We start from the raw sequence: 224,863 nt of genomic DNA, 5'->3' as shown, positions 1-224,863 counted from the left end.
ACACAGACCGCGGGCGCCTGGGGGTCGGCGGGCTCGAGCCGGTCCACGAGATCGCCGATCCAGTCGGCTTGCTCGGTCGCGTCACCTTCCGCGAGGAACTGGGTCGGGTCGTGCGGCCGGCGCAGCTCGGCCAGGTCGTCGAGCACGTCGACGGCCGAGGCGAGCTGCTCAACGGTCGCCTCGACCAGCAGCACCGTGCGGTCCCCGAAACCGAGGCTGCGACGACCAGTGCGCAGACCGGTGGCCGAGGCGAATGCTCGAAACCGACTCACTTCGTCCCCGTCGCGACGGCGCAGCCACGCCTCCCACCAGAACACCTGCCCCGGCTCCGGGAACTCGGCCGGCGGGTCGGTCCACAACGCCGCAATCGACGCCGTTCGCACTGCCTGGATACGGTCAACCAGGTCCCGGTTATCGGGCTTCGCGGCATCGGCGGTTTCGACGTACTGGGTGATCCGGTCCAGGAAGTGGTTGAGCTTGCCCTGCGGGACGAACACAGTCGCTCGCTCCACGCTCACGCCGTCGCCGAGGTCGACCTCCTGCACCGACCGCAGCTCCGGATGGACAGCGCCCTGCCGGGGGTCGAGCTTCTCCAGCGCCAGCTGCACCCCGGGGAAGCTCTCGAAGCTGACGTAAACGCCGTCGACCGCACCCTCGACCTGCACCTCACACTGACGCCGTCGTTCGTCCGCATCGGCGTCGACCTGACGCAGGGCGTTCTGCAGCTGCTCGCCGTGCTGACGCCGATCCGCCGGCACCGGGACCGCTTTGCCCTTGACCGGGCGCGGCGGCGGCGAGTAATCGACGGCCCGCGCAGGGACCGGGATGAACAGATGAGGGCGATCGCGGGGTTCTGGCACGACGTTGCCTGCGGGTCAGCCGAGCAGGTGCTGGCGCCGCTCCTGCAGCGCCGCGCACAGGCTCGTCGTGGTGACCTTGCCGTCGCCGGCCAGGATCGCTTCCTTGGCCGCCAAGTCCGCGGCGATGGTGATCTCACCGTGGCTGAGCCCCTCGGCAGCCGCGTCGACCTTCGACCAGCTCAGCCGGTCGGTGGGGACATTGGCCAGGCGGGCACGGATCACGTCGCGTACGACTTCGCGGGCGGGCAGCGGGTAGTCGATCACCGCGTCGAAGCGGCGGAACATCGCCCGATCGAGCAGCTGCGGGTGGTTGGTCGTGGCGACCAGCAGGCTGTCGGAGGTGTCGACCTCGAGGAACTGCAGGAACGAGTTGAGCACCCGCCGGATCTCGCCGACGTCGTTGCCGGCGGCGCGGTCGCCCGCGAGGGCGTCGACCTCGTCGAACAGGTAGACACCGCGGGTCTCCGATAACGCGTCGAAGATCAGCCGCAGCTTCGCGGCCGTCTCCCCCATGAACTTGGTGATCAACCCGTCGAGCCTGATCATGAACAGGGGAAGCCGCAGCTCGCCGGCCAGCACGTGCGCCGATATGGTCTTGCCGGTTCCCGGGGGGCCGGTGAGCAGCAGCCGCCGTAGAGGCTGGAAGCCGTGCGACCGGAGGCGGTCACTCTGTCGTTGCTCCAGCAGCACGCGGGCGAGGCGTTCTCGCACATTTTGATCGAGGGCCAGGTCGGCGAGGAGGTTCTGCGGGTAGGTGACCGTCAGCAGCTGCGCTAGCTCGCCGCGCGGCTGAACCACCGGGACAGGACGCGACGCCGTGAACTTCGAGCCCTGCTGTGTACGCAGCGTGTCGACGAGGTCCCGCAGATCCTGAGCGAACCGGTTCTGCCCCTGCCGCGCCGCCCCCGCAGCGACCTGCAGGGCCACAGAGTAGAACCGGGTGTCGTCCCCCTCCGCATGGCTCTTCACCATGGCTTTTACCTGGTCAGCCGTGGCCACGACCTCACCTCCCCTCCGCGTGTAAGCACTCTGTCCGACCATAGCGCGCCAAGCCAGCAACGCAGCGCGAGACTCGTCGAATCCGCAAGAGGTCCCGACCACCAGGTCACCGGTGTCCGGTACAGCCACCGCGCATAGCACTGCCAGTGAATCAGCGCCTTGCGCAGCAGTGCGGCCGGCTATCGCAAGGCAGTTCTTCCCCCAGCAATCGGGTATCTCGCCATGTTGGCGACGCACCTGCTTGTAACAGGCCTCGCCGTGCCTGCGTCAGGACTAGGTAGACACGGCAGCTGCGCGGCGGGAGGTGACATGAACGGACCAGAGCAACCTTCCCCAACGGCCAACGACAAAGCCCGCAGTCGACGACGCCTGCTGATCGCTAGCGGACTGACGCTCGGCGCCGCGACGTTGTTCCTGGCCATCGCGACACCGATATGGGTTGCCGGCCGACAGCCAGTCACGCCAGACACCCCGTCCACCCCGCCACGCACAACCGCCACACACTCGGACTTACCAGAATCAACCTCCGAATCAACAAGAAGATCCACCCCACGGCCGGCAACCGGAACAAGCCGAACCACCCTGCCTGCCAGCAGCGCAGCGCCGCCGCCATCAACCCAGGCCACACTCAGCACGCAGGCACCAGTTTCCGATTTCGTCGATGACTGCCTGCACGACTCCGCCGACGCAAACCTCGATAGCCCTCGTTGGCGTCTCGGCCAGATGGACTACCCGCGGACGATGTCGCTGGAGCTGGGTGTCTCCAGCGTCTACCTCGCCGCAGTCGACATCAACAACGCGCCATTGCCAGCATCAGAGATAATACCGGCACCCGATGCCACAAGCACGCGCATCGCCGTCCAATGCGTCCTCAGCGCCCGATTAGTCGGAGACGATACTGTCGACGTCACGCCCGAAGAGTGGGACGCACGCCGATTCAATCCCGCCGGCATCCTCAACTGGGCATGGCGGGTGACCGGCAAAGAACCAGGAAACTACCAGCTACAACTGGAACTCCGGCCAGCCGTGGTCACAGCCAACACCGGTGACATCATCGCGATCGCAGACCCCTCTCAGCAAACCACCACGTTCGTGACCCAGGCCGAGGTTCGCGGATCATGGCCTCAGAACCTCGGACACTGGTGGAACGACAACTGGCCGGCGATCGTACTGGTCATAGGCGGTGTCGCTGGCGCGGTCATTGCTGGTATCAAATGGGGCAGCAAGGTCATCATCGCTAGCCACAGTTTCCGAGCCGCTTGGCGCGGCAACCAGCCACAGGACAAAACAGAGCAAGACGAGGCCGAGCAGTCAGATCGCCCCGCAACCAAACGGAAGAAATACCCGAAGCGTGAGCATTGAGAGACAGAGTCTGAGGCAGTAAAATCCCGCCAGGGACGCGCTCGCCAAAGTCGTCGCGCATAAGCGTCATTATGCATGGCCGAGTCCGTTCACCCCTTGCGAAGGCGTAGGACGTGACGGTCCCCTTTGACATCTGAGGAGATACCCAACCAGGGCTCGCAAGTCGACTGTCAGCGCGGGGATCGCAGCGGCCTGCCGCTCAGTTTATGGCGACTGGGGCGCCCATTCGAACGGCTCCCACTCGGTCCATCCCGCACCTGCCCAGTACCAGCGGTGCAGCAGGGCGGCGCCGTGGTCGGTGGTCGCGAACAGTTCGAGGTGTCCGGCGGTCAAAGACGTGCCGGTGATGGCGACGACGTGTTTCACCGGCGGACATCGGTGTCCAGTCGGGATCCCATCCCTCACCCCATCCGGCCGCATCGCCGGGCGAACTCCGCGCCGTCTTCCAGGACGACGACCAAGTCTTGTTGTGCTCGCCGAGGTGAAACCGGCTGTGACGGTCCGGACGGGCCTGGAGCGTCCCTGTCGGGCCAGACACTCCAGTCACCGATGGTGTTCAGGTGGTTCCATCGGCGCAAAAGTCAGCTCTTGGTGACGGCGAACAACTCGCGATGACCACAGGGACGTTTCTTGGCCGACCAGGCCACTCCGACAACCGGCTTCGGTGCCTAAAAATCTGTCTGCCCGACCAGTCCCGGCGATCACGGTCGGAGAATCCTCGGGTGAACACATGGCCGTCGGTGGTCATCACGAACAGATCTTGGCAGCCGTCCCAGGCTGAGCCGGCGTCGATTCCAGTGATCTTGCCGGGGTTGCCATGACCCGCCACGGCGACAACCGCGCAGGACTGTCCTCGTGCAACGGTGGATCAAGCCCTGATCGCCCGCCAGGAGTGGTAGTTCGGGCTGACACCCGGATACGCAGATGGGGCAGACGTTGCTCCGTCAGGTGCGACACTGCGGTGGCTCGACTAATCCTCCACGAGGTTCGCGACGGCGCCGGCCGCGCCACTGCCCAGGGCCACCGAAAGGGGCACGATCAGGGGTCCGATCAGCGGTGCTGCGAGTGGATTGGCCACCGCGATGACCGCGCCGCCTAGGGCCACCAGTATCCGTAGAAGGCGGCGCCGCCTTCTACGGCCGACCTCTGCGGCGCGTCTGGCTTCGACGAGCGACCGATGGATCGCGCACGCGGCCTCTGCACCTGCGGTCAGCGCAGTCAGTACGTCAGCTTCGTTCCGGATGACTGTCCTCGTCGCTTTAAAGGTTTCGAAGGCGAGGTCGACATGCTTCGATGCCAGGTCCTCAGTCAGCCCGACGAGTTGGAGCACATGCCGCTCTGTGTCTATGAACTTATCCATCGTTATGCCCGGCACGCCACCGCCGTTCCGGATGAAGTCGTTGTCCTCGAGGCTGATCTTTATGTAAGGTATGTGCAGCTCGTCGCGAGCGCGAGTGAGTGCGATGCAGGCTCGGCCGGCGATCTGCTCTTCGAGTTGTCCAGCCAGTTGATCCTCACCGGCTAGGAGTGCGACATCGCGTTGGATTGAGGCTTCCTCGACTTGGGTGAGGATGGCGGCGAGGTAGGTCGGAAGGCTCATCCGCACGAGTGGATCGGGCATCGACGTCGGTGGCGTCGTCGCATCTGGCGTGGGAGTGTCTGGTGTGGACATTGGTGGCCTCCATCGGGCTCTAGGGAATGGTGCCAGCTGACTGCAATAGGAATTCGGCCATGTCGTCCAGGTCTTTTGGATCGGTCGGCAGGTCGACGAAGGTCAGCTCCTTGCGGCCGAGTTGCTGCGCGAATGTCTGGGTGGCGTCGGGGGCGACGCCGAGCTTCGTTCCCACGAACGCGCGGTGGGTGGACAGGACGCCGGTCTCCACGGTGTACTGCTGGCCGTCAATGAGCAGTCGGCCGCCTGCCTCGCGCACCACGTCTCGCTCGGTCTGCGCCAACGCCTTCAGTGCCCCGGCGTCTCCGGCTTTGAACTGCGCCGACAACACCACGACGGCCTTCTTGGTTTCCTCGTTCACGAGGACGATGGCATCGTCATAGGAAAGAGCGAATCTCGTGGTGTCTTGCACCGTCGCGCGGATCGGGGTTCGGGCGACCTTGAGCGTGTAGCCGGCGCCAGCAGGGCTCTCCAGGAACCGTCGCGCTCGGGCGAGTTCGGCCATGCGGATCCTGCGGTATCTGCTGGCCCTGGCGATCGCGTCACCGAGCACACCTTTGATCGCCCCGATTCGCCAACGTACTTCGTCGGCGAGGGCCTGACCGGCGCGCTTGCGCACGTTGGGCGGGATCGGCGGTATCCGGGAAACCGCGGCGACGATCTCGGGCCAGCTCTCCTCGGCCAGCCACGGCAGTACCCGGCGAAGCACGGCGGCAATGGGAGTGGTGGGGCCGAGGGCGCCCATCGCCTCGACGAGGGTTCGTCGTAGGGTTTTCGCTGCGGTGCCGGCGACCTGTCGTTCGAAGCCGCGCACGACTGTCGACAGCGCGCCACGAATGCGCTGCACCTCGTTGGCGCCCAGGCCAGCGGCCTTGCGATTGCGCGAGATCGTGGCAGCGAGCGCGTCCGCGGCCGCGCGGATCTCAGCGACGCCTCCGTACCCCAACGCCTGCTCGAATGCTCGTTGCGCGATCGCAACCTCGCCGACTTGCCGGGCCACCTTCTCGACCAGGTCGAACGCCGTCGACCGGGCCGCCGGTGCCGCTGCCTCGGCCACTTTTCCCGCTGCGGCCTTCGCGGCTGTCGCGGCCACCTTTGTCGCTTTCGCCGCCACTGGACCGACAGCATTCCGGCCAGCTTTCCCCGCGGCATTGCCGAAGGTGGCGGCGATCTCCCCCCTCGCTTCCTCGAGCAGCGCTCGAGTCGATCGTGTCGCGGTAGTTTGGCCGGCGACTGGCCGGATGCGGCGGACCGCCTCGGCCAACTCGTCCTCGGTCAGCGTGTCCAGCGCCTTGGTCAGTTCGTGACGGGCCACCGCCAGCCGCACCAGGCTGTTCTTGGTTCCTGGCCAGACCTGCGCGACGTGGATGACCGCATGCAACCGTGTGACGGCGACCGCCACGTTGGGCGAGACGTCCATGACGGCCGAGAGCGGGCTGAACCCGAGCCGGAGACCTGCGACTCCACCGCCTCCGCTGGGCAGCAATCGGCGAAGCGCGCGGACGAAGATGTTCTCTCCCTTGTCGGCGGCCTGCCTAGCGGCCTTGGCGGCAGCCGTTTCGATGGCTACGGCGGGCTTTGTGAACGTGGGCGCTGAGACCTTGGGCGCTTTGAATCGCGGTGGCATGTCCGCCTCAATCCACCAAGGACGCAGTCAGCGGCGCGACGACGCTGACCAGGGTCGTGACCTTGCCCGGCGGCAGTCCGCCGGCGACTTCGCCGGCACACTGCAGGGCGAGGCGGATCACAGACGGCTCGGCAGCCAGAGAGTCGGCCGGATCGAGAGCACAGTTGTAGGCGTCGCTGTCGCGCATATAGCTCGAGACGTGCTCGGCGATGCCCTTGACCGCGAGTACCACGTCGGCGATCACGGCCAGTGGTGGCGCCACCAGGTGCATCGTCACCATGGCGCCCATGATCGCCGCGGTCTCTGCGAAGCCGTCCCGAAGCGACGGATCGGCCGCGCCGTAGGCATCCGCGACCGCCTGCCGGGTCGCGCTGACACCGGGCCCGACGAGGTCGGTTACCGCCTCGGCGACCATCTTCTGGTACTCCCAGGGACCGAGTGGGCTGCCGAGCAACCGTCGCAGGAAGCCGCCGCCGCCTTTGATGCCCCCTTCGGCGAGTCGCTTGCCCAGAGCGGCCGCCGGTCCCTCCTCGAACCGAACGTCGTCCGGGTGCATCATGGTGACCGCAGCGCGCCGAGCCACCGTGCTGGCGGCGGCCCAGGTGGTGGTGAGGGCGGTGATGATGCTGATCTGCAGGGCTTCGTCGGGTTCCAACGGTGCCCGTCCCCGGACAGTCGGCACCATCCGATGCAGGACAGGGTGCTGGGCGCCGAGCCGGTCACGTAATGCCGCCCGGACGGTGGCCCTGGCCGCCGTACGGCGGATATCGGCGAAGGCCACGGCCGTGCCGGCAGCGGGGACCAGGACGCTGGCCATCGCGATGAGCAGTGCGTCGGCGACCTTGTCGAGCGTCTCCTCGGTTTCCACTTGCTCCAGGTGCCGCACAGCTGTGCGCAGTGAGGTCATGTCGGTGTTGCCGGCCAGCGTGGTCGTGTCGGGAAAACGCAGCGTCTCCTTCGCGAAGATGGCGTCGTCGTATCCGGTCAGGTAGCGCTTGGCCTCTTCGTGGATCACCTCCTTCGCGGCGTTCAGGCGTTCCAGGCACAGTGCCTGGGCGGCGACCTCAACCTTCGCCAGTGCCTGATGCACCTCGGGCGCGAAGCGTGCGCACGCCGCCTGCCAGGCAGCCAGGGCGGGCCGATTCTCGAGCATCACCTGCTCTGTGTCGGCGATTCCTCGGCGCACGGCCTCTCGATCGGCGGTGCGCGGGGGGTTCGCCAGGCCGCGGAGGCCCGCCTCGGCCGTCTCGACCCGCGCCGTCAGCTGGTGTCGGTACATGTCCACGCGGGGCCAGCCGTCCAGCAGGTGTGCCGACCGCAGGAACGCGTCGATGGCCGCCTCGTCGTTCAGGGCCAGCGTGACGTCCTGTCCGTCCACGCCGAGCCGCAGCACCCCAGCCCGCTCAGTCGTCATCGACGTGCACGCTGATCGTCGGCGCGACTGGCGGCGAGGGATCCGTCAGGTCCGGCGGTGTGGCCGTCAACCGCGCTGCCAGCCGGTCCGCGTGCAGCTCCGCCTCGCGCGCCTGCGCCACGCTGAGCCGGACTTGCGCTGAGCGTCGCTTCTCTAGATGCTCCTCACAGCCGCTGCAGCCGCCTAGCCACGACTCGACGCTCAGCCCCGGCGTGGTCAGGATCGTGTGGTCGGTGGCGATCTCGTCCCCGGCGGCCTGCGCGTCCTCCGCCGCCTTCTCAAGGATGTCCGACAGGTTCTTGACCAGCTTTGCCAACGCAGTCTCGGCCAGCGGTGTGAGCGGCACGGCGAGGTTCGGTCCGTCCGAGGCGACGACGTGTGGTTCGAAACTGCCGACCGTCAATTGCGGGGCGATCTCCATCAGCCGCTGCAACTGCTCGCTCGGCGGCATGCCTTGGAACAGTACGAAGCGGTAGTAGTCGCGGTGTGCGTTCAGGTGCGCCAGCAGCGCCTGCCGACGTTCCATTGCGGCGCCGACGTTCTCCGACCCGAACTTCATCTCCAGCTTGTCGGCGATGGTCGTCTGGGTCTGCTCGCTCTGAGCCTGTGCGACGGCTTCCGCGGCGGCGAGCATGCCGGTGCCCTCCGCTTCCTTGCTCTCCCACGCCTGGAAGGTCGTCCGAAGCTGGTTGAGCAGGCCCGGGATGCCGCCGTCGTCCGCGTTGTACAGCCCATTGTCTTTCACGCGCGGGTACCACCACCACCAGGGCCCGCCCTTGACCGAGACCCGGGAGAACAGCCCGGCATTCTCCTTCTCCCCTTCGGTCAGGCTGACCAGCCCGTCCAGCGGCGGGGCGCCGCCTTGTGCTGGGACTGCGGCCACGATTCGCCGGGCATCATCCGGCCCTGGCGTCGCCGCCAGGTCGCCGAGCGCCGCGGGGATGCCGGTGCCGAACTTCGTGACGAGCAGCCGGGTCCAAAGCCACTGCTGCGCAGCCTTCACCTGCGGGGCCGTCGGCGTGTTCCATCCCGCGATCGCGGTGAGTGCCCCGTCCACATCCGCTGTCGGGTACGGACTCCACCGCCGTTTCAGGTCGGTCAGCAGCGCGAGCAGCGGCTTCAGCTGAGGGTTCTCCGGCTTGGTGTCGTCATCCGATCCATCGGGCTTCTTCTTTTTCTCTCGCTCCCGGTCCAGCTCCCGCTCCAGCTTGGCCTCGCTGGCGAGCCGGCGAATCTCGGCCTCTGCGTACCCGTACGCGGCGAGCAGCCGGCACGCGTCGAACCCGTCGGCCAGCGCCGGGTCGAGCAGCCCCTCACGCAGCGTCGCCTCGTTCACCCGGGCAGTGAGCTCGTCGAAGAACTTCACATCGACCGGATTGGGTACGAGCACGACGACGCGGACCGCCGGGCGCACGAAACGAATGTCAACGTCGTAGTGAGCGAGCACCTCATGGAAGTTCAGGGTCAGCGTGTGACAGTCGTTCGGGTTGCGGATGGTGCGTACCACCTGGTTGGTCGTGGTGCGCTCCACCGATTCGGCAATCGTCGTGATCCGCCGGGAGCGCACCCTGGTCGCCGCGCGTGTGGTGGATTCCCGCACGTGTTGCGTGGAGTTCCGCGCCGTCGTCGCGAGACTGGTCGTGTTGGACACCTGACCGCCGGCTTCGAGGTGCACGGAGGCGACGCCGTTGGAGTATGACGCGTCGAGCGAGCCGTGTGCCTGTGCGTTGAACTCGTTGGACTGGGTGACTTCTCGGAAGACGTCCTCGGTGTCCCGGGTCGTGGAGGTGAAGTCGAAGTTCTGCTCGACGTCGGTCTCGGACGACTGGGCGAGCGACTTTGTGCGCCGCTCCCAGCTGGAGACGGCGATGGTCATCTCCTCCCCAGGCGCGAGGGCGAGCGAGGAGACCAGGTTCCCGCGGCTGAATCCCTTCAGCCTCCAGGTTTGCTTCCACGGCAACAGGATCGCGACCGGGAGGCCCTGCGTAGTGAACGCCGGCTGCTGCTGCGGCGGTTGATTGGCCTGCGGGTCATCGTTCCCCGCACCGCCATCAACAGTTGCGGTCCCGAAACGATACAGCTCGCGACGCAACCTGCCGAGGTCGTAACGGGTGTACTTCGGGTCGAGGACGTACGCCCGGCTGATCTCCATCAGCCCCGGCTCTGCGGCCTTGAAGCCCAACGGATACAGGGTCACCTCACGGTCGCCGACTGCGGTGGTCACCGGTTCGCCTTGGAGCAGCGCCCGCACGCCCGTGGCGTCTAGCGGTACGACGGCAGAACCGCCATCCGTTGTCGGGACGATCGGTGCAGACAGGAACTCGACGACGTCACGGATGCCGATCCGCTCCGCGGCAGGCCGTGTGGCGGGCAACGTCCCACTCGCCACGGTCACCTTCGCTAGCCCGTTCACCCGGCCTTCACGCCACGTCGGCGCGACAGCCTCGCCGTGCCGCGCGAGCTCGCCAAGTGTCCTCTCGTCCAGCCGTATCCTGTTTTTTGTACCGGCACCGATTTCCCGGGCCGCGATCAACGAGTCCAGCTTCGCCCCGTCGACCGAGACCGACGCGACGGTCGGCTGCAGCCGCACCACGTCCGGCGCGGCATCGCCAACCCTCGCCATTACGGCGACCTCCCGCCCGGCGCGCAGCTCCCGCACCGCCAGCGGACCAAGGTCGAGCGACACAGTAGCACCCCGAACGTGCAGCACGCCGGTCCTCACCAACTGCTCGACATCGTCGACCTTCCAGGCGGACTTCGCCGTGCCGGTGACCACGCGGTCAAGGTCGGCCGCCTCGACGGCCTGCAACGACAACGTCCGGCCCGTCGTGGGTGCATTCGGTGCCCCGACACCTGGCAGATGTCCACCGTCCGCGGTCGCCCCGCTGGTGCCAGTCTGCAAGATGTCGCCGTCGGCGCTGAGCAGGAGCGGCGTGACCTGCCGCTTGCCACCTAACATTCGCTCGTCGTAGAGCCGGACGAACTGACCGAAGCGAAATTCGCGCGTTACCCCCCACGCAGGCAATCGCGCGGAACAGTTTTCGGCTGTGAGCACCGGCATGACATCCTGAGCCAGCCCCTCAGGCACAAGAGCTGTACCAACATCGGTATTTGTCATCACCTGGCTCCTCGTCTCGCACATTAGCCGACTTCGACAGCGGTCAGGAGATCCGCTGGTATTCCAACAGGCTTCGTCGCGCACAACCAGTGCCGAAAGACCTGATTCAGTCTCGTCGTGCCTGGCAGGCTGGGTGAGCCAGACGAGCCGGGCGGAAACGAAGCTTCCCTTCGCAGGCCACCAGTCTCACCCCTGCCGCCCACAAGGCTCGTTCCTGACGCACAGGGAACGACGGCTGGCGTGCATCCTGATGTTCACCCGACTTGAGCGCGGTTCGTCGCGCCACGAAGTTCCGCCGTCTGGACGACCCAGAACACCGCATACCAGAAGATGATCAGCGCCTCCAGCCACAAGGCCCAGTGCTGCACACCCATGCGCCAGAGGATGCCTCCAGCTAGGAGCGACACGATCATCGCGATGGCGACCGCGATGTACCAGATCGTGAACTTTCCCTGGGGGGCCGTCCAGGCGTTCGCCAGGACGACGACGATGATCCCGATAAACAGCGGTACCGCCGCGTAGATGTGGCCGTGGTCGAGGAACCAGTTTCGTTCGTTCCAATACAGCCAGATTCCGAAGAGCAACACGGCCAGCGTAACCAACAGTGAGACGACGGTGTACAGGCTGGGACTTTCGAGCTGCCCGTGACGGAGTCTCCGCGCGATCAGGCCGACGATCGTGGCGGCTACGCCGATCACGAGCAACGCTCCCACGTTGGTCTTGACCGCGGCCTCGATCTCGGGCCGGTCCGGGCCGTTGACCGGCAGACAGGCGTCGTCGATCTTCGTCGGCACGAACGCGACGATGAACGCCAAGAACCCCGAGTAGTCGAGCGCGGTGTTCTCGTAGTCGGTGTTTCCGCGATAGACGATCATACAAGCGCCGATCGCGCACAGAACACAGACAAAAACTGGCCGGACCGAGGTGAAATAGTAGGCGCTGATCGAGGTCTGCCAGCACTGCCCACCATTGACGAACCAAAGCTGCAACAGGATGGCGAGGAAGAGCATCGCCACGAGCATGACCATGGCGACACGAAGGGCCAGGTAGGTTTGGTGGATATTTTCTTCTCGGTCTTCGACGTCCATCTTGACCTCCTCTTGAGAACTACTAATCCCGTACAGCACTTCGAAAAGCAGAGCGACCGTTCAGGAAATCCCGCTAGCGTGATCCCATGGCCACGACAGCCGCTATCAGCACCGCGCGAAGGGCGGGGAAGGCGTCCAACGCCTCGAATAACCGAGTCGTCCTCTACCAGGTCGAACACTGTGGCGAAGAGCGGCAGGCAAAGGCCGGAACCCCCAGCGCGAGCCACAGGGACCATCCCACGGAGGTGCGGCCCGGCACCTTGTGCAAGCTTGCAAGTAACGATTCGAGATGAGCCACGCCGGCCACCCACTCACCGTCGGACAACAGTTGTCCTAAGGTCGCGGATTCTTCACCGGCTGTTACCGCTCGGTCAAACCGTCACCTGAACGGGTAGCAGTCCGCCTGCACTCGGTCGCAGCAACCCTCCAGACCGGTGTATTCCAGCTCCAGGAGCCCTGGTCACCTCTGTCGCCTCGACAAGGAGCCGCCAGCAGATAGAACGGCGAACCTAAGCATGGGAGGCAGGGAGGCGGCAGGCACGCTGGGTTGGCCGCAAGCAGCGAGCGCTCCGGCACGACCAACCCTGAAGCGCGGCTATCCGGCCTCAATTGACCACACCTCGGCCCGCGACGGACACCCTCACGCTGCGTACGCTGCCCACGGTCGCCGCCGGCGAGAACGTCTATGCCGCTGACAGGGCTCGCCACCAGAGCTATGGCCCCACTTCTCGAATCACTCGAAGCCCTTACCGCTGTCGAACAAGACACGAGCAGGCCGATATCCGGTCTTATGTCAGCTGACCGTGCCACCGAAGTGACTCACGCACCGTTGACCCAGCTGCCAGCAAGCGCGGGTCAGTCGGTCTTCCGGCGTCGTTGCAGCCATGTCTTGCGGCTGGTGTATTCGCCCAGCCCCGCTTGGCGCAGGATGCGATCGACGTTGGATGGGCCGATCCTGACGTTGGTTTCCTTGATCCATTCCGCCGCGGCGGCGAGCGAGCCAGGTTGGTTCTGCTGGCGCAACTCGGCGACCAAGCTCTGAAGCGCGGTACTGGAGCGGCCCTGCAACGCTCTGCGCACCACCATCGTTCCGGCCGCTAATTCGTCGCTCCTGAACAGGAACGCGATGTCATGCGCAATGGCCTTGATACCACGTTCACTGGCCACGACCTCCTCCAGCACAGCATCGGCATACGACGGAAACTCCGCGGCCTGCAAGCCCTCGACGAGCGTACCCAGCCGCTCCAGTGGTTGAGCCAGTAGATAGTCGCGCACGACATCGCCGACCACTTCGTTCGAGAGAGTGTCGACGATCGACGCCAGCGGCGGCTTACCTGCCCGAATCGAGAGAAAGACGAGGGTCTTGGCATCGTCGAGAGAGAGGGCGCGGATCAGCTTGGCCAGTGCCTGGGCATTGGCGCTGCTGACGATCCTCAAGAACATCTTCTCTTTCGCAGATGGCTCTAGGCGGTCGATGACGACCGGGACGAGGTCAGGCCGCCACCCGGCCGCATCCGCGAGCAAGTCGGTGACCTCCTGCGCAACACCCGGATGCGCCGGCGCGAGCGCTGCCAGCAAGTCGGCGCAGTCGCTCGTCGGGCGGTAGGCCGTATTTCGAAGGACACGCTGCCGATCTCGGTTGTCGCATCTAGCGAGCAGGTCGACTACGGTGCGCACTGTCGCCCGGTCGGCTGTCTCCTCGAGCAGCTTTCTCGCGTCGACCGGCCGGCCCTGTTCGCGTAGTGCGGCGACGATCTCCAGGACCGCTGGTGCGGGCCGGGACGTCGCCGCACGCAAGCAGAGTTGGTATGCCGCTTGGTCGTGCTCACGGGAACGCAGCTCGGCGGCGAGGACGGTGACGTCGAGGGGCGACAGTACCTCCGCTGCCCGGATCATCGTCCGATCGGCGTGTGGCGTCTGGTCGGTGTTCCAGAACGTGGTCGCGATCTCGAGCAGCGACTCGACATCGCTGGCTCTGTCGATCACGCCTTGGACGATGCGAGCGCTCTCCTGAGGACGGCCCGCCTCGGTCATCGCTTGGCAAAGCTGCGCCACGACCTCGAGCGGCCGGGTGGCCACGACGTCCACCGAAGCGGCGTAGAGGCCGAATGCTGCCTCCTCCCGGCCGACGTCACGTAGCTCGTCGGCCAGGGCGGCGACAGACGCGGCGGGCAGCTTGCTCGCGGCCTCGATGATCAAGCGGTCCACCTCGTCGCGGAGTCCCGCCACCCATAACGCGTTGACCAGGCCGATCAGCGCCGACCGTGCCTGTGCGGCCTCGGACGCGGCGGCCAGCAGATCGTCGAGCTCGTCAGTACGCTGGCCTGCTTGAAGGAGGCGCGCCAGGTTCGCCGTGTCAGCGAAGTCGCCAGCGCCGACGGCGTGCACGAGCTGGTTCGCCTCTGTGGGCAGATCGGTGTCGGATAACGCGTCCGCTATCCGCAGCACCTCGACCGCAGGCCGTTGAGCTGCCGCCATAATCACAGTTCTGACGTCCGAGGCCGCGGCTCTCGTGTGGAGGAGATCAACGATGGCCGCGACCTCCTGATCCGCGCGCAGCGCACCTGACGCGGCCAAGACCTGCTCACTGAGGCCGTCTTGACCCTGTGCCCGCAACGCCTGCACTTCGGCGTACATATCGGCGGGGCGGCAGCGAATCAGTGACTCCAGCCCGGCCGGCGGCTGCGGCAGCACCCGTACCTCGTCCACGGTCTCATCGCCCGAGCGGCGCCCTCCACCTCGGCGGTTGCGAACCAGCGCGATCGCCTGGCCGTCGTTGCGGGTTCGCTGCTGGGGCACTGGGCGAAGCCGGGCCTGCAGGTCTGCCCGTACGTGGTAGTACAGCGTTTCCATGTCCAGCAGGTCGTCCCCGTCCGGCACGCCGTGCATCAGTGTGTCGACCAACGCCCCGGTGAACGCGGTGTAGTCCTCACCGGGCGGTGCCAGTGCCAGGCCCGTCTCCGCCGTTGCGGTCATCAGGTAGGTGCCGTCAACGCGAGCGTGGTCTGCCAGCTCGGCGGAGCCGCCCATCCCGCCCAGCAAGGCACGACCGCTGTAGCAGCAGTCCAGGATCGCGACCTTGCCAAAGCAGGCTCGTGCGGTGTCAACAATCTCCCGGCGGATGTCGTCGTACCGGACTGCCCGGTGCAGCCGGTCCTCGGCCGCCTCCGGCAGCGCCAGATAGAGGTCGGACCGGTTGTCGAGCAAGCCGTGGCCGGCGAAGTAGAACACCAACGCCTCCGACGCCTGCGAAGCCGCCGTGTGCACCGTGTCCAGCACCTCATCGACAGAAGACGGATTCAGCAGCGCGACACAGTGCTCGTCTGCCAGACCCCACAGGTCGGCGTCGGTGAGCGCCCGGCGCAGCGTCGCGACGTTGTTGTCCACCGCTGGCAGCTGTTCAAGCCGCGAGTATCCCGACACCCCGACGAGCACCGCCCGTGAAGCCCGGGGATCGGGGAGCCCCGCTCGGGAAGCGACCACGTCACTCGCCGCCGCTCGTGGCGTCCGGCGCCAAGGGAAGGCCCTGCTTCGCCAGCACGGCGAGTTGTTCGTCGGTCCACGGGTCGGCGAGAGTGATCGTCAACGGTGGCGCATCTTTCTTGGAGCGGCGGAAGCTCGCCCACGCGATCCCCAGGTTGGCCAACCCGGTCAGGGAACCGAAGGACATGCAGACGACCTCGAACGCGCCCATGTGACCGGAGCCTGACGAACCGCCTGAGCTGATCGTTGCCGAACGCACCACGTCGACGTCTTGGCGAAGCCAGTGATAGAACTCCTCGAGTGCTTGCTCATCGCCGTCGGCACTGATCGTCAACTCCACGAGACCTCCACTCGACAGGAACACTCACCACCACCCATCGTCGGCTAGCGTCTTTCCGCAACAGATTTTTCGCGATTCACCATTTCGACGTCGGAAAGGATCGGCTGACGCCGTCATTCGTCGACCTTCGACAGTCCGACAACCACATGACGTTGACGCTGTCCAAAAATCACCGACTTGGTCGCAGTGGCGCGACCCGCGTCCTCGCCGCCAATGCTCTTGGCGCTGTTATGTGCGCCCTGCCGAGGGCGTAGCGAGCGGACCCGCCAGCCTCTCGGTGTGGGCGTTCGTTGTAACAGCTGCGCTGGTAGCGCCGACCCTACCGCCATGACTCGCAACGGGCTGACGACCGCACTGGGCGTTGCGATTACCGTCGCCACAGCAGCTGGCATCGTTTGGCTGTCAAGCCCACAAGAGCCGGCGACGCACTCAGTTGCTCCACCGCAGCCAGCAGTCGACTCGACCCCAACCACCAGCAGCCAGCACGCAGCGCCGCCGGGCACACAGGTCATCACAGTGGTTGGCGTCGACAAATCCGCCCATCCGGCTCCCGGATACGTTGTCGAATCCGGTGACACTCACGTCGATGACTGCATTGCATCTCCCGCCGGCGGAACCAGCGTCGTGTCATGCTCTCCTTCCGCGGCCGGAGCCGACGTCTGCTGGGTCGGCGTCGACCGCCAAACTCTCCTGTGCGGGACGTCTCCGTGGGAGAAGAAACTCCTCAAGACACGTTCGACGACGACAATCAGTCTCCTCCCGCCAGTACACAGTCCCGCTCCGTGGGGCCTCGTCCTCGCCGACGGCAAACAGTGCCGGATACGCAACGGCGGTGCCTGGGGCGGTCGGGCAGACGGCTACGTCGGCGCCTACATCTGCGGTCAAGACGAAACCGAGTTCGTTCTGGCCAAAGCGGACACCGCCGTAGTAGACACGTCCGCGCCAATGTGGTCCGTTTGTGTCGGCCCGCTCGGCGATCCCGACGCGCAGTTCCCAGAACCCTCGACCGTCGTCGTGACAACGGCCTACTTCGCGGGTACCCCTTAGGAGAGGCCACGCATGAAACAAAAATGGCATGTACTGCGTTGGCCACTGACCACCTCGTTGCTGTCAACGGCGCTCGCCGTCTTCGTCAATCTCGCTACCGACCTGAAAGACAGTTGGATCGCTTGGGTGGCCGTCGGAGTACTGACGGTGTCGACGGGGTTGGTCAGTGCCGGCGTACAGCACTTGTCCGCAAGGAAGGCGAATTCTGAAGAAGTCAGTTCGACGAGTATCGGAAATACGACAACGTCCTCGGACCACTCGGGCTCGGTCACCGTCAACTCGGAGCGCATCGGAGGCAACGTTCACATCCATCAAGCCGGACGTCGCACCTTCGTCGTGGAGGTAATCGCAGTAGCGGTCGCCGCCCTGGTAGTCGTCTACCTCTCCCGCGCCGACCGGCAGCCTGCAACTACGCCTTCCACCACCGCCCCAACCGGGTTGCCTCTGGCCAATGCCGCACAGACGCCGTCGGCATCAACAAACGCCAAGCCGTCTGCGACTACGAACGGCCCCCTGCAGGTGGCAGAGTCCTGGCCGCTGTCCCGCGGCTGCGACGGCGGGACCCAGATTGCCATGATCAACGGTGGACCGGGCGTGAAAGCATTCTCGACAGCCGCCGGCGACGAACGTCAACAGATGATCAGCGCAGGTGCCGGCGTGTGGGGATCAGGCATGCTGTATCTCGATTTAACGGCTCCGCCGCAGAAGTCGATGCGGATACTCAACCTTCGCCCATTGATCGACACCGTACGATTGCCACCACCGACGTGGATTTACTCGCCCGAAGGCGGCTGTGGAGGTCCTACCGATCGCAGCTTCGATCTGGACCTCGACAAGCCCAGCCTGAAGGACAAGGGCGCGCCGGACGAATCAGACACAGCTGACGTCACAAAACTTCGCCGTGAACCGATCGGCCCCGCCTTCACCGTGTCCCCAGACCAGCCTGCCACGCTACGGTTCGACGTCACCGGATGCCGTGCGAACTATCAGTGGAACCTGGAAGTCACGTACTCAGTTGACGGAGACCAAGCCAAACACACCTACGTGGCCGGCCCATTCCGAACAATGGGCTTTGCCGACAAGACCAAGCGATATACTCGCGCCCTCGACGGGTCCTTCACTGACATCGGCACAGTGAATGGCGTTAGTGACGACGGCTGGTGCAGGTAATGAGTTACGCGCGCATTACTGTCAGCCAAGAGGCTGACTGACAGTGGTTGAATCCATTTCTGCGAGCTGGGCCACGGCTGAGGTGTCTTTTAACCCGATGACGCCCTGGTCGAACTCTGCTCCGTCGAAGTTCACCGTCGCAAAGGTCGTCCCGGTGAAGGTGACCTGCGTGTCGGCAACGGTCACTTCCCTGAACGAGGCGGTGTCTTCAAAGCGGGCTCTGTCGAACTGCACGCCGGGCGGCCTGGAGATGCGGGTGCTGAAAGTGGATCCCGCGAAGTCGGTCTCACCGGCGAACGTGGCGTCGTTGAAGTAGACCTGATGTTCGAAGACAGCATCGTTGAAGGTGGCACGCTTCTGAAAGGTCGCTCTCGAGAAGGTGATGAAATCGGCAAAATTGGTGCCACGAAACGATACTGGCGCTAGAAAAGTTGTGTCGAGGAACAGGGTATGCCCTTCGAACATCGTGTAGGTGAACTCAGTGAGGTCACCAGTGAACGTGGCGCCGGCGAAGGTAGCGCGAGCCAGCCAGCTGTACTGCAGCTTGAAGTCGATGAGGGTCGCCCCAGCCAGATTGAGGGTGATCTCTTCCCAGCGCTGGGCGACCGGCGCGTCGGGGTGTTCGTCAGTTGCGAGGTGATCGGTCAGGATGGTCTGGGCGGTCAACCGGACCTCGCGTTCTTGCTGGTGCGCGGCGGTGACGCGAAACGTGGGGTCAGGTCCGTTGACGTCCGTGGGCTCGCCGCGGTGATCGAAGGGCATACGAAGGTAGGCGCACAGCAAATTGGCAACTGTTTGCTGCTGGACGGGGTGGGTGTCGGCGAGCCGCTCCAAGGCGTAAAACCCGGCGAGACGGACTGGTGCGTAGTCGGAGCCGAGCTGCTCGGCAGCTTTGGCATAGAGTTCCGTGGCTCGACGTTCGATAGCGTCAAGTTCGGTGACGCGGTTAGCATCCTCAGTAGCCCACTGGCGGCGACCAGTCAGAACCAACGCCACCACACCGCCGGTGCCGGCACCCACCCCTAGACCGGCCTTGATCAGCTCGATGCGCTCCTTGGCGTCAGTTGGCCGCACGGTAAGCAGCAGAACGACGATTGCGGCTGCGGCAAGCAGCACCACGGGCACGGCAATGATCAGCGCAATACCCCACCAGGTCCCCGGTAGACTGCGGCCTCGCAGTGCCGAGGCTGGCGGATCGACAGTCATCGGGCATCACCGCCTCCGATGCGACGTGCTGCGGGTCTCGCGTGCTGCCAAGGTCGGCCATCCCGGCACGATCCCGATGCCTGTTCACTCATTGCACTCTCCCCTACTGCAGCACCACCGACGAGTACGGCCTACGGCAGGTAGCCAGCGTGACCGACACGCTAGCCATGGTGCGGGCATGAGACATGACTGTGGCCACCGTAGTACGACAGAGGCGATGGCTGATCTGACAGGCTCATGGCCCAAGCAACGGTTTCCTCGCTGTTATCACGCATCGGTCATCGCTACTCGAAATCGGTCCAGCCGTTGAAGAGGGCGTCGAGTTCGTCGGCTGCGTCCTCGTCGTCCAGGGGCAGCGCGTCGGCGTAGTTGCGCAGCGTCGTGGACGGATCCCGGTGGCGCAGCCGAGCGGCGGCTTTCAGGATCTTGCCGTGGGACACCAGATGGGTGCCTACGGTGTGCCGGAGCCGATGCAGCATCGCATCGGGCAACCCTGCCGCGTTCCGCAGCCGCTCGAACCGGTGTCCGAGGCCGGCCGGTCGAATCGGCGTCTGCCGGTCAGGCCGTGCGGCGAACAGCCACGGCCCGGTCGCGTCGCCAGCCAGCGGATGGCTCCGCCAGGCTCGGACATGGTTGTACCAGCACCGTGCCGTGGTAGATCCAAGGGTGAGACGGCCACGCGAGTGGGTCTTGGTCGGGCCGATCACCGTGTCCTTCGCGGCGCGCTCGATCGACAGGACCCGCCCGTCCAGATCATCGACCCGCAGCGCCGCCAACTCACCACGACGCGCGCCCGAATCCGCGGCCAGCCGCACCAGCAGCTCATCCTGCTCCGCAAGAAACAGGTCCAAGGCCCGCTGCCGCGACGTCGGCCGCTCGAGAAGCCGAGCCGCGGCATCGAGCCGTCGCTGCTCCGCCACTGCGAACAACTGCCGCACCTTTGGTGGGGGCAGGTGCTTACGGGGATACGGCCGCGGCGGCGACCGCATCCCGACCAACGGATCCGAGCCCAGCAGCCGCTCGCACACACCCCAGGTGATCGCCGAATGCAGCACGTGGAAGCGACCGGACAACGTCGACGGCGTGGCCCCGGCCGCCGCCCAGCGCGCCAAGGCTGTTTCCAGCACCGCCGGCGTCAGCCGATCCAGCCAGCAGCGCGCCAGCCGATCCCGCCGCAGGTCCCGAAGCACGCCACCGTAGGACCGCAACGTGGTCGGGCTCCACCGATGCGGCGCCGCCTCGAACCGATCCAGCAACTGTTCCACCGACAGCCGGTCGCCCCGGTCGACGCACACCCGGCGGACGCCGTGATCGGCGACCAGCTCGGCCTGCCGCTGCGCGGCGTACTGCTCGTCCCCGTGGACGGTGAACGACCGTTGTTTGCTCCGGCCGGTCAGCGAATGGGTGCCGACGACGACGCGGATCTCCCACACGCCCGGCGAACGCTCACGCCGCGTACCTGAGCCGCGGCGCGTTCGTCGCTGTCCGGCATCCCTATCCGACCTGGTCATCCCTACACCACTAGAGATCGAAGTAGGGATCAGGCTAAACGCACAACAGGTCCAGTGCCTCCCGAAAGAGGCACTGGACCTGTGCTTTTGCTGTCTCAACCGTACGTGCGCCCGAAGGGATTCGAACCCCTGACCTTCTGATCCGTAGTCAGATGCTCTATCCAGCTGAGCTACGGGCGCGTGTTCAGTTGTTCTCTAACCTAGCACTCGGCGAACCGGGTACCAGCGGAGGCTCCGGGATTTGAACCCGGGAGGGGGGGTTACCCCCAACCGCATTAGCAGTGCGGCGCCATAGACCAGACTAGGCGAAGCCTCCTGGGCCCAACGACCACTGCTCAGATAGGTTACACACCCCCCGATCACCCTCCGACAGGACCCCCCTCACGCTCGTTGCAGCAGTCTGAGCAGGAGCGGAGAGCGTCCGCCGAGGCCTTCCGCCTCGAACGTCGCGATGCCGACGCGCGGGAGTTCGCGCACCCCCGGGTAGACCAGATAGCGAGGTACCCAGCGGGGTTGGAACTTCGCGTTGAACTTGTACAGCGTCTCGATCTGGATCCAGCGCGAAAAGAAGTGCAAGACCTTCGCCGCCGTCTTGGCGACCGGGCCGGCGCCGATGCGCTGGCCCTGTTCCATCAACGCCCGGAACGCGGCGAAGTTCAGGGACACCTGCTCGACGCCGTGCCTTCCCGCCGCCAGCAGGAGCTCCGAAATCATCAGCTCGTTGACGCCGTTGTCGGCCGTGCGGTCGCGGCGCATGACGTCCAGCGAAAGGCCCGTCGAGCCCCACGGGACGAACTGGAGCACGCCGCGCACGCGGCCGCCCTGCTCGGCCGTCACCAGCACCGAACCCGCGTCGCCCATGCGACCGAGCGCCATCGAAAACCCGCGCTCGGTGTCCGTGCCGCGCCAGTTCGCGGCCAACGTCACCAGCTCGTTCAGCTCACCCTCGCGCAGGTCCTCGGCCCGGCGCACCAGCACCTTGTAGCCCGCGCGCTTCGTGCGGGCCGCGGCCTGGCGGACGCCGCGCATGACGCGTCCGTCCAAGGTGAACCCTTCGGCGTCGACGACCGCTTCGTCGCCGATCTCCAGGACCTCCAGGCCGAACCGGGCCCAGACCGTCGCGCCCAGCTCCGAGACGCCCATCGCCGCCGGGACCCAGCCGCCCGTGCGGCAGACCTCCAGGTACTCCTCGATCGCGCCCGGCCACGCCTCGTGGTCGCCGAGCGGGTCGGCCGAGCACAGCGCGACCCCGGCGATCACGCGGTAGGTGACCGCCGCCTTGCCGGTCTTCGAGAACACCGCGAACTTGTCGCGCCGCAACGCGAAGTAACCGAGCGAATCCCGTTCGCCGTGCTCGTCCAGCAGCTTGCGCAGGCGATCGACCTCGTCGTCGGACAGCCGGGGCGCCGGCTCGGCCGAGCGCAGCAGGAAGTACGCCGAGACGAGGATCGCGGCGAGCCCGAACAGCAGGCCGACGGCCGCGGTCATGTCCTCCAGCCACATCTGGTGGAACACGGCGGGCCCGCTGGCGCCGACCAGCGCGAGCGCGGACTCCGCCAGGCGGTCCGGGAAGCTCATCGGCTCCAGCACCGCTCGCGACGCCACCGACAGCAGGATGACGTTGATCCCGAACCCGGCCAGCGCCAGCTGCAGGAACACGCGCACCGCGCGCCAGCGGCCGACCACCGGGTCCGGCTTCGCGACGAAGTAGCGCCGGCTCGCGATCAGGCCCACCAGCAGCACCACCGACACCAGCCCGGCGCCGAAGACGTGCCGGAGCCCGATGTGCGACACCGTGAGCAGCACCGTCGCGCCGATCGCCAGCTGCCAGGCCCGGCGCTTGCGGCGCCGCAGGCCCGCGGCCAGCAGCACGAGCAGCACGCCCGTCACCAGCGCCACGGTCGCCGCCGCGACCGTCGCCTCCTGCGGCAGCTCCAGCCACTCCGACAGGTGTCCACGCAGGTTTCGCCGCCCGGCCGGCACCAGGACCGACACGAGTGTCATCAGTCCGGCCAGCCGGGTCACCCAGGTGATCACCCCCACGGTGGTGGCTCCCGCCACCCGCCAGGTGGTCTGCGCGCGAGTCCCCGTCACCACCCGTACAACCCGTTGTGGACGATCATGCTTCCCCCATTCACCCCCCGGCGAGCTCCACGAACGGCGTCAACGCCGCCGGGTTGGCCAGCGCGTCTCGGCTGACGGCCCGGTCGGGAGCCACACCGGCGAGGATCTTCTTCACCGGTACCTCACACTTCTTACCGTTCAAGGTACGAGGAATCTCCTGAACCACGACGAACCGATCGGGTACATGCCTCGGTGACAGCGCGCTACGGAGTTCCTTCTTCAGCCTAGGCTCGACGTCTTCCAGTTCGACGCCGGCCGCCAGCACGAGGAAACAGATCAGCTGCCCGTCGTCGTTGCCGGCCGCCGAAGTGTCCACGACCAGGGAATCCGCGACCTCGTCGTAGCCCTCGACGACCCGGTAGAACTCCGCCGTGCCCATCCGGACGCCGCCGCGGTTGAGCGTCGAGTCGCTGCGGCCGTAGATCACCGCCGAGCCGCGGCTGGTGACGCGGATCCAGTCGCCGTGGCGCCACCGCCCCGGGTACATCTCGAAGTACGCCTCACGCAGGCGCGAGCCGTCCGGGTCGTTCCAGAAGAAGACCGGCATCGACGGCATCGGCTTCGTGATCACCAGCTCGCCGACCTGCTCGATGACGGCGTTGCCGGCCTCGTCGAACGCGTTGACCGCGGCGCCCAGTGCCGGGCAGGACAGCTCCCCCAGCCAGACGGGCACGTCGGGTGCCGACGCGACGAACGCCGCGCAGAGGTCGGTCCCGCCGGAGACCGAGCAGATCTGCACCTTCTTCCCGACCTCGTTCACGATCCAGCGGAAGCCCTCGACGCTCAGCGGCGCCCCGGTGGAGCCGAGCGCGCGCAACGCCGTCAGGTCGTAGCGCTCGGCGGGTTTGATGCCCGCCTTCAGGCAGCTCTGGATGAACGGCGCCGAGGTCCCGAAGTACGTCACGCGGTGCTGCTCGGCCAGGTGCCAGAGCGCGTTGAGGTCCGGATGGCCGGGACTGCCGTCGTAGAGCACGATCGTCGTGCCGACCAGCAGGCCGGAGATGAGGAAGTTCCACATCATCCAGCCCGTGGTGCTGAACCAGAAGAACCGGTCGCCCGGCCCGAGGTCCGTCTGCAGCGCGAGGGCCTTGAGGTGCTCCAGCGTGATGCCGCCGTGGCCGTGGACGATGCCCTTCGGCAGGCCGGTGGTGCCGGAGGAGTAGAGCACCCACAGCGGGTGCGCGAACTCGACCGGCTCGAACAGCAGCGGCGCGCCTTCGTGCGCCGCGAGCAGCTCGGCCCAGTCGAGCGCGCCGTCCATCCGCCCTTCGCCGACGTACTGGACGAGCACGGTCGCGGCCAGCGCCGGTAGCTTCGCCTGCAGGTCGGCGATCGTCGTCCGGATGTCGAACTGCCGGCCGTTGTACGCGTAGGCGTTGACGGCGAAGAGCACCTTCGGCTCGATCTGCACGAAGCGGTCCGCGACCGCGCGGACACCGAAGTCCGGCGAGCACGACGACCAGATCGCTCCGACGCTCGCCGCGGCGAGGAACGCGACCAGCGTCTGCGGGCAGTTCGGGGCCAGCGCGACGACGCGGTCGCCCTTGCCGACGCCCAGTTCGAGGAACGCGGCCCGCGCGGCGGCGACCTGCGCGCGAAGCTCGCCGTACGTCAGGTGGTCCGCGAAGCCGTCTTCGCGGTGGAAGATCACCGCGGTTTCGTCGTCGCCCTTCGTGGCGCCCGCGACGCCGGGGGTGAGCGCGTGCTCGGCGTAGTTCAGCGTGGCGCCGTCGAACCAGACGGCGTCCGGCATCTCACCGGAGAGCACCTCACGCGGCTGGTCGTGCCAGCGGACGCCGAGGAAGTCCGCGACCGCCGTCCAGAAGTCCGGGCCGCGCTCGACCGAGAACTCCCAGAGCGAGCGGTAGTCGTCCACCTCGACGCCGCGTTCGGCGCGCAGCCACTGGCGGAAGGCTTCGATCTTGGTGTCGGCAACGTGGCTCGGCTCAGGGCGCCAGAGCACTTCGGGGGCGTCGGCGGTGTGCGTCACGTCACGAGCGTAATCCTTCGGATCGCTCGGTGACGGCCCTCGGAATCCCTACCGCAGGTGGGCGTCGAACCAGCTGAGCGTGCGCTGCCAGGCCTCGGCGGCCGCGCCCGGGTCGGCGTCGAAGCGGTGGTTCGCGCCCGGGTAGTGGACGACGTTCGTGGCGACCTTCGCCGACGCCGCGGCGTCACGCAGGCGCTCGACCTCGGCGCCACCCGCCTCGTCGCCGGCGTCGCCGTACATGCCGAGCCACGGGCTGGTGAGCTTCCCGGCGATCTCGACCAGCGCGGGCAGTTCGGCGGACTGCTGCCCGCCGACGCTGACGGCGGCGCCCAGCCTGCGGTGCGACGCGACGACGAGCGCCGCGGTGCCACCGAGGTCGAAGCCCATGACGCCGAGCAGGTCGGCCTGGACGCCGCGTTCGACGAGCCAGGCGAGTGTGATGTCCGTCGCGTCGAGCAGGTCCCGCTGGGTCAGCTCCGCGTTTTCGAGGTGCGGGGTGACGGTCAGCCAGCCCTCGATGGCGAGGCTGGCGAGCAGCATCTTGACGCCGTCGGTGACCCCGTCCGCCTCGTGCAGGACCACCAAACCGCCGCGTAGCGCGCCTTCGGGCTCCGAGAAGGTCAGGCGCAGGGTGCGGCCGTCGGTGCGCTGGTAGTCCACGGTGCTGGTCGACGTCATACGTCACTCAATCACTTCGAGGTGAACGGCGGGAACCCATTCTGGCAGCTCGGCTGGTCACATACCGCCTGAAGGGAGTCGCGGGGCGGCGGGCGGAAAAGATACGGTGGCCGGGTCGTCCCGTTCAATCGGAGGAGCGCCGAAGATGTCGTCCGTGTCCCCTCGCGCAGATCTTGAATCGTTGCCGAAATACATCCCCGGCCGGACGATCGAAGGCGCGATCAAGCTGGCGAGCAACGAGGTGCCCGGCGGCGCGCTGCCGAGCGTCGCGCGCGCGATCGCCGAAGCCGCGGCGGGCATCAACCGCTACCCCGACACCGGCTCGCAGGCCTTGCGCGAGCGGCTGGCGCGCGACCTGGACGTGCCGGTCGAGCACGTCGCGATCGGCTGCGGCTCGGTCTCCCTGTGCCAGCAGACGATCCAGGCGGTCTGCGCGCCTGGTGACGAGGTGATCTTCGCCTGGCGCTCGTTCGAGGCGTACCCGATCGTCACGCAGGTGGCGAACGCCGTGTCGGTGAAGGTCCCGATCACCGAGGGCCAGGAGCTCGACCTCGACGCGATGCTCGCGGCGATCACCGACCGGACGCGCGTCGTCTTCGTCTGCAACCCCAACAACCCGACCGGCACGGCGGTGCGCCGCGCGGAGCTGGAGCGGTTCCTCGACGCCGTCCCGGAGCACGTGCTGGTGGTGCTGGACGAGGCGTACAAGGAGTTCGTCACCGACCCCGAGGTGCCCGACGGCGTCGAGTACACGCGGACGCGCCCGAACGTCATGGTGCTGCGCACGTTCTCGAAGGCGTACGGCCTCGCGGGCCTTCGCGTCGGTTACGCCGTCGCGCCGCAGGCGATCGCCGACGCGCTTCGCCAGGTGTACGTCGCCTTCTCGGTGAACATGCTGGCCCAGGTCGCGGCGCTGGCGTCGCTCGACGCGGCCGGCGAGCTGCTGGAGCGTTGCAAGGAGATCGTCACCGAACGCGGGCGGGTGCGGGACGCACTGCTCGAAGCCGGTTATCGGGTGCCCGAGACGCAGGCGAACTTCGTCTGGCTGCCCCTGGGCGATCAGGCCGTGCCGTTCGCCGAGCACGCGCTGGACCGCAAGCTCGTGGTGCGCCCGTTCGCCGGCGACGGCGTGCGCGTGACCATCGGGACCCGCGAGGAGAACGACCTCTTCCTGGCCGCGGCGCGCGACTTCAGTCGCTGAACTGCTTGACCACCAGCTGGATCACGGCGGCGACGCCGATCACGACGATCACGCCGCGCAGCACCGCCGGCGGCAGCTTCCGGCCGATCTTCGCGCCGAGGAAGCCGCCGGCGGTCGACCCGACGGCCAGCCAGAGCACCACCGGCCAGCTGATCGGCGCGACGAACGCGTAGATCACCCCGGCGACGACGTTGACCACGGCGGCGAGGACGTTCTTGACGCCGTTGAGCTTCTGCAGCGGTTCGGACAGCAACATCCCCATGACGGCCATCAGCATCACGCCCTGCGCGGCGGTGAAGTACCCGCCGTAGATGCCGATGACGAAGATGAAGAACATCAGCAGCGGGCCGGCTTTGTGCTCTTCGCCGTTTTCTTCGCGGCGCTTGGCGACCCATTTGGAGACGCGCGGCTGCACGATCACGAGGATCACGGCCAGCCCGACGAGCACGGGAACGACGGCTTCGAAGGCATCCTTCGGCAGCGACAGCAGCAGGATGGTGCCGCCGATGGCGCCGAGGAACGACGCGACGGCGAACTTCGCGAGTTGCGGCCAGTAGCCGGTGAGCTCGTGCCGGTAACCCCAGGCCCCGCTGAGCGTGCCGGGCGCGAGGCCGATGGCGTTGGACGTCGTCGCGGTGACGGGCGGGTAGCCCAGCGCCACGAGGACCGGGAAGGTGACGAGAGTCCCCGACCCGACGACGGCGTTGATGGTGCCCGCCCAGATCCCGGCGACGACGATGATCGCCGCGTGCCACCACGTCATTTAGCGCTCACGTGCGGAGCCTAAGCATCTCGGGGTGGGGCCGCGAAGCGGATGGGCTCAGATGTGGCAGGCGAGACAGTCACCGCGGGGGCTTGGTGGTCGTTCGCGTCCAGTGCCAGGTCCTTGAACCGCGCGGTCATTCCGTTCCTTCCAGTACGTGAGCGGGGACGACGTCGGACTCCACGCGCCAGCCGAGGGAGCCGTACAACCCTCACCCCGCGACACCGGCCAGCCGCGCGCCCACGCCCCCCGGATGTCCGTGTTCGCGATCATGACAGCCACCACCGACAGTTTCCGGAGCTGACAGGATGGGCGGCGTGGACACCGAGCAGGTCTGGAGCGCGACCGTCGATCGGCTGCGGTCGCTGATCGACTCCGGGAAGCTGCCGCCGGGCTCCCGGCTGCCCGCCGAACGCGTCCTGTGCGAGGACCTCGGCATCAGCCGCGGGTCGCTGCGGCAGGCGCTGCGCGTGCTCGACTCCATCGGCTACGTCCGGATCCGCGCCGGCTCCGGCACCTACGTCCGGGAGCAGCAGGAACAGCCCCTGCGCACCTGGTTCACCGAGCACGACCAGCTCGTCGAAAAGCTCTTCGACCTGCGCGCGACCGTCGAGCCGACCCTCGCCGAACGGCTTGCCCGGCAGGCGACGGCGAAGACCGTGAGCCGCCTCGAGGACAACGTCGCCGAGATGGCGCGGGCGGCCGAAGACGGCGACATGCTGCACGTCATCGCCGCCGACGCCGAGTTCCACCGGGTGATCGCGCAGAACGCCGGCAACGACGACGTCGCCGGGCTGCTGCGGAACGTGCTCGCGCTGGTCGGCGAGGAACGGCGGGCGGCGCTGCGGCTGCCCGGCCAGATCCGCAAGGCCGTCGACGACCACCGCGCCATCCTCGACGCCATCCGCCGGTCCGACCCGGCCGCGGCCCGCGAGCTGACCCTCAAGCACCTGGTCGACGCCAAGACCTACGCGCACGACTTCGCCGCGCACCCCGAAGAGCGCTAGACTTTTCATAACATTGTGAAAGTTCTGGGGGTCGTGATGGAGAAGGTACACTTCACCGAAGAAAAAGCCACGATGCTGGCCACGCTGTACGGCCGCGCGCTCGACAGCCGCGAGGCCGACCCGGTGCTCGGCGATCACGCCGCCGACGAAGCCGTCCGGCAGATCGACTACGACTTCGCGCGGCTCGGCATCACTCGCGACAGCGCCGTGAGCGTCGTCCTGCGCGCGAAGCCGATCGACGAATGGGCCGCCGACTACCTGCGAAGCCACCCGGACGCGATCGTGCTGCACCTGGGCTGCGGGATGGACACGCGCTTCCAGCGCCTCGCCCCGCCGTCGTCGGTGCACTGGTACGACGTCGACTACCCCGAGGTCGTCGAGCTGCGCGAGAAGCTCTACGCGGCCGCGCCGAACCACACGAACATCGGCACGTCGGTGACGGACTTCGCGTGGCTCGACCAGGTGCCCTCGGATCGCCCGGCGCTGATCGTCGCCGAAGGCCTGACCATGTACCTGACGCCGGAGGACGGCACCGAGCTGATCCGCCGGCTGGTCGCGAAGTTCCCGTCGGGCGAGCTGATCTGCGACGTCTTCAGCAGGCTGGGCATCAAGGCGCAGAAGCTCAACACGCCGGTCCGGCGCGCCAAAGCGACGCTGCACTGGGGCGTCGACGACCCGCACGAGCTGGAGCGCTGCGGCCTGACGCTGGTGTCCTCTTTGGACGCGTCGCACTGGTCCACGCCGGAGGTGACGGCCCGCCTGCGGCCGGCCACGCGGTTCCAGCTGCGGATGCTGAAGTACTTCCCGGCACTGGCCCGGATGGCGAACATCGTGCGGTACCGCTTCTGACGCGACTCCAGCACCCGCGCGACGAAGCCGCAGATGTTGCTGCGCGGCCGAGACTTCGGCGCGGCATCGCCCCCTAGCGCGAACCCGATCACCTCGCCGCCCCATGCAGCCCGTGATCCGCACGGTAACCACCGGCCATCGGCGGTGGCCACGCATTTTCGGCCGTACGATCGACGCCGTGCGCAAGATCGCCGTGAGCAACTTCCGGGTGGTGTTGCGGACCAGCCTGGGCTTCGCCGGGCTCGGTCTCGGCTCCAGCGTCGCCGGGTCCGGGGTCGTCGCGCTGCTCCTGCTGCTGCAGGGCCTGCCCGGTGACGTCGGCGACCGGGGGTGGATCCTCGGGCTGACCGCCGCCGGGATCGTCGCGGTCTCGCTGCTCGCCGGGACGCTGTGGACGGCGTGGCTGCAGCGGCGCACCGCGATCTGGTTCGTGCTCGGCCGCCCGCCGTCGGAAAGCGAGGCGAAGCGCGCTCTGCGGCTGCCCGTCGACATGGCCGTGGTCAGCGGCACGCTCTGGCTGATCGGCACCGCCGTCCTCAGCGTGCTGGCCGGGGTGCTCGGGTCCAGCGAAGACGCCATCGGCATGGCCACGGTCATCGGGCTCGGCGGCCTCACCACCGTGGGGCTCACCTACCTCGCCGCCGAGTGGGTGGCGCGGCCGGTGATGACGATCGCGCTCGAGATCCTGCCGCCGAGCGGGTCGCTGCCGGTCACCGTGCTCACCCGGCTGATCGTCACCTGGGCGCTGGCCAGTGGCGTCCCGTTCGTCGGCGTCCTGCTCGTCGCGACGCCGCCGGAGCTGGGCGCCGGCAACCACACCGCCAGCCTGATCATGCTGTCGGTGATCGGCCTCGGCGTCGGCGCGATCGGCACCGCCCTGCTGGCCCGGGCCGTCGCGGCGCCGCTGCACCGGCTGCGCGTGGCCCTCGACCGGATCGCCCGCGGCGACAACGACGTCGCGGTCGACGTCGACGACTCCAGCGAGATCGGCCTGCTCCAGACGTCGGTGAACCAGCTCGCCGCCGGCCTGCGCGAGCAGGCGCGGATGCGGGACCTCTTCGGCAGGCACGTCGGCGCCGACGTCGCCCGGCACGCGCTGGAGTACGGCGCGTCGCTGTCCGGCGACGTCCGCGAGGTCACGGCGTTGTTCGTCGACGTCGTCGACTCGACCGCGCTCGCTTACCGCACGCCGCCCGAGGAGCTGGTCGAGAAGCTGAACCGGCTGTTCGCCGCGGTCGTCTCCGCGGTCGGCGCGCGCGGCGGGCTGGTCAACAAGTTCCAGGGCGACGCCGCGTTGTGCATCTTCGGCGCCCCGACGCGGCTCGCGGACGGGCCGACGGCCGCGCTGTCGGCGGCCCGCGCGATCCGGGACGCGGTGTGCGCGAACGGCGAGCTCGACCTCGGCATCGGCGTCTCGAGCGGCCCGGTGTTCGCCGGGCAGCTCGGCACCAGCAGCCGGCTCGAGTACACCGTCATCGGCGACGCGGTCAACGAGGCCGCGCGGCTGACCGAGCTGGCCAAGGCGGTGCCGTCACGGATCCTCGCCAGCGACGCCGTCGTCTCCGGGGCGCTGCCGAGCGAAGCCGCGCATTGGGAGAAGCACGGCGAGCTGGCGTTACGCGGCCGCCAAGAGCCGACGCCGACTTGGACGGCCGGCCCGGAACCTCAGGACAGCTGACCCAGATCCGGCCAGCGCAGCACCGTCGAGCCCCAGGTCAGGCCCGCGCCGAACGCACTGAGCAGCACGCGGTGCCCGGGGACGAGAGTGCCGTCGGCCTGTGCGTCGGCCAGGGCGAGCGGGATCGACGCGGCGCTGGTGTTGCCGACGCGGTCGATGTTGGCGACGACGGCGTCGGCCGGCATGCCGAGCTGCTTCGCCGTCGACTGGAGGATCCGGATGTTCGCCTGGTGACCGACGAAGCGGTCGACGTCACCGACCATCCAGCCCGCGCGCTCCAGCACGGTCCGCGACGACTCCGCCATCCGCGCGCAGGCGTGCCGGAACACCGCGGTGCCCTGCATCGCGAGGAAGCGGTCGCTCGGCTGGTCGGACAGCCGCCGCCGCGCGCCGCCGGCTTCGACCCACAGCAGGTCGGCCAGCTCGCCCTCGCTGTGCAGGTCGAACGGCCCGAACGCGCCGGGCTCGTCGGGCTCGCCGGCCCGCAGCAGGACGGCGCCCGCGCCGTCGCCGAAGATGGGGACGGTCGTGCGGTCGCCGGGGTCGATGAGGGTGGTGAAGGTGTCGGCGCCGATCACGAGCACGCGCTCGGCGATGCCGCCCGCGATGAACCCCGCGGCCGTGGCCAGCGCGTAGACGAACCCGCTGCAGACGGCGTTGACGTCGAAGGCGGCGGCCGTGCCGAGCCCGAGCCGGGCGGCGACCTGCGGCGCACTGGCCGGGCAGGACTGGTCGGGGGTCGAGGTGGCGAGGACGACGACGTCGGCGGAACCACCCGCGAGGGCTTCGCGACCCGCCCCGACGGCGAGGTCCACAGTGGACTCGTCGGGTCCGGCGACGCGGCGCTCCCGGATACCGGTGCGGGTCCGGATCCACTCGTCCGTGGTGTCGAGCCGGGCGGCGATCTCGTCGTTGCCCAGGACTGTCGTCGGCAGCCACGAACCGATTCCGGTCAGCACGGCGGCAGGTGCGGGCACGGCGGAGCCTCCCCACGCCGGCGGGTTGGCGGGAGCGTCCGGCTGGTCTTCCACTTGTATGCGCTACCCCCTGGTAGACCGGTGAGTTGTGTTCCAGGTCACTGGAAAAGTTGTTTCACTTTCCCCGGGGACGGAGTAGTGAGCGACGTCACGCAAGAGTGAGCGCGGAGCGAACGCCACGCGAATCGTCGGGGGTCCCGGCTAGCCTGCTGGAGTGCAGACTCCCGACCTCGACCAGCTGGACATCGCCATCCTCGCCTGCCTCCAGGACGACGCCCGCACCATCGCGGAGACGATCGGCGCGAAGGTCGGCCTGTCGGCCGCGGCGGTGCAACGGCGGATCAAGCGGCTGCGCGAAGCGGGAGTCATCGAGCGCGAGGTCGCGGTGCTGTCCCCGGCGGCGCTCGGGCTGAGCATGACGTTCGTCGTCATGGTCGAGATGGAGCGGGAGAACCTGGCGGTCCTGGACGCGTTCCGGCGCCAGATCCTCGCCGACGACTGCGTCCAGCAGTGCTACTACGTCACCGGCAACGCGGACTTCGTGCTGGTCGTGACGTGCCCGGACATGGCGGCCTTCGAGGCGTTCACCCGGCGGATGTTCTTCGACAACCCGAACGTCCGGCACTTCACGACGAGCGTGGCGATGGACCGGGTGAAGGTCGGGCTCAGCCTGCCGCTGGGGCCGTAGGCGGGGTCCAGGACCACAGCTTCTCCGTCTGCTTCCGGATCACCGACGCGGGCGCGCGCATGCCGAGCCGGTTGAGCGCGTACCCGAGGCGTGACGTCGTCAGTGCCATCGCGCCCTTCTGACGGGCCATCCGCGCGATCCGCGTCCTCGATCGCCTGGCAGGCGCCCTGGCCCATGTCCGGAGTCATCGCATGGGCCGCGTCGCCGAGCAGCGCCACCCGGCCGCGGACCTCGGCCAGGTCGTCGTCGTAGCGGACGCCCGGCCGGCGTTCGTGCACGGCGAGGGCCCAGTACACCCGCTCGCCGCCGATCGGGTGGGCCAGGAAGTACGCACCGCGGCCGAAGGTGAACGTGCCGGCCTCCGCCCAGCCCGCTTTGACGAGGGCGAGCGCCGCCGTGACGCCGTCGATGCCCGCGCCGGCCACCACTGCTTTCATCGCGGTCCCTCCAGTGCCTCGGCCAGCCACGCGAACGTGTCCCGGGCGGCACGCTCGTCGCCGGGTTCGAACAGCGCCAGGCCGTCGTCGGCGATGTCGACGAACGAGGCGAGCCGTGCTCGGCGATCGGCCCTTCACTGGCTTCTGCCTCACCCACACGGTTTTCACGCTCGTCGGCGCGAGCAAGTTCGCCGTGCTGCCCATCGTCGTGCGGGACCTCCTGCATGGTCCACAGTGGATCGCCAGTCTCCGTCGCGGAGGCGATGTTCGGCCCACCGGCACCGCGACGGCCGCAGCCGCGCCACGCGGCGCCGAAGGCCGGGCCAGCTCGATCTTCCAGCTGCCCTGGGGCCTGCCGGTCGCGCTCGCGCCCGGTTTGCCGGCCGTCCTGCTCAGCGCGAGCAACGCGTTGCCCTGGTCGGTACTGGCCCTGACCTGCGCGGCGGCCGTTCCGACGCTGCTCGTGCTGCGGAAGAAGCTCCCCGAAGCCCTGCGCTAGCCGTCACCAGCAGTCGCCGGGTGAACGCAAGGGGTATGTGCCGGACGTTACACCACAATGGACGGATGCAACCGATCAAGTGAACGTGAGAGTTTCTCCGTCATGCCGCGAGGCCCCCGCCATCTCCTCCTCGAACAGTTCGCGCCGCGCGAACCGCCACCGGAGTCCAGGAGGGGCCATGCAGACCGACGCCGTTCACCAGAGCCAGTTCGTGGTGCTGAACGAGAGCACCACGCCCGTCCTGTCCCGCCTCTCCTACCAAGCCGAGGAGCCGTTCGCGGTCACCGTGGCGTTCCGGACCGAGCGCGGCCGGTGGATCGAATGGACCTTCGCGCGTGACCTCCTCGTGTCCGGTCTCGACGAGCCGGCCGGCCTCGGTGACGTCCGGGTCCGCCCGGACCTGTCCGAGGACGAAGACTTCCTCACCCTCGAAATCGAGTCACCGGACGGCTATGCGTCGTTCGAGCTCGAGGTCGAAGACGTCCGGACGTTCCTCGACGCGTCCTTCGAGCTCGTGCCGCTCGGCGAAGAGAGCGCGCACTTCGACGTCGACGGGCTGATCGAGGAGATCAGCAACGTCTGACCCCTGAACCTCCCATTCCCGCGGCGAGGACGAAGGGCGGGTTTCGAGTGCGCTGGAGGCACTCGAAACCCGCCCTTTCGCTGTCTCCGGGAGAGGTCAGCTGGTCTTCAGCGTGGCACCGGTCGCCGAAAGCGCCGCGCCGATCGGGAAGAAGTACGTCGTCGCGGTGTTGCCGCCGGACAGGATGCCCTGCGCCGAGTTGCCCGCGATGAAGCCGCCGCCCGAGTCACCGGCCGCCGAGCGGACGTTGGTCGCGGTCATGCCGTTGACCGTGCCCTCGGCGTAGCGGACGCTCTGGTTCTTGGCGCCGACGGTGCCGCAGGTCCAGCCGGTGGTCGAGCCGGCCTTGCAGACCGACGTGCCGGTCGCCGCGTTCGAGTAGCCCCGCACCGCGGTGCCGTTGTTCATCGAGGCCAGCGGGGTCCAGCCGCTGCTCGTGTTCACCCGCGCGTAGTCGCTGCCCGGGAACCGGTAGGCGCCCCACGAGCCGAGCGCGGCGCCGTTGGAGCCGGTCAGCCGGCCGCCGCCGGTCAGCGCGGCGCAGTGCCCGGCGGTCAGGAAGCCGGTGGTGGTCGAGAAGCCGACCGAGCAGCGCGACGAGCCACCGATGTAGTAGGCGTCACCACCGCGGATGTTGGCGTGCAGGGTCGGCTTCGAAGCCGTCTCGAGGATCGTCACCGACGACTTGTCCACACCGGACTGCGCGAGGAACGCGTCGGCCGTGCCGCGCTGGCCCTGCAGCACCGTGACCGAGACGCGGTTGGTGGCGGAGTCGACGCCCCAGCCGGTGATCGCGTACGGGGCCGCGTTGTCGCGGGCGTTCAGGGTGTCCACAGTGGAGTCGAGCTGGCGGGCGCTGAACTTCACGACCTCCGCCTCGGCCCCGGACGCCTGGATCTTGCCGACCTCGGCGGCGTTCGTCGTCTGGATGTGCGCCTTGCCCGTGGCGGCGTTGTAGGTGGCGCCGCCGAACGCGTCGCCGAGCGTCGCGCTGACGGCCTCGGTGACCTTGTTCGCGACGTCTTCGCTCTTCAGCCGCGTCAGCACCTGGTCGTGGGTCAGGCCCAGGTCGCGCTGCATGGCGGGCACGATGTCCGGGTTCAGCAGGTCCTGGCCCGACGCGGGGACGGCGACCGCGACGAGCGCACCCGTCGTCATCACCACGGCGGCAGCGGCACCGAAGAGTCTGGCGATCTTCATGCTTCTCCCTAGATGGTTACGCGCGGCTCTGCACCGGCCACGCAGTGGTACTCCCCCGGGTGAGGGTCCCCGCAGTGGGCGTTACGGTGCAATCCGGGCACCCGGCGAATGGGTATACGCATTCACCCCGGACGAATCCCCTGCTCCAAGCGGTCCCGGCCGCGGGTTGTCACCCGGTCGGACAGGTCCTTAAGTAGGGTTTCCGTGAACTACTTTCGGTAGCCGTCACCCCTCCCGGAACGTGTTATGTGCGGCCGGAACGGGGTGATCGCCGCCGTTTCGCACGCGCTGTGACCCAGGACGAGCAAATCCCTCGGCAAACCGGTGACAGCCGGTAGGCGGACGTGTGAGGGCGGTACCGACCACCTATTCGGTTAATGGTTTACGGACGGTTGAGCGCTGCTTAGGCTCCCGCGCACAGCCCCCGGAGTGCGTCGAGGAGGTCCGTATGTGGCTCACGGCTCCCCGTCCCACTTCGGTGTCCATCCGGTCAGGACCCGCCCGGCTGACCGGCCGCGACACCGAGCTCGACGCCATCGTCGACGTACTCCGGCGGCGCCCGGCCGCCGTCCTGATCGAGGGCGAGCCCGGCATGGGCCGGACGCGGCTGCTCGCCGAGATCGGGCGCCGCAAGGAGTTCGACGGCAGCCGCGTGCTCACCGGCGCCTGCCAGCCGCTGCGGGAACCGTTCCCCTACGGACCCGTTCTGGAAGCGCTTCGCGCGGTGGGCGACGCGCCGCTCGGGCCGCTCAGCCCGGTCGCCGGCGTGCTGCGGCCGTTGCTGCCCGAGCTCGCGGAAGCGCTTCCTCCGCGACCCGAGCCCCTCGCCGACCCGGTCGCCGAACGCCACCGCGTCTTCCGCGCGGTGCGGGAGCTCCTGCAGGCGTGCGGGCCGGCGCTCGTGCTGATCGATGACCTCCAGTGGGCCGACGAAGACACCCGCGACCTCATGCGGTTCCTCGCCGGTGCGATGCCGCCGGAGCTGGCCGTCGTCGCCACCTACCGGTCGGCGACCGACATCCGTCCCGGGCCGCTCGGCGCACCCTTCCGGACCGACCCGGCCGTGCACTCCGCCCGCGTCGCGCTGGGCGCACTCGACGTCACGGCGGTGCGCAAGCTCGCGGTCGAAATCCTCGAACTGCCCCGCGTCACCGACGAGTTCGCGGCGAAGCTGCACGAGTGCACGGCCGGGATCCCGTTCGTGGTCGAGGAAACGTTGCGGGCGCTGCGCGAAGCGGCCGAGCGGCTGCCGGTCGGCGAGGTGCTCTCCGACCGGATGCTGGAGAACCTCGAAGTCCCGGTGCTGCTGCGCGAAGCCGTCACCGAACGGCTTTCCACGCTGCCGGGGCCGGCTGTGCGGCTGGCCGGCGCGGCCGCGGTGCTCGGGGTCGGCGCCGAAGCCGCCGTGCTCGGCGAGCTGGCCGGCCTGTCCGACGACGTCCTCCGCACCGCGCTGCTCGCGGCGTTGTCCGGCGGGGTGCTCGGCGAGGTCGGCGACGGCAAGTACGGCTTCCGGCACCCGTTGGCGCGCAAGGCCGTCTACGACACGGTGAGCGGACCCGAACGCGCGTTGCTGCACGCGCAGGCGATCCGCGTGCTCGCCGCGCAGCCGTCCCCGCCGCTCACTCTGCTGGCCCGGCACTCCCGCGCGGCCGGCCGCGTCGACCAGTGGCGCCACTACGCCGAAGCCGCGGCGGACGAGGCCATCACCCGCGGCGAGACGTCCCGCGCGATCGACCTCCTGCAGTCGGTGCTGGCCGAACCCGGTCCGGCGCAATCCGACATCGGGCGCGTCGCCGGCAAGCTGAGCCAGGTCGCGCTGCGGGGGTTCCGCCCCGACGTGATCGGCACGCTGGAGCGCGTCCTCGAAGAGGTGACGCTGCCGCCGTCGGTCCGCGGCTCGATCCGGCTGAGCCTCGGCATGCTGCAGGTCCGGACCATCGGCGGGCTCGGCCGCGGGCGGCTCGAGGTCGAGCGCGCGATCGGCGAGCTGACCGACCGGCCCGACCTCGCCGCACGCGGGATCACGCTGCTCGCCCAGCCGATCGACGGGCTGACGCCGTTGTCCTGGCACGAATCCTGGCGCGCCCGGGCAGGCGAGGTCTACGAGCGGCTCGACGACCCCGAGCTGCGGCTCGCGCTGACCGCCGACCGCATCGCGGCCGCGTCGCACGTCGGCGACCGCTCGGCCTGGCCGGAGTTCGAAGCGCTGTCGGACACCGTCGGAACGGTCGCCGAGCGCGTCCAGCTGGCCCGGCTGTGGTGCAACCTCGCCGACGGCCAGTCGTGGGCGGGTCACCTCGACCGCGCGGAACGGCTGGTGACCGAGGGCGTCCGGCGCGCGACCGACGCGGGCGCGTTGTACGCGATCGGCCTGATCCAGGGCACCCGCGTCCGGCTGGACTGGGTGCGCGGGCGCTGGAGCGGGCTCGCCGAGGCCGCCGAGCAGCTGCGCGACAGCTATCCGGAACTCGGCCCGATCGTCATGGAGTCGTCACTGGTGCTGGGCGGTCTCGCGGCCGTGCGCGGGGAATTCGCCGCGGCGCAGCGGCACCTGACCGCGGCGAGCGTCCACGCGCCGGACCGCGGCCCGATCCCGGTGGTGCTTTCGGCGGCCGGGGTGCTGATCACGGTGCTGCTCGCGACCGACGACGTCGACGGCGCGTGCGCGGTGGCCGACACGGCGGTGGCCGCGGCCGGGCGCAAGGGCGTCTGGATCTGGGCGGCGGCGCTGGTCCCGGCGGCGGCGCAGGCGTACGCGCGGGCCGGGCGCTGGCCGGAGGCCGACAGCGTGGTCGAGGCGTTCGCCCGGGGCATCGAAGACCGGGACGCGCCGGTCGCGACGGCCGCGTTGGTGGCCGGCCGGGCGGTGTTGCTGGAGGCGCGGGGCAAGCACTTGGCCGCCGCGGGGCTGTTCGACGAGGCGGCGTCGGGTTATGCGGCGCTGCCGATGCCGTACCCGGCGACGGCGATGCGCGAGCGGACGGCGATGTGCCGGCTCGCGGCGGGCAACCGCGACGCGGTCGAGGAGCTGACGGCGGCGGCCGAGGCGTACGAACAGCTGGGTGCGACGCGGGATGCGGGACGGTGCCGTCACCAGCTGCGCGAGCACGGGGCTTGGGCGCCTTCGCAACGCGGGCGGCGTGGGTACGGGAGTGAGCTTTCGCCCCGGGAACGCGAAGTGGCGCGGATGCTGGCGGAGGGACGGACGAACCGGGAGATCGCGGACGGGCTGTTCCTCTCGCCGCGGACGGTGGAACAGCACGTGGCGAAGGTGCTCCGAAAGCTCGGCGCGCGTTCACGGACGGACGTGGCCCGCAAGCTCCCGGGCGAAGTCACCACGGCTCCGGCAGGCTGACCAGCGCCCCAATGTGGCCTTCGGTGCGTTCAACGCACCCAAGGGCCCCTTCGGTGCGTTCAACGCAACCAAGGCCACATTGGGGCGCTCGGGGTGAGCGTTGGCGGGGCAGGCGGGAGCGTCCTAACGTGAGCCGGTGACAGAACAGGCCCTTCCCGCGTGGCGCCGGCGGACCTCCGGCGAGACCCGCTGGCCCGCGATGGGCGTCGTCGTCGCCACGCTCGTCCTGCAGGTCGCCCTGCCCGACGACATGGCGTTGCACCCGCGGTGGCTGCTGCCCGGCGTCTCCGTGCTGCTCGTCGTGGCCCTGCTGCTGGTCAACCCCGGCCGCATGTCGCAGTTCAGCGCCGTCGAACGGGTCATCTCGCTGCTGCTCGTCGCGACCGTGACCGGCGTCAACGCCTTCTCCGCCATCTCGCTCGTCTACGGCATCGCGGCCGGCACGATCGGCGACCGCGCCGGGGCCGTGCTCGTCACCGGCGGGATCGTCTACTGGACGAACATCGTGACCTTCTCCCTCTGGTACTGGGAGTTCGACCGCGGCGGCCCCGGCAAGCGGGCTGCAGGCCGGGCGGAGTTCCCCGACCTGCAGTTCCCGCAGATGGCCGACCCGGACCTGGCGCACCAGGACTGGGAACCGTCCTACCTGGACTACCTCTACTTCTCGTTCACCAACGCGGCCGCCTTCAGCCCCACCGACGTCATGCCCCTGCGGATCTGGGCGAAGATGACGATGATGCTGCAGGCCGTCATCTCGCTCGTCCTGGCGGTGATGGTGGTTTCGTGGGCCATCAACAACCTGAAATGACTCAGTGCCGCGAGATCGTGAAGCTCTGGCCGTCCGAGCCGATCGCGCCCGGGATCCAGGTGTTCGTGCCGCGGTCGTCGGCGTTCAGGCCGGACGGACTGGTCGAGGCCAGGTTCGTCCCGTTGAACTTGACGCCGGTGAACTTGATGCCGCCCGAGATCGTCGGGTAGGAGTCGGTCGGCGACTCGATGATCGCCTCCGCCGACGCGTGCTTCGACGTCAGCGACTTCGTGGTCGTCTTGGTCCAGCCCTTGGTCGTGTCGGACAGGTCCAGCCGGTAGGTGTTGGTGGCGGTGCGCGTGACCGTCGCGGTGATGTGGTCGCCCGCGCCGACCGACACGTTGTAGTACACCGGCGCGGCCGGGTACATCTCGTACCAGGCCGAGTACACCGGATGCCCGCTGGAGCAGTCCGTCTCGACGCCGGTCTGTTCCACTGTGGACGATCCGTCGCCGTCGATGCCGACCCACGGCGCGAACAGGTCGTTGCTCGACCGGCAGGTCACCGTCGGCTCGGTCCAGCTCGCCGTGGCCGTGGTGAAGCTGCCGAAGCTGACGTACCCGCCCCAGTTGCCGCCCGAGAACTGGTGGCCATGGAAGTGAGAGCCGTACTCGACCGCGGCGTGCGCCGTGCCCGAGACGGCCAAGCCGGCAGCCGCCGCGGCAACCGCCGTGAGGACGCGGACAGCGCGCGACGAAAGGATTCTGGACATGCGGGGACTCCGTTCACCGATGGGGACCGGGAAAACCGTGTCCCCAAGTGTTGGAGCCACACCAAAAAGAAGGTAGCTACTTTCGAAGGGTCTTCACATTCCGGGAAATACCCACCAATTTGCCGGATTTACACCCGATTGAACGAAAAGACCCGTGAAGGCCTCCGCGGGGGAAGAGGCCTTCACGGGTCCCATGACGCTCACCTACCGCCCGGTCAGGTGAGCGGGGCTCCTACTGCGCGGCCTGCGCGTGCGCGGCGTCCACGAACTTCGTCGTGTACGTCTGCGACAGGTCGATCTTGTCCTTCTTCGGCTTCACGTTGCTGGACGACTCACCCAGCACCTTCAGCACGTTCCGCGCGCCCGCCGGGTCCATCCGGCCGTCCTTCGTGAACATCGGCAGGCTGTCCTTCAGCGACTTCACGTACAGCGCCTTGTCCCCGCCGGCGAACGACGGCGGCATGATGTCGGCGACCTGTTCCGGGGTGTGCGTCGAAATCCACTTCAGGCTTTCGACGTACGCGTTGGCCAGTTTCTGCACGATGTCCGGATACCGCTTCACGATTTCGCAGCCCATGTACAGCGAGCTGGCCGGGTACAAACCGCCCAAAGCGGCTTTCGTGCCTTCGACCGTGCGCATGTCGTAAAGCACCTTCGCCTGGCCGGTGTTCGTCAGCTGCGCGATCGTCGGGTCGGTGGTCATCCCGGCGTCGATCGAACCCTGGTTCATCGCCGAGATGAACGTCTGCCCGGCGCCGACCTTGACCGGCGTGTAGTCCTTCGAGCTGACGCCGCCCCGGGAGGCGAGCGCCTTCGTCAGGAAGTCCGTCGACGACCCCAGCGACGTGATGCCGAGGCTGCGGCCCCTGAAGTCCGCGCCGGAGCGGATCTCCCCGGCCTTGCCGGTGGCGACCATCTCGGCCTCGCCCGGCACGTTCGCGAACTGCACGACGCTCTGGATGCACTGCTCCTTGGCCTGCAGGTCGATCGTGTGGTCGTAGAACCCGACGACCCCCTGCACCTCGCCGGCCAGCAGCGACGTCTCGGCGTTGGCGCCCGACGGCTGGTCGAACAGCTCGACGTCGAGCCCCTGCCGTTTGTAGGCACCGATCTGCTGCGCCAGCTGCCCGGGCAGGTAGATGACCTTCGAGATGCCACCGATCATGATCTTGATGTGCGGCTGGCCGGTGGTGCCGAGGGCGATCTCCCGCGAGTCACGGCAGGCGGTGACCCCGGCCAGGGTGACCGCGAGCGCGGCCACCACGCCGACTGTCCTCTTCAGGCGCATGTCAGACCACTCCGTGCGCGGCGTCGGCGGCGGACGGCGGGCGCCAGCGCAACAGCCGGCCTTCCAGTGAGCTGATCCCCCACTCGGCCAGCAGCGCCACCACGGTGATGATCAGCATCCCGGCGTACACACCCGCGGTGTCGAACGTGCCCTGCGCGTTGGCGATCAGGAAGCCCATACCGGCCTTCGCGCCGGTGTACTCACCGACGACCGCGCCGATCAGCGCGAACCCGAACGCCACGTGCAGCGACGACAGGATCCACGACGTCGCGCTCGGCAGCACGATCGACTTGAGCACCTGGCCGCGCGTCGCACCGAGGATGCGCGCGTTGTCGATCAGGTTCCGGTCGACCTCACGGGCACCGGTGAAGGCGTTGAAGAACACCGCGAAGAACACGAGCACGACGACGGTCGCGACCTTCGACGACAGCCCGAGCCCGAACCAGATCACGAACAGCGCGGCGAGCACGATGCGCGGCAAGGCGTTGGCCGCCTTGATGAACGGCGCCAGCACCTGCGCCAGGTAGGAGCTGCGGCCGAGGATGACGCCGAACACGACACCGGCGATGGCGCCGATGACGAACCCGATCGCGGCCTCCTCGACGGTCACCAGGATCTGGTACCAGATCGAGCCGAAGTCGGTCCCGGCGCCGAACCACTCGACCAGCCGCTCCCAGATCTTCGACGGCTTCGAGTAGAAGAACGGGTCGATCCAGTACGTCGCGGTCAGCTCCCAGCTGCCCAGCCAGACGACGACGATCGCCAGGCGCAGCAGCCAGATGTTGCGCTTGCGCCGGGAAGAAGCCTGCTTGGCGCGGGCCAGGATGTCCTGCTCGGTCTCGAGCACGGGCAAGGGTGCGGACGTGGCCGCCGGCGTCTCAAGCGACATTGCTCGCTCCCTTCTCACGGGCCTTGTCGACCTCGCTGCGCAGTGATTCCCAGATGTCGGCGTACAGCTTGCGGAACTCCTCGGTGAGCCGGAGGTCCTCGACCTTCCGCGGCCGCTCCAGCGGGATCTCGAAGACGTCCTTCACCGTGGCCGGGCTGGACGTCAGCACGACGACCTTGTCCGCCAGCGCGATGGCCTCGTCGAGGTCGTGCGTCACGAAGATCACCGCGGCACCGGACCCCGACCACAGCCGCAGCAGCTCGTCCTGCATCAGCGCGCGCGTCTGGACGTCGAGCGCCGAGAACGGCTCGTCCATCAGCATGATCTTCGGCTTGGTGACGAGGGTCTGCGCCAGCGCGACGCGCTTGCGCATGCCGCCGGAGAGCTGGTGCGGGTAGTACTTCTCGAACCCGGCGAGCCCGACGCGGGCGATCCAGTCGACGGCCTGCGCGCGGGCTTCGGTCTTGGACGCGCCGCGGAAGCGCGGGCCGGAGGCGACGTTCTCCAGCACCGAACGCCACGGCATCACGGCGTCGGTCTGGAACATGTAGCCGACGCCGTCCGGGATGGACTTGACGTCCTCGCCGTTCACCCGCACGCGGCCGGCGGACGGCGGCTGCAGCCCCGAGACCAGCGAGAGCGTCGTCGACTTGCCGCAGCCGGTGGGGCCGACGACGGCGACGAACTCGCCGGGCTGGACGGTCATGGTCAGGTCGCGGACGGCCGTGTGCACGGAACCGGACCCGCTCGGGAACCGTTTGGTGGCTCCGGTGAGTTCGATCAGTGGGGGAACCATGGGGAGGTGACTCCTTCGTCACGTGGTGGGGGTCACGCGTTGGGGAAGGACGTTAAGTACGGGTGGCGGCCGCGTGAAGCTTGTCGACGTTCTCCGCGCGAGCTGTGCGTTCTGAATGTTTTGCTCATTTAGCGCGCGGGCTTGACCTGGGGGTATGTTCCGAGCCATGCCAAAGTGGGCGCTCTTCCCGCGGATGCGGTTCAGCAGGCAGGTGCTGCTGCTGCAGATCGGCGTGGTCGCCCTGGTCGTCGGGCTCGGGGTGGCGCTGGTCAGCGTGCTCCTGTCCCGCACGCTCACCGACCAGTACGGGCGCCGCGCGCTCGCCATCGCGAAGTCCGTCGCCGCGGACCCGGTCGTCGTCGCGAACGCGGCCGCGAAGCTCCCCGCCGGCCCGCTCGAAGAGCGCGTCCTGGCGGTGACCAAGGCCAACGAAGCGCTGTTCGTCGTGATCACCGACGACAAGGGCATCCGGCTGGCCCACCCGACGCTGTCCGAGATCGGCAAGCCGGTCAGCACCCCGGCGGACCGGGCCCTCGCCGGGGAGGACGAGATCAGCGCGGTGCAGAGCGGCACGCTCGGGCTGTCCGTGCGCAGCAAGACCCCGATCTGGCAGGGGCAACGCGTGGTCGGCGAGGTGAGCGTCGGCTTCGAAGTCGGCGACCCGACCGGCGACTTCAACCGCCTCCTCGCGATCACGCTGCTGTTCGCCGGCGGTGCGCTGCTGCTCGGCGCGGGCGCGTCAGCGCTGCTGAACCGGCGGCTGCGGCGCGTCACGCACGGCCTCGAACCGCACGAACTCACCGAGCTGCTCTACGAACGCGAAGCCGTGCTGCACGGGATCGGCGAAGGCGTCCTCGCGGTCGACGAAACGAACCGCGTCTCGGTGCGCAACGACGAAGCCGAACGCCTGCTCGGCACCGAGCTCCCGATCGGCGCGGCGATGGCGGAGCTGGAACTCAGCCCGCGGGTGCACAAGGCCGTCGCCGAAGGACGGCCGGTCGACAACCTCCTGGCCGTGGCCGGAAACCGCGTGCTGGTGATCAACAGCCGGGCCGTGCGGCTGGACGACCGGCCGATCGGCACCGTGCTGACCTTCCGCGACCGCACCGACCTCGACACGCTCACCCGCGAGCTCGACGGCATCCGCGTCCTGTCCGACGGCCTGCGCGCCCAGCGCCACGAGTTCGCGAACCGGCTGCACACGCTCTACGGGCTGCTCCAGCTCGGCCACCACACCGAAGCCGTCGAGTACCTGCAGACGCTGACGGATTCGAGCTCGGCGCGGCCGAGCGAGCTGGGCGACGCCGTCGCCGACCCGTACCTGCAGGCGCTGCTCGTCGCGAAAACCGAGCAGGCACAGGAAAAGGGCCTCACCCTCAAGCTCGCCGACGACACCTGGGTGCCGACGACCGTGACCGACCCGATCGCCGCCAACACCGTGATCGGCAACCTCGTCGACAACGCGCTGCACGCCGCCCGGATGGGCCCGCGGCGGCCGGCGAACGTCGAGATCAGCCTGCTCGCCGAGGGCGGCACGCTCCACCTGTCCGTTGTGGACAGTGGCCCCGGCGTGCCCGAGGACCTGCGGCGAACGTTGTTCGACGAAGGCGTCTCGACGAAGATCGCCCCCGGCCACGGACTCGGCCTGGCGCTGGCCCGGCAGGCCGCGCGCGCCCGCGGCGGCGACGTCTGGCTGGCCGGCCCCGGCGACGGCGAGACGGGTGCCCTGTTCGTCGCGAAACTGCCCGGAATGCTGACGGAGGACGGATGATCCGCACGCTCATCGTCGACGACGACTTCCGCGTCGCCGGGGTGCACGCCGGGTTCGTCGAGGAGGTCGACGGCTTCGCGGTGGTCGGCACCGCCCACACCGCGGCGGAGGCCCGCGCCCGCGTCCGGGAGCTCGCGCCGGACCTGATCCTGCTCGACGTCTACCTGCCCGACGAGTCCGGCCTCGCGGTGCTTCCGGAGCTGCAGACCGACACGATCGTCCTGTCCGCGGCGACCGACAGCGCGTCGGTGGCGGCCGCGATCCGGGCGGGCGCGCTGAACTACCTGATCAAGCCGTTCACCACGCGCCAGCTCGCGGAACGGCTGACGTCGTACGCGCGCTTCCGCGGCCTGCTCGCCGAGGACCGGGCCATGGGCCAGGACGACGTAGATCGCGCGTACCGGGTGCTGCACGACCAGGACCGCACGTCCGCGCCGAAGGGCCAGTCGACGGCGACGTCGCAGCTCGTCTCGGAGCAGCTGCGCCGGGCGGGCCGCCCGTTGTCGGCCGCGGAGGTGGCCGGCGAGCTGGGCATGGCGCGGGCGACGGCGCAGCGGTACCTCACGGCGCTGGCCGAGTCGGGGACGGTCCGGATGCGCCTGCGCTACGGCGCCACCGGGCGCCCAGAGCACGAGTACCGCTGGTCCGGCGCCTGAGTCAGCGGCGGACGGTCGTCGTCTCCGCGCGGTACTGGTACTGCTGCATCATGCTTTCGGCGACGTTCACCCAGGACTGGACCGAGCCGGGCGTCTCGGACGTCGGCGACGGCAGGTCGACGCGCGCCTCGTCTTCCTCGGGCACGGTCTTCTTCGCCTGCGGTTTCGCCTGCGCCTGAACGTGTTTCGGGGCCGGCTTGGCGGGCACCGGCACGAACACGGTCGTCGGGGCCGGCGTGGCCACCGGCGCCTGCGGGGCTTGCGGCTGGGGCGCCGGCGCCTCAGCGATGGCCGGGCGCGAGTCCAGCTGCGCGACGTCGTCCCGGTTCGCGGCGAACAGGCTGCCGGTGGCCATCCCGCCGGCCAGCCAGCCGACCGCGACGAGCAGCACCGCCGCGCCGCTGCCGAGCCACGTGCGGGCGCGGCGCCGGATCACCACGGACTTCGGGCGCAGGTCCTGGTCGCACACCGGCGGCCGGGTGTAGATCGGCTCGGCGACCGCCACGTCGTCGTCGGTGCGGCGGCGTTGCGGCAGGCTCGCCGCGACGATGCCGGTGCGATCCAGCAGCTCCACCGCCGTGCGGTCGCTGGACGGACGGGTCGCACTGCGCTGTGCGGTGCGAAGCATCGGGGACCTCCGGTACGGGGCTCGCGGACCCCACGCATTCTGGACCATTTCGGACGGTCCTGTCAGAAACGCAACTCCATTGAGTGACGCGTCATCTTGGCAGACAACCCGGAAGTCGCAGTCTGAAAGCGATTCAGCTTTCCATCTGTTTGAGCCCCATGCGCGCGAGGATCGCGAGCGGCCGCTGGTAGGCCGAGCCGAGCACGCGCGGGATGGCGTCGATGACGTAGGCGTCCGGTCCGATGAGGATGCGCGCCGACTTCCGCTCGATCCCGCGCAGGATCGTCTGTGCCGCCTTCTCCGGCGTCGTCTTCGCGATCCGCTCGAAGCCCTGCGCGGCCTTCTCCTGGTCGTCGGCGCCACTTCGCGAGTTGCGCACGATGTTGGTCTTGATCCCGCCGGGGTGCACGCAGCTCACCGCGACCGGGTGCCGCGCGATGAGCATTTCTTCGCGCAGCGCTTCGGTGAATCCGCGGACCGCGAACTTCGCCGCGTTGTACGCGCTCTGCGTCGGCACGCCGACGAAGCCGAAGACGCTGGAAATGTTCACGACCTGCCCGTCGCCGGACGCGATCAGGTGCGGCAGGAAGGCCTTCGTGCCGTTGACGACGCCGCCGAGGTTGATGCCCATCAGCCAGTCGTAGTCCTCGAACTTCATCTCTTCGACGGTCGCGCCGAGCGCCACGCCGGCGTTGTTCACGACGACGTTGACGCGGCCGAACTCCTCCGCGACCTCCTCGGCGTGGGCGAGCACGGCGGCGCGGTCGGCGACGTCGAGGACGTACGCGCGGGCGTTGTCGCCGGCCAGCTTCGCCGTCTCCTCCGCGTTCGCGGCGTTCACGTCGGAGAGGGCGACGCGCGCCCCGCGCCGGGCGAACTCGAGCGACAGCGCCCGCCCGATCCCCGAGCCCGCCCCGGTGACCACCACGACCTTGCCCGCGAACTGCTTCATCGGCCCTCCCTCAGGTGTTACCCACGAGTCACGGACATTAGCGGCTGTGAGCTTGCTGTGGGTGTGCTGATCGTGTCGGTGCGGCACCTTAAGGTGAGGGGGACGACAGACCGGGGGCGAGAAGGACGAGGAGGCGATGCGCGTGCGGCGGCCCGCCGTCCTGCTCACCCTCGCCGCGGTGCTGCTGCTCGGAGCGGCCTTCGTGGTCTTCGCGACCCGGCCGCCGCGGTCCGCGAACGCGTCCGCGCCGGACGCCGGGGTCGTCGAAGCGGCGCCGGCGTCGACGCCCGACCTGCCCGCGGCGTCCAGCCCGGCGGTCGGCGCGCTGTTCCTCGACGGTTCGCACTACTGCACCGCCAGCGTCGTCCACAGCGACCAGGGCGACGTGCTGCTGACCGCGGCCCACTGCATCCACGACGGCGAGGGCGGCGACTACCTCGCCGGCGTCACGTTCGCGCCCGCCTACCACGACGGCGTCGCGCCGTTCGGCTACTGGACGGTGTCCGACGAGCTCGTCGCGCCCGGCTGGAGCGGGTCGTCCGACCAGGACCTCGACGTCGGCTTCGCCACCGCGCACCAGGCCGGGGCCACGAAGTCCCTGGAAAGCCTGGTCGGCGCGAACACCCTCGCGACCGGCACCGAGTTCGAGCAGGCCATCACGCTCACCGGCTACCCGGACGACTCCGAAGCCCCGGCCGTCTGCCGGAACACGACGAGCCGGCAGGACACGTTCCAGCTGAAGGTGGACTGCGCGGGCTTCCCGACGGGCACCAGCGGCGGCCCGTGGGTCACCGCGCCGGACCCGAAGACCCGCCTCGGCACGGTCATCGGCGTCATCGGCGGTTTCGAGTACGGCGGCGACGACCCGGACACGTCGTACTCGAGCTACTTCGACACGGACGTCCAGGCGCTGTACCGGCAGACGACCGCCCGCGCCTGAACGGCATGATGCGGGGTATGAGCGACCCCGTCGACGTACCGATCACCGGCGAGCCGATCCGGCTCGGCCAGTTCCTCAAGCTGGCCGGCCTCGCCGAAGACGGCTCCCACGCGAAGGACCTGCTCGACGCGGAGGAGGTCACCGTCAACGGCGAGGTCGAGACCCGCCGCGGCCGCCAGCTGACCGGCGGCGACGTCGTGGCGGTCGGCGAGAACCGCGGCAAGGTCGTGCTGGTGCGCTAACCCACGCTGGTCAGCGGCGGCAGGCCGATCGACGCCGCCAGCGCGTCCAGCTCGCGGCGCACCGGGCCGGACAGCGGCACCCCCAGCGCCCGGCACTGCTCCAGGTGCTGGGCCTCGCGCCAGCCGGGATAGCGGATCGGCGCGCCGCCCTCCCAGCCGAGCATGCTGCCGAAGAGCGCGCTGGCCGCGCGGTAGAAGCCGTCGGCGCTGCGCAGCGTCGTCGGCGCGATCGCCAGCACCAGCAGGCCGGTGTCGTGCTCGTGGTCGGCCACGCCGGAGAGCACCCCGGCGAGGACCTCGACGAGCAGCGTCAGCCCGGCGCCTTCCGAGCCGGAGCGGTCCATGTCGAAGATGAACTCGGGGTACGCGCCGCCGGGTGCGGCCATGCCCAGGGGGTTCATCGGCTGGCCGGGTTCGCCGCCGGCGGCGAGCACCAGCCCGATCATCGCGTGCGGCAGGGCCCGCGCGGCGTGGTGCCCGGCCCGGCCGAACGGCCCGACGCCGCGCAGCGAAACGAGCCCGACGCCGAAGCGGCCGGCCCGCGTCACCGCCCGGTCCATCGCGTCGCCGACCGCCCAGAGCCCCGGCGCGCGGCGGTAGTCGAGCAGCGCGGCGGCCCCGCGGTCGGCGATCATCAGCGGCTCGGCGTGCGGCACGACGTGCCCGGTCTTCAGCATCGGCAGGTGGACGCGGGTCAGGTCGGCGACGCCGGTCTCCGGCGAACCGGTCAGGTCGCCGTGGCAGAGCGCTTCCGCCGCGATGCGGGCGCGTGGTTCGGGGAAGCCGTGGGCGGCGAAGACGTGTGCCACGAGGGTGACCAGCTCGTCGGCCCGCACGCGCGGCCAGGCCTGTTCCGGGATGGGGGACGCGGGGGTTTCTTCTTCGAGGATGCCGGGTTCGGGGCGGGCGGAACGGAAGGGACGCGGTCTGAGAGGCACTTCCCCGACACTGCCCAAGGGCGGGTCCGCCCGTCAACGAGGTTCGCAGGGCCCTACCCGACCGTGTGATCGAAGCGTCCGCGGAGTCGTACCCTGGGCGGCATGTGCCGAAACATCACCACCCTCAGAGGGCTTCAGCCGTCCGCGACGGGCGAGGAGATCGAGGCCGCGGCCCGCCAGTACGTGCGCAAGGTGACCGGCGTGCAGTCGTTGTCGGACGCCACGCGGGAGCCGTTCGAAGCGGCGGTCGCCGAGATCACCGAGATCACCGCGCGGCTGCTGGAGCAGCTGCCCGAACGCCGTCAGCCGCCGGCGACCGTCCCGCCGCTGCGCCGCCCCGAGGTGCAGGCGCGGATCGCGGCTCAGGCGTTGAAGCGCGCCTGAAATTGTCGGACCCCGCCGATAGGCTGGCCGCATGGGCGGACAGGGTTTGGTGCTGGGCGGCGGCGGGGTCGCCGGAGTGGCGTGGACGACGGGGTTGCTGACCGGGCTGGCCGAGCACGGCCAGGATCTGACGGGCGCGGACCTGCTCGTCGGGACATCGGCGGGGTCGGTGGTCGCCGCGCAGGTGACCAGCGGGCGACCGCTGGCGGAGCTGTTCGCGCGCCAGGCGGACCCGGCGCGTCAGACGCCGGAGATCCCGGCGGAAATCGACTTCGAGAAGTTCGCGGCCGACTTCGGCGGCGCGGTCACGGGCTCGACGTCGCCGGCCGAGGTCCGGCGCGCGGTGGGCAAGCTCGCGCTGGCGGCCGAGACGGTGCCCGAAGGGGAGCGCCGCGCGGTGATCGAGGCCCGGCTGCCGGTGCACGACTGGCCGGAGCAGCGCCTGGTGATCGTGGCGGTCGACGCCGAGACCGGCGAGCCGCGCCGCTTCGACCGCGAGTCCGGGGTGTCCCTGGTCGACGCGGTGGCGGCGAGCTGCGCGGTCCCGGGTATCTGGCCGGCGGTGACGATCGACGGCCGGAGGTACGTCGACGGCGGCGTCCGCTCGGCCGAGAACGCGGACTACGCGACGGGCTGCACCCGCGTCACGGTCGTGGCTCCGCTGGGGGTGGATTCCCCGCTGCCGATGGAGAAACCACTGCTCGCGGTGCTGGACGACCTGCGCGCGGCGGGTGCGGAAGTCACGCTGATCACCCCGGACGAGGCGTCGGTCGCGGCGGCCGGCGAGAACCCGCTGGACCCGGCGACCCGGACACCGGCGGCGGAGGCCGGCCGCGCGCAGGGTGCGGCGTTGAAACTCAGCTGGACGTAGGTGCCGGGCCGGGTCCAGGGTGGCCCGGAGCCCGTCGGCTACCCTCGTGGGGCGAGGTAGCGTGTCCGAGCGGCCGAAGGAACATGTCTTGAAAACATGCGAGGGGGCAACCTCTCCGTGGGTTCGAATCCCACCGCTACCGCTCCGGGCCCCGGGCGCGCGGTAGCCGCGCCCGGGCTCAGCCCTCCACTTCCGACAGGTGGCCCAGCACCCGGTCGAACGCCGCGGCGATCGTCGCCTGCTCCTCGGGGCTCAGCAGGTCGATCAGGTGCTCGCGCACCCCTTCCACGTGCGTCGGCGCCGCCTTCTCCAGCAGCGCCTTGCCTTCCTCCGCCAGTTCCGTGATGACGCCGCGCTTGTCCTCCGGGTCACGGACGCGCCGGACCATGCCCGCGTCCTCGAGCCGGCCGACCTGGTGGGACAGCCGGCTCTTCGTGGACCCCATCAGCACCGCCAGCTCCGACATCCGCATCCGGTGGCCGGCCTGCATCTCCAGGCAGACGAGCACTTCGTAGTCGGTCAGCGACACGTCGTGCCGGTCGGCCAGCTCGCGGTGCAGCAGCTGCCGCAGCTTCAGGGTCGCGACGATGTAGGAGCGCCACGCCGCCATCTCGGCTTCGTTCAACCAACGCACAGGCCGCTCCTCGGTCATAAGGCAGCCTAGAACGCTGATCAAGGGACCGCGCGGTCCGAGTCCGAACTGCGTGCGGGTAAAAATGCCGTCGCAACATCACCCGGAGGTGGGGTTACGAAAAGGTTGAGACTCGGCCGAAAAAGGCGCATTCTGCTTGTCGGCGGATGGTCGGCCAGGGTATGCGGCTCGGCGACGGTGACGTGCCGGCCCGGCTCCCCGCCAGGAGAGGTCAGGTGGTTGCGTGACGGGTGATCCTCGCGGTTGACCGCCGGCTGTGTCCCCGCGACCGGAACGGCTCAAGAACGGGCCGGGCGCGATTGCGAACAGCCACACGCGCGGGCTTCCATGCGTTCACGCATACGGCGTCGATCCGGCCTGTATCGGGTCACGACCTCGGCAGTCGTGACGACAGCGCCTGAACGCCGGCCCGGTCGCGGCCAACCGCCGACCAAAGACACAACCTCGGTACAGAGCCCGGGTGCAGCCGCCAGCGCGACGGCCGCGCCCGGGCTCGTTACCATTTGCCGGTGAGATTCGACGACGACGCCGGCTTGGACGCCTCCGAGGTCCAGGACCTGCGCGGTAGCGGTGGAGGCGGCGGCGGGATCGGCGGCCGCGTTGCGCTCGGCGGCGGCGGGCTGGGCGTCGTCGGGGTGATCATCTACTTCGTGCTCTCCCAGCTCGGCGGGGTGAGCACCGGCGGCAGCGGTCTGAGCGGCGGCCTCGGCGGGGTCGGCTCCGGCCAGGCGGTCGACAACTCGAAGCTGTCCAGCGAGTGCAGGACCGGCGCCGACGCCAACAAGAACCACGACTGCGCCATCGTCGCGGTCGTCAACTCCGTCCAGGACTACTGGACGCAGCAGTTCTCGCGCTCCGGCTCGACCTACCGGAAGGCGCCGACCAACTTCTTCAACGGCGGCGTCCGCACCGGTTGCGGCAGCGCGACCTCCGACACCGGGCCGTTCTACTGCCCGGCCGACTCCGAGGTCTACATCGACCTCTCCTTCTTCGACGAGCTGAAGACCCGCTTCGGCGCGCAGGGCGGTCTCTTCACCGAGGCTTACGTGCTCGCCCACGAGTACGGGCACCACGTGCAGAACCTGCTCGGCACGTCCAAGAAGGGCACCGGCACCGGCCCGACGTCCGGTTCGGTGCGCCTGGAACTGCAGGCCGACTGCTACGCCGGCGTCTGGGCCAACCACGCCTCGACGACGCCGACCGAGAGCGGTAAGCCGCTGATCACCGACGTCACGCAGGACGACATCGCCTCCGCGCTGGACACCGCGTCCCGCATCGGCGACGACTACATCCAGCAGAACCTCGGCGGCGGCCAGGTCGACCGCTCGAAGTTCACCCACGGCACGTCCGCGCAGCGCAAGAAGTGGTTCACCACCGGCTTCCAGACCGGCGACCCGGCCCGCTGCGACACCTTCGGCGCCGGCAATTTAGGCTAGGCCTAAGCACTGAAGGGCACCTTCGTCCCTCCACACGCGTTGAAGGGGCCTTTCCTCGCACCTGATGCGAGGAAAGGCCCCTTCAGCTCGGTCAGGCGGTCAGCGCGTGCGGGTCACCGGCGACGGCGCGAGCGGAGAAGTTCCGCTGCGCACCGCGGTCGGCGGCCTTCTGCTTGGCCGTCTTGCTCTTGCCCGGCTGCACGCCGTTGACGCTCTCGGTGCTCGTCGCGTAGACGCCGAGGGCCCAGGCGACGCCGTCCGCGTTGCGGTCGAGCGCGACGCGGTCGATGTTGCCCAGGTTGTCGCAGGCCTGGTGGTAGCACGGGTCGAACGCGATGCCGGCCGTGCCGCCCCACTTCGCCGCCTGCGCCGGGGTCTTCAGCACCTCGGCGCCGGTGTCCAGGCCGCCGGCCGGGATGCCGACGGCGATGAACTCGCCGTAGTCCGAGCGGCCGGTGAAGTCGGTGCCCTCGAGGGACACGCCTCGCGCGGCCTGCAGGTAGTCGACGAAGGTCTTCTCGATCTGCGCCGAGCCGTACGGGCCGGGGCCCGCGCCGACGGCGTCGGAGTCGTCACCGTCGTAGGCGAAGTACCCGGCGTTCGGCGAGCCGATCATGTCGAAGTTCAGGTACAGCGCGATGTCCAGCTGCTGCTCGAAGCTCAGCTGGTCGACGTAATAGGTCGAGCCGACCAGGCCGAACTCCTCCGCGCTCCAGAAGCCGAAGCGGACACCGTTGTTGACCTTCGGGCTGCTCCCCAGCTGCAGCGCCGTCTCGAGCAGGGTCGCCGAGCCGGTGCCGTTGTCGTTGATGCCCGGGCCGGCCGGGACGCTGTCGAGGTGCGACCCCAGCATCACGACGTTGTCCTTGCGCCCGGTCTTGGTCTCGGCGATGACGTTGTAGCTGGTCCGCGCCTCCTGGAAGGCGCGCAGCTCCAGCGTCACCGGCTGCCCGGCGAGGGTGGCCAGCTGCGCCCCGTTCGCCGCCGTCACGCCGCCGGTCGGGATCTTCGCGACGGCCGGGTCCCCCAGGGTCCCGTTCAGGTCGCCGTCGGTGTTGTTGTAGACGATGGCGCCGATCGCGCCCGCCGCCGCGGCGGTCTCCTGCTTCTGCGCGAACGAGCAGCCGCCGCGCTTGATCAGCGCGATCTTGCCGGCGACGTCGGCGGTGTAGTCGGTGGCCTCGCAGCCGCTGGTGTCGTCGACCGCGACGACGGCGAGCGGCGCGGTGATGCCGCCGACGGGCGTCGAGACGGTGTATTCCATCGCGATGACCGGGACGTTCTGGCCGCCCGCGGTCAGCTTCTCGGCCAGGGTTTCCGAGTAGGTGAACGGGAACTCCTGGCGGGTCACCTGGAAGCCGGCCGCCTCGAGCTTGGTCGCGATGTACTCGGCGGACTTCTTGTGGCCGTCGGTGCTCGCCGCCCGCGTGCCGCCGTTGGTGTCGGCGATGCGCTGCAAGGCGATCAGGTGCCGGTTGACGCCGTTGACGTCGACCTTCTTGACGAGCTGCTTCGCCAAGGCGGGACCGTCGGGGACCGTGTTCGCGGCGGCGGCCGGGGTCAGGCCGAGCACCAGCGTCGCGCCGGCGGCCAGGGCCATCGGCGGGAGGAATCTCTTTCTGAAGAGTGACATGGTTGCTCACCTTTGTTCCGAATGAGTAGTACGTCAATGCGTCATTCGGCGGGAACTTCGGTCGCCGGTATACAGTCGACACATGTACGCGATCACCATCCGTGAGCCAGGTGACCCGGACGTTCTCGAGTGGGCGGAGGTCGCGGATCCGCGTCCCGGCCCGGGCGAGGTGCTGCTGGACGTCGCGGCGAGCGCGGTGAACCGGGCGGACCTCCTGCAGCGCCAGGGCCACTACCCGCCGCCGCCCGGCGCCAGCGAAACGATCGGCCTGGAGTGCTCGGGCACGATCGCCGAACTCGGCGAGGGCGTCGAAGGCTGGAACGTCGGCGACGAGGTCTGCGCGCTGCTCTCGGGCGGCGGCTACGCGGAGAAGGCCGTCGTCCCGGCCGGGCAGCTGCTGCCCGTGCCGGCCGAGATCGACCTGATCACCGCGGCCGGGCTGCCCGAGGTGGCCTGCACGGTGTGGGCGAACGTCGTGATGCACGCCCGCCTCGCCGAGGACGAGGTGCTGCTGGTCCACGGCGGCGCCGGCGGCATCGGCACGCACGCGATCCAGGTCGGCAAGGCACTCGGCGCGATCGTCGTGGTGACCGCGGGTTCGGAAGACCGGCTCGACCGTTGTCGCCAGCTCGGCGCCGACCTCGCGATCAACTACAAGGAAAAGGACTTCGTCGAGGTCGTCAAGAAGGAGACCGGCGGCGCGGACGTCATCCTCGACAACATGGGCGCGTCCTACCTCGGCCGCAACGTCGACGCGCTGCGGCCGGACGGCCGGCTGGTGATCATCGGCATGCAGGGCGGTGTGAAGGGCGAGCTGAACGTCGGCGCACTGCTCGGCAAGCGGGCTTCGGTGTTCGCGGCGGGCCTGCGCTTCCGGCCGCTGGAGCAGAAGGCGGCGATCGTCGCCGACGTCCGGGAACGCCTGTGGCCGCTGGTTTCCGACGGTCTCGTGAAGCCGATCGTCGGCCAGGTCGTGCCGATGGCCGAGGCCTCGTCCGCGCACCGCGCCATGGAAGAGGGCAGCGTGTTCGGCAAGATCCTGCTGGCGGCGAAGTCCTAGCGGAGTTCTTCCAGCACGCGCACGAGTTGGTTGATCTCGAAGACGTTGGAGTAGTGGGCGAGCCCGATCCGCACGGCGCCACCCACTTCTCCGACGCCGAGTGACGCGAAGACGCCGGCTGCCCCGTCGTCGGCGAAGGCGCACAACCCCTGCGAAGCCAGGTATTCGGCGACCTCGGGCGATTTCTTGCCGGCGACGGCGAAGGCGAGCGCGGGGATGCGGCGCATCGCGTTGCCGATGACCATGATGTGCCGCAGCGACAGCAGTTCCGTCGACAGCTGGGCGAGCAGGCCGGCGTGGTACGACTTCGCCGAGCCGAGCGAGGTGACCAGGCGCTCGCGGCGCGATCCGGACGCGGCGTCGTCGAGGCCCGCGAGGTAGTCGATCGACGCGATCAGGCCGGCCAGCAGCGGGTAGGCGTGCGGGCCGAGTTCGAGCCGGGCCGCGCCGCGCGCTCCCGGGTCGAGCGAGACCGACGCGATCCGCTCGATCAGCTCGGGGTCGCGGAAGACGAGCGCCCCCACCGAAGGGCCGCCCCAAGCCTGGGCGGACACGACCATGACGTCGGCGCCGAGCGCGTTGATGTCCAGCGGCAGGAACGGCGCGGCGTAAGTGGCATCGACGACGACGAGCGCGCCGACCCGCTTGGCGAACTCGATGATCGTCGGGACGTCCGGCCGGGTGCCGACGGAACCGGACGCAAGCGTGACGGCGACGGCTTTCGTGCGCGCCGACACGAGCTGCTCGTACTGCCACGCGGGCAGTTCGCAGGTCTCGATGTCGATCTCGCCCCACCGCACGACAGCGCCGACGCGCTTCGCGGCGCGCTGCCACGGCGCGAGGTTGGCTTGTTCGTCGAGCCGGGAGACGACGACTTCGTCACCGATGGTCCAGCGCTCGGCGAGCGCGTCGCAGAGGCGGCGCAGCATCACCGGCGAGCTCGGCCCGAGCACGACGGCGGCCGGGTCGGCCCCGACCAGGTCGGCCACGGCCCGGCGGGCCGCGGTCACGATGCTTTCCGCGCGCTGTGAGGCCGGAAACGCTCCACCCGGCCCGGACACCGGGGCGCGCATCGCCGTCGAAACGGCCGAAGCGACCTGTTCCGGGACCAGCATTCCGGCGGCGCCGTCGAAGTGAATCCAGCCGTCACCCAGCGCGGGAAAGAGCCCACGAATACGAGCGACGTCGAACGCCATGGGGACACCGTACGGACGTGCGGTTTCGCCGTGCGTCCGGGGTTGGGTGGAGAGCCACCGGGAACCCCGGTAGCCGCTACGCTCGGAGACGGACACCCCGCGCGTGTCGCGGAGCGTGGCGAACGCGAGCCAGGATGGAGCACATGACCGAGCCGAACTTCCGGAAATCGGGTACAGCGGGTGACACCGACCACGAATCTTCACCCCACGTGGTGGTAGTCGACGCGGACGGCTCACCGCTTGACGGTGCGGAGCACGCCGAGGCGGTGGGCGACCTCATCGAAGAGCCGGCCAAGGTGATGCGGATCGGCACGATGATCAAGCAGCTGCTGGAGGAGGTCCGCGCGGCCCCGCTGGACGACGCGTCCCGCACGCGGGTGCGCGAGATCCACCAGACCTCGGTGAAGGAGCTGGCCGCTTCGCTGGCGCCGGAGCTCCAGGACGAGCTGGAGCGCTTGGTCCGCCCGTTCACGGACGACTCGACGCCTTCGGACGCCGAGCTGCGGATCGCGCAGGCTCAGCTGGTCGGGTGGCTGGAGGGGTTGTTCAGCGGGATTCAGACGGCCCTGTTCGCGCAGCAGATGGCGGCCCGCGTGCAGCTGGAGCAGATGCGGCGCGGGTTGCCGGCCGGACCTTCGGCCGCCGGTGGGGGCCATGAGCCGCACGGGCCCGGGATCTCGGGAACGGGCCAGTACCTCTGACAGTTGTCCCGGGGTTGTCCACAGACCGAAGGGGATGTGGACAACCCCTGTGGATAACTACAGGCTGCTGAAGAACGCGCGGATGTCGCCGATCAGCGCGTCCGGCTCCTCCAACGCCGGGAAGTGGCCTCCGCGCGGGAACTCCGTCCAGTGGACGATCTTGTCCGTACGCTCCGCCAGCGCACGGATCGGCAGGCCGATGTCGCCCGGGAAGACCGCCACTCCCGTCGGAACCGTGTTCGACGCCGGCGGTGCTCCCCAGCCTCCGGTCAACGCCGCGTACAGCCGCGCCGAGGAGTTGGCCGTCTCCGTGAACCAGTAGATCGACACGTCCGCCAACAGGTCGTCGCGGTCGATCAGATCCACCGACGTGTTCGAAAACGAACGGAACTTCTCAGCGATCCACGCCAGCTGCCCCGCCGGCGAGTCGTGCAGACCGTAAGCAAGCGTTTGCGGCTTGGTCGACTGGAGGATCGCGTAGCCCGTGCCGGACGCCGAAAACGCCTGCCCCTTCTCCAGGGACCGCCGGCCGAGTTCCTGGTCCGGCAGGCCTTCGAGGTCCGCCGGCGTCCGCGCCACCGCCGACGCCAGCATCGTCACGTGGATCCCCAAGACCCGCGACGGGAACTGGATCGCCAGCTCGCGCGAGATGATCGCGCCCCAGTCGCCGCCGTGGGCGCCGAACCGCTCGTATCCCAAGGTGGTCATCAGCGAGGCGAACGCCCGCGCGATCCGCTCCGGGCTCCAGTCCGTCGTCGGCGTCGGGCCCGAGAAGCCGTAGCCCGGGATCGACGGGACCACGACCGTCAGCGCCGAAGCGGGGTCGCCGCCGTACGCACGCGGGTCCGTCAGTGGCCCGATGATGTCCAGGAACTCGACGATCGAGCCCGGCCAGCCGTGCGTCAGCAGCACCGGCGTCGCGGACGGCTCCGGGGAGACCACGTGCAGGAAATGCACCTTCGTGCCGTCGATCGTCGTCATGAACTGCGGGAAGCCGTTGATCCGCTCCTCCTGCGCCCGCCAGTCGAAGCCCGTCCGCCAGTATTCGGCCAGCTCACGCACATAGTCCACCGGCGCACCGAGCCGCCAGCCGGCATCGGCGGGCTGGTCCGGCCAGCGCGTGTTCGCCAGGCGCGCGCGGAGGTCGTCGAGGGCGGCCTGCGGGACGTCGACGCGGAACGGCGTGATCTCTGAAGTCATGCCTCAACGATAGGAAGCATCGCGGACAGATCCAGTCCTCGATTCGATTTGATCCAGCACTCGATCCACCCCGAGACCGTCCACTGTGGATGACGCGGCTGCCGACAACCGCCGCCGAAGCGCCGGGTCGGACAACAGCGACCGCAAGACCGCCGTCACCGACGGCAGCCGCTCCGACAGGGACTCCGCGGGGCCGAGGCCCGCCGTCAGGCCCAGCTCCAAAGCGGCCCGGTAGCCCGCTTCCTGGTTGTCCACCAGCCGCACCGCCGCCGTCGGGACGCCGAGGCAGCACAGCTCCACGAACGTCACCCCGGCCGCGCTCACCGCGATGTCGGTCGTCGCGAACAGCTCCAGCAGCGCGGGGCTCGGCGCCGCGAACCGGATCGACTGGCCCGGCATCAAGTCGGGCAACGTGTGTTCGCCGCGCACCAGCACGTCCGCCGCGAAGGGCAGTTCCGTGTCGCGAAGCGCGCGAAGCAGCAACTCGACCGTCGGCGCCCACTGGCTGCCGCTGCCCAGGGCGACCGTCACGCGCATCGGCGGCCCGGACGGCACCCGGCGCGTCGACCGCACGGCGTCCCGAAGCGGCGCGTACGCGATCCCCCGCAGCAAGACGTCCGAGCCGTCGTCAGGACGGGCCGAGGGCGCGAAGCCCGAGTCCACGACGATGTCCGACGGTCGGCGCCCGAACACGTCGTCCTCGATCGAGACGAGCAGCGCACCGGCCGCGTTGATCTCTTTGCGCAGGTCACCGAGGCTGTAGTGATCGACGATCACCGCGTCGAACCCGGTCGCGTCGAAAGACTCCCGCGCGACGCCCAGCTCGTCGAAGCGCGAAGCGAGCCACTCCGCGTTTTCGACGCGGCCCGAGAACGCCACCTGCCAGCCCCGCGCCACCGCCCGCTCGGCGTAGGCGACCGCCCGCGAGATGTGCCCGGCGCCGATCGACGCCGACGCGTCCGCGCGCAGGAGCAGCCTCACGAACCGACCTTCTTCTGCTCGACGTGCGCGTTCAGCGCCACCAGGTCCGGCCGCGACCGCAACAGGGCGACCACGGCCCGCCAGTCGCCGACGCCGTCGCCGAGTTCGCTCACCACAGCGGAAAGCAGTTCCCAGTCCTCCACGGTGTCGAGCGTCACGCGCAGGTCGTCGGCCGCCGGACTCACCACGACTCCGGCGCACGAGTAGCGCGAAGGCTGCGAGTACACGCCGGACGTGACGTGCTCGCGGTGCGCGCCGACAGCCGTCGAGACCTGTTCGGCCAGCACAGCGGCCCGCACCAGCTCGGCGTCGAACCCGCGCGGCAGCGTCCGGACCAGCGTCGTGCTCACGTAGTCCAGCGACGGCTGGGCCCGCCACAGCGCCGCGAGCTGGCCGATCAGCGACGGGTCCAGCAGCGGGCAGTCGGCGGTGAGCCTGATCACGGCGTCGGCGGGGTGCTCGCGCAGCGCCACCGCGAACCGGCCGAGCACGTCGTCGAGGGGACCCCGGACCACCGCGGCTCCGCAGCGGGCCGCCTCCGCCGCGACGTCGTCGTCCGAAGTGTCCGAAGACGTCGCGACCACCACCTGGTCGACCCCGGGTGCGGCCGCCGCGGCCCGGACGACCCAGCCCAGCACGCTGCGGCCGCCGAGCGGGCGCAGCACCTTGCCGGGGAGCCTGGTCGACGTCGACCGGGCCTGGATGACGGCGTTGACCACGGGTGCTGCACGCATGGGTGACATGATGGCCGACGGCCACAGTCACCGAAACGCGGAGGTCAACGATGTCCGAGCTGGATGGCTCCAGCATCCTGCTCACCGGCGGGACCGGTTCCTTCGGCAAGGCGTTCATCGCGCACGCGCTCGCCGAACTGAACCCGAGCCGGCTGGTCGTGCTCTCCCGCGACGAGCTGAAGCAGTACGAAGCCCGGCAGTTGTTCAACGACGATCCGCGCCTGCGCTGGTTCATCGGCGACATCCGCGATCGGCGCCGGCTCGAGCGCGCCATGCACGGCGTCGACTACGTCGTGCACGCCGCCGCGCTCAAGCAGGTCGACACCGGTGAGTACAACCCGTTCGAATTCGTCCAGACCAACGTCATGGGCTCGCAGAACGTGATCGAGGCCGCGATCGACACCGGCGTCAAGAAGGTCGTCGCGCTGTCGACGGACAAGGCGTCCAGCCCGATCAACCTCTACGGCGCCACCAAGCTGTGCGCCGACCGGATGTTCATCAGCGGCAACCATTACGCCGCCGCGCACGTGACGCGCTTCTCCGTGGTCCGCTACGGCAACGTGATGGGCTCGCGCGGCAGCGTCATCCCGTTCTTCCGCAAGCTGGCCGAAAAGGGCGAGTCGCTGCCGATCACGCACAAGGACATGACCCGGTTCTGGATCACGCTCCCCCAGGCCGTGCGGTTCGTCGTCGACTCGTTCGACCAGATGCACGGCGGCGAGCTGTACGTGCCGCGGATCCCGAGCATGCGGCTGGTCGACCTGGCCCAGGCGATCGCGCCGGGCAGCGAGATGCACGAGGTCGGCATCCGCCCGGGCGAGAAGCTGCACGAAGAGATGATCGCCCCCGACGACGCGCGCCGGACGGTCCAGCTCAAGGACCGCTACGTCGTCCAGCCGCACCTCGCGGGCTGGGGCTTCCAGCCGCCGGCGGACGGCACGCCGATGCCGGAGGGTTTCGCCTACCGCTCGGACACGAACGACCTCTGGCTGGACGGCGAAGAGCTGCGCGAACTGGTCGAGCAGCATGCCTGATTTCCTCCCGTACGGCCGCCAGTCGATCAGCGAAGACGACATCCAGGCCGTCGTCGACGTGCTGCGCGGCGACTGGCTGACGACCGGCCCCGCGGTCCAGCAGTTCGAGAACGACCTCGCGGCGCACACCGGCGGTACGCCCGCGGTGGCCGTCACCTCGGGCACCGCGGCCCTGCACGTCGCCTACGCGGCGGCCGGCATCAAGGCCGGTGATGAGGTCGTCGCCTCGCCGATGACGTTCGTCGCCACCGCCGCGACCGCCGCGCTGCACGGTGCGAAGGTGGTCTTCGCCGACGTCGAAGCGGACACCGGGAACCTTTCGGTCGAGGCTGCCGCGGCCGCGGTGACCGAGCGCACGAAGGTCGTCGCCGCCGTCGACTACGCCGGCCACCCGGCCGAGCTGGACGCGCTCGCCAAAACCGCCCACGACGCCGGCGCGCTGCTTTTGGAGGACGCGGCGCACTCCGTCGGCGGTTCCTGGCAGGGCCGCCCGGTGGGCTCGATCGCCGATCTGACGACGTTCTCGTTCTTCCCGACGAAGAACCTCACGACGGCCGAGGGCGGCGCCGTCGTCACGCCGGACGCGGGCCTGCTCGACCGGGCGCGGAAGTTCCGCAACCACGGCCTGGTCCGCGACCGCGCCGAGCAGCGCTACCCGGACGAGGGCGGCTGGCACCAGGAGGTGCACGAGTTCGGCCTGAACTACCGCCTGCCGGACGTCCTCTGCGCGCTCGGCAGCAGCCAGCTCACGCGGCTCGGGGAGTTCAAGAAGCGCCGCGCCGAGATCCACGCCCGCTACAGCGCGGCGCTGGCCGACGTCGACGGCGTGGCGACGCCGCCGAGCCGCCCGGGCGCCGACCCCGTGTGGCACCTCTACCCGCTGCGGGTCCTCGAAGGCCGCCGCAAGGCGCTGTTCGAGCACCTGCGCGGCGTCGGGATCGGCGTCCAGGTGAACTACATCCCGGCCTACTGGCACCCCGTCTTCGAGGACCTCGGCTACCGGCGCGGGCTCTGCCCGAACGCCGAGGCGTACTACGAGCAGGAGCTCTCGCTGCCGCTGTTCCCGTCGCTGACGGACGCCGACGTCGACCGCGTCGTCGACGCCGTGCGCGCGTTCTTCGGCTAGATCAGGTCCCAGGTCAGGGGCGTGCCCTTCGCGGCGTCGACGCGGAAGGTGCGCCCCACCACGGCCGTGATCTCGCCGGGGGCCAGGCCGCCGGCGGGCCGGATCGACCGGACGTTCGCCGGCGTCACCTCGTCGCCCGCACGCACGTCCTCGACGACGTAGAGGGACCGGCGCAGCCGCAGGCCCTCCTTCTCGCTTTCGCGCGGGCCCAGCACCGCCTGACCCAGCGCTTCCCAGGCCCGGTGCGTCTCGGTGACCAGCGCGGCCAGCTCCGACGGCTCCAGCGAGAACTCCGAGTCGACACCGCCGTCGGCCCGGGCCAGCGTGACGTGCTTCTCGATGGCCACCGCGCCGAGCGCGACGGCCGCGACCGGCGCCCCGATGCCCGGCGTGTGGTCGGACAGGCCCACCAGCGTCTGCGTCAGGCCGGCCAGCAGCGGCAGCCCGCGCAGGTTGCTCTCGGACGGCGACGCCGGGTAGCTCGCCGTGCAGCCGAGCACGATGAGCTGGTCGTTGCCCGCCTCACGCGCGGTGCGCACCGCGGCGTCGATCTCGGCGACGTTCGCCATGCCGGTGGAGATGACCAGCGGCTTCCCCGTGCGAGCGCACAGCTCGACCAGCGGCAGGTCGACGATCTCGGACGAGGCGATCTTGTACGCCGGCGCGTCGAGGGACTCCAGCAGCTCGACCGCGGTCGGGTCGAAGGGACTGGAGAAGATCTCCAGGCCGCGCGCACGAGCGCGTTCGAAGAGCGGCGCGTGCCAGTCCCAGGGCGTGTGGGCCTTTTCGTACAGTTTGTACAGGTTTTCGCCGCCCCACAGGGAATGCGAGTCACCGATCCGGAACGCCGGGGTGTCGACGTCGATGGTGATCGTGTCCGGGCGGTAGGTCTGCAGCTTGACCGCCTGCGCGCCGGTCTCCGCGATGGCGTCGATGATGGCCAGCGCCCGGTCGAGGTCGCCGTTGTGGTTGCCGGACATCTCGGCAATGACGAACGGCGGGTGGCCGGGGCCGATCGAGTGCGCGCCGAACCGGATGTCGTGCATGGTGCCTCCCCGGGGTGGACTGCGGGTCAGCTCAGAGTCTTGCGCAGCTGCCGGAAGCCGCTGACGGCAGGCGCGGCTTCGGCATACCCGGCGTGCTCGAACAGCTTCGCCGAAGCGGTGTTGTCCTGGTGGACGGCGGCCAGCACGACCCGGACGCCGAGCCGCTCCCGGGCGGCCCGCTCCCCCTCGGCGAGCACCGCGCCGGACAGGCCACGGCCACGCCGCTCCGGCGCGAGGGTGATGCTGACCTCCCAGCCGTCGCCGTCCCGGCGGTCGAACCGGACGGTGCCGGCCGGTGCCTCCTCGTGCTCGACGACGAGCAGGAACCGCTCCGGGTCCGCGAGCACCCCGCGCAGCCACGCGAGGTGCTCGTCCAGGGAGACCACCGCCGTCGACCGCGACGACTGCCGCGTCCGGGGGTCGTTGCGCCAGCCCAGCAGCAGCTCGGCGTCCGCTTCGGTGGCTTCCCGGGCGCGCAAGCTACTGGCTGACGGGCTCTTCGACCCGGCCCTCGAGCCGCCGCAGCCGGTCCTCGTAGCGGGAGATGCCGGCCAGCCGGACGCGGATCTGGGCGTGCTGGCGCTGGATCTCCTCGATCAGCGTGCGGGCCTCGGCGATCTGCGGAGCATCGGTGTTGGGCACCAGCGACATCGACTCGCGCAGCGTCTCCAGCCGGCCTTCCTGCGCGGCCACGTGCGGGATCAGCCGGTCGAGCTCGGCGCGGGCCCAGCGCAGGTCACCGCGGGCCTGCTCGAGGTTGTGCTCGGCGTTGTCCAGCCGGCGCCGGTGGTCGGCGGTGGCGTGCTCGAGGTTGTTGACGCGCTCGGCCAGGCCGCGGGTGCGCTCGTCCACGCGGAAGTCGACGACCCGGACGATCCGTTCGAGCAGGCCTCTGCCCAGTTTCTGCACTGCCATGGGAGTTCCTTACGTGGGTGGGGACGCGCGTCTAGCGCAGGAGGGTGGTGTCACCGGTCTTGGTCCAGGAGTCCAGCAGCCGCCCTTCGGCGGCGATCTGGTGCTCCGGCCCGACGATGCAGGAGTCGCCGGCGGCGTGCTCCCACGAGGTCTGGTCCGGGTTGTCGATGAACGAGAACCCGGAGAGCACGAGCTGGGCGGTCGGGAACGACGTCCGCGCGATCCAGGCGGCCAGCGTGCCGGTGGTCGACCACGTCGGCTCGTCGCGCGTCGGCAGGCCCAGGGCGTCCGACAGCGGCAGCACGACCTCGCGGTTCGACACCGGGACCGCACCGAGGTCGGGGGGCCACCAGCCCGGCACGTCCTCCGGCTCCCAGTGCATCCGGCCGGGCTCGACCAGCAGGTAGAGCCGCTTCCGGTAGTCCTGGAAGACGTACGGGGTGGCCCGGATCGCCCGGTTGAACACCACGACGTGGGTCCGGGAGCCGACGACCTCCTCGCCCGGCTTGTCGACGACGAAGCCGTTCACGCGGATCACGAGGTCGCACGCGTCGATCGCCTTCGCCCGCTGGGGGTCGGGCGGGAGCGGCTGGTTTCCGACGACGGCCACCGAACGCGGGTCGGGCCGGTCGGCGTAGGCCGCGAGCAGGTTGACCATCAAGCTCGCCGCGCCGAGAGCAGCAGTCATAAGCCGAGAAAGTACCAGCACGCAGGACACACCCCACCGCGTAGCGGTCCCTAACCTCTACCACACGGGCGGGGTGGCCCGGACGCCGCTCATCCCATCGGTACCCTCGTCCACGTGCATGCCACCAGCACGGTTCAGGCCGCGGACTCACCCGTAGCGACGTCGGCACCCCCGATGTCGGACAGCAAGACGTTCGCGCGTGCCTTCGCCGACATCAAGGCCGGTTTCTCCGCTCGCGAGCTGTGGGGTCACCTCGGCTGGCAGGACATCAAGCAGCGGTACCGCCGCTCGGTGATCGGGCCCTTCTGGATCACCATCAGCCAGGCGGTCATCGCGCTCGGGCTCGGGCTGCTGTACTCGCAGCTGTTCAAGGTGCCCGTCGAGGTGTTCCTGCCCTACATCTCCACCGGCTTCATCATCTGGGGCTTCATCAGCGGCTGCCTGTCCGAGGGCATGGAGACGTTCATCGCCAACGAGGGGATGATCAAGCAGCTCCCGGCGCCGTTGAGCGTGTACATGCTGCGGACGGTCTGGCGCCAGACGCTGCTGCTGGCGCACAACATGATCGTCTACGTCGTCGTGCTGGTGATCTTCTTCAGCGCACTCAGCAACCCGTACTCCGTGAGCAACGGCGCGTGCCAGCCGGGCGGCATCTGCCACCCGGGTCTCAGCTGGACCATCCTGCTCGCCATCCCCGGCTTCCTCCTGCTGGCGATCAACGCCGCTTGGGTGACGCTGCTGTTCGGCATCATCTCGACCCGGTTCCGCGACATCCCGCAGGTGGTCAACTCGCTGATCCAGCTGCTGTTCTACGGCACCCCGATCGTCTGGCCGGTGGACCAGCTGCTGGCCGGCGGGCAGCGCTCGGAGATCTCGTGGATCCTGCCGATCGTCAAGGCGAACCCGCTGTACCACTTCATGCAGGTGGTCCGCGCGCCGCTGCTGGGCCAGGACTTCTCCGCGGAGAACTGGATCGTGGTCGGCTGCATCACCGTCGTCGGGTGGGCGCTCGCGCTCGTCGCGATGCGCAATTACCGTGCCCGCGTCTCCTATTGGGTGTGACACATGGTTTCCATTGACGTTCACAACGCGTTCGTCGACTTCCCGATCTTCGACGCGAAGACGCGGTCGATGAAGAAGCGCGTCCTGGGCAAGGTCGGCGGCAAGATCGGCACCGAATCCAAGGTGCCGATCATCGAAGCCCTGCACGACGTGACCCTGAACCTGCGCGAGGGCGACCGGGTCGGCCTGGTCGGCCACAACGGCGCCGGCAAGTCCACGCTGCTGCGGCTGCTCGCGGGCATCTACGAGCCGACCCGCGGCTCGTCGCGGATCCAGGGCAAGATCGCCCCGGTCTTCGACCTCGGCATCGGCATGGACCCGGAGATCTCCGGCGAAGAGAACATCATCATCCGCGGCCTCTTCCTCGGCATGACGGCCAAGGAGATGGAGAAGCGGGTCGACGACATCGCGGAGTTCACCGAGCTCGGCGACTACCTGCAGATGCCGCTGCGGACGTACTCCACGGGCATGCGCGTGCGGCTCGCGCTGGGCGTCGTCACCTCGATCGACCCGGAGATCCTGATCCTCGACGAGGGCATCGGCGCGGTCGACGCGGCGTTCCTCAACAAGGCGCGCGACCGTCTCAAGGACCTGGTCAAGCGCTCCGGCATCCTGGTGTTCGCCAGCCACTCGGACGAGTTCCTCTTCGAGCTGTGCGACTCGGCCATCTGGATGGACGAAGGTCACCTGAAGCAGCAGGGTTCGCTGCGGGACGTCCTGACGTCGTACAAGGGCCGCGACCCCTTCGAAAACATGAGCAAGGAAACCCTGGAGCGCTTCGGCATCGAGCCGGTGGCGACGACGAACGGCGGGGAATGATGGCCAGCGAGACCCGGCAGCTGCCCGACGGCGCGGTCGTCGGCGTGGTCGTCACGCGGCACCGGCGCGAACTGCTCGCGGACTCGCTGAAGATCATCGCGGCCCAGACCCGGCCGGTCGACCACCTCGTCGTGGTCGACAACGGGCCGGACGACTCGGCCCGTGAAGTCGTCGAGAACTACCCGCTGCCGCACACCTACCTGCCTTCACACCGCAACCTCGGTGGCGCGGGCGGGTTCGCGCTCGGCATGCTGCACGCGCTGTCGATGGGCGCGGACTGGGTCTGGCTGGCCGACGACGACGGGCGCCCGGCCGACGAGAACGTGCTGGCGATCCTGCTGGCAGAGGCGGAGAAGCGGAACCTGGCGGAGATTTCGCCGGTGGTGTCCAACATCGACGCCCCGGAGAAGCTGGCGTTCCCGCTCCGCCGCGGCCTGACGTGGAAGCGGTCGCAGTCCGAGCTGGGCGTCGACTTCCTGCCGGGCATCGCGTCGCTGATGAACGGCGCGCTGTTCCGCGCGTCCACTTTGGACGTCGTCGGCGTGCCGGACCTGCGCCTGTTCTTCCGCGGCGACGAGGTCGAGCTGCACCGCCGGCTGGTGCGGTCGGGCCTGCCGTTCGGGACGTCGCTGAAGACGAAGTACCTGCACCCGGACGGCTCGGACGAGTTCAAGCCGATGCTGGGCGGCAAGTTCCACGCGCAGGACCCGGAGAACGAGGTCAAGCGGTACTACACGTACCGCAACCGCGGCTACCTGTTGTCCCAGCCGGGAATGCGCAAGATCGGTGCGCTGGAGATCGTCCGGTTCGGCCTGTACTTCGTGGGCGTGAAGCGTGATCCGAAGGCGTTCCTGCAGTGGCTGAAGCTGGTGCGGCAGGGCCGGGCGGAGAAGTTCTACCGCTACTGAAACTGCCCTTCGAGCGGAACGGGGACGGCTTCGGTCCGGACGTCGGTGATCTCGGCGCCCGGCACGGTCCACCCCCGATAGTCCACTTCGGACAGTTCCCCGACCCGGAACTGTTCCGCCTGGTGGTTCCGCGACGAGCTCAAATGCGAAACGGCCCCGGTCGCCCGAGGCTGTTTCGCATTTGTCCGTTATTCGCCGATGACCGGCGGCGCGGTGCGCAGGTCGGTGCCGAAGACCTCGTCGGGGTCACCCTCGACGAGGTAAGTCGGGCGCGAGTGCTCCGTGTCCTCGTCGCCCTCGCCCTTCTGGCCGCGGCCCATGCCGCCGCCACCCATGCCGCTGCCGCGGCCGCCCGCGCCACCCGAGCCGAGGCCGCCCATCCCACGTCCCGCGGCCGCTTCGGCCGCGCCGATGCCACCCGGCCGGGCCGCACCCGACGCGGCACCCGCGCCCGTCGAGCTGCCGGCACCGCCCGAGCCGCCGGGACCGAAGCCACCGCCGCCTCCGCGTCCGGCGCCGCCGCCGACCTTGGAGTTGTAGGCCTCGTCGCCGCCGAAGTTCATGCCACCGCCCATGGGCATGGGACTCATCGGCGGCATGCCCCCGAACGACTGGTTCGGGTTCGGCGTCGACCCACCCGGAATCGAACCCGGCGTGAAGCCGGACGGCGTGGTGGTGCCGGCGGGGATCAGGCCCGCGCCGGTGGTCGAGCCGGGCCCGGAGATGTGCGGCGTGATGTTGGCGCCGGGGACGTTGCCGGTGGTGAAGTTGTTGCTGCCGCCCGGCGGGTTCCCCGAGCCGGAGCCCGGCATGTCCACACTGGACGGGGTGTTGATGCCGTTCTTGTCCCCGGTCCCGTTGGGGTCACCGGTGCCCCCGCCGGTGCTGAAACTGGGCGGCGGCGCGAAGGCGGGCTGCTTCGACGCGGCCTGGTAAAGGTTCTTGTCGTAGGTCGACATGACACCGGCGGCCTCGTCGTGCGCCGCCTGGCTGTCCTTCTGCTTCTGGAGTGACTTGTCGACGTTGTCCGGCAGGCTGAACGGGTTCGACGTCGCCCAGGACTTGAACTCGTCGCCCCAGGAGAACGGAATCGGGGCGGGCATGGAGTTCTTCGCCGTCGAGGCCGCTTGGCCCTGGTCGTAGATGGTCTCCGAGGCGAGCTTCGCGTTCTGCGAGTTCGCGTCGGACCACGTGCCGAGGCTGGTGAAGTACTGCTGCGCGTTGGTCGCCGCGGTGCCTTCCCAAGTGCCCTTGGACGAGTTCACGGCGGTGTTCATCGACGTCGCGAACTTGTCGAAGATCTGGTGGACCTTGTGGTAGGCCGTCGAGACCTCGGACACCTGCTCGACATCGAGGTTGCTGTCCAGGTACGCCTTGAGCTGGGTGTGGTCGTTGCCCTTGTAGTCCGCGTTCGGCGCGTTCAGGCCCTGCACGTACTCGACGTCGCGCCCCTTGGTGGCGTCGGCGACGTTCTTGTCGCCGAGCTCCTGGGACTGGTTCTTGGCCTTCTGCTGAGCCACCCACTGCTGGAGCGGTCCGAAGAGCCAGTTGCCCGGGTCGACACCTTCGTCGGCCTTCTGCTGCAGGTAGGCGTCGCGCTCGGCGGGCGCCATGTCCTGGACTTCTTGGGGCGTCTTGTCCGCGGTCTTCGGCGGCGGACCCTGTCGCGTCGTCATCTGGGTTCCCCTATCCCTTCGGCAGCCGCGGTTCGACAGCGGCCTTGGCCACCGCTTCGGCGATCTGGCAAGCCTCGTCCGCCGAGCCGACGCCGATCACCGCTACGTCGACCCGCGACGAATCGCCCACCGGCAGCGCGAGCGTGCACCCGTCGACCGAGCCGCCGCCGGGCGCTTCCTTCGCCTGCCGCCCGTTGATGTCCTTGTCGACGACCCCGCCGCCCGTGTCGTTCACCTGCGCGACCGACGAGGTGTCGCGGACGTTGGCGCCGATCACCATGGACTTGTCGCTCGCCGAGGCGATCTTCTTCTGGTACTTGCAGCTGCGCGCGCCGGCGATCGTCTGGCTCTGCGGCGGGTTGAACTCGCCGTAGCTGCTGAGGTCGCTCGGCTCGATGAGCGAGCAGGCATCGGCGATCGACTGGGTGCCCCCGCCGCCCGTGGACGACGAAGACGTCTCCGGCGCGCTGGGCTCACTGGCCGAAGGCGACTGCGCGGGCGACGCCGTGCCGCCTTCGGTGCTGGTGCACCCGGTCAGCAGGGCTCCGCCGGCGAGGAGCGGAAGTACGACTCGGAGGAGGAGTTTGGTCATTACCTCAGGCCTGCTTGGTCTGGAGTGCGGCAAAAGCGTCGTTCTCGGTTCCCTCGTACAAGCCGGCGGCCCTGGCGAGCGCTTCATCGGCCTGCGACGCGACCTGCCTGAGCTTTGCCAGGACCTCGGTGGCCGAGCCTTCGGCCTTCGAGGCGCTCTTCTGGTCGTGCGAAGCGACGGTGTGCCCGTACGGGTGGTTGCCGAGCTTCGGGGCCTGGTCCAGCGCCATCGTGTCGAAGCCCAGGTTCGCGAGGTCGTTGACCAGGTCGGTCAGCGCGTCCCGGAGCGGCTTCACACCCTCCGGGGTGATCTTGAAGCCGCCGCCCTTGGCCGCGTCGACCAGCTTCTGCGTCTCGGCCGTGACGGCCTGGACTGCAGCGCCCATGCCGGCGGATGAAAGCGGGTTGACGATGTCCGACATCGAGCCGCCACCGCCATCGGCAATCAACATCGCTGTTCCACCCCGTATCGCTTCGCCCGTGCGTGTGCACCCGGAAGTCTACTAGCCGGGCACCCTGCGCAACTGCCGTTCACCGATCTTCACCTCGGACGCAGCGTCGTCGCGCGTGGTTCCCGGCGCTCAGAACTGGCCTTCGAGCTGTGCGTACAGCTGCTGGGCCAGGCGGGCGTTGTCGGCCGGGGCGTAGGTGATCCAGCGTTGGCCGTCCGCGGCCGCCCGGGACGACATCAGCCAGCGACCCGACTCAGTGTCGAACCAGGCCAGGGGCGGGAACGTGCCGCCGCGGGTCTGGGCCGTGAACTGGCCGACGCACTTCTTCGGCTCCTGGAACACCCGCTCGATCATGCGGAGCTGGGGGCCGCCGCCGGCGCTGCTGCCCGAGCGCGGGCCGCTCACTCCCGCGAACGGGTCGTACGCGTCGTCGCGGCGCTGGTGGCGGGGCTGCTCCGCCGGGCGGGCGATGGTGACCGACTGGCCGGGCGCCGCCGGGGTCAGCGGGAGGAGGTCGACGATCGCCGGGACGATGCCCGTCGGGCGGACCTCCTCGAAGACGATGAGGTTCTCGTCCTGGCGGGCGAGCACCGCGAACTGGCCGTCGGACGCCACGCGGGCGAAGAGGTGGCGGTCGCCCAGCTCGGCGGCCGCGTTGATCGCCACGCCGCCCCGGACGAACGTGGCCAGCGCCAGCTCGGCGTCCGCGTCGAGCCGGCCGCGGCTCCACAGCCCGCGGCCGGTCAGGTCGCGGACGACGGCGTCGCGGATCATCGCGCGCTGCTCGACCGTCGTGCCGACGTGCGGGACCTCGAACGGCGTCGGCGCGCGGCCGAGCCCCAGCTGCTCCAGCAGGATGTCCACCGCTGCCAGCGACAGCGAGAACGAGTGCGGCATCGCTTCCATCCCCCCGAGGGTTCTTCCGGACTTGGGGAAAACGGTAGTCCACCCGGCCGCTGTGACAACCGGGGCTTCGCCCCGGGCCGGGGGCTCCGTCACCCGGAGCCCTCGAACGACAGCTCCGCCCTCAGCGAACCCGCTTGCCCGGGAAAGATCGCCGCTGGTCCGATGGACGCATGGCCGACCCGAAACCCGCACTCGTGCTGCACCTCGCCACCGGCGGGGAACCGCTGCTGTTCGCACTGACGACCGAAGGATCCGGCAAGCTGGCGGGCAAGCTCGCCCAGCTCGTGCAGGCCGGCGCGGTCGAAACGGTGACCACCAAGGACCACTCGGAGGTCGCGATCAACTTCGCCCACGTGGCCGCCGCCTACATCGACGACCTCACCCGGAAGAGCACCGTGTTCGGCATGCACGGCTGAGACGGCGAAGGCCGCCTCACGACGAGCGTGAGACGGCCTTCGGCGACACCGTGGATCAGAGCTTGTACAGGCGCTTCCAGTTTTCGCGCGAGGTGAGCTCCGGCATGGCGCGCTTGTACTGCTCCTGCACCGCCGCGCCTTCCTTGCGCAGCCGCTGGACGACCTTCGCGCCACGCTTGGCCAGGTCGAACATCTTGACCTTGTCGTAGGACCGGACGCGGACGCCTTCCTGGTTCGCGTCGGTGACCACCGCGGTGTCGAACAGCGCGATGTGCCACCAGTTCGCCTCGTCGATCGGCACCGCGCCGAGGCCGAAGCGGCTGCGGCCGAGGACCCGGTCGAGCACGCGCTTGATCAGCACCAGGCGCTGCATGCTGGGCCGCGGCGCGCTGTTGATGATGCCGATGTCGTTCGACGCGATACCGGGGACGTCGGTCGCCTTGTGGCGTTTGGTCTCCGGGTACTGGTCGCGGATGCGGCGGATCTCCTTCATCGCCTCGACGCCGCCGTCACGCAGGATCTCCGGCCCCTCGAGGAAGTCCTCGACGGCCTTGATCAGCGTGGCCGACAGGCCGTACTGCATGCCCAGCAGGTAGCGCACCAGCTGGGCGAGCAGGACTCGCGAGAGCAGGTTGAGGTTGAACGGCGAGTGCAGCGCCGCGGTGATGATCGAGTTGCGCAGGTTGAAGTACCGGTGCCACTCGTCCCAGTCCTTCATGTGGAAGTCCGCGTGCCACACGCCCGCACCCGGCAGGGTGACGGTCGGGAAGCCGTGCGCGCGGGCGCGGTAGGAGTACTCCGCGTCGTCCCACTGGAAGAAGAACGGCATCGGGTAGCCCGTGGCCTGGACGACCTCGTAGGGGATCAGGCACGACCACCAGCCGTTGTAGCCGGCGTCGAGGCGGCGCTCCTGGCGGTTCGGCTTCAGCGTCTCCTCGTCGACGCCGAGCAGGTCGGCCGTCGTCAGGGAGTGCTCGACCGGCTGGCCGGGCTCGAGCGTGTTGAGCCGGGCGTACTCGGCGCCGACGTGCAGCTGGTTCGGGTGGAACAGGTTCAGCATCTGGCCGCCGACGATGATCGGGTTGGCGGCGCGGTTGGAGAACGCCGTCATCCGGATCACCAGGTCCGGCTCGAGCAGCACGTCGTCGTCCATGAACAGGACGTTCGCGTGCTCGGTTGCGGTGTGCCCGGCCACCTCGAAGAGGCCGCGGGTGAAGCCGCCGGCGCCGCCGAGGTTCGGCTGCTTGATGTAGTGCAGCTTGTCGGCGAGGTCCTTCGCGACCTGCTCGAACCCGTCGCGGGACTCGACGAGGTCGGTGCCCTGGTCGGCGACGTAGATCGCGTCCAGGGTCTCCAGCGACGAGACGTCCGCGGCCAGGGCCTGCAGGTTCTTGAGGCAGTCGTCGGCGCGGTTCATCGTGCAGATGGTCACCGCGGTCGGGCGGATCTTCTCCGGTGCCTCGACCGTCCAGCGGACCTGCTCGACGCGCAGCGTCTGGCCACCCTCGGTCTCGAGGTCCAGCCAGAGCGCGCCGCCGTCGTAGAACTTGTCCAGCTGCGAGGTCAGCGTCACCTTCGTCTGCTTGACGTCCGCGACCTGCTCGGCGGCGACCACGCGGGGCTCACCCTCGACGTCCGACGCGCCCATGGACAGCAGGCCCGTGCCGGTGACGACGGCCTCGACCGAGACCTCGGTCACCGTCGACCAGCGCTGCCAGTAGCTGGCCGGGAACCGGCCGAAGTACGTGTTGCCCGACACCTTGGAGGCGGGCTCGAGGGTGATCACCGCACGTTCCCGCACGGCCGAGCCCCATTCGAGCTCGGCGTAGAGGTCCTTGCTGACGATCGGCGCCGGACCGGCGTAAAGACCGCGCTGCGCCGTCAGGCGGCCCTGCGGAGTGTGCTCGGTGAACCGCGTCTCGGCGGCCGCGCCGGCTTGGGTGGTCGGCGCCGGGGTGGCTGTTTTACCGGGCATTGAGTTCCTCAGTTCTCCTCGGTCGACGGCTCGCGGAAGACGACCCACTTGAGCATCACGAAATTGATCACCGTGGCAGTGGCCTGCGACACGGCCCAGCACAGTGTGTGCTGCCACGCGGACTCCGGCAGCACCTGCAGCATCAGCTGGTTCACCCCGACCGCGACGAAGAACGTCACGGTGTAGAGCAGGACGAACGAGCCGACCTGGGCCTTGCCGTCGCGGCGCCCGCCGGAGAAGGTGAACTTCCGGTTCAGGAAGAACGCCGTGGTCGTGCCCACGATGAAACTGATAGCGCGGGCGACGTCGACCCACGGTGAAGTGGCCATCCTGGCCACCTGGGTCAGCAGCGTGTACGTACCCAGGTCGACCAGGGCGCAGAAGCCGCCGATCAGGGCGAAGCGAATGAGCTGCCCCAGCAGTCCGATGGAGGACGGCTGACCACCCGCTGTTGGGGGGTCCAGGGGGGCTTGCCCCCCGGCCGGGGCCTGGGGCTCGGCCCCAGACATCGCAGCTGCGATGTCGGCTTGCGGATCGGTCGCCACCACTGCTTTACCTCGTTGCCTGAGTCATGGTCACCCGCGCGGGCGCTTGTGCCTTGATGCGCAAAGTGTAGAAGCGAGCACTTCAGGGTCACGTTCCGGGCGTCGTTCGGCGTGGCTACCCTGGTCGGGTGACCCCAACCCCCGAGACACAGCGTCGCACGCTCACGGGCTGGGCGCGGACGTCACCGACCATCGCCGACGTGCTCCGCACCGAAGACGTCGAGGTCATCGCACGCGCCGTGGCCCAGGCCGGCGAGCGCGGCGTGATCGCGCGCGGCCTCGGCCGTTCCTACGGCGACCCGGCGCAGAACGCGGGCGGCCTCGTCGTCGACATGACCGCGCTCCACCGGATCCACTCGATCGACCCGGACAGCGCCCTCGTCGTGCTCGACGCCGGGGTGAGCCTCGACCAGCTGATGCGCGAGGCGCTGCCGTACGGCCTGTGGGTCCCGGTCCTGCCCGGCACGCGCCAGGTGACCATCGGCGGCGCGATCGCCAACGACATCCACGGCAAGAACCACCACAGCGCGGGCAGCTTTGGCAACCACGTCGTGTCGATGGACCTGATCACCGCGGACGGCAAGATCCGCACGCTGACGCCGGAGGGCCCGGACGCCGAGCTGTTCTGGGCGACCGTCGCCGGCATCGGCCTGACCGGGATCATCGTCCGGGCGACGATCCGGATGAAGAAGACCGAGACCGCCTACTTCGCCGTCGACGCCGACCGCACGTCGAACCTCGACGAGACGCTCGGGCTGTTCACCGACGGCTCGGACCTCGGCTACGACTACTCGATGTCGGTGCCGGACCTGATCTCCTCCGACGGCCGGCTCGGCCGGGCCACGTTCTCGCGCGGCTCGCTGGCGACCGTGGACCAGCTGCCGCCGAAGCTGCGCGCCGAGCCGCTGAAGTTCGACGCGCCGCAGCTGCTGACGCTGCCGGACGTCTTCCCGAACGGCCTGGGCAACAAGCTCACCTTCGGGCTGATCAACGAGCTGTGGCAGAAGACGGTGCCCAAGAAGGGCGCGCGCGGCAAGATCCAGAACCTGACGCAGTTCTACCACCCGCTCGACATGATCAGCGAGTGGAACCGGGCGTACGGCTCGAAGGGCTTCCTGCAGTACCAGTTCTCGGTGCCGTTCGGCGCGGAAGACCAGCTCAAGGCCATCTGCCGCAAGATCTCGACGTCCGGCAACTACTCGTTCCTGAACGTCCTCAAGCGGATGGGCGACGCGAACCCCGCGCCGATGTCGTGGCCGTCGCCGGGCTGGATGCTCAGCGTCGACTTCCCGATCAAGGACGGCCTGGGCCGCTTCTGCACGGAGCTGGACGAGGACGTGCTCGCCGCGGGCGGGCGGCTGTACACCGCGAAGGACTCGCGCACCTCGCCCGAGACGTTCGCGAAGATGTACCCGCGCCTCGAAGAGTGGCGCAAGGTGCGCGCCGCCGTTGACCCCGAAGGCGTTTTCGCCTCTGACATGAGCCGGAGGCTCGAGCTGTGATCGACGCTGTTGGCAACCCCCAGTCCCTGCTGCTGCTCGGCGGCACGTCGGACATCGCGCTGGCGATCGCCGAGAAGTACCTGGCCGAGAAGCCGCTGCGGGTCGTGCTCGCGGCCCGGCCGTCGCCGCGGCTCGACGCGGCCGCGCAGCGCCTCAAGGACAAGGGCGCCGAGGTCGCGACCGTCGACTTCGACGCGAAGGACCTGGCGTCGCACCCGGGCGTGCTGGACAAGGCGTTCGAGGGCGGCGACGTCGACGTCGCGGTCGTGGCGTTCGGCCTGCTCGGCGACCCCGAAGAGCTCTGGCAGGACCACGCGAAGGCGGTCGAGGCGGCGACGGTGAACTACACCGCCGCGGTGTCGGTCGGCGTCGCGCTGTCGGAGAAGCTCAAGGCCCAGGGCCACGGCACGGTGATCGCACTGTCGTCGGTGGCCGGCGAGCGCGTCCGGCGGTCCAACTTCGTCTACGGCTCGACCAAGGCCGGTTTCGACGGCTTCTTCCTCGGTCTCGGCGAGGCCCTCGCACCGCACGGCGTGAAGGTGACGGTCGTCCGCTCGGGTCAGGTGCGCACGAAGATGACAGACGGCCTCAAGGACGCTCCTCTGACCCAGAACGCCGACCAGGTCGCCGCGCAGGCCGTGACCGCGGCCCGCGCGGGCAAGGACCTGATCTGGGCACCCGCGCCGTTCCGGCTGGTGATGTCGGCGCTGCGGCACGTCCCGCGGCCGATCTTCCGCAAGCTCCCGATCTAAGCCTCCACCCTGGGGTTGACGCCGAGTTCCATCCGGGACCGGTCCGCACGCCGATGTGGTCGTCAGCCGGTCGCCACAGACTGTCACCATGACGACCACTACGAGCGACCGCGCGGGGCTCACGATGCTTCTCCGCGACGTCGCGCTCCCGATGGCCCTGTTCTACGTCCTGCGTTCCTTCGACGTCGACGCGTTGTGGGCGCTGCTGGTCAGCGCCGTGCCGCCGGTGCTGCGAGCCGGGTACGTCCTGGCCCGGCACCGGCGGATCGACCCGATCAGCGCGTTCGTGCTGGTCGTGCTGCTGGTCAACGGCGCGGTGGCGGTGTTCTCCGGCGATGCGCGGCTGCTGCTGGTCCGCAGCGCCTGGATCACGCTGCCGCTCGGCGTGGCGCTGCTGGGGAGCCTGCTCGTCGGGCGCCGGCCGCTCCTGTTCCGGGCGGCGTGCACCTTCCAGCCCGCCCGCGCCGGCGACCTCGAACGGCTGTGGGGCGTTTCCGCGCCGTTCCGGCAGCGGTGGCGTTCGGCGACGCTCTGGTGGGGCGCCGGCTGCGTCCTGCTCGCCTGCGCCGTCGTGGTGATGGCGTTCACGCTGCCGGTGGACGTCGTGCCGTTCCTCGAGACCGCGCTGACCGCCGGGAGCGTCGTGCTCGGCGTGAAGATCACGCGGCAGCGGATGGGCATCAACCGGACGGTTGATGCGTAGTAGCCGGCTCGACGATGGTCCGGACGGCGCCGGTCGCGAATGCTCGAAGGCATGCTCGGCACGCTGCTCTGCGACATCGCCGCCCCGGTCGGCGGCTACTACCTGCTGCGGGCGTTCGACGTCGCGCCGATCTGGGCGCTGACGCTGAGCGGGCTGCCCCCGGCGCTGCGGGTGCTGTACCTCGCGGCGCGGCACCGGCGGGTCGACGGCATGGGCGTGTTCGTGCTGGCCATCGTGGCCATCGGGCTCGCGACGTCCCTGCTGACCGGCGACGCGCGGCTGCAACTGGTCCGCGGGGCGTGGTTCAGCGTGCTGATCGGGGTGTGGATGCTGGCGAGCCTGCGCGTCGGCCGCCGCCCGACGACCTACCAGGCCACGCTGGCGCTGCTGCCGGGCCGGGCTTCGACGTTGGAGGCCCGCTGGGCGGACACGCCGTCGTTCCGGCGGGTGTGGTGGGTGCTGACGGTCGTGTGGGGCATCGGCGGGCTCGTGCACAGCGCGGGGAGCATCGCGATGGCGTACACGCTGCCGGTGGACGTCGTGCCGGGGCTGGACACGGCGCTGTCGATCGGGAGTTTCGTGGTGCTGCAGGTGATCACGCAGGTGCTGCTGGCCCGGGAGGGAACGATGAACCGGATGTTCCGCGGCGGGGATCAGCTGCCGGCGGCGTGAGCGGGCATCAGGTACAGGTTCTGGGTGCCCATCCAGGGTGAGTCGATGCGCCAGCTCGCCAGCGCCGTCGGGGGCGGGGTGCGCCGGGTCGTCGCCAGGACCAGGTCCGGGCTGATCGGGGCGACGCTGTGGTCGAAGTTGTGGAAGTTGGCCTCCAGCAGCGCGCGGCCGAGGTCGCCGCTGCGGCGTTTCGTCTCCGCGATCGCCGGGTCGACCGCACCGCGGTCGGAGAACTCGTCGACCAGCTCGCAGCCGCACGCGTACGCCAGCGCACCGACCTCGCCCGCCGTCTCCACCGTGCGGCCGTGGACGATCGACGCCAGCTCCTGGCCGATCTCGCGGTACTCCGTCGTCGAGGCGTGGTTGCTCGTGATCGGGGCGAACTGGCGCGGGAGGCCCGGCAGCGCGTACACGACGAGACTCGCCGCGAGAACCCCGCCGGCCACCGTCCACGTTCCGCGGCGGACGCGTTCCGGCACCGCGCACGCGCACGCCGCGAGGAAGATCGTCGCGCCGATGATGCTCGGCGCGTAGTACCAGTGGTACGGCGGCACGCCGAGCCGGCTGTACGCCAGGTAGTGCAGCGCACCCGCGACGGCCAGCGCCGCGAACGGCGTCAGGCGGCGGGCGGTCTCGGACCCGCGGCGGAACTGGAGGAGCCAGACCACGCCCACCAGGGCGGCGAGCGGCAAGGCGAGGAACGACAGCGCGGCCTCGGCCGGGAAGTTGCGCCAGTACAGGAGCGGGCCGTTGGTGAAGCTGAACGGGCCCCACGACTGCTGGCTGATCTTGATGACGAGCGTGTCCGGTACGGCCGAGCCGAGCACGATCCAGCTGAACCCGAACCACGGCAGCGTGACCGCGAGTGCGGCGAACACCGTGCGCCAGATGCCCGTCCAGAACTCGCGGCGGGCCGCGAACAGCACCGCCGCGATGAGCAGCAGGTCGATCCGGACGAGCGCGAGCAGCCCGATCACGACGCCGAGCCGGCCCGCCTTGCGCTCCCCGGCGTAGACGAGCGTCCAGACGACGCCGGTGGCGCCGAGCGCGACCTCCAGCCCGACCGACGACAGCAGCAGCGGGTTGACCAGCAGCAACGCGAACGTCACCGGCGCGAACGCCGCCGGCAAGCCGGTGCGCTCGCCCAGCCGGCGCAGGCCGAGGACGAGCAGCACCTGTGCGGCGACGAACACGATCCCGGCGGCCAGCACGGCGTCACGGACGAAGAACGTGACCGCGGCCAGGGCCAGGACGTTCAGCGGGGACGTCGCGGTGTTCGCCGTCCCCTGTTCGATCAGGCCCCAGTGGGCGTGGAAGGCGAGGTTCTTCGCGTAGGACAGCGTGATGTAGGTGTCATCGATGAGATGGCTGCTGACCAGGGCGAACACCAGCGCGGAAGCCGCCGCGGCCCCGGCGGGCAGGGCCCACGACCGGGCAAGGGGCACGGCCGCCGACAGCGCGGTGGCGGCCTTGGGGAGTTCTGCGGAGGCGCTTCGCATCCCGGACACCGTACCTCGCCCGTGATGCTTCTGTGATCTGAGCGAGGTACGGGTGTCTCAGACCACAGCGGTCAGATGCCCCCGCTCGAGCCGGAATCGCCCGAGTTGCCGGAGTTGCCGCCGCCACGGCCGGGGAAGCCGCGGCCGTCGGGACCCTGGTTGCCGTTCGGGCCGTTGTACTGGCGGTGAATGCCGGGGCGGTCGCCGCGCGGACCGTGTGACGTCGCGGCGGCGATCCCGCCGACGATGCCCCCGCCGATCAGCAGGCCGAGGACACCGACGGCGACGAGCTGGGTGGCGCGGTGGCCGACGAAGCGCCGGAAGCCGCCGGACTGCCGCGGGGCGGCTTGGGGTGGGCCCCAGGCACCGTAGGCCTGGCCGGGGCCGGGCTGGGAGAGCTGCGGGGTGTGCACGGCGGCGGGTGGGGGCTGCTGGCCGTGGGCGGCGGTCTGGTCGGCTCCCTGGGCGGCGTTCGGCAGGGCCGTGGTGCCGGCGGGCGGCGGCTGCTGACCGTGGACGGCGGTCTGGTCGGCCGCCTGCACGGCGTTCGGCAGGGCCGTGGTGCCGGCGGCGTCGGTGGCCGCGGGCGGGGCCGAGTCACCTTGCGCGGCGGTGGCCGCGGGCTGGGCCGGGGCGGCCGCCTCGCCTTGCGCGGCGGGCGTCACCGGTTGCCGCGTGGTGGGCTGGTCGGCCGCGGCCTGCGCCGTGGGCTGCTCGACGGTCGGGTGGTCGGCCCCCTCCGGGGCCTTCTCCTCGCGCGGCTGGTCGTTCATCGTGGCTCCCGTGGTCACGGGGACGGGCGCAGTGCCCGCCCCCACCACCTCAGGGTGCGCCGGTCAGCTGTGCGTCACCTGAAACGAACCTGTCGATCCGCCATGAGTCACAGGTAGAACGACAGGAACAGGGTGACCACCCAGGTCGCGCCGAGGACCTGCAGGATGCGGTCCTTGAGCGCGATCTCCTCGGGCTCGCCCGCGATGCCGCCGTCGACGTCCACCGCGTACCGCAGCACCGCCACCACGAACGGCACCATCGAGATGAGCGCCCACACCGAGTTGTGCTCGGTCTGGCGGATCTCGAACGCCCACAGGCAGTACGACATGATCAGGATCGCCGCGGACGTAGCCCAGACGAACCGCAGGTAGCTGGCCGAATACTTCTTCAGCGACGAGCGGATCTTCGCGCCCGTGCGCTCGAACAGCATGATCTCCGCGTAGCGCTTGCCGGCGACCATGAACAGCGAACCGAACGCCGTGACCAGCAGGAACCACTGCGAGAGCGCGAGGCCGCCCGCGACACCGCCGGCGATCGAGCGCATCAGGAAGCCCGACCCGACGATGGCCAGGTCGACCACGGGCTGGTGCTTGAGGCCGAAGCAGTAGCCGAGCTGGACGGCCTGGTAGACCCCCAGCACGACGGCCAGCTGCCAGCTGGCGAGGAACGACACGCCGAGGCCGGCCAGGAAGAACACGACCGCGGCCCCGTACGCGACGGGGACCGGCACGATGCCGGCCGCGATCGGCCGGTTCCGCTTGGTCGGGTGGGCCCGGTCGGCTTCGACGTCGACGGCGTCGTTGATGAGGTAGACCGAGCTCGCCACCAGCGAAAACGCCACGAAGGCGACGATCGCGTCGAGCAGGAGGCCCGTGCGGTCGGTCGACTTCGAGAGCGCGAAGAACGGGGCCGCGAAGACCAGGACGTTCTTCACCCACTGCCGCGGCCGCGCCGTCTTGATGACGCCGCCGACCAGGCCGAACGGGCCACGCGAAGCGGTCCCCGTCGACGTTTCCGCAGACGTCTCCGCCGTCACCGGGGTCTCCGATGTCTCGGGAGTCACGGCCGCGTCGTCGCTGTTGCGCTGCTCGGTCGTCTCGCTCATGGGTTCTTCTTCAGCTTCCGTCGTATCAGACCTCCGACGAGCCCCCCGAGGGCCGCACCGGCCAGGACGTCTGTCGGATAGTGAACGCCGAGCACGAGCCGCGAGGCGAGCATCGGCGGTACCAGGGCGGGCACCAGGTTACGCCCGGTCAATCCGGAGTAGAGCACCGCCGCCGCCGTCGTGGACGTCGCGTGCGACGACGGGAAGCTCAGCTTGCTCGGCGTGCCGACCAGGACCTCGACGCTCGGGTGATCCGGCCGGGGCCGCCTGACCACGCGTTTCACCGCGATCGAGGCCGCGTGCGCACCGACCACGCCTGCCGAGGCGACCAGCCAGTCCTTGCGTCGCTTCTTGTCGACCGCGGCGCCGATCAGGCCGAGGCTGAACCAGCCGATCGCGTGCTCGCCGAAGTGCGACATGCCGCGCGCGGCTTTCACCGAGACGTCACTCTTCAGAAAGCCCTGCGCCTTCGCGAGGACGGCGACCTCGCCCGTCGGGGTGCCCTTCTCAAGCATCGAGGGACCCGTCGAGCGGCGCGCCGTCGGTCAGGTGCGGGGCGATCTTGTTGTCGAACGCCGACAGCGCCGACCCGATGGCCATGTGCATGTCGAGGTACTTGTAGGTGCCCAGCCGGCCGCCGAACAGCACGTTCTTCTCGCGGGCCTCGGTCTTGGCCAGCTCGCGGTAGGCCTCGAGCTTCTCGCGGTTCTCCGGCGTGTTGATCGGGTAGTACGGCTCGTCTTCCTCGTTCGCGAAGCGCGAGAACTCGCGGAAGATGACCGTCTTGTCCTTCGGGTAGTCCCGCTCCGGGTGGAAGTGGCGGAACTCGATGATGCGGGTGTAGGGCACTTCCTGGTCGTTGTAGTTGACGACCGGGGCACCCTGGAAGTCGCCGGTCTCGGCGACCTCGGACTCGAAGTCGACGGTGCGCCAGGTGAACCGGCCCGCCGAGTAGCCGAAGTAGCGGTCCAGCGGACCGGTGTAGACGGTCGGGGTGCCCGCGGGGATGTGCCCGCGCACGTCGAAGTAGTCGACGTTCAGCCGGATGTCGATGTTCTCGTGCTCGGCCATCTTCTCGAGCCACGCGGTGTACCCGTTGACGGGCAGGCCCTCGTAGGTGTCGTTGAAGTACCGGTTGTCGAACGTGTAGCGGACCGGCAGGCGCGTGATGATGTTGGCGCCCAGGTTCTTGGGGTCGTTCTCCCACTGCTTCGCGGTGTACCCGCGGATGAAGGCTTCGTAGAGGGGACGGCCGACCAGCGAGATGGCCTTCTCCTCGAGGTTCTCCGCGGCGTTGGTGTCGAACTCGGACGCCTGCTTCGCGATGAGCTCGCGGGCCTCGTCCGGGGTGTGCGCCTTGCCGAAGAACTGGTTGATCAGGCCGAGGTTCATCGGGAACGAGTAGACCTGGTCCTTGACCCGCGCGAAGACGCGGTGCTGGTAGCCGGTGAACTCGGTGAACCGGTTGACGTAGTCCCACACGCGCTTGTTCGACGTGTGGAACAGGTGCGCGCCGTACTTGTGCACCTCGATCCCGGTTTCGGGCTCGGCCTCGGAGTAGGCGTTGCCGCCGATGTGGCTGCGCCGTTCGAGGATGAGGACCTTCTTGCCCAGCTCGGCCGCGGCCCGTTCGGCGACGGTCAGGCCGAAGAAACCGGACCCGACGATGACGAGGTCGTAACCTGCGAAATCGTCTTCAGTAATCTGTGCGGGGTTCGTGTGCGCGCTCACGGGCGTCGAGGGTACGCAGGTCGGTCACACGGCCCGCACCCGACTATCACATTTCGGCCTACGACACACCTGGAAAGCAGTGCCTGCACCCGAGGACTTCTGGAGCTACTTCACCGCCGTGGCCACTTATCTGGCCGTGCTGGCGGTGCCTGGCGGCGTCGTGGGCCGGGCCGCCGGGGTCCGCGGCTGGCCGCTGGCCGGGCTCGCGCCGCTGCTCAGCTACGCCATCACCGGCCTGGCCGGCCCGTGGCTGGCGATCGTGCACGTGCCGTACGGCCCGCTGAGCGTCGCCGCCTGCACCGTGCTGCTCGCCGCCGGGCTCTACGGCCTTCGCCGGCTCACGATCGCGCGAGGCTGGATGACGCCGGGCGCCGAGGAGCCGCCTCAGCCGTGGACCCGCCGGGCCCACCTGGCCGTGGGTGCCTGCGTGGCGGTCGCCACGGCCGTGTCGATCGCCGTGGTGGTCACCGGCCGCGGCGGGACGACCGCGGTGTTCCAGCGCTGGGACACCGTCTTCCACGCGAACGGCATCCGCTACATCGCCGAGACCGGCGACGGCTCCCTGACCGGCATGGGCACCATCAACTGGTACCCGGACGGGTCCTTCTACCCGAATGCGTACCACCTGGTCGGCGCCCTGGTCTACCAGCTGTCGGGGACGTCGGTCCCGGTCACGCTGAACGCCGTCACGATGCCGATCGCCGGGCTGTTCGCGCTGGCCATGGTCGCGCTGGTGCGCCAGCTCGGCGGCCGCGCGGTGTTCGCCGGCAGCGCGGCGCTGGTCGCGGGCGGCGCGACGACCGGGGCGTACGAGTCGGTGTCCAGCGGGCTGCTGCCGTTCGCGCTCGGCATCGTGCTGACGCCGCTGGCGGTGGTCGCTCTCCAGCGGTTCGTCGTGCGGCCGGGCGTCGACACGGGCGGGGTGCTGGCGCTGAGCGCCACCGGCCTGCTCGCGGCGCACTCGAGCGCGTTGTTCGGCGCGCTCCTGTTCGCGTTCCCGCTGGTGGTGCAGCGCTGGTACCGGGCGCTGCGCGGCAAGCGCGTGGACGGCGTGCCGGAAGGCCGTGCGGCCTGGCGGATCCTCGGCGGCGACGTCCTGCGGATGGTGCCGGTGATGGTGGCGGCCGGGCTGCTGGCCGCGCCGATGATCCTCGGCGCGCTCACCTTCACGTCCGGGTCGTACCCGTACCACCCCTGGGGCTCCCACATGGCGGTGTGGAAGGCCCTGGCGATGCTGGCGACGTTCAAGCAGGTGCTCCCGGTGCCGCAGATCTGGCTGACGGTGTTCCTGGCCCTGGGTGTGTTCACGCTGATGCGGCTGCGGCGGATGCGCTGGGTGGGGCTCTCGGCGATCGGGCTGTCCGCGCTGTTCGTCGTGGTCGCGTGCTTCGGCGGCGAAGACTGGGTGATCAGCCTGTCGCGGCCCTGGTGGAACGACCGGTTCCGGCTGATGGCGCTGGCGGCGATCCCGATGTGCCTGCTCGCCGCGCACGGCATGAGCGAGACCCAGCAGTGGCTGGCGAAGGTCGCGAGCGGACGCGCCTGGGTGCGGGCCCGGCCGTGGCTGACCGGCCGGGTCGGGCTGGCGACGGCGGTGCTCCTGGTCGTCGCGATGGGCGTGCTGACCGGCGGGTTCTACCGCGCGGCCAACGCCAAGACGGTGTCGCTGCTGTACTACAACGGCCTGCCCGGCGAGACCGTCCCGCCGGTCAGCCAGGACGAGATCGACGCGATGGACCACCTCGGCATGCTGGGGATCCCCGCCGATCAGAAGGTGCTCAACGACCGCATGGACGGCACGGCGTGGATGTACGCGCTGATCGGCGTGCACCCGGTGGCCGGCCACTACGACGCGGGCATCGCTCCCCCGGACGCGCTCTACCTGGCCCTGCACTTCGGCGACTACGACAGCGACCCCGAGGTCCGCGCGGCCACCCAGCGGCTCAACATCCACTACGTGCTGGTCGGCAGCGGGACGATCCGCCGCGACACCCCGATCGCGCCGGGTCTGCGGCACCTGGACGGGCACGACTTCGTGCGCGAGGTCTACCGCAACCCGGGTGCCGTGATCTACCGGATCGTGAAGTAGCCCCGGCAGGACAAAGCCCTCGTGGCCGCGGCGCCCCGTGCCGCGGCCACGAGGGCCCTCCGTCCCCCAACCACCCCCGGGGTGATCTCTGACGTCTGCAGAGAAGGACGCCCGAGGGACGACAATCGGTTTCCTGCCGACCCGGATGCCACCCGTTCGGCCTAACGATCAGCCGGCGTGCAGCTCCGGGAGCACGTCGCTCGCCACCTGCTCCAGCACCGCTTCGCGGCCTTCGTAAGGCGACGACGACCTCGGCCAGTGCGCGATGATGTCCGTGAAGCCCAGCTCGCCCGCGCGGCCGGCCGCGTCGCGGAACGCCTCGACGCTGCTCAGCGAGAACACCGGTGACGCGTCCAGGCTCAGGTGGCGCTGGATGCTCGCCCGCTCGCGGCCCGCCGCGTCCAGCCGCTGGTCGAACACCTCGGTGAGCTGCTTGATGCCGCCCCACCACTCGTCCTCGGTCGCACCGCCCTTGCCCGTGGTGACCCAGCCCGCGCCGAAACGCGCCGCCAGGGTCATCGTGCGGGGGCCGTTCGCCGCGACGACGAACGGCAGCCGCGGGCGCTGGACGGTGCCCGGCAGGTTGCGGGCCTCGCGGGCCCGGTAGTACTCGCCGTCGAAGTCGAACTTGTCCGTCATCAGCAGCCCGTCGAGCGCCTCGACGAACTCGGTGAACCGGTCGGCGCGCTGCTTGGCCGTCAGCTCCGGCGCGCCGAGGACAGCGCCGTCGTAGTGCTGGTGGTCGACGCCCGCCCCGACGCCGAGGACGAACCGGCCGTCGGAGATGTCGTCGAGGGTGGTCAGGTCCCGCATGAACGGCACCGGGTGCCGCGCGACCGGGGACGCCACGAACGTGCCCAGCCGGATGCGGGACGTCACCATCGCCGCGGCGGTCAGGGTCGGGACCGCGGAGAACCACGGGCCGTCGACCAGGTTGCGCCAGCCCAGGTGGTCGTACGTCCAGGCGTGGTCGAAGCCGTACTCCTCGGCGGCACGCCACTTCGGCTCGGCCGCCCACCAACGATCTTCCGGAAGAATCACGATGCCTACTCGCACAATCCGAAAAGTAACAGTGAAGCGAAGCTTCTCCGTTGAGGGTGGTGGTGGGGAGGAAGGCGGAGGTATCGGTAACCACCGACAATCGCTCGGACGGGGACGAGGCCACCCGGACGGGTCAGGGACAATGGCAGGGTGGAGAGACCTCAGTTGATCGCGTCCGACGTCGACGGCACCCTGCTCGGCCCCTCCGAATCCCTCAGCGCCCGCACGATCGCGACCGTCCGCCGGGCGATCGAGGCGGGTGCGCCGTTCGTGCTGGCCAGCGGCCGTCCGCCGCGCTGGATCGCGCCCGTGGCCAAGCCGCTCGAGCTGACCGGGTACGCGGTGTGCGCGAACGGCGCCGTCCTGTACGACTGCGGCCGTGAGGAGGTCGTCGCGGTGCACGGCCTGCTGCAGCCCGAGCTGCTCCACGACATCGCGCACGCGCTCGACAAGGCCCTGCCCGGCTGCCGGCTGGCCGCCGAACGCGTCAGCACCGACGCCGACCACGACATGCGCAGCTTCGTGATCGAGCCGAAGTACCACAACCCGTGGGGCGACGGCGAAGGTCGCACCGCCCCGCGCGCCGAGGTGGTCGGGCACCCGGCCATCAAGCTGCTGGTCAGCCACCGCGGGATGTCGTCCGAGGAGATGTCCGACGCGGTCAACGCGCTGTTCGACCGCGAGGTCGACGTCACCTACTCGTCGTCCGGCGGGCTGGTGGAGCTGTCCGCGCACGGGATCACGAAGGCGACCGGCCTCGCCGACGTCGCCGAGCGGCTGGACGTCGACCGCGAGCGGGTGATCGCCTTCGGCGACATGCCCAACGACGTCGAGATGCTCCGCTGGGCCGGGCACGGCGTCGCGATGGAGAACGGGCACCCGGCGGTGCTCGCGGTGGCCGACGAGGTCACCGGCCCGGCCGGCGACGACGGCGTGGCGCAGGTCCTCGAGCGCTGGTTCTAGCCGTCTTGCGGGGTCCGGGTGGCGAAGCCCCCGGCCCTGGGCGAAGCCCCGGATGTCACTGCCGGTCGAGCTCGGCCGCTTCTTCCGGCGTCGGCGCCGTCCCGCCCAGGTGCGCGGGCAGCCACCAGCGCTCTTCGTCGGACGCGGGCTGGACCGGGTACTCGGCCTGGGCCCGGTCGAGCAGCGCGCTCATCCGGGTGCGCAGCTCCTTCGTCACGACGTCCCAGTTGTCGCCCTTGGCCGGGTGCATCGGCTCGCCGATGAGGATCGAGACGGGCACGTGCCGGCGGGTCAGGTCCTTCGGCCGGCCCTTGGTCCACAGTCGCTGGGTGCCCCACAGGGCCATCGGCACGACCGGGACGTCCACCGCCGCGGCCATCCGGACGGCACCCGACTTGATCTCCTTGACGGTGAACGACTGGCTGATCGTCGCTTCCGGGAAGACACCGACGACTTCGCCGGCCTGCAGTTTCGCGAGCGCTTCGCGGTAGGAGGCCAGGCCGGCGGAGCGGTCGACGGAGATGTGGTGCATCCCGCGCATCAGCGGTCCGGCGATCTTGTTGTCGAAGATCTCCTTCTTCGCCATGAACCGCGTCAGCCGCTTGGCCGGACGCGCGCCGAGGCCGCAGAAGATGAAGTCGAGGTAGCTCACGTGGTTGCACGCGATGACCGCACCGCCGTGGCGCGGGATGTTCTCCGTGCCCTCGATCGTGATGCGGTTGTCCAGTACCCGGAACATCGTCCGGGCCGCCGCGATCACGGGCGGGTACACGAGGTCGGCCATCGCGCCAGGTTACGGGACCGTAGGTTCTTGGCGACGGTTCAAGCGGTGAAGACCACAAACCGGGCGAAGCTCACACGGCCTGAACATCGTCCCGCCGCCGGACCGGGATCGCCAGCACGACCGCGAGCAGGATCGTGAACAGCGCGACGGACTGGTGCTTGATGCCCTCGATGCCGTCGCCGACGGCCGCGGCGCCGAACTGCGTCAGCGAGACGGCGAACAGGAACGCCAGCACGACGCCCAGCGCACCACGGCGCTGCGTCCAGGCTCTGACCAGCACGAAAAGCCAGATCGGCACCAGCGCGAACAGGCCGAGCGGGCTGAGCAGGCCGGTCAGCCACGACACCACCGGCACCCGGTACTCCTGCGCGTGCGGCGCGAAGCCCGCCTCCTGGTCGAAGCTGCCGAGGTAGTCGGGCCGGGCGGTGAGCTGGTCCGTGGCGGCCCGGTTCAGCACCTCCAGGGTCCGGCCGGGGTGGCTCGTGAAGTAGGCGACGACGTTCTCGCGGGTCATCTGCCCGCGGTACCGCGGGTAGAGAGGGTCCATCGTCACCGGGTGCGGGTGCCACCAGCCGTTGCCCGCGTACTGCGCGAACGACGGGGGCAGGCCGAGCTCGGCCAGGTCCGCCTGGGTGTCGTGCTTCCCGTCGACGATGTTCAGGAAGATCGAGTTGACCACGTTGATCTCACGCGAGTCGTCACCCGGGAACTCGCTGTACGTGCCGTCCGGCGCGCGGGCGGGTTCGACGCTCTGCTGCGCGGCCAGGGTGACGCCGCCAAGAGCACCGATGACCAGCACCGCCGCCGCCCACCGCTTCGGCCCGCGCAGCGTGCCCGGCCGGACCAGGAGCACCGCGAGCGCGAGGATCGGCAGGATCGTCAGCGTCTGGACCTTGGCGTTGACCGCCAGGACACCGCCGACCAGCGTCACCGCCATGCCCGCGTAGCTCCACCGGCCCTCGCGCGCGGTCAGGAGCAGGCCGCCGGCGACCAGCAGCACGCCGAGGAAGGCCGCGCCTTCGCCGAGCACCGCGGCGAAGTACCCGAAGAACGCCGAGTCGGCGACGACCAGCAGCAGTCCGGCGGCCACGGCCAGCCGGGCGCGGCGGGAGTACGGCAGGCCGAGCACGATCGCGGCGATCGCCGCCGCGGCGATGACGCTGCTCAGCAGGCCCAGCACGACCAGGCTGAGCGTCCCGGGCAGGCCGATCAGCCCCCCGATCCGGACGGCCAGGTCCGCGAGCCAGCTCTGCGTGAGCAGGTAGGTCGGCCGGCACGGCGGCACGCCGGGCACGGGTGTGTAGGCGAGGTGGACGAACGCCTCCGGCAGGCCCTTCCAGGTGATCCCGGCGCCGCACAGCACGCGGCCGCCGTCGCCGTTGTTGGACATCGCGACCGGGCGCGGCACAAGGAACCGCAGCACGAACAGCGCGAACGACGTCCCGAAGACCCCGATCCCGAGCTTCGCTTCGGCGCCCAGCCGGCGTTTCGGGACCTCGAGCTTCACGAAGGACAGGGTACGTAGCGGAAGTCCGGACCCTTGTCGAGGTCCGTGACCACCGACTTCGCCTGCTCCGCGCGCGGGTACACCGAGACCCAGAAGGGCGTGCCGACGCGGCGGAACGTGGCGACCTCGTACTTGCCCGCGTAGACCGGGTCGATCGCGCAGTGCTGGCGGTCGGCGTAGCCGCCGTCGGCGGGCACGGCGACGGTCGGGCGGCGGCCGTTGACGACGTAGTCGTAGTCGGTCGCGACGCCGCCGTCGTAGCGTCCCTCGCGCGCGATGTGGTCGTCGGTGCGGCCGAGGACGTCGATGATGAGCAGCTGGCCGCCGTGGGCCGCGAGCGCGCCGGGCGCGGCGGCGCTGACGACCGACCCGGGCGGCAGGTACCGGCCGAGCCAGCCGCCGATCTCGGTCAGCTCGGTGCCGTGCGCGCGCCAGTCTCGGACGCGGTCGAGCATCTCGGGGCTGAACACCGAGACGAGCACCGCGATGCCGGCGAGCCCGCAGGCGGTCACCGGCACGAGCCGCGTCGCGGCCGGCCACGCCCTCGGCCGCGGCGACGGCTTCGCGTCGGCGTCCACGGTCAGCACGCCGTACGCACTGACGGCCGCCACGGCGATCAGCGGCGGGACCGGGGCCAGCAGCCGCCACGACGGACCGGGGTCGCCGCCGATCAGCACCGCCGCGGCGGCGACCACGGCGGCGATCGCGAACAGCAGCCAGATCAAGGCGCGGGCCTCGACGGTAGTGACAACCGGGGGCTCCGCCACCCGGAACCCCCGAAACGCGGGTTCGGTGCGCCGCAGCAGCAGCGCGACCGCGGCGACCAGCCCGAGCAGCAGGAAACCCTGGTGCGCCAGGGCGAACCCGGACAGGTACGGCCAGCCGACGGCGACCTGCGAGCCGAGCGGCCCGCCGAGCTTCGCGGCCAGCGGCGCGGGGACGAAGTGCTGGTAGAACGTCGCGCGCCAGGCCAGCCGCGGGATCAGGAACACCAGCGCGCCCAGGACGTAGCCCACCGGCGCCCACCAGCTGTGCTTCTTCTTCAGCGCGGCGCCGATCAGCCACAGGCCGCCCAGGACGGCGACCACCAGCCCCTCCGGGCTGGTCATCACGGCGAACGCGACGAGCACCCCGGCGACCACCGGGCGGCGCGCCGCGAGCGAGTAGCAGACGGCGAGAAGGAGCAGCACGAACAGCGGGACCTCGGAACCGGACGGCCCGTAGACGGCGAGGCCGCCGGCGCTCGCGGTGAGCACCGCGGCGGCGACGCCGATCGCCGGCCGCGGCTCGGCGTCGGCTCCCGCGATGATCCGGTTCACCAGGAGGTAGGACAGGAGCACGCACCCGAGCGCGGCGAGGACGCCGAACACGACGGCGGTGGTCTCGACGTCGGCGCCGAACGCGGCCCGCGGCAGGGCGATCAGCACCAGCCAGAGGAAGTTCGTGTACCCCTCGACGCGTTCACCGGGGTTGAAGACCGGGCCGTTTCCGTCGGCGATGTTCTGCGCATAGCGGAACGAAACGAGCGCGTCCTCGGTGACGGTCGCGAACAACAGCTGGTGGAGCAGCGAAAGGCCGAGGGTGAGAGTGAGGACGAAGCCGCGCCAGCCGCGGTCGGTGTCGAGCCGGCCCCAGGTCAGCACCACGATCGCGGCGAGGACCAGCCACGCCACCACGACCGCGTAGACCACCCGGCCCCCTTGTGAAGATCGCTCCGCCCGGCGTCAGTCAAGCAGGGAAACGCACAGGTCAATATAACCCGTTCGGGTATCGCGAAGGGACAATCGCGAATCGTCCCGATCGGACTGCTCACCCCGGAGCGTCCCACTGATCGTTGTCGGCTTAGTCTCCACCGTGCTCTCCGTCTGCGTTGCCATTGTCGTCATCGCCGTCCCGGGCCTCCTGACGGGACTCGCCGCGGGAGTGCGCGGCTGGGCCCTGGCCGGATTGGCCCCGTTGCTGAGCTACGCCATCGGCGGCCTGACCGGGCCGTGGACGGCGGCGGTGGGGTGGTCGTTCACCCCGCTGACGTACGCCGTTTCGACCGTCGTGTTCGTCGCGATCGCTTACGGTGTCCGGAAACTGACGGTCCGGCGTTGGGCACCCGAGCCGGAACCCGGGCTGTGGGACCGACGCGGGCACCTCGCCGTGGGCGCGTGCCTGCTGTTCGGGGCGGCGGTGGGCTTTTACGCGACGCTGCGCGGCCTGGGCCACATCGGCGCGCTGCCGCAGGGCTTCGACGCGGTGTACCACGGGAACGCCGTCCGCTACATCGTCGACACCGGCGACGGCAGCCTGTTCGGCACGGGCCACGTGAACTGGTACGGCGACGCGGCGCCGGTGTTCTACCCCAACGCCTACCACCTGCTGGCGGCGGTGACGAACCGCCTGACCGGCGCGTCGATCCCGGCGACGCTGGACGCGAACACGCTGCTGCTGCCGGGTTTGCTGGCGTTGTCGCTGGTGACGCTGGTCCGCGAGTTCCGCGGGCGCGCGGTGCTGGCGGGCGCGGTGGCGCTGACGGCGGTGGCGCCGGTGGTGGGCGTCTACGAGTCGATGGACCGCGGGCCGCTGCTGCCGTTCGCGCTGGGCGTGACGCTGACCCCGCTGGCGGCGGTGGCGTTGCGGCGGTACCTGGAGCGCGTCGCGCCGGACACGGGTTTCGTGCTGCTGCTGGCGGCGGTGGGCTTGCTGTGCATCCATTCGTCGACGTTGTTCGGCGCGATCCTGTTCGCCGGGCCGCTGCTGGTGCAACGCTGGCTTTCGGGCTGGCGCCTGATCGGCCGCGACCTGCTGGCGCTGCTGCCGATCGCGGTGGTGTCGCTCCTGGTGGCGTGGCTGCAGTTGTTCGGGGCGCTGGGCCTGGCCACGGGCGGCATCCCGTACTACGGCTGGCCGAGCGAGTGGCGCGCGTCGACGGCGCTGGGGGCGTTGCTGGGGTTCCAGCACTTCGAAGCGCATCCGCAGGTGTGGCTGTCGGTCGCGCTGTTCCTCGGGTTCGTGTTCTTCGCGCGGGCGGGCGCGCTGCGCTGGATCGGCCTGACGGCGGGGGTGACGGGCCTGGCGTACATGGCGGTGGCGTCGTCGAACGCCCCGCTGGTGATGGCCCTTTCGCGGCCGTGGTGGGACGACCCGTACCGGTTCTTCTCGATGGCGGCGATCCCGCTGTGCGTCCTGGCCGCGCACGGCTTGGCCTCGACCCAGGCGTGGCTACGCGAACGGCTGCCCGCGCGCGTGCCGGCGGTGGCGGTCGCGGTGGTGGTGCTGCTGGGTTTCGTGGCGCTGACGAACGGCTTGTACTTCCGCTCGAACGGCGCGCGCGTGTACACGGGCTACCAACTCGCGGACCCGTCGAAGCTGATCGTGACGGCGGGCGAGGAAGCGGCGATGGAGGAGTTGGGCAAGCTGGCCGCGCCGGGCGAGTGGGCGATGAACGACCGCTTCGACGGGACGGCGTGGACGTACGCGCTGTCCGGCGTCCGGACGGTGGCCGCCCACTACGACGAGACCACGCCGCCCGCGGACGCCACGTTGCTGGCCGGGCGGTTCCGGGACTACCGGACCGATCCGGCGGTGCGGGCGGCGGTTCAGCGGCTGAACATTCATTGGGTGATCCTGGGGAAGCCTTCGACCGAGCCGGGGAAGCCCTATCAGGCGGGGTTGATCGGGTTGGCCGGAGAACCGTTCTTGAAGGAAGTTTGGCGCAATTCGGACGCGGTGATTTATCGGCTGGTGCCGTGAGTCGGTGATTCACGGGCACCCGGTCCCGAATGTTGATCAGGGTGCGAGTCCGGAGTTGTCCACATGTGCGTAACGGCTGTGGACAACTTGGGTACAACCGGTGGACAACCGGGTCAGGCGGGGGTGACCGCCGGGCGGGTCGAGCGGGCCGCCACCGCGGCCAGGCCCGCCGTCAACAGGTCCGCCACCGTGAACATCACCCGGGACGCCACCGCGAACGCCGTGGCCTGGCCGACCGTCAGGCCGCTGGCCGTCAGGACCGCCACCTGGGCCACCTCGCGGACACCTACCCCGCTCGGGAGGATGAACGCGAACGTCCCCACCGTCATGGCCACGGCCATCGCGCCCACGCACAGGACGAAACCGCTGAAACCGGGCGTGCCGACCGAGTTCGCCAGGAGCCACAGGTGGATCCCCTGCAGGCACCACGCCGCCGTCGAGGCGCCGAAGACCTTGCCCACGACGCGCCAGCTCAGGGGGTGGGCCAGCGGGGGACGGCGGAGGATCCGGAGCACCAGGGACGTGCCCCACGACAGGATCTTCGGGTGCAGCATCGCCAGGCCGACCGGGATCAGCACGAACAGCCACAGCGCACGGGGACTGTGGCTGAACACCGCCGGCGCCGCCAGGAGCGACACCACCAGCGCCGACACCACGCCCACGCCCAGCTGGATCAGCGAGCCCGTGAAGATGCGAGCCCGCGCGAGGCCCGCCTTGCGGCCCAGCTCCATCTGCAGCAGGTACGCCCAGACCGACCCCGGCACGTACTTGCCGAGCGAGCCGACCAGGCAGATCTGCGCTCCCCTGGCGTAGCCGATCGGCTTGCCCAGGTCGTCGACCATCACCTGCCAGCCCCAGGTCGACACCATGATCGCCGCGACCAGGGCCACCAGGCTGAGCAGCGACGACTGCCACGCGACGTCGTGCAGGGTGCGCCAGAACTCGCCCCAGTTCGAGGCCAGCTGCTTCGCCGCGAAGCCGATGACCAGCAGGATCGCGACCCATCTGACGACGTCGAGGATCTTCGCCTTGGTGGACTTCCGCTGCTTCCCGGCAGCAGGAAGATCCTCTGGCGTCTCAACTGTCGTCATCGACGGTCTCCTCAGGCCTGCACCGTGACCAGGCGGCTGAACTCGGCCAGCAGATCGTAGCCGTCCCACACCGCGGAGAACGTCAGGGCCGAGCCGAACGGCACGATCCGGTCGACGCCGCGGCCCGCCAGCTCGTGCGCGAACGCCGTCAGCTCCTCGGCCGTGAAGCCGAACTGGCTGACCGTCTGGTCCTTGCGCAGGACGATCGGTACCAGGTCGGACAAAGTGGACACTTGCGCGTTCGCGAACGTGCCGGCGCCGAGCCACTCGCGCGGCAGCACCGCCGGGTCCGTCAGCTCCAAGGTGGCCAGTCCGTTGCCGTCGAAGGCGATCTCCTTGACCAGCCCGTCGACCGCCGCGCCGTACGCCGAGACGCGTTTCTGGACCGCCATCGCCGGCTCGGTGACGTGCTGTTTCGCCGCCAAGACCGAGGCCAGCAGCGCGCGGAACTCCTGGCCTGCGGCCCGGGCGCCCGCCGGCTCGCCGACCCAGAACACCGCGCGCGGGGACGAGCAGGCGGCCTGGTCGAACCAGTACGAGTCGTTGTAGAAGCCCTCGGCGGCCGCGCGGCGCTCGGCTTCGGACGCTCGCTGCCAGCCCGCCACCGACGCGACGGCGAACGACGAGCGGTCCGGAAAGGTCAGGTCACGCGCGTGCGGCGCGAGGGGGTACGCGCGCAGCGCCGCGACCGAACCGTCGCCGCCCCAGACGACGCGCAGGTCGGCGGCCAGGGACAGGGCGCCGCTCACCTCGTCGCTGCGGTCGTACGTCACCATCCGCTGGGTCGCCGTGATGGCCTCCGCGACCGAAGCGTCCACTTCGGACAGTGCCGCGTTCAGCGCGTCCAGCACCGCCTCGGCGGCCCCGGCCGAGCGCGACGACACCCGCACGACGTTGTGGTTGCCCGCCAGCGCGGACAGCGCCCACGAGTAGACGAAGATCGTGTCGACGTTCGCCGGCGGCACGTGGAACACGAGCCCGCGCGGGAACCGCAGCGCGCCGCCCGAAGTGTCCAGAGTGGACAGTGCCTTGGCGATCTCGCCCTTGCGCAGGAAGAACCCGAGCGACGCCAGCTCCGGGAACCGGCGCGCGGTGGCCGGGGCCAGCAGCTTGCGGGCGAACTTCGTGATGAACTCGACGATCCGGGGGTCACCGACGCGCAGCCGGCCGCCCGGCGGCGAAGCGCGCAGCTCGTCGACCAAAGCGCCGACCTCGAGAGGAGCGGCCGCGGGGAACCGCTGGGTCAAAGAGGTCATGCCGCCGCTCCCGAGAAGGTGTCGGAGCAGCCGCGAGCCTCGGCCTTGGGCAGCCGGCCCAGCACGGAGAAGTGCTTGCCCGGCCAGTCGCCGTCGTCGATCCCGTTGTAGACGCCGAGGTCCTCGGTGAGCAGCACGTGGCCCGGGTACGACCGCGGCAGCGTCGAGACGACCTCGATCACGCCCGGCTCCCCGACCGGCTGCTCCTCCCACGTCTCCGGGTTCCGGATCACGACGTCGGCGAAGTCCGGGCAGTACAGCGAGTTCCCGGACGGACCTTCGAGGAACACGGTGCCGATCTGCTCGATCATCCCGTAGTAGTTGTGGATCCGGGTGAGGCCGGTGTCTTCCTTGAACCGCCGCCGGAACTCGGTGTTGTCCACCGCGCGGTCGATCAGCTTCTTCCAGCCACCGGAGTGGACGAGGATGCCGTTCGACAGGTCGAGGCCGTTGTCCCGCGCGACCTCGTAGAGGTACTGCCAGACCATGAACGTGAAGCCGAAGATCAGGAACGGCTTGCCGCCGTACTCGGCCAGGAACTTCTTGACCGCCTCGACGTCGGGCTTGTCGTTCTCGTCGAGCACGTACGTGTGCTTGCGGCCGAAGTTCGCCATGCCCAGCACGCCCGCGCCGCGTGCGGAGAACGAGCGCCGGTTCTTGATGATGCCGATGGTGTCGACCATCAGCATCGGCAGCCGCTCGCCGCCGAGGACTTCCTGCAGCGTCGCGCCCAGCTGCTTGGTCTGCGCGCCCGCCGCTTCCTTGTCCAGGTAGATCCGCGACGCGCCGGCGCCGGTGGTCCCGGATGACGTGAGGGTCTTGAACACCTCGCTGTCCGGCACGGACTTCAGGTCGTGCGTCTTGAACATCCGCACGGGCAGCCACGGCAGGTCGGCGATCGTGGCAAAGGAAGCCGATGGCGCGATTCCCAGCGACGACAGGATCCGCTCGTAGCCTTCGGAATTCGCCCGGTGGTGGGACGTCAACGAGACGAGCTCGGGCAGCAGAAGAGCCTCCCGGTCAGCCTGCGACCGAGTGAACACACTCATACCTTCGCCTCCAACGACCGGTAGTCGATCTTGCCGCTGGCCAGCAGCGGCACGGTGTCGATCGGGCGGACGTCGAACCCGCTGGCGTGCAGGTGCAGCCGCTCGGACAGCGCCCTCGACGCGTCCTTGCAGATGTCCTTGTCGACACCTTCGGCGAACAGCACCACCTTGTCGCCGGCGGGCACCGCCGCCACCACGTCGATCCCGACCGCCGCCGTGCGCACGGCTTGTTCGAGGTCGTCGAGGCTGACGCGGTTGCCGAACACCTTGCCGATGCGCTTGAGCCGCCCGGTGATGAACAGGTACCCCTCTTTGTCGAGGTACCCGAGGTCACCGGTGGCGAGCACGCCGCCGCATTCGTCGCCCTTGGCCAGGCCGGACTCGTCGTCCGCGTAACCCAGCATCACATTGGGCCCACGGTAGACGACCTCACCGACAATTTTCGGGTGCGTGGTCTCCGACCCGTCGCCGCGACGGACCGCGAACGCCCCGCCCGGCAGCGCCGGCCCGGCGGAACCGAGCTTTTCGGCCAGTCTTTCGGCGGGCACCGTGGTCATCCGCGGCGCGGCCTCGGTCTGGCCGTACATGACGTACACCCGGCCGCCGACGGCCAGCATCTTGTCGTTGAACTCGGTGATCAGCTCGTCGCGCAGCTTCCCGCCGGCCTGCGTCAGCGTGCGCAGCGTCGGGTACTTCGCGGGGTCGAACTTGAGCCGCCGCAGCATTTCGTAGTGGTACGGGACGCCCGAGAGGGACGTCACGCCGTACGTGGTCACCGCGTCCCAGAAGCCGCGGCCGAGCACGCCGGACGGCTCGATCACGACGGTCGCGTCGCGCACCAGGTGCGAGTTCAGCACCGAGAGCCCGTAGCTGTAGTGCAGCGGCAGGCAGGTGGGCGCGACCTCGTCGGAGTCGATGTCCAGCACCTGCGCGATGGCGTCGGCGTTGCTCAGGATCGCCTGCCGCGAGAGCCGCACGAGCTTCGGGTTGCCGGTCGACCCGCTGGTCGGGAGCAGCACGGCCAGGTCGGGGTGCGGCCGGACCCCTTCGGCGCTCGAGCGGACCCAGTCGGAGCCCTGCGCGGTGTACCCGTCGGGCGCGTCACCCGAAGCCGACAGCACGGCCGCCGGGCGGAAGCGCGAAACCAGCCCGGCCAGCACGTCGGCGTCCAGCGCCGGGTCGATCAGCGCGATCGCCCGCCCGGATTCGAACGCACCCAGGTACGTCAGCACGCTCGGCAGGTCGACCGCCATCCGCGCGAACACGACGCCGACCGGCAGCGTGGCCAGCTCTTCCATCCGCCGGCCGACCTCGGCCGACAGTTCCGCGCCCGCCAGCGTGCGGCCCCCGGCCACGTCCACCAGCCGAGCTCCCGCACCCAGCAAAGTCACAGCACCAAGCCTCCGTCGACGCCCAGCACCTGTCCGGTGACGAAGGACGCTTCGTCACTCACCAGGAACCGGATCGCGTTCGCCACGTCTTCCGCCCGGCCGAGCCGGCCGAGCGGCGTCTTGCCGGTGTTCTCCGCCTTCGCGTCGTCGCTCAGGCCCGCGGTCAGGTCGGTCTCGATCACGCCCGGCGCGACCGCGTTGACGCGGATGCCGGACCGGCCGAGTTCCTTCGCCGCCGACTTCGCGATGTTCGCCACCGCCGCCTTCGAGGCCGCGTACACCGTCTGACCAGCGCTTCCGTACTCGCCGACGATCGACGCGAGCACCACGATCGAGCCGGTCTTCTTGCGCATCATCGCCCGGGCTGCGGCCTGCACGGTGTGCAGCGTGCCGGCGACGTTCGTGCTCAGCGTCGTGTCGACGAGCTCCTCGCGGATCATGCCGAGGAGCGCGTCCTCCATGATCCCCGCGTTGGCCACGACGATGTCGAGCTTGCCGTGCTCCTTCGCGACGCCCCTGACCAGCGAAGACACCGCTTTGGCGTCGGTGACGTCCAGCGCGAGCCCGGCCGCCGCGCCGGCATTAGCAGCTGTATCACGGGCGCGGGCCTCGTCGCGGCCGGTGAGCACCACCGTCGCGCCCGCCTCGACCAGCGCGCGCACGGTGGCCAAGCCGATCCCCCGCGTCCCGCCGGTGACGAGCGCGACGCGACCGGACAGATCAGTCATTCTTCGCCTGCAGCTCGGTCACCATGTCCACGGCGACCTTGAAGCTCGACATGTCGATGACCTGGTCGGTGTCGAACTCGACGTCGAACTCGTCCTCGATGGCCGCGACCAGCGCCATGTGGCCGACCGAGTCCCACGCCTCGAGGTCGCGGTACTTCAGGTTCTCGACGTCGACGTCCGCGTCGAGGTCCAGCGCCTCGACGAAGACCTCGCGCAGCTTGGGGGCAAGCGGCTCCGCGGCCTGAGCGTCAAATTCAGCAGGCATCTGCATGACTCCTAGTGTTCCTCGCGCGGGCGGGCGTCCCACGCCTTGACCAAGGTAGAGAGGTCGCCGGGCAGGGTGGTGTCCGGGAGACCTTCCTTGCCCTTCAACCACGGTCCCAGCGCCTCGATCGTCGCCTCGTCGAGGCCGCGCCGGGACAGGCCCACGACGTTGATGCCGGTGACGCGCGCCGGGTTGCCGACGGCGATGGTGAACGCGCCGATCTCGCGCCGCACCGCCGAGCCCATCCCGATCATCGCGCCCGGGCCGACCACGACCTTCTGGTGCAGGATCGCGCCCATGCCGAGGTTGGCGCCGTCCCAGATGTGGCAGTGCCCGCCCGTGACGGCGTTGGACGCGATGGTCACGCCGTCGCCGACCAGGCAATCGTGCGCGATGTGGGAGTTGCGCAGGAAGTAGCCGTCGCTGCCGACCGTCGTCGTCCGCCAGGTCCCTTGGTGGACACTCACGTACTCGCGGATCCGGTTGCGGCTGCCGATGACGACCCCGTGGCCGTCGTGATCCGGGTCATGGCGCAGTGCCTCACTCCACGCCGCCGGGTGGGGGCGGTGGCGGTCCTCGCCGGGCGTGCCGATCGTCACGTGCGGGCCGATCCAGTTGCCGTCGCCGATCCGGGCCGGCCCGGCGATCACCGCGAACGGCCCGATCACGTTGTCGTCGCCGAGTTCGACGCCTTCACCGAGGACGGCGGTGGGGTGGATGCGGTTGGCCACGGGCGGGTATCCGTTCGTCGGCGGCTGGGTACTGGGCGTGCGGCAACGCCCGGTAGCGTGTGGCCCGCGTTCACGCAGGGCGGCCGGGCGCAGAATCGGCGGCTCATGGTACCGGACGCACCGAAATCGCCTGCCTGGAGAGACTGCCCATGATCCCCATCACCGTGGTCGACGTGCGCGACGCGGAAGATCTCGTCGTCGAGGTGCTGCGCTCCGGGGCCATCGCACAGGGCCCGATGGTCAAGCGCTTCGAAGACGCGTTCGCCGCCGTCTCCGGGACGAAGCACGCGGTCGCGGTCAACAACGGGACGACCGCGCTGGTCGCCGCGCTCCAGGTGCTCGGCCTCCGGCCCGGCGACGAGGTCGTCACCTCGCCATTCACCTTCGTCGCGACGCTCAACGCGATCCTCGAGGCCGGCGCGACCGTCCGGTTCGCCGACATCCGCCGCGACGACTTCGCGCTGGACCCGGACGCGGTCGCCGCGGCCGTCACCGACCGCACGAAGGCGCTCATGCCCGTGCACCTCTACGGCCAGACCGCGGACATGGGCAAGCTCGGCCCGCTGGCCGCCGAGCACGGCCTGGGGATCGTCGAGGACGCCGCGCAGGCCGTCGGCGCGACGTTCGAGGGCAAGCCGGCCGGTTCGTTCGGAATCGGCTGCTTCTCGCTGTACGCGACGAAGAACATCACGACCGCCGAGGGCGGCGTCATCACGACGGACGACGACGCGCTGGCCGACCGGCTTCGCGTGCTGCGCAACCAGGGCATGCGCGCCCGCTACCAGTACGAGGTCGCCGGCCACAACTACCGGATGACCGACCTGCACGCCGCCGTCGGCATCCCGCAGCTCGCGAAGCTGGACCAGCTGACCGCGGCCCGCCAGGCGAACGCGAAGCGGCTGTCGGACGGTCTCGCCGGCACGCCGGGCCTCGACCTCCCGCAGGTACTGCCGGGCCGCGAGCACGTCTGGCACCAGTACACCGTGCTGGTCGGGCCGCACGCGATGCTGTCGCGCGACGAGTTCGCCGCGGCGCTCACCGAGCGGGGCATCGGGAACGGCATCTACTACCCGAAGGTCGTCTTCGACTACGCCTGCTACCAGGGACACCCGCAGGTCCCCGACGCCCGTGTCGAGGACTTCCCGGTCGCCCGCACCGTGGCGGACCAGGCGATCTCGCTGCCGGTGCACCCGCACCTGACCGAGTCCGACCTGGACACCATCATCGAAACCGTTCGCGAGGTGCTGGGCGCATGACGCATCGGATCGCTCTTGTCGGGACCGGGAGCATGGGATCGCTGCACGCCCGCGTGCTCGCCGGCAACGAACGCGTGGACCTCGTCCGCGTGATCGACCCGCGCGAGGAAGCGGGCAAGGCCGTCGCCGAGCGGTACGAAACGCAGTGGACACCGGAAATCGGCTCACTGTCCGATGTGGACGCTGTGGTGCTGGCGTCGGCCACCGAGGCGCACTACGAGCTGGCGCAGGAGATCCTCGGCCAGGGCAAGCCGCTGCTGGTGGAAAAGCCGGTGTGCAACAGCTTCGAGCTCTCCCAAGAGATCGTCGCGCTGTCGGCGTCGAAGGACGTCCCGCTGATGTGCGGGCTGCTGGAGCGCTACAACCCGGCGGTGATGACCGCGCGGGCGCTGGTGAACGAGCCGGTGCACCTGATGGCCCGCCGCCACGGCCCGTACGCGCCGCGCATCAAGACGGGTGTCGCGTGGGACCTCCTGGTGCACGACGTCGACCTGGCGATACAGTTCTTCGGCGGCGCGACACCGTCGCGGGTCACCTCCGGCGCGGGCTACTTCCACCCGTCGTCGGTCGAGGGCGCGGAGGACACCATCGAGACGGTGCTGTCGTTCCCGACCGGCCTGGCCACGGTTTCGGCTTCGCGGCTGGGCCAGAAGAAGGTCCGGTCGCTGGTCGTGTCGGAGCTGGACCGGCTGATCGAGATCGACCTGCTGCGCCGCGACGTCACGATCTACCGGCACGTCTCGCACGACTCCGTCACCCCGGACGGCCTCGGCTACCGGCAGCAGACGGTGATCGAGATCCCGGAGCTGATCACGGCGCGCGAGCCCCTGGCTTCGCAGCTGGACCGGTTCTGCGACCTGCTGGAGGGCAAGGTCGACGCCGCCACCGAGCGCGAGCTGATCCTGCCCTCGCACCACGTCGTCGAGCAGGTCCTGACGCAGGCCGCGGCCTAGCTCACCGGCGCCGGGAACGCGGCCGGGCTCCGGCGCCCGCCGGGGCCCACCGCACGGACGGCGAAGAAGACGTTGTCCTTCGACAGGTCGATCTTCGCCGTCAGCGCCGGGCCGGCGTCGATCGCGTGCGTCCAGTCCGGCGCCGTCGTCTCGCGCCAAAGGACCTCGTAGCCGACCGCGCCCGGCGTCGCGTCCCACAGCAGTTCCGAGTCGTTCGTCAGCGCCGCCGTGCGGATCTTCACGCCCTTCGGCGTCCCGGGCGCCGTCGCGAGCGACCACAGCGCGGCCCCGTTCACCCGCGCGACCCGGGCGATGAACGGGAAGTCGCAGAACTCCGGCAGATCGCCGTACTGGACACCGTTCTCCACGCGGACGTCCTGGTGCTGGTGCGCAAAGTCCTCGGCGGGCTCGGTGAACCGCGCCGCCGGGTAGCCCTGTTCCAGGAAGCCGATGTGGTCGCCACCGCGCAGGTAGCGGTCGCGGCGGTAGATCACCCGGACCGTCATGCCGGTCGCGTCGTTCTCCGCGACGGACTTCACGAACCGCGCCAGCTGCCGCGGCGGCGAGTCGTTCTCGCCGCCGATGCTGCGCCGCAGGTTCGCCTCGGCCGGCGTCTCCGCCGTCGGGACGCCCTCGGCGAACAGCCGGACGGTCGTCGGGTCGCGCGTGCCGTCGTCGGCGCGGCTGGAGCCGACGATGTCGTCGGTGAACATCGCCTGGACGTCGGTGCCGGCCGCCTTGAACTGCTGCGCCAGGTAGCGCGCGCCGTAGAGGCCCTGCTCCTCGCCCGCGACGGCGGCGAAGACGATCGTCGCGGCCGACTGCCGGGTCGAGAGGACCCGCGCCAGCTCCAGCGAGACCGCGACGCCCGAAGCGTCGTCGTCGGCTCCCGGCGCGTCGCCGGTGAAATCCATGACGTCGGTGCGGCGCGAGTCGTAGTGCCCCGAAACGACGTACACGCGCCCGGGTTCGGTGGACCCGCGCAGCGTCGCGACGACGTTCGTGATCTTCGTCGGCACCGGGATCCGGTCGGCCGGGGGCTGGACGTACGACTGCAGCTCGACGGTCATCCGGCCTTGAGAAGCGGCCGCGACCTGCTGGAACTGCGCGAACAGCCAGTCACGCGCGGCGCCGATGCCGCGCACCGGGTCGTCTTGGGCGGACAGCGTGTGCCGGGTGCCGAACGCGGCCAGCCGCCGGACGGTCGCCTCGATCCGCCGCTCGTCGACCTGCCGGAGCAGCGCTCGCAGGTCCGGGCCGGGACGCTGGGGCCGGACCGGAACGCCGGGGCCGCCGGGTTGGGCCGCCGCCGCCGGGACACCCGCCGCGGAGACGACCACCGAAGCCGCCGATGCGGCGAGGAACGCTCGTCGAGAGGTCACGGATCCGGTCTTACGCCCACGCGGCGCCGCCGTGTACCGCCGACCGGACGCCCCGCTACTTGGTGAGCCGCTTGCCGTTCTGGTCGTAGGCGATCAGCGGGGTCAGTGACGCGGAGTCCGGCACGGCGACCGGGTCGAACCAGAAGAAGACCACGTTCGGGTCCTCGGTCCACTTGGCCAGGGCGGCCTCGACGGTCTTGCCGTGGACGGTCGTCGTGATCCGCGTCGCCGGGCCGGCGAAGTAGCCGAAGACCGGGATGAGCTGGTCTTGGAGCACCTCGCCGCCGTCGGTCGCGTGGAAGCCGAACGACCGGTCGGAGCCGCGGACCTCGTTCGTGGCCAGCGCGGCCTGCAGCGAGGTGCCGGAGCGGAACCCGGCGACCAGGCCGAAGTGGATGCCCGGGAGGATCTGCGGCTCGTCGACGGCCCGCGCGAACAGCACGATCTCACCGGCCTGCGTCTGGATCCCGGTGCCGACGACGTCACCGATCGGCGGCCGGTCGGGCGGAGCACCGGTCGACGCGGGTGCGGACGGCACCGGCGGGGCCGGCGGCTGCGCGACCGGCGCGCGCGCGGGCTGCCGCAACTGGACGGCGAACACGAAAACCAGCACGACGACGGCCGCGGCGGCGATCCCCGCGGCCGTCGTCAGCACGCGGCGACGACGCCGGAGGCGCGTGCCGCCGGCCATGATCTCGGCCAGGTCGGGCTCGGCGAAGGGTTCGGCGGGCGGCTGCCGGAGGGCGGCGCGGAAGTCGTCGAGGGCGTTCATCGCCCGCTCCCTCCGATCAGCGTGTCCTCGTCGGTGTCGGCCTCGACGCGCAGCTTGGCCAGCGCCCGCGAGTTCGTGCTCTTCACGGTACCCAGCGAAACGCCGAGCTCACGGGCCACGTCGGCTTCGGGCAGGTCGAAGAAGTGGCGGAGCACGACGACGGCGCGTTCGCGGGCGGTCAGCGTCCGCAGCACCGCGGTGAGCCACGCGCGCTGGGTGACGGCCTTGTCGACGTCGAACCGGTCCTGCTGGTCGGGCATCGCCTCGGTGGCGTACTCGCGGATCGGGCGCCGCCAGCCGTCGATGACGTGGTTCATCAGGACGGTGCGGGCGTAGCCGTAGGCGTCCTTGTGCCGGACCCGCGACCAGGCCGCGTAGGTGCGGGTGAAGGCGGTCTGCGCGGCGTCTTCGGCCTGGTGGCGGTCACCGGTGAGCAGGTAGGCGGCGTGGGTGAGCCGGGCCGAGGACGCGCGCACGAAGTCCGCGAACTCCTCGTCGCCGCGCGCCATCCGTCACCTCGTTCCGTCCCTCCCAGCGACGGCCGGGCCGCGGAAAGGTTGCTCTCAACCTTTCCGAGCGTACGCCCGTCGTTCCCCCCGGACGATCTTGTCATCGAGGGAGGAAACGTATGAGGAAACGCCTCGTCATCGCCGGAACCGTCGTCGCCGCGTGCGGCGCGCTGGCCGTGTCCGGCCTGCTGACCAGCGCGAACGCCGCACCTGGCGCACCTGCCGCGCCAGTTGCACCGGTGGCTCTCGCGGCCGCGCCGGTTTCGCCGCCGCCGACCCGCTTCGCCGCGCCCGAACACAAGGTGCTGGGCGAGGTGATCCCGTCGGGCCTCGGCGACCTGGTCTTCTACGGCGTCGAGGTGCAGGAACCGCGGCTCCCGCAGACGACGTTCGGCATCATGGCGGGCGCGCGCGACGCGTCGGGGCTGAAGGACCTGATCATCGCGAACGAGACGTCGGGCTCCGACAAGGCGCCGGGCTTCCACGCGGTGACCGGCGGGCTGAACGCCGACGGTCACGACGTGCCGGGCTTCGGCTACTACGTCGGCCCGGCGGCGAAGATCACGAGCTCGGCGGGCGTCGCGCACCAGGCTCGCTGGAGCGCGGACCCGAACGTGGTCGTGTTCTGGTTCGACCTGGGAACGCCCGACCCGGCGCGGCTGAAGGCGTACGACGCGGCCGGCAACAAGCTGCCGACGGGCGACACCGGTGTGGGGCACGGCTGAAACGTTGCGTAACCGCAATCCTGCGCTCGGTTACCGCGGGCTAGATTGTCTTGCGTGCGCTTCACGGGGGAATCTTCGCCGCCGCATGCCTGCTGACCTGCGTCACAGCGTGTTCGGGCGGTTCCAACGACGGCGGCGCCGGCGACTACGCCGGCGCTGCCGTCATCCACCGGCTCTAGAGCCGTTGAGCCCGCCGAGTCGTCAGGGCGGTCAAGTCGATGACGAGCGGAGCACCGGCGAACTCGAGTTCGGCTACCCCGGAGAACTCACCGAAGTTCTCGTAGTTCTCGTCCACCAACCGGTAGGTGATCATGCTGACCGGGGAATCGAGCTCCACGATCCAGTAGTGTTCGACCCCGGCTTCCGCGTACTCGGAGAACTTCGTGACCTGATCGGTCCGCTTGGTGCCCTCGGAGAGAACCTCGATCACCAACGGCACTTCAGCAGCACTCAACCGTGCCGGATTCGACTCCACCAAGGCGGCCGAAGCCACGAGCACATCGGGTACGCGCACGGTGAGCGGCGACACATCGACGACCATCTCGACCTCGCTCAGCGCGCAGTATTCGTCCGCGAGCTGTTCATTGAGCAAGTAGCCCAGCCGGGTAACTGCTCGCTGATGGAACGACATCGGACGCGGCGCCACGACGAGAACCCCTTCAACCGCTTCGACCTGGTACTCCGGGGTTTCCGGCAGATCGATCCAGTCTTCGAGGGACAGGAGGTGGTGAGGCCATTCCATGACGCTCATCGCCTTCTCCTCGCCGTCAGTTACTGGACGTCATCTTCGCACGCCAGACTGCCGTAAAGCTACTGCTCTGTGTAGTCGCCCGATGGGGCTCCCCAGCCCGAAGTGTTCTGCCCGTGTGACTCCGCGATCTCCCGGCGGCGCGCGTTCTCCGCCCGGACCCGGTCCACTTCGGACTGGATGTACTCCTCGTCGTACCGCTGGAAAACCCGCGCCGGGTTACCCGCCACCAGCGTCCGCGGCGGGACGTCCTTCGCCACCACCGAGTTCGGCTGCACCGTCGCGAAGTCGCCGATCGTCACGCCCGCCATGATCACCACCAGGCCGCCGATGAAGCAGCCCTTGCCGATCTTCACCGGCTTGCGCTCGATCAGGTCGCTGCCCGAATGGTTCTGCAGCGTCATGTTCGCGAGCCAGCTTGAGTGCGTGAAGATCAGCGTGTTCAGCCCGATGCTGGTGTGCTCGCCGATCTCCAGGCCGCCGCTCGCGTCCAGCGCCGCGCCTTCGCCGACCCAGCAGTGGTCGCCCATCTTCAGGTTCTCGGGGCTGATGATCTTGACGCGCTCGCGCACCCGGCACGTCGGAGGCAGCCCGTAGAACTGCGCCCGCTCGGCGTCGTTCATGTACTGCGAGACGAGCTCGGTCAGGATCTGCGGGCGCAGCCGGTGGCTGCGCTCGTCATCGAAGAACATCCGCTTCCGACACCAGTTTCTCGAACGTACGAAGGTGTTCTTCGGCGACGACGTCGAGGCCGAAGTTCGACCGGACCAGCTCGCTCTCGCGCTGCGCGATCCGCGCCCGCTTCTCCGGGTCGTCGAGCAGGTCGATCACCGTCGAGGCCACGGCTTCCGCGTCGTCGGGACGCACCAGCAGCACGTTCTCGCCGTTGCGCAGCTCGATGCCGGGGTAGTTGTCCTCGGTGACCGACGCGATCGTCGCCGTGCCCGACAGCATCGCCTCGAGCGACGCCGTGCCGCAGCCGCCGTTGAGGTCGTGCGTGACGATGTCCGCCGCCGCGAAGTACGCCGGGACGTCCGCCTTCGGCACCGCGCCCGTGACCACCAGCGCGTCCGAAACGCCCAGTTCCGCGGCCCGCTTGAGGAACGCGTCGTGGTAGACGCGGCCGACGACGACCACCCGGACGCCAGGGTGCTTGGCCAAGATGGCCGGCAGGGCCTCGATCAGCGGCAGCCGGTTGCGCAGCGGGATGACGTGCCCGAGCGAGACGATCAGCGGCGCGTCACCGATCTCGTGCTCCGCGCGGACGTCCTTCGTCACCGGCTTCGCGAAGTGGCCGGTGTCGACCGCGATCGGGAAGTACTCGGAGTTCGCGTCGCTGGTGCCGTAGCGCTCGACGCAGTAGTCGACGCCCAGCTTGTCCAGGATCACGTACTTCGGCCGGATGTAGCGCAGGATCGGCCGCACCAGCACGGCGTCGAGCAGCCGGAACACGCCGCCGTACAGCTTGTTGTCGCTGATCAGCAGGGTGTGGATGGTCAGCAGCACCGGGATGTGCCGGCGCCGCGCGTAGATCCCGGCCAGCCACGACAGGTCGAAGAACTGGCCGTGCAGGTGGATCGCGTCCGGCTCGAACTCGTTCAGCAGCTTCCACAGCCGCCGCCAGTTCCCCGGCCGGAGCGACGTGAAGCTCATGTCGAAGTCGATCGACAGGCCGACCTGCGGCATCTTCACCGCCGGGAGGCGCACGACGCGGTAGCCGTCGCGCTCCTCCTCGGCCGGGGCGTCGGCGTAGGCCGCCGTGATCGCCAGCACCTCGTGCCCGGCCTCGACGAACTGCGCCGCCAGCGAGGCCGACATGTGCGCGCTCCCGCCCACCCGGGGCGGGAAGAAGTTGTTGACCACCGCGATGCGCATCGCACGTCCTCGGGCCGGCCCCGCGGTGGCACTCACTTCGTTTCCCGGACCAGTTCCCGCATCCCGTCCTCGACGGTGATCCGCGGCTCCCAGCCGAGCACCTCGCGGGCGCGGGTGATGTCGGCGGCGCGCCGCGACACCAGCACCTCACGCTCGTTGAACAGCGGCTCGACGTCGACGCCGACGGCCTCGATGAGGATCTTCGCCAGCGCGGCGATCGACGTGTCGATGCCGGTGCCGATGTTGATCGGCAGGTTTGCCTGCTCCGACTCCAACGCGGCGACGACGGCCCGCGCGAGGTCGGTGACGTGCACGAAGTCCATCGACTGGTCGCCGCGGCCGTCGATGACCGGCGGCTGGCCGGCGCGCAGGCGCTGGATGAAGTGGTTGATCACCGAGGTGTAGTAGGCCTCGATCTTCTGGCCGGGGCCGTACACGTTGAAGAACCGCAGGGCGTTCCAGGACAGGCCCTTGGTGCGCTCGTAGAAGCCGAGCATGTCCTCGCCGGCGCGCTTCGAGATGCAGTACGGCGTGAGCGGGCGCAGCTCGTCGTCCTCGTGCATCGGCAGCCGCTTCGGCTCGCCGTAGACCGACGCGGTCGAGGCGAACACCAGGCGCTCGACGCCCTCGTCCGCCGCCGCGGCGAAGACGTTGTGGTTGCCGATCATGTTGATGTCGATCGACTCGTGCGGGTCGGCGATCGACTTGTTGATCGACACCGTCGCGAAGTGGATGACGTGCGTGCAGCCGCGCATGGCCTCGCGCACCGCACCGCCGTAGCGGACGTCCTTCTCGACGAGCTCGACCTTGCCGGTGGCGACGAACTCGTTGACGCGGGCGCGGTCGCCGCGGGTCATGTTGTCGAAGATCCGCACGGTGTAGCCGCCCTCGATGAGCAAGGGGATGACGTGTGCGGCGATGAACCCACCGGCCCCGGTGAAGAGGACCTTCTTGTCGGACACTGATTTCTCCTCGATCGGTGGATTCAGGACAGGGACTGCACGGCTTCGCGCACCACTTCGCCGACTCGGGTGACCTCGGCGTCGGTGAGGTTGGCGTGCATGGGGATCGCGAGCTGACGCGCGAACGCGTCGGCCGAGACGGGCAACGGCGCCTGGGGGCCGTAGATCGGCTGCAGGTGCGAGGCGTAGGTGCCGAAGTTGCACTGGACGCCCCGCTCGCGGACGCGCAGCGCGAGGGTGTCGCGGCTGACCTCGGGCGCGACGGTGAGCAGGTAGGCCTGCCACGGGTGCTCCCGATCGGACAGTTCCACCGGGACGGTCAACGCGTCGACGTCGGCGAAGGCCTCGTGGTACCGCTTCGCGACGGATCGGCGGGCAGCGAGGAGGTCCGGCAGGCGGTCGAGCTGGACGTTCATGATCGCGGCCTGGACGTCCGACATGCGGAAGTTGTAGCCGAGCTCGTGGAACTCCGGGATCGGCAGCGTGTTCGAGCCTTCGCGGCTGATCGCCGGCTCGATACCGTAGGTGTGCAGCTTGCGGGCGTGCGCGATGAGGTCTTCGCGGTCGGAGACCAGCGCGCCGCCTTCGCCCGCGGTGATGCCCTTGCGGCCGTGGAAGGAGAACGCGGCGAGGTCGGCGAGGCTGCCGGCCGGGCGCGTCTTGTACGTCGCGCCCGCGGCGCACGCGGCGTCCTCGAAGAGCCAGAGGCCGTGCTTGTCGGCGATCGCGCGGTACTCGTCGAAGTCACCGGGCTGGCCCGCGACGTCGACGGCGAGGATGCCGACGGTCTTCGGGGTGATCAGGGACTCGACGTGGGCCGGGTCGGCGCTGAAGACGTCCGGGCGGATGTCGGCGAACACCGGGGTCGCGCCGGCCTGCACGACGGCGTGGCCGGTGGCGGGGAACGTGTAGTCGCCGACGATGACCTCGTCGCCGGGCTGCACGCCCAGGACCTTGAGGCCCAGGAAGAGCGCGGAACCGCAGTTCGCGGTCGTCAACGCGTGCGCGGTACCGGTAACCTGCGCGAATCGTTCCTCGAAGCGGCGGCACGCCGGTCCGGCTCCGGCCAGCCAGCCGGATCGGAAGACCTCGGCGACGGCGGCCAGCTCTTCTTCGCCCACGGTCGGCTGACCTAGGGCAATGCTCTCGGTCGACATACCTCTCCCATTGCGTGGGGACCTGGCGAAGTGTATATACGCTCGCTCAGGTGATTCACAGGCCCACGCCGAAGACCACTTTCGACTGACGACTTCCCCAGGTCGGGCGACGTCTTAGGCTGGGCCCATGCGATTCGGGGTGCTGGGGGCGGTCGCCGCGTGGCGCCCGGACGGTACGCAGGTGGCGGTGGGCGGCCCGCGGTCGCGGACGCTGCTGGCGCTGCTCGCCTTGGACGCCGGGCGGTTCGTGTCCGCCGAGCGGCTGATCGACGGGATGTACGGCGAAAACCCGCCGGACGGCGCGGCGAACGCCCTCCAGTCACAGGTCTCGCGGCTGCGAACCGCGTTGAAAGAGCTGGCGCCGGTCGAGTTCACCTCGGCCGGGTACCGCTTGGTCGTCGAACCGGACGAAGTGGACGCATCGGCCTTCGAAAGCCTTGCGCGCGAAGGCCGGACGCTCCTGAAGAACGGCGAGCACGCCCGCGCGGCGTCCACTTTGGGCGAAGCGATGGCGTTGTGGCGCGGGGCGGCGTTCACCGACCTGACCGACGCGCCGTTCGCGACCGCCCAGGCCGCCCGGCTCGAAGAGCTGCGGGCCGACGCGGCGGACGACCACGTCGAGGCCCGGCTGGCCCTCGGGCAGGCCGAAGACGTCCTCGCCGAGCTGCGGGAGACCATCGCCGCGCAGCCGCTGCGGGAACGGCCGCGCGCGCAGCTCGTTCGTGCGCTCGCCGCCGCGGGCCGGCCGGCCGACGCGCTGGCCGCGTTCGAAGACGCTCGCCGCACGCTGGCCGACGAGCTGGGTGCCGACCCCGGCCCCGACCTCGCCGAAGCCCACCTCGCCGTGCTGCGCGGCGAAACCGAGAAGCCGGCGATCTCGGCGCTGCCCGCGCAGCTGACCAGCTTCGTCGGCCGGGCCGACGAGCTGCGGCAGGTGGCCGAACTGCTGGACCGCAGCCGGCTGGTGACGCTGACCGGGCCGGGCGGCACCGGCAAGACGCGGCTGGCCATCGAGATCGCGGCACTCGCCGCCGGTGATTCCCGGCCGGTCGCGTTCGTCGAGCTGGCGCCCCACGGCGACGCGGACGTCGTCGGCGCGGTGCTGAACGCGCTGGGCCTGCGGGACACCCCGCTGCGGCACCGCGAGCCGCAGGACCCGGCCGGCCGGCTGATCGCGGCCCTGCGCGACCGCACGACGCTGCTGGTGTTCGACAACTGCGAGCACGTCGTCGACGTCGTGGCGCGGCTGGCCGGGCGGCTGCTCGGTGCCTGCCCGGGGCTGCGGGTGCTGGCGACCAGCCGCGAGCCGCTCGGCATCACCGGCGAACAGCTGGCGCCGGTGCCGCGCCTGGCGGTGCCGCCGCCGGGGACGTCCGCGGCGCGAGCCGGCGAGTTCGCGGCGATCCGGCTCTTCGCGGACCGCGCCGCGGCGAGCGCGCCCGCGTTCGCCGTCGACGAGTCGACGATCGGCGACGTCCAGCACATCTGCGCGGCGCTGGACGGCCTGCCGCTCGCCCTGGAGCTGGCCGCGGCCCGGGTGCGGACGCTGCCGGTCGGCGAGATCGCGGCCCGGCTCGACGACCGGTTCCGGCTCCTCGCGCGCGGCAGCCGCACGGCCGAGGAACGGCACCGGTCGCTGCGCGGCGTCGTCGAGTGGAGCTGGGACCTGCTCGGCGACGAAGAGCGGGAGCTCGCGCGAAGGCTGACCGTGTTCACCGGCGGCGCGACCCTCGCCGCGGCGGCCGAGGTGTGCGGCGCGGACGACGGCCTGCTGCCGGAACTGGCGGACAAGTCGCTGGTCGAGGCCGTCGGCGGCCGGTTCCGGATGCTCGAGACGATCCGCGCGTTCTGCGCGGAGAAGCTCGCCGAAGCGGGCGAGACGGACCGGCTGCACCGCGCGCACGCCGAGTACTTCCTGCGGTTCGCCGAAGAAGCCGACCCGATGCTGCGGACCGCGGAGCAGCTGGACTGGCTGGCGCGGATCGACGCCGACTACGACAACATCCTGGCCGCGCTGCGCTGGGCGGCCGACGCCGACGTCGTCATCGCGTTGCGGCTGGTCACGCCGCTCGCGATGTACTGGTGGATGCGCGGCCGGCGGTTCGAGGGCGCGCTGCTGTCGCTGGAGGTCGTGAAGCGCTGCGGGCCGGAAGTGCAGGCCGAGTACGCCGAAGAGTTTCTGCTCTGCATGCTCAGCGCACTGGCCGGGATGCCGAACGAAGAGGTGCTCGCCCCCTACCTGCCGCTGGCCCGCCGGTACGCCAGGGACTCGATGTGGATGCCGCGGCACCCGATGCTGATCATGCTGCTGGCGGTCGTCATCGGACCGCCGGCCGACGACGAGGCGGTGTACGGGCGCGGCGAGGCGATGCTGGCCCACGGCGACCCGTGGAGCTGGGCGATGGTGCCGACGGGGCTCGGGCTGCGGTCGATGATGACCGGCGACCTGGCCGAAGCCGAGGAGGGCCTGCGCGAAGGCGCCGTGCAGTTCGGCGAGCTGGGTGAGCGGTGGGGCCTTTCGATGGCGCTGGACCACCTTTCGCAGCTGCTGAGCTGGCGGGGCGAGTACGCCGAGGCGGTGGTGAAGATGGACGAGTCGCTGGCGCTGATGCGCGAGATCGGCGCGACCGACGACGTCGCGGACCTGATCACGCGCCGCGCCTGGACCCGCTTGCTGCAGGGCGACCGGGCAGGCGCGCGGGCGGACTACGAGCTGGCGGCCTCGACGGCCCGCCGGTCGGGCATGCCGGAAACCCGCGCGGCCGCCTGCACCGGCCTGGCGAACCTGTCCCGCTTGGACGGTGACCTGGCGGCTTCCCGCACGTGGTGCGAGCGCGCGCTGGCGGAGTGCACGGGCGGCTCGTTCGCGGCGGAAACGGTCCACGCGGCAGCGTTGATCGCGCTCGGCTGGCTGGCGCTGGTGGAGGGCCGGCCCGCCGAAGCGGCGCAGCTGCACCGGGAGGCGCTGCAGGTGGGCCGCCGCTGGCACGCGGGCGACGTGGTGGCGTTCGCCCTGGAGGGCCTGGCGGGGACCGCGACGCACCCGGAGCAGGCGGCGGTGTTGCTGGGCGCGGCCGCGGCGGTGCGGGGAACGGCGATCACCGGCGACCCGGACGTCTCGGCGGTCCGCACCCGGCTGCTGGAGTCGCTGGGAGCGGCGGGCTTCGAGCAGGCCTACGGGGTGGGGCTCGGGATGAGCGCGCAGAAGGCCTTGACGGCGGCCGGGCTGGACCACCCGCTCGCGGGCGAGCGGTAGCCCGGCGGGCAGGTCCACCGTCAGCGCGACGACCTCGGCACGCGGGATTTCGCGGTGGCGCCACCACCTCGTCGCGATCGCGTTCAACGCGCTCCTGGCCACGTCGGTGCACAGCGACCAGCGGACACTCGCGTAGCCTGGTCGATCGTGCGCAACGTGGTGGTCGTCGGGGGCGGGATCGTCGGTCTGGCCGTGGCCTGGGAGCTGACCAGGCGCGGGCTGGACGTCACGGTGCTGGAGAAGGAGCCGCGCTGGGCGGCGCACCAGACCGGGCACAACTCGAACGTCGTCCACGCCGGGCTCTACTACAAGCCCGGGTCCTTCAAGGCGCGCATGTCCGTCGCCGGGAACCGGTCCATCGTGGACTTCGCGCGGCAGTACGGCGTGCCCGTCGAGGTCTGCGGGAAGCTCGTCGTCGCGACCGACGAAAAAGAGATCCCCGCCCTGAACACCCTCGCCGAGCGCGCCGAGGCCAACGGCGTTCCGGCGAAGAAGATCTCACCCGCCGAGGCCCGTGAATACGAGCCCGAGGTCGCCTGCGTCGCCGCGCTGCGGGTCGAGTCCACCGGGATCATCGACTTCCCCGGTGTCTGCCAGGCACTCGTCCGGCTGCTCGACGAAGCCGGCGTCGACCTCCGGCTGAACAGCCCCGCGCTGGCCATCCGCGCCGGGAGCGACGGCGGGGTCGAGGTCGCGACCGGCGAAGACGTCATCGTCGCGGACGGGCTCGTCAACTGCGCCGGCCTGCACTCCGACCGCGTCGCGCGGCTGGCCGGGCTGACGCCGTCGGCGAAGATCGTGCCCTTCCGCGGTGAGTACTACGAGCTCAAGCCCGAACGCCGCGGCCTGGTCAAGGGCCTGATCTACCCGGTGCCGGACCCGACGCTGCCGTTCCTCGGGGTGCACCTCACCCGGATGCTCGACGGCAGCGTGCACGCCGGCCCGAACGCCGTGCTCGCGCTGCGCCGCGAAGGCTACCGCTGGGCCGACTTCTCCGCGAAGGACGTCGCCGAGGTCGCGGCCTTCCCGGGCGTGTGGCGGCTCGCGAAGAAGTACGCGTTCCCGACCGGGCTCGACGAGGTCCGCCGTTCGTTCTCGAAGAAGCGGTTCGCCGCGAGCCTCGCCCGGCTCGTCCCGGCCGTCACCGAAGACGACATCGTCCGCCACGGCTCCGGCGTGCGCGCACAGGCGATGCGCCGCGACGGCTCGCTCGTCGACGACTTCCTCATCGAGACCGCGCGCGACCAGGTGCACGTCCTGAACGCGCCGTCGCCGGCCGCGACGAGCGCGCTCGAGATCGCGCGCCACATCGCCGACCAGGTCTCGGAGGCCTAACCCGGCAGGTTCGCCGTCACCAGCGGCAGGCCCTGCTTGACGACGTCGCACGTCTTCGTGTCGTCGCCGATGAACCCGCTGACCACCTGCACCGAAGACGTGTCGGTGATCGCCAGGGTCGCGCCGCAGGTCGCGCGCAGGCCGCCCATGTTCGGGAAGAGGCCCCACTTCTTGCCGCCGACGTCCACGGTCTCGGTCGGGTTGACGCCCTTCGCGCCGGGCCACTCCGTGACCGGGGTGCTGGGGCCGAACCACACCTCGAACGCCTTCTGGGCCTCGTCGCCGTCGGTGTCGTCCCACAGGCAGTAGGACGCGTTCGGCACCGAAGACGAGGTGTCCTTCTCACCGGTCGGCGAGATGTTCTTGAGCTGCGCGACCTGGTCGGGCTTCAGCATCGCGCACGGGTCGGCCGACAGCAGCGGCCCGCCCGGCTCCGCCTTGACCGGCCCCGTCGGGGTGATCGACGGCGCGGCCTGGCCGCCGGGCAGGTGGGCCGCGACCTGCGGGACGATCGCCTTCGCCAGCTCGCACGACTTCTCGAGGGGCGGTTCCGACACGCTGACGTAGGCGAAGGACTTGTCGCCCAGGATGGCGTAGAGCACGCAGTCGTCGGAGAGGATCGACGGGTACTGCGTCCAGCTGAAGCCACCGATCTGCTGCGGGCCGGACTTCGGGACGGCGCCGGCGATGTACTCGTTGAAGTCGAGGTCCGTCGTGTAACCGACGTTCAGGATGGCCGACGGCTCGACGTCTTCCTTCGTGTTCCACAGGCACATCGGGGTTTGGAGCCGGTCTTTGTCCTCCTTGACCGAGCGGCCCTTGGCCTCGTAGCCGAGCGCGTCGAGCTGGGCCTCGTCGAGCAGCGTGCAGGCGTCGATGTCCTTGACGATCGGGCCCTGCCCCGGCACCGGCGCCGCCGACCCGCTGACGGCCACCGTGCAGCCGGACACCACGGTCAGGGCCGCCAGAGCCACCGCGACCTGCCACTTCATGCGCATGCGAAGAGTCCTCTCCCGTTCGGCCCGGACCTTACTGGGCCGAACGGGTGCGCACCTGGCTTACCGCGAATCAGCGGGGCGTGAGGACTTCCTTGCCGCCGACGAACGGGCGCAGCGCCTCCGGCACGCGGACCGAGCCGTCCTCCTGCTGGTGGTTCTCGATGATCGCGACGATCCACCGGGTGGTGGCCAGCGTGCCGTTGAGGGTCGCGGCGATCAGCGGCTTGCCGTTCTCGCCGCGGTAGCGGACCGACAGCCGGCGCGCCTGGAACGTCGTGCAGTTGGACGTCGAGGTCAGCTCGCGGTAGGTGTCCTGCGTCGGGATCCACGCCTCGCAGTCGAACTTGCGGTGCGCGGACGTGCCGAGGTCGCCGGTCGCGGTGTCGATGACCCGGTAGGGCACCTCGATCTTCGCGAGCATCTGCTCTTCCCAGCCGAGCAGCCGCTCGTGCTCGGCCTCGGCGTCCTCCGGCTTGGTGTAGACGAACATCTCCACCTTGTCGAACTGGTGGACGCGGATGATGCCGCGGGTGTCCTTGCCGTACGAGCCTGCCTCGCGCCGGTAGCAGGACGACCAGCCCGCGTAGCGGTTCGGGCCGTCCTTCAGGTCGAGGATTTCGTCGGCGTGGAAGCCGGCGAGCGGCACCTCCGACGTGCCGACGAGGTACAGGTCGTCGTCCTCGAGGTGGTAGATCTCGCTCGAGTGCTGCCCGAGGAAGCCGGTGCCGGCCATGATCTCCGGGCGGACCAGCGACGGCGTGATCATCGGCGTGAAGCCGTTCTCGAGCGCCTGCGCGATGGCCATGTTGAGCAGGCCGAGCTGCAGCTGCGCGCCGACGCCGGTGAGGAAGTAGAACCGCGAGCCCGAGACCTTCGCGCCGCGTTCCATGTCGACGCCGCCGAGCGCTTCGAGCAGCTCGAGGTGGTCCTTCGGGGTGAAGTCGAACTTCGTCGGCTCGCCGACGTGCTTGAGCACGGTGAAGTCGTCTTCGCCGCCGACCGGCGCGTCCGGGTGGACGAGGTTCGCCACGGTGCGGAAGAGCTGGTCGAACTCCTCCGACGACGTGTTCTGCTCCGCTTCGGCGGCCTTGACCTGGGCGGCGAGCTCCTTGGCCGTGGCCAGCAGCTGCTGCTTCTCCTCGGGCGGCGCCTTCGGGATCTGCTTGCCCAGCACCTTCTGCTCGTTGCGCAGCTTGTCCGCGGCCGCGATCGAAGAGCGGCGCCGGGAGTCGAGGGAGAGCAGTTTGTCGACCACTCCTTCGTCCTCACCACGGGCGCGCTGCGACGCGCGCACGGCTTCCGGGTCATCGCGCAGAGTCCTGGGGTCAATCACGAAGACAGAGGGTAGTCCGTACAGACTGTGCGTCCCTACTGGGTTATCCCGACAGTCTGATCGTTGAAGCGCTGTTCACGGCGTCCTCATACTCCAGGGAAACCCCGGAGGAGGCGCCCCGATGACCGACGAGCTGCTCGCCCGGCACCGCGCAGTCATGCCGTCCTGGATGTCCCTGCTCTACGAAGAGCCGATCGAGATCGTGCACGCGCACGACCGCCGGATGACGGACTCCCAGGGCCGCACCTACCTCGACTTCTTCGCCGGGGTGCTGACCAACTCGATGGGCTACGACGTCGCCGAGATCGGCGACGCGGTCCGCAAGCAGCTCGACACCGGCATCCTGCACACCTCGACGCTGTACCTGATCCGCTCGCAGGTCGAGCTGGCCGAGCGGATCGCGAAGCTGTCGAACATCCCGGACGCGAAGGTGTTCTTCACCAACTCGGGCAGCGAGGCCAACGACACGGCGCTGATGCTGGCGACGCAGTTCCGCCGCAGCAACCAGGTGCTGGCGATGCGCAACTCGTACCACGGCCGGTCCTTCGGAACGGTCGCGATCACCGGCAACCGCGGCTGGTCGGCGTCGGCGCTGAGCCCGGTCAAGGTCAACTACGTCCACGGCGGCTACCGGTATCGAAGCCCGTTCCGCGACCTTTCCGACGCGGCCTACATCGACGCGTGCGTGGCCGACCTGGTCGACGTGCTCGACACGGCGACAGCGGGCGACGTCGCATGCCTGATCGCCGAGCCGATCCAGGGCGTCGGCGGCTTCAGCCTCCCGCCGGACGGGCTGTTCCGGGCGATGAAGGAGGTGCTGGACTCCTACGGCGTGTTGTTCATCTCCGACGAGGTCCAGACGGGCTGGGGCCGCACGGGCGAGCACTTCTGGGGCATCGACGCGCACGGCGTGACGCCGGACATGATGACGTTCGCGAAGGGCCTGGGGAACGGGCTCGCGGTCGGCGGCGTGGTGGCCCGCGGAGACGTGCTGGACTGTTTCCAGGCCCAGTCGTTCTCGACGTTCGGCGGCAACCCGGTGTCCATGGCGGGCGCGACGGCGGTGCTCGACTACATCAAGGACCACGACCTGCAGGCGAACTGCGCTGCGCGGGGTTCGCAGCTGATCTCGGGCCTGCGGGCCGCGTCGTCGCCGATCGTGGCCGAGGTGCGCGGCAAGGGCCTGATGATCGGGGTCGAGCTGATCAAGCCGGGCACGACGACGCCGTTCGTGGCGGCGGCGGCCCGGATGCTGGAGGAGACGAAGAAGCGCGGCCTGCTGATCGGCAAGGGCGGTTTGCACGGCAACGTGCTGAGGTTGGGCCCACCGATGACGTTGACGGCCGACGAAGCCAAGGAAGGCCTCGACATCCTGGTGGATTCGCTGGCAGCGACGCACGCGGCGCTCTGACACCAAAGAGCTGGCTGGTCATCCCAGAGCCTGCCCGTCCGGCGAGGACAGTCTTTGTTCTTTTGCTCTACCGCGGCCAGCTTTGCGCTGCCGCAGGAGAAGCGGGTCCGACCTCCCCCGCCCCTCCGGTGGGAGTCTCAGCCGCCGCTCGGGTTTGTCAAGGCGGGAAAGCGTGCCTTGACAAACCCGATCGTCGACTGAAATGCAGCTTGGGACGAGGGGCGGGGGAGGTCTGGTGACCTCGTGGTCGGCTTGCGTCGCCGACCGTCGGTTCGCGAGTGGGCCTCTGACTCAGCCCCGCACGAACCGCACCACGTGCTCGGCCAGCTCCGCGCCCGCGTCCTCCTGCAGGAAGTGCCCGGCTCCGGCGATCACCGGGTGGTCCAGACCCTGCGCTCCCTTCATCGAGCGCTGCAGGATCGGTGCCATTCCGCCGGTGATCGGGTCGCCGTCGGAGAACGCCACCAGGAACGGGATGTCCAGCTCTGTCAACGTCTTCCACGCGTCCCGGTTCGCCGATGACGCCGGGTCGTCCGGCCGGAACGGCACCAGCGAAGGCATCGCTCGCGGAGCTGCTTTGTACATCTCGTTCGGGAAGGGCGCGTCGTAAGCCGCGCGTTCCGCGTCGGACAGAGAAGACCGGCATCCCGACTGGACGAACCGTGCGACGTCCAGCACCTGGGCCTTCTCCACCGCCTCGCGGAACGAGTGCCACACCGCCGGCATGTCGACGTCGCCCGTGGGCAGGCCCGTGTTGGCCGCCACGACTCGCGAAAACCGGGAGGGGTTCTCCGCGACCAGCCGCAGCCCGATGAGGCCGCCCCAGTCCTGGCCGACCAGCGTCACGTCGTGCAGGTCCAGCGCGTCGAACGCGAAGCCGCGCATCCACTCGACGTGCCGGGCGTAGGTGTGGTCCACCAGGTCGCCGGGCTTGTCGGACCGCCCGAAGCCGACCAGGTCCGGCGCGATCGCGCGCAGGCCGGCGGTGGCCAGCACCGGCAACATCTTGCGGTAGAGGAAGGACCAGCTGGGCTCGCCGTGCAGCAACAGCACCGGCTGACCGTCGGCCGGACCCGCCTCCACGTAGCCGACTCTGATCCGGCCGCCGTGGGGGTCGTCGAGCTCGACGTACTTCGGCTCGAAGGGAAAGTCGGGCAGGTCCGTGAACCGGTCGTCCGGTGTCCTCAGCAGGCGCACGAACCCCACGTTAGTGCGAATGGAAGAGCCGGGCCACGCGTCGCGTGACCCGGCTCACAAACCCGCGTCAGGAGATGCCGACCGCCACCACGAGGCCCAGGCCGATGTGCGCCGCCGCGACGACGATGCTCACCGGGGCGAACTTCTCGCTCTCGATGGTCGACGCCACGTCGATGCGGGTCGCCCACTCCAGCAGCCGGACCGCGATCACCTGGACGATGATTCCGAGCAGGCCGTAGACCAGCGAGGTGATGAGGCCCTCGGTGAGGTCGCTCGCCGAGTTGAAGATCGCCACGACGACGATGAACGCCATCGAGAGCATCCCGGACGCGGTCACGATCACCGCGTTCGGCAGGCCCTGCGTGACCAGCTTCGACAGCTTGCCGGGCGTGGTCCAGTCGATCGCGTAGAAGCCGGCGAACATCAGCAGCAGGCCGATGACGCCGTAGAGCAGGATCGCGCCGATCCCCCGCACGAGGTCGGAGCCGAACGTGTCGGACAGCGCAAGGGTCGTGTTCACGAGTTGTCTCCCAGGAGAAAGAGCTGATCAGCAGCGGTGTTGTATCACGACTCGGGGATGCGATGTGGGACAAATGCCGCACCGTCGTCGGTGACCAGCCCCCCGGTCTCCCGGATGCCCAGGCCGGCGGAGCTGTCGCCGACGATCCACGCGCCGAGCGCCGGCCGGTAGCCGTCGAACTCGGGCAGCGGGTCGAACGCCTGGTAGACGAACCCTTCGGCGCCGTAGACGCCGTCGGTCTGGGTCTCGTAGCCGGTCGCGACGATCTGGACGTTCGCGCCCTCGCGGCCCAGCTTCGGCTTCCGGACGTACTCGGTGAGCAGGCCGGGGTCGTCGGCGAACGCGGGCAGCAGGTTCGGGTGGCCCGGGTAGTTCTCCCACAGGATCGCCAGCAGCGTCTTGTTGGAGAGGATCATCTTCCAGAGCGGCTCGATCCACAGCGTCCGCGGCAGCGACTCGACGGCGTGGCGGCCGAACTCCTCGTCGACCACCCACTCCCACGGGTAGAGCTTCAGCACGGTCGCCATCTGCGATTCTTCGAGGTCGACGAACCGCTTGAGCACCGGGTCCCAGCCGATCTCCTCGATCGCCAGCCCCACCGTGTCGAGCCCGGCCTCGGCCGCCGTCTCCTGCAGGTACGCCGTGGTGACGTTGTCCTCGCCGGAGGGGTCGGCCGCCGACCAGGTGAAGTGCAGCTCGTTCGACGGCAGCTTGTCCTGCAGGAACGCCCACCGTTCGACGAGCTTCTCGTGGATCGAGTTCCACTGGTCGTCGTCGGGGAAGACGTCGGTCTTCCAGTGCCACTGCAGCAGCGATGCTTCCAGCAGCGTGGTCGGCGTGTCCGCGTTGTACTCGAGCAGCTTCGCCGGCGACTTGCCGTCGTAGCGCAGGTCGAACCGCCCGTAGACGTGCGGGTCCTGCCGCTTCCACGACTCGGCGATGTGCGGCCAGACCCACTCCGGGATGCCGAACCGCTGGTAGCCCTCGGTGGTCACGACGTTGTCGACGGCCTCCAGGCACATCGAGTGCAGCAGTTCGACGTCGGCCTCGATCGAGAGGACCTCGTCCATGTCGAAGACGTAGTGCACCGATTCGTCCCAGTACGGCCGCACCCGGCCGCTGCTGTCGCGGGCCGGCGTGCCGTAGACGAGCCCCTGCTCCTCGACGATCCGCTGCCAGTCGCGCCGCGGCTCACGCCGGTCCCGGTACACCTACGATCCCCCGCTCTTGCCGCTGCCGCCGGTCCCGCCGGTGCTGCCGCTCTTGCCGCTGATGCCGAAGCCGCCGCGCTGGACGGACTTGCCCGACTTGGTGTTGACGTTGGTCCGCGACGACGGCGCGTCGTACGAGCCACCGGACACGCGCTGCCCGATCACGCCAGTTCCGCCGTAGTTGTAGCGGTAGCTGTTGTAGCCGCCACCGCCGATCGGCAGGAACAGGAAGCCACCGCTGACGTGGCCGCCGTGGCTGGTCACGTAGTTCTCGTCGCAGTTGTCGTCGTTCTGGACGACACCGCTCGCGTCGGTGCAGACGGCGGTGACGTCACCGGCCGGCTTGGCGACCGAGTAGAACGTCGCGACCAGGCCGACGAGGCCGACGGTCACGCCGCTGCCGATGAGGATCTTGCGCCGGGTCGCCGCCTTGGCGTCGGCCTCGCGGGCCAGCTCGGCGTCGCGTTCCTCCTGCACGAGCGCCTGCTGACGCGCTCGCTGCTCCGCGACCGACGGCTGGCGGGGCTGTGTGTTCGAGTCCTGGAATCTCATCGAACCGCGCTTCGGCGGCTCGGGGGGCGGCTGGTCCCCACTGTTGCTGTCCTGCGTCATGTGCGCTCCGTAATCCCGGCCACCACGAAACCGTGACCCACCCTAACCACCCTAGGTCGCGCACGTCGCGCGCGGCGCGGGCATCATGGACTGCGATGTCTCCCAGCGCCGATCGGTTCCCTGCCGCCACGCAGACGCTGCGCACCCGCGTCGTGATGGGCGGGATCTTCGCGGGCGCGCTCATCGCGCTCGCCCTCAGCGTCGTCTTCTCGTGGGGCGGCGACATCGCGGGTGGGGCCGGCGGCGGCGCCGGCAAGCTGTCCCCGGAGGCCGAGGAGGCGTTCCATTCGCCGCCCGGCAGCTGCCTGACCTGGACCAACCCGGACGCCAGCGACGCGCGCAAGGTGGCCTGCACGCAGCCGCACAAGTTCGAGGTGACCGCGCTCGTGGACATCGGTGCCCAGTTCCCGGAGGGCGCGCCGGTGCCGTCGCTGGAACAGTGGCAGCAGATCGCGCAGCAGAAGTGCACCTCGGACGTGAAGCCGTACCTCGGCCACAACCTCGACCCGTACGGCAAGCTCACGACGAACCTGCTGCGCCCGACGCCGTCGCAGTGGGACGACGGTGACCGCCAGCTGCGCTGTGGCCTGCAGTGGGCGGGCCCCGGCGGCACGCTGCTGCCGACCACCGGCCCGGCGAAGGAGCAGGACCAGTCGCTCGTGTTCGAGCCGGGCACCTGCCTCGCGCTGCAGGGCAAGGGCGTCGGCGACCCGCTCGAGTGCACGAAGCCGCACTCCTACGAGATCATCGCGACCCTCGACCTCAAGACGAAGTTCAAGGACACCTACCCGTCGCAGGACGACCAGAAGGCCTGGCTCGACACCGAGTGCACCAAGCAGGCGTCGGACTACACCGGCGGCGCCGACCTGGACGCGAAGAAACTGATCCTGACCTGGGACCTGCGGGAGCAGGAGAGCTGGGACGCCGGGTCGACGAAGGTCAACTGCAAGGTGGCGGCGCTGCTGCCGGACAAGAGCGGCCTGCAGGCCGTGACCGGCAGCATCAAGGCCGCCCCGGCGGGCGCCGACGGCGGCCAGCCCCAGGACGGTGGCCAGCCGCAGGACGGCGGGCCGCCTTCGGACGGCGGCGGTGGGCCGATCACGTCGAGCTCCGCCCCGCCGTCGACGAAGAAGAACGGCTGATGCCCGTCGACATGAGCCGGGAGCGGTTCGAAGAACTGGTCTCGGAAGCCCTGGACGAGGTGCCCGCCGAGTTCGCGAAGGCGATGGACAACGTCGTCGTGCTGGTCGAGGAGTTCAACGACGAGGCACCGGACATCCTCGGGCTCTACCACGGGATCGCGCTGACCGAGCGGACGTCGTCGTACGGCGGGGTGCTGCCCGACCGGATCTCGATCTACCGGCAGCCGATCCTCTCGATGTGCGAGGACGAGGACGAGGTCGTCGAAGAGGTCCTCATCACCGTCGTGCACGAGCTGGGTCACCACTTCGGCATCGACGACGCCCGGCTGCACGAACTGGGCTGGGGCTGAGCCCGCACTAGTAGTGACACCGTGACCACCATCAGGTGATATCGCCCTTATTCTGTTACTCGAAGTCAGTGAATGACTGCGATGAGTACTGGGGGTCGCGGTGAACCCTGCTCGAAGACTCACGTGGCTGTTGACGTCGAGCGCCGCTTCCCACCTGGGCGACGGCATCGGCAAGGTGGCCCTGCCCCTGCTGGCGACGACGCTGACCCGCGATCCGGTGCTGATCGCCGGGCTGTCCGCCACCCAGTTCCTGCCCTGGCTGCTCTTCGCCGCCGTCGCCGGCGCGCTGGTCGACCGGATCGACCGGCGGCGCGCGATGGTCGTCGCGAACACCGCCCGCGCCGCCGCCGTCGGCACCCTCGCCGTGCTCGTCGCCGCCGGCGGGATGACGATCTGGCTGATCTACCTCACGGCGCTGGTCATCGGGACCGCCGAGACGATCGCGGACAGCGCGGCCAACGCCCTCGTCCCGGCGGTCGTCGGCGACGGCTCGCTCGACGCGGCCAACAGCAAGCTGCAGGCGTGCGAGATCGTCGGCCAGACCTTCCTCGGCGGCCCGATCGGCGGCCTGACCTTCGCGCTCTTCGCCGCTCTCCCCTTCGTCCTGAACTCCGCGGGCTTCGCGATCGCGGCCGCGGTCCTGCTCGGGCTCGCCGGCACCTACCGCGGACGCACCGAAGTCCGAGAGCGCACCCGCCTGCGTACCGAATTGGCCGACGGCCTGCGCTGGCTGCGCGGGAACGCGCTGCTCAAGCGCCTGGTCGTCATCGCCGGGCTGCTCAGCCTGGTCAGCGAGCTCGCGCAGGCGCAGCTGGTGCTCTACGCGCTCGACGACCTCCACCTGTCCGACGCCACCTTCGGGTTCTTCGCCTTCGTCGGCGGCCTGGGTGGGCTGCTCGGCGCGGGCATCGCGCCGCGGCTCGTGCGCGCGGCCGGCCGGCGGGTGGTCGTGATCGGCGGGATCCTCGGCTGCGGTGCCGGGTTCGGCGGGATGGGCCTGGTGCGCTCGCCGGTCCTGAGCGCGGCACTGTTCGGCCTGTTCGCGGCCGCCGTCGTCGCCGTCAACGTCGTGCTCGCCACCGCGCGGCACACGCTGGTGCCCGGCGAGCTGCTCGGCCGGGTGCTCGGGGTGTGGCGAACGGTCGTCTGGGGCGCGATCCCGCTCGGTGCCCTGCTCGGCGGGGTGCTGACCGAGGCGCTCGGCACCGCGGCGCACACGTTCGCCGTGTCCGGGCTGGCGATGCTGATCATCGCCGTGTTCGCCTCCGTCGCGCTGCGCCGCTTCCCGCTCGATGACAAATCGGACTCAGCCGTGGCACTACTGCACCAGGAACCCGGTTTGTGAGCTGGAATACCTCATCACCCGTGTGGTGGGAGGCGGCTTATGCGCACCGTGGACCCCGGAACCGGCACCGACGCCGGCCCCGAATTCGACGAGCCTTCGGACGAGTCCGAGGAGGTCGAGGCGGCACCGCCGCAGTCACGCCGGATACTCGTGCTGTGCGCGGTCGCCGGGTTCGTGCTCGGCGGCGGCGTGCTCGGGCTGCTGTGGGGCCTATCCGGCGTGCACGCGGGGGCGCTCGACGACGCCCTGGCCGCGTGCCAGGCCCTGGACCGCGTCGGCGAGCTGCCGGACACGAGCCGGGACGCGCAGCCGTCGCTGACGCCCGGCCTCACGCCCGAACGGCTGCACCGGATGACGGCAGCACGCGAGCTGTCCGCGGCCGCCGCCCAGATCAACGCGACCTACCAGCCGCTCGCCGACCACATCGACGGCGTCACCCGCATGGTGCTCAGCCTGCACTTCAACGACATCTCCGGCCAGCGGCACCTGGCCCAGGCGCAGGAGATCTGCGGCCGCCTCTAGGGAGTGTGGACCGTCTTCACCGAGAGCTGGTTGCCCGGGATCTTGGTGCTCGCGCAGGCGGTGCCGTCGGTCGGCACGAAGTTCGACGCGGTCTCCTGCGGCAGGTAGATGCGCAGGCCCTTCACGGCCGTCGGCTGGCAAGTGCCCGAATCGAAGTTCCGCACGTTGACGAACTGGATGTCGGCGACCGCCGACTGGCCCGGGTTCAGCTTCACCGCGTTGCCCTTGGTGCCTTCGCGGAAGGCGTCCTTGCCGACCTGGTGCCCGTCGTTGCCGGCGACGTAGGAGACCCCGGGGAAGCCCTGGATCTCACACGGCTTCGAGCTGGAGTTCTTGATGAGCAGCGGCCGGTACACCGAGCCCGCGCCGGCGTCGCCCTGGCCGAGCGACAACGCGACGTCGCCGGCCTTGCAGAGGCCGTTGTCCGCCGGCTGGGCGGGCGGCGAAGAGGCCGGTGCCGAGCTGCTCGGGCTGGACGCGACCGTGGTGGCGGTGGTCGAGGTGGGCGACGCCGTGGTCGACGGCGTCGAGCTGCTCGCCGCGTTCGTCGTTCCGCCGCTTCCGCAGGCGGCGAGCGCGAGGACGCCCGCCGAAGCCGCTACGACCGGCAGCAACCGTGAGAGCTTCGTCCGAACCATGTCAATCGCCTCCCTGGTGTGGTGCTACTGGGTAGACGTACGGATCTCCGGCAGGTTGGTTCGCACCGTTAATTCCCCACCAAACGTGTCTTAAACGTGACGGGATCACACTTTCGTGACGGTCAGAGCGGTGTGTCGACCCAAGTCAGGCAGTGCCACCCGCCGTCCGGACGCGCATCCAGCTCGACCAGCCCGGTGTTCGGGATCAGCGCCGCGTTGGCGATGTCCGCGTGAACGTTCGGTGCCAGCCACTCGGCGGACAGCCGGATCGCGCCACCGTGGCTGACCAGCGCGATCACGCCGTCCGGGTCGGCCTGCTCGTGCTTGGCGCGCAGCCGGCCGACCGCGTCGAGCATGCGGGTGCGCACGCTCGTGCCGCTCTCGCCGCCGGGCAGCGACGCCGTCAGTTCGCCGAGCGTCCACCGCTTCACGACGTCCATGTAGGTCCGGATCGACCCGTGGTCGGTCGCCCCTTCGAGATCACCCGCGACGACTTCGTGGACGCCGTCGACGACCTGGACGTCCAGGTCGAACTGCTCGGCCAGCGGCGCCGCCGTCTGCTGCGCCCGGGTCGCCTGCGACGCGTAGACCGCGACGATCGGCTCCCCCGACAGCCGGAACGCGAGGTCGACGGCCTGGGTACGGCCGAGGTCGGTCAGCGGCGGGCCGGGCAGGGCGGTGTCGAGCGCGCCACGGACGTTCCCGTCGGTCTGCCCGTGGCGGATGAGCAGCAGCCTCACGCCAGGTCCCCCTTGCGGACCGCGTCGGCCCACACGGCGGCGTCGACGAAGTCGTCGTTGCCGGCCCCGGGCTGGATCGTCGTGCGCGTCCCGTCGGCGCGCGGGTGCGAGCCGAGGAACCGCAGGTTGCGGCAGTGGCGGCGCAACGCCGTCAGTGCGTCGAGGATCCGCGGCTCGGCCACGTGGCCCTCGAAGTCGATGAAGAAGCGGTACTCGCCGAAGTTGCTGCGCGTCGGGCGGGCGTCGAGCCGGGTCAGGTTGATCCCCCGGTCGGCCAGCGCGGTGAGCAGCTCGGCGAGCGTGCCGGTGCGGTTCACGGCCGCGGCGACCACGGACGTCCGGTCGGCGCCCGTCGGCTCCGGCAGCTCACCCGGCGGGCGAACCAGCAGGAACCGCGTCGCGGCGTCGCTGACGTCGCCGACCTCGGTGGCCAGTACCTCGAGGTCGTAGTGCTCGACGGCGACCGGCGCGCAGACCGCGGCGTCGAAGTGGCCCTCGAGCACGCCGACCGCGGCCGCCGACGTCGACGACGACGCCACCGGGTGCGCACCCGGCAGGTTCGCCTCCAGCCACTCGCGGACCTGGGCCAGCGCGTGCGGGTGGCTGGCGACGGTCTTGATGTCCCCGCCGCCGCGCCGCGTCAGCACGCTGAAGTGGACCGGCAGGATGTGTTCGGCGACGGCGACCAGCGGGGTCGACTCGCTGAGCGCGTCGAGCGTGGTGGGCACCACGCCCTCGACCGAGTTCTCGATGGGGACGCACGCGGCGTCCGCCTCGCCCTCGCGGACGGCCGTCATCGCCAGCCGGACGGTCTCGACCGGAATCAGCTCTTCGCCGCCGGCGAGAGCCCGCGCGGCCTGTTCGGTGAAGGTCCCCTGGGGGCCGAAGTATGCGATCCGTGACACAACACCCAGGTTACGGGGCAGCACCGTGGCGACTTTCACTCGGACAGCCGGTACCAGAACCGGTTACGCCGGGTGGCATTTTTTGCGATGCTAGGGATGTGACCGCCGACTCGGGCACGCACACCGGCCGCGAGGGCACGCACCCGCCGATCTCCCCTCGCACCCCGGAGCTGGTGCTGTGCGCCGTCGATGAACCACTCGCCACCGCTTGGACCACCGCAGCCGAAAAGGCGACCGGCCGGGTCCGGGTGCACCGCGGGTCGGTCCTCGACGTCGTCGCCCAGGCCGTGGTCAGCCCGGCCAACTCCTACGGCTGGATGCGCGGGGGCATCGACGCCGTCTACGCGCGGGCCTTCCCGGGGGTCGAGCAGAGCGTCCGAAGTGCCGTTTTGGCTTTTCACGGCGGTGAGCTGCCCATCGGCGACGCCGTGATCGTTCCCACCGGCGAGGCCGAACCGGCGTGGCTGATCAGCGCGCCGACGATGCGCGAACCCGGCGAGCGGCTGCCCGCCGACACCGTCCACCCGTACCTCGCGGCACGCGCGGTGTTCCTGCAGTGGCGCGACGGCCGGCTCGACCACGGGCCGGTGCGGGAGCACGTCGACACGATCGCCATGCCCGGGCTCGGCACCGGCGTCGGCGGCGTCGACCCGGCGACGTGCGCGCGTCAGGTCGCGGCGGCGTGGGACGAGGTCTTCCGTAACTCGCGGTGATCAACCGAAACCCGGCGTGGACTACATCACAGCGCGTTCAGCGGCTGTAAGCCCTACCGTTAATCACGCAGGTGAACGTCCGCCAGTGCAGGCGACGGCCGGAGGAGTGTGCGATGACCCGGGTCCGCGAACTCAGCCCCTATGTCGAGCTGCACCGGGAACAGTGGAAAGAACTGCGCAGTTCGACGCCGTTGCCGCTGACCGCGGCGGAGCTGCTGCGGCTGCGCGGGCTCGGCGAGCAGGTCGACCTGGCCGAGGTCGCCGACGTCTACCTCCCGCTTTCCCGCCTGATCAACCTGCAGGTCGCCGCGCGCCAGCGCCTCTACGAAGCGACCACGACGTTCCTCGGTGACGACTCCCGCGGCACGAAGGTCCCGTACGTGATCGGCATCGCCGGGAGCGTGGCGGTCGGCAAGTCGACCACCGCCCGCATCCTGCGCACGCTGCTCGCCCGCTGGCCGGACCACCCCCGCGTCGACCTGGTCACCACCGACGGGTTCCTGCACCCGCGCGCCGAGCTGATGCGGCGCGGGATCATGCACCGCAAGGGCTTCCCCGAGAGCTACGACCGCCGCGCGCTGCTGCGGTTCGTCACCGAGGTCAAGTCGGGCGCCGAGCGCGTCACCGCGCCGGTGTATTCGCACCTGGCCTACGACATCCTGCCCGGCCAGGAGCAGGTGGTGCAGCAGCCGGACATCCTCATCCTGGAGGGCCTGAACGTCCTGCAGCCGGGCCCGCGGCTGATGGTGTCCGACCTCTTCGACTTCTCGATCTACGTCGACGCGCACACCGACGACATCCAGCGCTGGTACATCGAGCGGTTCCTCGAGCTGCGGCACACGGCGTTCGCCGACCCGGCGTCGCACTTCCACCACTTCGCCGGCCTGCCGGACGACGAGGCCCGCGCCGAGGCGCGGCACCTGTGGCGCTCGATCAACGAGCCGAACCTGATGGAGAACATCAAGCCGACCCGCCCGCGGGCCACGCTGGTGCTGCGCAAGGACGCCGACCACACCATCAACCGGGTGCGCCTGCGCAAGCTCTGATCCAGCGAAGTCAGCGGATCGGTGACGCGGCTCGTCACCCACATGCCGGACATTTCCACGCTGGGCGAACGCCCGGGCACTCATCGTTGCGCGTCAGCGACTCTCCGCGCTGGAACCCGGCCGATCGGCCGAGGTGCCGTAACCGGTTGGCCGATACCGGGCGCCTCCTGCGAAAGCGACCCTGAAGGAGTCAGGAAAACGACTCTGAGCTGGGGAGGAGGCCCACGATGTTCACGATGATCCTCACGTGGGTCGGTGCGGTGCTCGGTCTGGCCCTGCTGGTCGCGATGGCCGCCGGAACGTTCGTCGTCGACTTCGACGACCGCCTGCAGGAGCGCCGTCGCAAGGGGAAGCCCGCCGAGCCGGCGAGCCCCCTCCCCTAGACGTCAGAGTTCCGCCAGCGCCTCGACGTAGGCGTCGGCGTCGTATTCGAGCGCTTCCTCGGACTCCAGCAGTGTGCCTTCCAGCGCGTCGATCAGCTGCTCGAAAACCTCATCGCGGTCGAGTTCGCCCTCCTGCAGGCGCTGCACGGCCAGCCACGCCTCGACGGGCTCGTCGTCCCACAGCTGGTCGACGATCGTCGCGCGCAGCACCAGCCGCTGCTCTTCCTCGTCCTCGTCGGCCTCGGCGATGACCAGCGCCCGGCGCTGGTCGGGGTCGGTGGGGTCGAGGTCGACCTCTTCGTCCTCGATCTCCGTGGTCAGCGACGGCACCGCGAACATCCGGCGCTCCAGCGCGTCCGCGAGCTCAGTCGGCGACAGGTCGCCGACGTCGCCGAAGTAGCGCTCCAGCGGCGAGTCGTCCTCGTCGGCGTACTCGCTCAGGTAGTCGGCGACGGCTTCGTCGAGCGCGGCGATCGCCGTCTCGGTGAGCCCGGCGCGCTCCGCCGTCCACTGCACCCAGGCCAGCACGACCGGCTCCACGGCTTCTTCGTGGTCGGCGTCGAGTTCGAGCTCCTCGCCCAGCAGGCCTTCGAGGAACCGCGCGATCTTCTCCGGCCCGACGCGCAGCGGGTTCGCGGGATCGGTCTCCAGGCCGTGCTCCAGCAGCAGGCGCCCGATCGCGCGCGCGGCGCCGGCGTCTTCCCCGCTCGCCGCGACGAACTGCTCGACGACGGCGGCCCGCTCGGTGTCGGACCACTCGGCGACCTCGGGGATGAGCGCGGGTTCCGGCAGCGCGCGCGACCACGTCAGCGCGACCGCGTGGAAGCGCGCGTAGTCCTCGCTGACGTCGGCCTCGTCGAGGTGGTCGGTCGCGGCGAGACCGTCGGAGAGCAGGCGGTGCGCCTCGGCGGGGTCGACGGCCTCCAGCACGACCAGCTCCGGGTCGGCGTCGGACTGCGCCCGCATCTCGGCGAGGACCTCGCCGGGCTGCTCGATGACGACGAGGTCCCGCACCCGGCCGCCCTCGGTGAAGTCGAGCAGGGCGAGCAGGCCGTGCGCCTGGTCGCCGTGGGTGAAGACGCAGAGCAGGGACGACTCGTCGCCGTAGACGTCGCCGGTCCGCCAGCACTCGCCGGCGGTGACCTGGCCCAGATCCGCGGCCCAGGCCGGCGCGGGGATGCCGCGGGCGAGGACGACCTGCAGGCCGGCGTCGGCGGCCTTGCGCTCGACGTCGGTCTCCGCGACGACCTTCAGCGCGGCCAGCAGCGCCGCCGCACCGGGCGTGATCTTGCGCTGCGCGAAGGCGATCAGCTCGAGGCCGAGCGGCTCGTCGCCCTCTTCGAGGGGCACGTCGTGGAACTGGCCGAGGACCTCGGAGGCGAGCAGCTCGACGTCCACCGGCGCGGGGTCGGCGCCCAGCGCCGAGAAGTCGTTCAGGACGTCCTTGAAAAGGCCCGTCACGCTGTGGGTGACGGGCTGCGGTGCCTTCTTGCGGGCGCGACTGACCGGGCTCATGGGTTCATGCTTTCATCGGCCCGGCGAGCTGGTCGCGGTGGCCCTGGCGCGGGTCCCGCCGCCTGCTCGACGGGGAGGCGCCGAGCCGGACGGCGGAACAGGGCCACCGCGACATCGCTGGCCAGAGGCGTCACCGCCTTGGCGGGCCTTCGATGTCCCGGTGCACGTGAAACACCGGTTCACCTCGGTCAACGAGGTGCGCGCGGCGGGGTTACGGCTTTTGGCAAGGCAATGCGCGCGGTGCGGATTTCCGTGATCAGCCGGGTTTTCCGGCGGTGGGTTTCCACCAGGGCGCCGATGTAGGCGGTGAATTCTTCCGGGCTTTCCGAGCGCTTGTGCAAGGTGCGCAACAGCTTCAGCCGGCGGGCGGCTTCGCGGTAGGCCTGCGGGTCCTTGCGCTCGATGAGCTCTTCGACGTGCTCGCGGAAGACCGGGATCGTCTCGGCCGGGTGCTCCGCGGCGCGCTGCTCGGCCAGTTCGAGCGTCAGCTCCGGCGACGCCCCGAACCGCACGCAGGCGCGCCAGGCTTCGTCGGGACGGCCGTCGTCGAGCAGGACGCGGGCCAGCTCGTCGGCGGGCCCGACGCCCTCGGCGGCCAGCTCGCGCAGGCGGGCCAGCGCGGCCCGGCGCTGCGTCGCCCACTTCCCGTCGGCCGTCGCGGCTTCGCGCAGCGCGGCGAACGTCTCGCGGTCCGGCTTGGCGTCGAACTCCTTGCGACGGCGGGAGGTTTCGTCGTCCGGCACCGGTTCCGGCACGTGCCCGTTCTTGTCGTGGGTGAGCGCGCGGGCGGCGTGCGCGATGGCCTCGCCGTGCCGGCCGGCGGCCCGCAGCACCCGGACGATCTTGAGGCTGACGTCACGCCGCGGCGGCTTCGCGGACAGGATCGCGACCAGCTCGTCGACGTCGCCGAGCACCTCGGCCAGCTGTTCCCGCAGCCGTTCGGCGACGTCCCGGCGGTGCCCCGGCCCGCTCGCCGTCAGCATGTCGTCCACAGTGGACTTGATCCGGCGCAGGCCGGGCTCGCCCAGCGCCGTCGCGAAGTCGGCGAGGTCGATCGACGGGCGGCCCGGGCCGTCGAACTCGACCTCGAGGATCCAGTCGGCCAGCTTCTCCGGGTCCGGCGGCCGGGCGGCGCACGCGCGGGCGTACAGCGCCACGGCGCGGTCCAGCCGGTCGCCGAGGTCGCCGGCGTGGTCGCCGGACTGCTCGAACACCTCGCTGATGTCGTCCACCGTGCGGCGGGCCAGCGGGGCCAGGTCGGCGCGGCTGCCGGCGTCGAGCATCCGCTGCAGCGTGTCGAGGACCGCCCCGACCTTCGCGGTGTACTCGCCGTTCTCGTCGGTCACCGCGGTGTCGAGCAGCCGGTGCGCTTCGCTGACGTCACCGGATTGGGTGGCGGCGCGCAGTTCGAGTGAATGCCGCAACTCAGGGTCACGCTCGGCCTGGGCGTGCAGCAGGTCCGCCAGCGTCTCCGCGTCCAAAGTGCGCAGGTAGGGGCGAAGATCCGAGGGGGGACTCACGCGGACCAGTCTGCCCGAGCCGGGCAAGCGCGCGTGTGGGCCAACCGCGTGCTCTTTTCGGCGTAATCAGTGACTTTGCGTGAGGCCTTCATGGGCGCCGCAAGTCGTCGAGCACGGCTTTCATCGGCCACGGTTCCGGGACGCGCGGCCGTCGTGACCGTGCGTGGCGGGGTCGCGGGATGGCCGCGTGCATGGTCGGCACCATGATCGGGACGACCGGCACCGGCACGCGCGCGACGAGCCGCCGCACGACGACCAGCAGGAGCCCGGCGCACAGCAGCAGGGCCGCGCTCGCGGCGATCGCGCCGGCCAGCGTGCGGCGGCCGTCGTCGAGGGTGAGCTGCACGGCGTACTGGCTCTGCTGCGCGTACAGGGAGCCGAGCTGCTGGGAGACGGTGTAGGCGGCGCTGCGCCACGTCGATTCGGGGACGGGCAACGGTTCGGCGGCCGCGAGCGCGTCCTCGACGGCGGCGAGCCTGCTCCAATCGGCGCTACGGGTGAGCGACTCGTACGCGATACGGCCACTTTCGGTGAGCTGCGGCGCGATCCGGTCCAGTTCGGCCCGGTAGGCGGCCACGGCCTCGGTGAACGGCCGCCGCGTCACGCCGTCGATCCCCGCCAGGGCGAGGGAATCGGAGCGGTCCATGCCTTCGGCGACGGAAAGCAGCTCGACGGCGGTGGTCTGCTGGTACGCGGATTCGGCGTCGGGCGCGCGGCGGGTGTAGTCGCGCAGACCGGCGATGGCGGTGTCGATCCGCTGGGTGAAATTCGCGTACGCGGCAGTCCGTTGGTCGGGCGCGGACATCGCTTCGCTGCGCTGCCCCTGCAGGGCGACGACGACGCGGGCGGTCCGGCCCGCGACCTCCGCCGCGTCCAGGGCGCTGTCACGCGTCCGGTTCGCTTGGTGGACCAGGAAGAACGCGATCACGACGGCCACGACGACGAGCGCACCGCCGGGCACGAACGCGATGCACAGCATGCGTCCGCGGACGGATCGCAGGTACTTCAAGACGTTCCTTTCCGTGCTTCAAGCCCCGCAAGCATCCCGACCAAGTTCAACCTATTGAGTGAGAGATTCACCGGTCAACGGCAGTCCGCCATACGGCCGTTAGCGCACCGTGACCACCGAGGACAATCGCCGGGTGACCTTCGACGACGTGACCCAGCGCCTCCGCGACTTCGCGGCGGCCCGCGCCTGGGAGCCGTACCACACCCCGAAGAACCTCGTGATGGCGTTGTCCGGCGAGGTCGGCGAACTGACCTCGCTGTTCCAGTGGCTGACGCCGGAGGAGTCCGACGCGTGGCGCGAGGATCCGGCGCTGGAAGCGAACGTCCTGGACGAGATCGCGGACGTCACGCTGTACCTGCTCCAGCTGGCCGACCGCCTGGGCGTCGACCTGACGGCCGCGGCGCACGCGAAGATCGACCGCAACGAGGTCAGGTTCCCACCGCCGGCGGCGAGCTAGCCCCAGAAGATCCCGTTCGGGTTGCGCTCGATCTCGGCCAGCAGGAGCGTCGGCGAGCTCGCGACGGGAGCGTCCGGGTAGGTCAGCCACCGCCCGTTCCGATCGGACCAGCGCACCGACCAGATCCCGAACTCGTCGAGCCGCAGCTGCGCGACCTTCTGTTCGGTCCACTCGGGCCCGGCCTGCGGCGACCAAGGCGCGCGGCATTCGACGATGGTGACCGCCCGGCCCCGCGTCCGGCATTCGACGCGAACCTGGTCGCGCAGGTGCTCGGGGACGCGCTGCGAGCACCACCGCTCGATCTGCCGGAGCGCGAGTTCCGGAATTCCCGCCATGGTCACAGTGAACCCGAGCCCGCGCGCGGCCGCCTCCCCACCCCCGGCTCGAGCAGCGCGACGACGTCCGCGTAGGTCTGGCCGGGTTCACGCCCATCGGTGGGCACGACCACGCAGTCCGGCCGCTGCGGGAGGTAGGCGGTGAGCTGGTCGTGGATCCGCTCGACCAGAGCGGTCCCGCCACGTTCGCCGAGGACGTCGTCGATCCCGCGGGTGGCGGCGTCGCCGTTCGCGGCCCGATCGGCGAACCTCGCCCCGGCGACGGCTTTGTCGGCGGTCAGGAGGATCTCCCGGTACTCGGCATCGCAGCGTTTCGCGGCGTCTTCGAAAGCCTCGATGTCGACCACGCGGGTGGCGAGCTGCGGCATGACGACGTCGTGCCCGGTCCGCAGGTGCGTCTCGGCCATGGCGAGGGTGAGCAACTGCGCGGCCTTGAAGGTCTCGAAGAAGGTGTCCCGCCACCCGCCGATGAGGCAGACGACCCGATCAGTGTCGAGGTCGAGCACCCCCGGATGCCGCTCGGCGTAGGTCCGCGCGATCGTCGACTTCCCGATCCCGGAGGGCCCGTTCAGGTGGATCAGTCTCGGCACCGGACCGACCGTACCAGCAGCAAGTCACCGCACACGCTTGCCGAACCACCCGTTCGGCGCCATTGATTCACCCGCGGAGGTTGCTGAAACTGGTCTGATGGACAGGGGATACTCGGATTCCTTCGGCGCCAAGATCAGCCGGCAAGCGTTGGCTGAGCTGAGAGCGAAAGGATTCACCCGGAGGTTCAGCGAAAATGATCAGTTGTTCATGGAACACGATTGTTCGGGAAGTGTCTTCCTTGTCGAGTCCGGCCTCGTCAAGGTGTACGTGACAGCAGGCAACGGCAAGGAGTTGATCCTGGGCATCTACGGGCGTGGCGAACTGCTCTGCGAGCTCAGCGCCATGGACCGGCGACCACGTTCGGCCAGCGGGCGAGGTCGCGCGAGCGGAACGGTCACGGAGATTCCGGGCACCGAGTTCCGGGCGTTCATCGGCCGCCATCCGGCAGCGATGCAGCACGTCCTGAGGACCGTGCAGATCCGACTGCACCGGGCCGACCAGGAACGACTCTCCTATCTTTCCGACGGAGTGCGAATACGAGTTGTCCGCAAGCTGCTGAACTGGGCCGATCAGTATGGCAGGCAAAGAGTCGGCGGCGTCGCAATCGCCGGGTTCTCGCGGCGCGATCTCGCGCAGAGCGTCGCGGCCTCGGAGAAGACGATCGACGACATCCTGTCGGCGTTGACCGCTGAGGGCACCGTGGCCACCGACAAGAAGTGGTTCCTGCTCCGTGACGTCGAGGGGTTGAGGAAGTCCACCGAGGACTGACCTCGAGCACGCCGCCGATCACTTGTCTCCCGGATTTCCGGTGGTGGTCCACCGTGGGTATACCGAAGACTTCCCCCACCGACGAGGAGAGGTGGCTGGATGAGCGAGATGCCCACGACGCGCGCACTGTTCGGGTTCGACGTCATCGGTTCGTCGAGCAACGACGACGATCAGCTCGACGACGTCCGGCAGGCGGCAGACGAGCTGGTGGCCGAGGCGTTCGACCACACCGGCGTCGACGCGGGCGCACGAGTCAACTACTCGGGGACGGGGGATGGCTACCTGGCGGCGTTCCCCGAGTCGAGCCTGCCGGCACTCATCGACGCCGCGCACTTCCTCCACGGCCGCTTGTACATGCGGAACCGCCGCTCGCTCCCGGCGATCCGGTTGCGGCTGGCCGTCCACACGGCGCCGATCCACGTGGTGGACGGCGACAGCTTCCAGCGTCCGATGATCGAATTGGCCCGCCTCCTGGACGCGGCCGCCGTGAAAGACATCGTCCGGCGCCTGGCCGATCGGCGACCGGTCACCGTCGTCACAGTTCTCTCGGCGCAGGCCTTTCGCTCGGCCGTCCAGGCCGGCCACACCAGCCGGCTGGTCAAACACGACTTCAGCCCGCTCGTGATCGCCAACAAGGAGTTCGAGGAAACCTCTTGGGTCTGGGTCCCCGGCGTGGTCCTCGACAGCCTGCCTCCCCTCACTCCGCCCGACCCGCAACCTGAACCGGCCGAGCCCACTCTCGCCGGCGGTACCCAGGTGATCAACGGCGGAGTGCAGGGAACCGGTTTCATCGGCACGAACTCCGGCCCGATCGTCAACAACTACGTCGGCCGGAAACGCCCATGACCGCGGTAGCCGAAAAGGAGCCGGTCGAGAGCACAGCGCCGGAACCGGAAGCTCAGGAGACTCCGGCACCCGCACCGGAAAAACCGGTTCTGACGAACAACGGCATCTACGCCGAGCACTTCCACGCCGGCGAGGAACCTGACGACGAAAAGGAGGTCAAGACCGGTCTCGTCTACGGACCGGTCGCGGATTCGCTGGTCGAGCAGGCAGTGTCGGCGTTCTGCGTTCCGGGAGGCTACGGCCAAGCCAGCCGGATCCTGGCCGAACACCGGCTGGTGCTCCTGTGCGGCCGCTCGAGCGGCCGGAGCCTGGCCGGAGCCCGGCTGCTGATCGACGCGAACCTGTACGACCTCAGGCGGCTTGACCCGACCCGCGGCGCCCGGGAGCTCCTCGACCTGAAACAGAGCGGCGATACGGCCGGCTACCTCTGGAACGACGTCAATGCGGACGAGTGGTGCGGTGAGCTCGATTACCACGTCCTCGGCCAGCTGGCCCACTCGCTCGTCGAGCTCGACGCCTACCTGGTGGTCACCTTCGCCAACGAGGACATCGACCTCGAACGCGCCCGGCCCTACGTCGCCGAGCTGACGCCGGCCGAGCCGGCCGAAATGGTCAGAGCCCACTTGCGGGCCAACGGCCACCCGATCGACCTGGTGAAGACCTTGGACCGGGACGACGACCTCACGGACTGCGCACCGTGGCGCGCGTCCGAGATCGCCCGTCTGCTGGGTGCGATGGCCGACGGCCAGTTCTCGGAAGACGACGTCAAGGCGACCATCCGCCGCCGCGGTGACGAGGATGTGGCCGCGTGGTTCGCCGACAACGAAGACATACCCGCTCGGGCCCTGGCCATCACCGTGGCCCTGATGGAGGGCAGCGGCTACAACGACGTCGCGGCTGCGGCGAAGAAACTCGAAGACATCCTCAGCAACCCCGAGAACGACGAGCTCTGGCCGTATCTGCCACCGGACCTCTTCGAGGAAACCCGCGCCGAACGACTCCGCCGGATTCGTGCCCGACTCCAACCTCCGGAGAGCTGGCAGCGGATCGACGGCGAGCTGGTCAAGTTCTCCAGACCGGGCTGGGGCGCGAGGTTGCTCGCGTACGTCTGGAAAGAGTATGAGCGCATCCGACCTGCGCTCCAGCCCTGGATGGGCGACCTGGACGACGAGCTCCCCCGACTGTCCGATCGACACAACGCTGCCATGAGCCGGTTCGGCAAGATGCTCGCGAAAGCTGCCGAGCCGGATCCGTTCAGCTGGGTGCGCCCGTGGGTGACCGGGTCGAGGTTCCAGCAGTCGACGGCTGCGTTGATCCTGAGCGGCCTGTGCGAGAACAGCGGCTACGTGCAGAACGTCAAGAACCGGGTGAACTCGTGGACGCGACACACGGTCGATGAGAAGTTCCGTTTCACTGCCGCCTTGGTCTGCCGCAACACCTTCGGGCAATGTCACCCCGAGTTCGCGTTGAACCAGCTCAGGAAGTTGACGAGGGAATGTGACAGAAGCCTGAAGCGTGAGATCATCCGGTCGTTGAAGTCGATGCTGGATGAACCCAGCAACCGAGGTCTGGTGCTCAGCACCCTGCCCGTCTGGATCCTCCATGGCGGCGCCACGCAACAGGACATCGCGATCCGCGCCGCGATGCATGCACTCTGCCTGGAGACGGGTGGACCATTGCAGTTCAGGGACCAGGAAACCGTGGCCGTCAGGCTCCTGTTCACCGTCCTGCTCGAGCAGCCACGCCATCGCGAGCTGGTTTTCTTCGGTCTGGCGAAGTGGGCCATGCTGGCCGGCACTCGCACCGACCTGCGAAGAGACGTGAATCGGGTGCTGAAAGTGCTACTGAACGCACCCGACGAAATCCTCGTACGACGTTTCTCGTACTTCCTGCGGAGATTCTTCGACGAAAACCGCAAGGGCACCGAGTCGCTCTCCGAACTGACCGCAGAAGTCCTGGAGGAGTTGTCCGATGAGTGAAGATACCGAGAGCGTCGCGTGGCGAGGCGTGCGCCGCTGCGCCCGCCCGACCAGGAGCATCCTCCGGCACCAGTTGCGCAAGCGCGGGACCACTGTGCTGATCGCCGAGTGCGACGACGGCCACTGGGCCTCCAGCCATCTCCAGCTCGGGGCCACCACGCAGGTCCAGAAGCTCGGCGTCGGCCTGGCGAAGAGCATCCTGCGACTGTACGAAGTCGACGTGTCCAGCAGCACTTCGACGTTCCGAAGCGTGTTCGAGACGGAGCAGGAAGGCGCGATCGTCGAGGGCATCGTCACCGTCCGCTGGCGGATCACCGACCCGGTGGCGCTGATCAAGCAACCGAAGGTGGACCACGTCGACGCCATCCGCGTCGACATGGAGGACATCCTGCGTCCGCTGGTGCGCAAGACCACCCTCGACGAGGTCGAGAAGCTGGCTGTCAAGGTCGACGAACTGCTCGAAGCCATGCGACCTCTGACCGGCGGGACAGTCTCATGGGGTGAGGTCGATTCGCTGTTCCGGCTCACCGGGGAAGGCGCGCTCCACCGCTACTCCTTGGAGGAGATCCGCCGAGCCCGCATCGTCGATCGTGAACGCCGCGACATGGACCGGGAGCGGATCAAGTTCTACGCCGACGTGATCGATTCCGGCAAGGTGAGTCTGCTCGCGATGATGCTGAGCAACGACACATCGTCGGTCCGTGACGTGCTCAGCCAAATCCACCTGTACGACATCCCGATCGGGCGATCCGTGCTCGACGCCGACGACCCGTTCCGCAACGCGGTCGGCCGGATGATGAGCGAAGCGGACGACTTCGACCTCCACGAAATGCGGTTGGCCTGGCTTTCCAGCCTGACCGGCCGGAGCCGCGAGAGTGAGCTCAACAGGTTGCGGGACTCGCTCGGTGAAACCCTCGGTACCGAAGCCATCACCTTGCACAACGGCCACAAGCCCTAGCCGATCGGTCGGACCGACCGGTGATCTAACCTGGGCCGATGACCACCGCCGACGAGCTGCTCGGCAGGCTCGCCGCCCTAAGCGCTGAAGAGCTGGCCAAACTGCTGGCCCACCGGCCGGACGTGCTGCACGAACCGTGGCCGCGGCGGCTCGATGTCGTCGCGGCGCGGCTCGCTTCCGCGCAGTCCGTGAACGATGCCGTCTTCGGGTTGTCGTTGCCGCAGGTGCAGGTCGTGGGCGCCGTCCAGCTGTGTCACGCGCTCGGGCGGCGGCCGGTGCCGGTCGGTGAAGTCGCGAAGCTCCTCGGCACGACGCCCGAAACAATCGAGTCCTTTGTGGACGAACTTGCCGAGCGCGCCTTGCTGTGGCACGACCCCGACGGCATCAGGCTCCCGGAACTCCTGCACAAGAAGAACTTCAGCGCCGAAGGACTCGGTCAGCCCGTCGCCGAGCTGCTCGGGGAGATCGGCCGGAGCCGCGCGGCGCGCCTGTCCCATGCTCTCGGGCTGCGCGAAGGTCTCAAGCAACTCGTCCATTTCTTCCGCGACGGCGACCGCGTGCGCGAGCTGTTCGGCACCGCCCCCGAGCCGACCCGGAAACTGTTGCAGGACATGGCCGACGGTGTCCCCGAGGCCGAGGGCGTGCTGCCCTTCCACACCGCGGACGGCTGGGCGTTCGAGCACGGCTTCCTGTTCGCCACCTACTACGGCAGCGCGGTCATGCCGATCGAGGTGTCGCTCGCCCTGCGCGGCCCGGACCACCAGCTGCCGTTCACGCCCGCCGAACCCGAGTACGCCGTCACGCACATCGGCGCCGAATCGGCCGAGGCCACGTCGTCGGCCGCCGCGCTGCGGCTGCTCGATCGCGTTTCGGCCGTCCTCGATCGTGCCGGCGCGGAGCCGTTCCCGCTGCTCAAGGACGGCACGATCGGCGCGCGGCTCGTCAAGAAGGTCGCCAAGGACACCGGCGCGACGCCCGCGGAGATCGAGCTGGCCATCGACCTCGCGGCGCAGGCCGGGCTGCTGATCGCCGACGAGCCGCCGGCGCCGCGCCGCGGCCAGAAGGCGCCGCCGCCCACGCTGGCGCCGGACCCCGACCTCGCGCGGCCCGCGTCCGGGCTGCTCTACCGCCTGCTGCTGACGACCTGGTGGGAGCCGGCGCAGCCGGAGTACGAGACCGACGTCGACGCGCTGGCGCGACGCCTGGTCGTGCGGGTGCTGGCGCGGCTCGAGCCCGGCGCCGCGATCGCCGACGTCGACGCGCTGACCCGGCTCGCGGAGTGGCACGCGCCGATGCTGCCGATCGAGGACTTCGCCGGCTACCTGCGGGACGCGCTGGACACGGCCGAGCTCCTCGGCGTCGTCGCGCACGGCGCCGTCACCGCGACCGGCCGCGCCCTCTTCGAAGGAACCGGCCTCGTCGAAGTCACCGACGAGCTGGTCGCCCGCGCGCGGACGACGGCGTTGTTCGGCACCGACCTGACCGCGATCGTGCCCGGGTCGCCGGACGCCCGGCTCGCCGCGTCGCTCGACCGCGTCGCCGACCGCGAGGCCCAGGGCACCGCGACCAGCTGGCGGTTCTCCCCCGCGAGCGTCCGGCGGGCGTTCGACCAGGGTTCGACGGCCGCCGAGCTGCTCGACGAGCTGGGTGCGATCGCCGCGGGCGAGCTGCCGCAGCCGCTGGTCTACCTGGTCAACGACGTCGCGCGGCGCCACGGCGAGGCGCAGGTGCACGACGTCGCGAGCGTCGTCGTCGGCGAACCCGCCGTGCTCGCCGAGCTGGCCGCGCACCGCAAGCTCGCGAAACTCGGCCTGCGGGCGGTGGCGCCGACCGTCCTGACGTCCGCAGTGGACGCTTCCGGCACGCTCGACGCGTTGCGGAGCGCCGGCTACGCGCCGACCCACCACGCCGCCGACGGCACCATCGTGCTGCCCGCCCGCGAAGCCGAAGCGGCCGAGCCCCGGGCCGTCGTCCGCGACGCCGGACCCGGCGACCGGCCGCCCGATCCCCTCGACCACGCCGAGCGGCTGCTCGCGGCGCCGGCGAGCGGCCCGAACCTGCTGCGCGGACAGCTCGCGCGGGCGATGAGCGACCGCTACGCCGGACGTCTCACGCCGAAGCAGCAGCAACTCTGCTGGCAGCTCGAAGCCGGAATCCCGGCGGACGTCGTCTACCAAGCGGACGACGGGCCCGTCCGGCTGGTGATCGCGTACCCGGAGCTCGACGGCGACGTCCTGGACGTCTGGTCGCTCGGCGACCGCGCGTACCGGCGGCTCGAGCTGGCGCGGATAGATCTGGGTCAGGCCTCGACGCCGGTGAGCCGCGCGTAGACCACGACGTTGTCGAGGTAGTTGCCGCTCGCCCGGTCGAACTCCCCGCCGCAGGTGATGAGCCGCAGTTCGGGGTCGGCCGTGTCGCCGTAGACCCGGTCCGTCGGGAACTCCGCCTTGGCGTAGTGGTCGACGCGGTAGACGGTGAAGACCGCCGTCCGGCCGTCGGCGCGGCCGACCCTCGCCTGCTCGCCCGCGCGCAGCTCCTTGAGCCGGGAGAAGGCGCCGGGGACGTGCTTGTAGTCGACGTGCGCGGCCAGCACCGCCGGTCCGACCTCGCCGGGCGACGGCGCGCCGGTGAACCAGCCGACCGTCGTGGCGTCGCCGGGGACCTCGAGCTCACCGCCCGACGTCAGCCCGAGGTCCTTGATCCCGTCGGCCCGCACGCCGATCGCCGGGATGGTCAGGGAGGCCGGTTTCGCCGCCGGGAGCCCGTCGCCGGACGGCGTGGTGGTGGCCGGCGGCGCGATCTCGACAGGCGTGGCGGACGGCGGGGCGACCTGGTCCGGCGGGTGCGGCGAGAAGGCGAGGATGAAGGCCACCACCAGGACCGCGCCGAGCGCGGCGACGACCGCCGTGACCGCCGGCCACAGGCGCGGGTGCCTCAACTCGTGCGCCGGCGCAGGTAGAGCACCATGCCGCCGGACGCCGTCGCGGCGAGCAGCGCGCCGCTCAGCACCAGGAACGCGGGCGCGCCTTCGTCCGGCTCACCGCCGCCGGTGGCGACGCCACCGACCGGCTTCACCTTCACCTGGCTGCCCGTCGTGGACTTCTTGGTGGAGGTGGATTTCGGGGCGGTGTGGGACTTCGTCGTGGTCGACGGCCGCTCGGCCGTCGGCGTGGACGTGTTCTGCTTCGGACGGTGCGGCAGGGACTCGCACGCGACTCCGTCGTGATTGGAATCGAGGTTGTTCGGGTCACCCGGCGTTGCGTCGAGAACCGCCTGCGCCTCTTCCTGGTACTGGAAGTTCTTGCAGTTCAGGTCGGCCGCGAGCGGCGTCGCGAGCTGCGCGGAGGCGAGGGAAACAGGGCCGAGGAGAGCGAGCCCGGCGACGGCCGCGGCCGTCGTCAGGGCACGACGAAACAAGGACACCGGAAGGTCCTTTCAGGAAGAATCGGGGTGATTGCGTGGTAACTATCGCGGCTGCGGCGAGCCTGTTACGAAACGTTCCCGAATTCCCGAAACGCCAGCGGCCCACCAAAATCCGGCCGGCTGGTGATTCTTCCCCCTTTGCCGTTGACCTGCGGAATCAGCGCCAAGAATGCGTACCGGCTGGTTTGTTACGAGATCCGCGGTCACACTTTGGGGGTAATTGTCCGGACTCGGCCGGTGTGACGTGCGGACCAGCCGGCACCGCGGCGCGCTCGCACCCCGTAACCTGGGGATATGCCGATCCAGGTACTGCTCGTCGACGACCACGAACTGGTCCGCCGCGGGCTTCGCGACCTCCTCGGCGACGAGCCCGACATCGAGGTCGTCGCCGAAGCGAGCAGTGTCGAAGAGGCGCTGGCGGTCGCGATGCACGTCGAACCGGAGGTCGCGGTGGTCGACGTGCGGCTCGGCGACGGCGACGGCATCACGCTCTGCCGCGAACTGCGGTCCAAGCCGAACCCGCCGGCCTGCCTGATGCTGACCGCGTTCGACGACGAAGAAGCGATGGTCGGCGCGATCATGGCCGGCGCCGCGGGTTACCTGCTGAAACAGGTGCGGGGGCAGGACGTCGTGTACGCGGTCCGCGAGGTCGCGGCCGGGCGGTCGCTGCTGGACCCGGTGAGCACCGCGCGGGTGCTGGACAAGATGCGCCACCCGCCGACGGACGAGCTGGCGACGCTGACCGAGCGCGAGCGTGACGTGCTCGAGCTGATCGGCCAGGGCCTGTCGAACCGCGAGATCGCCGAGCGGCTGTTCCTCGCCGAGAAGACGGTCAAGAACTACGTCACGTCGGTGCTGGCGAAGCTCGGTATGCAACGCCGGACGCAGGCCGCCGCCTGGATCGCGCGCCGGGAGAAGTAACTCCGCGCAGCTTTCTCGTCCGCAAGCCGCCGTTCGCTGCGTACTTTTCACCGGTTGTCACGGTCCGCCATGTCGATCAGCGGTTTCGTCCTGCCAGTTTCACTCGAACGTGAGTCGAATAGGTGTTCGATCAGCCGGTACGATCTTCAGTGAGGGCGAGGAAGGGAGGCGGGATGACCCGAGAAGGGTAGATCGCGATCAGGCAAGTGGGAGATCGAACGCGACGAGCGTGCCGAGGCTGGGCGAGGAGTTCAGGAAGAACTTGCCGCCGGCGGCATCCGCGCGTTCGGCCAGATGACGCAGGCCACGGGTGGCGACGCCTTGGGGGACGCCGGAACCGTTGTCCCGGACGCGGAGTTTCACGCCGCCGGAGTCCCTGGTCAAGGTCACGCGGGTCTCGCTCGCGCCGGAGTGTCTGACCACATTGGACAGAGCTTCGCGCAGGGCGGCCCGGATGTGGTCGGCGCTTTCCGCGGGGATGTCGGCGAATTCGCCCGACAGCTCCAGGGTCGGCGGGTACCCGAGTAACTCGCCGGCGATGCGGACCTCGCCGCGCGCCGACTCGGCGAGGTCGGTGGGCGTGCCGGTGTCGTGGCGAGGCTCGGGCGACCTGAGCGCGCGCACGGTGCCCCGGATTTCCTCGATGGTCTGGTCAAGCTGGTCGATGGCGTCCGAAAGCCGCGCGCCGTCGGCTTGGGCGAACCGCTTGCGCATGTTGCGCCGAACCCGGTCGAGCTGCATCCCGGAGCCGTAGAGCCGCTGGACGATGACGTCGTGGAGTTCGCGGGCGATCCGCTCCCGCTCCTCGTAGAGAGCGACGCGGTGGCGAGCGTTGGCGCCTTCGGCGAGCGCGAGGACGACCCCGGCCTGGGCGGCGAAGGCGACGAGCATCTCGACGGTCCCGGCGGAGAACGGCTCGCGCCCCCGCTTCCGGTAGACGGTCAGCGCACCGAGCACACGCCCGCCGGAGCCGAACGGCGCGGCGGCGAAGGGTCCGTAGCCATGGAGTTCGGCGGGGACGTAGGGCGCGGTCCGCGGGTCGACGGTGAAGTCGGCGCTGGCGACGGGCTCGCCGCCTCGGGCGACCCGTCCGGCAGCGGAGTCCGCGGGGAGGGCAAGGCCGCGCAGGGCCTCCCCGGCGCTTGCTGCGTCCGGTCCGCCGGCCGCGCCCCAGGGCGGTGTGAGTTCGTCGGCCGTTGGGTGGGCGGTGGCGTAGTGGGCTGCCTCGACCACCACTCGGCCGTCTTCGGCGCTGACCATGGCCAGGCCCAGGTCCGCGTCAGCGAGTTCGGCCGCCCGGGCCACGACCGTGTCCAGCACCGCTCCCGGGTCGTCGCCGGACAGGGCGGTGCTCGTGATCTCGGTGGCGGCGGACAGCGCCCGCGCGGCAAGCGTCGGATCCATGAGTTCCGTCATTATCGCGCGGCGCTGCGGTGGCGCGCCAAGCACGCTCCGGGAATCGATCACGGCACCGGCACCCGCGTCACGACCCGGCCGTCGCGAACCTCCAGGACCACGTCCGCGCCGTCGGCTTCTTCCGCTCGGTGGGTCACGTGCACGACCGTGCGGCCCGCCAGCGCTTCACGCAGGTGCGCCCGCACGACCTGGGCCGTCGGGTCGTCGAGGTGGGCGGTCGGCTCGTCGAGCAGCACGAGACCCGCCGACGGCGCCCCGAGCAATGCCCGCGCCAGCGCGACGCGCTGCGCCTGGCCGCCCGACAGTCCGCTGCCGCCGCTGCCCAGCACCGTCGACGGGTCGAGGTCGGCGAGCGCGGCCTGCCGCAACGCCTCGCGCAGGTCGTCCGGCGTCGCCGTCGGCTGCGCGAGACGGAGGTTCTCGGCCACCGTGGTGCCCGCGAGCATCGGCTCCTGCGGTGCCCATGCGACCCGCGCCGGGACGGCGACCACACCGCGCCGGGGAACGAGGAAGCCCAGCAGCGCGGCAACGAGAGTCGACTTGCCGGCACCGCTCGGGCCCACCACCGCGACGTACGTCCCCGGCGCGAGGTCGAGGTCGACGTCGCGCAGGACCGCTGGTCCGCCCGGCCACCCGAGATCGGCATCTCGCAGCACCACGCGGTTGCCGTCTCCCTGCTGCGCGGGAACCGGCGCAGGTGTGTCGGTCAGCCGCCTGCGGGCCCACTGCAGCGTGTCCCAGTGCTGGGCCGCCGGGGGGAGCAGCGCCAGGACCTCCGCCAGCGCCAGGGGCACCAACGCCAGCAGCGGCGCGAGCACGGCGTCGAGACTTCCCGCCGCGACCGCCTGGGCGGCCAGCGCCGTGCTGACCACCGCGCCCGCTCCGCAGGCCAGCGTGATCAGCGCTTCCGCCGCGCCCACGCCGAACGCCTGGCGGCGCGCCTGCCCGACCAGGCGAGTGTCCGCCTCCGTCAGCGCGCGGCGGTGGGCACGGTCCTTGCCGAACGCCAGCAGCTCCGCCGCCGCCTCGAACAGCACCAGGACTCGCGATGCCACCTCGCGACGGCCGTCCGCCAGGACCGTCGTCGCGCGGCGTTCGGCGCGCATCGCCACCCACGGCGCGCACAGCCCGACCGCCACCGCCGCCGCGAGCGCCAGGCCGGCCGCGGGCAGGACCCACGTCTGCACGGCGATCGCCCCCGCCGCGACCAGCGCCACCACCAGCGGCGGCGACACCACCCGCGGCAGCAGGTCGCGGACCGTGTCGACGTCGGCGACCAGGCGACGCTGTCCTTCCCCGGCGCGCAAGCCGGCAGCGGGACCGAGCCCGACGAGCGAGTTCCACAGCCGCACCCGGAGGCGGCCGGCGATGCGGAACGCCGCGTCGTGCGTGACCAGCCGTTCACCGTACCTCAGCCCCGCACGGCCCAGGCCGAACGCGCGGACGCCGACCACCGCGACCGTCAGGGTCAGGATCGGCGGCTGCTGCGACGCCTTCGCGATCAGCCAGCCCGACGTCGCCGTCAGCGCCACCCCGGCCAGCAGCGCGAGCGCCCCCAGCGCCGCGCCGCCGAAGAGCCGGCCGTCGAGCAAGGCGCGCCACGGCAGCGGCGGCCGAGGACTGTCTACTGTGGACTCTTCAGCAGGCGGCGGGACGTCGGTCGGTAAATCGACGGCGGCCGTGTGCTCGTGAGCCGCGATGATCGCCGCGGCGCCGCCGTCGACCGCTCGCTGGACCGCGTCGAGCACCAGCCGGGCACTGGCCTCGTCGAGGTGGGCAGTCGGCTCGTCGAGGAGGAGCAGCCAGGCGCCGTCTCGCACTCGTTGAAGCGCCCGGGCGACCGCGACGCGCTGCCGTTGCCCCAGCGAAAGCCGAGCCACCGGCCGGTCGGCGAGCCCGGTCAGGCCCAGTTCGCCGAGCAAGGAGTCGGAGCCGATCTCCTCGCGGACCGTGCCACCGGTGAAGACCGGCAACTGCGGCACCCACGCGACCTGCTCGCGCCAGCGCGTGAGATCGACGTCGGCGAGGTTCGCCGTGCCGACCGTGATGGCGCCGTCGTGGGCCGGGACGAACCCGAGCAGCGCCGAGAGCGTCGTCGACTTGCCGCCGCCGCTCGGGGCGCGGAGCCAGACCGTCTCGCCCGGGCGGACCGTGAACGTCTCGCCGTCCGGCGCGAACCCGCCGCGTCGCGCCACCCGCAGGGAAGACACCCGAAGTGAGCCGCGCGCAGGGATCGCGGTGCCGCGAGCAGGCGCCGGCACCGCCAGCAGATCGGCGACGCGCCGGACCGCTTCGACGCCGTCCTCGCTGGCGTGAAACGCGGCGCCGACGGCGCGCAGCGGCTGGTAGCACTCCGGCGCGAGGATGAGCACGCCGAGCCCGATGGCCAGCGGCAGGTTCCCGCCGGCGAGCCGGACACCGATCACCACGGCGACCAGCGCGACCGACAGCGTCGCGATCAGTTCGAGCACGAACGCCGAGGAGAACGCGACCTTCAACGTCTTGAGCGTCGCGCGGCGGTGGCGTTCGGACAGCTGCCGGACCGTCTCGCCCTGCGCGGCGGCGCGGCGGAACGCGGTCAGCACCGGCAGCACGCGCACGAGTTCCAGGAGCCGTTCGGACATCCGGTGCGTTGCGTCGGTCGCCCCGGCGACGCGCTCGGCCGTGTACTTGCCGACGAGGATCGCGAACACCGGGAGCAGCGGCACGGTGAGCGCAACGATCACGCCGGACGGCCAGTCGGCGAAGAGGATCGCCGCGCCGGCGCCGAGCGGCACGACCGCCGCCGTCACCAGCGCGGGCAGGTACTCGCGGAAGTACGCGTCGAGCGCGTCGAGGCCGCGGGTCGTCAACGCCGTCAGCTCGCCGTGGCCGCGGCGGGCGATCCACTCGGGGCCGAGGCGCAGCGCGTGGTCGACGGCCTTCGCGCGCAGTTCGCGGTGCGCGGTCGCGGCGGCGCGGGCGGAGACCGTGCGCACCGCCCAGCCGGTCAACGCGCGCGTCACGACGAGCGCGAGCAGCGCGGCCAGCTGGGCGGTGCGTCCCCCGGACCCTGCTCCGACGATCGCCGCGAGGACGTCGGCGAGCAGGAATGCCTGGGCCACCAGCGCGAGGGCGTTGAGGAAGGCGAGGAAACCCACCAGGGCCAGCGCCCGGCGCACGGCCGGCACGAGGGCCGGCAATGCGCCGAGCGGGCCCTTTCCCGGCCGCACTGAGTCCACTGTGGACTCCGAGGCGAGAAGGGTTGCGCGGCCGGGAAGATTCGTCATGGCGCGTGGACCGCCGGGATGTGCTGGGTGCCGATGCGCTTGCGGAACACCCAGTACGTCCAGCCCTGATAGATCAACACGGCGGGAGCGCCGAAGGCGGCGACCCAGGTCATGACGGTCAGCGTGTACGGGCTCGACGCGGCGCCTTCGACGGTCAGCGTGTTGGCGGCGTCGAGCGTCGAGGGCAGCACGTCCGGGAAGAGCGCCCCGAACATCGTGACGGCGGCCCCGGCGATGACGACGCCGAGCGCGGCGAAGGCCTGGCCGTCGCGGTCCGCGCGCAGCCGCAGCCAGGCGACCACCGCGGCGACGGCGCTGATCCCGAACGCGAGCAGCGTCCACAGCGTGCCCGAGCGCCACTGGACGACCGACAGGAACGCGACGATCGGCATCATGGCGACCGGCAGGAGCCTGAGCGCCAGGGTGCGCGCCCGTTCCCGCAGGTCACCGCTGGTTTTCAGGGCCAGAAACGCGGCGCCGTGCGTGAGCGAGAAGGCGACGATCCCGGCCGCGCCGAGCAGGGTGTCCCAGCGGAAGGCGGCGAACGCGGAGCCGACGCGATTGCCTTCGGCGTCGAGGGGCAGGCCGAGGACGGTGGTGGCGAGGATGAGACCGACGCCCAGCGGCGCGACCCACGAGCCGATCATGATCACGCGGTCCCACGTGCGCCGCCAGCGCTCGGAGTCGACCTTGCCGCGGTATTCGAACGCGACGCCGCGGCCGATGAGGGCGAGCAGCACGATCAGGAGCGGCAGGTAGGCGGCCGAGAAGAGGTCGGCGTACCAGGCGGGGAAGGCCGCGAACATCGCGCCGCCGGCGACGATGAGCCAGACCTCGTTGCCGTCCCAGACGGGCCCGATGGTGTTGACCATGACGCGGCGCTCGGTGTTGTCGCGCGCGAGGACGGGCAGCAGCATGCCGACGCCGAAGTCGAAGCCTTCGAGGAAGAGGTAGCCGAGCCAGAAGAAGGCGATGACGACGAACCAGATCGTGGCGAGGGTCATCGGGTCACTCCTCGAGCGTGGTCGCCGTGAGTTATCCACAATCGGGCGAGTTGTCCACAGGGGGGCTGTGGGTAACTCGGGAGAGTGAGGGAGCCAATACCGTGGGTGTCCATCGCGTCCACCACCTCAGTACGCGAAGGCGAGCGTGTCGCCCTCGGTCTTGTCGGAGTCCTTCTTCGGCGGAGGCATCACCGCGTCGACGCCGCCGCGGATGTACTTGCGCATCAAGTACAGCTCCACCACGCCCAGCGCCGCGTACACCGTGGTCAGCGCGATCAGCGACGTCCAGACCTCGCCGGTCGTCAGCCGCGACACCGCCTGGGCCGTGAACATCCACACCCCGTCGACGCCCGACGGGTTCGGGACGACCACGAACGGCTGACGGCCCATCTCCGTGAAGATCCAGCCCGCGCTGTTGCCCAGGAACGGCGTCGCGATGCCGCCCAGGACCAGCAGGGGGAACCAGCGGCCGGTGGGAATGCGGTCGCGCCGCGTCAGCCACAGCGCGAGGAGCCCGATCCCCGCCGAGATCGCACCGAAGCCGATCATCATGCGGAAGCCCCAGTACGTCACCGGCAGGTTCGGCACGTAGTCGATCGGCTTGCCCGCCAGTGAACCCAGCTCCGGATCGTCCGGGTAGTTCGTGCCGTACTTCGCCTGGTACTCGGTGATCAGGTCCTCGACGCCCTTGACCTCGGTCTTGATGTCGTTGTGCGCCAGGAACGACAGCAGCGCCGGCACGTTGAACGTCTTGACGTCCTCGCAGTTCGACCCCGCGACGTCGCCGATCGCGATGATCGAGAAGCTCGCCGGCTGTTCCGTGTGGCACAGCGCTTCCGCCGACGCCATCTTCATCGGCTGCTGCTCGAACATCAGCTTGCCCTGCGTGTCACCCGTGATCGCGAGGACCGCGAACGCCGCCACGCCGACCCAGCCGCCGAGTCGCAGCGAGGTGCGCCAGACGTCCTGGTGGTCGCCGCGCCGCCAGAGGTGCCAGCCCGCGATGCCGACCAGGAACGCCGCCGCCACCGAGAACGAACCGGCCAGGGTGTGCGGGATCGCGGCCAGCGCCGTGTTGTTGGTCAGCACCGCCCAGATCGAGTTCATCGTCGGCTTGCCGTTCTCGAACGTGACGCCGACCGGGTGCTGCATCCACGAGTTCGCGGCCAGGATGAAGTACGCCGACGCCATCGTGGCCAGCGAAAACGCCCACGCGCACGCCAGGTGGACCTTCTTCGGCAGCCGGTCCCAGCCGAAGATCCACAGGCCGAGGAACGTCGACTCGACGAAGAACGCGACGAGCCCTTCCATCGCGAGCGGCGCGCCGAAGACGTCGCCGACGAAGCGCGAGTACGCGCTCCAGTTCATCCCGAACTGGAACTCCTGCACGATGCCGGTCACCACGCCCATGGCGAAGTTGACCAGCAGCAGCTTGCCCCAGAACTTCGTCATCTTCAGGTGCCGCAGCTCGCCGGTGCGGACCCAGCGGGTCTGCATCGCCGCGACCAGGATCGACAGCCCGATGGTCAGCGGGACCATCAGGAAGTGGTAGACGGTGGTGATGCCGAACTGCCACCTTGCTAGCTCAAGGACCTCCACGTGGTCCAGCGTGCTCCGGAGCGCCGGCCACAGCCAGATCAAGTGGTCCTGACAAGCGCAGGACCAACGTCCCGGGTGACTACAGCCGGTCGAGCGCCTGCCGCGCTTCGTCCGCCACCGTCCGCCGCGGGCCCGTGTCGCCCAGCTCCAGCACGTGCTTCAGCGCCAGCTCGTACGCCGTGTCGAACGCCTTGCCGGCCTCCACCGGGAGGTCGGGGCGGACCCCGATGCCTTCCCAGTTCTCCCCCGTCTCCGGGTGGAACGAGCGCGCGATCGACACGGTCACGTCGAGGTAAGTGTCCACTTTGTACTGTTCACGCGGGTGGGCGCCGCCGCGGGTGGCTTCCCCGACCGTCTTCGCCCGGCCTTGCTGCTGGAGCGAGAACGCGAGGTCCTCGCCGCCGGAGAACGTGCCCGGCCCGGTCAGCACCCAGACCGGCTTGGTGCCGCCGAAGCGCAGGCCCGGGACGTACGGCAGGGTCCACATCTGGGTGGTCCGGTGGCCTTCGCGCTCGTAGATGTCGAGGTAGTGGACCTGCTCGTCGACGAGGTAGGTCTGCAGCAGCGCGCTCGTGCCGGGGGTGCCGCCGCGGTTGCGGCGCACGTCCAGCAGGAGGGCGTCCGCGGGCGCGAGCAGGGTCATCGCCGCCGCGATCGCGGGTCCGGCCAACTCGGGCGGGTAGAGCAGCGTCGTGTCGAGGTAACCGACGTTGCCGGCCAGCCGCCGGACCTCGGCGATGCCGAAGCCCTCCAGCTCGGCCTCGATCCGGTACCCGGCGGAGTTCATGGCCGCGTCGCCGTCGTCGGCGACCGGGTCGACGTGGTGGCGCAGCCGCAGGTGCTTGTCCCCGTTCACCGACTGCAGGTCCGTCGTGACGAGCGTCGCGAAGTCCGCGTCATCCAGTCCGTCGTACGCGCCTTCGCCGAGACGCTGGCGAAGCGCTTCTGCCAGCTTCGTCGCGACGTCCGGGAACACGTAGTGAGCTTCCAACCGGCGGATGACCTCATTGACCTGCGCAGCACGCGCTTCAGACCCCATGGTCGTCAACCTACCCCAGTCCACAATCGATTTTTCGGAGTGCCGAACAAAATTGTGCGACCCGGCTTGACGACAAATTCATGACCGCCGATCCGGCAATTTCGCGGAAGCCATCAGCTTGCGCCGTTCCGAAGCTCCCCTTTATCGTTGCAGTGAAAGGGGCGAGAAATACTCATGACTCCCGCGATGGTGGCGCTGATCAGCGCGTTCGGCCTGGTCCTCGCCGTGGAACTGCCGGACAAGACGCTGGTCGCGACCCTGGTGCTGACCACCCGTTTCCGCGGCGGTCCGGTATTCGCCGGGGTCTGCGCGGCGTTCGCCGTGCAATGCGTCATCGCGGTCGCGTTCGGCAGTGTGCTGACGCTGTTGCCGGACGTGGTCCTTTCGCTCGTGGTCGCCTCGATGTTCGGCCTCGGCTCTTTCATGCTCCTCCGCGAGGGATTCAGCGAAGCAGATGAAGCAGGCGAAGACGCTTCACGCGTCGGCCCGGCTCCACTGTCCTTCCTGCGCTCCGCGATGACGTCGTTCGGCGTGCTCTTCGCCGCCGAGTGGGGCGACGCCTCCCAGCTGGCGACGGCCAGCCTCGCCGCCCGCATCGGCAACCCCGTCGCCGTCGGCGTCGGCGCGTTCGCCGCGCTGATCGTCGTGGCCGGGCTCGCGGTGTTCATCGGCGGGAAGATCCGCAGCCGCATCCGCCCGAAGCTGATCCAGCGCTGCGCGGGGTTCGCGTTCGCCGGGTTCGCGGCGTTCGCCCTGCTCCAGCTCGCCTTCTGACCGCCGGCTCACAGGTTCACCGGGTAACCTTTCGGAAACGAAAGGGTGGAAGCCAGGTGAACAAGCCAGTGCCCGCGGTCTCGCCGTTGCACGGCCGGATCGCGCTCGGCGGCATCGGCCTGGCCGTGGCCATCTCGATCGACCTGCACCTGCGCCTCTCCGGCCAGGTCAGCCCGATCTGGCAGACGCTCTCGGAGTACGTCTACGGCAAGCTCGGCTCGTCGTCGGCCGCTCCCCTGTTCAGCGTGATGTGCCTGGCCCTGTCACTCGGCTCGGTCGCGCTGCTCGCGGGCATCGCCAAGGCTCACCGGCCGGGCACCACTGCCGTCTGCGTGCTGGTCGGCGTCTGGTCGGCCGGGCTGCTCGTCTGCGGGCTCGTGCCCGTCGACCCGGACGGGCAGGCGCGCACGCTGTCCGGGCAGGTCCACAACATCGCCGCGCTGACGGCGTTCGTCGCGCTGCCCGCCGCCGCCTTCGTGCTGACCAAGCGCGGCCGCGAGCGCTGTCCGTGGGAGCCGCGCCGGACGACGATCCGGCGGCTCGCTTCGGCGAGCTTCGCCAGCGTCGCCGTGGTCCTCGGCGGGTTCGTCGTCACGCTGGTCGTCGGCCCCGCGCAGCAGGACGTCACGCTCGGCCTGTTCGAGCGGCTGCTGTTCTCGGTCGACGTCGCCCTGCTGCTGACCATGGTCCGGCCGCTGCTGGCGGTTTCGCGCCGCTAAGCGCGCAGGATGTCGGCCAGCCGGGCGGCGGCCGCGAGGACCTGCGGACCCACCTCGGCGGCCTTCAGCGGCTCCATCGAGACGACCCCGACGCTCGCCTTCAGGCCCGGCACCCCGCGAACGGGCGCCGCGACGCCGGACGCGCCCGCCTCCAGCTCACCGGTCGACGTCACCCAGCCGTCGCCGCCCGGGCGCAGGGACATCGCCTTGCCGGCCGCGCCCGACGTCAGCGAGTGCCGGCTCCCGACGCGGTAGGCGACGTGGAAGCTCGTCCACGACGGCTCGACGACGGCCACCGCAAGCGCTTGCGTCCCCTGGGCGACCGACAGGTGCGCGGTCGCGCCGACCTTCTCGGCCAGCTCGCGCAGCACCGGGCCGGCCGCGTCCCGCAGCTGCGGGAGCACCTGCCCGGCCAGCCGGAGCAGGCCGACACCGAGCCGGACCTTGGTGCCGTCGCGCCAGACGAGCCCGCGCTCCGACAGCGGCACCAGCAGCCGGTAGACGGCCGCGCGGCTCGCCCCGATGGCCACGGCCAGCTCGGAGATGGTCGCCGCGTCGCCGCCGGCGTCGGCCACTGCCTGCAGCAGCGCCAAGCCCCGGTCGAGCGTCAGCGACCCCTCCCGGCCGGTCACAGCAAGCCGAGTTCGCCCATGTCGGCGACGGGCTGCTCGAACGAAGCCGCCGCGTACGACGCGAAGAGCGCCCGGACGGCCTTCGCGGCCTGCTCGGACAACCCGCGGGCCTCCTTGGCCAGCGCGTCGGCGTCGGTCGACTCCAGCGCACCCCGGACGTCGCCGCCGGAGAGGCTGCGCGCGGAAGCCACGAGCAGGTTGAGGAAGCCGTGGTGCACGAACCCGGTGTCCGGGTCGGTGTGCCGGACCGCGCGGTGCAGGCTGTTCGTCGCCTTGAAGGACGCCCCGGTCGACCCGGAGACGACGGCGAGGAAGTCCGCCACCTCGTCGACGTTGGGGAAGTTCTCCCCCGCCTTGCCGCCGCAGCGGATCTTCGGCCAGCTGCCGTGCTCGATGACCTTCCGCACGCCGTCCAGCCAGCCGACACCGCGCCGCGGCTCGACGACGCGGATGACGTCCTCGGGGACGAACTCCGAGACGCGCTCCAGCCACACCTCGTCGACGTCCGACGGCGCCGGCATCTCGACCATCCGCAGCGCCAGCAGCTCGCTGCGCGACTCGACGATCGAGATCGCCTTCGGGACGCCACCGAGGCCGGTGTCGATGATGAGCGAAAGCGGCAGCGGCTGCTTCGGCTTGATCTTGATCAACTCGGTGATCAGCTCCGGCAGCCGGGAGGCCTGACAGAGGAATACCCCCAGCACACCGGCGTGCTCGGACTCCCGGCTCGCGAAGTGCGAACGCAGGGCTTCGGGCATGGCCGCATCGCCCGGAGGGAACAGCGCCGAGTCGTCGACGAGCCTCGCGAACAGGGGAGGGATCCCACGGGGGCCGGGGGGCGTGAGTTCCACAGCGCTTGACACGAATGACACGCTAGTAGCGTACGACATGAGGACAAAATCGTCCGCACAGCGGACACGTCAGAAGGGGCTGTCGATGCCTTACTACCGGCGAGTAGGTGAGATCCCGCACAAGCGGCACACCGCGTTCCGGAAGCCGGACGGCGGCCTCTACGCCGAGGAGCTGATGGGCGTCGAAGGCTTCTCCGCCGACTCCGCGCTGCTCTACCACCGCGGCCTGCCGACGGCGATCGTCGACGCCGTCGCGGTCGAGGAAGACCGCGGGACGCTGACGCCGAACCACCCGCTCAAGCCGCGGGCCTACCGGACGCAGGACCTCAAGTTCGGCGGCGAGGCCGACGCGGTGACCGACCGGCGCCGGCTGTTCGGCAACAACGACGTCACCATCGGGTTCGTCACCGCGACCGCGCCCAGTCCGCTCTACCGCAACGCGGCCGGCGACGAGCTGTTCTACGTCCAGGGCGGCTCCGCGACCGTCGAGACGATTTACGGCAGCCTCGAGATCGCCGACGGCGACTACCTCGTGCTCCCGACGTCGTGCACCTACCGCGTCGTCCCCCACGGCGAGGTCGGCCTCTTCATCCTGGAGGCGCGCGGGCACATCGGGCCGCCGAAGCGGTACCTGTCGGCGAAGGGCCAGTTCCTGGAGCACTCGCCGTACTGCGAACGCGACGTCCGCGGGCCGTCGGAGCCGCTCCTGGAAGACGGCGAGGACGTCGAGGTCCTCGTGCGGCACCGCGCGGGTCTCACGCGCTACACGTACGCGACGCACCCGTTCGACGTCGTCGGCTGGGACGGCTGCCTCTACCCGTGGGCGTTCAACATCGACGACTTCGAGCCGATCACCGGCCGCGTGCACCAGCCGCCGCCCGTGCACCAGACGTTCGAGGGCCCGAACTTCGTCGTCTGCTCCTTCTGCCCGCGGAAGGTCGACTACCACGCGGACTCGATCCCGGTGCCGTACAACCACGCGAACGTCGACTCCGACGAGCTGATGTTCTACGTGCGCGGCAACTACGAGGCCCGGAAGGGCTCGGGCATCGGCGTCGGCTCGCTCTCGCTGCACCCGTCCGGCTTCACGCACGGCCCGCAGCCGGGCGCGGCGGAGGCGTCGATCGGCGCGGAGTTCTTCGACGAGACCGCCGTCATGGTCGACACGTTCGCGCCGCTGGAGCTCGGCGAGGCCGCCGACGCGTCCGAGGACCCTGGTTACGCGTGGACGTGGTCGCGCCGCGGCCCTAAGGAATAGTCAAGTTCAAGAATTACCGTCCCCTCCTCGTTCCGCTACCCGATAATGGTGATTCCGGTGGCGGAACGGGGAGGATTCGATGATCAATTCCCAACCAGCACGGCGAAAGAGAAAGATTCTCCCGTTCCTGGCCGCGATCCTGGTGGCCGTCGGACTGATCGTCGCGATCCGGGCCTGGACCAGCGACTCGGGCGACGAGGCGGACGCTCCGAAATGCACCGGCTCGGATGCCGTCGCGCTGAACGTCGCGTCGTCCCCGGAAAAGGTCGGAATAGTCCAGGAAGCCGCGAAGGCCTACTCCGGACGGACGGTCGCGGGCCACTGCGTCGACGTCGTCGTGAAGTCGAAGTCGTCGGGCATCGCGATGCAGGCGCTGGCGAACGGCTGGAACGAGGCCACCGACGGGCCGCGCCCGGACGTCTGGACGCCGGCCGCGAGCGGCTGGGTCAACCTGCTGCGCGTCAACGCGAAGGGCGACTCGGCGTCGATCGTGCCGGACGGCGACCCGCAGTCGGTCGCGAACTCGCCGCTGACCGTCGCCATGCCGAAGCCGATGGCCGAGGCGCTGGGCTGGCCGGCCAAGCCGATCGGCTGGAAGGACCTCGCCACACTGGCGACCGACCCGGCGGGCTGGGCGAAGTACGGCCACCCGGAGTGGGGCAAGTTCCGGCTCGGCAAGACGAACCCGAACATCTCCACCGCGGGGCTGAACGCGACCATCGGCGCGTACTACGCGGCCACCGGCACGTCGTCCGACCTCACCGCGGCCGCGCTCGAGAAGCCCGAGGCGAAGCAGTTCGTCACGAACATCGAGCAGGCGATCGTGCACTACGGCGACAACACGCTGACCTTCCTGACGAACCTGCAGAAGGCCGACGACCGCGGCGCGGCGCTGTCCTACATCTCGGCGGTGACGGTCGAGGAGAACTCGCTGATCGGTTACAACCTGGGCAACCCGACCAACGACCCGGCGAAGGTCGGCCAGCACGCGCCGCCGAAGGTGCCGCTCGTCGCGATCTACCCGGCGGACGGCACGCTCAACTCCGACCACCCGTTCGTCACGCTGAACTGGGCCGACCCGACGCGCAAGCAGATCGCCGCCGACTTCCTCGGCTACCTGCGCGGCCCGGAGACGCAGCAGCGGTTCGCCGCGCTGGGCTTCCGGTCGTTCGACGGCAAGCCCGGCCCGCAGGTGACGACCCAGAACGGCGTCCAACCGGACGCGAAGATCAGCTTCCTGCAGCCGCCGTCGCCGACGGTGCTCTCGAAGCTGCTGACGACGTGGACCGAACTGCGCAAGAAGGCGAACGTGCTGCTGGTCGTGGACGTCTCCGGCTCGATGGGTGACGAGGTCAAGGGCACCGGCAAGAGCAAGATCGACCTGGCCAAGCAGGCCGCGATCGACGCGCTCGGCCAGTTCGTGCCGCGCGACCAGGTCGGGCTCTGGCAGTTCTCCACCCACCTCGACGGCGACAAGGACTACCAGGAGCTGGTCCCGGTGCAGGCGCTCGGGAACAGCGGCAAGGAGACCCTGGCCATGCGGCTGAGCGGGCTGACGCCGCAGGCGGGCACCGGGCTCTACGACTCCTCGCAGGCCGCGTACGAGTACATGAAGGCGCACATCGACCCGTCGGCGATCAACGCGGTCGTGGTGCTGACCGACGGCCGCAACGAGGACTCCGGCGGCGTCGACCTCGAGCACCTGCTGCCGCAGCTGCGGCCGGAGGGCAACGCGGAGACGGTCCGGCTGTTCACGATCGCCTACGGCTCGGACGCCGACCAGGGCGTGCTGAAGCAGATCGCCGAAGCGACCGAGGGATCGGAGTACGATTCGTCCAAACCGGACTCGATCAACCAGGTGTTCACCTCCGTGATTTCCAATTTCTGACATGAAGTTCGCCCGTGAGCTCGCCGAACCGTGGGGGCTGCTGCTGGCCGCCACGTCGGCCGGGGTGGCGTGGGCCGTGCAACTGCCGGTGCTCCTCGCCATCCTGATCGGGGTGGTGGTGCTGGCCGCCCGCGCGGGCCTCGCCGTCGCGACTCGCGAGAAGGAACCGGAACCGCGTGAAGCGCGGGTGCTCGACGTCGCCGCGGGTTCCGCCGAGGAGAACTGGCTGCGCCGGGCCGAAGGTGCGGCCGACGGGTTCGCGTCGCTGAGTTCGTCTCTCGACGCCGGTCCGCTCGCCGACCGCGTCGCGGACATGGAGCCGGTGGTCCAGGAGACGCTGGCGACGCTCCGGCGCCTCGCGGGGCGCGCGTCGGCGACCGGGAAGGCGCTGTCCCGCGTCGACCTCGAGGCCGTGACGCGGGAGCGGCGCCGGCTGGAGCAGTCGATCGGGTCGGCGCGCGAGGAGGTCCGGGGCGACCTGGAGCAGGCGTTGACGGCGGTCCAGGCCCAGGAGGACGTCCACGCGCGGCTCTCCGGCGCGAGCGACAAGCTGCTGGCGCAGCTGCAGTCGGGCGCGCTCGGCCTGGACAGCCTGGTGGCGCGCGTCGCCGAACTGACGGCAGCGACGACGGACGTCGCGATGGACACCGGCGCGGTCCGGGAGCTGAGCGACCAGCTGGAGGGCATCCGGCAGGGCGTGCTGGAGACCGAGCAGGCGACGCGGAAGTCGCTCGGCTGACCGCGTGCTTGACCGGTGGTGTGAACTTCCGTCCATGAAGGCAGAACCGCGCTCGATCGCGCGTAGTCAGTGGGTCCTGGAAGCGAAGGGCGTCGACGACGAACTCGTGCCACCGTCGGTGCTCGCCGAGTGGCGGCGCTACCAGCGGTCGTCGTGGGCCGCGCGGCGCCGGCACTCCATCGTCGAGGTGACGAGCCTGGTCGTGACCGCCACGATCCCCGCACTCGCGGCTTTCGCCCTCGACGTGCGGCTCATCGCCGCCGTCGGGTCCCTCGCGGTGCTGATCAACGGGATCCGGGCGCTGGGCGGGTACAAGGAGAACTGGACCAGCCGGACCCGTGCGCGCTACGCGATCGAGAAGGAGATCGCGCTGTTCGCCGCCAAGCACGGTGATTACGCGGCCCCTGGCGCGGCGGCGGTGCTGGTCGAGACCGTCGAGGAGATCTGCGCGGGAGAACGCGACGGCTGGGTCGCCCTTCGACTGTCGTACGGCAAGTCCCGCGAGAACGCGACGGCGAACTGACGTCAGCTAGCCCAGCCGGGGCGCCATCCGCCGGCCGCGCGCTCGTCCTTCTCGAGGTGCCTTCGCAACGCGGCCAGCGCCGGGTGCGTGTTGCCCCGCCGCCAGACGAGCGAATGCGGATACACCGGCGTCGGGTTCTCGATCGGCACGCGCCGCAAGTCGTGCCCGGCCGGCCACAGGATCCGGCTCCCCGCCCCGACCAAGGTGGCCACGTCCACCGATTCCGCGATCGTGTCGAGGACGACCTCGGTGCCGAAGTTCGGCCCGGCGGCGTCGACCGACAGTCCGAACGCGGCCGTGAACTCGGCGTAGTAGGCGCCCCACTCGGTTCCGGGCACTACGCCGGGCATCCAGATCCGATGCCCGGCCAGCTCCGCCGGAGCCACCGACGACAACGCGGCCAGCGGGTGCGCGCGTCCGCACAACAGCTGAAGCGGCTCGTCGAACACCCACTGCGCGTCGAGGTCCTCGGGCAGCTCGACGACCGCGCGGAACGACGCGTCGATCGAGCCGGCCCGGATCGCGGCGATCGCGGTAGCGAAGAGCGTTACGACCTGCAACGGGAGGCCTGGAGTGAGCTCGCCGAATCCGCGCAACAACGCCGCCGGGCAGTGCCGCCGGCCGGAACGGCACGGCCCGTACGGACGCAGGCGCTCGAGCCTCGACCGTCAGCGATCGTGCAGCAGGAACGCTTCCGGCCGCCGGGGTGAACGACTCCGCACGCGGTGCGGCCGGGCACCCGCGCCTCTGCGGCGATCTCCAGCGGGCCCAGACATCCCCCGCCGCTCCCAGGGGGGCGTCCCCGGGTCCAGTCTATCGGCGAGGTCCGACGCAGAGCCCGAAACCGGCGCCGGCCGCCGAAGCTGTCCACATCGGGTCGAGGCTGTGGATAACCCTTGCGGTGCAAGGACTCGCCGCGCGGCTGGTTGCTCCCGGCCTCGTTCCCCGCTTTGATCCTCCGGTGATGCGCGGAAGGTCGCTCGGGCGGCGGTTCAGGTGGCTGTGGACGGCTTACGCCGTGAGCGCGTTCGGGACCTGGCTCGGCTTCGGGGCCTTTCCCATGCTGGCGATCCTCGTGCTGCACGCCGGGCCCGCGGCCGTCTCGGCGCTCGCCGCGGTCGGGCCGGCCGTCGGTGCGCTCGTGGCCGTGCCGCTGGGACCGTGGGTCGATCGGCGGCGCAAGCGGCCGGTGCTGATGGCCATGGACCTCGTCCGGTTCGCCGCGCTGATCAGCGTGCCGGTCCTCTACGCCCTCGGGTCGCTGAGCTTCGTCCAGCTCCTCGTCGTCTCGGCGGTCGTCGCCGCCGCGGACATCACCTTCACCTCGGCGAGCGGCGCTTTCGTCAAGGGGCTCGTGCCGCCCGAAGACCTGCTCGTCGCGAACGGGCGATTCGAATCGACGAACTGGACGGCCACCGCGCTCGGCCCGCCGCTCGGCGGGGCCGCGTTCGCGCTCTTCGGCCCGGTGACGTCGGTGGCCGCCAACGCCGTCAGCTTCCTGCTCTCCGCGCTCGGGATCCGGGCGATCGGCGGCGACGAACCACGCCCGCGGCAGACCACCCGGCTGCGTGCGCGTGACCTGGGCGAGGGGTGGCGCACCATTTTGGCGCACCCCGGGCTGCGGCCGCTGTACTTCAACGTCCTGCTGTTCAACGGCCTGATCATGGGGACCGAACCGCTGCTCGCCGTGCTGATGCTGAACCAGCTCGGGTTCACGCCGTGGCAGTACGGGCTCGCGTTCGCGGTGCCGTGCCTCGGCGGGCTCGCCGGGTCGCGGTTGACTCCGCGGCTCGTAGCGCGGTTCGGCAGGCACCCCGTCCTGGTGGTGGCCGGCGCCGTCAGAGCGTGCTGGCTGCTCGCGCTGGCCTTTCTCCCGGCCGGCCCCGGTGGGCTGGTCTTCGTGATGGTCGTCGAACTCGGCCTGATCGTCTCCTGCAGCGTGTTCAACCCGGTGCTCGCGACCTACCGGCTCGAGCAGCTCCCGGCCGACCGCATCGCGAGCACGCTCTCGGCGTGGTCGGTCAGCACCAAGGCGTCGATCGCCACGCTGACCGCGCTGTGGGGCGTGCTCGCGAGCTTCACCGGCCCGCGGGTCGCGATCGGTGCCGCCGGGGTCCTGGTGCTGGTGACGCCGTTGCTGCTGCCGCGCCGCGACCGGACACCCGCTCAGCCCAGCCAGACCGTGCCCAGCACCGGGTAACCCGGCACACCCGTCTTCGCCGCGCCCGGCCGCGGGACTCCTGCGATCCACAGGCGGCCCGTCGCCGCGATGTTGGCCGCCATCGACGGGTCCGCCTTGTGCAGGCGGAAGCCGACCACCGTCCCGTCGGCCAGCATCGTCAAGCCGCTCAGGCGAGCCGCGCCGCGCCGGCCCATGCGGACCGGGCCGTCGAGGACCGCGCGCAGCTCCGTCCAGTGGTCCGCCGGCAGCGGACGGCCGTGGATGAACGCGCGCGTGGCCGCCACCAGCGCTCCCAGCAGCGCGGCCGCCGCGACGGTCAAGGCGGCCCACCTCGTCGCCGGGAAGTCCACCCGTACCCACACCGCGAACGCGGCCAGGACCAGCAGGAACGCGGCCGTCGCACGCAGCTCGCGGGCGAGCCGGCGGCGGTGCGCGGCCAGCACGGGATCGCGCCGCGGCGAACCCGACACCGCCACGGACGGCACCGCCACTGCGCCCGCCGGCGGCGCGTCGAAGATCCGGGCGCGGTGCACCCGCACGACCCCGGAGAAGCCGACGAACACCTTCGGGCCGCGTCCCAGCAGCCACACCCGCCGGTGCCCGGCCAGCAGCAGCCGGTACGCCTCGTCGAGCCGGACGCGCAGCCAGCGGCCGTCCGGCAGGCGGACGCCGACCGTCCGCCCGGCCGCGACCAAGCCGTCGGTCGCGATGTCGACTTGGCGGAACGGTTCCCGCTTCAGCCGCGTCTCCGGCACCCAGAGGTGCGCGCGGTAGAGCCACCACGTCACGACCGCCGCGGCCAGCGCGATCGTGGCCAGCGACAGCGCGACCCCGGCGCCGGTGAAGAACTGGGCGATCCCGATCACCGGCAGGGCCCAGGTCAGGAGGCGGCCGTTCGCCGCGGTGCGGCCGATCCGGTCGAGGTACTCGCCGAAGATCGGCAGCGCGCCGGACGGCATGGCGGGGTCGAGCTCGAACGCGGGCACGCGTTCGGGAACCGGGACGATCTGCACGCTGGCCCCCACCGTGTCGACACTGGTCACCGGCCTTTTCGGAATTTTGCACATCGGCGTTACGGGGTACTCCGTTCAGCGGAACGCCCGCGTGACCCGGACCGCACACGAGCGACTATCCAGACCGTCGGATCCAGGTTAGGCTCACCTAAGTAGGAGGTGAGCCGTGACCGAGGCCCCGACATCCATCCGCCGCCCGCCGGCGCCGAACCCCGCCGAGCGCGCCAAGACGATCGCGACCCGCAACGGTCCCGCGTCCTTGCTGCCCACCTGCGAACGCGCGGGTCTCGACGGCGAGCGCGTCGTCCCGGTCCTGCACCACGTGCACCACAGCGGGAGCGTCAGCGTGCTGCTGCCCGACGACCACCCGATGGTCGGCGCGGCCAGGCAGACCCAGCGCGGCGAGCTGGCCGTGATGGTCGAGGTCGCCGACCAGGCGCCGGTCGCCCTGCGGGAGCCGATCCGCGGGCTGCTGTGGATCACCGGCTGGCTGCGGCCGCTCTCGCCGGTGTCGGCTCGCGCGCGGGCGGTGTCGATCGCCGAGTCGCGGCCGGACGAACGGCTCCTCGACGTCGGCCACGGCGTCACGCTGCTGCGCCTCACCCCGGCGTCGCTCGTGCTCGCGGACGCCGAAGGCACGCACTCGCTGCGCCCGCACATGTTCAGCGCGGCGCCGCCCGACCCGTTCCACGACTACGAGGCCCAGTGGCTGCGGCACCTGGAGAGCGACCACTCCGACGTCGTCGAGCAGCTGGCCAAGCACCTGCCGGCGGAGCTGCGCGGCGGCCGGATCCGCCCGCTCGGGCTCGACCGGTTCGGGCTGCGGCTGCGCGTCGAGTCCGACTCCGGCGACCACGACGTCCGGCTGGCGTTCTCGAAGTCGGTCGAGAGCCCGCCGCAGCTCGCGATGGAGCTGCGGCGGCTGGTCGGCTGCCCGTTCCTGAAGGGCGCGTCAGGCTAGTTCGGCGGGGAAGCCGCCCTTGGCCAGCGGGCCCCAGCTCTCGATCGTCACGCGGATGATGCTCTTGCCCTGCTTGACCATGGCCTCGCGGTATTCGTCCCAGTCCGGGTGTTCGCCCGAAATGGCACGGAAGTAGTCCACGAGCGGTTCGACGGACTCCGGGATGTCCAGCACCTCGGCGGTCCCGTTCAGCTGCACCCACTGGTCGTTCCACTCGTCGGAGAGGATGCAGGCCGAGACCTGGGGGTTGCGCTTGATGTTCACGACCTTGGCGCGCTTCGGGTAGGTCGAGATGACCAGCCGGCCCTCGGCGTCGACGCCGCACGTGACCGGCGAGAGCTGCGGGCTCCCGTCGGCCTTCGTGGCCAGCAGGATCGCGCGGTGGCGGGTGGACAGGAACTCGACCAGCGCGGCGCGGTCGACGGTTTCGTTGGTGGCGATGCTCCTCGGCATACCCCGAAGGTAGCGTGCGCTCATGACGTTCACCGCGCGATCGTGGCTGGCCCCGGCCGCACCGGCGTTCCCGGAACCGATCGACGACCCGCGGGAACGCCGCGCGATCAAGCTCGAGCTGCTGATCGTCTTCGGCATCACGCTCGGGCTGTCCGGCGTGCGCAGCCTGCTGTCCCTTGTGGACTCGCTGCTGCAGCCGACGCCGTTGGCCCAGCAGCAGGTCCAGCTCAACGTGCCCCAGGCCGCGGCGAGCCTGATCGACCTGCTCAAGCAGCTGCTCTCGGCCGCCCAGCTGGTCGGCTGGGGCGCGCTCGGGCTGTACTTCCTGTGGCGCGCCGGGATGAAGATCGCGCAGGTCGGGCTGGACCGCCGGGCCCCCGGCCGCGACGCGCTGCTGACGCTCGGGCTGGCGGCGCTGATCGGGATCCCCGGCCTCGCGCTGTACTTCATCTCCTACCACCTGGGCTTCAGCCTGGCGGTGCAACCGTCCACTTTGAACGACACGTGGTGGCGTCCGATCACGTTGACGTTGTCGGCGTTCGGCAACGCGTTCGCCGAAGAGGTCCTGGTCATCGGGTACCTGCTGACGCGGCTGCGGCAGCTCGGCGTCCGGGAGAACAACGCGCTGTTCGGCGCCGCCGTGCTGCGCGGTTCTTATCACCTCTACCAGGGGTTCGGCGGCTTCGTCGGAAACCTGATCATGGGTCTGGTGTTCGGGCGGCTGTGGCAGAAGACCAACCGGCTGTGGCCGCTGGTCGCGGCGCACACGCTGTTCGACTTCGTTTCTTTCGTCGGATATGCCCTGCTGAAGGGGCACGTTTCCTGGCTTCCCTGACTAGGCTCGGGGGGTGATCGACGAAACGGCACCTCCCCGGGTGGACAGCGAAGTCGGACCCCTGCGCGCCGTGCTGCTGCACCGGCCCGGCAACGAGCTCAAAAGGCTGACGCCCCGCAACAACGACCAGCTCCTGTTCGACTCGATCCCGTGGGTCGACCGGGCCCAGGCCGAGCACGACGCCTTCGCCGACGTGCTGCGCAGCCGCGGCGTCGAGGTGCTGCTGCTGGCCGACGCGCTCCGGACGGCGCTGGCGGACGACCGCGCCCACGCGGCCGGCGTCCACGCGGCGGTCGACGACCGGCGGCTCGGCGGCGACCTCGCCGACTCACTGCGTTCGCACCTGTCCGGCGTCAACTCGGCCGGCCTCGCCGAGGTGCTGATGGCCGGGATGACGTTCGAGGAGCTGCCGTCCGCGGAAGGCGCGTCACTGGTGCGGATGATGAACCACCCGCACGACTTCGCCGTCGACCCGCTGCCGAACCTGCTGTTCACGCGCGACTCGTCGGCGTGGATCGCCGACCGCGTCGCGATCTCGTCGTTGACCATGCCCGCGCGCCGCCGCGAGACCGCGGTGCTGGACCTGATCTACGCCTACCACCCGTACTTCCGGCACGCGGCCCGCGCGTACGGCGCGCATTCGGCGCCGATCGAGGGCGGCGACGTGATGCTGCTGGCGCCCGGCGTGCTCGCCATCGGCGTCGGCGAGCGGACGACCGCCGCCGGCGCGGAGTCGCTCGCGCGGTCGGTGTTCGCCGACGGCATCGCGCACACCGTGCTGGCGGTGCCGATCGAGCAGTCCCGCGCGACGATGCACCTGGACACGGTGTGCACGATGGTCGACGCCGACGCGGTGGTGATGTACCCGCTGGCGCGCGACTCGCTGACGGCGTTCACCATCCGCCCGACCGGCGACGGCGGCGTCAAGGTCGCGGGCCCGACACCGTTCCTGGCGGCCGCGGCCGAGGCGATGGAGATCGACCGGCTGCGCGTCATCGACACCGGCCTCGACCCGGTGACGGCCGAACGCGAGCAGTGGGACGACGGCAACAACACCTTGGCGCTGGCGCCGGGTGTGGTCGTGGGTTACGAGCGGAACGTCGAGACGAACGAGCGCCTGGAGGCGGCCGGCATCGAGGTGCTGCCGATCGCCGGGTCCGAGCTGGGCTCCGGCCGAGGCGGGCCGCGGTGCATGTCCTGCCCGATCCGCCGGGAACCGTTGCATTAAATGAAGTAAGCCTTCCCTAAATGTGTACGACAATTTAGGGAAGGCTTACTTAAACTAGGCAAGTCTTCTTTAGGAATGGTAACCCTAATAGGGGAGAGATCACCAGACCCAAGTGGCTTTTCCGCCAATCTTGACCTATTCTGATCTCCATGGCCCTCACCAAGAAGAAAGAACCGCGCTCCAAGTTCTTCGAACTGCTGCAGGCGCAGATCCACAACGAGTTCAACGCGTCCCAGCAGTACATCGCGCTCGCGGTGTGGTTCGACGCCGAGGACCTGCCGCAGCTGGCGAAGCACTTCTACAAGCAGTCCGTCGAAGAGCGCAACCACGCGATGGCGCTCGTGCAGTACATGCTCGACCGCGACCACCACGTCGAAATCCCCGGCACGGGCGAAGTGCGCAACGACTTCTCCGGCGTCACCGAGGTCATCGAGCTCGCGCTCGAACAGGAGAAGGACGTCGCCACCGACATCTCCGCGATGGCCAAGGCCGCCCGCGCCGAAGAGGACTACATCAGCGAGCAGTTCACGCAGTGGTTCCTCAAGGAGCAGGTCGAAGAGATCTCACAGATGAGCACGCTGCTGAACGTCGTCAAGCGCGCGAACGGCAACCTGTTCGAGGTCGAGAACCACCTGCACCGCGAGTCCGTCGGCGACGGCGGCTCCGACTCGCAGATGCCGCCGGTGGCCGGCGGCGCACTCTGACTGTTTGACTGCTTTCCCACCACGCCGAAAACCCGGGCTCTCCCCCTGTGGACAGCCCGGGTTTTCGCATGTCGCCGGCGCTCAGCCGGCGCAGTCCTGGTTGACGCTCATGAGGCTGGTCTGCACGACCCCGGAGTCGTCGAGCCGGAAGTGGTAGTCGGCGGCGGCGGTGGCCGGGGCGACGACGCCCCCTGATTCGTCCCTCGCCGCGGGATAGGTCGCGAGCACCTGCTCCTTGGTCGAGCCGGCGCCGATGCCCTCGGCGGTGTGCGCCGCCTGGTTCGGGGTGACGACCGTGAGCCCGACCGCTTTCGAGACCACGACGGTCGCGGCCGACGGCACCCCGCTGCCCTGCGCGGTGTAGACCGTGCAACTGGCGCCGGCCTGCGCGTCGACGAGCGTGACGCCCTGCGCGGCGATCTGGGTCTCGGACATGCCGAGCTTGATGGCGCCGAAGCCGTCCGAACCGATCAGCGGCCCGCTCAGCACGGGCGGCAGTTTCGACGACGACTGGGCCGACGGCGGCCGCGAAGCCTTCGACGTCGGCGAAGCGGGAGGCGCCGAGACCTCGATGTCCTGGGTACTGGTCGGTCCCGGGACCGAGGTCTGGGGCTGCTGCCCGGCCGTGAGGTTTTCGGGCGGCTTGACGCTGATGGAAGAACCGTCGGCGGACATCACCGCGGTGCCGTCCTCGGCGTGCAGGTGCACCATGGTGAGCCCACCCGAGACGGCCACCACGGCCGCCGCGACACCGGTCACGGCCAAAACGCCCTGACGGCGCCGGCGACGCCGTCGCGCACCGGCGACGATGGTCGTGCCGGCCTCCGGTGGTGGCGGCAGGTCCAGCCGCTCGTCGGCGAACAGCTCACGCAGGCGCTGCTCCAGCTCGTCCTCGGAGATGTTCAACCCGCGTCACTCCCTTCGCCTTGGATGTCGGCTGCTGTCAGTTTCAATCGCAGCGAGGCGATCGCCTTGCTGGCCTGGCTCTTGACGGTGCCCTGCGTGACGCCGAGGGCACCGGCGATCTCCGCTTCCGAGAGACCTTCGTAGTAACGCAGGACCATGACGGCCCGTTGTCTCGGCGGCAGCGTTCGTAACGCGCGCCACAGCGGCTCGTGCTCGAACGGGTCGTCCGGCACGTGCGGGCTGGTGTCCGGCAGATCGGCCACCAGGTTCTCGCGGCGCGTGCGGCGCCAGCGGCTGACGTGCGCGTTCGCCATCGACCGGCGGACGTAGGCGAGCGGGTCGCCGGTCTTCTCGTGCACGTAGGTCCAGCGCGAACCGATCTTTTCCAGCACGGTCTGCACCAGATCCGCCGCGTCGTGCGGGTTGCCGGTGAGCGCGTGGCCGTACCGCAGCAGTCCGGGCAGGGTGGCCTGCACGAAGTCGCCGAAGTCGGCCAGCTCACCCGGCAACGTCGCGGCCCTCCCTCGGCCTGCGCTGGTCACCCAGGTATCTCCCCCGGTGAAGACGGGTGCCGCAGCGGTCACCGTATCGCCTCCCATCGGGGTCGGATAGCCGGAAGCCGAGTCGCTTTCCCCCTGAACACGCATCACAGCCCCCTCAGGTTGCCCGCGTTGCCGCCCGGATTCGCAGACGTCCGGGCGGGTGATGAGTTGGCCACGTCAGCGGCACGCGAGCGAGTCCGGCAGCCGGAAACCGCCGCCGCTCGCTTCGGTGAACTCGTGCACGCCGACGACGGCCGCGTGCGGAACCGGCCCGTAGACGTGCGGAAACCACACACCGGCCGGATGCGGCGGCTCGCCGTCCTCCCACCGGACGGCGACGCCGAGCTTGGCCGGATCGATCTCGAGCAGCACCAGATCGGTGCGGCCCCGGTAGAGCGCGTTGGCCGGCAGGTGCGCCGTGCCGAAGTCGGAACAGTGGACGAACCCGACCTCCCCCAGTGAAGGCGGCCGGTACTCGCCGCCTTCGCCCACTCCGGCCCAGTCGGCCGCCCCGCAGATGTGGAGTATCACGCGGAGAATGGTCCCACCACGACGTTCCGGCGGCGGTGTCTCGTGCGCCACATAAGGCCTGGTTGAACGCTCATCGAGCGGTTTCCGGTCACCGGTACGGACCGATGGTCCGGTGCTTTCCGACGGGGCCTACGCCGGGTGCGGGAGATGCCAGGTCACCGCACGTGCGGCGGCGGCAGGCCGCCCATCACCGACGCACTTTCGAGGCCGCAAAGCGTGGCGCTCGTCGGTGACGGGCTGCCCGCCCGGCGGCCGTCGCGGGCGCGCCTGCGAGTCGCAGTCCAGCGCGGCGAGGTCAGATCAGAACCGCCGCCGAGCGGGATGCTCGGCGGCGGATCGTCGTTCGGGGGGCGCGCGGTCAGCGCAGGGTGAGCTGGCGGCCGATGAGGCCGTCGCGGGCGCGGCGCTCGGCCGCGTTCAGCGGTTCGGTGTCGAGGGACTTCAGGGCCGTCTCGAGGCGGGTGCCGAGGGCGTCCTTCGCCTCCGCCCACTCGCGGGCATGGGCCTCGGGGTCGAGGTCCCAGACCGGGACCAGCAGCCCGTGCGCCCGGAACGAGCCCGCGTAGCGGGAGCCCTCGCCAAGGCCGAGCTCGCCGGCCGCGGACAACCGGGCCAGCGCCTGGAGCAGCAGGTTCTCCGGCTCCGGACGGACCCAGCGCAGGTGCGCCTTCTCGCCGGCGAGCACCCAGTAGGCACCGTGGCCGAGGCGCTCGGTCGGCATGATCGCGGCGTTCGCGCGCTCGAGGGACACCGCGACGTCGCCCGTGGCGTCCGCGTCCTCCGGCAGCCACCAGGCGAAGTCCTTGTGGAGCGTGACGTCGAGCTCGGCGCCCGGCGTCAGCAGATCCTGGAGGCGGGCGTTCTCGTCGGCGGACGGCGGGGTCGTCGTGTCCGGCACGCCGAGGACGTCGCCCTCCTTGGCGTCCAGCAGCCACTTCAGCGAGCGGCCGAGGTCGCGGCTGATGTCGGAGGACCGGGTCTGCACCTGCAGGCCGAGGTACCGCTCCCCGTCCGAGCGGACGAACGCGGCCGCGGCCATCGGCAGCACGGTGCCGAGGGTGACGTCGCCGCCGTCGGCGAGGGTCAGCTTGGCCGTCGCGGACGGTACGAACTCGCGCAGCGCGATCAGCTCGGGCTCCGCCGCCAGCCCCTCGAAGGGCTGGCCGACGAAGACGTCGCGCACCTTCGGCTTGCGGTCCGACGCCTGCTTGGGACCCTTCTTGCGCGCGCCCTTGCCCACTGGTGCCTCCTCTGGCTCGGCTTGGAACGCTATCGAAGGGTTAGTCTCGCGACGTGTTCGACCCCCGCGATCCCGCGTTCCTGGAAGACCCGTACCCGGCGTTCGCCGCACTGCGCGAACAGGGCGACGTCCATTTTCACGACGAGCTCGGCCTGGCCGTCGCGGTGTCGCACGCCGCGTCGTCGGCGGTCCTGCGGCATCGCGGGCTGGGCCGGATCTGGCAGGACGCGCAGCCGCTCGAACGGTTCGCGTCGTTCAACCTGCTCCACCGCAACTCACTGCTGGAGAACGAGCCGCCGGCGCACACCCGCCTGCGCCGGCTGATCGCGGGCGCGTTCGGCCGCGGTCACGTGCAGCGGCTGCGTCCGATGATCACGGCGCTCGCCGACCGGATGGTCGGCGACCTCGCCGCCGCGATCGCCGCCGACGGCAGCGCGGACCTCCTGGAACACCTGGCCCAGCCGCTACCGGTCGCGGTGATCGCCGAGCTGCTGGGCGTGCCCGGCACCGACGGTCCGCGAATGGTCGAGCTGTCCAACGCGATCGTGAAGATGTACGAGTACGGCCTGCCCGAGGACGGCCGCGACGCGGCCGAGCGGGCGGCCGCCGAGTTCGTCGAGTACGTCCGGTCGGTGGCTTCGGCGCGCGCCGACGCCCCGGGCGACGACATCATCAGCGACCTCCTGCGCAGTGAGCTGACGCCGGACGAGCTGGTCGCGACCGCGGTGCTGCTGCTGATGGCCGGCCACGAGGCGACGGTCAACGTGCTCGGCAACGGCATCACCGCGCTGCTCACCCACCGGGACCAGTGGGAGCGGCTGTTGGAGTCTCCTTCCTTGCTGGATTCGTGCGTCGAGGAACTCATCCGGTTCGACGCGCCGCTGCAGCTGTTCGAGCGGACGGCGACCGAAGACGTGTCGATCTGCGGACATGTCGTTTCGCAAGGGCAGAAGATCGGCGCACTGCTGGGTGCCGCGGCTCGCGACCCGAAGGTGTTCGACGCGCCGGACACCCTCGACATCGGACGGACGCCGAACACGCACCTCGGGTTCGGCCTGGGGATCCACTACTGCGTGGGGGCTCCTCTCGCTCGGGTGGAGATCGCCGCGGCGCTGAGTGCGTTGGCCGCGAAGCTGCCGGGATTGCGGATCGCCGAGGCTCCGCGGCGCCGGCCCGAGTTCGTGATCCGGGGGCTGCGGGAGCTTCGGGTCACGGTATGAGCCGGGTCCGGCGTGATCCGGGGCGGATCTCGCGTGATCGGACACCGAACTCGCGTGATTGAAGGCGGATCTCGCGTGATTGGCGGGGCATCACGCGTGATTGGGGAGGCATCACGGGGTTACTCCGGTGAAGAGGTCGTCTTCTTGGTTGGCGGGTGGGGTCGGGTGGGCCAGGTGGTAGTCCTCGTAGGGCCAGACTTTTTGCTCGATTTCGCGTGAGTAGGAGAAAAACGCGTGGGCCGGGTCGACCTGGGTCGTGTGGGCCAGGAGGGCTCGGTCTCGCGTGGCGAAGTGGGACTCGCAGCGGATTCGGGTGGTGACCGTCAGGGTTTCTTCGGTGGGCAGTTCCGTCAGGACTTCGGCCATCGCGGACTCCAGGCCGGCGGCCAGCGTGGCGTCGTGCAGGGCTTGGAACCACGCTCGGCTCAGGGCTGCTTGGTAGTACAGCTTTTGCGGCTGCCACGGTTCGCCGGTGCCCGGGTAGCGGGCGGGGTCGGCGGCCGCGGTGAAGGCTTCCAGCGTGACCTCGTGGGTGCGGATGTGGTCCGGGTGGGGGTAGCCGCCGGTTTCGTCGTAGGTGATCACGACATGCGGACGGAACTCGCGGATCAGCGCGACCAGCGGAGCGGACGCTTCTGACAGCGGCAGGGCGGCGAAGCAGCCTTCGGGCAGTGGTTCGCCTTCGCCGGGCAGGCCGGAGTCGACCAGACCGAGGAAACGCTGGCGGACGCCCAGGATTGCGGCCGCGGCGGCCATCTCCCGGCGGCGGACCGCCGGGAGGTCGGCGCGGTTTTCGGGCGTGTCCACGGCCGGGTTGAGGATGTCGCCGCGCTCGCCGCCGGTGCAGGTGGCGACGAGGACGTCGACGCCTTCGGCCGCGTACCGGGCCAGGGTGGCCGCGCCCTTGCTGGACTCGTCGTCGGGGTGGGCGTGGACGCTCAAGAGGCGGAAAGGCACGGGACTCCTTGGGAGGGCTCGGACATGAGGTGCGGTGGTATGGGCCGCGGCGGACGAAGGAGGCACCAGAACCGCAGGGGCCTCGTCAGTGTGGTGGCGCTGGGCTTGCTCGGGGGAAGAAAGCCGCGGGAACCAGGGTCAGGGCTGACAACGCCAAAGCCCAGGTGAACGTCGTGCCGAACGCCGCGGGTGGCGCGGAGGATACAAGGGAAGTGTGCAGGATCGCGGCCAGCAGAGCCGTGCCCAGCGAACCGCCGACGCGGTTGATCACGTTGAACGCGCTGGCCGCTCGCGGGATCCGGGAGCGCTCCAGGGAGCCGTACAGCGTAGTCATTCCCGGTGCCGTCGCCGCACCCAAGCCGGCTCCGCGGATCAGGAGCGAGATCGTCAGCAGAACTCCGCCGGGGGCCGAGGCGAGCTGGGTGAACGCGACCGTTCCCAGCAAGGACAGGCCGATTCCGGCCAGCATCATGCGGCGAGGGCCGAACCGGGCCAGGAGCCGGCCGCCGGCCAGCAGGACCGCTGCCGAGCCGAGGGCCTGGGGTGCCAGCAGCAGGCCCGCCTCCCACGGACTCGCGTGCTCCACCTGCTCGTAGTACAACGGCAGCAGCAACATCGAGCTGTACAAGGAGGCGCCCAACAGGAAGGTGCTGATCGACGCCACCGAGAACCCCTTGTCCCGGAACAGTTTCAGGTCGAGCACCGGTGACGGCGTCCGGGAGGCGTGGAGGCCGTACACCAGCAGCAGCACCGCTCCGGCCGCCCACGCGACGACCACGCCCTCGGCCAGGCCGTAGACGAACGCGGCCAGGCCCGGCGAAAGCAGCAGAATCCCGCGGACGTCGAGCCGCGAACAGGCGCCGGAAGGCGAAGGAGCCGGGAGCAGCCGGCGGGCGACCACGAACGTCGCCACGCCCAGCGGGACGACGCCGAAGAACATCCAGCGCCAGCCGAAGTCCGCCACCAGGGCCCCGCCGAGCAGCGGGCCCAGCACCGGGGCCACCGTGGCCGGCAGCGTGATCACGCCGATCATGCGGCCCAGCGCCGGACCCGCCGCCTGCGCGAACACCGCCTGCCCGACCGGCTGCATCAGCCCGCCGCCCAGGCCGTGGAGCACCCGGAACGCGATCAGCGCCGGTGCCGACCAGGCGAAGCCGCACAGCAGCGTGCCCGCCGTGAAGATCGCCACCGCCGTCAGCCACACCGCGCGGCCGCCGAAACGGTCCGTCAGCCAGCCCGACAACGGGATCGCCGCCGACGCCGCGAGCAGGTACGCGCTCGCCACCCACTGCACCGTCGTGACCGGGCTGCCCAGGTCACGGGCGATCGAGTCGATCCCGACGGTCACGATCGTCGCGTCGAGGATCGACAGCACCGCGCCCATGATCAGGACCCCGCCGAGCTGCCACAGCGCCGCGTCGGGACGAGCCACCGCTGTCGTCACATCCACCCCCAGGGGATTAGGTCGAACCTCAGATTAGGTCCGACCCATTCACTGAGTCAAGCACAAACTTGGGTTCGACCCAGTAGGGTGACGGCATGAGCGAGGGACTCCGGGCCCAGAAGAAGCACGAGACCAGGAAGACCATCTCGGACGTGGCGACGAAGCTGTTCATCCGCAACGGCTTCGAGGACGTGACGATCGCGGACATCGCCACCGAGGCGCGGGTCGCCAAGATGACCGTGACGAACCACTTCCCGCGCAAGGAAGACCTGGTCTTCGACATCCGCGCGGACTTCGCTTCCTGGCCGGCCACCCTGGTGCGCGACAGCGTCTTCCACGACACCCGCGAGCTCTACTTCGAAGCGCTCGGCGCCGAGCACGCGCTGGTCGGCTTCTCGGGCCCGGGTTTCGTGCGGATGATCAAGGAGAGCCAGGTCCTGACGAACGCGCTGCACGAGATGCACCGCGAGCGCGAGGACGCCCTGACGCACCTCCTGATCCGGCGCCACCCCGAGCAGGGACTCGAGCCGGTGCTCGCGGCCGCCCACCTCGCCACCGTGCTGCGGGTGCTCTTCCAGGAGGTCTTCGACCGGACCCTCGAGAACGAGAAGGCGATCTCCGACGCCTTGTGGCCCGCCGCCGAACTGGCCTTCGACCAGCTGGAACCGGTGCTCGGCCGGTACTAGCGCGCCGCGCCGGACGGCCGTGCGGTGCGCAGCTCGGGCTCCGGGGCTCCGGCCACCTTCAGCACGCGCATCGAGCGCACGGCCCGCGCGTCCGACGGCGCCAGCAGCGCCGAGAAGCGCCGCACGACGAGGGCGGTCACCACGGCCAGCAGGGCCGCCGCCAGGTCGGTCAGCGCGACCAGGACGACGCTGTCGGCCATCGCCTGGACGTCGTCGCGGAAGCGCCAGACGATCGTCGCGCCCAGCAGGACCCAGTTCAGCAGCCAGGCGCCCCACCACACGAGCACCTGCCGTGACGGCTTCGGCCGGACGTCGCGCGGGCGGCCCAGCACCGCGTGCTCCAGCTCGCCGGCGACCGACAGCGCCATCGGCAGGTTCGCCACCGGCACGAGGACGCCGACCAGCACCTGCCACACCGGCCGCGGCGGGTCGTCGCCCGAGACGTCCGCCGCCGCCCGGCGGGCGACCAGCAGCCACCAGAGCGTCAGCCCGGCCGGGAGCAGCGCGAGGATCGAGGCCAGCAGTCCCGCGGTGAGCACGAAACCGTCGGAGAACGCCACCACCGAGCGGTTCAGCGCGGACTCGCGGCCCTGGACGAGCAGCACGTACCGCCAGATCTCCGCGCCGGCGGCGACCACGGCGAGGACGGCGAACGCGAAGAGGACGGCGACCAGGCTGCGGCTGAGCACCGGCATCCGGTCGATCGGGCGGATCTCGTCGGACGCCGTGCCGGGCACCGAGGTCGGGCGGCGCCAGACCAGGTTGGGGAAGCCCCAGCGCGGCGGCACCGGGTACGACGGCGGCCCGTAGTACCGCTCGGGTGGCGTCACGCGGCGACGCGGCCACGCGCCCGGCGGCGGGGTCGCCACCCAGCGCAGCTTCGGCCGGTGCGAAGGACGGCGGTGGTACGGGTACGGCTCCGGCTGGGCGGCCAGCGTCCGGCCCTGCAACTGCTGGGCGTTCGGCGGCGGCGCCTGGCGCGGCCAGTACCCGGGTGGGTACTGAGGAGACTGACCCGGCTGCAAGGCTAGATCACTTCGGGATCGATGCCGGGGTGCTCGCCGACCATCGGCCGGCCTTCGCGCTGCCACGCACCCATGCCGCCGGCGACGTTCACCGCGTCCCAGCCGCTCTGGTTGAGCCACGCGGTCGCCCGCGCGGACCGGCCGCCGCTGCGGCAGATCACGTGGATCGGCTGGTCGTCGGGCAGGTCGGCCAGCTCGCCGACGCGGGCGGGCAGCTCCCCCATCGGGATGTGCACCGCGCCGGGCGCGTGCCCGGCGGCCCATTCGTCGTCTTCGCGGACGTCGAGCAGGACGAGGCCGTCCTTGGGCAGGTCGCGGACCTCGGCGGTCGGCAGTTCAGCAGGGCTCACCACGATCTCCATGCTGCCATGCGGGGGCGTTGCCCGCGCGTGAGGTGGACAAGAAGGAGGGCCCTCCCGCGAACGCGAGAGGGCCCTCCGGGAAAAGCTAGTGCTTGACGGCCTTCTCGGCGCCCGCGCCGGTCAGCGCGCGCACCTCCATTTCGGCGTACTTCTTCGGGTTGCGCTCCTTCGACAGGACCGTGCCGAGCCAGCCGAGCAGGAACGCCGCCGGGATCGAGACCAGGCCCGGGTTGTCGAGCGGGAACCAGTGGAAGTCGACCCCCTGGATCATCGACGCGCTCTTGCCCGTCTTCGCGTCCACCGGCTTGCCCGAGACCGCCGGCGAGAAGACGATCAGCACGATGGTGACGAGCAGGCCGCCGTAGATCGACCACAGCGCGCCCTGCGTGTTGAACCGCTTCCAGAACAGCGAATACAGGATCGTCGGCAGGTTCGCCGACGCCGCCACCGCGAACGCCAGGGCCACCAGGAACGCGACGTTCTGGCTCTTCGCCAGGATGCCGCCCGCGATGGCCAGCGCACCGATGACCAGCGCCGTGATCCGGGCGACGCGGACCTCGCCGCCGGTGGAGACCTGGCCCTTCTTGATCACGCTCGCGTAGACGTCGTGCGCGAAGGACGCGGACGCCGTGATCGTCAGGCCGGCGACCACCGCGAGGATCGTCGCGAAGGCGACCGCGGAGATGAACCCGAGCAGCACCGGGCCGCCCAGCTCGAGCGCCAGCAGCGGCGCCGCCGCGTTCGTCGTCCCCGGGGCCTTGGAGATCTTGTCCGGCCCGACGATCGCGCCCGCGCCGTAGCCGAGGACCAGCGTGAACAGGTAGAACACGCCGATCAGCACGATGGCCCAGACCACCGAGCGCCGCGCGTCGCGGGCCGTCGGCACCGTGTAGAAGCGCATCAGGACGTGCGGCAGCCCCGCCGTGCCGAGCACCAGCGCGATGCCGAGCGACAGGAAGTCGAGCTTCGTCGTGCCCGTCTTGCCGTACTGCTTGCCCGGGTCGAGCAGCGCCGCGCCGCCCTTGCCGCCCTTGTCGACGGCGGCCTGGAACAGGTCGGACAGGTTGAAGCCGTACTTGCCGAGCACCCAGAGCGTCATCGCGAACGCGCCGACGATCAGCAGCGCCGCCTTGATGATCTGCACCCAGGTGGTGCCCTTCATGCCGCCGATCAGCACGTACAGGATCATGATCACGCCGACGACGGCGATCACGATGTCCTGGCCCGCCTCGCCCGAGATGCCGAGCAGCAGGTTGACCAGACCACCGGCGCCCGCCATCTGCGCGAGCAGGTAGAAGAACGACACGATCAGCGTCGAAACCGCCGCCGCCGCGCGCACCGGCGTCTGCTTCATGCGGAACGCGAGGACGTCGCCCATCGTGAACTTGCCGGTGTTGCGGAGCAGTTCCGCGACCAGCAGCAGCGCGACGAGCCAGGCGACCAAGAAGCCGACCGAATAGAGGAAACCGTCGTAGCCGTTGACGGCGATCGCGCCCGCGATGCCGAGGAACGACGCCGCCGAAAGGTAGTCGCCGGAAATCGCGATGCCGTTCTGCGGACCGGTGAACGCCCGGCCGGCGGCGTAGTAGTCCGACGCCGTCTTCGTGTTCCGGCTGGCCCGGAACACGATCACCAGCGTGATCGCGACGAAGACCAGGAAGATGATGATGTTGAGGGTGGAGTTGCTGCCCTCGACGCCCGCGGCGACGTTCATTTGCGCGACTCCCCTTCGATGTCGGCACGGATCCCGTCGGCGACCGGGTCGAGCTTCCGGTTGGCGTAGCGCACGTACAGGCCCGTGATGACGAACGTCGAAACGAACTGCAGGAGGCCGAAGACCAGGCCGACGTTGATGTTGCCGACCAGCTTGGTGCTCATGAAACCGTGCGCGTAGTCGGCGAGGAGCACGTACAGCAGGTACCAAAGCAGGAACAGCGCGGTCATCGGGAACACGAACACCCGCAATCGGCGGCGCAGGTCCGTGAATTCGGGACTCCCCTGGATGCTCTCCCAGTCGGTCTGCGGCTCCGCGCCACCGACGTCGTGTTCGGTGCTGCTCACAGCGGATCTCCACCTTCCCGTTCTCGTACTGGCCGTACTGTTTGAAGCCAACGGACCGTAAAGAGTGAACGGCGTAGTTGGTAAGCCCCCAATCGGGCGCTTGACCTTGAGTAGAAATCCACCGAGAGATTCGCGCACGATGTCCGGTTAGCGAACCGGCCTTCACTCGATCGGGTAAAGAAATCCTGACCGGCTGTCAGTGCGTCACTTGCGGTGCCGGCCCCGGCCCGCGATCCGCGTCTTCTCTTCGGCCTGGCCGAACCGCGCGACCGCCCTGTCGCGCATGAAGCCGAGCGGATCGGGCGCGTGCAGCCGCAGCATGATGTCGTGCACGTGGTCGGGCCGCCCGTACCCCGTCGCGCGGCTGACGAAGTACGTCGTCACGAAGGCGACCGGCACGGTGATCAGCGCCGGCTGGTTGACGAACCACGGCGCCCAGCCGCCGGTGTAGCCGCTCACGACGTTGACGATCAGCGCGGCCAGCACGAGACCGCCGCCGACGAACATCCCGGCCAGCGCACCCGGCCAGGACAGCTTGCGCCACCAGATGCCCAGCACCAGCAAGGGACTGAACGTCGACGCCGCGAGCGCGAACGTCAGCCCGATCGACAGCGAGATGTCCTCCGGCCGCAGCGCGACCGCCAGCCCGATCGGGAACAGCGCGACCAGCCCGGTCGCGACGCGGAAGTCGCGGACCCGGCCGGGCAGCAGGTCGGTCGAGACCACCCCGGCGACGCTGACCAGCAGCCCGGACGTGCTGGACAGGAACGCGGCGAACGCGCCGGCCGCGGTGACCGCACCGAGGATCTGGCCGCCGACGCCCGGCAGCATCGCCGAGGGCAACCGCAGGATCGCCGCGTCCGTCTTGCCGGTGACCAGCAGCTCCGGGACGTACATCCGGGACAGCGCGCCCAGCAGCGTCGGGAAGAGGTAGAAGAGGCCGAGCAGCAGCAGGACGTGCACGGTGGTGCGGCGCGCGGCCTTGCCGTCGGGGTTGGTGTAGAAGCGGACCAGCACGTGCGGCAGGCCCATCGTGCCCAGGAACGTCGCGAACATCAGCGAGTACGTCTGGAGCAGGTCGGTGAGGCTGCCCGACGCGGGGTGCAGCCAGTTCGAGTTGTCCGCGACCGAGTCGCTGACCACCGGCACCGGCGTGCCGGCCAGGAACTTCAGCGTGGTGCCTTCGGAAACCGTGTGCGGCGCCAGCGGGGTCCAGTGCGTCGGCCCGGCGGCCGGGCCGTTGTCGGTGCGGCCGTACGCCCAGAGGTAGGTGTCGCTCCGGACGTGCAGGGTGACGTCGGTCTGGACGTCCACTGTGGTGTCGCCGGTGAACACCGGCGGGGCGGCTGCGCCGAGCGGGCGGAAGCCGTCCGGGCCGCCGCCGGCGAAGAAGACCATGCACAGCACGAAGGCGGGCACCGAGATCGCGAACAGCTTGAGCCAGTACTGGAAGGCCTGGACGACCGTGATCGCGCGCATGCCGCCGGCGATCACGTTGAACGCCACCACGACCATCACCGCGACCGCGCCGGCCCAGACCGGCACCGGCAGGATCGTCGCCAGCGTCAGGCCGGCGCCCTGCAGCTGCGGGACCATGTAAAGGATCCCGATGAACACGACGAACGCCGTCGAGAACCGGCGAAGGCCCTTCGAGCCGAGCCGCATTTCGACGAAGTCGGGCAGCGTGTACGCGCCGGAGCGCCGCAGCGGCGCCGCGACGAAGAGCATCAGGGCGAGGTAGCCCGCGGTGAAGCCGATCGGGAACCACAGCGCGTCGGCGCCGTCCTTGAGCACGATCCCTGCGATGCCGAGGAACGACGCCGCGGACAGGTACTCACCGGAGATCGCGGCGGCGTTGCGGCGGGACCGCACGGTCCGCCGGGCGACCAGGAAGTCGTGCGTGCTCGTGGCCGAACGCGAAGAGCGGTGACCGAGGAAGAACGTCACCACGGCGACCAGCACGATGCCGGTCAAGGCCCACGGGTTCAGCTGCACGGGGGAATCCTCGCACGAGTCGTGCGGAAACTAGTTTTCGATCATGTCCACGAACGCGCGTTCGTTGCGTTCGGCCAGCCGGTTGTACCAGATGCCGATGCCGAACAGGAACGGGAACGGCAGGACGCCGAGGATCAGCCAGGCCACCGGGATGCCGACCACGCTCAACCGGGAGAACCCGGGAAGGAGGTAGAACAGCACCGGCAGCGAACCGAACACGACGACGACGAGGCCGGACAGCAGCAACGCCGTCCGCAGCTGGACCTTGACCAAGTGGTCCTTCACGAGCAGTTTTCCCCAGCTGGTCTGCTCTTCCAGCTCGACGCGGGCGCGCAGGCTACCGCTGCCGCGACGCTGGTCGTTGAGGATCACCCGTTCGCGCTTGGGCCTCGCGTGGTGCTCCGGCTTCGGCGCCGGCTCGTCCTCCGGCGCCGGCGGGAGCGGCTCGACGACGGCCTGGTCCGTCGGCTGCGGCAGGGGCCGTTGCTGGCGGATGCGCCGGCCGAGCGTCGGATCGGGCTCTCGCACGCCGTTCGCGCGGCGCTCGTAGAAGTCGTCGGTCATGGCCCGGTCCCGGTTCAGCCGTTCCGGCCCGAACCGACCAGCCGGTCCTTCAGCGCACGGGTGTGCCGCCGGCTGACCGGCAGCACCTTCTCCTCGTTGCCGATCACGACCTGGTAGCCGCCCTGGCCCATGCGCAGCTCGGTGATGAGCGGCAGCGCGACCAGGAACGACCGGTGGATCCGGACGAAGCCGGCTTTTTCCCAGCGTTCTTCGAGCTGGGCCAGCGGGATGCGGACCAGGTGGCTGCCTTCGGTGGTGAACAGCCGCGCGTAGTCACCCTGCGCTTCGACCCAGCGGACCGAGGAGCGCGGGATGAGCTTGGTGGTGCCCGCCAGCTCGACCGGGATGACCTCGTCGTCGTTCTTCACGCCCGGCTCGCCGCCGAGGGCGCCGGGCGCCGGCGCCGCGGCCGAAGCCAGCTTCTCGATCACGCGCGAGATCGCGCGGTCCAGGCGATCCTGCTGGTACGGCTTCAGCACGTAGTCCAGGGCGCCGAGGTCGAAGGCGTTGACCGCCTCTTCGGCGTGGCCCGTGACGAACACGAGCGCGGGCGAGGGCCGGAGCGCGGCGAACACGCGCGACATCTCCATCCCGGACAATCCGGGCATGTCGATGTCGGCGAAGACGGCGTCGACGATCGGCAGGCCACGCTCCTTGCGATCGCGTAGCCTCGGGTCGTCGGTCGACAGCAGCCGCAGCGCCTCCGACGCGTCGATCGCCGGGAACACCTTCGCGACGTGGGGGCTGTTGCGCAGGCAGTGGACTAGTTCGTCCAGACCTCGAGGCTCGTCGTCCACAGCCAGGACCACGAGCTTCCGGGTGTCATCGTGAGCACTCACAGTGAAACGCATCCTGCCCATTGCCGAGTGCAATGTCCAGCCCCCGTCTGCCTGAAGTGGCGGGACCCCGCTGGTGACGCCGCCACCAGCGGGGTCCCTCGTCTCAATGCACGAACGTGAACCAGTTGAGGTTCACGAAGTCGGCGGGCTGACCGCTCGTGAAGGTCACGTACACGTTGTGCACCCCGGTCACCCCGCTGATGTTCGCCGGGACGGTCCGCCAGCTCTGCCAGCCGCCCGTGTTGCCGACGGCGAAGCTGCCGATCGGGGCGTTGGACAGGCTGTCCAGCCGGACCTCGACCAGCCCGCTGACCCCGCCCGCGGCACCCGACGCCACGCGCGCCTGGAAGTTCGTCGCCGCACTGCTCCCGAAGTCGACGTTCGAGTAGAGCGCCCAGTCGCCGGTGCCGGCCGGGCCGATGTTCTGGCCACCGCCGGTGTCGCTGGTCGTCTGCTTGGCCAGGCCGTTCTGCTGGGTGTACGACTCGGCCTGGATGGTGCTGTACGCGCTGCCGCCGCCGTTTCCGGGTGGGGTCGTGGTGGTGGTCGGCGGCGTCGTGGTCCCGCCGCCGCCCGAGCCGCGTGTGCTGACCGTCACGTAGTCGACGACCATCGGACGGCCCGGCACGATCCCCGCCCCCGGCGTGGTCGTGCCGGAGTTGTTGTTGGGGAACGCGCCGCCGATCGCCACGTTCAGCAGCACGAAGTAGCCCTGGTGGGTGGTCATGTTCGCCCACGTGGTCGCGTCGACCTGGTTCTGGCTGACCGAGTGGAACTGCTGCCCGTCGACGAACCAGCGGAACACCTGCGGGCTGACGCTCGCGTCCCATTCGAAGCGGTAGGTGTGGAAGGCCGACTGGCAGCTGCTACCGGGGCAAGCGCGGTTGGCGACGATGCCGGTGGTCTCGTTGCACGGGCCGCCCGGGTTGACGCCGCAGTGCAGGACGCCCCAGACGGAGTTGATCCCGTTGACGTTCTCCATGATGTCGAACTCGCCGACGGCCGGCCAGTTCCACCAGTTGCCGCGGTAGGGGCCGCCGAGGGCCCAGAACGCCGGCCAGTAGCCGAGCGCGGCCGCGCCGGTGACGTTCGGCATCTGGATCCGGCTTTCGATGCGCATGACGCCGCCGGCCGGGGGCTTGAAGTCGGTGCGCTGGGTTTCGATCCGCGCCGACGTCCAGTTGCCGGAGCCGTCGCGCAACGGCGTGATGCGGAGGTTGCCGGCGCCGTCCTGGGAGAGGTTGGACGTGCTCGACGTGTAGTTCTGGATCTCGCCGGTACCCCAGTTGCCGGGGCCGCCGGGGTAGGCGTGGCCGGTGTCGATGATCCAGTTCGAGCTCGCGGGCAGGGTGCCGGAGCCGCCGGTGAAGTCGTCGGCGAAGACCGTGGTCCAGCCCGAGTCGGGCGGTGGGATGGAGGCGGCGGCGGGCATGGTCAGCGGGATGGCGATGACCGCGGCGCCGAGCACGGCACCTAGGGCGAATCTTCGGGAGTGGGGCATCGGGTACGACCTCCTCGTCGTCCGGATTTGTTGCCGATCGCAACAAAGCCCGTTCACGAGGAAACCCGACGCCCCACGTCAACTCCAGAGGCGTTACGCGGGAAGAGTGATCCAGGTCACAAATTCTGCCCGGAAGTACTCAAACCGGACAGCGGTTTCACTCGGTGCCTTTCGGATGCCCTGTACTCGCAAGGACCACCCAGACAACCCGCCTGCTCGGATCGGGGCAGTACCAGACCCGCCCGCCCGCAGTCACTTCGTACTGCCACTGATCGAGCGTCCGCCCACCGACTTCACGCGTGGCGAAGGCACCCTTCAACTTGTGCTGGCGCGCTGGATTTTCCGGAGACGTGGGGCGCTCAGTCAGGACGATCCACGCCTCCCACGTGTTCGACCTCGCCGCCTGACAAAGTGCTTCCCAGCCTTTCGCTGCCTCGGAGGTCGCGAAGCGTGCCTCCCAGCCACCAGGTCGCGCGGGCGGGGCGACTCGGTCGCCGCGTTTCGCGGGCACTGTTCAGATGTCCGTGGGACCCGGCACGGGACCGAAGTCTTCGTCGATCGGACCGGTGAGCTTGCCGGCGAGTGCCGGGTCGGCGTGAATGGCCGCGGTGCTGCGCCATTCGGTGATCGTCTGGGCGAGAACCGACCACTGCCCCAGCTCCGCGGAAGCCTGAAAGGCGCGCGCGAAGTCCCGGACGAACTGCGCGCGCTCCGCCTCGGGCAGGACATCCACCCACGGAAACTCGTCGAGGAGCGCCGCCGCCGCCACGTCCTGCGGCAGGTGAGCCAGCACGTTGCGCAGCGCACGCGCGGCCGCGACAGAGCCTTCCGAAGCCGAGTGCGCCCTGTCCTCCCTGGTCAGCAGCAGGGCAGCACCGTCGCGGCGACGGACTCGGACGTCGCCCTCGTCGGCGAGAGCAGCGACACTCTTGGGATCGCGCTGCAACTCGCTCCACTGCACCTCGGTGGTAGCCATGCAACTATTCTGAACTTTTTCAGAAGTCTTGGCAAGTCGTTCGTCAGAGGCCGAAGCGGGACCACGCCGCCTTCTGCGTCACCGCGTCCAGCACCGACGCCGCGGCCGGGGCGCCGATGCCGAGGCGGGCCAGCAGCGGCTTCTTCGGCTCGGCCACCGAGATGTCGGCGTCCGGGTAGCGCTCGGTGATGATCTGGCGGAGGCTGCCCAGACCGTCGATCAGGCCCCGCTCCAGCGCCTTCGCGCCGAGCCAGACGTCGCCGGTGAACAGGTCTTCCGTCTCCGTCAGCCGGTCGCCGCGGCGCTCCTTCACCCAGCTCACGAACAGCTCGTGGAGCTGGGTGTGCATCTTCTTCAGCCACTCGACGTCTTCGGGCTTCTCCGGCGAGAACGGGTCGAGGCGCGACTTGTTCGCGCCCGCCGTGTGCAGGCGCCGCTCGATGCCGAAGCGCTCCAGCAGGCCGGTGAAGCCGAAGCCGCCGCTGATCACGCCGATCGAGCCGACCATCGACGTGCGGTGCGCGTAGATCTCGTCGGCCGCGCAGGCCAGCCAGTACCCGCCGGAGGCCGCGACGTCCTCGCAGAACGCCAGCACCGGCACGCCCTTCTCGTCGGCCAGCTGCCGGATCCGCTCCGCGACCAGCCCGGACTGCGTCGGCGCGCCGCCCGGCGAGTTGATCAGCAGCGCGACCGCCTTCAGCCGGTCGTGGCCGAACGCCCTCGTCAGCGCCGTCTCGATGGCGGCGAGGTTGATCGCGCCCCTGGCCAGCGGGGACGGCGACGGCGTGATCACGCCGTGCAGCTTCACCACGGCCACGACGTCCTTGCGCTCCACGCGGTCGGCGAGCACCGGGATCCGCGAAGCCAGTTTGTCCGTAACGCTCATAAGGCCAGGCTAGCGGGATTCAGCCCATGGGGAGGATGCCGGAGCGCGTGCCGTTGACACCGTTCACCTCGGAGCCGTTGAGCTGGGCCGGGCCGCCCTGCGACGGGACGTCAGCTTGCGCGGTGTCGTTTTCGGAGCTGTAGTCCGGCATGTTCGGGCGGACGCCGGGGACGAACTTCGGCACCCGCAGCGTCACCTTCATGCCCGCGCCGGGCGCGGTCTCGACCATCACCGCGTAGTCGTTGCCGAAGACCTGCTGCATGCGCTGGCTGATGTTGCCGAGCCCGACGTGCGCGCCGGTGCTGTGCGCGTTCTTGACGTCCTTGAGCCGCCGCGGGTCCATGCCGATGCCGTCGTCCTCGACGCTGATCAGCGCCTCGGTGCCGTGGTCCTGCGCGATCACCGTGACGCAGCCGCCGCTGGGCTTGCTGGCCAAGCCGTGCTTGACCGCGTTTTCGACGAGCGGCTGGATGATCAGGAACGGCACGACGACGCTGAGCACCTCGGGCGCGATCTTCATCCGCACCTCGAGCCGGCCGCCGAAGCGGGCGTTCTCGATCGTCAGGTAGCGGTCGATGTTGCGCAGCTCCTCGGCGAGCGAGGTGAACATGCCCGACGAGCGGAACGAGTAGCGCGTGAAGTCGGCGAAGTCCTGAAGCAGCTCTCGTGCCTCTTCGGGGTCCGTGCGGATCAGCGCGGAAATCGTGTTGAGCGCGTTGTAGACGAAGTGCGGCGAGATCTGCGCGCGCAGCGCCTTGATCTCGGCCTGCTGGAGCTGCTGCTTCGACTCGTCGAGCCGGGACAGCTCGAACTGCGTGCAGACGAACTGGGCGACGGCGTCGGCCATCTGCACCAGCCGCCCGCGGGTGCGGCCGACGACGATCAGCGCCGCCTCGGTCTCGCCCTCGACCAGCAGCGGCACGATGACGGCGGTCTTCATCCGGCAGGTGCCCCGGTGGTTGCACGGCATCCGGTCGTGCGCGACGACCTCACGACGGTGCTTGCGGATCGCCGCGCCGATCGCGTCGACGAGGTCTACGTAGTGCTCGTTCGCCTCGCCGTCCCAGGACAGCAGCGTGCCCTCGCTGTCGGTGATGCCGACGGCGACGCAGTCGAGCATCTGCAGCAGCTGGGTGGTGATCTTGTCAGCGGCGTCCTCGTCCAGGCCCGAACGGAGGTTCGGCGCGGCCTTCGACATCCGGTGCACCGCCTGCAGCATGGCGTCCTCCACCACGCTGGCCGGTTTGCGCTGCTTCACGAGCAGCACGATCACCACGATGCCGAGCAGGGCCGCGACACCCCAGGGGACGACCTGCGCAAGCGGAAACCCGGACACGGCGTCCATGCTCTGCGCTCGACCAACCGGGTGCAAGGCCTGATCCCACTTTCTGTCCAACTGTGATGACCGAGGGTTGGAGTGACCCTACTAAGAGTCGGTTGACCAGCCGACCAGTCACAGTCCGCAACACGCGGGAGCGGCGTCCTGTTCCACCGGATCCGGCGAAAGTCCCAGGAAGAGGCCGGTTTCGCTGTCGGCGATCGCGGCGTCGCCGAGGTCCGGACCACCGGCGGCACAGCACGTGCGGCCGAACGGGGGAATCCCGGTGCGTGACGTGCTGACCACAGGTGTCACCTGGCTACTTGAGTAGCCGCGACATCCGGCGGTCGGCCAGTGGCTTGCCGCCCGTCTGGCAGGTCGGGCAGTACTGGAACGACTTGTCGGCGAACGAGATCTCGCGGATCGTGTCGCCGCAGACCGGGCACGGGAGGCCGGTGCGCGCGTGGACCCGCAGGCCCGAGCGCTTCTCGCCCTTCAGGCGCGCCGCCTTCTGGCCCACCGAGCGCCCGACCGCGTCGGACTCGATCTCGACGATCGCCTCCGCCAGGGTCTCCAGGGCGCCCTCGTCGAGCTTGCCGATCGTCGCGTATGGGGAGAGCTTCGCGCGGTGCATGATCTCGTCGGAATAGGCGTTGCCGATGCCGGCGATCAGCGACTGGTCGGTCAGCGCCCACTTCAGCCGGGTGTTCCTCCCGGCGAACAGCTCGCGCAGCTGGACGGCGTCCAGGGAGAGGGCGTCCGGCCCGAGACGCGCCACGCTCGCGATCTCCTGCGGGTCCTTCACGACCCACGCCGCGAGGCCCTTCTTCGTGCCCGCTTCGGTGAGGTCGAAGCCGGGCCCGGTGGCGGACTCGAGGTGCACGCGCAGCGAGATCGGGCCCTTTCCCGGCTTGAGCGGCGCCGCGGCCAGCCCGTCGGACCAGCGCAGCCAGCCGGCGCGCGCCAGGTGGACGACCAGGTGCAGGTCACCCGCGACGACGTCGAGGTGCTTGCCGTGCCGGGTCGCGCCGGTGATCTCGCGGCCGTGCAGGTCGGTCCACGGCGGGGTCGCCGTCTTCAGGACGCTCAGCGATGCGACATCGATGCGGAAGATCGTCCGGCCAACGGCGTTCTCGCGCAGGTGGTGCGCCAGGGCTTCGACCTCGGGCAGTTCGGGCATGCCCCCAGTTTCACCCCTTCGGCCGAAATCCGGTACCGGCTACTCGACCGGGTGCAGCGGCCCGTCGAAGTCCGGCAGCGAGTGGCGCTGGATCGTCTTGGAGATCTTCTTGACCTCACCCTGCACGGTGAACATGCCGCGGATGGTGCCGACCCAGCGCTCGGACGGCCGGTCGCCGGTCATGTCGCCCTCGGTCTCCGCGACCACCGTCCACGGCCGGCGCAGGATCCACCGCAGCGGGAAGAACAGCACGATGAGCAGCAGCGCCAGCAACACCCACGCGGGGATGTTGACCTCGTTCGGCGTCCACACCACGAGGATCACGGCCAGCAGCGCCGTCACGACGATCATCGCGATGCCGGGGCCGTAGCTGCCGGCGACGTCGTGCTCGAAGTCGTCGGCCGTCGCCGGTGCGCGCCATTCCATCTGGGCACGGACCACCCAGTCGCGGCCGTCTTCGCCGCGTACCAGCCGGTTCATTCAGTTGCCTCCCGGGGCGCCCGCAGGGTGAGCAGCACAACGGTACCGTGCCCGGGCTCGCCCGCGCGAGGGAGGAATCGGACATCCCACCCGGCGAAGTTGATCACCGCAGTTCAGGGAGCCGATGAGCCGGTCGACGCCGAATCCGCCGATTCGCCCGAACCAGTGACGCTGGAGGCGCTGCTCGGCCACGGCTTCCCGGACGTCGGCGTCACCGTCGTCGAGGGCTCGGTGGACGACGGTTCGGTGCCGGTCGGCTCCGGCTTGCCCGGCGCCGTCGTCGTGGTGCTCTCCGGACGGCCGGACGGCGACAGCTCGGGTGCGTCGGCGCTCTCCGGCACCGTCTCGTCGCTGGACTTCGTCATCTCCGGGCTCGAGGAGTCCAGCCGCGGCGACGTCGTCGAGTGGTCGGGCACGCCGAAGGTGGAGGACGACAGGTCGTCGCGCGGGGCGTCGCCGTTCGTGCCCTGGTCCGTCCCCGTACCGGCGTCCCCGGCCGGGACGTCGCCCGCCGGCAGGCCCGGCACCTCGTTCGCCCCCAGCTGGCGGCCGCCGGTGCGTTGCCGCACCGGGACGGTGACCCCCGTTCCGCGGCCGTTGAGCACGCCGAAACCGATCCGGGGGTTCTGCTGCGGCTGCGGGGGCGGCTGGTGGTGTGACTCGGTCGGCGGCACCACCACGAGCTCGGGCGCGCCGCCGGTCAGCCCGACGTCCTGCACCGGCGTCGTCCCGAACAGGACGGGACCGGCCGCGACACCGACGGCGCCCACGGCCGCGGTCGACGCCAGCGCGAGCCCGACCTTGACCTTCGACCCGACCAGCACGCCCTTGATCGTCGCGCCGAGCCCGGCCAGCGCGCCGCTGCCGCTCGCGGCGGCACCCGCCGCCGGCACCAGCAGCACCAGCACGCCGGCGTGCGCGCGCAGCGACGAGCAGACGTCGCGAAGTTCGTCCTGGGTGGCGCGGCACGACGGGCAGCCGTGCAGGTGCGCCTTGATCCGCTCGGCTTCGGCGCCGGTGACGCTGCCCGCGGTGAACCCGCCGAGCTTCTCGACGACCGCGCGGCACGAGTCCGGCCCGCGATTCACCGAAAGGTGTGCCTGCAGGTACGCCGCGCGCAGGCCCTGACGGGCACGCCGGGCCAGCGCCGCGGTGGCGTTCGCGCTCAGCCCGAAGTGGGGGGCGACCATGGCGGGCTGCTCGCCCTCGACCTCGGTCTGCCACAGGACGGTCCGCCAGCGCTCGGGCAGGCTGGTGAACGCGGTCGTGATCAGGGTGTGCTCGGCCGTGCGGGCGTGCGTGTCGGCACCCGCGCCGGCGCGGAAGGTCAGCTCGTCGTCGGAAACGGGGACGTCGCGGCGGGCGCCGTGCCACTCCCAGGAGACGCGGCGGGCGACGGTCAGGAGGTAGGCGCGGACGTAGTCCCTGGGGCCGGCGCCCCGGCGGAGGGCCTGGAGCACGCGGAAGAACGTCTCCGCGGTGATGTCCTCGGCCTCGGACCGGTCGGAAGCCAGGCTCTGCGCGAGTCTCCGGACGGCGGCGGCGTGCAACTCGAACAGCTCCCCGAACGCGGCGTCTTCGCCGTTTCGAAGTCGTTGCAGCAGTGCCTGCTCGTCGGATTCCGAGGCCGCTGGTGGCGGCGCCGTGCCCAGCTCGGTCATCCGGCCCGGCACCTCCTCCCCGAAGGTCTCCCCATTCGGTCGAATGGGGACACCATACGGAGGGAATCAGCCGTCGTCACCCCTTGTACGCCAGCTGTGACACCGAAGCACCGGGTCAGGGCACCGGGGGACCCGCTCATCGGAGCAGTGTCGGCAGGGTATAGAGTTCTCCCATCAGCAAGGCAGTGCGGATGTAGCGCAGCTGGTAGCGCATCACCTTGCCAAGGTGAGGGTCGCGGGTTCGAATCCCGTCATCCGCTCAAGATCGAAGAACCGCTGCTCGGGCCACCCGGGCAGCGGTTCTTTGTCGTTGGGCTCCCGGTCCCGGCTCGCGGGTGACCGTCGGCCGGAGGTCCCCGTTACTTCCCGGCCGGGTCCGTCCGGATTCGGCAACTGTTTTCATCTGGCGTTCCGGCCGCGTTCCCGCGATGCCACCTCTTCGGGTGATGCGCGTGCTGGACGCCGACGGCCGTTTCGCTACACCACGGGGGTCTGGAAGGGATCGTGCTCGGCGAGGAGCTTGTCGAGCCGGGCCTGGTCGACGCGGGAGACCACCGAGGTCTCCTCCTGTCTGTCGCGCACGCACTTGGCGAGCGTGAAGGTGGAGGTGACCAGGTAGAGCGCGCCGAGGGCGAGGAAACCGCGGATCCAGCCGTCGACCGGCAGGTACGCGATCCCGCCGATGACCGCCGCCATCGCCAGGCCGAACGAGATCGCCGCCTGGATGTAGAAGGCCGTCGTGGTGGGGGACGAAGTTCCGGATTTGGTCATGTGACCACGGTCTCGCCGGGTCCCGCGGGTGTCTTGAGCAGTACTACTCAGCCGCGGTTGCGATGTGGCTACAGCTCGTAGACGTCCAGGACCGTCGGGGCCACCGGGGTCAGGTGGGGGTCTTCGCGTTCCGTCACCTGGCCGCGTGCCATGCGGTACACGCGGAACTCGTTGTCGTGCTCGGGGTCCTGGTCGTCCCAGATGTGCAGGAGGCCGTACGAACCCGGGGCCAGCTCGCCCGCTCTGGTGAACAGCTCCAGGAGCTCCGGGGCCAGGCGGCCGCCGTGCTTGTCGAAACCCGCGAAGTGGAGCATCGGCATGCCCGCGCTCCAGCGGAGGTCGACCAGGTCGAAGTCACCCGCGTCGCGGATAGCGCGGTGTACGCGGTCGACCAGGCGCTCCAGGAGCGCCGCGTCGTCGTCGCCGCTCGCGGTCGCCTGGATGGTCACCCAGCCGTGATATTCGAACACCCGCAGAACGGTAGCAAGAGATCAACCGCGAGCTCAGCGGGCCAGCGCGGACGGCTTCCCGTCACTGCGCAGGACGTTCGTCAGCACCCCTTCGCCGTGCCGCTCGAACGCCGGCACCAGCTTCTCGCCGAACACGCAGAGCGTGCGCTCCCAGGGGTGGCCGAGCGTGCCGAACGAGAAGTCCGCGGACAGGAACAGGTGGTAGTCCGCGCGCGGGAACACCTGCACCGGCCAGCGCGCGCCCGGGGTCATCAGGTGCGGGCGGAGGCGGTAGGACTGGTGCTGCCAGTGCAGCGCCCACATCCAGTCGTCGGGGCCGCAGGCCTCGCGGAACGCGGCCAGCGCGATCGCCGAGACCTGGTGCTCCTCGACGGCGTACGGGCCTAGGCGGAACTCGGCCGAGGCGCGGTCCAGGTCGCCGGGCGAAAGGTCCCAGGTCCGCGAGGGCGACGGCTCGCGGAAGCCCGGCCAGGCGTGGGCGTAGGTGCTCGGCCAAAATCCCAGCTTGTCGTACACCCAGTACCAGGCGGGTTCGTCGGCGACGCGGGAGACGGCTTCCCAGGCAGCATTCACTGTTACGACCTCTGACTCGGCCGGGCACGAAAGAACACGCGAAAGCTTCGTGTTCGGCCTCCGGTTTGTCCAGTCCTCATTCGCTCGCCGCGAACTGTGTCACTCGACCGGGTGGGTTCTGCCAGATTGTCACCATGCGAGTCCTCTTCGTCCACGGTGCGTTCGTCAGGGACGGCGCCTGGTGGTGGCAGCCGACGGCGGACGTCCTCGCCCGGCACGGTCTGCGCAGCTCAGCGGCGGTGCTGCCGAGCTGCGAGGCCGAGCCGCGCGGCGATCTCCACGACGACGCCGCGGCCGTCCGCGCGCTGCTCGACGCCTCCGACGAGCCTGTTCTGCTCGTCGGACACTCGTACGGAGGGATGGTGATCACAGAAGCCGGGAACCATCCCGCGGTCCGCCGGCTCGTCTACGTGACGTCGTTCCTGCCGGACGCCGGCGAGGCGCTCGCGGACTTCGGCGCCGCCGAGCCACTCGAACACCCGCCCCCGGTGCACGTCAGCCACGGCGACGGCACCGCGAGCGTCCGGGAGGAATTCGTGCGGCCGCTCTTCGCCCAGGACTTCGACGACGCCACGTACGCCGGCGCCGCGGCCCGGCTCACGGTCCAGAACGAGGCGGTGTTCGGCCAGCGGACGACGACCGCCGCGTGGCGCGAGATCCCGTCCACCTACATCGTCTGCGCCGAGGATCGGGCGACGCTGCCCGAGACGCAACGAGACCAGGCCCAGCGCGCGACCGAGGTCGTCGAGCTGCCCGTGCCGCATCACCCGTTCGTCACGCGGCCGGACCTGGTGGCCGAAGTGCTTCAGACGATGACGTAGCCCATCAGGAACTCCTTGGTCTTCCCCTCGCAGCCGGCGTCGAGCGAGTCGAAGTGGCTCGCGCCCGCGTTGCAGCGGTAGAGCGCCCGCGCGCCCGCCCAGGAGGGCGGGTTGGCGTAGAGGTGCCCGAGCAGGCCGAGTGACTGCTGGCCTTCGCACTTGCCGCTCTGGTCGGTCGAGGTGAACCAGTCCTTCTGGTCCTTCACCTTGCAGGCGAACAACTTCCGCGTGCCGGGTTCGGCCGTCGCGACGAGCGCACCGAACACGCCCTCCTTGGTGAAACCGGCCGGCGGGCCGACTTTCTTCGTGCCGCTGAAGTGCCCGCCTTCAGGGTGGTGGTAGCGGATCAGCGGCACCTCGGCCGGGTGCGGCTTGTCGCCGGCGGTCGACGACGGCGGTGGCGTGGCGGAACTCGCGCCGGGCAACACGGACGCGCTCGGCGACGTCGTGGGCTTCTTGGTGCTGGGTTTCTTGGTCGTCGACGGCGCGGCCGACGACGTCGAAGCCGGACCCGGAGCACCCGCGGCGACCGGCGTGGTGCTGTCGGGCTTGAGGAGGAAGATCGCGCCGAGAGCCGCGATCACCGCGACCGTCACCCCGGTCAAAACCAGCGGCAGCCGCTTCTTCCGCGGCGGCTTCCAGTCCACTGTGGTCGGTGACGGCGCGGCCGCCTTCGCCGTCACCGGCTCGAAGACGATCGTCGGCAACGACGCCGGGTCGACCGCCTGCGTCGGCGAGTCGGCGATCGCGCTGCGCGCGGCGGAAAGCAACCCCCGCAGCCCGGCCGCGCCCAGCCGGTCCGAAGCGGACTGCGTGAGCAATCCGCGGACGGCGTCGGCGAGCGGCCCGCGGCAGCGCTCCAGCACCGGCTGGTCGTACATGATCGCGTGCAGGGTCGCGGCCGTGGTGGTGCGCTGGAAGGGCGCCCGGCCTTCGGCGGCGTGGAAGAGCGTCGCGCCCAGCGACCAGAGGTCCGACGCGGGCGACGGCCCGGCCCCGGCGAACAGCTCGGGCGCCATGTAGCCGGGCGAGCCCATGACGCCGCCGGTCTGTGTCAGCGAAGGGTCGTCCATCGCCCGCGCGATGCCGAAGTCGGCGAGCTTCACGCGGTCGCCGGGCAGCACCATGATGTTGCTGGGCTTGACGTCCCGGTGTACGACGCCGGCCGCGTGCGCGCTCTCCAGCGCGCTCAGCACCTGCAGGCCGAGCGCGGCGACGCGGTCGTTCGCCAGCGGTCCTTCGCGCCCGACGACGTCGGCGAGCGTCGGCGCGATCACCAGTTCCATGACGATGAAGGTCGCGCCGTGCTCGCTGACGACGTCGTAGACCGTGACCACACCGGGGTCGTTGAGCCGCCCCGCGGTGCGCGCCTCGCGCATGACCCGCTCGAGGTGCGCCGGCGACGCGCCCGGCGGGGTGGCCAGTTCCTTCAGCGCGACGGGCCGCCCGAGCACCTTGTCCTCGGCGCGCCAGACGACGCCCATGCCGCCCCGGCCCAGCTCCGCCGAGATCGCGTACCGTCCCGCGACCAGTCTCATCGTCGCCCCCCTGACGCTCGGGGGCGATGCTAAGGGAGGCGCCGGACGACCCCGGCGCCTCCCCGGCTCAGGCGGCGTCCCAGAGCGTGAGGAACGCCGAAGCCTCGGCGCGGGCCCAGGGCCGCAGCCGTTCACGGTCGCGGGCGGAGAGCTGGAACTCCTTGCTCCGGCGGACGTCGACGACCAGCGCGTGGCCGCCCGGCAGGACGTCCGGCATCGCCTGCTCCAGCACCCACAGCGCCAGCTGCGCCGAGTCCTTCGTCAGCGGTTCCTCCTTGAAGTAGAGCCAGGTCGCGTACCGGCGGCCGTCGCTCTTGCGAAGCCCGAGGTGCGGGCTCACGCCGATCTCGAGGTCCCCGATCCGGCAGCGGCCGCGCCCGACCTCGACCAGCCGCGGCGACTTCCGGCCGAGGTACCGCAGCCAGCCTTCGGCTATCGCGGCGTAGTGCGGTTTCGTCCGGTCGTCGGCGGCGTTGACGAGGGCGCGCAACGCCGTCGCGTCCTGCCCGGCCGCCCGCCCGGACCGCACGGCGTTCGCCGCCCTCCGGTAGTAGTTGAACGCCGCTCGCGCCGGGTCTTCGTACAACCGGCGCTGCCGCCGGACGAACGACGACCGCGACGGACCGGTACTCGCGCTGTAGCCCACGAACGTGGGCAGGGTGATGTAGGCCATGGCCCTGCCTTCCTCCATCACGCCACCCGCGGGTGCGGGCGGCATCTCCCCTGGACAACGCCCATTTTAGAACATATGTACGACAGTTTTCGGCGTCCGACGAGGTGACAGCCGCGAACTCGGGCGTGAGGATCCGGCGAACCGGCCGTCGGCTATGGTGAACGAGTGTCGGTGCACTTGAGGGGCGGGGAGCCGGAGAAGCGGATCCAGCCCCTCTCGGTCCACGAGGCTTGGTTGCCGAGGGACCACTCGATGTACCGCCCGCGCCACGGCCGCCAGCGGATCGCCCTGGTCTGCGCGGTCATCTTCTTCCTGACGCCCGTGGTTTCGCTCGGCCTGTTCGGCCCGCCCGCCGAGTTCGAAAACCGCAAGCTCCACGACTTCCCGAGCCTGTCCGACGGCTGGGGCTTCTTCGGCGGGCTCAGCGCCTGGGCGACCGACTGGCTGCCCGGCCGCCAGGCCGCCATCCAGGCCGAAGACGGGATCAGCCGGTCCGTGTTCGGCGAGCCTCCGGCGCTGGGCGCGAAACCCCCCGCACCGGGGGTCGGCCCGGTGCCGAGCCAGCCGCCGCCCGCCCGCCCGGAAACCGGCCAGTCGCAGGGGCAGACCAACAGCAACTACCCGCCGGTCGTCGAAGGCCGCGACGGCTGGCTGTTCCTCGGCAACGACCTGTACGCCAAGTGCAACCCGATCATCCCGCCGGCCACCGTGGTGGACGAGCTGCTCGGGTTCCGCCGGGCGGTCGAGGCGTCGGGACGGCGGCTGGTGCTCATCGTGCCGCCGGACAAGTCGGACATCTTCCCGCAGTACCTGCCGGACCAGTACCCCGGCAAGGACTGCGCCCCGGTCGCGGCCCGGACGATGTGGCAGCGCCTCAACGACGACGTCGGCTACCTGGACCTGCGCGGGCCGCTGCTCGCCGAGTCGCAGCGCCAGGGGTCCCCGATCTACTTCAAGCAGGACACCCACTGGCAGTTCCACGGCGGACTCACGATGGTCCGGGCCTTGGCCGAGGACCTGCGTCCCGGCGTCACCGGCACCTGGCGGACCGCGCCGAAGGAGAAGTTCGACAAGCAGACGGATCTGCCGCCGCTGATCGGCCGCACCGGCAGCGAGCCCGCCGAGCTGGAGAGCCTGGCCCCGGACGGCGGCGCCGACCGCACGCGCACCTTCTTCGGCCAGCCGAACACCGTGCCCATCGAGCTGCACGGCCCGGCGGTCCCCGGCACCGTCCCCGACAAGGTCGCGATGATCGGGGACTCGTTCACCGGCTTCGCCAACATGTACTTCGCGGCCGCGTTCACGGACATGACGATCATGCACTCCGACTACGTCTCGCAGGACACGGCGGCGGCCGCGGCGAAACTCGCCGACAGCGACGTCGTCGTCGTCGAAATCGCGGAACGCAACCTCATCGGCGGGCAAAGCCCTATTCTGGCCCCGGCCGTGGTGAAGACGCTGAGTGAGCAGCTCGCGAAACATCCCCGGCAGTGAGCGCGCGCCAGCGCATGGACGAAGGAATCGGATGATCGTGCGGGAGCTGCCGTGGCTCGCCGGTGTGGACACCGGCAGTGCCTCGATCACCGCCGGCCGGGTCGCGGTCGGCGGCTGGCTGGTCTCGCCGAGCGGGCCGGACGGCAGCACCGTCCGGCTCGGCGGGCAGATCGCCCGGGTGCACTGGGAGCCCGGCACGACGGCCGTGCCCGGCGTGCCCGTGGACTGGCCGACCTGGGTCTGGCGGGCCGAGGTCGACGTGGACCAGCCGGCCGGCGTCGAGGCGACGGTCACCGCGCCCGACGGCACCGAGCTCAGCCGGGCGGCGGTCTGGCCGGAGAGCAGCTACCGGATGCCCACGCAGCTGGGGGAGATCGACTTTCCGGCGGCGGACGCCGAGCTCGCCGGCGACCTGGTCGTCGTCTCGGGGTGGCTGCTGCTCGACGGCAGGCTGCCCAGCCGGATCGAGGTGGAGGTCGACGGCGCCGCTCCGCAGCGCGCCCGGCTGATGCTGCCGCGGCCGGACGTCACCCGGAACCTGCCGGGCCAGGTCCGGCAGGCCGGGCTGAGCGGGTACGAGGCCCGCGTGCCCCTGCCGCTGGCCCCCGGCGACCGGCGGAAGGTGAGCCTGCGGGTGCGGGCCTGGACCCGGGACGGGCGCGAGTGGACCTCGCCGGTCCGGTACGCGACGCTGCGCCGCCGGGCGGCGGACCGGCGCGACGCCGAGGCCGCGGCCCGCGCGTCGGCGTTCAGCGAAGAGCTGCTCGGCCGCGTGAAGGCCGCCGTGGACGCCAACCACGTCCTGGTCGTCACGCACAGCCTGCGCGTCGGCGGCGGCCAGTTCTGGCTCAGCGAGCTGCTGCGCCACCTGGTGGGCACGCACGAGCACAAGGTCACGCTCGTCTCCCCCGAAGACGGGCCGCTGCGCGCGGAGCTGGAGGACCTCGGCGTCACCGTGCACGTCACCGGCCATCACCGCGTCCAGGACGCGACGCAGTACGCCGCCTACGTCAGTGAGCTGGCCATGCTGGCCACCGCGTCCGGCGCCGGGGTCGTGCTGGTGAACACCCTCGGCATGTTCGCCGGGGTCGAGGCGGCGAAGCGCGCGGGCCTGCCGGTGGCGTGGGTCATCCACGAAAGCTTCAGCCTGGAGGACTTCGCCTACCTGAACTGGGGCATGGACGGGCTCGACCCGCTGGTGCGCGAGCGCTGGGAGCACTGCCTGGCGGACGCCGACACGCTCCTGTTCGTCGCCGACGCCACGCGCGAGATGTTCCTGCCCCGATCGCGGCCGCGGCGGTGCGTCACCGTCCGGTACGGCATCGACCTCGTCCCGGTCCAGCAGGCGCAGTACGCCACCAAGGAAGAGGCCCGGCGCGAACTCGGGCTGCCGGAGACGGCGACCGTGCTGCTCAACATCGGCGTCAGCGAGCCGCGCAAGGGCCAGGCACCGCTGCTACTGGCCTTCGAGCAGGTCCGGGTGACGCACCCGGACGCCCACCTGGTGATCGTCGGGACCCACGAGTCGCCGTACTGCGACGCGCTGCAGGACTACGTCGAGGCGGCCGGGCTGAGCGGTTCGGTCAGCCTAGTGCCGATCTGCCGCGACCCGCGGCAGTGGCTGCGCGCGGCGGACCTGTTCGTCAACAGCTCCGACATCGAGTCGCTGCCCCGCTCGATCCTCGAGGCGATGGCGTTCGGCCTGCCCGTGGTGGCCGCCGACGTCTTCGGCACCCGCGAGATCGTCAGCGACGGCGAAAGCGGCTGGTTGTTCCTGCCCAACGACCTCAACGCGCTGACCGTCGGCCTGCTGCGGGCGCTGGACACGCCGCCGGAGGCCCGCGAGCGGATCGCCGAGCGGGCCCGGGCCGGCGTCGGCGCTTTCCTGGACTCCGCGCACTACGGGCAGGAGTTCTCCACCATCTTGAAGAGCCTCGCCCGAGGCACCGGTACCGAGGAACGGGACGCATGAGCTCCGAAGATGGCACAGGCGCGGTCGACCGCGAAGCCGAAGACGCACCGGTCGAGTACGCCGTGCCGGCGTCCGTACGGGCCGAGCTGCTGCAGCTGCGCGCCGAGCGCTCGGTGCTGATGGCCGAGCGCGAACGGCTGCTCGGCCGGCTCCGCGGCGCCGACGCCGACCTGCGCGAGGCCCTGCGCGTGCAGGAACGGCTGGTCGAGGACGCCCGCGCGAACGACGACCTGCGGCGGCAGGTCGACGAGGCCTCCGAGGCCCGCGTCGAGCTGGACGCCCTGCGCCGCGACCGCGATCTCGCCCGCCAGGAACTGGACCGCACCCGGCTGGAGCGCGACCAGCTGCGGATGGACCTGCTGCAGGCCGAGCTCACGCTCCACGGCGCCGACCTGCCCGAGATCGCGCCGACGGACGACCGGGACGCGGCACAGCTGCGCAGCCGGATCGCCGAGCTCGCCCAGGAGCTCGAAGCGCACCGGCAGACGATCAGCTGGCGGGTCACCGCGCCGCTGCGCACGGTCCGCCGGAAGACCCGCTGACGGTGGCCGATCCCCGACTGGTGCTGGCGTCCGCGCCGGGCGGCAGCGCCTTCATGGAAGAGCTCTTCGAAGTCGTCGCCGACGCCGTGCGCACGGCGGGCGGCCGGGCCGAGACGCACGTCGGTCCGCTGCCCGAAGGGGACGACGACACGGTGTTCGTCGTCGTCCCGCACGAGTACCTGGTGGTGCTGCCCGAGCGGCAGCGGCCCCGGCCGGACCAGCTGCGCCGCACGATCGCGTTCTGCGTCGAGCACCCCGGCACGCGGACCTTCGACACCAGCGCCGCCCTGCTCCCCGAGTTCGGCGGCGCGGTGGACATCAACGCCGACTCCAGCAGCGAGCTGGTGCGGCGCGGCCACGACGTCCGCCGGTTCCAGCTCGGCTACACCCCGCTGTGGGACCGGTGGGGCGGTGACCCGGACGCGCCGCGCGACATCGACGTCACCTACCTCGGCACCGCCGAGCACCGGCGCTCCGCGTTGCTGGCCCGCGCCGCCCGCGACCTGGACGACTTCGAGGTCCGGCTGCTGACGCCGCCGCACGAGCCGATGGTCAAGCCGCGCCCGGACTTCCTGATGGGCCGGGCGAAGCACGAACACCTGGCCCGCAGCCGGGTGCTGCTGAACCTGCACCGCGAGGCGTCCCGGGCCCTGGAGTGGGTGCGGGTGCTGGAGGCGGCCTGCAACGGCTGCGTCGTCGTCACCGAGCCCAGCCGCGACCTCGCGCCGTTCACCGCCGGGCAGCACCTGCTGGTGGCCCGGGAAACCGTCGTGGGCGCGGCCACGGCGGCGATGCTGCGCGACGGCGAACTGGAGCGGTCGATCCGCGCCGAGGCCTACCGCTTCGTCAAGGAAGAGCTGGACATGGGCCCGTCGGCCCGGGCCCTGCTGGAGCTGGCCGCGGACCTCGCGGAGCGGCACGGGGCGCCGGTTCGTTCGGAGCGTCCGCTCCGCAAAGCGGCCGCGGTCGTCGTGCCGGCCGAGGGGCCACTGGCCGTGGACACCCCGAGCTGGGACCCGCGGTTCCTCGGCGAGTCCTCTCTCGGCGCCGAACCCGGCCCGGACCGGCGGCTCGCGGCCCGGCTCACCGTGGAGCGCGCGGAAACCGCCCGGCGCACGGACGGCGGAGTCCTCACCCCGGCCGCACTGCCCCTCACGCCGGGGACCGCGACGCGGGCGGACGACCTCGACGTGCTCGTCGTCCGGCGGGTCGCGGACCCGGGTGTCGCCGCGCTCGTCGACGACCTCGCTCGCGGGACGACGGTTCCGGCGCGGGTCCTCGTCTGCCAGGACGGCACCGCGGAGCCGCCCGGGCCGAAGCCCTACGACGTGCTCCACCACCCCGTTCCCCGGGGCACCGGCCACGCGTACAACCGGCTCCTCGCCGCGTCCGACGCCGACCTGCTGCTGGTGCTCGACGCGGGTGTGCGATGCTCGCCCCACCTGGTCGAACGGCTGCTCGCCGCGGTGCGGGCGGGCGCGGACGTGGCCCACGGCCCGGTCGCGGACGCCGAGCGGGGCCTGGTCGGCGCGCTCCCGCCGGAGGCGCGGCGGCTGGCCCGGCTGCCCTACCTGGGGAGCGGCTACCTGGTCCGGCGGACCGTGCTCGAGAAGCTCGGCGGCTGGCCGGAAGACCCGTGGTCGGAAGGCTTGGAGCACCACAGCTTCTGGCTCGGGGTCGCCGGCCGGGGCGACCGCACGGAGCTGGTGCAGCAGGTCCTGCTGTCCCGCACGGTGCCGGACCCGCCGGCCCGGCCACTCGACCTCGATCCCCAGCGCGCCTGGGCCGCCGCCAACGCGAAACGGTAGGACATGGACAGAACCGAGACGACGGACGTGCTCCCGGCGATCACGGCCGAGCGCCCCGCTCCGCCGGAGGCACGCCCGGAACCGGCGAAGCCGGCCGACTCCGGGTCGCTGCCGTCGTTCATCCCGCAGCTGACCGGGGTCCGTGCGCTGGCGGCGCTCTGGGTGCTGACGTTCCACTTCCGCCCGGAGCTGGTCTCGTCGTTCCCGTTCCTCGGCCGGCTGGCGCCGCTGTTCGACGCCGGGCACCTCGGCGTCGACCTGTTCTTCGTGCTCAGCGGCTTCATCATGACCTACACCCACCTCGACCGGATGACCGAGCCGTGGACACCGCGCAAGGCGCTCGGGTTCCTCTGGCTGCGCCTGAGCCGGATCTGGCCGGTGATGTTCCTGGTGCTGCTCGGCTGGGCGCTCTACCGCGCGTACTCGCTGCAGGCCAACGCCGACGCGAGCATCCAGGCGGCGGCCAGCCCGGCCCGGTTCCTCGAGCACGTCCTGCTGATCCAGGGGTGGTTCATCGAACCGGACCAGTGGAACCCGGTGGACTGGTCGCTGAGCGCGGAATGGCTGGCGTACCTGGTGTTCAGCGTCGCGGTCGCGGTGCTGGCCAAGATGCTGCAGACGGTTCGCCTGCGCTCGCTGGTGCTGTGCGCGCTGGTTTCGGTGTTCCCGATCGTCGCGATCGGGGTGACCATGGAGGACGGCAGCGACCTGCTGCTGTTCAACAACGCGCTGGTGCCGGGGATGATCCCGCTGCGCGTCCTGACGGAGTTCTTCGGCGGGGCGTTCACCGCGTTGATCGTGATGCGTTGCGGCCGTTCCGCGCGGCTGCCGTGGTTCCTGCGCCCGACGCTGGTGTTCGCGGTCATCGTCGCGGTCATCTTCCTGGTGCAGCACTTCGACCCGTTCCGCCGCTACAACATGGGCCTGGACTGGCGGATCAACGGCCACCTGATGTGGGGCTCGGCCGAGACGGTGGTCGTGGTGCCCCTGTTCCTGCTGCTCATCGGCACCCTCGCGGTCAGCAGCCGGGAACCGTTGTCGTGGCTGCTGCGCACGAAGGTCCTGATCTGGGGCGGCAAGATCTCGTTCGCGTTGTACCTGGTCCACTGGCTGGTCATCGACGTGATGCGGCACGTCATCCAGACCAAGCTGAAGCTGACGGACATGCCGACCAGCTGGGAGTACCGGCTGATCGTGCTCGGCTTCCTCGCGCTGACCGTCCTGATCGCGCACGTCCTGCACCGCTACTTCGAGGAACCGACCCGCCGCGCGATGCGCCGCATGCTGCCGGAGTCCATGCGCGCCTGAGGGTTCAGCGACCGACCGGCTCGGCGAGCCGGTCGGTCCAGGCCTGGCGCAGCTCGGCGGTCCGCTCGGCCAGGTAGCCGGCGTCGCAGCGGCCCGCCTGGCGGACGACCTGGAAGCGCGCCTCGACCGCGGTGGCCCGCAGCACGGCGGCTTCGTCGAGCTCGAGCCGGTGGCACAGGTCGCGCACGACGTCTCCGACGGTCGGCCCCGGCGCGTGGCCGCCGCGGGCCAGTTCGTCGGCGGTGATCAGGACGCCGCGGGCGAGGACGTCGGCCGCCGTGCACCCGTCGACCGACCACTCGAGGTCGATCGGGACGAGCTCGGACGGAGTCACGAGCAGGTTCTGCGGCGTCAAGTCCCACAACCGCGGGCCGAGCTCCCCGGCCCGGGCGACGACGAGATCGCGCCAGCGGGTGAACAGTTCGGTCCGCCGCCCGGGGTGCGCCATCGCGAGCTCGAGCACGGTCGGCGCGTCCAAGACTTCGTCCACTGTGGACACGATGCGGACACCGTGGGCGGCGGCGGGGTGCGCGGCCAGCGGCGTCCGGCGCACGCGCAGGACGTCGCCGTCTCGTTCCACGACCGACCGGGTGCAGAAGTCGGCGGCCCGGTCCGTGCTGAAGAAGACGGCCAGCGCGCCGTCCTGCCAGAGCCGCTCCTCGCCGTCCTTCGCGGCCAGCACCAGGAACGAATTGCTGTGGTGCGGCGCCAATCCGGCGTCCACGAGCTCACTCCACACGCGCTGCTCGTCCACGACGCGGTCCCCGCTGCCCGTCCAGTCCGGGCTGGGGAACCCCGGCAGCTGCGTGGCCAGCCGGGGCCGGGTGGCGAGCAGCTCGTCGGACAGCACGGCTCGCGTCAGCTTGTAGTCCGGGAACGCGCCGAGCACGGTCGTGCCGGCGAACCCGGCGCGGGCCACCAGGTCCAGGAGCCGGTTGCGGGAGAACGTCCGCGCGACACCGCCCGCCGGGTACCCGGCGACGCCGTCCCACGGGATGCCGGTGTGGTCTTCGGCGGCCCCGCAAAGGTATTTGACGCCCAGCTGGTTCTCGATCGCGAGCACCAGCGTCCCGCCCGGGCGCAGCCGCGCGTGCGCCGCGCGCAGGAAGCCGACGTAACTGTCGTCGTCGTTGCCGCCCGCACCCACGTACTCGAGCACGCCGACGACGACCACGACGTCGTACGCCTCGGTCGCGGGAACGTCTTCGATACCACCGATGAAGACCTCGACGTCACCGAAGTCGCGAGTCCGGGCCCGGGCGCCCCGCGCGCGGCTCGGCACCGGCTCGACGGCGTCCACGGACCCGCAACACTCGGCGAGGTAACGGGTCACCGCGCCGGTGCCGCAGCCGATCTCCAGCACCGCGGCGCCCTCCGGCAACCGCAAGCCGCGCAAGACGTTCGCCCGGCCGTGATCGAGGTGGTAGCGCTCGGGCCAGGTGCGCGCGGCAAGGGTCAGCTCGTCGCTGAGGGACCCGCGGTCCTGCGCGTTCTCCAGCAACGCCGTGACGAAGTCCTCGGCGCCGTCGGCGTAGTCCGAGACGCCGGTCGACAGCACCGTGCAGCCGTGCTCGTCGTGGTCGACGAGGGACCGGAGCGGCGTGGTCACCCGGGCACCGGTCACGAGTTCGGAACGTTCTCCAGCATCGCCTTCATGACGCCCTGGAACTCCTTGGTCACGGCCGTGTCCGTGGCGGGCGCCTGGTTGACGTCGATGCGCAGCACGGCGGCGCCGGAGACGTACACCGCGCGGTAGGCGGTGTGGTCAGACAGGACCGCCTTGAAGACCGCGACGGACTGCGGGAGCCCGGCGTGGTCGCCGACCGGCTGGAGGTTCGTGCTCGCCGCCGGCTTCTGCATGGCCTTCGCGAGGCGGTTCGCGTCCTCGACACTCTTGGTGTTCACCAGCAGGACCGAATAGTCGAACGGCGTGTTGGTCGACGCCTGGCAGGTGACGTACGCGGAGCCGGTGGACTTGATCGAGTCCGCCTCGGCCGCGGTCAGGAACTCCTTGTCGACGGCGTCGTCGACGCCCATCGTGCCGTTCTTCTCACTGGCCTTGCCCGGCATCGGCGGCACCCGGGTCGGCGCGACGCTCGGCGGCGGTGCGGTGGTCGACGGCGCCGACGTCGGGCTGTTCGACGTGGACGGGTTCGCGACGGAGTTCGAGTCGCCGCGCAGGCCGAACCACCAGATGGCGAAGCCGGCGAGCAGGACGACCAGCACGGCCGCAACGATGCTGATGCCCTTCTTCTTGCCGGACTTGCTCTTCGTCTCGAAGTAGGACTCGGGGCCCTGGCGCATCCAGCTCAGGTCGTTCGCACCGTGCTGCGCTCCGGCATCGCCGCCGCCCCACGGCGGCGCGGCGGACCCCGGCGGCACCTGGTTCCAGCCCGGCTGCGCGGGCGGCTGCTGCGTGTATTCGCCGTAGTTCGGCTGGTACTCGCCGGTGTTGCGGACCACCTGGGTGCGCTCGGGGCTGTCGTCGGTGTTCGGCGGCGGCGCGAACCCGCCGGGCGGCGAGAACGGCTGCGACTGCACCGGCGGCACGAAGGCGGTCGCTCCGGCACCACCGGGCTGGGCCTGCTGCTGCGCGTGCCAGGCCACCGCCTGGGTGCGCTCGGCGTCACCGCCCGCCTGGTTCGGCTGCGGGATCCCGCCGGGCGGGCTGATCGGAGTGATCACCTGGGTCTCGTCCGCACTGGACGTCGACGGCTGCTGCGGCAGCTGCTGGTTCTCCACGCCGACGGCCGACGAAAGCACCTGGTCGCGCCGGAGCCGGTAGTCGTCCGCGGACAGTTTTCCCGCCGCGAGCTCCTCGTCGAGCCGACGCAGCTCCTCCTGCCAGGACACCAGGAGCCCCCTTATTCCGGTCCGATCGGCCGGCCACCGGCCGATCCGACTTCGCCTGTCCGAATGCCATGCACATTGTGCACTTCAAGCCACCCCGGCCGACCTGCGGGTCCCCTTGTCACCCGGGCGCCCGCGGCCGGCCGTTCAGCCGGGCGGCAGGACGGCCGTGACGCTGTCGCGGATCGCCTCGAGCCGGACCCGCAGCTCGGCCGAATCCCCGGTTTCCCGCTGGGACACGCCGACACCCACCACGACAGCTCCCGAGGAGTACCAGAGGATGGCGACCCAGCCGTCGCTCCCCCGCTGCGTGTACATCAGGTCGTCGTCGGTGGGGCCGATCCGGGTGGCGGCCAGGTGCGCCCCGGAGAGGTTGTTCCGCAGCGCCGCCGCGAGGTGCTTCGCGTCGAAGACGGACAGCGTCGGGATCGCCATCAGCAGGTTCCCGTTCCGCGCCTTCGCTTGGTCGGACGACGCGCGGAAGATGATCTCCCGGGCGTTGTGGGCTTGAAGCTGCTTCGCGTCGGCTTGGGTGATGACCTTGGCCTCGAGCGCCTTGTCGACCGACATCGTCGAATTGGCGTCGTTCGGCTTGCCCGGCAGCGCCGGCAGCCGCTCGGCGAGCGGGATCGACGGGTCGAGGGCGCTGTTCGTCGGCGGCGCGGCGGTCGTCGGCATCGGCGGCAGCGCGGCGTCCGACGGGTCGTCGGTCCGGGTGCCGAGCCAGTAGGTGCCCGCGACGACGAGGACGAGGACCAGCACCACCCCGAGGGTGAGGAACAGCCAGACCGGCCGGCCCTGCCGGTCTTCGCCGCCGACTCCGGCGAACCGGTGCCGGTGCCGGCCGGGCTCGGCCTCCGGGTCCGGTGGCGCGCCGGCGTCCGTCGCGACCGGCGGGAACCGGCTCAGCGGCGGCGGCTGCGGCACCTGGCCGTCGACGCGCAGGTACCTGGTCGGGACGATGTCGGCCGGGCTCGGCGCGGTGGTCATGTGGTCCGGCAGGACGGGAATCCCGCTCGGTGACGGCGTTTTCGCGGCCTGCGGCGACCGCATCCAGGGCCGTTCCTGCGGAGTCACCGGCCGCGGCACGGGCCGCGGCGTGAGAGCCGGCTCGGCCGGCGGGACGGACGCGGGGTTGGTGCTCTGCCAGGAGCGTGGCCCACCCGGCCGGCGCAACGGCGAAGGCACCGGCGAGGGCACTGTAGAACCGGACGCGGCGGCGAGGAGCTCGTCCCGTTGCTTGCGGTGCGTCGCAGGCTCGATCCGCCCGGCTGCCAGGTCCGCGTCGAGTCGGCGCAGATCATCCTGCCAGGTCATGCTCGACCCCCATCCACCGTTCGGGGCATCAGTCTGGCACGAAGGGCCGACCTGCGAGGTTGCGGTTTGCGGTTGATCCGCAACGTAGCGGAAGAAGTGGGGTTTGTGGAGCCTTCCCCGGGCGGCCGGCAGCTTGACCCGAAGGTGTGACTTCCGCCGTGTCGATGAACGCCGTCCCACTCCCGGACGCCCACTGAGCAGAGCATCGGCCGGGAGAGGAGGCGCCGTGATCTGGATCTGCCTGGTCTCTGTCCTCGCTGTCGTGTTCCTGGTCCGCGCGTTCCGCGTGGTGCGCCGGGTCAGGCGGAGTGGCGCGGGGTGACCAGACCCGACTCGTAGGCGAGCACCACCAGCTGCGCCCGGTCGCGGGCGCCGATCTTCGTCATGATGCGGCTGACGTGGGTGCGCGCCGTCGCCGTGGAGATCACGAGCTGGGCCGCGATCTCGTCGTTCGACATGCCGCCCGCCACCAGTCCCAGCACTTCGCGCTCGCGGTCGGTGATCTCGCGGACGGCGCTCGTGTCGATGCGCCGGTTCTCCGGGCGGCCGACGAACTCCTGGATCAGCCGCCGCGTCACCGTCGGCGCCAGCAGCGCTTCACCGCTCGCCACCACCCGCAGCGCGCGCAGCAGCTCGACCGGCTCGGTGTCCTTCAGCAGGAACCCGCTGGCGCCCGAGCGCAGGGCTTCGTAGACGTACTCGTCGACGTCGAAAGTGGTCAAGACCAGTACCTTCGTCCCGGCGAGGTCGGGGTTCGCGGTGATCCGGCGGGTGGCTTCGAGGCCGTCGACGCCCGGCATCCGGACGTCCATCACCACGATGTCCGGCCGGTGTTCGATCGCTCCGGCGACCGCCTGCTCGCCGTCGCCGGCCTCGCCGACGACCTCGAAGCCGTCCTCGGTCTCCAGCAGCACGCGGAACCCGGCGCGGACCAGGACCTGGTCGTCGGCCAGCAGGACGCGGATCATGCTTCCCCCTCGATCGGTAGCTCGACGCACACTTCGAAACCGCCGTCGACCGGCCCGGCGGTGCACCGGCCGCCGAGCGCGGCGGCGCGTTCGCACATGCCCCGCAGGCCGTGGCCCGGCGTCGGCTGGGCGGTGCCGCGGCCGTCGTCGCACACCCTCATCGTGAAGGTCCCCGGCTGCCGTTCGAACCGGACCTCGACGTGGTTCGGCTGGTCGGCGTGCCGGACGACGTTCGTCAGCGACTCCTGCAGGATCCGGTACGCGGCCGCGTCCACGGGCGCCGGGAGGTCGCCGGCCTCGCCGTGGACGTCGACCGTGAGCCCGGCGTCGCGCGCGTGTTCCAGCAGCTCGGCGGCCTGGGCGAGGCTCGGCGCGGGCGCCTTGTCCTCGCCCGAGCGCAGCACGGCCAGGGTCGCGCGCAGGTCCTTGAGCGCGGACGCGCTGGCCGCCTTGATGTTGAGCAGCGCCTCCTTCGCCTGCTCGGGCCGCCGGTCGGCGACGTGCGCGGCGACGCCCGCCTGGACGTTGATCATGGCGAGGCTGTGCGCGACGACGTCGTGCACCTCGCGGGCGATCCGGAGCCGTTCCTGCTCGGCGAGCCGGTGGCGGTGCTCGTCGGCCTGCTCGCGGCGCGCGGCGAGCGCGTCGAGCTGGTAGCGGACGGCCGTCCCGACCCCGATGACGGCGATCAGCCACACGACGACGAACCCGGCGCCGGCCTCCAGCGTGAACGACCTGGTCGTGACGACGTGCGCGAGGTAGGCCGCGGCCAGCGCCGCCGAGCCGGTGCTGCCCGCGGTGAGCGGCCCACGCTGGCGGGTCAGCACGAACAACGCGATGGTCGGCACGAGGATGACCGGCCCGCCGGGCAGGCCGGAGGCGTAGTAGCCGAACGCCGAGGCGGCCGTGACCAGGAAGAGCGTCAGCGGGAAGCGGTGGACCAGCAGCAGGGTCAGGACGGTCGCGGCCAGCCAAGCGACGCCGGGCGGGGTCAGCGGCGTCGCCCCGGGCTGCCACCGCGAAGACGCGCTGGTCGCCCCGAGCACGAACCCCAGGACGATGACCGTGCGCACGACGCGCCCCACCCACGGGGACGTGCTCGGCCATCTCATGCTGCGAAAGCTACCGGTCACCGGGCCGCGGCGCGTCCGTCCTGAAGCGACTCCCGGCGTACGTCCGGCGTCGTAGTCACTCGAACATGAGCGGCAGCTTCGCCGCCGTCTCCTCGTCGGCCGGGGTGTAGGTCGACACCGTGATCTCCGAGCGGCGGCCCGAGTAGAGGTAGGTGAAGTTGAACCGCAGCAGCCCGACGTCAGGGTGCATGTATCGCTTGGTGCGGATCGGCTCGGAGTTGACGTCGTGGTGCGGCCAGAGCTCGGCGAACAGCGGCGACTCCGCCTTGAGGCGCTTGACCAGGTTCTTCCACGCCGGCTCCGCGACGTGCTCGGCCATCGCCGCGCGGAAGGACGCGATGACGCGCGGGATGTTCGTGTCCCAGTCGAGCATCCGCTCGCGCCACTGCGGGTTGAGCAGGCACTGGACCAGGGTGTTGCGATCCTCGAACGGGATCCCGTCGACGTCGCCCATCAACCAGGTGTAGCCGCGGTTGTAGCCGAGCAGGTCGCAGCGGGCGTTGCGCACCGCGACCGGGTACGGCTCCAGCTTCTTCAGCATCATGTCCAGCTGCGGAGAGATGACCTGGCAGTCCTTCTCGCTCTCCGGCTCGGGCGCGCCGGCCAGGCGGAAGAGGTGCGTGTGCTCGTGCGGGTCGAGGCGCAGCGTGCGCGCGATCGCCTGCAGCACCTGCTCGGACGCGTTGATGTCGCGGCCCTGCTCGAGCCACGTGTACCAGGTGACCCCGACGCCGGCGAGCTGCGCGACCTCTTCGCGGCGCAGCCCCGGCGTCCGGCGGCGGCCCAGCAACGGGAGGCCGACCTGCTCGGGCGTGATCCGCTCACGCCGGCTGCGCAGGAACCTCGCCAGCTCTTGGCGGCGGAGCTCGGATTCGACGGCGGTGGTCATGGTGCCAGGATCGCACGCGCTCGAAACTGGTACCAGGTAGTGGTGGTACCTGGATAAACAGCAACTGGTACCAGTTTAACTTCGGGGTGATCGTAGTACTCATGACCACGACTGAACTCGCGCCGAGCACCCTCGGCGCCCCTGCCCGGCCGGGACTGACCCCCGCCGGCCTGGTCACGGTGCTGCTGGGGGCGGCACTGCCGATCATCGACTTCTTCATCGTCAACGTCGCGCTGCCGACGATCGATGCCGACCTCCACGCGTCCACGGCGACCCTCGAACTGGTGGTGGCCGCCTACGGCATCGCGTACGCGGTGCTGCTGGTGGTCGGCGGCCGCCTCGGCGACTCGTTCGGCAGGCGGCGGCTGTTCTTCGCGGGGCTGTGGCTCTTCACGTTGACGTCCCTGGCCTGCGGAATCGCCCCGACGGCGACCACGCTGGTGATCGCCCGCGCCGCGCAGGGGGCGGCGTCGGCGATGCTGCTGCCGCAGGTCCTCTCGATCATCCAGGCGACGACGTCCGGCGAAGAGCGTTCGCGCGCGCTGGGGCTTTTCGGAGCGACGGGCGGCCTGTCGACGGTCGTCGGGCAATTGCTGGGCGGCGGTCTGGTGGCGGCGGACCTGTTCGGCACCGGCTGGCGCCCCATTTTCCTGGTGAACGTGCCGATCGGCCTGGTGGTGCTGGTGATGGCGCGCCGACTGCCGGAGAGCCGCGCGCACAACCCGCTGGGCGTCGACCGCCTCGGGACGTTGTTGCTGGCGACGACCCTGCTGTCGTTGCTGGTCCCGCTGATGGAGGGCCGCGCCCTGGGCTGGCCGGTGTGGTCGATCGTGCTGCTGGCGCTGTCGCCGTTCTCGGCCGCGGCTCTGGTGCACGTCGAACGGCGCCTGGAGCGGCTGGGCGGAACCCCGCTGCTGCCGCCGTCGGTGATGCGGCTGCCGAGCGTCCGGCGTGGCTTGATGGTGGCGGTGCCGTTCTTCGGCGCGTTCGGCTCGTTCATGTTCGTGTTCGCGATGACGCTGCAGGAAGGTCTGCACTTCGGGCCGCTCGGCGCGGGCGGCGCGCTGACGCCGTTGGCGGTCGCGTACTTCACGGTGTCGATGCTGAGCAGCCGCCTGGTGGCGCGCTACGGGCAGAAGGTCGTCCCGGTGGGCGGCGCGATCACGGCGCTGGGCATGGTGGCGCTGCTGTGCACGACGCTGGCGACTTGGCCGAACGTGACGATCTTGGATCTCGCGCCGGCGATGGTGGCGATCGGTGCCGGGAACGCCTTGGCGATGACGACGCTGTTCCGGATCGTGCTGTCGCACGTCCCGACGGATCTGGCCGGGGTCGGGTCGGGTGTGATGACGACGAACCAGCAGACGTCGCTGGCTTTGGGAGTGGCGACTTTGGGGAGTCTGTACGCGGCGCTTTCGGGCTCGCTGGGAAGCCGGGACGCGTTCGCGCTGGTGATCGGGGTGGTGGCGGTACTGGCGACGATCGTGGCGATCACCGCGCGGCGGCTGCCGGATCCGCGGGGCTGAAAAAGTCCGGCGTTCACCCGTCGGAAAAGTCGCGCGCCGGACGACTATGAGGGTGTGACGGAACCACGGGTGCGACCGGACCCGGCCTTCGCGCTGCTCGGGCTCTACGAGACCGCGCTGCCGGAGGTCTACGGGTACCTGCTGTCCCGGTGCGGTGATCGGACGCTCGCCGAGGAGCTCACTTCCGAGACGTTCCTCGGGGCGGTCGCCGCCTGTCGCAAGGAGTACGCACCTCCAGTGAGCACCGGGTGGCTGATCGGCGTCGCCCGGCACAAGCTCGCCGACCACTGGCGGCGCAAAGAACGTGAGGAACGCGGGCTGCGGCTGGTGGCCGACAGCACCGTCAGTGATCAGGACGTCGTGGACCCGTGGGACGAGCGGCTCGACGCCCTGCGCGCGAGACAGGTGCTCGAATCCCTCGGGTCGCACCACCGCGCGGCCCTGACCCTGCGGTACGTCGACGGCTTGGGCGTGCCCGAGGTCGCCGGCCACCTGGGGCGCAGCGTGCACGCCACCGAGGCGTTGCTCGTGCGGGCCCGTGCCGCGTTCCGGCGCGCTTACGAGGAGAAGGAGGGTCGCGATGCCTGAGCCTTTCGACGCGCTTCGCCGGCCCTCCGAGCGGGTCGGTCCCGACCCGGACTTCGCCGCCGAACTGCGCGACAACCTGCGTCGCGTCATCTTGAACGGAGCCGATATGACCACCACTTCAGAGGCGCCGGCGAGCACCGCCGAACTGCGCTCGTTGACGCCCTACCTCGCGGTGTCCGACGCGCGCGCCGCGCTCGACTTCTACGTCGAGGTCTTCGGCGCCGTGCGGCGCGGCGAGCCGATCCTCATGGACGACGGCCGCATCGGGCACGCCGAGCTGGCCATCGGCGACGCGGTGCTGATGCTCGCCGAGGAATACCCGGAGATCGGGCACGTCGCGCCGCAGGCGGGGGGCGCGTCGGTGCGGGTGGAGGTGCCGGACGCGGACGTCAGCGTGGCCCGGGCGCTGGAGCTGGGCGCGACGCTCATCCGCGCGGTGAGCGACTCGTCGTACGGGCGGGGCGGCTCGTTCCGCGATCCGTTCGGCCAGCGGTGGCTCGTCTCGCAGGCGTCGCCGAAGCCCGAGCCGCAGCCGAAGCAGGGCGAGTCGATGTACTTCACGTTCCAGGTCCCGGACGCCGAGCCCGCGAAGACGTTCTACGGCGCGGTGCTCGGCTGGCAGTTCTCCCCCGGCTCGACCGAAGGCGCCTGGGGCATCGAGGGCCACGGCCGTCCGGGCGGCCTCTGGGGCGGGCCGGGCCGCCAGGTCGGCTGGAAGCTGATGTTCGCGGTGGACGACCTCGACGCGGCCCTGACCCGGGTCGGCGAACAAGGCGGCCAGGCGGGCGAAGTCGAGAACCACCCGTACGGGCTGACCGCCGACTGCACGGACAACCAGGGCATCGAGTTCTGGCTCTGGCAGCAGCCGGCGGGTCGTGAGTGAGAAACAGTGTTAGAACACTGTTTCTCACTCACGACCTCGGCTAGCGGCCCGCGGCGTAACCCTGCATGCCGCGGGCGTTGGCCGCCGCGCGAAGAAGACCATCAGAGCGCGAGACCGCCGACAACCGGCCGAGCGCCCAGTCGCCCGCGTCGACCAGTGAGTGGCCGCGGGCGCGCAGGGCGTCCAAAGTGGACGCTCCCAGCCGGGACTCCACCACCAGCTCGCGCGGGTTCCACGAACGCGGGTAGAACGAGCTCGGGAACGCCGTCGTGTGCCACGCCGGCGAATCGATCGACTCCTGGAGATTCAGGCCGCCGTACACGTGGGCCAGCCAGAAGCACAACTGCCACTGGTCCTGCTGGTCGCCGCCCGGAGTGCCGAACGCCAGCGTCGGAACGCCGTCGCGCAGGGCCAGGGACGGCGACAGCGTGATGCGCGGACGCTTGCCGGGCGCCAGGGAGTTCGGCAGGCCCTGCTCCAGCCAGAACATCTGCCCGCGCGAATCGAGGCAGAAGCCCAGCGACGGGATCGTCGGGCTCGACTGCAGCCAGCCGCCCGACGGCGTCAGCGACACCAGGTTGCCCGCCGCGTCGACGACGTCGAGGTGCACCGTGTCGCCGCGGGTCTGGCCCTGGGGGCCGACCGTCGGCTCGCCCGTCGCGCCGCCTTCCGCCTGCACTCCTTGCAGTGAGTCCAGAATCGCCGGGAGCCGGGCGGGACCACGAGCGTCTCCCGGGCGAAGCTCGGCAGACGCGGAATCACCGATCAGTGCCCGCCGGGAATCCGTGTAGGACGCGGAAAGCAGCACGTCCAGCGGCACGTCCGTGTCGCCGTACCAGGCCTCTCGGTCCGCGAAGGCCAGCTTCGCCGCTTCGGTCGCCAGGTGCACCGTGCGCTCCGACGGCACGCCGTCCACATAGGACAGCTCGTCGCCGAAGCCGTGCATCAGCAGCGCCTGCTGCAGCAACGCCGGACCCTGCGTCCAGCCACCCATCTTGACCAGGCGCCAGTCGCCGACGTCCACCGACGCCGGTTCCTCGTACGACGCCGACCACGACGCCAGGTCGTCGCCGGTCAGCAGGCCGGCGTGGTCGCGGCCGGAGTCGTCGCGGAACGCCTGCTTGCTGAACTCCTCGATCGCCTCGGCGACGAAACCCTGTGACCAAGCACGACGTCCCGCGTCGATCTGCGCTTCCCGGCCCGAAACAGACTCCGCCTCGCGCAGCAGCCGCTCCCAGGTGTCCGCCAAGACAGGGTTTCGGTGCAGGCCGGCAGCAGGCTTGCCGTCCGGCATCCAGAGCGCCGCCGACGTCGGCCAATGCTCGGTGAACAGCCGCTCGACGGCGCGGATCGTGTCGCCGACCCGCGATACCAGCGGGACGCCGTTGCGCGCGTAGCCGATCGCGTACGTCAGCACCTCGCGAAGCGACTTCGTGCCGTAGTCGCGAAGCAGCAGGAGCCAGCCGTCCCAAGCGCCGGGGACGGTCGCCGGGAGCAGGCCGCTGCCCGGGATCAGCTCCAGCCCCAGCGACGCGAAGTGCTCGGGCGTGGCCCCCGCGGGCGACGGGCCTTGACCGGCCAGCGCCCGCGGGGTCGGGTCGTCCGCCGTCACGAAAAGGCCTGGTACCTGGCCCGCCGGTCCGCAGAGGTGCGGTTCGGCGACCTGCAGGACGAACCCGGCGGCGACCGCCGCGTCGAACGCGTTGCCGCCGTCTTCCAGCACCGCCATCCCGGTGGCCGAAGCCAGCCAGTGCGTCGATGCCACCATCCCGAAGGTGCCGGCCAGCTCCGGCCTCGTCGTGAACATGCCCCGATAGTACGCATTGCTAAGGAACTTTTACCAGACAGCGTTTACCAAGACGTCGGGCGACGCCGTTCCGGCTCGTACGGCTGCGTGATGATTTCCATCCCGTTGCCGCCGGGATCGAGGAAATAGACCCCGCGGCCGCCGTGGTTGTGGTTGATTTCGCCGAGCTGCTTTCCCATCGGGTCGGCGTGGTACGTCACGCCCGTTTCGACGAGCCGCGCGAACACGGCGTCGAAGTCGTCCTCCGGGATCAGGAAGCAGTAGTGCTGCAGGCGCAGGTCCTCTTCGGGGATGGTCGCGAAGTCCAGCCGGACGCCGTTGCGCGTCTCGACGGGGACGAACGGACCCCATTCCTCCCCGACTTCGAGGCCGAGCAGGTTCGCCAGGAATTCGGCGGATTCCCGGTTGTTCCGGGACGGGACGATCAAATGATTCAATTCAACGGAAACGGATACTGACACGAGTGAAATGCCTCCGGGGCACTCCCGCCACCTCCATGCCTCACCCAGCCGGTGACCGACACGCGATGCCGTGCGGCCAGCCTAGCCAACAGACGCGCGTCAAGACACCTTGATTCGCGCCGTCGCCCGCGGCCGCCCGACGCCCTGCCAGGAGAGCCCTGCCTCGACGATCACCCGCGGGTCGAGCAGGTTGCGCGTGTCGACGACGTCGATGCCGTCCATGAGCTGGGCCATCGCCGCCCAGTCGAGGTGCTTGAACTCGGCCCACTCGGTCAGCACGACGACGACGTCCGCGTCCTTCGCGACCTGGTAGGCGTCGTCGACCACGGTCATCCCGTCGATCCCGCCGTCGACGGCCGGGTCGTAGGCGGTCAGCTCGGCGCCGAGCGCGCCCAGCACCGACGCCACGGCGAGCGCGGGCGAGTCGCGCAGGTCGTTCGTACCCGCCTTGAACGCCAGGCCGAGCACGCCGATCCGGGCGCCGGCCAGCGTGCCGCCGACCGCGCCGGCGATCTTCGCGACGATCCGGTCGCGCTGGGCGATGTTCTCGTCGATGGCCGAGGTCAGCATCTTGAAGTCGTAGTTCACCGACTCGGCCACCTTGACCAGCGCACTCGTGTCCTTCGGCAGGCACGAGCCGCCCCAGCCCGGGCCGGGCTTGAGGAATGTCCGGCCGATCCGGCGGTCGTGGCCCATGCCCTCGGTGACGAGGTCGATGTCCGCGCCGAGCCGTTCGCAGAGCTCGGCGATCGAGTTGACGTACGAGAGCTTCAGCGCGAGGTAGCAGTTCGCGGCGTACTTCACGAGCTCCGCGCTCGCCGCGTCGGCGACGACGACCGGCGCGTCCAGCTCGGCGTACAGCTCGCCGACCCAGTGGGCGGCGGCGAAGTCGGCCGACCCGACGACGATCCGGTCCGGGCCCAGGAAGTCCGCGACCGCGGTGCCTTCGCGGAGGAACTCGGGGTTCGACACCACCGGCACGTCGGTGCGGCCGAGCATCTCCTGGATCCGCTTCGACGTGCCGACCGGCACGGTCGACTTGGTGACCAGCGCGCAACCGGCGGGCAGGACGTCGCCGATCTCGGCGGCCACGGCCTCGACCGCGCGCAGGTCCGCGGAGCCGCCCGCGCCCATCGGCGTCGGCACGCAGAGGAACACCGCCTGGGCGTCGCGGACCGCGTCACGCGCACCGACCACGAACTGGAGGCGGCCGGTCGAAATCCCGCGGGCGACCAGGTCGGTCAGCCCCGGTTCGAGGATGTCGACGCGCCCCGCGGCCAGGCGGGACACCTTCGCGCGATCGACGTCCACGCAAGTGACGCAATGACCCAGACTGGCCAGGCAGGCCCCCGTGGTCAAGCCGACGTAACCGGTACCTACCACCACGATCCGAGCTGGCGTCATGGTGCTGAAGGTGACAGCCGGAGTTGACCACGACGCTAACGGGAACGGTCGCCCCCGAGAGCGGTGAGCGAAGACACGAACCGCCCGTGCGAACGAGCGTTAACCTGTGATCGGAGTCAGAGCAGCGAAGGGAACCGCAAAGATGCAGATCACCGACACCGCGGCGCTCGTCACCGGGGGCGCGTCCGGCCTCGGCGGGGCGACGGCGAAGGCCCTCGCGGCCAAGGGCGCGCGGGTGTTCGCGCTCGACTTGGCGCCGTCCATCGAGAAGGCCGAGCAGGTCGACGGCATCACCTACGTCGAGGCCGACGTGACCGACGTCGAGCAGGTCGAGGCGGCCGTCGCGACCGCGGCCGGGTCGGGCGCGCCGCTGCGGACCGTGGTGAACTGCGCCGGCATCGGGCCGTCCGCGCGGATCCTGTCCAAGAAGGGCCGGCACGACCTCGCGCTGTACGCGAAGGTCATCCAGATCAACCTGATCGGCACGTTCAACGTGCTGACCGTCGCGTCCGAAGCGATCGCCAAGACCGAGCCGCTCGAGGACAACGCCCGCGGCGTCGTCATCAACACCGCGTCGATCGCCGCCTTCGACGGCCAGATCGGGCAGGTCGCCTACTCGTCGTCCAAGGGCGGGGTCGTCGGCATGACGCTGCCCGCGGCGCGCGACCTGGCTTCGCACGGCATCCGCGTGCTGACCATCGCGCCGGGCATCGTCGACACCCCGATGCTCGCCACCGTCAGCGACGAGTTCCGCGCGACGCTCGCCGCCGGCATCCCGTTCCCGAAGCGCCTCGCGCGGCCGGACGAGTACGCGCAGCTCGCGCTGTCGCTCATCGACCACGACTACCTGAACGGCGAGGTCGTCCGCATGGACGGCTCGCTCCGGATGGCCCCGCGCTGACCCGTCCCGCCGGGGCACGGCTCGTGCCCCGGCGGTCTTGATCAGCGGGAGAGGCGGACCTCCAGGCCGATGCCGTCGGTCGTCACCGAGCAGCCGCCGAAAGCGCTCTCCGCGGCCAGCGCCTCGAACTGCTCGCGCGTGAACGCCCGGCGCCGCAGCCACCCCAGCGTCCGCCGGACGGTGAAGCCGCTGACCGCGCCGACGTTCATCCCCGCCACCTCGCGGTCGATGTCCGCGCCGGTGGCCTCGTGGTTCAGGTCGTGGATCACCGCGAACCCGCCCGGGCGCAGCACCCGGTGCATCTCGTTCAGCGCCGCCACCGGCTGCCGGAAGTTCTTGAACGCGGCCTGGCAGACCAGGAAGTCGAACGACTCGTCCGCGAACGGCGCGTGCGTGACGTCGCCCTGCCGGAAGTCGACGCCCACCCCGTCCTTCCGCGCCTGTTCCAGCGCGATCTCGACCATCGTGTGGCTGATGTCGAGCCCGGTGACGCGGAAGCCGCGCTTCGCCAGCTCGACGGCGAAGAAGCCCGGCCCGGGCGCCACCTCCAGTACGTCGGCGCCCTCCGTCAGCCCGGACGTGACCTCGGCGGCCTGGCGCCGGTACTGCGCGAGCTGCGGCTCGGTGCCCCGGTTCTTGGCGTACCAGCGCGCCTGGAAGCCCTCCATCTCGGGCACCTTGTGCTTGCGAGTGGTCTCCATCGGTTCCTACCTCCGAGCCGCTGCCGTAGCAGGGTGATCGCCTGGTCGGGGCCGAGTGTCTTAGTCGACGAACTACTCAGAGATCGAACATGTACGGGACTTCGGTCTGCGCCCGCGCGTCGATCCACTCCCGCAGCGCGCGCGTCGCCAGGACGTCGTCCTCGTTGTAGCTCAGCAGCCGTTCGCGCTGGGCGGCGTCCGGTGTCTCGCCGTCCATGCCGACGGCGTCGCGGTACCAGCGCATCGACGCCTCGCCGCCCGCCTCCGGATCGCGCCAGGAGAACCCGGCGACCGGGGCGATCACCTTCAGGCCCTTGCCCTGGGAGCACAGGAACTGGTCGGTGACGCTGCGGAAGAGGTCGACCCACTCCTCGGAGTCCACAAAGGACTGAATTTCCTTCTTCGCGGGGACGCCCGGGTGGTCGCCGAAGCGCTCGACCGAGCCGAAGAGCCAGCGGTTCTCGGCGAGCGCGTTGTAGCAGTAGGCGCGGAACGTCAGCCCGGCCGCTTCGGTGCGCTCGCGGACGTCGGTGAGCCAGGCCCAGAACTCCGCGAAGGACCGCGCCTCGTCGTCGGTGGGCAGCGGGTCCCACGTCGCGAAGGCGCGGTAGCCGGGCGCCAGCCCGATGTCGGCGCCGGTCAGCAGGCAGCCCCAGAGGTACGCGCCGGCGTCGCCGAAGCTCTCCATGTCGACGTCGACCTCGACGTCGGCGCGCGGGACCTCGACGCGGTCGACGCGGCGCACCAGCGTCAGGTCGGCCAGCCACGCGCGGGCGAGCACGACGGCGTCCGGGAACGTCACGCCGGTCCAGTTGACCTCCGGCGCGTCGCCGGTGGGGTCGAGCGCGGCCAGCTTGTCCACAGTGGACACGCCGGCGCGGCGCAGCTCCACCGCGTCCTCGCCGCGGACCACGAGGCTGACGTCGCGGGTCTCGGTGAGCACCACCTCGCACGTCGGCCACCACGGGCAGCGGCGGCACTCCAGCACGCGCGACGGCTCGGCCAGCGGCTCCTCGCCGTTCGCGGCCGCGGTGGCGATCGCGAGCCGGTCGGCGAACCGGACCTGGTACTCGGTGAGCGCGCTGCGCCCGCCCGGCCAGGTACCCGCGGTGAGGTCGTGCCAGACGACGACGTCGGCGTCGAGGCCGATGACGCCGCCGAGGGTGAGGCTCTCGTCGGCCTGCCCGAGCGTCTGCAGCATGCGGCGGATGTGCACGAGCCGGAGCTGGTCGCGCGGCTGCGACCGGACCTTGCGGCTCTCGTCGGCACCGCGGTGCGCCGGGTCGAGGTCGGTCGGCCCGGTCACGATGGCGCCGGTGCCGCGGTCGGTGATGCGGTGGCGCACGACGAGCACCGGCACGTAGCCGCGGCCGGTGCGCACGAGCAGGTCGATGCCGCCGCGCCGGTGCCCGGCCGGGTCGACCGGCAGCAACGCGCCCCAGATGTAGGCGGCCTCGGCGGCGAAGGCCTGTTCGGTGAGCTCGACGCGCTCGTGGGCCGTGAGGTCGCGGGCGATCTTCACCCAGTGGCCGGGGTTGGCCGCCATCAGCCGCGTGACGATGTCCTCGCGGTGGGCGGTCGCGTCGTCGATCCGCTGCTGCGCGGTGGGGTCCGGCGGGGAAAGCGGTACCTCGCGCATCGCCGGGTCGTGCTCCAGGTGCACGCGGCGGCGGCAGCGGCTGACCGCTCCCGCGTCGAGTACCACCTCGCCTCTCATGGAGATCACTCTAGATTCCCACCGCCGAGCCGACATGCCCGCCACCCGGGCGACCAGTAAGTTCGACCTCGACACGTCGCAGGAGGTGCCATGGCGCGCAAGGCCAAGGTCGAGGGTGAAGCCAGGTTCACCCCCAAGAAGGCGAAGAACGCGATCGCGGTGGCGAAGGTGCTCGGTCCCGTCGTGATCCCGGTGGTCGCGCCGTTCGCGGTGCGCGCGGCGGGCTCCGCGCGGGAGCTGTACGACCGCTACCAGGCACGCAAGCTCGGCGTCGCGGTGGATCAGCTGGGCTCGTACACCGGTCGTGGCGCGGCTCTGCACGCCCGCATGGCCGGCGTCGCCGACGGCTGCCGCGATCTCCAGAAGTCCGAGAAGGCGTCGAAGGCCGACCAGGAGTTCGCGAAGGACTCGCTGAGCACGCTGGAGCAGCTGTCGGCGTCGGTCCGGGCGGCGGAGCGGATGCCGGCGGCGCGGCGGAAGTCCGTGCACCGCGCGGTGCACGGCGAGCTGGAGCGGCTCGAAGGCAAGCTGCTGCACCGGCTGGGGATCTGACCCGGCCCCCCAGGTCGTAGCTTTCACGCGAAAGCTACGACCTGGGCGCCGAGCTTTCACGTGAAAGCTCGGCCTGGGCTACTTGACGAAACCCTTCGAGACCATCCAGGCGTGGGCCACCTTGCCCGGGTCCTGGCCGTCGACGTCCACCTGCTTGCACAGCTGGACCATCTGCTCGTTGGTGAGCGCCGCGCCGACCGTTTCCAGCGGGCCGCGGATCTCCGGGTGCGCCTTGACGAACTCCGTGCGCAGCGTCGGGACCGCGTTGTACTGCGGGAACGCCTTCTTGTCGTCCTCGAGCACCCGCAGGTTCAGCCCGGAGATCCGGCCGTCGGTGGTGAACACCTCGCCGACCGGGCACGTGCCGCCCGCGACCGCCGAGTAGATCGTGCCGATGCCGAAGTTCTCGATCTTCGGGTTCTGGAAGCCGTAGGCCTTCACCGCGGCCGGGAAGCCGTCCTGGCGGCTGGTGAACTCCGTCTCCAGGCAGAACACCGCCTGGTCGGGCTTCTGCTTGATGAACGCCGCGAGGTCGGACGTCGTCTTCAGGTTGTTCTTCGCGCCGTACTCCTCGGTGACGGCGAACGCGTACTGGTCGTTGAGCGGCGAGTAGTTCAGCCACGTGACGCCGAACTTCTCTTCGTCCGCCTTGGCCGTCGCCTCGTACTGGGCCTTCTCACCACCGGGCACCGGGAGCTCGTTGCCCTGGTAGTTGATCCAGCCGGTACCGGTGTACTCCCACGTGACGTCGGTCTGGCCGGACAGCAGCGCCTGCCGCGACGAGTTGGACCCCTTGATGTCGGACAGGTCGACGACGTCCGCGCCCGCCGCGGACAGCGCCATCTCGGACAGGTACGCCAGGATGATGTTCTCGGTGAAGTCCTTGGACCCCACCGTCACCTTCAGGCCCTGCAGCGACGGGATCGGCTGGATCGTGCCGGGCTGGATGTCGTAGGGCACCGCCTGGTTGACCGTCAGGCCGCACGCGGAGAGCGTCGCGCCCAGTACCGCCACGCCGAGGACTGCCGTAATGCGCCGCAGTTTCATCGCAGCCCCTTCGGTCCGAAGAACTGTTCGGCGACCGCGCCCAGCCAGTCGACCAGCAGCGCCAGCGCGACGGCCAGCACCGAGCCGGTCACCAGCACCGAGGTCAGGTTCAGCTTGTAACCGGTGTCGATCAGCAGCCCGAACCCGCCGGCGTTGACGAACATGCCGAACGTCGCCGTGCCGACGGCCAGGACGAGCGACGTGCGCAGGCCGGCCAGGATCAGCGGGACGGCGAGCGGCAGTTCGACCCGCCACAGCACCGCGGTCGCCGACATCCCGATGCCGCGGCCGGCGTCGATCAGCGACTCGTCGACCTGCTGGATGCCGACCATCGTGTTCCGCAGCACCGGCAGCAGCGAGTAGAAGGCGAGCGGCAGCGCCGCCACCCACAGCCCGCCGACCGCGCCGGTGACGATGAACCACAGCACCAGCACGCCGAGCGCGGGCGCGGCCTGGCCGATGTTGGCGATCGCCAGGAAGATCGGCGCGAGGAAGCGCGCCCACGGCCGTGTCACGATCACGCCGAGCGGCACGGCGACCAGGACGACGATCGCCGTCACCACGAGCGTCATCAGCACGTGGTCCCACAGCGCCGTGAACAGCGAAGACGCGTTGAGCGTCTCCTTCTCGGTCGCGGTCAGCCCGCTGGAGAACACCCAGATCAGCGTCACCGCGACGATGACCAGCACCACGACGGGCTGGGCGAACAGCCGGACGCGTTCCGCGCGCTTGGAGCCGGACTCGGTACTGAAACCGGTATCGACGGCAACCGTCATGCGGACACCTCCTCGCTGTTCGTGTGCTCCTCGCGCAGCTGCTGGATGGTCGCGATCACGGTGTCCAGCTGGATGGTGCCCGCGTACTCGCCGCGCGCACCGGTCACCGGCACCGAACCGCCTTCGGCGAGCATCGCCTCGAGCGCGTCCTGCAGCGTCGACTGCAGGCTGACGATGTCCCGCAGCGGCTTGCCCGCGGTGGCCAGCGACGCCCCCGGGGTCAGGTCGCGGACGTGCACCCAGCGCGTCGGGCGGCGGCGGGCGTCCAGGACCAGCGCGAAGTGCTTGCGCCCGTCCTCCAGCTTCTTGCGCAGCTCGGCCGGGTCGTCGGAGACCGACACGGTCAGCGCGTCCTGCGCCAGCTCGACGTCCCGGACCCGCAGCAGGGTCAGCTGCTTCAGCGACGCGCCCGCGCCGACGAAGCCGGCGACCGTGTCGTTCGCCGGGTTGGCCAGGATCGCCTCGGGCGTGTCGTACTGCATGATCGACGACTGGTTGCCGAGCACCGCGATCTTGTCGCCGAGCTTCACGGCCTCGTCGAAGTCGTGCGTGACGAACACGATCGTCTTCTTCAGCTCCGTCTGCAGCCGCAGCAGCTCGTCCTGCAGGTTGCCGCGGGTGATCGGGTCGACCGCGCCGAACGGCTCGTCCATCAGCAGCACCGGTGGGTCCGCCGCCAGCGCGCGGGCGACGCCGACGCGCTGCTGCTGGCCACCGGAGAGCTGCCGCGGGAAGCGGTCGCGGAATTCGGCCGGGTCGAGCCCGACCAGGTCCATCATCTCCTCGACCCGGTCGTTGACCTTCTTCTTGTCCCAGCCGAGCAGGCCCGGCACGACCCCGATGTTCTGCGTCACGGTGAAGTGCGGGAACAGGCCGGCCTGCTGGATCGCGTAGCCGGTCCGGCGGCGCAGGGTGTCGACGTCGAGCTTCAGCGCGTCGTCGCCGCCGATGGTGATCTTGCCGGACGTCGGCTGGACCAACCGGTTGATCATCCGCATCGTCGTGGTCTTGCCGCAACCGGACGGACCGACGAAAACCACGATCTTGCCGGCGGGCACGACCATGGAGAAGTCGTCGACCGCCGCTTCACGGGTCCCGGGGTACCGCTTGGTCACGTGCTCCAGCTCGATCTCGACGCCGGAGACTTCCTCGTTCTCAGCCACGGACACCCCTAGAAATGGTGAAGCGCTTGATCAGGACGTAAACGCCGTCGAGCAGCAGGGCGAGGATGACGACCCCGACCGTGCCGGCGACGGCTTGGTTCAGGGAGTTCGTGCTCCCCGCGTTCGTGAGCCCGGAAAAGACCTCCGCGCCGAAGCCGGGACCCTTCGCGTAGGCGGCGATCACGGCGATGCCCATCAGCATCTGCGTGGCCACCCGCATGCCGGTGAGGATCGCCGGCCAGGCCAGCCGCAGCTCGACCCGGGTGAGCACGCCGAAGCGGCTCATCCCGATCCCGCGCGCGGCATCCGTGATCGCCGGGTCGACGCCGTCGAGCCCGACGATGGTGTTCCGGACGATCGGCAGGAGGCCGTAGAGCACCAGCGCGATCACGGCCGTCGTCGGACCGAGTCCCGAGATCGGGATCAGCAGGCCCAGGAGGGCGAACGACGGGACCGTCAGGATCGTGCTCGCCAGCGCCGTGGCCACCGCCGAACCGACCGGGCTGCGGTAGACCGCGACCCCGATCAGCACGCCCAGCACCGCCGCGAGGATCGTGCACTGCACCACCATGCTGGTGTGCAGGTAAGCCTCCAACCAGAGCTTGCTCGCCCGGTCGGAGATGTAGTCGAAGAGGTTCATCCGTGTCCGCTCTCCCGCCTTTGTGCAGGCCTTCACCCGAACGGGCTAATTCCTGACCGACGGCTCAGTACCCAGCGCGAGGCCGGGCCAAACCCCCGTTTCGGCCCACCGGTTCCGCCCACCTTGGCCTTCCCGGCCGTGATCGGCAACAAATGACCTGAACCACGGCGTGGCGCGGTCCGTGAACTCGGTGTGTGCTCACTTCACGGAATCACACGTTCACGCGGGAGCAGGTCCCTTAGGCTGCTCCTCATGAGCGTTCCGGCACGGCGTCCCGCCGTGCTCGGTGCTACCCGGGGCATGTCGCTCGCCGTGTGCGCCACAGCACTGTCCGTGACCGCGCACCGGCTCGCCGACGGCGGCCTGCCCGACCCGGCGATGACCGTGCTGCTCGCCGGTCTCTTCGGCTGGACCACGACCGCGCTGGCCCGCAAGGCGCGCGGGACGGTCGCCACGATCGCCCTGCTCGGCGCCGCTCAGCTCGTGATGCACCTGCTGCTCACCACGCTGGCCGACCACCACGTCCACGACATGGACGCGATGCCCGGCAGCACCGGGCTCGGCATGGTCACGGCCCACGCCGTCGCGACCTTGCTCACGGCGCTCCTGCTCGCCCGCGCGGACGCGATGCTCCTCACGGTTCTCGCCGTGCTGCGCGCGATCCTGCCGCGGCTGCTCAGCTCGCTGCCGATCCCGGCGGCCCCCGCGCTCGTGCCGGTGCGCGTCGACGCGCCGGGCCACCTCGTCGGCGTCGACCTGCGCCGGATCCGCGGGCGGCGCGGCCCACCCGTCTGCTCCTGACACCCAGCTCATCCCCCCGCGACGGCCCGGTCCCCGAATCGAGCCGTTCCCCTTTCTTGAGTTCATCAGGAGTGAACCCATGTCCCAGCACGTCTTCAAGCGCGCCGGCTTCCTCGCCGCCACCGTCGGTGTCGCCGGCCTCCTCGGCGCGGGCGTCGCCTCGGCGCACGTCACCGCCAACGTCTACGGCCCGCAGCCCACGAAGGGCGGGTACGCCGCGATCGTGTTCCGCGTGCCGAGCGAAGAGCCGACCACCATGACCACCAAGGTCGCCGTCGACTTCAAGGCCGACTACGGCGTCGGCTCGGTACGGACCAAGCCGGTCCCCGGCTGGACCGCCGAGGTCACGAAGTCGAAACTGCCGACCCCGATCACCAAGGACAACGGCACCCAGATCACCGAAGCCGTCACCGCGGTGACGTGGACCGCGCAGCCGGGCAGTGAGCTCAAGGCCACGGACTACCAGGAGTTCTCGGTCAGCTTCGGCCCGCTGCCGACCAACGTGGACCAGGTCGAGTTCCCCGCGCACCAGACCTACAGCGACGGCAAGGTGGTCGACTGGACCCAGGCGACCCCCGCGGGCGGCGAGGAGCCGGAGCACCCGGCACCGGTCGTGAAGCTGGCCGCGAAGGCGGCGGAAGGCGACGAGCACGCCGGGATGTCCGCGGACACGGCGTCGACGACCGGCGAGCACACCGAAGCCGCCGCGGGGACGTCGGACAACACGGCCCGCTGGCTCGCCGGGGCGGGCCTGCTCGTCGGCGCCGTCGGTCTCGGCGTCGGGGCCGGCGCGACCATCCGGGCCCGCAAGGCCACGGCGAAGTCGGGAGGCAACAGCTAAATGCGCGGTGTGCCTATCGTTACCAATCCGACCGGCAGTCACGGCGGAAACCCTCGCCTGGCGCGGATCGGCTGCGGACCGTGTCCGCCTGCTTTCGGCCGGATTGGCAAGGCGCTCGTCGCGCTGGCGTTGACGGTGGTGGGGGGGGGGGGGGCCCCCCCCCCCCCCCGGGCGCGGCACCTGCGGGTGTGATAGGGACCGGGGGGCGGGGGGTGCGGC

General features: G+C 70.3%; 212 protein-coding genes, 4 tRNA genes and 1 pseudogene (1 of these 217 cut by a window edge). 81 read left to right on the top strand and 136 right to left on the bottom strand.

Annotated features, from left to right (window positions below):
• On the bottom strand, window positions 1-758 hold the start of the coding sequence (locus AB0M59_RS13420; protein WP_364613500.1) for a S8 family serine peptidase. Its footprint begins 1,708 nt before the window's first position; only the first 758 of its 2,466 coding nucleotides appear in the window; it begins with the start codon at window positions 756-758; its stop codon lies beyond the left edge, outside the window.
• Between the two features lie 117 nt (window positions 759-875).
• Window positions 876-1,859: an ATP-binding protein gene (locus tag AB0M59_RS13415; RefSeq protein WP_364613497.1), complete on the bottom strand. Its 984-nt coding sequence runs from the start codon at window positions 1,857-1,859 to the stop codon at window positions 876-878.
• Between the two features lie 741 nt (window positions 1,860-2,600).
• Here AB0M59_RS13415 and AB0M59_RS13410 point away from each other — a divergent pair.
• Window positions 2,601-3,221, top strand: coding sequence for a hypothetical protein (locus AB0M59_RS13410; protein WP_364613494.1), 621 nt, complete (start codon window positions 2,601-2,603; stop codon window positions 3,219-3,221).
• Window positions 3,222-3,425: 204 nt separating this feature from the next.
• Here AB0M59_RS13410 and AB0M59_RS13405 read toward each other — a convergent pair whose 3' ends face one another.
• The 8 genes from AB0M59_RS13405 to AB0M59_RS13370 form a co-directional block, all read right to left on the bottom strand.
• Window positions 3,426-3,587, bottom strand: coding sequence for a hypothetical protein (locus AB0M59_RS13405; RefSeq protein WP_364613491.1), 162 nt, complete (start codon window positions 3,585-3,587; stop codon window positions 3,426-3,428).
• A gap of 604 nt (window positions 3,588-4,191) precedes the next feature.
• Complete coding sequence (locus AB0M59_RS13400) at window positions 4,192-4,821, bottom strand: hypothetical protein (protein ID WP_364613489.1); 630 nt, start codon at window positions 4,819-4,821, stop codon at window positions 4,192-4,194.
• A gap of 91 nt (window positions 4,822-4,912) precedes the next feature.
• The gene (locus AB0M59_RS13395; RefSeq protein WP_364613486.1) at window positions 4,913-6,313 is read right to left on the bottom strand and encodes a hypothetical protein; all 1,401 of its coding nucleotides are present in this window, start codon (window positions 6,311-6,313) and stop codon (window positions 4,913-4,915) included.
• A gap of 214 nt (window positions 6,314-6,527) precedes the next feature.
• Window positions 6,528-7,934, bottom strand: coding sequence for a hypothetical protein (locus tag AB0M59_RS13390; RefSeq protein WP_364613483.1), 1,407 nt, complete (start codon window positions 7,932-7,934; stop codon window positions 6,528-6,530).
• Window positions 7,924-10,995 (bottom strand): hypothetical protein, encoded by a 3,072-nt coding sequence (locus tag AB0M59_RS13385; protein WP_364613480.1) that lies wholly within the window; start codon window positions 10,993-10,995, stop codon window positions 7,924-7,926. The genes AB0M59_RS13390 and AB0M59_RS13385 overlap by 11 nt, the downstream gene beginning before the upstream one ends.
• A 311-nt stretch (window positions 10,996-11,306) precedes the next feature.
• Window positions 11,307-12,140 (bottom strand): hypothetical protein, encoded by an 834-nt coding sequence (locus AB0M59_RS13380; protein ID WP_364613477.1) that lies wholly within the window; start codon window positions 12,138-12,140, stop codon window positions 11,307-11,309.
• 855 nt (window positions 12,141-12,995) lie between these two features.
• On the bottom strand, window positions 12,996-15,575 hold the full coding sequence (locus AB0M59_RS13375) for a caspase family protein (RefSeq protein WP_364613474.1): 2,580 nt from the start codon (window positions 15,573-15,575) through the stop codon (window positions 12,996-12,998).
• A 49-nt stretch (window positions 15,576-15,624) separates the two neighbouring features.
• The gene (locus AB0M59_RS13370; protein ID WP_364613471.1) at window positions 15,625-15,963 is read right to left on the bottom strand and encodes a hypothetical protein; all 339 of its coding nucleotides are present in this window, start codon (window positions 15,961-15,963) and stop codon (window positions 15,625-15,627) included.
• A 1,059-nt stretch (window positions 15,964-17,022) separates the two neighbouring features.
• On the opposite strand from AB0M59_RS13370, the gene AB0M59_RS13365 reads away from it, so the two are divergent.
• On the top strand, window positions 17,023-18,180 hold the full coding sequence (locus AB0M59_RS13365) for a hypothetical protein (RefSeq protein ID WP_364613468.1): 1,158 nt from the start codon (window positions 17,023-17,025) through the stop codon (window positions 18,178-18,180).
• A gap of 21 nt (window positions 18,181-18,201) precedes the next feature.
• On the opposite strand, the gene AB0M59_RS13360 is transcribed toward AB0M59_RS13365, so the two are convergent.
• The 7 genes from AB0M59_RS13360 to AB0M59_RS13330 form a co-directional block, all read right to left on the bottom strand.
• Window positions 18,202-19,386, bottom strand: a complete 1,185-nt coding sequence (locus tag AB0M59_RS13360) for a pentapeptide repeat-containing protein (protein ID WP_364613465.1) — start codon at window positions 19,384-19,386, stop codon at window positions 18,202-18,204.
• Window positions 19,387-19,670: 284 nt separating this feature from the next.
• On the bottom strand, window positions 19,671-20,819 hold the full coding sequence (locus AB0M59_RS13355) for a tyrosine-type recombinase/integrase (protein WP_364613462.1): 1,149 nt from the start codon (window positions 20,817-20,819) through the stop codon (window positions 19,671-19,673).
• A gap of 184 nt (window positions 20,820-21,003) precedes the next feature.
• Window positions 21,004-21,077 (bottom strand) — tRNA-Arg (locus tag AB0M59_RS13350).
• Between the two features lie 46 nt (window positions 21,078-21,123).
• Window positions 21,124-21,213, bottom strand: a tRNA-Ser gene (locus AB0M59_RS13345).
• 65 nt (window positions 21,214-21,278) lie between these two features.
• On the bottom strand, window positions 21,279-22,994 hold the full coding sequence (locus tag AB0M59_RS13340; RefSeq protein WP_364613459.1) for a phosphatidylglycerol lysyltransferase domain-containing protein: 1,716 nt from the start codon (window positions 22,992-22,994) through the stop codon (window positions 21,279-21,281).
• 37 nt (window positions 22,995-23,031) lie between these two features.
• Window positions 23,032-25,011 carry an acetoacetate--CoA ligase gene (locus tag AB0M59_RS13335; RefSeq protein WP_364613456.1) on the bottom strand — a complete coding sequence of 660 codons (1,980 nt, stop codon included), beginning with the start codon at window positions 25,009-25,011 and terminating at the stop codon, window positions 23,032-23,034.
• A 48-nt stretch (window positions 25,012-25,059) separates the two neighbouring features.
• Window positions 25,060-25,689, bottom strand: a complete 630-nt coding sequence (locus AB0M59_RS13330; protein ID WP_364613453.1) for a dienelactone hydrolase family protein — start codon at window positions 25,687-25,689, stop codon at window positions 25,060-25,062.
• A gap of 145 nt (window positions 25,690-25,834) precedes the next feature.
• Between AB0M59_RS13330 and hisC the strand changes: the two genes are divergently transcribed.
• Window positions 25,835-26,890, top strand: coding sequence for a histidinol-phosphate transaminase (hisC, locus tag AB0M59_RS13325; protein WP_364613450.1), 1,056 nt, complete (start codon window positions 25,835-25,837; stop codon window positions 26,888-26,890).
• Here hisC and AB0M59_RS13320 read toward each other — a convergent pair.
• Window positions 26,880-27,653, bottom strand: coding sequence for a sulfite exporter TauE/SafE family protein (locus AB0M59_RS13320; protein ID WP_364613447.1), 774 nt, complete (start codon window positions 27,651-27,653; stop codon window positions 26,880-26,882). The genes hisC and AB0M59_RS13320 overlap by 11 nt on opposite strands.
• Window positions 27,654-27,970: 317 nt before the next feature.
• Here AB0M59_RS13320 and AB0M59_RS13315 point away from each other — a divergent pair, with 317 nt between their 5' ends.
• From AB0M59_RS13315 to AB0M59_RS13305, 3 genes are all read left to right on the top strand, one after another.
• Entirely contained in the window at window positions 27,971-28,660 is a 690-nt protein-coding gene (locus AB0M59_RS13315) for a FadR/GntR family transcriptional regulator (protein WP_364613444.1), read from the top strand.
• Window positions 28,661-28,696: 36 nt separating this feature from the next.
• A complete protein-coding gene (locus AB0M59_RS13310) occupies window positions 28,697-29,509 on the top strand; it encodes a class I SAM-dependent methyltransferase (protein ID WP_364613441.1) in 813 nt (270 codons plus the stop codon).
• 178 nt (window positions 29,510-29,687) lie between these two features.
• On the top strand, window positions 29,688-31,187 hold the full coding sequence (locus tag AB0M59_RS13305) for an adenylate/guanylate cyclase domain-containing protein (protein ID WP_364613438.1): 1,500 nt from the start codon (window positions 29,688-29,690) through the stop codon (window positions 31,185-31,187).
• Here the strand turns inward: AB0M59_RS13305 and AB0M59_RS13300 are convergent.
• Window positions 31,175-32,164: a beta-ketoacyl-ACP synthase III gene (locus AB0M59_RS13300; protein ID WP_364613435.1), complete on the bottom strand. Its 990-nt coding sequence runs from the start codon at window positions 32,162-32,164 to the stop codon at window positions 31,175-31,177. The two genes, AB0M59_RS13305 and AB0M59_RS13300, sit on opposite strands and share 13 nt — an antisense overlap.
• Before the next feature lie 214 nt (window positions 32,165-32,378).
• On the opposite strand from AB0M59_RS13300, the gene AB0M59_RS13295 reads away from it, so the two are divergent.
• Entirely contained in the window at window positions 32,379-32,852 is a 474-nt protein-coding gene (locus AB0M59_RS13295; RefSeq protein ID WP_364613432.1) for an Lrp/AsnC family transcriptional regulator, read from the top strand.
• Here AB0M59_RS13295 and AB0M59_RS13290 read toward each other — a convergent pair.
• Together AB0M59_RS13290 and AB0M59_RS13285 are read right to left on the bottom strand one after the other, a co-directional pair.
• Complete coding sequence (locus AB0M59_RS13290) at window positions 32,830-32,982, bottom strand: hypothetical protein (protein WP_364613584.1); 153 nt, start codon at window positions 32,980-32,982, stop codon at window positions 32,830-32,832. The two genes, AB0M59_RS13295 and AB0M59_RS13290, sit on opposite strands and share 23 nt — an antisense overlap.
• 10 nt (window positions 32,983-32,992) lie before the next feature.
• Window positions 32,993-33,082 (bottom strand): annotated as a pseudogene (locus AB0M59_RS13285) (FAD-dependent monooxygenase); the annotation flags it as partial.
• Window positions 33,083-33,404: 322 nt separating this feature from the next.
• Here AB0M59_RS13285 and AB0M59_RS13280 point away from each other — a divergent pair.
• Window positions 33,405-33,788: a hypothetical protein gene (locus AB0M59_RS13280; protein WP_364613429.1), complete on the top strand. Its 384-nt coding sequence runs from the start codon at window positions 33,405-33,407 to the stop codon at window positions 33,786-33,788.
• Between the two features lie 178 nt (window positions 33,789-33,966).
• Entirely contained in the window at window positions 33,967-34,371 is a 405-nt protein-coding gene (locus AB0M59_RS13275) for an SsgA family sporulation/cell division regulator (protein ID WP_364613426.1), read from the top strand.
• A 96-nt stretch (window positions 34,372-34,467) separates the two neighbouring features.
• Here AB0M59_RS13275 and AB0M59_RS13270 read toward each other — a convergent pair whose 3' ends face one another.
• A complete protein-coding gene (locus AB0M59_RS13270; RefSeq protein WP_364613423.1) occupies window positions 34,468-35,571 on the bottom strand; it encodes a S1 family peptidase in 1,104 nt (367 codons plus the stop codon).
• A 448-nt stretch (window positions 35,572-36,019) separates the two neighbouring features.
• Here AB0M59_RS13270 and AB0M59_RS13265 point away from each other — a divergent pair, with 448 nt between their 5' ends.
• Together AB0M59_RS13265 and AB0M59_RS13260 are read left to right on the top strand one after the other, a co-directional pair.
• On the top strand, window positions 36,020-38,929 hold the full coding sequence (locus tag AB0M59_RS13265) for an AAA family ATPase (RefSeq protein ID WP_364613420.1): 2,910 nt from the start codon (window positions 36,020-36,022) through the stop codon (window positions 38,927-38,929).
• Window positions 38,930-39,128: 199 nt separating this feature from the next.
• Window positions 39,129-39,737: a hypothetical protein gene (locus tag AB0M59_RS13260; RefSeq protein ID WP_364613581.1), complete on the top strand. Its 609-nt coding sequence runs from the start codon at window positions 39,129-39,131 to the stop codon at window positions 39,735-39,737.
• A gap of 1 nt (window position 39,738) precedes the next feature.
• Here AB0M59_RS13260 and AB0M59_RS13255 read toward each other — a convergent pair whose 3' ends face one another.
• The 4 genes from AB0M59_RS13255 to AB0M59_RS13240 form a co-directional block, all read right to left on the bottom strand.
• A complete protein-coding gene (locus AB0M59_RS13255; protein WP_364613418.1) occupies window positions 39,739-40,449 on the bottom strand; it encodes a G1 family glutamic endopeptidase in 711 nt (236 codons plus the stop codon).
• A gap of 232 nt (window positions 40,450-40,681) precedes the next feature.
• Window positions 40,682-41,737 carry an ABC transporter substrate-binding protein gene (locus AB0M59_RS13250; RefSeq protein ID WP_364613415.1) on the bottom strand — a complete coding sequence of 352 codons (1,056 nt, stop codon included), beginning with the start codon at window positions 41,735-41,737 and terminating at the stop codon, window positions 40,682-40,684.
• A gap of 1 nt (window position 41,738) precedes the next feature.
• On the bottom strand, window positions 41,739-42,626 hold the full coding sequence (locus tag AB0M59_RS13245) for an ABC transporter permease (protein ID WP_155548529.1): 888 nt from the start codon (window positions 42,624-42,626) through the stop codon (window positions 41,739-41,741).
• On the bottom strand, window positions 42,616-43,422 hold the full coding sequence (locus AB0M59_RS13240; RefSeq protein WP_364613412.1) for an ABC transporter ATP-binding protein: 807 nt from the start codon (window positions 43,420-43,422) through the stop codon (window positions 42,616-42,618). Before AB0M59_RS13240 ends, AB0M59_RS13245 begins: the two co-directional genes overlap by 11 nt.
• A gap of 193 nt (window positions 43,423-43,615) precedes the next feature.
• Between AB0M59_RS13240 and AB0M59_RS13235 the strand changes: the two genes are divergently transcribed.
• Together AB0M59_RS13235 and AB0M59_RS13230 are read left to right on the top strand one after the other, a co-directional pair.
• Window positions 43,616-45,193, top strand: a complete 1,578-nt coding sequence (locus AB0M59_RS13235; RefSeq protein WP_364613578.1) for a sensor histidine kinase — start codon at window positions 43,616-43,618, stop codon at window positions 45,191-45,193.
• Window positions 45,190-45,849, top strand: coding sequence for a response regulator (locus AB0M59_RS13230; RefSeq protein ID WP_364613409.1), 660 nt, complete (start codon window positions 45,190-45,192; stop codon window positions 45,847-45,849). The genes AB0M59_RS13235 and AB0M59_RS13230 overlap by 4 nt, the downstream gene beginning before the upstream one ends.
• A gap of 1 nt (window position 45,850) precedes the next feature.
• On the opposite strand, the gene AB0M59_RS13225 is transcribed toward AB0M59_RS13230, so the two are convergent.
• Window positions 45,851-46,477, bottom strand: coding sequence for a hypothetical protein (locus AB0M59_RS13225; RefSeq protein WP_364613406.1), 627 nt, complete (start codon window positions 46,475-46,477; stop codon window positions 45,851-45,853).
• Between the two features lie 133 nt (window positions 46,478-46,610).
• Window positions 46,611-47,429 carry an SDR family NAD(P)-dependent oxidoreductase gene (locus tag AB0M59_RS13220; protein ID WP_364613403.1) on the bottom strand — a complete coding sequence of 273 codons (819 nt, stop codon included), beginning with the start codon at window positions 47,427-47,429 and terminating at the stop codon, window positions 46,611-46,613.
• A 136-nt stretch (window positions 47,430-47,565) separates the two neighbouring features.
• Here AB0M59_RS13220 and AB0M59_RS13215 point away from each other — a divergent pair, with 136 nt between their 5' ends.
• Together AB0M59_RS13215 and AB0M59_RS13210 are read left to right on the top strand one after the other, a co-directional pair.
• Window positions 47,566-48,369 (top strand): trypsin-like peptidase domain-containing protein, encoded by an 804-nt coding sequence (locus AB0M59_RS13215; RefSeq protein WP_364613400.1) that lies wholly within the window; start codon window positions 47,566-47,568, stop codon window positions 48,367-48,369.
• Window positions 48,370-48,386: 17 nt separating this feature from the next.
• Entirely contained in the window at window positions 48,387-48,611 is a 225-nt protein-coding gene (locus AB0M59_RS13210; protein WP_364613397.1) for an RNA-binding S4 domain-containing protein, read from the top strand.
• On the opposite strand, the gene AB0M59_RS13205 is transcribed toward AB0M59_RS13210, so the two are convergent.
• Window positions 48,608-49,549 carry an Ldh family oxidoreductase gene (locus tag AB0M59_RS13205; protein WP_364613394.1) on the bottom strand — a complete coding sequence of 314 codons (942 nt, stop codon included), beginning with the start codon at window positions 49,547-49,549 and terminating at the stop codon, window positions 48,608-48,610. The two genes, AB0M59_RS13210 and AB0M59_RS13205, sit on opposite strands and share 4 nt — an antisense overlap.
• 102 nt (window positions 49,550-49,651) lie before the next feature.
• On the opposite strand from AB0M59_RS13205, the gene AB0M59_RS13200 reads away from it, so the two are divergent.
• The 3 genes from AB0M59_RS13200 to AB0M59_RS13190 all read left to right on the top strand — a co-directional run bounded on the left by AB0M59_RS13200 (window position 49,652) and on the right by AB0M59_RS13190 (window position 50,946).
• Window positions 49,652-49,933, top strand: coding sequence for a DUF2277 domain-containing protein (locus AB0M59_RS13200; protein WP_364613391.1), 282 nt, complete (start codon window positions 49,652-49,654; stop codon window positions 49,931-49,933).
• A gap of 31 nt (window positions 49,934-49,964) precedes the next feature.
• Window positions 49,965-50,804, top strand: coding sequence for a patatin-like phospholipase family protein (locus AB0M59_RS13195; protein WP_364613388.1), 840 nt, complete (start codon window positions 49,965-49,967; stop codon window positions 50,802-50,804).
• Between the two features lie 55 nt (window positions 50,805-50,859).
• A tRNA-Ser gene (locus tag AB0M59_RS13190) sits at window positions 50,860-50,946 on the top strand.
• A 36-nt stretch (window positions 50,947-50,982) separates the two neighbouring features.
• Here AB0M59_RS13190 and AB0M59_RS13185 read toward each other — a convergent pair.
• The gene (locus AB0M59_RS13185; protein ID WP_364613385.1) at window positions 50,983-51,456 is read right to left on the bottom strand and encodes a MarR family transcriptional regulator; all 474 of its coding nucleotides are present in this window, start codon (window positions 51,454-51,456) and stop codon (window positions 50,983-50,985) included.
• A gap of 509 nt (window positions 51,457-51,965) precedes the next feature.
• On the opposite strand from AB0M59_RS13185, the gene AB0M59_RS13180 reads away from it, so the two are divergent.
• A complete protein-coding gene (locus tag AB0M59_RS13180; RefSeq protein WP_364613382.1) occupies window positions 51,966-52,892 on the top strand; it encodes a neutral zinc metallopeptidase in 927 nt (308 codons plus the stop codon).
• A gap of 91 nt (window positions 52,893-52,983) precedes the next feature.
• Here the strand turns inward: AB0M59_RS13180 and AB0M59_RS13175 are convergent, their stop codons facing one another.
• On the bottom strand, window positions 52,984-54,525 hold the full coding sequence (locus AB0M59_RS13175; protein ID WP_364613379.1) for a M28 family metallopeptidase: 1,542 nt from the start codon (window positions 54,523-54,525) through the stop codon (window positions 52,984-52,986).
• 82 nt (window positions 54,526-54,607) lie between these two features.
• Between AB0M59_RS13175 and AB0M59_RS13170 the strand changes: the two genes are divergently transcribed.
• Window positions 54,608-55,585, top strand: a complete 978-nt coding sequence (locus tag AB0M59_RS13170) for an NAD(P)H-quinone oxidoreductase (protein ID WP_364613376.1) — start codon at window positions 54,608-54,610, stop codon at window positions 55,583-55,585.
• Here the strand turns inward: AB0M59_RS13170 and AB0M59_RS13165 are convergent.
• Window positions 55,582-56,781: a cysteine desulfurase-like protein gene (locus tag AB0M59_RS13165; protein ID WP_364613373.1), complete on the bottom strand. Its 1,200-nt coding sequence runs from the start codon at window positions 56,779-56,781 to the stop codon at window positions 55,582-55,584. The genes AB0M59_RS13170 and AB0M59_RS13165 overlap by 4 nt on opposite strands.
• Before the next feature lie 134 nt (window positions 56,782-56,915).
• On the opposite strand from AB0M59_RS13165, the gene AB0M59_RS13160 reads away from it, so the two are divergent.
• A complete protein-coding gene (locus AB0M59_RS13160) occupies window positions 56,916-57,482 on the top strand; it encodes a bacterial proteasome activator family protein (protein ID WP_364613370.1) in 567 nt (188 codons plus the stop codon).
• 57 nt (window positions 57,483-57,539) lie between these two features.
• Here the strand turns inward: AB0M59_RS13160 and AB0M59_RS13155 are convergent, their stop codons facing one another.
• The 3 genes from AB0M59_RS13155 to AB0M59_RS13145 are packed head-to-tail and all read right to left on the bottom strand — an operon-like array spanning window position 57,540 to window position 60,406.
• A complete protein-coding gene (locus tag AB0M59_RS13155) occupies window positions 57,540-58,682 on the bottom strand; it encodes an epoxide hydrolase family protein (RefSeq protein WP_364613367.1) in 1,143 nt (380 codons plus the stop codon).
• 3 nt (window positions 58,683-58,685) lie between these two features.
• Complete coding sequence (locus tag AB0M59_RS13150) at window positions 58,686-59,663, bottom strand: spore coat protein (RefSeq protein ID WP_364613364.1); 978 nt, start codon at window positions 59,661-59,663, stop codon at window positions 58,686-58,688.
• Window positions 59,660-60,406 carry a glycosyltransferase family protein gene (locus tag AB0M59_RS13145; protein ID WP_364613361.1) on the bottom strand — a complete coding sequence of 249 codons (747 nt, stop codon included), beginning with the start codon at window positions 60,404-60,406 and terminating at the stop codon, window positions 59,660-59,662. Before AB0M59_RS13145 ends, AB0M59_RS13150 begins: the two co-directional genes overlap by 4 nt.
• Before the next feature lie 41 nt (window positions 60,407-60,447).
• Between AB0M59_RS13145 and pseB the strand changes: the two genes are divergently transcribed.
• The gene (gene pseB, locus AB0M59_RS13140; RefSeq protein WP_364613358.1) at window positions 60,448-61,431 is read left to right on the top strand and encodes a UDP-N-acetylglucosamine 4,6-dehydratase (inverting); all 984 of its coding nucleotides are present in this window, start codon (window positions 60,448-60,450) and stop codon (window positions 61,429-61,431) included.
• Window positions 61,424-62,557, top strand: a complete 1,134-nt coding sequence (locus AB0M59_RS13135) for an aminotransferase class I/II-fold pyridoxal phosphate-dependent enzyme (RefSeq protein WP_364613355.1) — start codon at window positions 61,424-61,426, stop codon at window positions 62,555-62,557. The genes pseB and AB0M59_RS13135 overlap by 8 nt, the downstream gene beginning before the upstream one ends.
• Here AB0M59_RS13135 and pseI read toward each other — a convergent pair.
• Genes pseI through AB0M59_RS13115 form a run of 4 tightly spaced genes read right to left on the bottom strand, consistent with a single transcriptional unit; the run spans window position 62,554 to window position 65,176 of the window.
• Entirely contained in the window at window positions 62,554-63,603 is a 1,050-nt protein-coding gene (gene pseI, locus AB0M59_RS13130; RefSeq protein WP_364613352.1) for a pseudaminic acid synthase, read from the bottom strand. The two genes, AB0M59_RS13135 and pseI, sit on opposite strands and share 4 nt — an antisense overlap.
• Window positions 63,604-63,629: 26 nt before the next feature.
• The gene (locus AB0M59_RS13125; protein WP_364613349.1) at window positions 63,630-64,082 is read right to left on the bottom strand and encodes a GNAT family N-acetyltransferase; all 453 of its coding nucleotides are present in this window, start codon (window positions 64,080-64,082) and stop codon (window positions 63,630-63,632) included.
• A gap of 1 nt (window position 64,083) precedes the next feature.
• On the bottom strand, window positions 64,084-64,518 hold the full coding sequence (locus AB0M59_RS13120) for a hypothetical protein (protein ID WP_364613346.1): 435 nt from the start codon (window positions 64,516-64,518) through the stop codon (window positions 64,084-64,086).
• Window positions 64,519-64,549: 31 nt separating this feature from the next.
• A complete protein-coding gene (locus tag AB0M59_RS13115; RefSeq protein ID WP_364613576.1) occupies window positions 64,550-65,176 on the bottom strand; it encodes a glycosyltransferase family 29 protein in 627 nt (208 codons plus the stop codon).
• A gap of 144 nt (window positions 65,177-65,320) precedes the next feature.
• Here AB0M59_RS13115 and AB0M59_RS13110 point away from each other — a divergent pair, with 144 nt between their 5' ends.
• The 3 genes from AB0M59_RS13110 to AB0M59_RS13100 are packed head-to-tail and all read left to right on the top strand — an operon-like array spanning window position 65,321 to window position 67,995.
• Window positions 65,321-66,268 carry an ABC transporter permease gene (locus tag AB0M59_RS13110; RefSeq protein WP_364613343.1) on the top strand — a complete coding sequence of 316 codons (948 nt, stop codon included), beginning with the start codon at window positions 65,321-65,323 and terminating at the stop codon, window positions 66,266-66,268.
• A gap of 3 nt (window positions 66,269-66,271) precedes the next feature.
• Window positions 66,272-67,087: an ABC transporter ATP-binding protein gene (locus tag AB0M59_RS13105; protein ID WP_364613340.1), complete on the top strand. Its 816-nt coding sequence runs from the start codon at window positions 66,272-66,274 to the stop codon at window positions 67,085-67,087.
• Window positions 67,087-67,995, top strand: a complete 909-nt coding sequence (locus tag AB0M59_RS13100; RefSeq protein ID WP_364613337.1) for a glycosyltransferase family 2 protein — start codon at window positions 67,087-67,089, stop codon at window positions 67,993-67,995. The genes AB0M59_RS13105 and AB0M59_RS13100 overlap by 1 nt, the downstream gene beginning before the upstream one ends.
• A 188-nt stretch (window positions 67,996-68,183) precedes the next feature.
• On the opposite strand, the gene AB0M59_RS13095 is transcribed toward AB0M59_RS13100, so the two are convergent.
• From AB0M59_RS13095 to AB0M59_RS13080, 4 genes are all read right to left on the bottom strand, one after another.
• Complete coding sequence (locus tag AB0M59_RS13095) at window positions 68,184-69,671, bottom strand: hypothetical protein (RefSeq protein ID WP_364613334.1); 1,488 nt, start codon at window positions 69,669-69,671, stop codon at window positions 68,184-68,186.
• A gap of 10 nt (window positions 69,672-69,681) precedes the next feature.
• Entirely contained in the window at window positions 69,682-70,263 is a 582-nt protein-coding gene (locus AB0M59_RS13090) for a DUF3558 family protein (RefSeq protein WP_364613331.1), read from the bottom strand.
• A 4-nt stretch (window positions 70,264-70,267) separates the two neighbouring features.
• Window positions 70,268-70,714, bottom strand: coding sequence for a hypothetical protein (locus AB0M59_RS13085; protein ID WP_364613328.1), 447 nt, complete (start codon window positions 70,712-70,714; stop codon window positions 70,268-70,270).
• Between the two features lie 129 nt (window positions 70,715-70,843).
• Window positions 70,844-71,611, bottom strand: coding sequence for an ESX secretion-associated protein EspG (locus AB0M59_RS13080; protein WP_364613573.1), 768 nt, complete (start codon window positions 71,609-71,611; stop codon window positions 70,844-70,846).
• A 179-nt stretch (window positions 71,612-71,790) separates the two neighbouring features.
• Between AB0M59_RS13080 and AB0M59_RS13075 the strand changes: the two genes are divergently transcribed.
• Window positions 71,791-72,036, top strand: a complete 246-nt coding sequence (locus AB0M59_RS13075) for a hypothetical protein (protein WP_364613325.1) — start codon at window positions 71,791-71,793, stop codon at window positions 72,034-72,036.
• Between the two features lie 55 nt (window positions 72,037-72,091).
• On the opposite strand, the gene AB0M59_RS13070 is transcribed toward AB0M59_RS13075, so the two are convergent.
• Together AB0M59_RS13070 and AB0M59_RS13065 are read right to left on the bottom strand one after the other, a co-directional pair.
• A complete protein-coding gene (locus AB0M59_RS13070; protein WP_364613323.1) occupies window positions 72,092-74,011 on the bottom strand; it encodes a glycosyltransferase in 1,920 nt (639 codons plus the stop codon).
• Window positions 74,012-74,019: 8 nt separating this feature from the next.
• Window positions 74,020-74,556: a GtrA family protein gene (locus AB0M59_RS13065; RefSeq protein WP_364613320.1), complete on the bottom strand. Its 537-nt coding sequence runs from the start codon at window positions 74,554-74,556 to the stop codon at window positions 74,020-74,022.
• Window positions 74,557-74,684: 128 nt separating this feature from the next.
• Between AB0M59_RS13065 and AB0M59_RS13060 the strand changes: the two genes are divergently transcribed.
• From AB0M59_RS13060 to AB0M59_RS13045, 4 genes are all read left to right on the top strand, one after another.
• Window positions 74,685-76,058 carry an FAD-binding oxidoreductase gene (locus AB0M59_RS13060; protein ID WP_364613317.1) on the top strand — a complete coding sequence of 458 codons (1,374 nt, stop codon included), beginning with the start codon at window positions 74,685-74,687 and terminating at the stop codon, window positions 76,056-76,058.
• Window positions 76,055-76,810 carry a decaprenylphospho-beta-D-erythro-pentofuranosid-2-ulose 2-reductase gene (locus AB0M59_RS13055; RefSeq protein WP_364613314.1) on the top strand — a complete coding sequence of 252 codons (756 nt, stop codon included), beginning with the start codon at window positions 76,055-76,057 and terminating at the stop codon, window positions 76,808-76,810. The genes AB0M59_RS13060 and AB0M59_RS13055 overlap by 4 nt, the downstream gene beginning before the upstream one ends.
• 88 nt (window positions 76,811-76,898) lie before the next feature.
• Window positions 76,899-77,513, top strand: coding sequence for a VC0807 family protein (locus tag AB0M59_RS13050; protein ID WP_364613311.1), 615 nt, complete (start codon window positions 76,899-76,901; stop codon window positions 77,511-77,513).
• 51 nt (window positions 77,514-77,564) lie between these two features.
• Window positions 77,565-78,185, top strand: coding sequence for a VC0807 family protein (locus AB0M59_RS13045; protein WP_364613308.1), 621 nt, complete (start codon window positions 77,565-77,567; stop codon window positions 78,183-78,185).
• Here the strand turns inward: AB0M59_RS13045 and AB0M59_RS13040 are convergent.
• The 5 genes from AB0M59_RS13040 to glf form a co-directional block, all read right to left on the bottom strand.
• The gene (locus AB0M59_RS13040) at window positions 78,167-79,684 is read right to left on the bottom strand and encodes a hypothetical protein (protein ID WP_364613305.1); all 1,518 of its coding nucleotides are present in this window, start codon (window positions 79,682-79,684) and stop codon (window positions 78,167-78,169) included. The two genes, AB0M59_RS13045 and AB0M59_RS13040, sit on opposite strands and share 19 nt — an antisense overlap.
• A gap of 71 nt (window positions 79,685-79,755) precedes the next feature.
• Entirely contained in the window at window positions 79,756-80,457 is a 702-nt protein-coding gene (locus tag AB0M59_RS13035) for a hypothetical protein (RefSeq protein WP_364613302.1), read from the bottom strand.
• 107 nt (window positions 80,458-80,564) lie between these two features.
• Window positions 80,565-81,563: a decaprenyl-phosphate phosphoribosyltransferase gene (locus tag AB0M59_RS13030; RefSeq protein ID WP_364613299.1), complete on the bottom strand. Its 999-nt coding sequence runs from the start codon at window positions 81,561-81,563 to the stop codon at window positions 80,565-80,567.
• Entirely contained in the window at window positions 81,560-82,078 is a 519-nt protein-coding gene (locus tag AB0M59_RS13025; RefSeq protein ID WP_364613297.1) for a phosphatase PAP2 family protein, read from the bottom strand. The genes AB0M59_RS13030 and AB0M59_RS13025 overlap by 4 nt, the downstream gene beginning before the upstream one ends.
• Window positions 82,071-83,294, bottom strand: coding sequence for a UDP-galactopyranose mutase (gene glf / locus AB0M59_RS13020; RefSeq protein ID WP_364613294.1), 1,224 nt, complete (start codon window positions 83,292-83,294; stop codon window positions 82,071-82,073). Before glf ends, AB0M59_RS13025 begins: the two co-directional genes overlap by 8 nt.
• 79 nt (window positions 83,295-83,373) lie before the next feature.
• Between glf and AB0M59_RS13015 the strand changes: the two genes are divergently transcribed.
• A complete protein-coding gene (locus AB0M59_RS13015) occupies window positions 83,374-85,383 on the top strand; it encodes a DUF6541 family protein (protein WP_364613291.1) in 2,010 nt (669 codons plus the stop codon).
• Between the two features lie 168 nt (window positions 85,384-85,551).
• On the opposite strand, the gene AB0M59_RS13010 is transcribed toward AB0M59_RS13015, so the two are convergent.
• A complete protein-coding gene (locus AB0M59_RS13010) occupies window positions 85,552-86,439 on the bottom strand; it encodes an LLM class flavin-dependent oxidoreductase (protein WP_364613288.1) in 888 nt (295 codons plus the stop codon).
• Between the two features lie 150 nt (window positions 86,440-86,589).
• Here AB0M59_RS13010 and AB0M59_RS13005 point away from each other — a divergent pair, with 150 nt between their 5' ends.
• Window positions 86,590-87,387 (top strand): HAD family hydrolase, encoded by a 798-nt coding sequence (locus AB0M59_RS13005; protein WP_364613570.1) that lies wholly within the window; start codon window positions 86,590-86,592, stop codon window positions 87,385-87,387.
• Between the two features lie 55 nt (window positions 87,388-87,442).
• Here AB0M59_RS13005 and AB0M59_RS13000 read toward each other — a convergent pair whose 3' ends face one another.
• The 3 genes from AB0M59_RS13000 to AB0M59_RS12990 all read right to left on the bottom strand — a co-directional run bounded on the left by AB0M59_RS13000 (window position 87,443) and on the right by AB0M59_RS12990 (window position 91,369).
• Window positions 87,443-88,171 carry a lysophospholipid acyltransferase family protein gene (locus AB0M59_RS13000; protein WP_364613285.1) on the bottom strand — a complete coding sequence of 243 codons (729 nt, stop codon included), beginning with the start codon at window positions 88,169-88,171 and terminating at the stop codon, window positions 87,443-87,445.
• A gap of 70 nt (window positions 88,172-88,241) precedes the next feature.
• Window positions 88,242-89,678 (bottom strand): hypothetical protein, encoded by a 1,437-nt coding sequence (locus AB0M59_RS12995; RefSeq protein WP_364613282.1) that lies wholly within the window; start codon window positions 89,676-89,678, stop codon window positions 88,242-88,244.
• Window positions 89,675-91,369, bottom strand: coding sequence for a hypothetical protein (locus AB0M59_RS12990; RefSeq protein ID WP_364613279.1), 1,695 nt, complete (start codon window positions 91,367-91,369; stop codon window positions 89,675-89,677). Before AB0M59_RS12990 ends, AB0M59_RS12995 begins: the two co-directional genes overlap by 4 nt.
• Before the next feature lie 163 nt (window positions 91,370-91,532).
• On the opposite strand from AB0M59_RS12990, the gene AB0M59_RS12985 reads away from it, so the two are divergent.
• Complete coding sequence (locus AB0M59_RS12985; protein WP_364613276.1) at window positions 91,533-93,419, top strand: DUF6541 family protein; 1,887 nt, start codon at window positions 91,533-91,535, stop codon at window positions 93,417-93,419.
• A gap of 113 nt (window positions 93,420-93,532) precedes the next feature.
• On the opposite strand, the gene AB0M59_RS12980 is transcribed toward AB0M59_RS12985, so the two are convergent.
• From AB0M59_RS12980 to AB0M59_RS12950, 7 genes are read right to left on the bottom strand one after another with little or no spacing between them, the layout of a single operon-like run.
• The gene (locus AB0M59_RS12980; RefSeq protein WP_364613273.1) at window positions 93,533-94,510 is read right to left on the bottom strand and encodes a lysylphosphatidylglycerol synthase transmembrane domain-containing protein; all 978 of its coding nucleotides are present in this window, start codon (window positions 94,508-94,510) and stop codon (window positions 93,533-93,535) included.
• A gap of 11 nt (window positions 94,511-94,521) precedes the next feature.
• Window positions 94,522-95,766, bottom strand: coding sequence for an acyl-CoA reductase (locus AB0M59_RS12975; protein ID WP_364613270.1), 1,245 nt, complete (start codon window positions 95,764-95,766; stop codon window positions 94,522-94,524).
• Window positions 95,763-96,815 (bottom strand): acyl-protein synthetase, encoded by a 1,053-nt coding sequence (locus AB0M59_RS12970; protein WP_364613267.1) that lies wholly within the window; start codon window positions 96,813-96,815, stop codon window positions 95,763-95,765. The genes AB0M59_RS12975 and AB0M59_RS12970 overlap by 4 nt, the downstream gene beginning before the upstream one ends.
• Complete coding sequence (locus AB0M59_RS12965; protein WP_364613264.1) at window positions 96,812-98,206, bottom strand: AMP-binding protein; 1,395 nt, start codon at window positions 98,204-98,206, stop codon at window positions 96,812-96,814. Before AB0M59_RS12965 ends, AB0M59_RS12970 begins: the two co-directional genes overlap by 4 nt.
• On the bottom strand, window positions 98,203-98,934 hold the full coding sequence (locus AB0M59_RS12960) for a glucose 1-dehydrogenase (RefSeq protein ID WP_364613261.1): 732 nt from the start codon (window positions 98,932-98,934) through the stop codon (window positions 98,203-98,205). Before AB0M59_RS12960 ends, AB0M59_RS12965 begins: the two co-directional genes overlap by 4 nt.
• Complete coding sequence (locus AB0M59_RS12955) at window positions 98,927-99,199, bottom strand: acyl carrier protein (protein WP_364613258.1); 273 nt, start codon at window positions 99,197-99,199, stop codon at window positions 98,927-98,929. Before AB0M59_RS12955 ends, AB0M59_RS12960 begins: the two co-directional genes overlap by 8 nt.
• An 11-nt stretch (window positions 99,200-99,210) precedes the next feature.
• Entirely contained in the window at window positions 99,211-99,930 is a 720-nt protein-coding gene (locus AB0M59_RS12950; RefSeq protein WP_364613255.1) for a UDP-N-acetylglucosamine acyltransferase, read from the bottom strand.
• 149 nt (window positions 99,931-100,079) lie between these two features.
• Here AB0M59_RS12950 and AB0M59_RS12945 point away from each other — a divergent pair, with 149 nt between their 5' ends.
• Together AB0M59_RS12945 and AB0M59_RS12940 are read left to right on the top strand one after the other, a co-directional pair.
• On the top strand, window positions 100,080-101,186 hold the full coding sequence (locus tag AB0M59_RS12945) for a DegT/DnrJ/EryC1/StrS family aminotransferase (protein WP_364613252.1): 1,107 nt from the start codon (window positions 100,080-100,082) through the stop codon (window positions 101,184-101,186).
• Window positions 101,183-102,139: a Gfo/Idh/MocA family oxidoreductase gene (locus AB0M59_RS12940; RefSeq protein ID WP_364613249.1), complete on the top strand. Its 957-nt coding sequence runs from the start codon at window positions 101,183-101,185 to the stop codon at window positions 102,137-102,139. The genes AB0M59_RS12945 and AB0M59_RS12940 overlap by 4 nt, the downstream gene beginning before the upstream one ends.
• Here the strand turns inward: AB0M59_RS12940 and AB0M59_RS12935 are convergent.
• Genes AB0M59_RS12935 through AB0M59_RS12925 form a run of 3 tightly spaced genes read right to left on the bottom strand, consistent with a single transcriptional unit; the run spans window position 102,136 to window position 104,802 of the window.
• On the bottom strand, window positions 102,136-103,521 hold the full coding sequence (locus AB0M59_RS12935; RefSeq protein WP_364613246.1) for a M20/M25/M40 family metallo-hydrolase: 1,386 nt from the start codon (window positions 103,519-103,521) through the stop codon (window positions 102,136-102,138). The genes AB0M59_RS12940 and AB0M59_RS12935 overlap by 4 nt on opposite strands.
• Before the next feature lie 55 nt (window positions 103,522-103,576).
• Complete coding sequence (locus AB0M59_RS12930) at window positions 103,577-104,293, bottom strand: hypothetical protein (RefSeq protein WP_364613243.1); 717 nt, start codon at window positions 104,291-104,293, stop codon at window positions 103,577-103,579.
• Complete coding sequence (locus AB0M59_RS12925) at window positions 104,290-104,802, bottom strand: SigE family RNA polymerase sigma factor (RefSeq protein ID WP_364613240.1); 513 nt, start codon at window positions 104,800-104,802, stop codon at window positions 104,290-104,292. Before AB0M59_RS12925 ends, AB0M59_RS12930 begins: the two co-directional genes overlap by 4 nt.
• A 119-nt stretch (window positions 104,803-104,921) precedes the next feature.
• Here AB0M59_RS12925 and AB0M59_RS12920 point away from each other — a divergent pair, with 119 nt between their 5' ends.
• On the top strand, window positions 104,922-105,527 hold the full coding sequence (locus AB0M59_RS12920) for a hypothetical protein (protein WP_364613237.1): 606 nt from the start codon (window positions 104,922-104,924) through the stop codon (window positions 105,525-105,527).
• 175 nt (window positions 105,528-105,702) lie between these two features.
• On the opposite strand, the gene AB0M59_RS12915 is transcribed toward AB0M59_RS12920, so the two are convergent.
• The 5 genes from AB0M59_RS12915 to AB0M59_RS12895 are packed head-to-tail and all read right to left on the bottom strand — an operon-like array spanning window position 105,703 to window position 110,269.
• The gene (locus AB0M59_RS12915; protein ID WP_364613234.1) at window positions 105,703-106,278 is read right to left on the bottom strand and encodes a Uma2 family endonuclease; all 576 of its coding nucleotides are present in this window, start codon (window positions 106,276-106,278) and stop codon (window positions 105,703-105,705) included.
• Window positions 106,279-106,337: 59 nt separating this feature from the next.
• Complete coding sequence (locus tag AB0M59_RS12910) at window positions 106,338-106,967, bottom strand: acyltransferase (RefSeq protein ID WP_364613231.1); 630 nt, start codon at window positions 106,965-106,967, stop codon at window positions 106,338-106,340.
• On the bottom strand, window positions 106,954-108,150 hold the full coding sequence (locus AB0M59_RS12905) for a glycosyltransferase family 4 protein (RefSeq protein WP_364613229.1): 1,197 nt from the start codon (window positions 108,148-108,150) through the stop codon (window positions 106,954-106,956). Before AB0M59_RS12905 ends, AB0M59_RS12910 begins: the two co-directional genes overlap by 14 nt.
• A gap of 32 nt (window positions 108,151-108,182) precedes the next feature.
• Entirely contained in the window at window positions 108,183-109,112 is a 930-nt protein-coding gene (locus AB0M59_RS12900; protein WP_364613226.1) for an NAD-dependent epimerase/dehydratase family protein, read from the bottom strand.
• 23 nt (window positions 109,113-109,135) lie between these two features.
• Window positions 109,136-110,269 carry a DegT/DnrJ/EryC1/StrS family aminotransferase gene (locus tag AB0M59_RS12895; RefSeq protein WP_364613223.1) on the bottom strand — a complete coding sequence of 378 codons (1,134 nt, stop codon included), beginning with the start codon at window positions 110,267-110,269 and terminating at the stop codon, window positions 109,136-109,138.
• A 127-nt stretch (window positions 110,270-110,396) separates the two neighbouring features.
• Between AB0M59_RS12895 and AB0M59_RS12890 the strand changes: the two genes are divergently transcribed.
• Together AB0M59_RS12890 and lhgO are read left to right on the top strand one after the other, a co-directional pair.
• Complete coding sequence (locus AB0M59_RS12890) at window positions 110,397-113,525, top strand: BTAD domain-containing putative transcriptional regulator (protein ID WP_364613220.1); 3,129 nt, start codon at window positions 110,397-110,399, stop codon at window positions 113,523-113,525.
• Window positions 113,526-113,672: 147 nt separating this feature from the next.
• Complete coding sequence (gene lhgO / locus AB0M59_RS12885) at window positions 113,673-114,860, top strand: L-2-hydroxyglutarate oxidase (protein WP_364613217.1); 1,188 nt, start codon at window positions 113,673-113,675, stop codon at window positions 114,858-114,860.
• Here lhgO and AB0M59_RS12880 read toward each other — a convergent pair.
• On the bottom strand, window positions 114,857-115,858 hold the full coding sequence (locus AB0M59_RS12880) for a DUF3558 family protein (protein ID WP_364613214.1): 1,002 nt from the start codon (window positions 115,856-115,858) through the stop codon (window positions 114,857-114,859). The genes lhgO and AB0M59_RS12880 overlap by 4 nt on opposite strands.
• Before the next feature lie 70 nt (window positions 115,859-115,928).
• On the bottom strand, window positions 115,929-117,191 hold the full coding sequence (serS, locus tag AB0M59_RS12875; RefSeq protein WP_364613212.1) for a serine--tRNA ligase: 1,263 nt from the start codon (window positions 117,189-117,191) through the stop codon (window positions 115,929-115,931).
• Window positions 117,192-117,312: 121 nt separating this feature from the next.
• Between serS and AB0M59_RS12870 the strand changes: the two genes are divergently transcribed.
• Window positions 117,313-118,602: an aspartate aminotransferase family protein gene (locus AB0M59_RS12870; RefSeq protein ID WP_364613209.1), complete on the top strand. Its 1,290-nt coding sequence runs from the start codon at window positions 117,313-117,315 to the stop codon at window positions 118,600-118,602.
• Between the two features lie 291 nt (window positions 118,603-118,893).
• Here the strand turns inward: AB0M59_RS12870 and AB0M59_RS12865 are convergent, their stop codons facing one another.
• The 4 genes from AB0M59_RS12865 to AB0M59_RS12850 form a co-directional block, all read right to left on the bottom strand.
• On the bottom strand, window positions 118,894-119,799 hold the full coding sequence (locus tag AB0M59_RS12865; RefSeq protein WP_364613206.1) for a haloalkane dehalogenase: 906 nt from the start codon (window positions 119,797-119,799) through the stop codon (window positions 118,894-118,896).
• Window positions 119,800-119,866: 67 nt separating this feature from the next.
• Window positions 119,867-120,319 (bottom strand): DUF350 domain-containing protein, encoded by a 453-nt coding sequence (locus AB0M59_RS12860; RefSeq protein ID WP_155548458.1) that lies wholly within the window; start codon window positions 120,317-120,319, stop codon window positions 119,867-119,869.
• Between the two features lie 44 nt (window positions 120,320-120,363).
• Window positions 120,364-121,530 (bottom strand): glutathionylspermidine synthase family protein, encoded by a 1,167-nt coding sequence (locus AB0M59_RS12855; RefSeq protein ID WP_364613203.1) that lies wholly within the window; start codon window positions 121,528-121,530, stop codon window positions 120,364-120,366.
• Entirely contained in the window at window positions 121,531-122,142 is a 612-nt protein-coding gene (locus AB0M59_RS12850; RefSeq protein WP_364613200.1) for a hypothetical protein, read from the bottom strand.
• Between the two features lie 95 nt (window positions 122,143-122,237).
• On the opposite strand from AB0M59_RS12850, the gene AB0M59_RS12845 reads away from it, so the two are divergent.
• The 4 genes from AB0M59_RS12845 (at window position 122,238) to AB0M59_RS12830 (ending at window position 125,501) form a co-directional block, all read left to right on the top strand.
• The gene (locus AB0M59_RS12845) at window positions 122,238-123,284 is read left to right on the top strand and encodes a septum formation family protein (RefSeq protein ID WP_364613197.1); all 1,047 of its coding nucleotides are present in this window, start codon (window positions 122,238-122,240) and stop codon (window positions 123,282-123,284) included.
• Window positions 123,284-123,634, top strand: coding sequence for a metallopeptidase family protein (locus AB0M59_RS12840; protein ID WP_364613194.1), 351 nt, complete (start codon window positions 123,284-123,286; stop codon window positions 123,632-123,634). The genes AB0M59_RS12845 and AB0M59_RS12840 overlap by 1 nt, the downstream gene beginning before the upstream one ends.
• A 130-nt stretch (window positions 123,635-123,764) precedes the next feature.
• On the top strand, window positions 123,765-124,979 hold the full coding sequence (locus tag AB0M59_RS12835) for an MFS transporter (RefSeq protein ID WP_364613191.1): 1,215 nt from the start codon (window positions 123,765-123,767) through the stop codon (window positions 124,977-124,979).
• Window positions 124,980-125,018: 39 nt separating this feature from the next.
• Window positions 125,019-125,501: a hypothetical protein gene (locus AB0M59_RS12830; protein ID WP_364613188.1), complete on the top strand. Its 483-nt coding sequence runs from the start codon at window positions 125,019-125,021 to the stop codon at window positions 125,499-125,501.
• On the opposite strand, the gene AB0M59_RS12825 is transcribed toward AB0M59_RS12830, so the two are convergent.
• From AB0M59_RS12825 to pheA, 3 genes are all read right to left on the bottom strand, one after another.
• Entirely contained in the window at window positions 125,498-126,145 is a 648-nt protein-coding gene (locus AB0M59_RS12825) for a DUF4232 domain-containing protein (protein WP_364613567.1), read from the bottom strand. The genes AB0M59_RS12830 and AB0M59_RS12825 overlap by 4 nt on opposite strands.
• Window positions 126,146-126,261: 116 nt before the next feature.
• Window positions 126,262-126,879, bottom strand: a complete 618-nt coding sequence (locus AB0M59_RS12820) for a histidine phosphatase family protein (RefSeq protein ID WP_364613185.1) — start codon at window positions 126,877-126,879, stop codon at window positions 126,262-126,264.
• Window positions 126,876-127,784 (bottom strand): prephenate dehydratase, encoded by a 909-nt coding sequence (gene pheA / locus AB0M59_RS12815; RefSeq protein ID WP_364613182.1) that lies wholly within the window; start codon window positions 127,782-127,784, stop codon window positions 126,876-126,878. Before pheA ends, AB0M59_RS12820 begins: the two co-directional genes overlap by 4 nt.
• 98 nt (window positions 127,785-127,882) lie before the next feature.
• Here pheA and AB0M59_RS12810 point away from each other — a divergent pair, with 98 nt between their 5' ends.
• The 3 genes from AB0M59_RS12810 to AB0M59_RS12800 all read left to right on the top strand — a co-directional run bounded on the left by AB0M59_RS12810 (window position 127,883) and on the right by AB0M59_RS12800 (window position 129,926).
• On the top strand, window positions 127,883-128,497 hold the full coding sequence (locus AB0M59_RS12810) for a macro domain-containing protein (protein ID WP_364613179.1): 615 nt from the start codon (window positions 127,883-127,885) through the stop codon (window positions 128,495-128,497).
• 113 nt (window positions 128,498-128,610) lie between these two features.
• Window positions 128,611-129,543, top strand: a complete 933-nt coding sequence (coaA, locus tag AB0M59_RS12805; RefSeq protein WP_364381911.1) for a type I pantothenate kinase — start codon at window positions 128,611-128,613, stop codon at window positions 129,541-129,543.
• Window positions 129,544-129,770: 227 nt separating this feature from the next.
• Entirely contained in the window at window positions 129,771-129,926 is a 156-nt protein-coding gene (locus AB0M59_RS12800) for a hypothetical protein (protein ID WP_364613176.1), read from the top strand.
• Between the two features lie 3 nt (window positions 129,927-129,929).
• Here AB0M59_RS12800 and AB0M59_RS12795 read toward each other — a convergent pair whose 3' ends face one another.
• From AB0M59_RS12795 to AB0M59_RS12785, 3 genes are all read right to left on the bottom strand, one after another.
• A complete protein-coding gene (locus AB0M59_RS12795; protein ID WP_364613173.1) occupies window positions 129,930-131,441 on the bottom strand; it encodes a hypothetical protein in 1,512 nt (503 codons plus the stop codon).
• Between the two features lie 188 nt (window positions 131,442-131,629).
• The gene (locus tag AB0M59_RS12790; RefSeq protein WP_364613171.1) at window positions 131,630-132,961 is read right to left on the bottom strand and encodes a hypothetical protein; all 1,332 of its coding nucleotides are present in this window, start codon (window positions 132,959-132,961) and stop codon (window positions 131,630-131,632) included.
• Window positions 132,962-133,049: 88 nt separating this feature from the next.
• Window positions 133,050-133,970, bottom strand: a complete 921-nt coding sequence (locus AB0M59_RS12785) for a nitrate- and nitrite sensing domain-containing protein (RefSeq protein ID WP_364613168.1) — start codon at window positions 133,968-133,970, stop codon at window positions 133,050-133,052.
• 133 nt (window positions 133,971-134,103) lie between these two features.
• Here AB0M59_RS12785 and AB0M59_RS12780 point away from each other — a divergent pair, with 133 nt between their 5' ends.
• Window positions 134,104-134,427, top strand: coding sequence for a nucleotide pyrophosphohydrolase (locus AB0M59_RS12780; RefSeq protein ID WP_364613165.1), 324 nt, complete (start codon window positions 134,104-134,106; stop codon window positions 134,425-134,427).
• On the opposite strand, the gene AB0M59_RS12775 is transcribed toward AB0M59_RS12780, so the two are convergent.
• Both AB0M59_RS12775 and AB0M59_RS12770 read right to left on the bottom strand, forming a co-directional pair.
• Window positions 134,424-134,762 carry a DUF3024 domain-containing protein gene (locus AB0M59_RS12775; protein WP_364613162.1) on the bottom strand — a complete coding sequence of 113 codons (339 nt, stop codon included), beginning with the start codon at window positions 134,760-134,762 and terminating at the stop codon, window positions 134,424-134,426. The two genes, AB0M59_RS12780 and AB0M59_RS12775, sit on opposite strands and share 4 nt — an antisense overlap.
• Window positions 134,763-134,764: 2 nt before the next feature.
• On the bottom strand, window positions 134,765-135,352 hold the full coding sequence (locus AB0M59_RS12770) for an AAA family ATPase (protein ID WP_364613159.1): 588 nt from the start codon (window positions 135,350-135,352) through the stop codon (window positions 134,765-134,767).
• Window positions 135,353-135,389: 37 nt separating this feature from the next.
• Here AB0M59_RS12770 and AB0M59_RS12765 point away from each other — a divergent pair, with 37 nt between their 5' ends.
• From AB0M59_RS12765 to AB0M59_RS12745, 5 genes are all read left to right on the top strand, one after another.
• Window positions 135,390-136,121 (top strand): Crp/Fnr family transcriptional regulator, encoded by a 732-nt coding sequence (locus tag AB0M59_RS12765; RefSeq protein ID WP_364613156.1) that lies wholly within the window; start codon window positions 135,390-135,392, stop codon window positions 136,119-136,121.
• A gap of 99 nt (window positions 136,122-136,220) precedes the next feature.
• On the top strand, window positions 136,221-136,967 hold the full coding sequence (locus tag AB0M59_RS12760; RefSeq protein ID WP_364613153.1) for a hypothetical protein: 747 nt from the start codon (window positions 136,221-136,223) through the stop codon (window positions 136,965-136,967).
• Entirely contained in the window at window positions 136,964-138,946 is a 1,983-nt protein-coding gene (locus tag AB0M59_RS12755) for a hypothetical protein (protein WP_364613150.1), read from the top strand. Before AB0M59_RS12760 ends, AB0M59_RS12755 begins: the two co-directional genes overlap by 4 nt.
• A complete protein-coding gene (locus AB0M59_RS12750; protein ID WP_364613147.1) occupies window positions 138,939-139,904 on the top strand; it encodes a hypothetical protein in 966 nt (321 codons plus the stop codon). Before AB0M59_RS12755 ends, AB0M59_RS12750 begins: the two co-directional genes overlap by 8 nt.
• A 38-nt stretch (window positions 139,905-139,942) precedes the next feature.
• Window positions 139,943-142,234: a helicase-associated domain-containing protein gene (locus tag AB0M59_RS12745; RefSeq protein WP_364613144.1), complete on the top strand. Its 2,292-nt coding sequence runs from the start codon at window positions 139,943-139,945 to the stop codon at window positions 142,232-142,234.
• On the opposite strand, the gene AB0M59_RS12740 is transcribed toward AB0M59_RS12745, so the two are convergent.
• Entirely contained in the window at window positions 142,204-142,842 is a 639-nt protein-coding gene (locus AB0M59_RS12740) for a class F sortase (protein WP_364613141.1), read from the bottom strand. The genes AB0M59_RS12745 and AB0M59_RS12740 overlap by 31 nt on opposite strands.
• On the bottom strand, window positions 142,839-143,327 hold the full coding sequence (locus tag AB0M59_RS12735; RefSeq protein ID WP_364613138.1) for an excalibur calcium-binding domain-containing protein: 489 nt from the start codon (window positions 143,325-143,327) through the stop codon (window positions 142,839-142,841). Before AB0M59_RS12735 ends, AB0M59_RS12740 begins: the two co-directional genes overlap by 4 nt.
• Before the next feature lie 294 nt (window positions 143,328-143,621).
• Here AB0M59_RS12735 and AB0M59_RS12730 point away from each other — a divergent pair, with 294 nt between their 5' ends.
• Window positions 143,622-144,248, top strand: a complete 627-nt coding sequence (locus tag AB0M59_RS12730) for a response regulator transcription factor (protein WP_364613136.1) — start codon at window positions 143,622-143,624, stop codon at window positions 144,246-144,248.
• Between the two features lie 198 nt (window positions 144,249-144,446).
• Here AB0M59_RS12730 and AB0M59_RS12725 read toward each other — a convergent pair whose 3' ends face one another.
• From AB0M59_RS12725 to AB0M59_RS12705, 5 genes are all read right to left on the bottom strand, one after another.
• Window positions 144,447-145,652 carry a GAF domain-containing protein gene (locus AB0M59_RS12725; RefSeq protein ID WP_364613134.1) on the bottom strand — a complete coding sequence of 402 codons (1,206 nt, stop codon included), beginning with the start codon at window positions 145,650-145,652 and terminating at the stop codon, window positions 144,447-144,449.
• 59 nt (window positions 145,653-145,711) lie between these two features.
• Complete coding sequence (gene cydD / locus AB0M59_RS12720; RefSeq protein WP_364613132.1) at window positions 145,712-148,933, bottom strand: thiol reductant ABC exporter subunit CydD; 3,222 nt, start codon at window positions 148,931-148,933, stop codon at window positions 145,712-145,714.
• Window positions 148,930-149,937, bottom strand: coding sequence for a cytochrome d ubiquinol oxidase subunit II (gene cydB, locus AB0M59_RS12715; protein ID WP_364613130.1), 1,008 nt, complete (start codon window positions 149,935-149,937; stop codon window positions 148,930-148,932). Before cydB ends, cydD begins: the two co-directional genes overlap by 4 nt.
• A 126-nt stretch (window positions 149,938-150,063) precedes the next feature.
• Window positions 150,064-151,536: a cytochrome ubiquinol oxidase subunit I gene (locus AB0M59_RS12710; protein ID WP_364613128.1), complete on the bottom strand. Its 1,473-nt coding sequence runs from the start codon at window positions 151,534-151,536 to the stop codon at window positions 150,064-150,066.
• A 79-nt stretch (window positions 151,537-151,615) separates the two neighbouring features.
• Window positions 151,616-152,575 carry a S41 family peptidase gene (locus AB0M59_RS12705; RefSeq protein ID WP_364613126.1) on the bottom strand — a complete coding sequence of 320 codons (960 nt, stop codon included), beginning with the start codon at window positions 152,573-152,575 and terminating at the stop codon, window positions 151,616-151,618.
• Window positions 152,576-152,761: 186 nt separating this feature from the next.
• On the opposite strand from AB0M59_RS12705, the gene AB0M59_RS12700 reads away from it, so the two are divergent.
• Both AB0M59_RS12700 and AB0M59_RS12695 read left to right on the top strand, forming a co-directional pair.
• Window positions 152,762-153,349, top strand: a complete 588-nt coding sequence (locus tag AB0M59_RS12700) for a TMEM165/GDT1 family protein (protein WP_364613564.1) — start codon at window positions 152,762-152,764, stop codon at window positions 153,347-153,349.
• A 56-nt stretch (window positions 153,350-153,405) separates the two neighbouring features.
• On the top strand, window positions 153,406-154,068 hold the full coding sequence (locus AB0M59_RS12695; protein ID WP_364613124.1) for a DUF998 domain-containing protein: 663 nt from the start codon (window positions 153,406-153,408) through the stop codon (window positions 154,066-154,068).
• Here AB0M59_RS12695 and AB0M59_RS12690 read toward each other — a convergent pair.
• Together AB0M59_RS12690 and AB0M59_RS12685 are read right to left on the bottom strand one after the other, a co-directional pair.
• Window positions 154,065-154,700, bottom strand: a complete 636-nt coding sequence (locus tag AB0M59_RS12690) for a helix-turn-helix domain-containing protein (protein ID WP_364613122.1) — start codon at window positions 154,698-154,700, stop codon at window positions 154,065-154,067. The genes AB0M59_RS12695 and AB0M59_RS12690 overlap by 4 nt on opposite strands.
• Complete coding sequence (locus AB0M59_RS12685; RefSeq protein ID WP_364613561.1) at window positions 154,697-155,551, bottom strand: hypothetical protein; 855 nt, start codon at window positions 155,549-155,551, stop codon at window positions 154,697-154,699. The genes AB0M59_RS12690 and AB0M59_RS12685 overlap by 4 nt, the downstream gene beginning before the upstream one ends.
• A gap of 85 nt (window positions 155,552-155,636) precedes the next feature.
• On the opposite strand from AB0M59_RS12685, the gene AB0M59_RS12680 reads away from it, so the two are divergent.
• From AB0M59_RS12680 to AB0M59_RS12665, 4 genes are all read left to right on the top strand, one after another.
• Window positions 155,637-156,809 carry a homogentisate 1,2-dioxygenase gene (locus AB0M59_RS12680; protein ID WP_364613119.1) on the top strand — a complete coding sequence of 391 codons (1,173 nt, stop codon included), beginning with the start codon at window positions 155,637-155,639 and terminating at the stop codon, window positions 156,807-156,809.
• Window positions 156,810-156,888: 79 nt separating this feature from the next.
• Window positions 156,889-158,697, top strand: coding sequence for a substrate-binding and VWA domain-containing protein (locus tag AB0M59_RS12675; RefSeq protein WP_364613116.1), 1,809 nt, complete (start codon window positions 156,889-156,891; stop codon window positions 158,695-158,697).
• Between the two features lies 1 nt (window position 158,698).
• Window positions 158,699-159,436, top strand: coding sequence for a hypothetical protein (locus AB0M59_RS12670; protein WP_364613113.1), 738 nt, complete (start codon window positions 158,699-158,701; stop codon window positions 159,434-159,436).
• A 34-nt stretch (window positions 159,437-159,470) separates the two neighbouring features.
• A complete protein-coding gene (locus AB0M59_RS12665) occupies window positions 159,471-159,959 on the top strand; it encodes a DUF4231 domain-containing protein (protein WP_364613110.1) in 489 nt (162 codons plus the stop codon).
• 2 nt (window positions 159,960-159,961) lie between these two features.
• On the opposite strand, the gene AB0M59_RS12660 is transcribed toward AB0M59_RS12665, so the two are convergent.
• Window positions 159,962-160,519, bottom strand: a complete 558-nt coding sequence (locus AB0M59_RS12660; protein ID WP_364613107.1) for a LysR substrate-binding domain-containing protein — start codon at window positions 160,517-160,519, stop codon at window positions 159,962-159,964.
• A gap of 401 nt (window positions 160,520-160,920) precedes the next feature.
• On the opposite strand from AB0M59_RS12660, the gene AB0M59_RS12655 reads away from it, so the two are divergent.
• Complete coding sequence (locus AB0M59_RS12655; RefSeq protein WP_364613104.1) at window positions 160,921-162,159, top strand: MFS transporter; 1,239 nt, start codon at window positions 160,921-160,923, stop codon at window positions 162,157-162,159.
• On the opposite strand, the gene AB0M59_RS12650 is transcribed toward AB0M59_RS12655, so the two are convergent.
• Window positions 162,126-163,184 carry a hypothetical protein gene (locus AB0M59_RS12650; protein WP_364613101.1) on the bottom strand — a complete coding sequence of 353 codons (1,059 nt, stop codon included), beginning with the start codon at window positions 163,182-163,184 and terminating at the stop codon, window positions 162,126-162,128. The two genes, AB0M59_RS12655 and AB0M59_RS12650, sit on opposite strands and share 34 nt — an antisense overlap.
• Window positions 163,185-163,320: 136 nt before the next feature.
• Between AB0M59_RS12650 and AB0M59_RS12645 the strand changes: the two genes are divergently transcribed.
• Window positions 163,321-164,115, top strand: a complete 795-nt coding sequence (locus AB0M59_RS12645; protein ID WP_364613098.1) for a DUF2470 domain-containing protein — start codon at window positions 163,321-163,323, stop codon at window positions 164,113-164,115.
• On the opposite strand, the gene AB0M59_RS12640 is transcribed toward AB0M59_RS12645, so the two are convergent.
• Window positions 164,107-164,568, bottom strand: coding sequence for a PPOX class F420-dependent oxidoreductase (locus AB0M59_RS12640; RefSeq protein WP_364613095.1), 462 nt, complete (start codon window positions 164,566-164,568; stop codon window positions 164,107-164,109). The two genes, AB0M59_RS12645 and AB0M59_RS12640, sit on opposite strands and share 9 nt — an antisense overlap.
• Before the next feature lie 22 nt (window positions 164,569-164,590).
• Between AB0M59_RS12640 and AB0M59_RS12635 the strand changes: the two genes are divergently transcribed.
• From AB0M59_RS12635 to AB0M59_RS12625, 3 genes are all read left to right on the top strand, one after another.
• Window positions 164,591-165,403: a type II CAAX endopeptidase family protein gene (locus AB0M59_RS12635; RefSeq protein WP_364613092.1), complete on the top strand. Its 813-nt coding sequence runs from the start codon at window positions 164,591-164,593 to the stop codon at window positions 165,401-165,403.
• 40 nt (window positions 165,404-165,443) lie between these two features.
• A complete protein-coding gene (locus tag AB0M59_RS12630; protein ID WP_364613559.1) occupies window positions 165,444-166,631 on the top strand; it encodes an arginine deiminase in 1,188 nt (395 codons plus the stop codon).
• 149 nt (window positions 166,632-166,780) lie between these two features.
• Entirely contained in the window at window positions 166,781-167,335 is a 555-nt protein-coding gene (locus AB0M59_RS12625; protein WP_364613089.1) for a ferritin, read from the top strand.
• 81 nt (window positions 167,336-167,416) lie between these two features.
• Here AB0M59_RS12625 and AB0M59_RS12620 read toward each other — a convergent pair whose 3' ends face one another.
• The 4 genes from AB0M59_RS12620 to AB0M59_RS12605 form a co-directional block, all read right to left on the bottom strand.
• Window positions 167,417-168,241, bottom strand: coding sequence for a hypothetical protein (locus AB0M59_RS12620; protein ID WP_364613086.1), 825 nt, complete (start codon window positions 168,239-168,241; stop codon window positions 167,417-167,419).
• On the bottom strand, window positions 168,238-168,750 hold the full coding sequence (locus AB0M59_RS12615; RefSeq protein ID WP_364613557.1) for a SigE family RNA polymerase sigma factor: 513 nt from the start codon (window positions 168,748-168,750) through the stop codon (window positions 168,238-168,240). The genes AB0M59_RS12620 and AB0M59_RS12615 overlap by 4 nt, the downstream gene beginning before the upstream one ends.
• A gap of 210 nt (window positions 168,751-168,960) precedes the next feature.
• Window positions 168,961-169,314 carry a DUF952 domain-containing protein gene (locus AB0M59_RS12610; protein WP_364613084.1) on the bottom strand — a complete coding sequence of 118 codons (354 nt, stop codon included), beginning with the start codon at window positions 169,312-169,314 and terminating at the stop codon, window positions 168,961-168,963.
• A 358-nt stretch (window positions 169,315-169,672) separates the two neighbouring features.
• On the bottom strand, window positions 169,673-170,554 hold the full coding sequence (locus AB0M59_RS12605; RefSeq protein WP_364613081.1) for a DUF5926 family protein: 882 nt from the start codon (window positions 170,552-170,554) through the stop codon (window positions 169,673-169,675).
• A 53-nt stretch (window positions 170,555-170,607) separates the two neighbouring features.
• Here AB0M59_RS12605 and AB0M59_RS12600 point away from each other — a divergent pair, with 53 nt between their 5' ends.
• Window positions 170,608-171,774, top strand: coding sequence for a cytochrome P450 (locus tag AB0M59_RS12600; RefSeq protein ID WP_364613078.1), 1,167 nt, complete (start codon window positions 170,608-170,610; stop codon window positions 171,772-171,774).
• Window positions 171,775-171,885: 111 nt separating this feature from the next.
• Here the strand turns inward: AB0M59_RS12600 and mca are convergent, their stop codons facing one another.
• Window positions 171,886-172,731 carry a mycothiol conjugate amidase Mca gene (gene mca / locus AB0M59_RS12595; protein WP_364613075.1) on the bottom strand — a complete coding sequence of 282 codons (846 nt, stop codon included), beginning with the start codon at window positions 172,729-172,731 and terminating at the stop codon, window positions 171,886-171,888.
• Window positions 172,732-172,816: 85 nt separating this feature from the next.
• Window positions 172,817-174,181: a DHA2 family efflux MFS transporter permease subunit gene (locus AB0M59_RS12590; RefSeq protein WP_364613072.1), complete on the bottom strand. Its 1,365-nt coding sequence runs from the start codon at window positions 174,179-174,181 to the stop codon at window positions 172,817-172,819.
• An 89-nt stretch (window positions 174,182-174,270) separates the two neighbouring features.
• Between AB0M59_RS12590 and AB0M59_RS12585 the strand changes: the two genes are divergently transcribed.
• Complete coding sequence (locus tag AB0M59_RS12585; RefSeq protein ID WP_364613069.1) at window positions 174,271-174,861, top strand: TetR/AcrR family transcriptional regulator; 591 nt, start codon at window positions 174,271-174,273, stop codon at window positions 174,859-174,861.
• Here the strand turns inward: AB0M59_RS12585 and AB0M59_RS12580 are convergent.
• From AB0M59_RS12580 to AB0M59_RS12510, 15 genes are all read right to left on the bottom strand, one after another.
• Entirely contained in the window at window positions 174,858-175,886 is a 1,029-nt protein-coding gene (locus tag AB0M59_RS12580) for a DUF4328 domain-containing protein (protein ID WP_364613066.1), read from the bottom strand. The genes AB0M59_RS12585 and AB0M59_RS12580 overlap by 4 nt on opposite strands.
• Before the next feature lie 2 nt (window positions 175,887-175,888).
• Window positions 175,889-176,248, bottom strand: coding sequence for a rhodanese-like domain-containing protein (locus AB0M59_RS12575; protein ID WP_364463960.1), 360 nt, complete (start codon window positions 176,246-176,248; stop codon window positions 175,889-175,891).
• A gap of 85 nt (window positions 176,249-176,333) precedes the next feature.
• Window positions 176,334-177,962, bottom strand: coding sequence for a cation acetate symporter (locus AB0M59_RS12570; protein ID WP_364613063.1), 1,629 nt, complete (start codon window positions 177,960-177,962; stop codon window positions 176,334-176,336).
• Window positions 177,959-178,309 (bottom strand): DUF485 domain-containing protein, encoded by a 351-nt coding sequence (locus AB0M59_RS12565; protein WP_364613060.1) that lies wholly within the window; start codon window positions 178,307-178,309, stop codon window positions 177,959-177,961. Before AB0M59_RS12565 ends, AB0M59_RS12570 begins: the two co-directional genes overlap by 4 nt.
• A 204-nt stretch (window positions 178,310-178,513) precedes the next feature.
• Entirely contained in the window at window positions 178,514-180,304 is a 1,791-nt protein-coding gene (locus AB0M59_RS12560) for a cation acetate symporter (protein WP_364613057.1), read from the bottom strand.
• Window positions 180,305-180,334: 30 nt separating this feature from the next.
• Window positions 180,335-180,868: a hypothetical protein gene (locus AB0M59_RS12555; RefSeq protein ID WP_364613054.1), complete on the bottom strand. Its 534-nt coding sequence runs from the start codon at window positions 180,866-180,868 to the stop codon at window positions 180,335-180,337.
• A 14-nt stretch (window positions 180,869-180,882) separates the two neighbouring features.
• Window positions 180,883-181,719: a LytTR family DNA-binding domain-containing protein gene (locus AB0M59_RS12550; RefSeq protein WP_284743317.1), complete on the bottom strand. Its 837-nt coding sequence runs from the start codon at window positions 181,717-181,719 to the stop codon at window positions 180,883-180,885.
• Between the two features lie 91 nt (window positions 181,720-181,810).
• Window positions 181,811-183,208: a glycoside hydrolase family 16 protein gene (locus AB0M59_RS12545; RefSeq protein ID WP_364613051.1), complete on the bottom strand. Its 1,398-nt coding sequence runs from the start codon at window positions 183,206-183,208 to the stop codon at window positions 181,811-181,813.
• Between the two features lie 514 nt (window positions 183,209-183,722).
• Window positions 183,723-184,184 carry a DUF6247 family protein gene (locus AB0M59_RS12540; RefSeq protein ID WP_364613048.1) on the bottom strand — a complete coding sequence of 154 codons (462 nt, stop codon included), beginning with the start codon at window positions 184,182-184,184 and terminating at the stop codon, window positions 183,723-183,725.
• 43 nt (window positions 184,185-184,227) lie between these two features.
• Window positions 184,228-185,070, bottom strand: coding sequence for a S49 family peptidase (locus tag AB0M59_RS12535; RefSeq protein ID WP_364613045.1), 843 nt, complete (start codon window positions 185,068-185,070; stop codon window positions 184,228-184,230).
• 19 nt (window positions 185,071-185,089) lie between these two features.
• Window positions 185,090-186,415: a histidine kinase gene (locus AB0M59_RS12530; RefSeq protein ID WP_364613042.1), complete on the bottom strand. Its 1,326-nt coding sequence runs from the start codon at window positions 186,413-186,415 to the stop codon at window positions 185,090-185,092.
• A gap of 108 nt (window positions 186,416-186,523) precedes the next feature.
• Window positions 186,524-186,694: a hypothetical protein gene (locus AB0M59_RS12525; RefSeq protein WP_364613039.1), complete on the bottom strand. Its 171-nt coding sequence runs from the start codon at window positions 186,692-186,694 to the stop codon at window positions 186,524-186,526.
• Between the two features lie 13 nt (window positions 186,695-186,707).
• A complete protein-coding gene (locus AB0M59_RS12520) occupies window positions 186,708-187,568 on the bottom strand; it encodes a DNA-formamidopyrimidine glycosylase family protein (protein WP_364613036.1) in 861 nt (286 codons plus the stop codon).
• 39 nt (window positions 187,569-187,607) lie between these two features.
• Window positions 187,608-188,048 (bottom strand): DUF983 domain-containing protein, encoded by a 441-nt coding sequence (locus AB0M59_RS12515; protein WP_155548404.1) that lies wholly within the window; start codon window positions 188,046-188,048, stop codon window positions 187,608-187,610.
• A 113-nt stretch (window positions 188,049-188,161) separates the two neighbouring features.
• Window positions 188,162-189,709, bottom strand: a complete 1,548-nt coding sequence (locus AB0M59_RS12510) for a sigma-70 family RNA polymerase sigma factor (protein ID WP_364613032.1) — start codon at window positions 189,707-189,709, stop codon at window positions 188,162-188,164.
• A gap of 187 nt (window positions 189,710-189,896) precedes the next feature.
• On the opposite strand from AB0M59_RS12510, the gene AB0M59_RS12505 reads away from it, so the two are divergent.
• Window positions 189,897-189,969 (top strand) — tRNA-Gly (locus AB0M59_RS12505).
• Window positions 189,970-190,186: 217 nt separating this feature from the next.
• Here AB0M59_RS12505 and AB0M59_RS12500 read toward each other — a convergent pair.
• From AB0M59_RS12500 to AB0M59_RS12490, 3 genes are all read right to left on the bottom strand, one after another.
• A complete protein-coding gene (locus AB0M59_RS12500; protein WP_364613029.1) occupies window positions 190,187-190,480 on the bottom strand; it encodes a YiaA/YiaB family inner membrane protein in 294 nt (97 codons plus the stop codon).
• A gap of 68 nt (window positions 190,481-190,548) precedes the next feature.
• Complete coding sequence (locus AB0M59_RS12495; protein ID WP_286000636.1) at window positions 190,549-190,950, bottom strand: immunity 7 family protein; 402 nt, start codon at window positions 190,948-190,950, stop codon at window positions 190,549-190,551.
• Window positions 190,951-190,983: 33 nt separating this feature from the next.
• Complete coding sequence (locus AB0M59_RS12490) at window positions 190,984-191,523, bottom strand: DUF2716 domain-containing protein (protein ID WP_364613025.1); 540 nt, start codon at window positions 191,521-191,523, stop codon at window positions 190,984-190,986.
• Window positions 191,524-191,657: 134 nt separating this feature from the next.
• On the opposite strand from AB0M59_RS12490, the gene AB0M59_RS12485 reads away from it, so the two are divergent.
• On the top strand, window positions 191,658-192,344 hold the full coding sequence (locus AB0M59_RS12485; RefSeq protein ID WP_364613022.1) for an alpha/beta hydrolase: 687 nt from the start codon (window positions 191,658-191,660) through the stop codon (window positions 192,342-192,344).
• On the opposite strand, the gene AB0M59_RS12480 is transcribed toward AB0M59_RS12485, so the two are convergent.
• Together AB0M59_RS12480 and AB0M59_RS12475 are read right to left on the bottom strand one after the other, a co-directional pair.
• Entirely contained in the window at window positions 192,329-193,882 is a 1,554-nt protein-coding gene (locus tag AB0M59_RS12480) for a protein kinase (RefSeq protein ID WP_364613019.1), read from the bottom strand. The genes AB0M59_RS12485 and AB0M59_RS12480 overlap by 16 nt on opposite strands.
• 67 nt (window positions 193,883-193,949) lie before the next feature.
• A complete protein-coding gene (locus AB0M59_RS12475) occupies window positions 193,950-194,555 on the bottom strand; it encodes a hypothetical protein (RefSeq protein WP_364613554.1) in 606 nt (201 codons plus the stop codon).
• Between the two features lie 252 nt (window positions 194,556-194,807).
• Here AB0M59_RS12475 and AB0M59_RS12470 point away from each other — a divergent pair, with 252 nt between their 5' ends.
• From AB0M59_RS12470 to AB0M59_RS12450, 5 genes are read left to right on the top strand one after another with little or no spacing between them, the layout of a single operon-like run.
• Window positions 194,808-196,049, top strand: coding sequence for a hypothetical protein (locus tag AB0M59_RS12470; protein ID WP_364613016.1), 1,242 nt, complete (start codon window positions 194,808-194,810; stop codon window positions 196,047-196,049).
• A 31-nt stretch (window positions 196,050-196,080) separates the two neighbouring features.
• Window positions 196,081-198,021 carry a glycosyltransferase family 4 protein gene (locus tag AB0M59_RS12465; protein WP_364613013.1) on the top strand — a complete coding sequence of 647 codons (1,941 nt, stop codon included), beginning with the start codon at window positions 196,081-196,083 and terminating at the stop codon, window positions 198,019-198,021.
• Complete coding sequence (locus tag AB0M59_RS12460) at window positions 198,018-198,563, top strand: hypothetical protein (protein WP_364613010.1); 546 nt, start codon at window positions 198,018-198,020, stop codon at window positions 198,561-198,563. The genes AB0M59_RS12465 and AB0M59_RS12460 overlap by 4 nt, the downstream gene beginning before the upstream one ends.
• Before the next feature lie 2 nt (window positions 198,564-198,565).
• Entirely contained in the window at window positions 198,566-200,371 is a 1,806-nt protein-coding gene (locus AB0M59_RS12455; RefSeq protein WP_364613007.1) for a glycosyltransferase, read from the top strand.
• Window positions 200,372-200,374: 3 nt separating this feature from the next.
• Complete coding sequence (locus tag AB0M59_RS12450; protein WP_364613004.1) at window positions 200,375-201,679, top strand: acyltransferase; 1,305 nt, start codon at window positions 200,375-200,377, stop codon at window positions 201,677-201,679.
• 4 nt (window positions 201,680-201,683) lie between these two features.
• On the opposite strand, the gene AB0M59_RS12445 is transcribed toward AB0M59_RS12450, so the two are convergent.
• From AB0M59_RS12445 to AB0M59_RS12420, 6 genes are all read right to left on the bottom strand, one after another.
• Window positions 201,684-203,288, bottom strand: coding sequence for a methyltransferase (locus AB0M59_RS12445; RefSeq protein ID WP_364613001.1), 1,605 nt, complete (start codon window positions 203,286-203,288; stop codon window positions 201,684-201,686).
• A gap of 11 nt (window positions 203,289-203,299) precedes the next feature.
• Complete coding sequence (locus tag AB0M59_RS12440) at window positions 203,300-204,532, bottom strand: hypothetical protein (RefSeq protein WP_364612998.1); 1,233 nt, start codon at window positions 204,530-204,532, stop codon at window positions 203,300-203,302.
• A 144-nt stretch (window positions 204,533-204,676) separates the two neighbouring features.
• Entirely contained in the window at window positions 204,677-205,846 is a 1,170-nt protein-coding gene (locus AB0M59_RS12435) for a hypothetical protein (protein ID WP_364612995.1), read from the bottom strand.
• A gap of 299 nt (window positions 205,847-206,145) precedes the next feature.
• Entirely contained in the window at window positions 206,146-206,814 is a 669-nt protein-coding gene (locus AB0M59_RS12430) for a response regulator transcription factor (protein ID WP_364612992.1), read from the bottom strand.
• Window positions 206,811-207,926: a sensor histidine kinase gene (locus AB0M59_RS12425; protein WP_364612989.1), complete on the bottom strand. Its 1,116-nt coding sequence runs from the start codon at window positions 207,924-207,926 to the stop codon at window positions 206,811-206,813. The genes AB0M59_RS12430 and AB0M59_RS12425 overlap by 4 nt, the downstream gene beginning before the upstream one ends.
• Window positions 207,927-208,002: 76 nt before the next feature.
• Window positions 208,003-208,836, bottom strand: coding sequence for a helix-turn-helix transcriptional regulator (locus tag AB0M59_RS12420; protein WP_364612986.1), 834 nt, complete (start codon window positions 208,834-208,836; stop codon window positions 208,003-208,005).
• Window positions 208,837-208,937: 101 nt separating this feature from the next.
• Here AB0M59_RS12420 and AB0M59_RS12415 point away from each other — a divergent pair, with 101 nt between their 5' ends.
• Genes AB0M59_RS12415 through AB0M59_RS12405 form a run of 3 tightly spaced genes read left to right on the top strand, consistent with a single transcriptional unit; the run spans window position 208,938 to window position 211,833 of the window.
• Window positions 208,938-210,362 carry an MFS transporter gene (locus AB0M59_RS12415; RefSeq protein WP_364612983.1) on the top strand — a complete coding sequence of 475 codons (1,425 nt, stop codon included), beginning with the start codon at window positions 208,938-208,940 and terminating at the stop codon, window positions 210,360-210,362.
• A 54-nt stretch (window positions 210,363-210,416) separates the two neighbouring features.
• Window positions 210,417-210,950, top strand: a complete 534-nt coding sequence (locus tag AB0M59_RS12410; RefSeq protein ID WP_364612980.1) for a sigma-70 family RNA polymerase sigma factor — start codon at window positions 210,417-210,419, stop codon at window positions 210,948-210,950.
• A complete protein-coding gene (locus AB0M59_RS12405; protein ID WP_364612977.1) occupies window positions 210,943-211,833 on the top strand; it encodes a VOC family protein in 891 nt (296 codons plus the stop codon). Before AB0M59_RS12410 ends, AB0M59_RS12405 begins: the two co-directional genes overlap by 8 nt.
• Before the next feature lie 40 nt (window positions 211,834-211,873).
• Here the strand turns inward: AB0M59_RS12405 and AB0M59_RS12400 are convergent, their stop codons facing one another.
• The 3 genes from AB0M59_RS12400 to AB0M59_RS12390 form a co-directional block, all read right to left on the bottom strand.
• Window positions 211,874-213,640: a gamma-glutamyltransferase gene (locus AB0M59_RS12400; RefSeq protein WP_364612974.1), complete on the bottom strand. Its 1,767-nt coding sequence runs from the start codon at window positions 213,638-213,640 to the stop codon at window positions 211,874-211,876.
• A gap of 44 nt (window positions 213,641-213,684) precedes the next feature.
• Window positions 213,685-214,068: a VOC family protein gene (locus AB0M59_RS12395; protein ID WP_364612971.1), complete on the bottom strand. Its 384-nt coding sequence runs from the start codon at window positions 214,066-214,068 to the stop codon at window positions 213,685-213,687.
• Between the two features lie 132 nt (window positions 214,069-214,200).
• Window positions 214,201-215,505: a UDP-glucose/GDP-mannose dehydrogenase family protein gene (locus tag AB0M59_RS12390; protein WP_364612968.1), complete on the bottom strand. Its 1,305-nt coding sequence runs from the start codon at window positions 215,503-215,505 to the stop codon at window positions 214,201-214,203.
• 142 nt (window positions 215,506-215,647) lie between these two features.
• Here AB0M59_RS12390 and AB0M59_RS12385 point away from each other — a divergent pair, with 142 nt between their 5' ends.
• A complete protein-coding gene (locus tag AB0M59_RS12385; protein WP_364612965.1) occupies window positions 215,648-216,406 on the top strand; it encodes an SDR family NAD(P)-dependent oxidoreductase in 759 nt (252 codons plus the stop codon).
• A 41-nt stretch (window positions 216,407-216,447) separates the two neighbouring features.
• Here AB0M59_RS12385 and AB0M59_RS12380 read toward each other — a convergent pair whose 3' ends face one another.
• Both AB0M59_RS12380 and AB0M59_RS12375 read right to left on the bottom strand, forming a co-directional pair.
• Window positions 216,448-217,107, bottom strand: a complete 660-nt coding sequence (locus AB0M59_RS12380) for a class I SAM-dependent methyltransferase (protein ID WP_364612962.1) — start codon at window positions 217,105-217,107, stop codon at window positions 216,448-216,450.
• Window positions 217,108-217,183: 76 nt separating this feature from the next.
• Entirely contained in the window at window positions 217,184-218,824 is a 1,641-nt protein-coding gene (locus AB0M59_RS12375; protein WP_364612959.1) for a TM0106 family RecB-like putative nuclease, read from the bottom strand.
• 90 nt (window positions 218,825-218,914) lie between these two features.
• Between AB0M59_RS12375 and AB0M59_RS12370 the strand changes: the two genes are divergently transcribed.
• Window positions 218,915-219,376, top strand: a complete 462-nt coding sequence (locus AB0M59_RS12370) for a DUF6474 family protein (protein ID WP_364612956.1) — start codon at window positions 218,915-218,917, stop codon at window positions 219,374-219,376.
• Between the two features lie 78 nt (window positions 219,377-219,454).
• Here AB0M59_RS12370 and AB0M59_RS12365 read toward each other — a convergent pair whose 3' ends face one another.
• The 4 genes from AB0M59_RS12365 to AB0M59_RS12350 are packed head-to-tail and all read right to left on the bottom strand — an operon-like array spanning window position 219,455 to window position 223,002.
• Complete coding sequence (locus AB0M59_RS12365) at window positions 219,455-220,423, bottom strand: glycine betaine ABC transporter substrate-binding protein (protein WP_364612953.1); 969 nt, start codon at window positions 220,421-220,423, stop codon at window positions 219,455-219,457.
• Entirely contained in the window at window positions 220,420-221,199 is a 780-nt protein-coding gene (locus AB0M59_RS12360) for an ABC transporter permease (RefSeq protein WP_364612950.1), read from the bottom strand. Before AB0M59_RS12360 ends, AB0M59_RS12365 begins: the two co-directional genes overlap by 4 nt.
• The gene (locus tag AB0M59_RS12355; protein ID WP_364612947.1) at window positions 221,196-222,362 is read right to left on the bottom strand and encodes an ABC transporter ATP-binding protein; all 1,167 of its coding nucleotides are present in this window, start codon (window positions 222,360-222,362) and stop codon (window positions 221,196-221,198) included. Before AB0M59_RS12355 ends, AB0M59_RS12360 begins: the two co-directional genes overlap by 4 nt.
• Window positions 222,355-223,002 carry an ABC transporter permease gene (locus tag AB0M59_RS12350; RefSeq protein WP_364612944.1) on the bottom strand — a complete coding sequence of 216 codons (648 nt, stop codon included), beginning with the start codon at window positions 223,000-223,002 and terminating at the stop codon, window positions 222,355-222,357. The genes AB0M59_RS12355 and AB0M59_RS12350 overlap by 8 nt, the downstream gene beginning before the upstream one ends.
• 252 nt (window positions 223,003-223,254) lie before the next feature.
• Between AB0M59_RS12350 and AB0M59_RS12345 the strand changes: the two genes are divergently transcribed.
• Together AB0M59_RS12345 and AB0M59_RS12340 are read left to right on the top strand one after the other, a co-directional pair.
• Window positions 223,255-223,803 carry a hypothetical protein gene (locus AB0M59_RS12345; RefSeq protein ID WP_364612941.1) on the top strand — a complete coding sequence of 183 codons (549 nt, stop codon included), beginning with the start codon at window positions 223,255-223,257 and terminating at the stop codon, window positions 223,801-223,803.
• Between the two features lie 79 nt (window positions 223,804-223,882).
• Window positions 223,883-224,644 carry a YcnI family protein gene (locus tag AB0M59_RS12340; RefSeq protein WP_364612938.1) on the top strand — a complete coding sequence of 254 codons (762 nt, stop codon included), beginning with the start codon at window positions 223,883-223,885 and terminating at the stop codon, window positions 224,642-224,644.
• Window positions 224,645-224,863 lie beyond the last annotated feature (219 nt).

This window comes from Amycolatopsis sp. NPDC051371 (assembly GCF_040682155.1).
Taxonomy (GTDB): Bacteria; Actinomycetota; Actinomycetes; order Mycobacteriales; family Pseudonocardiaceae; genus Amycolatopsis.
The sequence above is the reverse complement of the archived record's forward strand: the minus strand, read 5'-3'. Positions and strand labels throughout refer to the sequence as shown.

What these genes read in the sequence shown, in the direction of transcription:
- AB0M59_RS13410 (WP_364613494.1), top strand. Translation starts at nt 2,601, where the DNA reads ATGTCGCTGGAGCTGGGTGTCTCCAGCGTCTACCTCGCCGCAGTCGAC.
- AB0M59_RS13400 (WP_364613489.1), bottom strand. Translation starts at nt 4,821, where the DNA reads ATGAGCCTTCCGACCTACCTCGCCGCCATCCTCACCCAAGTCGAGGAA.
- AB0M59_RS13395 (WP_364613486.1), bottom strand. Translation starts at nt 6,313, where the DNA reads ATGGACGTCTCGCCCAACGTGGCGGTCGCCGTCACACGGTTGCATGCG.
- AB0M59_RS13390 (WP_364613483.1), bottom strand. Translation starts at nt 7,934, where the DNA reads ATGACGACTGAGCGGGCTGGGGTGCTGCGGCTCGGCGTGGACGGACAG.
- AB0M59_RS13385 (WP_364613480.1), bottom strand. Translation starts at nt 10,995, where the DNA reads ATGCCGGTGCTCACAGCCGAAAACTGTTCCGCGCGATTGCCTGCGTGG.
- AB0M59_RS13380 (WP_364613477.1), bottom strand. Translation starts at nt 12,140, where the DNA reads ATGGACGTCGAAGACCGAGAAGAAAATATCCACCAAACCTACCTGGCC.
- AB0M59_RS13365 (WP_364613468.1), top strand. Translation starts at nt 17,023, where the DNA reads ATGAAACAAAAATGGCATGTACTGCGTTGGCCACTGACCACCTCGTTG.
- AB0M59_RS13360 (WP_364613465.1), bottom strand. Translation starts at nt 19,386, where the DNA reads ATGACTGTCGATCCGCCAGCCTCGGCACTGCGAGGCCGCAGTCTACCG.
- AB0M59_RS13330 (WP_364613453.1), bottom strand. Translation starts at nt 25,689, where the DNA reads ATGACGTCGACCAGCACCGTGGACTACCAGCGCACCGACGGCCGCACC.
- hisC (WP_364613450.1), top strand. Translation starts at nt 25,835, where the DNA reads ATGTCGTCCGTGTCCCCTCGCGCAGATCTTGAATCGTTGCCGAAATAC.
- AB0M59_RS13320 (WP_364613447.1), bottom strand. Translation starts at nt 27,653, where the DNA reads ATGACGTGGTGGCACGCGGCGATCATCGTCGTCGCCGGGATCTGGGCG.
- AB0M59_RS13310 (WP_364613441.1), top strand. Translation starts at nt 28,697, where the DNA reads ATGGAGAAGGTACACTTCACCGAAGAAAAAGCCACGATGCTGGCCACG.
- AB0M59_RS13290 (WP_364613584.1), bottom strand. Translation starts at nt 32,982, where the DNA reads ATGGCCCGTCAGAAGGGCGCGATGGCACTGACGACGTCACGCCTCGGG.
- AB0M59_RS13275 (WP_364613426.1), top strand. Translation starts at nt 33,967, where the DNA reads ATGCAGACCGACGCCGTTCACCAGAGCCAGTTCGTGGTGCTGAACGAG.
- AB0M59_RS13270 (WP_364613423.1), bottom strand. Translation starts at nt 35,571, where the DNA reads ATGAAGATCGCCAGACTCTTCGGTGCCGCTGCCGCCGTGGTGATGACG.
- AB0M59_RS13265 (WP_364613420.1), top strand. Translation starts at nt 36,020, where the DNA reads ATGTGGCTCACGGCTCCCCGTCCCACTTCGGTGTCCATCCGGTCAGGA.
- AB0M59_RS13260 (WP_364613581.1), top strand. Translation starts at nt 39,129, where the DNA reads ATGGGCGTCGTCGTCGCCACGCTCGTCCTGCAGGTCGCCCTGCCCGAC.
- AB0M59_RS13255 (WP_364613418.1), bottom strand. Translation starts at nt 40,449, where the DNA reads ATGTCCAGAATCCTTTCGTCGCGCGCTGTCCGCGTCCTCACGGCGGTT.
- AB0M59_RS13250 (WP_364613415.1), bottom strand. Translation starts at nt 41,737, where the DNA reads ATGCGCCTGAAGAGGACAGTCGGCGTGGTGGCCGCGCTCGCGGTCACC.
- AB0M59_RS13245 (WP_155548529.1), bottom strand. Translation starts at nt 42,626, where the DNA reads ATGTCGCTTGAGACGCCGGCGGCCACGTCCGCACCCTTGCCCGTGCTC.
- AB0M59_RS13240 (WP_364613412.1), bottom strand. Translation starts at nt 43,422, where the DNA reads ATGGTTCCCCCACTGATCGAACTCACCGGAGCCACCAAACGGTTCCCG.
- AB0M59_RS13235 (WP_364613578.1), top strand. Translation starts at nt 43,616, where the DNA reads ATGCGGTTCAGCAGGCAGGTGCTGCTGCTGCAGATCGGCGTGGTCGCC.
- AB0M59_RS13230 (WP_364613409.1), top strand. Translation starts at nt 45,190, where the DNA reads ATGATCCGCACGCTCATCGTCGACGACGACTTCCGCGTCGCCGGGGTG.
- AB0M59_RS13225 (WP_364613406.1), bottom strand. Translation starts at nt 46,477, where the DNA reads ATGCTTCGCACCGCACAGCGCAGTGCGACCCGTCCGTCCAGCGACCGC.
- AB0M59_RS13220 (WP_364613403.1), bottom strand. Translation starts at nt 47,429, where the DNA reads ATGAAGCAGTTCGCGGGCAAGGTCGTGGTGGTCACCGGGGCGGGCTCG.
- AB0M59_RS13215 (WP_364613400.1), top strand. Translation starts at nt 47,566, where the DNA reads ATGCGCGTGCGGCGGCCCGCCGTCCTGCTCACCCTCGCCGCGGTGCTG.
- AB0M59_RS13210 (WP_364613397.1), top strand. Translation starts at nt 48,387, where the DNA reads ATGAGCGACCCCGTCGACGTACCGATCACCGGCGAGCCGATCCGGCTC.
- AB0M59_RS13200 (WP_364613391.1), top strand. Translation starts at nt 49,652, where the DNA reads ATGTGCCGAAACATCACCACCCTCAGAGGGCTTCAGCCGTCCGCGACG.
- AB0M59_RS13195 (WP_364613388.1), top strand. Translation starts at nt 49,965, where the DNA reads ATGGGCGGACAGGGTTTGGTGCTGGGCGGCGGCGGGGTCGCCGGAGTG.
- AB0M59_RS13185 (WP_364613385.1), bottom strand. Translation starts at nt 51,456, where the DNA reads ATGACCGAGGAGCGGCCTGTGCGTTGGTTGAACGAAGCCGAGATGGCG.
- AB0M59_RS13175 (WP_364613379.1), bottom strand. Translation starts at nt 54,525, where the DNA reads ATGTCACTCTTCAGAAAGAGATTCCTCCCGCCGATGGCCCTGGCCGCC.
- AB0M59_RS13170 (WP_364613376.1), top strand. Translation starts at nt 54,608, where the DNA reads ATGTACGCGATCACCATCCGTGAGCCAGGTGACCCGGACGTTCTCGAG.
- AB0M59_RS13165 (WP_364613373.1), bottom strand. Translation starts at nt 56,781, where the DNA reads ATGGCGTTCGACGTCGCTCGTATTCGTGGGCTCTTTCCCGCGCTGGGT.
- AB0M59_RS13160 (WP_364613370.1), top strand. Translation starts at nt 56,916, where the DNA reads ATGGAGCACATGACCGAGCCGAACTTCCGGAAATCGGGTACAGCGGGT.
- AB0M59_RS13155 (WP_364613367.1), bottom strand. Translation starts at nt 58,682, where the DNA reads ATGACTTCAGAGATCACGCCGTTCCGCGTCGACGTCCCGCAGGCCGCC.
- AB0M59_RS13145 (WP_364613361.1), bottom strand. Translation starts at nt 60,406, where the DNA reads ATGTCACCCATGCGTGCAGCACCCGTGGTCAACGCCGTCATCCAGGCC.
- pseB (WP_364613358.1), top strand. Translation starts at nt 60,448, where the DNA reads ATGTCCGAGCTGGATGGCTCCAGCATCCTGCTCACCGGCGGGACCGGT.
- AB0M59_RS13135 (WP_364613355.1), top strand. Translation starts at nt 61,424, where the DNA reads ATGCCTGATTTCCTCCCGTACGGCCGCCAGTCGATCAGCGAAGACGAC.
- pseI (WP_364613352.1), bottom strand. Translation starts at nt 63,603, where the DNA reads ATGCACGACATCCGGTTCGGCGCGCACTCGATCGGCCCCGGCCACCCG.
- AB0M59_RS13120 (WP_364613346.1), bottom strand. Translation starts at nt 64,518, where the DNA reads ATGGCAGTGCAGAAACTGGGCAGAGGCCTGCTCGAACGGATCGTCCGG.
- AB0M59_RS13115 (WP_364613576.1), bottom strand. Translation starts at nt 65,176, where the DNA reads ATGGTCAACCTGCTCGCGGCCTACGCCGACCGGCCCGACCCGCGTTCG.
- AB0M59_RS13105 (WP_364613340.1), top strand. Translation starts at nt 66,272, where the DNA reads ATGGTTTCCATTGACGTTCACAACGCGTTCGTCGACTTCCCGATCTTC.
- AB0M59_RS13100 (WP_364613337.1), top strand. Translation starts at nt 67,087, where the DNA reads ATGGCCAGCGAGACCCGGCAGCTGCCCGACGGCGCGGTCGTCGGCGTG.
- AB0M59_RS13095 (WP_364613334.1), bottom strand. Translation starts at nt 69,671, where the DNA reads ATGACGACGCGACAGGGTCCGCCGCCGAAGACCGCGGACAAGACGCCC.
- AB0M59_RS13090 (WP_364613331.1), bottom strand. Translation starts at nt 70,263, where the DNA reads ATGACCAAACTCCTCCTCCGAGTCGTACTTCCGCTCCTCGCCGGCGGA.
- AB0M59_RS13085 (WP_364613328.1), bottom strand. Translation starts at nt 70,714, where the DNA reads ATGTTGATTGCCGATGGCGGTGGCGGCTCGATGTCGGACATCGTCAAC.
- AB0M59_RS13080 (WP_364613573.1), bottom strand. Translation starts at nt 71,611, where the DNA reads ATGCCGCACTCGTTCTCGCTGTCGCTGGCAGCGGTGGACATCCTGCTG.
- AB0M59_RS13075 (WP_364613325.1), top strand. Translation starts at nt 71,791, where the DNA reads ATGGCCGACCCGAAACCCGCACTCGTGCTGCACCTCGCCACCGGCGGG.
- AB0M59_RS13070 (WP_364613323.1), bottom strand. Translation starts at nt 74,011, where the DNA reads ATGCCCGGTAAAACAGCCACCCCGGCGCCGACCACCCAAGCCGGCGCG.
- AB0M59_RS13050 (WP_364613311.1), top strand. Translation starts at nt 76,899, where the DNA reads ATGACGACCACTACGAGCGACCGCGCGGGGCTCACGATGCTTCTCCGC.
- AB0M59_RS13045 (WP_364613308.1), top strand. Translation starts at nt 77,565, where the DNA reads ATGCTCGGCACGCTGCTCTGCGACATCGCCGCCCCGGTCGGCGGCTAC.
- AB0M59_RS13040 (WP_364613305.1), bottom strand. Translation starts at nt 79,684, where the DNA reads ATGCGAAGCGCCTCCGCAGAACTCCCCAAGGCCGCCACCGCGCTGTCG.
- AB0M59_RS13035 (WP_364613302.1), bottom strand. Translation starts at nt 80,457, where the DNA reads ATGAACGACCAGCCGCGCGAGGAGAAGGCCCCGGAGGGGGCCGACCAC.
- AB0M59_RS13030 (WP_364613299.1), bottom strand. Translation starts at nt 81,563, where the DNA reads ATGAGCGAGACGACCGAGCAGCGCAACAGCGACGACGCGGCCGTGACT.
- AB0M59_RS13025 (WP_364613297.1), bottom strand. Translation starts at nt 82,078, where the DNA reads ATGCTTGAGAAGGGCACCCCGACGGGCGAGGTCGCCGTCCTCGCGAAG.
- AB0M59_RS13000 (WP_364613285.1), bottom strand. Translation starts at nt 88,171, where the DNA reads ATGGCCGACCTCGTGTACCCGCCCGTGATCGCGGCGGCCCGGACGATG.
- AB0M59_RS12980 (WP_364613273.1), bottom strand. Translation starts at nt 94,510, where the DNA reads ATGACGACAGTTGAGACGCCAGAGGATCTTCCTGCTGCCGGGAAGCAG.
- AB0M59_RS12975 (WP_364613270.1), bottom strand. Translation starts at nt 95,766, where the DNA reads ATGACCTCTTTGACCCAGCGGTTCCCCGCGGCCGCTCCTCTCGAGGTC.
- AB0M59_RS12970 (WP_364613267.1), bottom strand. Translation starts at nt 96,815, where the DNA reads ATGAGTGTGTTCACTCGGTCGCAGGCTGACCGGGAGGCTCTTCTGCTG.
- AB0M59_RS12960 (WP_364613261.1), bottom strand. Translation starts at nt 98,934, where the DNA reads ATGACTGATCTGTCCGGTCGCGTCGCGCTCGTCACCGGCGGGACGCGG.
- AB0M59_RS12955 (WP_364613258.1), bottom strand. Translation starts at nt 99,199, where the DNA reads ATGCCTGCTGAATTTGACGCTCAGGCCGCGGAGCCGCTTGCCCCCAAG.
- AB0M59_RS12945 (WP_364613252.1), top strand. Translation starts at nt 100,080, where the DNA reads ATGATCCCCATCACCGTGGTCGACGTGCGCGACGCGGAAGATCTCGTC.
- AB0M59_RS12940 (WP_364613249.1), top strand. Translation starts at nt 101,183, where the DNA reads ATGACGCATCGGATCGCTCTTGTCGGGACCGGGAGCATGGGATCGCTG.
- AB0M59_RS12930 (WP_364613243.1), bottom strand. Translation starts at nt 104,293, where the DNA reads ATGAACGCCCTCGACGACTTCCGCGCCGCCCTCCGGCAGCCGCCCGCC.
- AB0M59_RS12925 (WP_364613240.1), bottom strand. Translation starts at nt 104,802, where the DNA reads ATGGCGCGCGGCGACGAGGAGTTCGCGGACTTCGTGCGCGCGTCCTCG.
- AB0M59_RS12920 (WP_364613237.1), top strand. Translation starts at nt 104,922, where the DNA reads ATGAGGAAACGCCTCGTCATCGCCGGAACCGTCGTCGCCGCGTGCGGC.
- AB0M59_RS12915 (WP_364613234.1), bottom strand. Translation starts at nt 106,278, where the DNA reads ATGAGCGTCATGGAATGGCCTCACCACCTCCTGTCCCTCGAAGACTGG.
- AB0M59_RS12910 (WP_364613231.1), bottom strand. Translation starts at nt 106,967, where the DNA reads ATGTTCTTCGATGACGAGCGCAGCCACCGGCTGCGCCCGCAGATCCTG.
- AB0M59_RS12905 (WP_364613229.1), bottom strand. Translation starts at nt 108,150, where the DNA reads ATGCGCATCGCGGTGGTCAACAACTTCTTCCCGCCCCGGGTGGGCGGG.
- AB0M59_RS12895 (WP_364613223.1), bottom strand. Translation starts at nt 110,269, where the DNA reads ATGTCGACCGAGAGCATTGCCCTAGGTCAGCCGACCGTGGGCGAAGAA.
- AB0M59_RS12890 (WP_364613220.1), top strand. Translation starts at nt 110,397, where the DNA reads ATGCGATTCGGGGTGCTGGGGGCGGTCGCCGCGTGGCGCCCGGACGGT.
- AB0M59_RS12880 (WP_364613214.1), bottom strand. Translation starts at nt 115,858, where the DNA reads ATGCGCATGAAGTGGCAGGTCGCGGTGGCTCTGGCGGCCCTGACCGTG.
- AB0M59_RS12870 (WP_364613209.1), top strand. Translation starts at nt 117,313, where the DNA reads ATGACCGACGAGCTGCTCGCCCGGCACCGCGCAGTCATGCCGTCCTGG.
- AB0M59_RS12850 (WP_364613200.1), bottom strand. Translation starts at nt 122,142, where the DNA reads ATGACGCAGGACAGCAACAGTGGGGACCAGCCGCCCCCCGAGCCGCCG.
- AB0M59_RS12845 (WP_364613197.1), top strand. Translation starts at nt 122,238, where the DNA reads ATGTCTCCCAGCGCCGATCGGTTCCCTGCCGCCACGCAGACGCTGCGC.
- AB0M59_RS12840 (WP_364613194.1), top strand. Translation starts at nt 123,284, where the DNA reads ATGCCCGTCGACATGAGCCGGGAGCGGTTCGAAGAACTGGTCTCGGAA.
- AB0M59_RS12830 (WP_364613188.1), top strand. Translation starts at nt 125,019, where the DNA reads ATGCGCACCGTGGACCCCGGAACCGGCACCGACGCCGGCCCCGAATTC.
- coaA (WP_364381911.1), top strand. Translation starts at nt 128,611, where the DNA reads ATGACCCGGGTCCGCGAACTCAGCCCCTATGTCGAGCTGCACCGGGAA.
- AB0M59_RS12800 (WP_364613176.1), top strand. Translation starts at nt 129,771, where the DNA reads ATGTTCACGATGATCCTCACGTGGGTCGGTGCGGTGCTCGGTCTGGCC.
- AB0M59_RS12795 (WP_364613173.1), bottom strand. Translation starts at nt 131,441, where the DNA reads ATGAGCCCGGTCAGTCGCGCCCGCAAGAAGGCACCGCAGCCCGTCACC.
- AB0M59_RS12775 (WP_364613162.1), bottom strand. Translation starts at nt 134,762, where the DNA reads ATGGCGGGAATTCCGGAACTCGCGCTCCGGCAGATCGAGCGGTGGTGC.
- AB0M59_RS12760 (WP_364613153.1), top strand. Translation starts at nt 136,221, where the DNA reads ATGAGCGAGATGCCCACGACGCGCGCACTGTTCGGGTTCGACGTCATC.
- AB0M59_RS12755 (WP_364613150.1), top strand. Translation starts at nt 136,964, where the DNA reads ATGACCGCGGTAGCCGAAAAGGAGCCGGTCGAGAGCACAGCGCCGGAA.
- AB0M59_RS12750 (WP_364613147.1), top strand. Translation starts at nt 138,939, where the DNA reads ATGAGTGAAGATACCGAGAGCGTCGCGTGGCGAGGCGTGCGCCGCTGC.
- AB0M59_RS12745 (WP_364613144.1), top strand. Translation starts at nt 139,943, where the DNA reads ATGACCACCGCCGACGAGCTGCTCGGCAGGCTCGCCGCCCTAAGCGCT.
- AB0M59_RS12730 (WP_364613136.1), top strand. Translation starts at nt 143,622, where the DNA reads ATGCCGATCCAGGTACTGCTCGTCGACGACCACGAACTGGTCCGCCGC.
- AB0M59_RS12725 (WP_364613134.1), bottom strand. Translation starts at nt 145,652, where the DNA reads ATGGATCCGACGCTTGCCGCGCGGGCGCTGTCCGCCGCCACCGAGATC.
- cydD (WP_364613132.1), bottom strand. Translation starts at nt 148,933, where the DNA reads ATGACGAATCTTCCCGGCCGCGCAACCCTTCTCGCCTCGGAGTCCACA.
- cydB (WP_364613130.1), bottom strand. Translation starts at nt 149,937, where the DNA reads ATGACCCTCGCCACGATCTGGTTCGTCGTCATCGCCTTCTTCTGGCTC.
- AB0M59_RS12705 (WP_364613126.1), bottom strand. Translation starts at nt 152,575, where the DNA reads ATGGGGTCTGAAGCGCGTGCTGCGCAGGTCAATGAGGTCATCCGCCGG.
- AB0M59_RS12700 (WP_364613564.1), top strand. Translation starts at nt 152,762, where the DNA reads ATGGTGGCGCTGATCAGCGCGTTCGGCCTGGTCCTCGCCGTGGAACTG.
- AB0M59_RS12680 (WP_364613119.1), top strand. Translation starts at nt 155,637, where the DNA reads ATGCCTTACTACCGGCGAGTAGGTGAGATCCCGCACAAGCGGCACACC.
- AB0M59_RS12675 (WP_364613116.1), top strand. Translation starts at nt 156,889, where the DNA reads ATGATCAATTCCCAACCAGCACGGCGAAAGAGAAAGATTCTCCCGTTC.
- AB0M59_RS12670 (WP_364613113.1), top strand. Translation starts at nt 158,699, where the DNA reads ATGAAGTTCGCCCGTGAGCTCGCCGAACCGTGGGGGCTGCTGCTGGCC.
- AB0M59_RS12665 (WP_364613110.1), top strand. Translation starts at nt 159,471, where the DNA reads ATGAAGGCAGAACCGCGCTCGATCGCGCGTAGTCAGTGGGTCCTGGAA.
- AB0M59_RS12640 (WP_364613095.1), bottom strand. Translation starts at nt 164,568, where the DNA reads ATGCCGAGGAGCATCGCCACCAACGAAACCGTCGACCGCGCCGCGCTG.
- AB0M59_RS12635 (WP_364613092.1), top strand. Translation starts at nt 164,591, where the DNA reads ATGACGTTCACCGCGCGATCGTGGCTGGCCCCGGCCGCACCGGCGTTC.
- AB0M59_RS12625 (WP_364613089.1), top strand. Translation starts at nt 166,781, where the DNA reads ATGGCCCTCACCAAGAAGAAAGAACCGCGCTCCAAGTTCTTCGAACTG.
- AB0M59_RS12585 (WP_364613069.1), top strand. Translation starts at nt 174,271, where the DNA reads ATGAGCGAGGGACTCCGGGCCCAGAAGAAGCACGAGACCAGGAAGACC.
- AB0M59_RS12575 (WP_364463960.1), bottom strand. Translation starts at nt 176,248, where the DNA reads ATGGAGATCGTGGTGAGCCCTGCTGAACTGCCGACCGCCGAGGTCCGC.
- AB0M59_RS12570 (WP_364613063.1), bottom strand. Translation starts at nt 177,962, where the DNA reads ATGAACGTCGCCGCGGGCGTCGAGGGCAGCAACTCCACCCTCAACATC.
- AB0M59_RS12555 (WP_364613054.1), bottom strand. Translation starts at nt 180,868, where the DNA reads ATGACCGACGACTTCTACGAGCGCCGCGCGAACGGCGTGCGAGAGCCC.
- AB0M59_RS12550 (WP_284743317.1), bottom strand. Translation starts at nt 181,719, where the DNA reads ATGCGTTTCACTGTGAGTGCTCACGATGACACCCGGAAGCTCGTGGTC.
- AB0M59_RS12545 (WP_364613051.1), bottom strand. Translation starts at nt 183,208, where the DNA reads ATGCCCCACTCCCGAAGATTCGCCCTAGGTGCCGTGCTCGGCGCCGCG.
- AB0M59_RS12540 (WP_364613048.1), bottom strand. Translation starts at nt 184,184, where the DNA reads ATGGCTACCACCGAGGTGCAGTGGAGCGAGTTGCAGCGCGATCCCAAG.
- AB0M59_RS12535 (WP_364613045.1), bottom strand. Translation starts at nt 185,070, where the DNA reads ATGAGCGTTACGGACAAACTGGCTTCGCGGATCCCGGTGCTCGCCGAC.
- AB0M59_RS12530 (WP_364613042.1), bottom strand. Translation starts at nt 186,415, where the DNA reads ATGGACGCCGTGTCCGGGTTTCCGCTTGCGCAGGTCGTCCCCTGGGGT.
- AB0M59_RS12520 (WP_364613036.1), bottom strand. Translation starts at nt 187,568, where the DNA reads ATGCCCGAACTGCCCGAGGTCGAAGCCCTGGCGCACCACCTGCGCGAG.
- AB0M59_RS12515 (WP_155548404.1), bottom strand. Translation starts at nt 188,048, where the DNA reads ATGAACCGGCTGGTACGCGGCGAAGACGGCCGCGACTGGGTGGTCCGT.
- AB0M59_RS12510 (WP_364613032.1), bottom strand. Translation starts at nt 189,709, where the DNA reads ATGACCGAGCTGGGCACGGCGCCGCCACCAGCGGCCTCGGAATCCGAC.
- AB0M59_RS12500 (WP_364613029.1), bottom strand. Translation starts at nt 190,480, where the DNA reads ATGACCAAATCCGGAACTTCGTCCCCCACCACGACGGCCTTCTACATC.
- AB0M59_RS12485 (WP_364613022.1), top strand. Translation starts at nt 191,658, where the DNA reads ATGCGAGTCCTCTTCGTCCACGGTGCGTTCGTCAGGGACGGCGCCTGG.
- AB0M59_RS12480 (WP_364613019.1), bottom strand. Translation starts at nt 193,882, where the DNA reads ATGAGACTGGTCGCGGGACGGTACGCGATCTCGGCGGAGCTGGGCCGG.
- AB0M59_RS12475 (WP_364613554.1), bottom strand. Translation starts at nt 194,555, where the DNA reads ATGGCCTACATCACCCTGCCCACGTTCGTGGGCTACAGCGCGAGTACC.
- AB0M59_RS12470 (WP_364613016.1), top strand. Translation starts at nt 194,808, where the DNA reads ATGTACCGCCCGCGCCACGGCCGCCAGCGGATCGCCCTGGTCTGCGCG.
- AB0M59_RS12465 (WP_364613013.1), top strand. Translation starts at nt 196,081, where the DNA reads ATGATCGTGCGGGAGCTGCCGTGGCTCGCCGGTGTGGACACCGGCAGT.
- AB0M59_RS12460 (WP_364613010.1), top strand. Translation starts at nt 198,018, where the DNA reads ATGAGCTCCGAAGATGGCACAGGCGCGGTCGACCGCGAAGCCGAAGAC.
- AB0M59_RS12450 (WP_364613004.1), top strand. Translation starts at nt 200,375, where the DNA reads ATGGACAGAACCGAGACGACGGACGTGCTCCCGGCGATCACGGCCGAG.
- AB0M59_RS12435 (WP_364612995.1), bottom strand. Translation starts at nt 205,846, where the DNA reads ATGACCTGGCAGGATGATCTGCGCCGACTCGACGCGGACCTGGCAGCC.
- AB0M59_RS12430 (WP_364612992.1), bottom strand. Translation starts at nt 206,814, where the DNA reads ATGATCCGCGTCCTGCTGGCCGACGACCAGGTCCTGGTCCGCGCCGGG.
- AB0M59_RS12425 (WP_364612989.1), bottom strand. Translation starts at nt 207,926, where the DNA reads ATGAGATGGCCGAGCACGTCCCCGTGGGTGGGGCGCGTCGTGCGCACG.
- AB0M59_RS12420 (WP_364612986.1), bottom strand. Translation starts at nt 208,836, where the DNA reads ATGACCACCGCCGTCGAATCCGAGCTCCGCCGCCAAGAGCTGGCGAGG.
- AB0M59_RS12415 (WP_364612983.1), top strand. Translation starts at nt 208,938, where the DNA reads ATGACCACGACTGAACTCGCGCCGAGCACCCTCGGCGCCCCTGCCCGG.
- AB0M59_RS12405 (WP_364612977.1), top strand. Translation starts at nt 210,943, where the DNA reads ATGCCTGAGCCTTTCGACGCGCTTCGCCGGCCCTCCGAGCGGGTCGGT.
- AB0M59_RS12400 (WP_364612974.1), bottom strand. Translation starts at nt 213,640, where the DNA reads ATGTTCACGACGAGGCCGGAGCTGGCCGGCACCTTCGGGATGGTGGCA.
- AB0M59_RS12390 (WP_364612968.1), bottom strand. Translation starts at nt 215,505, where the DNA reads ATGACGCCAGCTCGGATCGTGGTGGTAGGTACCGGTTACGTCGGCTTG.
- AB0M59_RS12385 (WP_364612965.1), top strand. Translation starts at nt 215,648, where the DNA reads ATGCAGATCACCGACACCGCGGCGCTCGTCACCGGGGGCGCGTCCGGC.
- AB0M59_RS12380 (WP_364612962.1), bottom strand. Translation starts at nt 217,107, where the DNA reads ATGGAGACCACTCGCAAGCACAAGGTGCCCGAGATGGAGGGCTTCCAG.
- AB0M59_RS12375 (WP_364612959.1), bottom strand. Translation starts at nt 218,824, where the DNA reads ATGAGAGGCGAGGTGGTACTCGACGCGGGAGCGGTCAGCCGCTGCCGC.
- AB0M59_RS12370 (WP_364612956.1), top strand. Translation starts at nt 218,915, where the DNA reads ATGGCGCGCAAGGCCAAGGTCGAGGGTGAAGCCAGGTTCACCCCCAAG.
- AB0M59_RS12365 (WP_364612953.1), bottom strand. Translation starts at nt 220,423, where the DNA reads ATGAAACTGCGGCGCATTACGGCAGTCCTCGGCGTGGCGGTACTGGGC.
- AB0M59_RS12360 (WP_364612950.1), bottom strand. Translation starts at nt 221,199, where the DNA reads ATGACGGTTGCCGTCGATACCGGTTTCAGTACCGAGTCCGGCTCCAAG.
- AB0M59_RS12350 (WP_364612944.1), bottom strand. Translation starts at nt 223,002, where the DNA reads ATGAACCTCTTCGACTACATCTCCGACCGGGCGAGCAAGCTCTGGTTG.
- AB0M59_RS12345 (WP_364612941.1), top strand. Translation starts at nt 223,255, where the DNA reads ATGAGCGTTCCGGCACGGCGTCCCGCCGTGCTCGGTGCTACCCGGGGC.
- AB0M59_RS12340 (WP_364612938.1), top strand. Translation starts at nt 223,883, where the DNA reads ATGTCCCAGCACGTCTTCAAGCGCGCCGGCTTCCTCGCCGCCACCGTC.